Source organism: Aeribacillus sp. SP014 (assembly GCF_054055575.1).
Window position 1 is genome coordinate 2,373,154 of record NZ_JBSRXI010000001.1, and the last position, 230,686, is coordinate 2,603,839.

General features: G+C 40.1%; 224 protein-coding genes, 7 pseudogenes, 1 CRISPR repeat array and 1 other annotated feature (2 of these 233 running past the window's edge). Of the genes and pseudogenes, 9 read left to right on the top strand and 222 right to left on the bottom strand.

All coding sequences use genetic code 11. The annotated features are described in order from the left end of the window. From ACVIJU_RS11465 to ACVIJU_RS11500, 8 genes and pseudogenes are all read right to left on the bottom strand, one after another. Positions 1-106, bottom strand: the 5' portion of a protein-coding gene (locus ACVIJU_RS11465) for a hypothetical protein (protein WP_066252043.1). Its footprint begins 95 nt before the window's first position; only the first 106 of its 201 coding nucleotides appear in the window; the start codon lies at positions 104-106; its stop codon lies beyond the left edge, outside the window. 261 nt (positions 107-367) lie between these two features. Next, positions 368-625, bottom strand: a complete 258-nt coding sequence (locus ACVIJU_RS11470) for a helix-turn-helix domain-containing protein (protein ID WP_063386746.1) — start codon at positions 623-625, stop codon at positions 368-370. A gap of 13 nt (positions 626-638) precedes the next feature. Further along, positions 639-1,310, bottom strand: coding sequence for a GOLPH3/VPS74 family protein (locus ACVIJU_RS11475; protein ID WP_066252041.1), 672 nt, complete (start codon positions 1,308-1,310; stop codon positions 639-641). Between the two features lie 189 nt (positions 1,311-1,499). Then, positions 1,500-1,619: pseudogene (locus ACVIJU_RS11480) on the bottom strand (transposase); the annotation flags it as partial. 77 nt (positions 1,620-1,696) lie between these two features. After that, positions 1,697-2,862 (bottom strand): IS3 family transposase gene (locus ACVIJU_RS11485; RefSeq protein WP_456687636.1). Its coding sequence is split into 2 segments (ribosomal slippage): positions 1,697-2,586 and positions 2,586-2,862, totalling 1,167 coding nucleotides; the frame shifts between segments, so codons are not numbered across the junction. 183 nt (positions 2,863-3,045) lie between these two features. Further along, positions 3,046-3,409: a CRISPR direct-repeat array (repeat unit 30 nt; unit sequence GTTTCAATTCCTCATAGTTAAGATAAAAAC). A gap of 441 nt (positions 3,410-3,850) precedes the next feature. Next, positions 3,851-4,170, bottom strand: a pseudogene (locus ACVIJU_RS11490) (IS3 family transposase); the annotation flags it as partial. A gap of 157 nt (positions 4,171-4,327) precedes the next feature. Further along, a complete protein-coding gene (gene glnA, locus ACVIJU_RS11495) occupies positions 4,328-5,662 on the bottom strand; it encodes a type I glutamate--ammonia ligase (protein WP_063386744.1) in 1,335 nt (444 codons plus the stop codon). A gap of 48 nt (positions 5,663-5,710) precedes the next feature. Next, a complete protein-coding gene (locus tag ACVIJU_RS11500; protein ID WP_066246424.1) occupies positions 5,711-6,118 on the bottom strand; it encodes a MerR family transcriptional regulator in 408 nt (135 codons plus the stop codon). A gap of 99 nt (positions 6,119-6,217) precedes the next feature. Between ACVIJU_RS11500 and ACVIJU_RS11505 the strand changes: the two are divergent. After that, a pseudogene (locus tag ACVIJU_RS11505) lies at positions 6,218-6,322 on the top strand (helix-turn-helix domain-containing protein); the annotation flags it as partial. Positions 6,323-6,329: 7 nt separating this feature from the next. On the opposite strand, the gene ACVIJU_RS11510 reads toward ACVIJU_RS11505, so the two are convergent. From ACVIJU_RS11510 to ACVIJU_RS12125, 124 genes and pseudogenes are all read right to left on the bottom strand, one after another. Further along, on the bottom strand, positions 6,330-7,598 hold the full coding sequence (locus ACVIJU_RS11510; protein WP_063386742.1) for a methionine gamma-lyase family protein: 1,269 nt from the start codon (positions 7,596-7,598) through the stop codon (positions 6,330-6,332). A gap of 14 nt (positions 7,599-7,612) precedes the next feature. After that, a complete protein-coding gene (gene hflX / locus ACVIJU_RS11515; RefSeq protein WP_082830231.1) occupies positions 7,613-8,860 on the bottom strand; it encodes a GTPase HflX in 1,248 nt (415 codons plus the stop codon). Between the two features lie 530 nt (positions 8,861-9,390). Beyond that, positions 9,391-10,305, bottom strand: coding sequence for a stage V sporulation protein K (spoVK, locus tag ACVIJU_RS11520; RefSeq protein ID WP_456687946.1), 915 nt, complete (start codon positions 10,303-10,305; stop codon positions 9,391-9,393). A gap of 419 nt (positions 10,306-10,724) precedes the next feature. Further along, positions 10,725-10,952, bottom strand: coding sequence for an RNA chaperone Hfq (gene hfq, locus ACVIJU_RS11525; protein ID WP_066246428.1), 228 nt, complete (start codon positions 10,950-10,952; stop codon positions 10,725-10,727). Positions 10,953-10,982: 30 nt separating this feature from the next. After that, entirely contained in the window at positions 10,983-11,939 is a 957-nt protein-coding gene (miaA, locus tag ACVIJU_RS11530; RefSeq protein ID WP_339192922.1) for a tRNA (adenosine(37)-N6)-dimethylallyltransferase MiaA, read from the bottom strand. Positions 11,940-12,165: 226 nt separating this feature from the next. Beyond that, positions 12,166-14,064: a DNA mismatch repair endonuclease MutL gene (gene mutL, locus ACVIJU_RS11535; RefSeq protein WP_456687637.1), complete on the bottom strand. Its 1,899-nt coding sequence runs from the start codon at positions 14,062-14,064 to the stop codon at positions 12,166-12,168. Positions 14,065-14,073: 9 nt separating this feature from the next. Next, a pseudogene (mutS, locus tag ACVIJU_RS11540) lies at positions 14,074-16,693 on the bottom strand (DNA mismatch repair protein MutS). 312 nt (positions 16,694-17,005) lie between these two features. After that, positions 17,006-17,560, bottom strand: coding sequence for an outer spore coat protein CotE (gene cotE / locus ACVIJU_RS11545; RefSeq protein ID WP_063386736.1), 555 nt, complete (start codon positions 17,558-17,560; stop codon positions 17,006-17,008). Positions 17,561-17,802: 242 nt separating this feature from the next. Beyond that, positions 17,803-18,228, bottom strand: coding sequence for a RicAFT regulatory complex protein RicA family protein (locus ACVIJU_RS11550; protein ID WP_063386735.1), 426 nt, complete (start codon positions 18,226-18,228; stop codon positions 17,803-17,805). Next, the gene (gene miaB, locus ACVIJU_RS11555; protein ID WP_063386734.1) at positions 18,228-19,760 is read right to left on the bottom strand and encodes a tRNA (N6-isopentenyl adenosine(37)-C2)-methylthiotransferase MiaB; all 1,533 of its coding nucleotides are present in this window, start codon (positions 19,758-19,760) and stop codon (positions 18,228-18,230) included. The genes ACVIJU_RS11550 and miaB overlap by 1 nt, the downstream gene beginning before the upstream one ends. 203 nt (positions 19,761-19,963) lie before the next feature. Further along, entirely contained in the window at positions 19,964-20,830 is an 867-nt protein-coding gene (locus ACVIJU_RS11560) for a 2-oxoacid:ferredoxin oxidoreductase subunit beta (RefSeq protein WP_063386733.1), read from the bottom strand. After that, positions 20,831-22,588, bottom strand: a complete 1,758-nt coding sequence (locus ACVIJU_RS11565) for a 2-oxoacid:acceptor oxidoreductase subunit alpha (RefSeq protein ID WP_063386732.1) — start codon at positions 22,586-22,588, stop codon at positions 20,831-20,833. 369 nt (positions 22,589-22,957) lie between these two features. Further along, complete coding sequence (gene spoVS, locus ACVIJU_RS11570; RefSeq protein WP_003181955.1) at positions 22,958-23,218, bottom strand: stage V sporulation protein SpoVS; 261 nt, start codon at positions 23,216-23,218, stop codon at positions 22,958-22,960. Between the two features lie 178 nt (positions 23,219-23,396). Continuing rightward, entirely contained in the window at positions 23,397-24,191 is a 795-nt protein-coding gene (locus tag ACVIJU_RS11575) for a TIGR00282 family metallophosphoesterase (protein ID WP_063386731.1), read from the bottom strand. A gap of 82 nt (positions 24,192-24,273) precedes the next feature. After that, on the bottom strand, positions 24,274-25,833 hold the full coding sequence (rny, locus tag ACVIJU_RS11580) for a ribonuclease Y (RefSeq protein WP_063386730.1): 1,560 nt from the start codon (positions 25,831-25,833) through the stop codon (positions 24,274-24,276). A gap of 248 nt (positions 25,834-26,081) precedes the next feature. Continuing rightward, positions 26,082-27,122, bottom strand: a complete 1,041-nt coding sequence (gene recA / locus ACVIJU_RS11585; protein ID WP_082829319.1) for a recombinase RecA — start codon at positions 27,120-27,122, stop codon at positions 26,082-26,084. Between the two features lie 136 nt (positions 27,123-27,258). Continuing rightward, on the bottom strand, positions 27,259-28,512 hold the full coding sequence (locus tag ACVIJU_RS11590; protein ID WP_094246518.1) for a competence/damage-inducible protein A: 1,254 nt from the start codon (positions 28,510-28,512) through the stop codon (positions 27,259-27,261). A 24-nt stretch (positions 28,513-28,536) separates the two neighbouring features. Beyond that, positions 28,537-29,115, bottom strand: coding sequence for a CDP-diacylglycerol--glycerol-3-phosphate 3-phosphatidyltransferase (gene pgsA, locus ACVIJU_RS11595; protein WP_094246009.1), 579 nt, complete (start codon positions 29,113-29,115; stop codon positions 28,537-28,539). A gap of 54 nt (positions 29,116-29,169) precedes the next feature. Continuing rightward, positions 29,170-30,057, bottom strand: a complete 888-nt coding sequence (locus ACVIJU_RS11600) for a helix-turn-helix domain-containing protein (protein WP_094246010.1) — start codon at positions 30,055-30,057, stop codon at positions 29,170-29,172. A 15-nt stretch (positions 30,058-30,072) separates the two neighbouring features. Then, on the bottom strand, positions 30,073-30,867 hold the full coding sequence (locus ACVIJU_RS11605; RefSeq protein ID WP_066246441.1) for a YmfK family protein: 795 nt from the start codon (positions 30,865-30,867) through the stop codon (positions 30,073-30,075). 146 nt (positions 30,868-31,013) lie between these two features. Further along, positions 31,014-31,271, bottom strand: coding sequence for a DUF3243 domain-containing protein (locus ACVIJU_RS11610; protein ID WP_063386726.1), 258 nt, complete (start codon positions 31,269-31,271; stop codon positions 31,014-31,016). A 73-nt stretch (positions 31,272-31,344) separates the two neighbouring features. Further along, positions 31,345-32,058: an elongation factor P 5-aminopentanone reductase gene (ymfI, locus tag ACVIJU_RS11615; RefSeq protein WP_232515766.1), complete on the bottom strand. Its 714-nt coding sequence runs from the start codon at positions 32,056-32,058 to the stop codon at positions 31,345-31,347. A 15-nt stretch (positions 32,059-32,073) separates the two neighbouring features. Next, complete coding sequence (gene yfmH, locus ACVIJU_RS11620) at positions 32,074-33,363, bottom strand: EF-P 5-aminopentanol modification-associated protein YfmH (RefSeq protein ID WP_063386724.1); 1,290 nt, start codon at positions 33,361-33,363, stop codon at positions 32,074-32,076. After that, positions 33,360-34,637, bottom strand: coding sequence for an EF-P 5-aminopentanol modification-associated protein YfmF (gene yfmF, locus ACVIJU_RS11625; RefSeq protein ID WP_063386723.1), 1,278 nt, complete (start codon positions 34,635-34,637; stop codon positions 33,360-33,362). The genes yfmH and yfmF overlap by 4 nt, the downstream gene beginning before the upstream one ends. A 438-nt stretch (positions 34,638-35,075) precedes the next feature. After that, positions 35,076-35,258, bottom strand: a complete 183-nt coding sequence (locus ACVIJU_RS11630) for a YfhD family protein (RefSeq protein ID WP_063386722.1) — start codon at positions 35,256-35,258, stop codon at positions 35,076-35,078. Between the two features lie 103 nt (positions 35,259-35,361). Further along, positions 35,362-35,490, bottom strand: a complete 129-nt coding sequence (locus ACVIJU_RS11635; RefSeq protein WP_311066216.1) for a YfhE family protein — start codon at positions 35,488-35,490, stop codon at positions 35,362-35,364. Between the two features lie 82 nt (positions 35,491-35,572). Further along, on the bottom strand, positions 35,573-37,885 hold the full coding sequence (locus tag ACVIJU_RS11640) for a DNA translocase FtsK (RefSeq protein WP_144597757.1): 2,313 nt from the start codon (positions 37,883-37,885) through the stop codon (positions 35,573-35,575). 135 nt (positions 37,886-38,020) lie between these two features. Next, positions 38,021-38,239, bottom strand: a complete 219-nt coding sequence (locus tag ACVIJU_RS11645) for a YlzJ-like family protein (protein WP_066246452.1) — start codon at positions 38,237-38,239, stop codon at positions 38,021-38,023. Further along, on the bottom strand, positions 38,236-38,970 hold the full coding sequence (locus tag ACVIJU_RS11650; protein ID WP_066246454.1) for a ClpP family protease: 735 nt from the start codon (positions 38,968-38,970) through the stop codon (positions 38,236-38,238). The genes ACVIJU_RS11645 and ACVIJU_RS11650 overlap by 4 nt, the downstream gene beginning before the upstream one ends. 120 nt (positions 38,971-39,090) lie before the next feature. Next, on the bottom strand, positions 39,091-40,746 hold the full coding sequence (locus ACVIJU_RS11655) for a ribonuclease J (protein ID WP_063386718.1): 1,656 nt from the start codon (positions 40,744-40,746) through the stop codon (positions 39,091-39,093). A gap of 187 nt (positions 40,747-40,933) precedes the next feature. Next, entirely contained in the window at positions 40,934-41,809 is an 876-nt protein-coding gene (gene dapA, locus ACVIJU_RS11660) for a 4-hydroxy-tetrahydrodipicolinate synthase (RefSeq protein WP_094246018.1), read from the bottom strand. Positions 41,810-41,831: 22 nt separating this feature from the next. Further along, a complete protein-coding gene (gene dapG, locus ACVIJU_RS11665; RefSeq protein WP_063386717.1) occupies positions 41,832-43,046 on the bottom strand; it encodes an aspartate kinase in 1,215 nt (404 codons plus the stop codon). Between the two features lie 66 nt (positions 43,047-43,112). Next, positions 43,113-44,156 (bottom strand): aspartate-semialdehyde dehydrogenase, encoded by a 1,044-nt coding sequence (asd, locus tag ACVIJU_RS11670; protein ID WP_063386716.1) that lies wholly within the window; start codon positions 44,154-44,156, stop codon positions 43,113-43,115. A 127-nt stretch (positions 44,157-44,283) separates the two neighbouring features. Beyond that, the gene (locus tag ACVIJU_RS11675) at positions 44,284-44,874 is read right to left on the bottom strand and encodes a dipicolinate synthase subunit B (protein ID WP_063386715.1); all 591 of its coding nucleotides are present in this window, start codon (positions 44,872-44,874) and stop codon (positions 44,284-44,286) included. After that, the gene (gene dpaA / locus ACVIJU_RS11680; protein WP_311067348.1) at positions 44,858-45,772 is read right to left on the bottom strand and encodes a dipicolinic acid synthetase subunit A; all 915 of its coding nucleotides are present in this window, start codon (positions 45,770-45,772) and stop codon (positions 44,858-44,860) included. Before dpaA ends, ACVIJU_RS11675 begins: the two co-directional genes overlap by 17 nt. Before the next feature lie 156 nt (positions 45,773-45,928). Beyond that, positions 45,929-46,189 carry a YlmC/YmxH family sporulation protein gene (locus ACVIJU_RS11685; RefSeq protein WP_063386713.1) on the bottom strand — a complete coding sequence of 87 codons (261 nt, stop codon included), beginning with the start codon at positions 46,187-46,189 and terminating at the stop codon, positions 45,929-45,931. Positions 46,190-46,318: 129 nt separating this feature from the next. After that, complete coding sequence (locus tag ACVIJU_RS11690; RefSeq protein ID WP_066246458.1) at positions 46,319-47,575, bottom strand: M16 family metallopeptidase; 1,257 nt, start codon at positions 47,573-47,575, stop codon at positions 46,319-46,321. Between the two features lie 23 nt (positions 47,576-47,598). After that, on the bottom strand, positions 47,599-48,555 hold the full coding sequence (locus ACVIJU_RS11695) for a polysaccharide deacetylase family protein (RefSeq protein WP_144597755.1): 957 nt from the start codon (positions 48,553-48,555) through the stop codon (positions 47,599-47,601). A gap of 102 nt (positions 48,556-48,657) precedes the next feature. Further along, positions 48,658-50,769, bottom strand: a complete 2,112-nt coding sequence (pnp, locus tag ACVIJU_RS11700) for a polyribonucleotide nucleotidyltransferase (RefSeq protein ID WP_063386710.1) — start codon at positions 50,767-50,769, stop codon at positions 48,658-48,660. 163 nt (positions 50,770-50,932) lie between these two features. After that, positions 50,933-51,202, bottom strand: a complete 270-nt coding sequence (gene rpsO / locus ACVIJU_RS11705; protein ID WP_063386709.1) for a 30S ribosomal protein S15 — start codon at positions 51,200-51,202, stop codon at positions 50,933-50,935. 128 nt (positions 51,203-51,330) lie between these two features. After that, positions 51,331-52,311: a bifunctional riboflavin kinase/FAD synthetase gene (gene ribF, locus ACVIJU_RS11710; RefSeq protein WP_130156272.1), complete on the bottom strand. Its 981-nt coding sequence runs from the start codon at positions 52,309-52,311 to the stop codon at positions 51,331-51,333. A gap of 21 nt (positions 52,312-52,332) precedes the next feature. Then, on the bottom strand, positions 52,333-53,250 hold the full coding sequence (gene truB, locus ACVIJU_RS11715) for a tRNA pseudouridine(55) synthase TruB (RefSeq protein WP_429646618.1): 918 nt from the start codon (positions 53,248-53,250) through the stop codon (positions 52,333-52,335). Positions 53,251-53,321: 71 nt separating this feature from the next. Next, positions 53,322-53,681: a 30S ribosome-binding factor RbfA gene (rbfA, locus tag ACVIJU_RS11720; protein ID WP_063386706.1), complete on the bottom strand. Its 360-nt coding sequence runs from the start codon at positions 53,679-53,681 to the stop codon at positions 53,322-53,324. Positions 53,682-53,697: 16 nt separating this feature from the next. After that, positions 53,698-53,976, bottom strand: coding sequence for a DUF503 domain-containing protein (locus tag ACVIJU_RS11725; RefSeq protein ID WP_063386705.1), 279 nt, complete (start codon positions 53,974-53,976; stop codon positions 53,698-53,700). After that, positions 53,976-56,138 (bottom strand): translation initiation factor IF-2, encoded by a 2,163-nt coding sequence (gene infB, locus ACVIJU_RS11730; RefSeq protein ID WP_144597752.1) that lies wholly within the window; start codon positions 56,136-56,138, stop codon positions 53,976-53,978. The genes ACVIJU_RS11725 and infB overlap by 1 nt, the downstream gene beginning before the upstream one ends. Positions 56,139-56,157: 19 nt before the next feature. Beyond that, positions 56,158-56,457 (bottom strand): YlxQ family RNA-binding protein, encoded by a 300-nt coding sequence (locus tag ACVIJU_RS11735; RefSeq protein ID WP_063386703.1) that lies wholly within the window; start codon positions 56,455-56,457, stop codon positions 56,158-56,160. Continuing rightward, positions 56,454-56,738, bottom strand: coding sequence for an RNase P modulator RnpM (gene rnpM / locus ACVIJU_RS11740; protein ID WP_063386702.1), 285 nt, complete (start codon positions 56,736-56,738; stop codon positions 56,454-56,456). The genes ACVIJU_RS11735 and rnpM overlap by 4 nt, the downstream gene beginning before the upstream one ends. A 12-nt stretch (positions 56,739-56,750) precedes the next feature. After that, positions 56,751-57,872 (bottom strand): transcription termination factor NusA, encoded by a 1,122-nt coding sequence (gene nusA / locus ACVIJU_RS11745; protein ID WP_339192932.1) that lies wholly within the window; start codon positions 57,870-57,872, stop codon positions 56,751-56,753. A gap of 23 nt (positions 57,873-57,895) precedes the next feature. Beyond that, a complete protein-coding gene (rimP, locus tag ACVIJU_RS11750) occupies positions 57,896-58,372 on the bottom strand; it encodes a ribosome maturation factor RimP (RefSeq protein WP_063386700.1) in 477 nt (158 codons plus the stop codon). A 173-nt stretch (positions 58,373-58,545) separates the two neighbouring features. Beyond that, complete coding sequence (locus ACVIJU_RS11755; RefSeq protein WP_327856303.1) at positions 58,546-62,871, bottom strand: PolC-type DNA polymerase III; 4,326 nt, start codon at positions 62,869-62,871, stop codon at positions 58,546-58,548. A 118-nt stretch (positions 62,872-62,989) separates the two neighbouring features. Further along, positions 62,990-64,690 (bottom strand): proline--tRNA ligase, encoded by a 1,701-nt coding sequence (locus tag ACVIJU_RS11760; protein ID WP_063386698.1) that lies wholly within the window; start codon positions 64,688-64,690, stop codon positions 62,990-62,992. 35 nt (positions 64,691-64,725) lie between these two features. Then, positions 64,726-65,985: an RIP metalloprotease RseP gene (rseP, locus tag ACVIJU_RS11765; RefSeq protein ID WP_063386697.1), complete on the bottom strand. Its 1,260-nt coding sequence runs from the start codon at positions 65,983-65,985 to the stop codon at positions 64,726-64,728. 14 nt (positions 65,986-65,999) lie between these two features. Beyond that, a complete protein-coding gene (gene dxr, locus ACVIJU_RS11770) occupies positions 66,000-67,148 on the bottom strand; it encodes a 1-deoxy-D-xylulose-5-phosphate reductoisomerase (protein ID WP_063386696.1) in 1,149 nt (382 codons plus the stop codon). Then, positions 67,145-67,957: a phosphatidate cytidylyltransferase gene (locus ACVIJU_RS11775; protein ID WP_063386695.1), complete on the bottom strand. Its 813-nt coding sequence runs from the start codon at positions 67,955-67,957 to the stop codon at positions 67,145-67,147. The genes dxr and ACVIJU_RS11775 overlap by 4 nt, the downstream gene beginning before the upstream one ends. Positions 67,958-67,972: 15 nt before the next feature. Next, complete coding sequence (locus tag ACVIJU_RS11780; RefSeq protein WP_063386694.1) at positions 67,973-68,746, bottom strand: isoprenyl transferase; 774 nt, start codon at positions 68,744-68,746, stop codon at positions 67,973-67,975. Positions 68,747-68,864: 118 nt separating this feature from the next. Then, positions 68,865-69,422, bottom strand: a complete 558-nt coding sequence (gene frr / locus ACVIJU_RS11785) for a ribosome recycling factor (protein WP_063386693.1) — start codon at positions 69,420-69,422, stop codon at positions 68,865-68,867. 2 nt (positions 69,423-69,424) lie between these two features. Continuing rightward, positions 69,425-70,147 carry a UMP kinase gene (pyrH, locus tag ACVIJU_RS11790; protein ID WP_063386692.1) on the bottom strand — a complete coding sequence of 241 codons (723 nt, stop codon included), beginning with the start codon at positions 70,145-70,147 and terminating at the stop codon, positions 69,425-69,427. 109 nt (positions 70,148-70,256) lie between these two features. Next, positions 70,257-71,138, bottom strand: a complete 882-nt coding sequence (gene tsf, locus ACVIJU_RS11795) for a translation elongation factor Ts (RefSeq protein WP_063386691.1) — start codon at positions 71,136-71,138, stop codon at positions 70,257-70,259. 76 nt (positions 71,139-71,214) lie between these two features. Further along, positions 71,215-71,916, bottom strand: coding sequence for a 30S ribosomal protein S2 (rpsB, locus tag ACVIJU_RS11800; RefSeq protein ID WP_063386690.1), 702 nt, complete (start codon positions 71,914-71,916; stop codon positions 71,215-71,217). A 149-nt stretch (positions 71,917-72,065) separates the two neighbouring features. Then, entirely contained in the window at positions 72,066-72,545 is a 480-nt protein-coding gene (locus ACVIJU_RS11805; RefSeq protein ID WP_327862743.1) for a DUF6115 domain-containing protein, read from the bottom strand. Positions 72,546-72,573: 28 nt separating this feature from the next. After that, a complete protein-coding gene (locus ACVIJU_RS11810; RefSeq protein ID WP_063386688.1) occupies positions 72,574-73,344 on the bottom strand; it encodes a FliA/WhiG family RNA polymerase sigma factor in 771 nt (256 codons plus the stop codon). Positions 73,345-73,379: 35 nt separating this feature from the next. Further along, complete coding sequence (locus tag ACVIJU_RS11815; RefSeq protein WP_063386687.1) at positions 73,380-73,877, bottom strand: chemotaxis protein CheD; 498 nt, start codon at positions 73,875-73,877, stop codon at positions 73,380-73,382. A 4-nt stretch (positions 73,878-73,881) separates the two neighbouring features. Then, positions 73,882-74,508 (bottom strand): chemotaxis protein CheC, encoded by a 627-nt coding sequence (locus tag ACVIJU_RS11820; RefSeq protein ID WP_063386686.1) that lies wholly within the window; start codon positions 74,506-74,508, stop codon positions 73,882-73,884. Further along, positions 74,492-74,965, bottom strand: a complete 474-nt coding sequence (locus tag ACVIJU_RS11825) for a chemotaxis protein CheW (protein WP_063386685.1) — start codon at positions 74,963-74,965, stop codon at positions 74,492-74,494. Before ACVIJU_RS11825 ends, ACVIJU_RS11820 begins: the two co-directional genes overlap by 17 nt. Before the next feature lie 25 nt (positions 74,966-74,990). Next, a complete protein-coding gene (locus tag ACVIJU_RS11830) occupies positions 74,991-77,051 on the bottom strand; it encodes a chemotaxis protein CheA (RefSeq protein WP_063386684.1) in 2,061 nt (686 codons plus the stop codon). A gap of 19 nt (positions 77,052-77,070) precedes the next feature. Then, a complete protein-coding gene (locus ACVIJU_RS11835) occupies positions 77,071-78,123 on the bottom strand; it encodes a protein-glutamate methylesterase/protein-glutamine glutaminase (protein ID WP_063386683.1) in 1,053 nt (350 codons plus the stop codon). A 5-nt stretch (positions 78,124-78,128) separates the two neighbouring features. Further along, entirely contained in the window at positions 78,129-79,004 is an 876-nt protein-coding gene (locus ACVIJU_RS11840; protein ID WP_063386682.1) for a MinD/ParA family protein, read from the bottom strand. Between the two features lie 6 nt (positions 79,005-79,010). Next, entirely contained in the window at positions 79,011-80,099 is a 1,089-nt protein-coding gene (gene flhF / locus ACVIJU_RS11845; RefSeq protein ID WP_063386681.1) for a flagellar biosynthesis protein FlhF, read from the bottom strand. After that, positions 80,099-82,132, bottom strand: coding sequence for a flagellar biosynthesis protein FlhA (gene flhA / locus ACVIJU_RS11850; protein WP_063386680.1), 2,034 nt, complete (start codon positions 82,130-82,132; stop codon positions 80,099-80,101). The genes flhF and flhA overlap by 1 nt, the downstream gene beginning before the upstream one ends. A 23-nt stretch (positions 82,133-82,155) precedes the next feature. Further along, positions 82,156-83,238: a flagellar biosynthesis protein FlhB gene (flhB, locus tag ACVIJU_RS11855; RefSeq protein ID WP_063386679.1), complete on the bottom strand. Its 1,083-nt coding sequence runs from the start codon at positions 83,236-83,238 to the stop codon at positions 82,156-82,158. Continuing rightward, positions 83,235-84,011 (bottom strand): flagellar biosynthetic protein FliR, encoded by a 777-nt coding sequence (gene fliR / locus ACVIJU_RS11860; protein WP_063386678.1) that lies wholly within the window; start codon positions 84,009-84,011, stop codon positions 83,235-83,237. Before fliR ends, flhB begins: the two co-directional genes overlap by 4 nt. Before the next feature lie 5 nt (positions 84,012-84,016). Further along, positions 84,017-84,286 carry a flagellar biosynthesis protein FliQ gene (gene fliQ / locus ACVIJU_RS11865; protein WP_063386677.1) on the bottom strand — a complete coding sequence of 90 codons (270 nt, stop codon included), beginning with the start codon at positions 84,284-84,286 and terminating at the stop codon, positions 84,017-84,019. A gap of 17 nt (positions 84,287-84,303) precedes the next feature. Beyond that, positions 84,304-84,969, bottom strand: coding sequence for a flagellar type III secretion system pore protein FliP (fliP, locus tag ACVIJU_RS11870; protein ID WP_063386676.1), 666 nt, complete (start codon positions 84,967-84,969; stop codon positions 84,304-84,306). Beyond that, on the bottom strand, positions 84,966-85,607 hold the full coding sequence (locus tag ACVIJU_RS11875; RefSeq protein WP_063386675.1) for a flagellar biosynthetic protein FliO: 642 nt from the start codon (positions 85,605-85,607) through the stop codon (positions 84,966-84,968). The genes fliP and ACVIJU_RS11875 overlap by 4 nt, the downstream gene beginning before the upstream one ends. 12 nt (positions 85,608-85,619) lie before the next feature. Then, positions 85,620-85,982 (bottom strand): response regulator, encoded by a 363-nt coding sequence (locus tag ACVIJU_RS11880; protein ID WP_063386674.1) that lies wholly within the window; start codon positions 85,980-85,982, stop codon positions 85,620-85,622. A gap of 21 nt (positions 85,983-86,003) precedes the next feature. Continuing rightward, on the bottom strand, positions 86,004-87,083 hold the full coding sequence (fliY, locus tag ACVIJU_RS11885) for a flagellar motor switch phosphatase FliY (RefSeq protein WP_327856298.1): 1,080 nt from the start codon (positions 87,081-87,083) through the stop codon (positions 86,004-86,006). Continuing rightward, entirely contained in the window at positions 87,076-88,074 is a 999-nt protein-coding gene (gene fliM, locus ACVIJU_RS11890; RefSeq protein WP_063386672.1) for a flagellar motor switch protein FliM, read from the bottom strand. Before fliM ends, fliY begins: the two co-directional genes overlap by 8 nt. 33 nt (positions 88,075-88,107) lie before the next feature. Next, a complete protein-coding gene (fliL, locus tag ACVIJU_RS11895) occupies positions 88,108-88,536 on the bottom strand; it encodes a flagellar basal body-associated protein FliL (protein ID WP_327856297.1) in 429 nt (142 codons plus the stop codon). Next, entirely contained in the window at positions 88,529-88,747 is a 219-nt protein-coding gene (locus ACVIJU_RS11900; protein WP_063386670.1) for a flagellar FlbD family protein, read from the bottom strand. The genes fliL and ACVIJU_RS11900 overlap by 8 nt, the downstream gene beginning before the upstream one ends. Before the next feature lie 25 nt (positions 88,748-88,772). Beyond that, on the bottom strand, positions 88,773-90,302 hold the full coding sequence (locus ACVIJU_RS11905; protein WP_327862755.1) for a flagellar hook protein FlgE: 1,530 nt from the start codon (positions 90,300-90,302) through the stop codon (positions 88,773-88,775). Between the two features lie 34 nt (positions 90,303-90,336). After that, positions 90,337-90,780 carry a flagellar hook assembly protein FlgD gene (gene flgD, locus ACVIJU_RS11910; RefSeq protein ID WP_094246042.1) on the bottom strand — a complete coding sequence of 148 codons (444 nt, stop codon included), beginning with the start codon at positions 90,778-90,780 and terminating at the stop codon, positions 90,337-90,339. A 9-nt stretch (positions 90,781-90,789) separates the two neighbouring features. Beyond that, positions 90,790-92,061, bottom strand: coding sequence for a flagellar hook-length control protein FliK (locus ACVIJU_RS11915; RefSeq protein WP_456687638.1), 1,272 nt, complete (start codon positions 92,059-92,061; stop codon positions 90,790-90,792). A gap of 44 nt (positions 92,062-92,105) precedes the next feature. Next, positions 92,106-92,729 carry a MotE family protein gene (locus ACVIJU_RS11920; protein WP_165381895.1) on the bottom strand — a complete coding sequence of 208 codons (624 nt, stop codon included), beginning with the start codon at positions 92,727-92,729 and terminating at the stop codon, positions 92,106-92,108. 9 nt (positions 92,730-92,738) lie between these two features. Continuing rightward, on the bottom strand, positions 92,739-93,182 hold the full coding sequence (gene fliJ, locus ACVIJU_RS11925) for a flagellar export protein FliJ (protein WP_063386665.1): 444 nt from the start codon (positions 93,180-93,182) through the stop codon (positions 92,739-92,741). Further along, on the bottom strand, positions 93,179-94,495 hold the full coding sequence (fliI, locus tag ACVIJU_RS11930; RefSeq protein WP_456687639.1) for a flagellar protein export ATPase FliI: 1,317 nt from the start codon (positions 94,493-94,495) through the stop codon (positions 93,179-93,181). The genes fliJ and fliI overlap by 4 nt, the downstream gene beginning before the upstream one ends. 5 nt (positions 94,496-94,500) lie before the next feature. Then, positions 94,501-95,253, bottom strand: a complete 753-nt coding sequence (fliH, locus tag ACVIJU_RS11935; RefSeq protein WP_161939796.1) for a flagellar assembly protein FliH — start codon at positions 95,251-95,253, stop codon at positions 94,501-94,503. Then, positions 95,246-96,247: a flagellar motor switch protein FliG gene (fliG, locus tag ACVIJU_RS11940; RefSeq protein WP_063386662.1), complete on the bottom strand. Its 1,002-nt coding sequence runs from the start codon at positions 96,245-96,247 to the stop codon at positions 95,246-95,248. Before fliG ends, fliH begins: the two co-directional genes overlap by 8 nt. Before the next feature lie 13 nt (positions 96,248-96,260). Further along, entirely contained in the window at positions 96,261-97,865 is a 1,605-nt protein-coding gene (gene fliF / locus ACVIJU_RS11945; RefSeq protein WP_063386661.1) for a flagellar basal-body MS-ring/collar protein FliF, read from the bottom strand. A 46-nt stretch (positions 97,866-97,911) separates the two neighbouring features. Then, the gene (fliE, locus tag ACVIJU_RS11950; protein WP_063386660.1) at positions 97,912-98,208 is read right to left on the bottom strand and encodes a flagellar hook-basal body complex protein FliE; all 297 of its coding nucleotides are present in this window, start codon (positions 98,206-98,208) and stop codon (positions 97,912-97,914) included. Positions 98,209-98,224: 16 nt separating this feature from the next. Continuing rightward, positions 98,225-98,668 (bottom strand): flagellar basal body rod protein FlgC, encoded by a 444-nt coding sequence (flgC, locus tag ACVIJU_RS11955; RefSeq protein ID WP_063386659.1) that lies wholly within the window; start codon positions 98,666-98,668, stop codon positions 98,225-98,227. After that, positions 98,668-99,057 (bottom strand): flagellar basal body rod protein FlgB, encoded by a 390-nt coding sequence (gene flgB, locus ACVIJU_RS11960; RefSeq protein ID WP_063386658.1) that lies wholly within the window; start codon positions 99,055-99,057, stop codon positions 98,668-98,670. Before flgB ends, flgC begins: the two co-directional genes overlap by 1 nt. A gap of 348 nt (positions 99,058-99,405) precedes the next feature. Then, entirely contained in the window at positions 99,406-100,185 is a 780-nt protein-coding gene (gene codY, locus ACVIJU_RS11965) for a GTP-sensing pleiotropic transcriptional regulator CodY (protein ID WP_456687640.1), read from the bottom strand. A gap of 32 nt (positions 100,186-100,217) precedes the next feature. Continuing rightward, on the bottom strand, positions 100,218-101,621 hold the full coding sequence (gene hslU, locus ACVIJU_RS11970) for an HslU--HslV peptidase ATPase subunit (protein WP_063388413.1): 1,404 nt from the start codon (positions 101,619-101,621) through the stop codon (positions 100,218-100,220). Between the two features lie 15 nt (positions 101,622-101,636). Then, a complete protein-coding gene (gene hslV, locus ACVIJU_RS11975; protein ID WP_082829323.1) occupies positions 101,637-102,179 on the bottom strand; it encodes an ATP-dependent protease subunit HslV in 543 nt (180 codons plus the stop codon). 14 nt (positions 102,180-102,193) lie between these two features. Next, complete coding sequence (gene xerC, locus ACVIJU_RS11980) at positions 102,194-103,105, bottom strand: tyrosine recombinase XerC (RefSeq protein WP_456687641.1); 912 nt, start codon at positions 103,103-103,105, stop codon at positions 102,194-102,196. 63 nt (positions 103,106-103,168) lie between these two features. Further along, a complete protein-coding gene (gene trmFO / locus ACVIJU_RS11985; RefSeq protein WP_066246520.1) occupies positions 103,169-104,476 on the bottom strand; it encodes an FADH(2)-oxidizing methylenetetrahydrofolate--tRNA-(uracil(54)-C(5))-methyltransferase TrmFO in 1,308 nt (435 codons plus the stop codon). Positions 104,477-104,595: 119 nt separating this feature from the next. Then, positions 104,596-106,674, bottom strand: a complete 2,079-nt coding sequence (gene topA, locus ACVIJU_RS11990; protein WP_063388416.1) for a type I DNA topoisomerase — start codon at positions 106,672-106,674, stop codon at positions 104,596-104,598. Positions 106,675-106,834: 160 nt separating this feature from the next. Further along, positions 106,835-107,800 (bottom strand): DNA-processing protein DprA, encoded by a 966-nt coding sequence (gene dprA, locus ACVIJU_RS11995; protein WP_456687642.1) that lies wholly within the window; start codon positions 107,798-107,800, stop codon positions 106,835-106,837. After that, positions 107,778-108,680 (bottom strand): succinate--CoA ligase subunit alpha, encoded by a 903-nt coding sequence (gene sucD / locus ACVIJU_RS12000; RefSeq protein ID WP_066246522.1) that lies wholly within the window; start codon positions 108,678-108,680, stop codon positions 107,778-107,780. Before sucD ends, dprA begins: the two co-directional genes overlap by 23 nt. Before the next feature lie 17 nt (positions 108,681-108,697). Continuing rightward, positions 108,698-109,858: an ADP-forming succinate--CoA ligase subunit beta gene (gene sucC / locus ACVIJU_RS12005; protein WP_063388418.1), complete on the bottom strand. Its 1,161-nt coding sequence runs from the start codon at positions 109,856-109,858 to the stop codon at positions 108,698-108,700. A 118-nt stretch (positions 109,859-109,976) separates the two neighbouring features. Beyond that, positions 109,977-110,246, bottom strand: coding sequence for an EscU/YscU/HrcU family type III secretion system export apparatus switch protein (locus tag ACVIJU_RS12010; RefSeq protein ID WP_063388419.1), 270 nt, complete (start codon positions 110,244-110,246; stop codon positions 109,977-109,979). Beyond that, positions 110,243-111,730: a hypothetical protein gene (locus ACVIJU_RS12015; RefSeq protein WP_456687643.1), complete on the bottom strand. Its 1,488-nt coding sequence runs from the start codon at positions 111,728-111,730 to the stop codon at positions 110,243-110,245. The genes ACVIJU_RS12010 and ACVIJU_RS12015 overlap by 4 nt, the downstream gene beginning before the upstream one ends. Positions 111,731-111,735: 5 nt before the next feature. Then, entirely contained in the window at positions 111,736-112,518 is a 783-nt protein-coding gene (locus ACVIJU_RS12020) for a ribonuclease HII (RefSeq protein ID WP_456687644.1), read from the bottom strand. A 275-nt stretch (positions 112,519-112,793) separates the two neighbouring features. After that, complete coding sequence (gene ylqF / locus ACVIJU_RS12025) at positions 112,794-113,648, bottom strand: ribosome biogenesis GTPase YlqF (RefSeq protein WP_130156304.1); 855 nt, start codon at positions 113,646-113,648, stop codon at positions 112,794-112,796. A gap of 9 nt (positions 113,649-113,657) precedes the next feature. Beyond that, positions 113,658-114,209: a signal peptidase I gene (lepB, locus tag ACVIJU_RS12030; protein WP_063388423.1), complete on the bottom strand. Its 552-nt coding sequence runs from the start codon at positions 114,207-114,209 to the stop codon at positions 113,658-113,660. Between the two features lie 211 nt (positions 114,210-114,420). Continuing rightward, complete coding sequence (rplS, locus tag ACVIJU_RS12035) at positions 114,421-114,762, bottom strand: 50S ribosomal protein L19 (RefSeq protein WP_063388424.1); 342 nt, start codon at positions 114,760-114,762, stop codon at positions 114,421-114,423. A gap of 129 nt (positions 114,763-114,891) precedes the next feature. After that, positions 114,892-115,626 carry a tRNA (guanosine(37)-N1)-methyltransferase TrmD gene (trmD, locus tag ACVIJU_RS12040; protein ID WP_063388425.1) on the bottom strand — a complete coding sequence of 245 codons (735 nt, stop codon included), beginning with the start codon at positions 115,624-115,626 and terminating at the stop codon, positions 114,892-114,894. After that, on the bottom strand, positions 115,623-116,144 hold the full coding sequence (rimM, locus tag ACVIJU_RS12045; RefSeq protein WP_066246531.1) for a ribosome maturation factor RimM: 522 nt from the start codon (positions 116,142-116,144) through the stop codon (positions 115,623-115,625). The genes trmD and rimM overlap by 4 nt, the downstream gene beginning before the upstream one ends. Positions 116,145-116,154: 10 nt before the next feature. After that, a complete protein-coding gene (locus ACVIJU_RS12050; RefSeq protein WP_063388427.1) occupies positions 116,155-116,535 on the bottom strand; it encodes a YlqD family protein in 381 nt (126 codons plus the stop codon). Positions 116,536-116,719: 184 nt separating this feature from the next. Next, positions 116,720-116,950, bottom strand: coding sequence for a KH domain-containing protein (locus ACVIJU_RS12055; RefSeq protein WP_063388429.1), 231 nt, complete (start codon positions 116,948-116,950; stop codon positions 116,720-116,722). 12 nt (positions 116,951-116,962) lie between these two features. Continuing rightward, a complete protein-coding gene (rpsP, locus tag ACVIJU_RS12060) occupies positions 116,963-117,235 on the bottom strand; it encodes a 30S ribosomal protein S16 (protein ID WP_094246061.1) in 273 nt (90 codons plus the stop codon). Between the two features lie 96 nt (positions 117,236-117,331). Further along, positions 117,332-118,672, bottom strand: coding sequence for a signal recognition particle protein (ffh, locus tag ACVIJU_RS12065; protein WP_066246533.1), 1,341 nt, complete (start codon positions 118,670-118,672; stop codon positions 117,332-117,334). A gap of 11 nt (positions 118,673-118,683) precedes the next feature. Continuing rightward, a complete protein-coding gene (locus ACVIJU_RS12070; protein WP_063388432.1) occupies positions 118,684-119,016 on the bottom strand; it encodes a putative DNA-binding protein in 333 nt (110 codons plus the stop codon). Positions 119,017-119,110: 94 nt separating this feature from the next. Next, on the bottom strand, positions 119,111-120,094 hold the full coding sequence (gene ftsY, locus ACVIJU_RS12075; RefSeq protein WP_063388433.1) for a signal recognition particle-docking protein FtsY: 984 nt from the start codon (positions 120,092-120,094) through the stop codon (positions 119,111-119,113). Between the two features lie 15 nt (positions 120,095-120,109). After that, positions 120,110-123,677, bottom strand: a pseudogene (gene smc, locus ACVIJU_RS12080) (chromosome segregation protein SMC). Between the two features lie 86 nt (positions 123,678-123,763). Then, on the bottom strand, positions 123,764-124,504 hold the full coding sequence (rnc, locus tag ACVIJU_RS12085) for a ribonuclease III (protein WP_094246063.1): 741 nt from the start codon (positions 124,502-124,504) through the stop codon (positions 123,764-123,766). A 113-nt stretch (positions 124,505-124,617) separates the two neighbouring features. Further along, complete coding sequence (locus tag ACVIJU_RS12090) at positions 124,618-124,851, bottom strand: acyl carrier protein (RefSeq protein ID WP_063388436.1); 234 nt, start codon at positions 124,849-124,851, stop codon at positions 124,618-124,620. A gap of 63 nt (positions 124,852-124,914) precedes the next feature. After that, positions 124,915-125,658, bottom strand: a complete 744-nt coding sequence (fabG, locus tag ACVIJU_RS12095) for a 3-oxoacyl-[acyl-carrier-protein] reductase (protein ID WP_063388437.1) — start codon at positions 125,656-125,658, stop codon at positions 124,915-124,917. Positions 125,659-125,660: 2 nt separating this feature from the next. Continuing rightward, positions 125,661-126,602, bottom strand: coding sequence for an ACP S-malonyltransferase (gene fabD, locus ACVIJU_RS12100; RefSeq protein WP_117016783.1), 942 nt, complete (start codon positions 126,600-126,602; stop codon positions 125,661-125,663). Positions 126,603-126,604: 2 nt separating this feature from the next. After that, positions 126,605-127,606: a phosphate acyltransferase PlsX gene (plsX, locus tag ACVIJU_RS12105; RefSeq protein ID WP_456687645.1), complete on the bottom strand. Its 1,002-nt coding sequence runs from the start codon at positions 127,604-127,606 to the stop codon at positions 126,605-126,607. Further along, positions 127,590-128,192, bottom strand: coding sequence for a transcription factor FapR (gene fapR, locus ACVIJU_RS12110; protein ID WP_063388440.1), 603 nt, complete (start codon positions 128,190-128,192; stop codon positions 127,590-127,592). Before fapR ends, plsX begins: the two co-directional genes overlap by 17 nt. Before the next feature lie 93 nt (positions 128,193-128,285). Beyond that, positions 128,286-130,331: an ATP-dependent DNA helicase RecG gene (gene recG, locus ACVIJU_RS12115; RefSeq protein WP_063388441.1), complete on the bottom strand. Its 2,046-nt coding sequence runs from the start codon at positions 130,329-130,331 to the stop codon at positions 128,286-128,288. 127 nt (positions 130,332-130,458) lie between these two features. Next, positions 130,459-132,127 (bottom strand): annotated as a pseudogene (locus tag ACVIJU_RS12120) (DAK2 domain-containing protein). 17 nt (positions 132,128-132,144) lie between these two features. Beyond that, positions 132,145-132,507, bottom strand: a complete 363-nt coding sequence (locus ACVIJU_RS12125; protein ID WP_063388443.1) for an Asp23/Gls24 family envelope stress response protein — start codon at positions 132,505-132,507, stop codon at positions 132,145-132,147. Between the two features lie 238 nt (positions 132,508-132,745). On the opposite strand from ACVIJU_RS12125, the gene rpmB reads away from it, so the two are divergent. Beyond that, complete coding sequence (gene rpmB / locus ACVIJU_RS12130) at positions 132,746-132,934, top strand: 50S ribosomal protein L28 (RefSeq protein WP_063388444.1); 189 nt, start codon at positions 132,746-132,748, stop codon at positions 132,932-132,934. A 675-nt stretch (positions 132,935-133,609) separates the two neighbouring features. On the opposite strand, the gene spoVM is transcribed toward rpmB, so the two are convergent. The 15 genes from spoVM to ACVIJU_RS12205 all read right to left on the bottom strand — a co-directional run bounded on the left by spoVM (position 133,610) and on the right by ACVIJU_RS12205 (position 150,069). After that, a complete protein-coding gene (gene spoVM / locus ACVIJU_RS12135) occupies positions 133,610-133,690 on the bottom strand; it encodes a stage V sporulation protein SpoVM (RefSeq protein ID WP_063388445.1) in 81 nt (26 codons plus the stop codon). 220 nt (positions 133,691-133,910) lie between these two features. Beyond that, complete coding sequence (gene rpe / locus ACVIJU_RS12140; protein ID WP_063388446.1) at positions 133,911-134,558, bottom strand: ribulose-phosphate 3-epimerase; 648 nt, start codon at positions 134,556-134,558, stop codon at positions 133,911-133,913. 2 nt (positions 134,559-134,560) lie between these two features. Then, positions 134,561-135,445: a ribosome small subunit-dependent GTPase A gene (gene rsgA / locus ACVIJU_RS12145; RefSeq protein ID WP_456687646.1), complete on the bottom strand. Its 885-nt coding sequence runs from the start codon at positions 135,443-135,445 to the stop codon at positions 134,561-134,563. Between the two features lie 18 nt (positions 135,446-135,463). After that, the gene (gene pknB, locus ACVIJU_RS12150) at positions 135,464-137,431 is read right to left on the bottom strand and encodes a Stk1 family PASTA domain-containing Ser/Thr kinase (RefSeq protein WP_456687647.1); all 1,968 of its coding nucleotides are present in this window, start codon (positions 137,429-137,431) and stop codon (positions 135,464-135,466) included. Further along, complete coding sequence (locus tag ACVIJU_RS12155; protein ID WP_063388449.1) at positions 137,425-138,183, bottom strand: Stp1/IreP family PP2C-type Ser/Thr phosphatase; 759 nt, start codon at positions 138,181-138,183, stop codon at positions 137,425-137,427. The genes pknB and ACVIJU_RS12155 overlap by 7 nt, the downstream gene beginning before the upstream one ends. 4 nt (positions 138,184-138,187) lie before the next feature. Further along, positions 138,188-139,249 carry a 23S rRNA (adenine(2503)-C(2))-methyltransferase RlmN gene (gene rlmN, locus ACVIJU_RS12160; RefSeq protein WP_235600458.1) on the bottom strand — a complete coding sequence of 354 codons (1,062 nt, stop codon included), beginning with the start codon at positions 139,247-139,249 and terminating at the stop codon, positions 138,188-138,190. Next, positions 139,249-140,595, bottom strand: coding sequence for a 16S rRNA (cytosine(967)-C(5))-methyltransferase RsmB (gene rsmB / locus ACVIJU_RS12165; RefSeq protein WP_327847732.1), 1,347 nt, complete (start codon positions 140,593-140,595; stop codon positions 139,249-139,251). The genes rlmN and rsmB overlap by 1 nt, the downstream gene beginning before the upstream one ends. Then, entirely contained in the window at positions 140,592-141,527 is a 936-nt protein-coding gene (gene fmt / locus ACVIJU_RS12170; RefSeq protein ID WP_063388452.1) for a methionyl-tRNA formyltransferase, read from the bottom strand. The genes rsmB and fmt overlap by 4 nt, the downstream gene beginning before the upstream one ends. A 77-nt stretch (positions 141,528-141,604) precedes the next feature. Beyond that, on the bottom strand, positions 141,605-144,016 hold the full coding sequence (priA, locus tag ACVIJU_RS12175; RefSeq protein WP_456687648.1) for a primosomal protein N': 2,412 nt from the start codon (positions 144,014-144,016) through the stop codon (positions 141,605-141,607). A gap of 3 nt (positions 144,017-144,019) precedes the next feature. Then, positions 144,020-145,231, bottom strand: a complete 1,212-nt coding sequence (gene coaBC, locus ACVIJU_RS12180) for a bifunctional phosphopantothenoylcysteine decarboxylase/phosphopantothenate--cysteine ligase CoaBC (RefSeq protein ID WP_456687649.1) — start codon at positions 145,229-145,231, stop codon at positions 144,020-144,022. Between the two features lie 73 nt (positions 145,232-145,304). Next, positions 145,305-145,505 (bottom strand): DNA-directed RNA polymerase subunit omega, encoded by a 201-nt coding sequence (rpoZ, locus tag ACVIJU_RS12185; RefSeq protein WP_063388646.1) that lies wholly within the window; start codon positions 145,503-145,505, stop codon positions 145,305-145,307. Continuing rightward, positions 145,505-146,128 carry a guanylate kinase gene (gene gmk / locus ACVIJU_RS12190; protein WP_063388455.1) on the bottom strand — a complete coding sequence of 208 codons (624 nt, stop codon included), beginning with the start codon at positions 146,126-146,128 and terminating at the stop codon, positions 145,505-145,507. The genes rpoZ and gmk overlap by 1 nt, the downstream gene beginning before the upstream one ends. A 12-nt stretch (positions 146,129-146,140) precedes the next feature. Beyond that, the gene (gene remA / locus ACVIJU_RS12195) at positions 146,141-146,404 is read right to left on the bottom strand and encodes an extracellular matrix/biofilm regulator RemA (protein WP_063388456.1); all 264 of its coding nucleotides are present in this window, start codon (positions 146,402-146,404) and stop codon (positions 146,141-146,143) included. Positions 146,405-146,426: 22 nt separating this feature from the next. Continuing rightward, positions 146,427-147,302, bottom strand: a complete 876-nt coding sequence (locus ACVIJU_RS12200; protein ID WP_117016792.1) for a YicC/YloC family endoribonuclease — start codon at positions 147,300-147,302, stop codon at positions 146,427-146,429. Positions 147,303-147,396: 94 nt separating this feature from the next. After that, the gene (locus tag ACVIJU_RS12205; RefSeq protein ID WP_144597732.1) at positions 147,397-150,069 is read right to left on the bottom strand and encodes a calcium-translocating P-type ATPase, SERCA-type; all 2,673 of its coding nucleotides are present in this window, start codon (positions 150,067-150,069) and stop codon (positions 147,397-147,399) included. 128 nt (positions 150,070-150,197) lie between these two features. Between ACVIJU_RS12205 and ACVIJU_RS12210 the strand changes: the two genes are divergently transcribed. After that, on the top strand, positions 150,198-151,904 hold the full coding sequence (locus ACVIJU_RS12210) for an Rqc2 family fibronectin-binding protein (protein ID WP_063388458.1): 1,707 nt from the start codon (positions 150,198-150,200) through the stop codon (positions 151,902-151,904). Between the two features lie 154 nt (positions 151,905-152,058). Here the strand turns inward: ACVIJU_RS12210 and ACVIJU_RS12215 are convergent, their stop codons facing one another. The 51 genes and pseudogenes from ACVIJU_RS12215 to ACVIJU_RS12465 form a co-directional block, all read right to left on the bottom strand. Further along, positions 152,059-152,832: a sirohydrochlorin chelatase gene (locus tag ACVIJU_RS12215; RefSeq protein WP_094246077.1), complete on the bottom strand. Its 774-nt coding sequence runs from the start codon at positions 152,830-152,832 to the stop codon at positions 152,059-152,061. After that, positions 152,829-153,608 carry a uroporphyrinogen-III C-methyltransferase gene (gene cobA, locus ACVIJU_RS12220; RefSeq protein ID WP_063388460.1) on the bottom strand — a complete coding sequence of 260 codons (780 nt, stop codon included), beginning with the start codon at positions 153,606-153,608 and terminating at the stop codon, positions 152,829-152,831. The genes ACVIJU_RS12215 and cobA overlap by 4 nt, the downstream gene beginning before the upstream one ends. A 14-nt stretch (positions 153,609-153,622) precedes the next feature. Continuing rightward, the gene (locus ACVIJU_RS12225; protein WP_063388461.1) at positions 153,623-153,844 is read right to left on the bottom strand and encodes a DUF3906 family protein; all 222 of its coding nucleotides are present in this window, start codon (positions 153,842-153,844) and stop codon (positions 153,623-153,625) included. 13 nt (positions 153,845-153,857) lie between these two features. After that, positions 153,858-155,484 (bottom strand): annotated as a pseudogene (locus ACVIJU_RS12230) (nitrite/sulfite reductase). 23 nt (positions 155,485-155,507) lie between these two features. Continuing rightward, positions 155,508-156,104 (bottom strand): adenylyl-sulfate kinase, encoded by a 597-nt coding sequence (cysC, locus tag ACVIJU_RS12235; RefSeq protein ID WP_066246569.1) that lies wholly within the window; start codon positions 156,102-156,104, stop codon positions 155,508-155,510. 12 nt (positions 156,105-156,116) lie between these two features. After that, positions 156,117-157,259: a sulfate adenylyltransferase gene (gene sat, locus ACVIJU_RS12240; protein WP_094246079.1), complete on the bottom strand. Its 1,143-nt coding sequence runs from the start codon at positions 157,257-157,259 to the stop codon at positions 156,117-156,119. Positions 157,260-157,751: 492 nt separating this feature from the next. After that, the gene (locus ACVIJU_RS12245; protein ID WP_063388465.1) at positions 157,752-158,471 is read right to left on the bottom strand and encodes a phosphoadenylyl-sulfate reductase; all 720 of its coding nucleotides are present in this window, start codon (positions 158,469-158,471) and stop codon (positions 157,752-157,754) included. Positions 158,472-158,748: 277 nt separating this feature from the next. Next, entirely contained in the window at positions 158,749-159,384 is a 636-nt protein-coding gene (gene pyrE / locus ACVIJU_RS12250; RefSeq protein ID WP_063388466.1) for an orotate phosphoribosyltransferase, read from the bottom strand. Continuing rightward, a complete protein-coding gene (gene pyrF, locus ACVIJU_RS12255; RefSeq protein WP_456687650.1) occupies positions 159,381-160,097 on the bottom strand; it encodes an orotidine-5'-phosphate decarboxylase in 717 nt (238 codons plus the stop codon). The genes pyrE and pyrF overlap by 4 nt, the downstream gene beginning before the upstream one ends. After that, positions 160,066-161,001, bottom strand: a complete 936-nt coding sequence (locus ACVIJU_RS12260) for a dihydroorotate dehydrogenase (RefSeq protein ID WP_130158122.1) — start codon at positions 160,999-161,001, stop codon at positions 160,066-160,068. The genes pyrF and ACVIJU_RS12260 overlap by 32 nt, the downstream gene beginning before the upstream one ends. After that, entirely contained in the window at positions 160,995-161,771 is a 777-nt protein-coding gene (locus tag ACVIJU_RS12265; RefSeq protein WP_144597711.1) for a dihydroorotate dehydrogenase electron transfer subunit, read from the bottom strand. Before ACVIJU_RS12265 ends, ACVIJU_RS12260 begins: the two co-directional genes overlap by 7 nt. A gap of 13 nt (positions 161,772-161,784) precedes the next feature. Beyond that, positions 161,785-164,973: a carbamoyl-phosphate synthase large subunit gene (gene carB / locus ACVIJU_RS12270; RefSeq protein ID WP_063388470.1), complete on the bottom strand. Its 3,189-nt coding sequence runs from the start codon at positions 164,971-164,973 to the stop codon at positions 161,785-161,787. Continuing rightward, positions 164,966-166,057, bottom strand: a complete 1,092-nt coding sequence (locus ACVIJU_RS12275) for a carbamoyl phosphate synthase small subunit (RefSeq protein WP_094246082.1) — start codon at positions 166,055-166,057, stop codon at positions 164,966-164,968. The genes carB and ACVIJU_RS12275 overlap by 8 nt, the downstream gene beginning before the upstream one ends. A gap of 1 nt (position 166,058) precedes the next feature. Then, positions 166,059-167,336: a dihydroorotase gene (locus tag ACVIJU_RS12280; protein WP_063388472.1), complete on the bottom strand. Its 1,278-nt coding sequence runs from the start codon at positions 167,334-167,336 to the stop codon at positions 166,059-166,061. Further along, a complete protein-coding gene (locus tag ACVIJU_RS12285; protein WP_144597713.1) occupies positions 167,320-168,234 on the bottom strand; it encodes an aspartate carbamoyltransferase catalytic subunit in 915 nt (304 codons plus the stop codon). The genes ACVIJU_RS12280 and ACVIJU_RS12285 overlap by 17 nt, the downstream gene beginning before the upstream one ends. 154 nt (positions 168,235-168,388) lie before the next feature. Continuing rightward, positions 168,389-169,684, bottom strand: coding sequence for a solute carrier family 23 protein (locus tag ACVIJU_RS12290; protein ID WP_063388473.1), 1,296 nt, complete (start codon positions 169,682-169,684; stop codon positions 168,389-168,391). Positions 169,685-169,827: 143 nt separating this feature from the next. Beyond that, the gene (gene pyrR, locus ACVIJU_RS12295; RefSeq protein WP_063388474.1) at positions 169,828-170,373 is read right to left on the bottom strand and encodes a bifunctional pyr operon transcriptional regulator/uracil phosphoribosyltransferase PyrR; all 546 of its coding nucleotides are present in this window, start codon (positions 170,371-170,373) and stop codon (positions 169,828-169,830) included. A 163-nt stretch (positions 170,374-170,536) separates the two neighbouring features. Next, positions 170,537-171,451 carry an RluA family pseudouridine synthase gene (locus ACVIJU_RS12300; protein WP_063388475.1) on the bottom strand — a complete coding sequence of 305 codons (915 nt, stop codon included), beginning with the start codon at positions 171,449-171,451 and terminating at the stop codon, positions 170,537-170,539. A gap of 3 nt (positions 171,452-171,454) precedes the next feature. Next, the gene (gene lspA, locus ACVIJU_RS12305; protein WP_094246084.1) at positions 171,455-171,916 is read right to left on the bottom strand and encodes a signal peptidase II; all 462 of its coding nucleotides are present in this window, start codon (positions 171,914-171,916) and stop codon (positions 171,455-171,457) included. 109 nt (positions 171,917-172,025) lie between these two features. Then, a complete protein-coding gene (locus tag ACVIJU_RS12310; RefSeq protein WP_232515561.1) occupies positions 172,026-172,364 on the bottom strand; it encodes a TraR/DksA C4-type zinc finger protein in 339 nt (112 codons plus the stop codon). Positions 172,365-172,617: 253 nt separating this feature from the next. Beyond that, entirely contained in the window at positions 172,618-175,392 is a 2,775-nt protein-coding gene (ileS, locus tag ACVIJU_RS12315; protein ID WP_456687651.1) for an isoleucine--tRNA ligase, read from the bottom strand. Between the two features lie 53 nt (positions 175,393-175,445). Next, positions 175,446-175,670: a binding site (T-box leader), on the bottom strand. A 51-nt stretch (positions 175,671-175,721) separates the two neighbouring features. Continuing rightward, positions 175,722-176,231, bottom strand: a complete 510-nt coding sequence (locus ACVIJU_RS12320; RefSeq protein ID WP_063388479.1) for a DivIVA domain-containing protein — start codon at positions 176,229-176,231, stop codon at positions 175,722-175,724. A 95-nt stretch (positions 176,232-176,326) separates the two neighbouring features. Then, the gene (locus tag ACVIJU_RS12325) at positions 176,327-177,103 is read right to left on the bottom strand and encodes a YlmH family RNA-binding protein (protein WP_063388480.1); all 777 of its coding nucleotides are present in this window, start codon (positions 177,101-177,103) and stop codon (positions 176,327-176,329) included. Between the two features lie 78 nt (positions 177,104-177,181). After that, on the bottom strand, positions 177,182-177,445 hold the full coding sequence (locus ACVIJU_RS12330) for a YggT family protein (RefSeq protein ID WP_340857074.1): 264 nt from the start codon (positions 177,443-177,445) through the stop codon (positions 177,182-177,184). A gap of 9 nt (positions 177,446-177,454) precedes the next feature. After that, positions 177,455-177,916: a cell division protein SepF gene (locus ACVIJU_RS12335; RefSeq protein WP_063388482.1), complete on the bottom strand. Its 462-nt coding sequence runs from the start codon at positions 177,914-177,916 to the stop codon at positions 177,455-177,457. A 22-nt stretch (positions 177,917-177,938) separates the two neighbouring features. Beyond that, positions 177,939-178,610, bottom strand: a complete 672-nt coding sequence (locus ACVIJU_RS12340) for a YggS family pyridoxal phosphate-dependent enzyme (RefSeq protein ID WP_456687652.1) — start codon at positions 178,608-178,610, stop codon at positions 177,939-177,941. A 3-nt stretch (positions 178,611-178,613) separates the two neighbouring features. Then, complete coding sequence (gene pgeF / locus ACVIJU_RS12345; protein ID WP_063388484.1) at positions 178,614-179,441, bottom strand: peptidoglycan editing factor PgeF; 828 nt, start codon at positions 179,439-179,441, stop codon at positions 178,614-178,616. Between the two features lie 82 nt (positions 179,442-179,523). After that, positions 179,524-179,775, bottom strand: a complete 252-nt coding sequence (locus tag ACVIJU_RS12350) for a YlmC/YmxH family sporulation protein (protein WP_063388485.1) — start codon at positions 179,773-179,775, stop codon at positions 179,524-179,526. Between the two features lie 95 nt (positions 179,776-179,870). Further along, the gene (sigG, locus tag ACVIJU_RS12355; RefSeq protein ID WP_063388486.1) at positions 179,871-180,647 is read right to left on the bottom strand and encodes an RNA polymerase sporulation sigma factor SigG; all 777 of its coding nucleotides are present in this window, start codon (positions 180,645-180,647) and stop codon (positions 179,871-179,873) included. Between the two features lie 131 nt (positions 180,648-180,778). After that, the gene (gene sigE / locus ACVIJU_RS12360; protein WP_063388487.1) at positions 180,779-181,498 is read right to left on the bottom strand and encodes an RNA polymerase sporulation sigma factor SigE; all 720 of its coding nucleotides are present in this window, start codon (positions 181,496-181,498) and stop codon (positions 180,779-180,781) included. A 51-nt stretch (positions 181,499-181,549) separates the two neighbouring features. Then, positions 181,550-182,476 (bottom strand): sigma-E processing peptidase SpoIIGA, encoded by a 927-nt coding sequence (spoIIGA, locus tag ACVIJU_RS12365; protein WP_327856266.1) that lies wholly within the window; start codon positions 182,474-182,476, stop codon positions 181,550-181,552. A gap of 718 nt (positions 182,477-183,194) precedes the next feature. Further along, a complete protein-coding gene (ftsZ, locus tag ACVIJU_RS12370; protein ID WP_327856265.1) occupies positions 183,195-184,328 on the bottom strand; it encodes a cell division protein FtsZ in 1,134 nt (377 codons plus the stop codon). A gap of 41 nt (positions 184,329-184,369) precedes the next feature. Further along, a complete protein-coding gene (gene ftsA, locus ACVIJU_RS12375; protein ID WP_063388490.1) occupies positions 184,370-185,656 on the bottom strand; it encodes a cell division protein FtsA in 1,287 nt (428 codons plus the stop codon). A gap of 129 nt (positions 185,657-185,785) precedes the next feature. Continuing rightward, entirely contained in the window at positions 185,786-186,157 is a 372-nt protein-coding gene (locus tag ACVIJU_RS12380) for a small basic family protein (RefSeq protein ID WP_311066249.1), read from the bottom strand. A 2-nt stretch (positions 186,158-186,159) separates the two neighbouring features. Continuing rightward, positions 186,160-186,882, bottom strand: coding sequence for a DUF881 domain-containing protein (locus tag ACVIJU_RS12385; protein WP_232515562.1), 723 nt, complete (start codon positions 186,880-186,882; stop codon positions 186,160-186,162). Between the two features lie 49 nt (positions 186,883-186,931). Continuing rightward, a complete protein-coding gene (locus ACVIJU_RS12390; RefSeq protein ID WP_063388492.1) occupies positions 186,932-187,639 on the bottom strand; it encodes a DUF881 domain-containing protein in 708 nt (235 codons plus the stop codon). Further along, the gene (locus ACVIJU_RS12395) at positions 187,626-188,417 is read right to left on the bottom strand and encodes a cell division protein FtsQ/DivIB (protein WP_063388493.1); all 792 of its coding nucleotides are present in this window, start codon (positions 188,415-188,417) and stop codon (positions 187,626-187,628) included. Before ACVIJU_RS12395 ends, ACVIJU_RS12390 begins: the two co-directional genes overlap by 14 nt. 172 nt (positions 188,418-188,589) lie before the next feature. After that, positions 188,590-189,501 (bottom strand): UDP-N-acetylmuramate dehydrogenase, encoded by a 912-nt coding sequence (gene murB / locus ACVIJU_RS12400; RefSeq protein WP_063388494.1) that lies wholly within the window; start codon positions 189,499-189,501, stop codon positions 188,590-188,592. Between the two features lie 16 nt (positions 189,502-189,517). Then, a complete protein-coding gene (gene murG, locus ACVIJU_RS12405; protein WP_063388495.1) occupies positions 189,518-190,624 on the bottom strand; it encodes an undecaprenyldiphospho-muramoylpentapeptide beta-N-acetylglucosaminyltransferase in 1,107 nt (368 codons plus the stop codon). A 109-nt stretch (positions 190,625-190,733) separates the two neighbouring features. Beyond that, positions 190,734-191,834, bottom strand: a complete 1,101-nt coding sequence (gene spoVE / locus ACVIJU_RS12410) for a stage V sporulation protein E (RefSeq protein WP_063388496.1) — start codon at positions 191,832-191,834, stop codon at positions 190,734-190,736. Positions 191,835-191,875: 41 nt separating this feature from the next. Further along, complete coding sequence (murD, locus tag ACVIJU_RS12415; protein ID WP_375338751.1) at positions 191,876-193,231, bottom strand: UDP-N-acetylmuramoyl-L-alanine--D-glutamate ligase; 1,356 nt, start codon at positions 193,229-193,231, stop codon at positions 191,876-191,878. Further along, entirely contained in the window at positions 193,232-194,206 is a 975-nt protein-coding gene (gene mraY / locus ACVIJU_RS12420; RefSeq protein WP_063388497.1) for a phospho-N-acetylmuramoyl-pentapeptide-transferase, read from the bottom strand. Between the two features lie 102 nt (positions 194,207-194,308). Beyond that, positions 194,309-195,787, bottom strand: a complete 1,479-nt coding sequence (locus tag ACVIJU_RS12425; protein WP_063388498.1) for a UDP-N-acetylmuramoyl-L-alanyl-D-glutamate--2,6-diaminopimelate ligase — start codon at positions 195,785-195,787, stop codon at positions 194,309-194,311. A gap of 109 nt (positions 195,788-195,896) precedes the next feature. Then, entirely contained in the window at positions 195,897-197,834 is a 1,938-nt protein-coding gene (locus tag ACVIJU_RS12430) for a stage V sporulation protein D (protein ID WP_456687653.1), read from the bottom strand. Positions 197,835-197,982: 148 nt separating this feature from the next. Continuing rightward, the gene (locus ACVIJU_RS12435) at positions 197,983-200,139 is read right to left on the bottom strand and encodes a penicillin-binding protein (protein ID WP_456687654.1); all 2,157 of its coding nucleotides are present in this window, start codon (positions 200,137-200,139) and stop codon (positions 197,983-197,985) included. A gap of 5 nt (positions 200,140-200,144) precedes the next feature. Beyond that, positions 200,145-200,504 (bottom strand): cell division protein FtsL, encoded by a 360-nt coding sequence (gene ftsL / locus ACVIJU_RS12440; protein WP_063388501.1) that lies wholly within the window; start codon positions 200,502-200,504, stop codon positions 200,145-200,147. A gap of 10 nt (positions 200,505-200,514) precedes the next feature. After that, positions 200,515-201,450, bottom strand: coding sequence for a 16S rRNA (cytosine(1402)-N(4))-methyltransferase RsmH (rsmH, locus tag ACVIJU_RS12445; RefSeq protein ID WP_063388502.1), 936 nt, complete (start codon positions 201,448-201,450; stop codon positions 200,515-200,517). Positions 201,451-201,504: 54 nt separating this feature from the next. Continuing rightward, positions 201,505-201,936, bottom strand: coding sequence for a division/cell wall cluster transcriptional repressor MraZ (mraZ, locus tag ACVIJU_RS12450; RefSeq protein ID WP_063388503.1), 432 nt, complete (start codon positions 201,934-201,936; stop codon positions 201,505-201,507). A gap of 123 nt (positions 201,937-202,059) precedes the next feature. After that, the gene (gene bshC, locus ACVIJU_RS12455; protein ID WP_157727999.1) at positions 202,060-203,715 is read right to left on the bottom strand and encodes a bacillithiol biosynthesis cysteine-adding enzyme BshC; all 1,656 of its coding nucleotides are present in this window, start codon (positions 203,713-203,715) and stop codon (positions 202,060-202,062) included. Between the two features lie 66 nt (positions 203,716-203,781). Beyond that, positions 203,782-204,165, bottom strand: coding sequence for a DUF3397 family protein (locus ACVIJU_RS12460; RefSeq protein WP_094246096.1), 384 nt, complete (start codon positions 204,163-204,165; stop codon positions 203,782-203,784). Continuing rightward, positions 204,165-205,049 carry a 2-dehydropantoate 2-reductase gene (locus ACVIJU_RS12465; protein ID WP_446650683.1) on the bottom strand — a complete coding sequence of 295 codons (885 nt, stop codon included), beginning with the start codon at positions 205,047-205,049 and terminating at the stop codon, positions 204,165-204,167. The genes ACVIJU_RS12460 and ACVIJU_RS12465 overlap by 1 nt, the downstream gene beginning before the upstream one ends. 188 nt (positions 205,050-205,237) lie before the next feature. On the opposite strand from ACVIJU_RS12465, the gene ACVIJU_RS12470 reads away from it, so the two are divergent. Then, positions 205,238-205,717 (top strand): N-acetyltransferase, encoded by a 480-nt coding sequence (locus ACVIJU_RS12470; protein WP_063388507.1) that lies wholly within the window; start codon positions 205,238-205,240, stop codon positions 205,715-205,717. Between the two features lie 99 nt (positions 205,718-205,816). Here the strand turns inward: ACVIJU_RS12470 and ACVIJU_RS12475 are convergent, their stop codons facing one another. The 3 genes from ACVIJU_RS12475 to ACVIJU_RS12485 all read right to left on the bottom strand — a co-directional run bounded on the left by ACVIJU_RS12475 (position 205,817) and on the right by ACVIJU_RS12485 (position 207,917). Then, positions 205,817-206,410, bottom strand: coding sequence for an RsfA family transcriptional regulator (locus ACVIJU_RS12475; RefSeq protein WP_066251829.1), 594 nt, complete (start codon positions 206,408-206,410; stop codon positions 205,817-205,819). 780 nt (positions 206,411-207,190) lie between these two features. Next, entirely contained in the window at positions 207,191-207,364 is a 174-nt protein-coding gene (gene rpmF / locus ACVIJU_RS12480; RefSeq protein WP_063388509.1) for a 50S ribosomal protein L32, read from the bottom strand. A 28-nt stretch (positions 207,365-207,392) separates the two neighbouring features. Further along, positions 207,393-207,917, bottom strand: a complete 525-nt coding sequence (locus ACVIJU_RS12485; protein WP_063388510.1) for a YceD family protein — start codon at positions 207,915-207,917, stop codon at positions 207,393-207,395. A 131-nt stretch (positions 207,918-208,048) separates the two neighbouring features. Between ACVIJU_RS12485 and ACVIJU_RS12490 the strand changes: the two genes are divergently transcribed. After that, positions 208,049-209,275 (top strand): nucleotidyltransferase, encoded by a 1,227-nt coding sequence (locus ACVIJU_RS12490; RefSeq protein ID WP_456687947.1) that lies wholly within the window; start codon positions 208,049-208,051, stop codon positions 209,273-209,275. On the opposite strand, the gene ACVIJU_RS12495 is transcribed toward ACVIJU_RS12490, so the two are convergent. Both ACVIJU_RS12495 and ACVIJU_RS12500 read right to left on the bottom strand, forming a co-directional pair. Then, on the bottom strand, positions 209,272-210,294 hold the full coding sequence (locus ACVIJU_RS12495; protein WP_456687655.1) for a SepM family pheromone-processing serine protease: 1,023 nt from the start codon (positions 210,292-210,294) through the stop codon (positions 209,272-209,274). The two genes, ACVIJU_RS12490 and ACVIJU_RS12495, sit on opposite strands and share 4 nt — an antisense overlap. After that, the gene (locus ACVIJU_RS12500) at positions 210,284-211,078 is read right to left on the bottom strand and encodes a patatin-like phospholipase family protein (RefSeq protein WP_456687656.1); all 795 of its coding nucleotides are present in this window, start codon (positions 211,076-211,078) and stop codon (positions 210,284-210,286) included. The genes ACVIJU_RS12495 and ACVIJU_RS12500 overlap by 11 nt, the downstream gene beginning before the upstream one ends. 153 nt (positions 211,079-211,231) lie before the next feature. Here ACVIJU_RS12500 and ylbJ point away from each other — a divergent pair, with 153 nt between their 5' ends. After that, positions 211,232-212,452, top strand: a complete 1,221-nt coding sequence (gene ylbJ / locus ACVIJU_RS12505; RefSeq protein ID WP_456687657.1) for a sporulation integral membrane protein YlbJ — start codon at positions 211,232-211,234, stop codon at positions 212,450-212,452. Positions 212,453-212,492: 40 nt separating this feature from the next. Here ylbJ and coaD read toward each other — a convergent pair whose 3' ends face one another. Both coaD and rsmD read right to left on the bottom strand, forming a co-directional pair. Further along, on the bottom strand, positions 212,493-212,987 hold the full coding sequence (coaD, locus tag ACVIJU_RS12510) for a pantetheine-phosphate adenylyltransferase (protein ID WP_063388514.1): 495 nt from the start codon (positions 212,985-212,987) through the stop codon (positions 212,493-212,495). A gap of 21 nt (positions 212,988-213,008) precedes the next feature. Beyond that, entirely contained in the window at positions 213,009-213,560 is a 552-nt protein-coding gene (gene rsmD, locus ACVIJU_RS12515) for a 16S rRNA (guanine(966)-N(2))-methyltransferase RsmD (RefSeq protein ID WP_066251986.1), read from the bottom strand. Positions 213,561-213,968: 408 nt separating this feature from the next. On the opposite strand from rsmD, the gene ACVIJU_RS12520 reads away from it, so the two are divergent. Next, complete coding sequence (locus ACVIJU_RS12520) at positions 213,969-214,358, top strand: DUF7147 family protein (RefSeq protein WP_456687658.1); 390 nt, start codon at positions 213,969-213,971, stop codon at positions 214,356-214,358. Positions 214,359-214,388: 30 nt separating this feature from the next. Here the strand turns inward: ACVIJU_RS12520 and ACVIJU_RS12525 are convergent, their stop codons facing one another. The 7 genes from ACVIJU_RS12525 to ACVIJU_RS12555 form a co-directional block, all read right to left on the bottom strand. Beyond that, positions 214,389-214,661, bottom strand: a complete 273-nt coding sequence (locus tag ACVIJU_RS12525; RefSeq protein WP_063388517.1) for a YlbG family protein — start codon at positions 214,659-214,661, stop codon at positions 214,389-214,391. A gap of 34 nt (positions 214,662-214,695) precedes the next feature. Continuing rightward, complete coding sequence (locus tag ACVIJU_RS12530; protein ID WP_063388518.1) at positions 214,696-215,136, bottom strand: YlbF family regulator; 441 nt, start codon at positions 215,134-215,136, stop codon at positions 214,696-214,698. Positions 215,137-215,200: 64 nt separating this feature from the next. Next, positions 215,201-215,638: a hypothetical protein gene (locus ACVIJU_RS12535; RefSeq protein WP_063388519.1), complete on the bottom strand. Its 438-nt coding sequence runs from the start codon at positions 215,636-215,638 to the stop codon at positions 215,201-215,203. 181 nt (positions 215,639-215,819) lie between these two features. Beyond that, entirely contained in the window at positions 215,820-216,056 is a 237-nt protein-coding gene (locus tag ACVIJU_RS12540) for a YlbE-like family protein (protein WP_063388520.1), read from the bottom strand. A 5-nt stretch (positions 216,057-216,061) separates the two neighbouring features. Next, positions 216,062-216,436 (bottom strand): YlbD family protein, encoded by a 375-nt coding sequence (gene ylbD / locus ACVIJU_RS12545; RefSeq protein ID WP_063388521.1) that lies wholly within the window; start codon positions 216,434-216,436, stop codon positions 216,062-216,064. Positions 216,437-216,518: 82 nt separating this feature from the next. After that, positions 216,519-217,550, bottom strand: coding sequence for a CAP domain-containing protein (locus ACVIJU_RS12550; RefSeq protein WP_066251847.1), 1,032 nt, complete (start codon positions 217,548-217,550; stop codon positions 216,519-216,521). Positions 217,551-217,686: 136 nt separating this feature from the next. Then, positions 217,687-218,043: a CBS domain-containing protein gene (locus tag ACVIJU_RS12555; protein WP_063388523.1), complete on the bottom strand. Its 357-nt coding sequence runs from the start codon at positions 218,041-218,043 to the stop codon at positions 217,687-217,689. A gap of 200 nt (positions 218,044-218,243) precedes the next feature. Here ACVIJU_RS12555 and ACVIJU_RS12560 point away from each other — a divergent pair, with 200 nt between their 5' ends. Then, a complete protein-coding gene (locus ACVIJU_RS12560; protein ID WP_063388524.1) occupies positions 218,244-218,603 on the top strand; it encodes a YugN family protein in 360 nt (119 codons plus the stop codon). A gap of 31 nt (positions 218,604-218,634) precedes the next feature. Here the strand turns inward: ACVIJU_RS12560 and ctaG are convergent, their stop codons facing one another. From ctaG to cyoE, 6 genes are all read right to left on the bottom strand, one after another. Continuing rightward, positions 218,635-219,534, bottom strand: a complete 900-nt coding sequence (ctaG, locus tag ACVIJU_RS12565; protein WP_063388525.1) for a cytochrome c oxidase assembly factor CtaG — start codon at positions 219,532-219,534, stop codon at positions 218,635-218,637. A 174-nt stretch (positions 219,535-219,708) separates the two neighbouring features. After that, positions 219,709-220,038 carry a cytochrome c oxidase subunit IVB gene (gene ctaF / locus ACVIJU_RS12570; RefSeq protein WP_063388526.1) on the bottom strand — a complete coding sequence of 110 codons (330 nt, stop codon included), beginning with the start codon at positions 220,036-220,038 and terminating at the stop codon, positions 219,709-219,711. A 2-nt stretch (positions 220,039-220,040) separates the two neighbouring features. Further along, entirely contained in the window at positions 220,041-220,664 is a 624-nt protein-coding gene (ctaE, locus tag ACVIJU_RS12575; protein WP_063388527.1) for a cytochrome c oxidase subunit III, read from the bottom strand. Next, positions 220,664-222,532, bottom strand: coding sequence for a cytochrome c oxidase subunit I (ctaD, locus tag ACVIJU_RS12580; RefSeq protein ID WP_063388528.1), 1,869 nt, complete (start codon positions 222,530-222,532; stop codon positions 220,664-220,666). Before ctaD ends, ctaE begins: the two co-directional genes overlap by 1 nt. 31 nt (positions 222,533-222,563) lie before the next feature. After that, entirely contained in the window at positions 222,564-223,646 is a 1,083-nt protein-coding gene (gene coxB / locus ACVIJU_RS12585; protein WP_063388529.1) for a cytochrome c oxidase subunit II, read from the bottom strand. A 105-nt stretch (positions 223,647-223,751) separates the two neighbouring features. Continuing rightward, on the bottom strand, positions 223,752-224,624 hold the full coding sequence (cyoE, locus tag ACVIJU_RS12590; protein WP_232515768.1) for a heme o synthase: 873 nt from the start codon (positions 224,622-224,624) through the stop codon (positions 223,752-223,754). A gap of 427 nt (positions 224,625-225,051) precedes the next feature. On the opposite strand from cyoE, the gene ACVIJU_RS12595 reads away from it, so the two are divergent. Further along, entirely contained in the window at positions 225,052-225,957 is a 906-nt protein-coding gene (locus ACVIJU_RS12595) for a COX15/CtaA family protein (RefSeq protein WP_094246107.1), read from the top strand. A gap of 159 nt (positions 225,958-226,116) precedes the next feature. Here ACVIJU_RS12595 and ACVIJU_RS12600 read toward each other — a convergent pair whose 3' ends face one another. From ACVIJU_RS12600 to ACVIJU_RS12615, 4 genes are all read right to left on the bottom strand, one after another. Then, positions 226,117-227,640 (bottom strand): carboxypeptidase M32, encoded by a 1,524-nt coding sequence (locus ACVIJU_RS12600; protein ID WP_063388532.1) that lies wholly within the window; start codon positions 227,638-227,640, stop codon positions 226,117-226,119. Positions 227,641-227,666: 26 nt separating this feature from the next. After that, on the bottom strand, positions 227,667-229,580 hold the full coding sequence (locus tag ACVIJU_RS12605; RefSeq protein ID WP_445659558.1) for an ATP-dependent DNA helicase: 1,914 nt from the start codon (positions 229,578-229,580) through the stop codon (positions 227,667-227,669). A gap of 200 nt (positions 229,581-229,780) precedes the next feature. Next, on the bottom strand, positions 229,781-229,954 hold the full coding sequence (locus ACVIJU_RS12610; protein ID WP_157728005.1) for a hypothetical protein: 174 nt from the start codon (positions 229,952-229,954) through the stop codon (positions 229,781-229,783). A gap of 58 nt (positions 229,955-230,012) precedes the next feature. Beyond that, a protein-coding gene (locus tag ACVIJU_RS12615) for a THUMP domain-containing class I SAM-dependent RNA methyltransferase (RefSeq protein ID WP_456687659.1) crosses the window boundary here: on the bottom strand, positions 230,013-230,686 show its 3' portion. Its footprint extends 472 nt past the window's final position; 674 of the gene's 1,146 nt are visible here — the last part of the coding sequence; its start codon lies beyond the right edge, outside the window; it ends in the stop codon at positions 230,013-230,015.

Genomic DNA, 230,686 nt, shown 5'->3' on the forward strand with positions numbered 1-230,686 from the left:
TTCCTCCTCGTACTGGATCGACCCATTCTATTACTCCTCTATGAACCCATCCATTACGATCGATAACCTCAACTGGCTCTCCCTGATATCTCCCTAAATGTTCCACTTTATCCCTCCTTTCTGACAAGGAGATTTTTGAATATTGGTGGACGGCTAATTGCGATCCCTGCTTTTAAGTTATGTTTTTAAAAAAGAGTTAGATTGGACAAACTCATCAACTATAAGAAAATTCCACAAATTATCTAATAAATAATACGATACCATTTAATTGTATTTCCAATTTATGCAAAATGGTGTGTTACATTAAAAGAGCTCAGATCTAAACCAGATCTGAGCCCAGCTTGTCAGCATTTGACCAAATTAACAACTATAACAGCTTCTCTTTAATTTCTTTTATTGTTAGCCCTTCTTCTTCTTTCAACCTTTTTATTTCTTTCAATCGTTCAAGTGCTTTCACACGAGGATATCTTCTCATCAATCTGGTATCTTCCTGTTCAAAAGGAACGAGTCCCTCCTCGGTATAAAATTTAATGGTACTGTAACGAACACCAGAAAGTCGAACTAATTCACTAATACTTACAAACTCTGATTTCTTGATTTTCTCTAAACTTCTCCGTTTTGCCATTTACTTTCACCTTTTATGTTGCAGCAGATGCACTGGTAGTAATTGCAGCATCCATATTTCGAATTGCTTTATCAATAGATTGAATGGTTTCAAATACCTTTTCTTTTTTAAGTTGCTCTATTTTTCGTTTCAATTCTTTGCGCTCGAAATCAGAAAAATAATCATTTAACATTTTCTTCGCATTTAAGAACAATACTAATACAACGGTATGCTCTTCCACATTACCTTCTTCTAATAATTCAGCACGGATTTTTTCAACAATGTAATTGCGGGTGCTTGCAACATCTACATATTTTTTCTTTGGTAAGACAAACAAGATTTCGGTATTTTCCACTTTTAGAACATCTATTTCTACAAGGCTTTCTACCACTAATTTATAAATTTCACGTTGCTTATACCAATGCTGATAAAAATAAGATGCCCAATTTTTAACTTTTTTCGGTTTTTTCGAAGTCATGATTTCTAATAAACGGTCAATGGCCTTATCTCCAGTAGGAGTAGAATCCAAGATAGTTACTGTATTATCGTCTTCAAATTGTACCTTTCCTTTTAGAGATAACTCGACTAGACAGGCCATGACTGTATAGAGTGCGATGTGCTGCCGGAAAATCGATTTTAGTTTATTTGTTTCACGGTCTAAAGCTAATAATACAAATTCTTGAGGAATAGTTAAATCTTTTAACAATTGACTTACCTCCTTAAAAATGTATTTACGATTTTCCTACTTATCACTTACTACTTATCACTTACTACTTACTATATGTGATTAAGCAAAAAAATGCAACCCCAATATTTATGATCCAGGAAGACAACCTCAACCAAAAATACTGAAGAATGATCAAATGCTTATGTAAATCGATTAGAATAATCCGGTTCAGTTATGTAAAAGTTTCAGCCATCGACGTACCATGGAATGACTAATTCCCAATTCTTTTGCCACCGCTTTGTATCCCATACCCTCTTTCAAATATAAATCCACCGCTTTCTTTTTAAACTTTGCATCATATCATAGAAAAATCCCCTCCATAGTAGACTGGACTGACCCACCTATTTGAGACACAGAAAAAACACCTATGCTGCCTGTTTCCTGAACTCAATAGGAGACAGGTAGTTTAATTTGGCCTGAATTCGAATTTGATTATAATAATAGATGTAATTCTGAACCATTTGTTTTACAATAGAGTTAGTGAGATTTTGTTTTTCTTGTGAATAGAATGTTTCAGACTTTAATGAAGAATGAAACGATTCTATTACGGCATGATCATGGCAGTTTCCTTTGCGGGACATGCTCGTGGTAATGCCTTTTTCTTTGGCTAAATGTTGAAAAGCATAAGACGTATAGACCGCCCCTTGATCGCTATGGAATAACACTTGTTTTGGTTGTCGCTCTTTTACGGCCATTTCTAGTGTCTTTAACACTAGCTGAACATCCTGTCGGTCGCTGATTTGATAGGCAATAATCTCATGATTGTATAAATCCATAATGGTTGACAAGTAAAGCATCGAAGTACCAAACGGCAAATAAGTGATATCCGTTACCCACTTTTCATTTGGTTGAGAAGCCGTAAAATCACGGTTTAAACGATTCGGTACGATGATTTTACTTTCTCCATTGATCCAATTTTGACGTTTTTTCTTCACACGGCATTGAAGATTCCGTTTTTGCATGATTTTTTGTACGGTTTTGCGATTCAACTTGATTCCATATTTAAGCCGTAGGACTTCTCTTACCTTGCGATGACCATAACGATAATGATTCTTTACACAAATTTCTTGAATCAACCGTTCTAACTCTGATTCCATCATGAACTCTTCCCATTTCTTTTCCCATCGATAATAGGTCGATCTTGGAATTCCTAAACAAGAACAGATAAGGGTAACAGGATATCTGTCTTTTAACTCTCTTACAACTTGGACCACTACTTCTGGCACCATCTCCTCTCGAGTTCCTTGTACTTTTTTAAGATTTCCAATTTTGCTTCTAGCTGACGGTTTTGCATTTTGAGCTGTTCCATTTCATTTAATTCCTGTGCCCCTTTCCCCCATACATATTGCTTCCCTACAGGCTGAGAAAACCGATGAGTTTCGCCATGTTTATACCATCTCATCCATGTCTTGATCTGCGTCTTATTTTTAATCCCTAACGTCTCCATAATTTCTCGGTTGGTATACCCTGCTTGTTTCATCTCGATAGCTTTCCACTTGATCTCCTCTGGATAATGAACTCTTGTCCCCATAAGTAAAACACCTCCACAAATCGAAGTAAGTTATACATTCGATTCAGGAGGTGTTTTTTCCTTGTCCCATTTTACTGGGTCACTTCATAGACAGATTAATGGGCTTTCTTTTTTCTGTCTACTATAAGGGGATCATATCAAAAGGCCGTGCTTTTTGTTTAAAGCTTTTCTTCATAATTTAAGATGAAAACTCCTCATAGTTAAGATAAAAACGTCAAATTCATCTGGAATTTCATTTAGCATTTCTTCGTTTCAATTCCTCATAGTTAAGATAAAAACTGATCCTGATGTTCCCCATGTCTCCTTTTGCGAGGAGTTTCAATTCCTCATAGTTAAGATAAAAACATTTTTACAACCCGTTTCAGGTGATCATCTTCAACGAAGTTTCAATTCCTCATAGTTAAGATAAAAACGGCTTGCCAACCTGATGTCCGATCTTGAACAAGCATAGTTTCAATTCCTCATAGTTAAGATAAAAACGTTCTTCCACTTCCATTTTTACCTTCTGTCCTTGCTGGTTTCAATTCCTCATAGTTAAGATAAAAACCCAAAAAAATGTTGTTAAATAAGCATTTCATTTTTAATGCTTGACTGGTTATTTTTATTTTAGCGAAAAGGGGAATTTTTATCAAATCTTTGATTTGCTTAGGCTCAATGAAGATTTGAAAGAGTCGTCGATCCCCGGGGATTTTTGCACGATTGGGGGTCGACGACTCTTTTTTATTTCCGTTTAAAACAGATTTCAAAGTTTGCCTGCCGACAATGAAATCCATGTTGTATCAACCATTTTACATGATCCATCTGTTTTAATAAAGTAAACATCCGGCTCATTCCCTTCTCATTCAATTGAAGGAAGAGTGAGACCATATTTAACATTTCATTCAGGAAAATTGGTTTAGGTCTATTCGATCGGTTCCTACGATCTAAAATAAGAACATGATCTGAAAAATGATTGGTAGTTTTTACTTAAAATTCCTTTTTTCTGTTTGAGGTGTTTCTCTTTGTACTCCAACGGGCTTAAATACCCAAGTGTTCCATGGATTCTAATATATTAAACCAATGAACATAATCATCTAATTTCAGTTTCAATTGGTCTAAATTTTCGAAATATCTACCCTTAACAAATTCTGTTTTGATAATTTTAAAGGTTGCTTCAGCTACTGCGTTGTCATAGGGACAACCCTTCATGCTTAACGACCGATTAATCTAAAAAATATCTAGAGCTTCATCAATTGTCTTTTTCTTGAATTCATTGCCTCTGTCTATGTGGAATAATTGAATTTGCCGTAAATCTGCTTTCACTTTTGATCAAGATTCGATGCGTAAATATGAAGAATACACCTCATCAATTATGGAGTAATTTTTTTTCAATTTTTGTGGGTGCTTTTTATTGAAAGTTAGATTTATTGTTTTCACCCACAAATATAAAACCCCTCCAACGCTTGAGCGTCAAGGGGTTTCGGGATTAATATTGAGTGATGTATTGTTCGCGCTCCCATGGGTGCACTTGAGTTCTAAACATATCCCATTCGATCTCTTTTGCTTCGACGAAATGTTCGAATAAATGGGATCCTAAAGCACTGACAATGACTTCGTTTTGTTTTAAGTTTTCAAGTGCCTCATATAATGTTGCTGGAAGGTCGACAATGCCGTTTTCGATGCGTTCTTCTTTTGTCATCACATAAATGTTGCGATCTACTGGTTTTGGCGGAGTTAATTTGTTTTTAATGCCATCGAGACCAGCTTTCAAGAGTACAGCCATGGCAAGGTATGGGTTTGCAGATGGGTCAACGCTGCGCACTTCAATACGAGTGCTCATGCCGCGAGATGCAGGAATCCGGATTAACGGGCTTCTGTTGCGGCCGGACCATGCAACATAGCAAGGAGCTTCGTAGCCAGGCACTAAACGTTTGTAAGAGTTGACAGTTGGGTTTGTCACAGCTGTAAAGCTTGTTGCATGTTTGATGACACCTGCAATGAATTGTAAAGCTGTTTCGCTTAATCCATCTTCTGTATTTGGATCGTAGAATGCATTTTCACCATTGCGGAATAAAGAAAGGTTGCAGTGCATACCTGAACCGTTGACGCCGAACAATGGTTTTGGCATGAATGTTGCGTGCAAGCCGTGTTTACGGGCAATGGTTTTCACAACAAGCTTAAATGTTTGAATGTCATCACAAGCTTTGATGGCATCTGCATATTTAAAGTCAATTTCATGCTGACCAGGTGCTACTTCGTGGTGGGAAGCTTCGATTTCAAATCCCATTTCCTCAAGTTCCAACACAATGTCGCGGCGGCAGTTCTCGCCTAAATCAGTCGGCGCAAGATCAAAATATCCGCCATTATCATTCAATTCTAATGTTGGTTCACCCTTTTCATCCAGTTTGAATAAGAAAAATTCCGGCTCAGCACCTAAATTAAATGCTGTAAATCCGAGCTCTTCCATTTCCTTCAGCACTCGTTTTAAGTTGTTGCGCGGATCTCCTTCAAAAGGCGTTCCATCAGGATTGTAAATATCGCAAATTAAGCGGGCAACTTTCCCTTTTTCCGCTGTCCATGGGAAAATGACAAACGTATCTAAATCAGGATACAGATACATATCAGATTCCTCAATGCGGACAAATCCTTCAATAGATGATCCGTCAAACATCATTTTGTTATCCAACGCTTTTTCTAATTGGGAAACAGGGATTTCAACGTTTTTAATCGTTCCCAAAATGTCAGTGAACTGCAGGCGGATAAATTTTACGTTTTCTTCTTGGACTAAACGAATAATATCTTCTTTTGTGTACTTTGGCATATTATTTCTCCTCTCATATATAAAAAATAAATTTATATAGCGATATTATCAATGAAAGAACCGTGAAAGGTCTCCTTGTCTTAATGTTGCACGGTTCATTCTTCCAGCATGGAGAAGTTCTTCCTTTAATAGTTTGCGAAGTTCGGCATCAGATAAATCTGATTTTTCTTTTACCAATGAGGATCTTTCGGAAGTTTGTCTTTCTTGTTCGTTTTCTTTATACGCAAATATTTGCTTAATACCTGCCATATTGACACCCTGCTCAATCAACGATTTAATTTCAAGCAATCTATCGACATCATTGAAGGAAAATAACCGGCGATTGCCTTCCGTTCTCGCAGGGGAAATAAGACCATGTTCTTCATAATATCTTATTTGTCTGGCAGATAGTTCCGTCAGCTGTTTTACGATGCTGATTGGAAACAACGGCATGGAACGGCGGTCTTGATCATTCATGCTCTTTTAGCCCCTCCTTCCTTTTGCTTATCTACATTATAGATGAATGTAAGATATCATGTCAATATAATGTCACAAAATTTAACATGGTTTTTTATACAAGGAAAACTTTATCGTTTGACAGCCCATTTAACGAATCGAGAATTGGCAAATATGATCGGAACTACCCTAGAAACCGTAAGCAGAACGCTGAACCAGATGAAATGTTTTTTTATAGTTCGACTAATCGTTTTTCTATTAATTCATTAACGGCATGGAAAATAGCGATTTTGACATGTTCAAACGTCAAGCCTCCCTGCACATATGCCACATATGGAGGACGAATCGGTCCATCCGCTGAAAGCTCGATGCTGGAACCTTGGACAAAAGTCCCGGCCGCCATGATGACTTGATCGCTATAACCCGGCATTTCATTTGGAACCGGTGTTACATGCGAGTTTATGGGCGATGCAGATTGAATCGCTTGGCAAAACGCAATCATCATATCTGCATTATCAAACTGAACGGACTGAACTAGATCTGATCTTTTCTCATTCCAGCTAGGATTGACTCGCAACCCGATTTCTTCCAGCATTGCAGCGGTAAAAATCGCTCCTTTTAGCGCTTGTCCAACAACATGCGGAGCGAGAAAAATACCTTGAAACATCTCATGAAGACTGTAAAGCATTGCACCGGCTTCCCTTCCGATACCAGGCGAAGTGAGCCGGTACGCGCAAGCTTCCACGAGCTCTTCTTTTCCAACGATGTATCCTCCCGTTTTCACAAGCCCTCCTCCAGGATTTTTTATAAGAGAGCCTGCAATAAGATCAGCACCTGCATGTCCCGGCTCCTGATCTTCGGTAAACTCACCGTAGCAATTATCGACAAAAACAACAATTTTTTCATTGATTGATTTGATGAAAGAAACCATTTCCTTAATTTCCTGAATGGAAAATGACGGTCTGACATCATATCCTCTAGAACGCTGAATTCCGATCATTTTTGTTTTATCACTGATTGCCGCTTTTACTCGGTCAAAATCAACTCGTCCTTCAGGAGTCAGATCAATTGTTTGATAAGAAATGCCAAATTCTTTTAAAGAGCCTGTCCCCTTTCCGCGGATACCGACAATTTCTTCAAGCGTATCATACGGCTTTCCGGTAATATAGATGAGTTCATCACCGGGCCTTAATACGCCGAAGAGAGCCGTTGAAATGGCGTGTGTACCAGAAATGATTTGCGGCCGGACAAGTCCTTTTTCACATCCAAAAATATCAGCATAAACATCTTCCAATGTATCCCTGCCGATATCATCATATCCGTATCCTGTTGAGGGAATAAAGTGGGAATCGCTCACCCGATGCTTTTGAAAACTTCTGAGCACGCGAAGCTGATTTACTTCCACTACTTTGTCAATTTCTTCGTGAAATGGTTTTATTTTTTTTTCTACTTTTTGAGCTATGTCCATAATTTTTTTTCCATGTGTAAAATATTGAAACATCTGTAAAACCCTTTCTACTTATTCTTCATAATTTGATCATATACTGGATGGTCGCGAAACACTAGACCAGAAACGATATAGTGCTGATTTTGTTCGTCAAATTGCAAGGTTGAAACGAGCGTATTTGCTTTTAACAACGATAGACGTTTCCCATCACCTGTTGGAACGGAGACAACGTAAGGATGCATTTTTTTCTTTAATTTTTCTTCAATAGCTGTTTTTAACCGTTCTATATCTTCGTCACAAAAAGCAGAAATGACAATATAGTCTTCCTTTAAAGAAGGAAAGAAATGCTCTAGTTGTTGATCTTTTTTATTGTACACTGTTAAAACAGGCAATCCGTCCGTTCCTAATTCTTTTAATAATTCATTCACAGTGTTTTCATGCTGAATATAGTCAGGATGAGAGCTGTCGACGATATGTAAAAGCAAATCTGCTTCCTTTATTTCTTCTAACGTAGAACGAAAAGCAGCGATAAGGCTTGTTGGCAGCTGCTGGATAAAGCCGACAGTATCAGTCATGAGCACCTTCATGCCGGATGGGAGAAACATTTTCCTTGTCATAGGATCCAATGTGGCAAACACCATATCCTCCTGAAATGAATCAGCAGCTGTCAGCTTATTGAACAGCGTTGACTTTCCTGCGTTGGTATAGCCAACAAGAGCGATTTGAGTTTGATGATTTCTCTTTCTTTGCGAACGATAACGCTCGCGATGGGAAACAATATGGGACAGCTGTTGTTTTATATCGTGAATGCGATTTCGGATGTGCCTTTGATCCGTTTCAAGCTTCGTTTCTCCCGGACCTCTTGTCCCGATTCCTCCTCCTTGCCGAGATAGATTCAATCCATGTCCCGAAAGTCTCGGAAGCAAATATTCAAGCTGTGCCAGCTCAACTTGAAGTTTCCCTTCTCTTGACTTCGCCCTTTTTGAAAAAATATCCAAAATTAGCTGAGTCCGATCGATCACCTTTACCTCTAACAGACGAGCTAAATTTCGCAGCTGGCTGGGCGACAGCTCATTATTGAAAATAACGGTATTTGCCTCTGTCGTTTCGATAAGCTGTTTAATCTCATCAACTTTTCCTTTTCCAATATATGTAGATGGTTCGGCCCTCAGTCGATTTTGTGTGCAAACAGCTGCGACTTGGCCGCCCGCAGCAGCCGTGAGCGATTTCAGCTCTTCCATTAAATAAAAAAACTGTTCTTCATCGGTTTCCATGAACTTGACGCCAACGAGAATCACCTGTTCTTTCTCTTCCACTCGTCTTCTTCCTCCAATTATGCTGCAAATTTATAAGCTATGCGTTATGAAATAAACCTTCGATAAACGGTTCAATGGTAAGGTTATCAAATTTAAATCATCTTTAGTGCACTTTAAGACAAAAGAAACGTATTGAATTCAAAAGTAAGATGATCAAACTCAATTCATCTTCAGCACACTTCAAGACTAGAAACGTTGCTAAGTTCAATGTTAGGACTCAACTAAATCATCTTCAGTATGCTTTAAAAACAGAAACGTATTGAGTCAAAATAAAGATTATCAAACTTAAATCATCAATGCACTTCAACACTAGAAAAACTTATTGAGTCAACGTTAAGAGTATCAAATTCTAATCGTTTCAGCCAATTAAAATGGCTGCCGTCATTCTTTTCTAAACTATGTGAGAAAAATAAACGAATTTGTGTAAATTATGTGCAGCAATAAAACAGGAGCTTTCTTCAAAGCTAATTTAAATAAAGATTTATCAATCAATTCTTTTCAATAATCAAGCAAAGCAGCCTAGGGGCTGCTTATACGTTTAATATTAAATCTTCTTCTTTTACAAGAAGCAAATCTTCCTTGCCAAACTTATCAGAAAGCAGGAGCCTCATTGCCTGTGCCCGTATAGATTTTTCGATAATGTTGCGAACATATCTTCCATTTGAAAAGTTCGTTGGGTGAGTCGCATATTTCACTTTTAGCAAATGCTCTTTCAATTTGCATTCAGCTCCATGGCTAAATCGATACTCTTTGTCCTTCATCATTAATTTTGCTATTTCCATCAGCTCATCGACTGAATAGTCCGGAAAATCAACTACAATCGGAAAACGGGACTCGAGTCCAGGATTTAAAGATAAAAAACGATCCATTTCCCTTGGATATCCGGCTAAAATTAACACAAAATCATGCTGTCTGTCTTCCATATGTTTGACAAGGGTGTCAATTGCTTCTTTTCCGAAATCTTTTTCTCCTCCGCGGGCTAAACTGTATGCCTCATCAATAAAAAGAATTCCGCCAAGTGATTTTTTGATCAAATCGCGCGTTTTTTGTGCTGTATGGCCGATATATTCACCTACTAAATCAGCCCGCTCCGCTTCAATTAAGTGCCCTTTCGATAAAACATTCATTTGGAAAAAAAGCTTTCCAATCAATCGCGCGATCGTTGTTTTTCCCGTTCCGGGATTCCCTTTAAACAGCATATGAAGCGCTTGCCTTCCGGTTTTTAACCCCTGTTCTTCTCTTTTTTTATTCACAAAAATCCATGCATATATTTCCTTTAATAATCTTTTCACTTCTTCCATTCCAACAAATGCGCCCATCTCCTGTTCAATCTCTTTTAATACACTGTGTTCGACAGCCGCTTTGGAAATGGAAAGATCATATGTCGCGATTTTTTCCTTTTTACCTTCAAGTTCAGTTTTGCTTTGTCCTAAGACAATATTCATTTGGCCGTTATTTTTGAAGGTGACCGCTCGCTCCACAGGCTTCACCTCATTTTTATATTTATCTTCTAAATTACATCTACTTTGTTTAAAGGAACATGTCATGGAAAAAGGTTGTTATTATTAATATTTATGCTGAAAGCCAAGTAGTACAAACCTTCTTTTCATCTATGTCTTCATAAAAACTAAGCAGTATTTTTCTGAAGCCTGGGTGGCTTGCGGCCTGGACAAGTACAGATTCCTAGGACAGGTTAGTTAAATATTAGCGAAGGGCAAAAATAACGACCATTCAAATTATCTGCGTTTAGCCGATAATTAGGAAAACATGGATTGAAGATAGAAAAATACCTGACATATCGGAACCGCTGCCACGAAACCTTTCCTTCTCATGAAAAAACCGGAGATCATCTCCGGTTTTTTCGTCATGCTTCAATGTCAATTTGTACATTTCTTTGCGGTGCAAATGTTGAGATCGCATGCTTGTAAATGAGCTGCTGTTTTCCCTCTGATTCGATGAGGACCGTAAAATTATCAAATGCTTTTACTTGTCCTCTAATTTGGAAACCGTTTAATAAAAACACGGTCACGTAAGTGCCATCTTTTCGTAACTGATTTAACACTTGATCTTGAATGTTTATCGGTTGCTTCATCATTCGTCCTCCTCATATCCTCTATATTTATTATTTCTTCTCAGAAAGAAGCTTTCCTGCTATATAATGAAAAATTTCACTAACTTTTTCTTCCATCGAGACAGGCGGAGTCATATCAAACCATTTGACATTCATTTTGTTTCGAAACCATGTTAGTTGCCTTTTCGCATATCTTCTTGTGTTTTTTTTCAACGTTTCAATTGCTTCTGCAAGAGAAGCCTTGCCATCAAAAAAATCGTATAATTCTTTATATCCAATCGCCTGCGCAGATTGTACACCGCGAACTCCAGAATCATACAGCGATTTTGCTTCTTCAATCAAACCTTCCTCAATCATTTCGTCAACTCTTTTATCAATCCGTTGATACAATACATCGCGGTCCATCGTAAGGCCGATAATGGCGGTATGATAGCGCTCATTTGCTTCATGCGTCTTTATATGCTCGCTCATTTTTTTTCCTGTTTTATAGAAAATTTCTAAAGCACGGATGACTCTCCTAGCATTGTTTGGATGAATTCGTTCCGCACTGTCAGGGTCGATTTCCTGTAAACGCTCGTGTAATGCTAAATTCCCATGCTCATGCAAAAAATTTTCCAGTTCTTTTCTTATTTCAGGGTCAGATTGAATATCGGAAAATTGGTAATCATCATATAGAACCGCTTGAATGTACAAGCCTGTTCCCCCAACAATCATCGGCATTTTTCCGCGCTTTGTTATCGAGGCAATTGCTTTTCTCGCAAGCTCTTGAAACTCGGCAACGGAAAATTCTTCCGAGGGATTCTTTAAGTCAATTAAATGATGGGGGATTCCTTCCATTTCATGCTCTTTTATCTTTGCTGTTCCGATATCCATTCCTTTATAAATCTGCATGGAATCGCCGCTGATAATTTCGCCGTTTAATTTTTTGGCTAATTCAATGCTTAGTTTCGTCTTTCCGACAGCAGTTGGGCCAATTAAAACAACAAGTCTATCCTTTTCTTCTTCCATATTGACCACACTTTCAAAAAATACTCACTGTTTCATCGTATCATGATTTTTAAGAAAACACCAATGTATTATACCCTTTTTCATCATAGAGTATACTCTTTTCAATTGATTTCATATTCTCTTTATACTGCTCTAATCCGAAAAAAACAACTTTTGTCCAATCATTGCTCCCATCTCCATTTACCTCATAACTTGACAACGATCTTTTACATGCAGCAGAAAACTATTACATAACCCTCTTAAACATTTTTTCGAGCTCATAGGTGGAAAAATGAATGATGATCGGCCGGCCATGAGGGCAAGTAAATGGATCTGACGCTTTTCTTAGCGATTCTAGCAACGCGAATATTTCTTCATTGTTTAAATATTGATTCGCTTTAATTGATCCTTTGCAGCTCATCATGATGGCTGCATCTTCTCTAAGCTTGTGGATATCCGTCTTTTTTTCATTAAGCACCTGCTGGATCAGCTCTTCAATAATTTCTTTTTCTTCACCTTGCGGGAACCATGTTGGATGAGATCGAATGATATAGGTGTTCGGTCCAAAATTCTCCAAAAACACTCCGACCTCAGCCAGCTCTTCTTTATGCTCTTCGATCACCATGACTTCATCAGAGGAAAAGCTCAGTGTTAGGGGAACAAGCATTTCCTGCACTTCGCTCGCCACTTCCCCAACTTTTTCGCGGAAATATTCATATTTGATTCTTTCTTGGGCAGCATGCTGATCGATTATATATAATCCTTTTTCATTTTGCGCCAAAATGTAAGTGCCGTGCATCTGTCCAATTGGATACATTGGAGGAACTCGGCTTTCATCCAACCTATTATTGTCCGAAACCTTCTCTTCATGTTCTTCGTTGTTATTTGGCAAATACTCTTGTACTTCAGTTTCTCCATCGACAACTGGAGGTTCAGCTATTTTTTCAGAGGAAAAGGATTGTTGCTGCTCTTCATCTGTTCCTCTATGATCAATCGAATACAAATCATCTTCTTTCCATTGATTATCAGCCGTTTTTGGTTGAAACGTCCATTCTGGATCCTGTTTTTCCTTATTGATCAGATGTTCAAATTGGATCTCCTGCTGCACGTTTACCGGGTGCTCTTTTTTCTTTTTGACTGTATCAGAGGTTGGGATAAGCTCTTTTTTCTTAAATGCATCCTGTATGCCTTTTGCGATGACTTCAAATAATTCCGCTTCTTTGCTGATTCTGACCTCCAGTTTGGCAGGATGAACATTTACGTCCACTAAGATCGGATCCATTTCAATATGAAGATAGACGACCGGAAAACGCCCTATAGGCAGGAGAGTATGGTACCCTTCTTCCACCGCCTTCGTAATGGAATGATTTTTAATAAATCTCCCGTTGATCATCGTAGAAATATAGTTTTTGGATGCTCTTGTCACTTCCGGCAACGATAAATAGCCGCGTACGTCAAAATCAAGCGAACGGAAATGGACCGGAAACATTTTTTTCGCAATGGGAACCCCGTAAATCGCTGCAAGAACTTGCCGTACATCTCCTTTGCCGTTCGTATATAGAAGCCGTCGACCGTTATGCGTAAATTTAAACGATATGTTTGGATAGCTCAGCGCAAGACGATTGACTATGTCGGTTATTCTCCCAAGCTCCGTATTCAAGCTTTTCATATACTTTAATCGAGCCGGCGTATTGAAAAACAGGTTCGTGACCGTAATGTCCGTTCCTTTTCGACTTGATGCTGTCTCTTTTGCTGTTACCTTCCCGCCGATTAAAGTAATTTTCGTCCCGGGTTTATCCCCAGTGCTAGTTTTCATTTCCAGATGAGAAACGGCGGCAATCGAAGGCAGCGCTTCGCCCCGGAAGCCGAGAGTTCGGATGCGGAATAAATCCGCTTCATCTTTAATTTTGCTTGTTGCATGCCGCTTAAACGCCTTTTCGCAATCATCTGGCTCCATTCCGTCCCCATTGTCCACGACGCGAATTTTGCTCAAACCGCCTTCTTCCGCCTCAATTTCAATCACTGTGCTGTTTGCATCAATCGCATTTTCGACTAGTTCTTTCACAACAGAAGCCGGCCGCTCCACGACTTCCCCAGCGGCAATTTTGTTGGATAAACTAGCATCCATAAGGATGATTTTTCCCATCATCATCACCTATTTCAATTTCTTTTGGATGTCATACAGTGTGTTTAATGCTTCAAGAGGCGTCATATCCAATAGATCTAAGGAAGAAATGATGGAGAGCACCTCTTTTTCCTTTGATGAAAGCTTTTTCCCTGCCGGCTCTTTTTTCTTCTCTGCTATTTCATCGCCGAATAAAGAAAGCTGGCTTGGCTCCGCAGAATACTCGATGCTCGGTTCCACCGAATGCTCGATGACGGATGGTGTATGTTTCTCTTTCTGATTGTCTCCTTCCAGTTTGCTCAATATTTCTTTTGCCCTTTGGATAAGAATTTCAGGAAGTTCCGCAAGCTCAGCAACATGAATTCCATAGCTTTGATCAGCCGCCCCTTCATCCACTTTATGGAGAAAAACAACCTTTCCGTTTTCCTCTATTGCCTTAACATGGACGTTCTGCACATTTTGCAATTCATCTCCGAGCACAGTTAATTCGTGATAATGGGTCGAGAACAATGTTTTGGCTCCGATGTGGTCGTGAATGTATTCGATTATCGCTTGAGCAAGCGCCATGCCGTCATATGTCGATGTCCCGCGCCCGATTTCATCAAATAAAATCAAGCTTTGATTCGTGGCATGTACAATCGCATTTTTGGCTTCCAGCATTTCCACCATAAACGTACTTTGCCCTGATACTAAATCGTCAGCCGCTCCAATTCTAGTAAAAATTTGGTCAAAGATCGGCAGAACCGCTTCGCTGGCAGGGACAAAGCAGCCGATTTGCGCCAAAACAGCCGTTAAAGCAATTTGCCGCATGTACGTACTTTTTCCTGACATGTTTGGACCGGTGATTAAAAGAATGTTCCTTCCTTCTTTCATCCAGCAATCATTCGGAACATAGTTTTCGGATTCCATCACTTTTTCTACGACTGGATGACGACCGTCTTTTATGTAAAGCTCGGAGTCGGAAAAGGACGGTTTCGTATAATGTCGTTCTTCGCTGATTACAGCAAAGCATTGCAGGCAGTCAAGCTCGGCAATCTTTTTAGCCAAGAGCTGCAATCTAGGAATATATTGCTTTACTTCGTCGCGAATTTGCACGAACAATTCATACTCAAGATCAACAATTTTTTCTTCCGCTTCTAAAATCAACGCTTCTTTTTCTTTCAGCTCTGGTGTCACATAACGTTCGGCATTGGCCAGCGTCTGTTTCCGTTCATATCTTCCTTCATCCAAAAGATGAAGATTCGCTTTCGTTACTTCAATATAATATCCAAACACTTTGTTGTAGCCGATTTTAAGCGATTTAATTCCTGTCAGCTCTCTTTCTCTCTTTTCCAGCTCTGCTATCCACGTTTTTCCGTTTCTCGCTGCATCTCTGTAGCGATCCAATTCTTCGTTAAATCCGTCCTTAATGATGTTCCCCTCTTTGACTGAAATCGGCGGGTTTTCGATGATCGCTTTTTGAAGCAACTCCTTCAAGCTTTCACAAGGATCAATTTCTTTTTTTATTTGCTCCGAATCAGCAATTCCTAACGAAGCAACGATTGAGCGGATCTCAGGAATTTTTTCAAGCGACTTTTTCAATTGAATCAGATCTCTTGCATTTGCATTTCCGAACGCAATTTTTCCCGACAGTCTTTCTAAGTCGTATACTTCCTTCAGCAATTCCCTTAGTTCTTCTCTTTCGATATAGCGGTCGATCAACATTCCAACGATATTTTGCCGCTTTTCAATTTCTTTTTTGTCAATAAGCGGACGGTCAATCCATTGCTTCAGCAGACGCGCGCCCATAGCTGTTTTCGTCTCATCTAGCAGCCAAAGAAGGGAGCCTTTTTTTTCCTTTCGATCGAATCGTCTCGGTCAGCTCCAAATTTCTTTTCGAGTACATATCAATTTTCAAATATTGATTTAATTGATAAAACTCCACCTTTTGCAAATGCTCAAGCGTCCGTTTTTGCGTCCGTTCTAAATAGTTGTATAGCCTTGCAAACGTTATTTTCAGCCGCTGATCTTGCAAATGTCCTGCAATGCTTTCTAATTTTTCAAGATAAGCTGCGTCTTTTTCAATCGAAAATGTCACAGGCTGTCTTTCTAATATCATTTTTTTCAGTTTCTCAGGAAAATCATCTGCCACTACAATCTCTTTCACTTGGCGGGAATAAAGCTCGCCCAAGCAGTCCTCCATTGTGGAGAGAAGGGTGACATATGATTCCCCTGTCGTAATATCTGTCAAAGCTAAGCCGAAAAGCGCTTCAAAGACCGTAACGGAAGCAATATATTGGTTGTCTTTCTCGCCTAGCCCTTTTCCTTCCATTAATGTCCCTGGTGTAATGAGCTGAACGACTTCCCGCTTCACAACACCTTTTGCTTGTTTCGGATCTTCTGTTTGTTCACAAATCGCCACCTTATAGCCCTTTTCAATGAGCTGTTCGATGTAGCTTGAGGCTGAGTGATACGGCACCCCGCACATTGGGATTCTTTCCTCGCCCCCGCCATCACGGCTTGTTAACGTAATTTCCAATTCTTGAGAAGCCTTGATGGCATCCTCAAAAAACATTTCATAAAAATCGCCTAAACGAAAAAATAAAAAGGCATCCTGATAGTCTGCCTTGATGTTTAAATATTGCTGTATCATTGGCGTGTATTGTGCCATGTTCATCCCCCGACTGTATGTAAAAGTTAACATCTTTTATTATAGCACAAACTCTTTATTCCGAAAAAAACTTATTCGCTCAAATAACCTATGACAAAACAATAAAACTAAAAAGCACGTACATGATTATTCGCAAATTTGTTTATTGCGTCCACCTTTGACATAAATGTTCATGATTAATGGCGGATTTGTTTATTCCTTTAAACTTTTGACATAAAAAATTAAGAAACAGGTGCGTGATTATCGCAAATTAGTTTATTCCGCCAAACCTTTGACATAAAAAAACTAGGAAGCAGCCCTCCTAGTTTTTCATTATTCTTCTGGTTCACCTTCTAAAAGCTCTGGCGTCAAATCTTCTATTTCATCCTCTAAATCCTCTTCCCAATCATCCCATTCCTCATCGGATTCAGACAAGTTGTTAGGATGGACGGAGACGACCACTTTCGTTTCTCCGATGACCTCTGCTAAAAATTCTCTTTCTACTTGAACCACAATGTTTTCGCCGTTTGGAGAAATGGTGACTTCCAGACAATTCGGCTGCTGCAAAACACGGGCAACCACTTCGTTCTCGTCATCTAAATAGTTGTCATCTTTATATCGTAATTTTAACACATCTGTATACTTGACACGCTCTGTAACTACTTCTGTTTTCGTATTTTCATCAAATGAGTACCAAACGTTAATATCATATGTTCCCTCGATTTCAACTGTTTTCCCCCGTTTTTGCGCATCATATTTATGGTTAATAATCCAACCACCCAAAATACTTGCTGGTTTCTTCTCAGGACTAATCGTATGTGTTGCTTGAGTAAACTTTCGACCTTTTGCTACTACCGCTTTCGTTATGATTTCCCTATATTCTGCCATTTGCCAAACCCTCCTCAAAACGATCGTAAAAAGATTTTCGCTAGGACAAGCTCGATATTTTCATAAATCCTTCTAGTTCATTCTATGCATGAGCCAGAAAATATGTACCAAAAATTAAAAAAGACGCTGACGCGTCTTTAAACAAAATGAGGGAGGATTGGCCGAAATCATAGAAAAACCAATTGTTCATAAGCTCAAACGGTTTTTATTTTTTCAAAAATAGCCTGAAAACCTTAATACGATTAATGGCAAGATCCATGTTTATTCCGAATTTGGGCGCCTGTTTCACCCGTTAACAGATTGCCGCCAGTTGAGCGAATAATTTCATTTGTCACATGGTTTGAAATTGTATTCGCTACTAATTGAAGAAGATCGTTAACTTCAATTTGCGATTCTTTAAATTGCTGGACGATCGGAATTTGATCTAATTCTTCATACAGGCTGTCAATTTTCTCCTCCACTTGTTTGAGAGCTTCATGCTTTCCGAAATGCTGAAAATTGACGGCTTGTTTTTGCAGGCTTTTAATGCTGGCAATCATTTCCCGAACTTTTTGATTTTCGTTAATTTGTTCTTCCGCTTTTTTAAAGAAGTCAACTTGCTCTGTTTCGGCTATCATTTGCGCCAGTTCTTTTGCCTTTTCTAAAATATCGTCTTTCGTATACGCCATTACAATGTCACCCCAATTTGCTCTTCCACCATTTCTCCATCAAGAGTCCAGGTTTTGGCTTTTGTAATTTTTACTTTTACAAGCTGACCAATCGCCGATTTCGGACCTTTAAAGTTAACTAGTTTATTTTTTCTCGTATACCCTGCCAAAATGTCAGGATTGTTTTTGCTCTCGCCTTCAACTAATACCTCAACGACTTTGCCTTCATATTCTTTCATTTTTTGGGCGGAAATTTCGTTGACTAATGCATTTAATCGCTGCAGCCGTTCTTTTTTCACTTCCATCGGGACATTATCTTTCATTTTAGCAGCAGGCGTTCCTTCCCGAGGCGAATAAATGAACGTATAGGCACTGTCAAAGCCGACTTCGCGATAGAGGGAGAGTGTTTCTTCAAACTGCTCATCCGTCTCATTTGGAAAGCCGACAATGATATCAGTCGTTAACGAAACGTTTGGAATCGCCTTTTTAATTTTTTGCACTAATTCTAAATACTGTTCGCGCGTATATTTGCGTGCCATCAATTTCAATATTTCCGAGCTGCCTGACTGCACCGGAAGATGGATATGATCGACAAGGTTGCCGCCTTTGGCCAAAACTTCAATTAAACGGTCGTCAAAATCTTTCGGGTGACTTGTGGTAAAACGAATTCTGGCGATATCGATTTTTCGAAGCTCGTCCATTAAATCGCCTAGGCCGTATTTGATATCGTCAAAATCTTTCCCGTAGGCATTTACGTTTTGACCAAGTAACGTGATTTCTTTATACCCTTGCGCTGCAAGGTGGCGAACTTCTTGAATAATATCCTCCGGTCTGCGGCTCCGTTCTTTGCCTCGAGTGTACGGAACAATGCAATACGTGCAAAATTTGTCGCAGCCGTACATAATATTGACCCAAGCTTTAATATTTCCTTTCCGGACTTTCGGAAGGTTTTCAATCACATCGCCTTCTTTTGACCAAACCTCCACGACCATTTCCTTCGACATGTACGCTTCATTCAACAAATGCGGAAGGCGGTGAATGTTGTGTGTTCCAAAAATTAAATCAACATATTGGTACTGCTTTAAAATTTTGTTGACAACAGATTCTTCTTGGGACATGCAGCCGCAAACACCTAAGATAAGATCCGGCTTTTCCATTTTGAGCGGCTTCAAATGCCCAATTTCCCCAAATACTTTGTTTTCAGCGTTTTCCCTGATCGCACATGTGTTTAACAAAATAACATCAGCATCTTCTGTGCTGTCAGTCGGCTTATATCCGAGCTGCATAAAAATACCGGCCATCACTTCCGTATCATGTTCATTCATTTGACATCCGTATGTGCGAATATAAAACTTTCTGCCTTCTCCCATTCCTTTTAAATGTTCAGGAATGACAAAATCTTTATGGTATTTCACTTCTTCTTTTCCGCGCTTTTTCGCATCTTTTAAAGAAGGCGGAATGTAAACACGCTCGAAATACTTACTGTAATCCTTCTCGGATTTTTTGTCCGAAGGATTAACCAGCGTGGTTGCTAATCGTTGTTTTTCATTCATGGCGCATTACTCCTTCATGTTTAAAAGTGTACACTGTTTTATAGTATATCGTGTTAAGTAGCAGAACACAATATTGCACCATTATTTTATAATAAAGACACTTTTTTTAAAAATTTTCGATACAAGATTTCTAGAAATAAGCTAAAAGTAGATTTCTTCCTTTAACAATTGAAATCAAAAAAAGAGAGAGGGGAACCCCTCTCCTACATAAACTCTGCTACTAATTCGTCAAATTTTTCTTTGCTAAGTTTCAGTTCAGCTTTTGCAAGCGGCACTTCGCCGAATCCTGGAACAAGCTCTTCATATGGTTTTTGTTCTTTATTTTGATAAATAAGACCTGTTACAAGACCGTTATATTCCATTAACGTTTGCATCGCAAGTTTTTTGTCAGAAGGATCATATCCTTCAATATCTTTCAGCTTTGTTAAATTCTCTTTAAACCAGTCGTATGTGTTCACTTTGTTATAAGTAACGCAAGGACTGAACACGTTGATAAAGGAAAAGCCTTTATGCTGAATTGCTTGTTCGATCAAGGAAGTTAAATCTTTTAAATCTGTCGAAAAGCTTTGCGCAACAAACGTAGCACCTGCTGTTAACGCCAATTCCATTACGGACAGCGGAGATTCAATTGAACCTTGCGGGGTGCTTTTTGTTTTAAAACCGACATCACTTCTTGGGGACGTTTGTCCTTTTGTTAACCCGTAAATTTGGTTGTCCATCACAATATACGTAATGTCGATATTTCTTCTCATCGAATGAATGGTATGCGCCGTACCAATAGCAAACCCATCGCCGTCACCGCCAGCTGCTATGACCGTTAAATCTTGGTTCGCCATTTTTACACCTTGTGCGATCGGCAGCGCACGACCGTGAATTCCATGGAAGCCGTAAGAATATATATAACCTGAAATCCTTCCTGAGCATCCAATTCCGGAAATGACTGCAAGCTGATGCGGTTCCAAACCGACATTAGCCGCTGCCCTCTGTATAGCTGCTTGAACCGAGAAATCGCCGCAACCCGGACACCAATTCGGTTTGACATTGTTGCGAAAATCTTTAAAAGTGGCCATTTAGAACAACACTCCTTGTTTTGTGAACTCCTTGCTTTGCGTATAAATTTCATTCGGCAGGAACGGGTTTCCGTCATATTTTAATAGAGATTGAATTTTGTCAGCAAATCCGACATTCATTTTTATAAGATTTGCTAATTGTCCTGTTGCATTATGCTCCACAACGATGACTTGTTTAGCCTTTTCAATGAGCGGGCGAATTTCCTCTTTCGGGAATGGATGAATGAGACGGATATGCGCATGGTTCACTTTCACTCCGTCTTCTTCTAGACGTTCCATCGCTTCCTCAATGGCCCCTCTTGTCGAAATGTAGCCGATGAACAAAATATCCGGCTCTTCATGCTTGTCATTTTTATGAACTTTATTGTTGAACTCTATTTGTTCTAATTTGCGAAGCCGTTTTTCCATTTGCGCCTTTCTGTTTGCGGCAGCTTCCGAAGGTTTTCCGGTTTCATCGTGCTCAACACCTGTCACATGGTGGATGCCGTTTTTCATTCCAGGAATCACTCGCGGCGATATACCGTCTTCTGTTATTTCATAGCGTTTGAAATACCCTTGATTGCCTGCTTCCGGAACTAATTCTTCATTTAATAGTTTTCCGCGCCGAATTTGGATAGATTCATAGGAAAGAGGTTCAACCGTTTGCTTACCAAGAGAAAGCTGCAAATCAGAAAGTACAATCACAGGGCATTGGTACTCTTCCGCTAAGTTAAACGCCTCAACCGTATCATAAAATGCTTCTTCCACCGTGCTCGGTGCAATAACAATTTTTGGTATCTCTCCATGTGTTCCGTAAATCATAGCCATTAAATCCGATTGCTCCTGCTTAGTTGGAAGTCCAGTGCTCGGACCACCGCGCTGTGTATCAACTATGACTAGCGGAGTTTCCGTCATGCCTGACAGACCGATCGATTCCATCATTAATGATAAACCAGGACCAGCAGAGGAAGTAAATGCCCTAGCGCCAGCATAGTTGGCTCCAATCGCCATTGTGGCTGCAGCGATTTCGTCTTCCGTCTGAATGACAGCTCCTCCTAAATCTGGAAGCTTTTTAATCAAATATTCCATAATTTCCGAAGCGGGAGTAATCGGATAGGCAGCCATAAAGCGTGCACCAGCGGCAATCGCACCTAGAGCGATGGCGTCGTTTCCAATCATGAACATCCGCTTTTGACCATCAGCTTTTTCCAAATAAAGATCTGAACGGTCAAACCCTAATTCTTCTTTTAAATATTGGGCGCCTTTTCTAATCGCCTCCATGTTGTTTAAGACGACTTGTTCGCCTTTTCTTCCGTAAGTGTCTTGTACAACTTCCTGAAATAATGACGGGTCAAGATTCAAAATTGCGCTTGTTGCACCGATTGCAACCATGTTCTTCATTAAAGATGTTCCCAGCTCTGAAGCGATTTCCGTAAAAGGTACTGAATATAAGGAAACATTGCTTCCTTCAGGGATTTTCGGTCCAAACTTTGCATCGGCAAGAATAACTCCGCCGTCCCGCAATTCGTGAAAATTAAAATCGATCGTTTCTTGGTCAAAAGCAACAAGAATATCTAAATCATCGCTTATCGTTCGAACTTTCTTCGTGCTGACACGAATTTTATTGTTTGTATGTCCCCCTTTAATTCGTGAAGAAAAGTGGCGGTATCCATATAGGTAATAACCAAGCCGGTTGAGCGTAATTGCAAAGACTTCTCCTGTACTTTCGATTCCTTCTCCTTGCTGCCCACCGACTTTCCATGAGAGTTGGTTTACCATTTCTATGTTACACTCCTTTGGATCTAAAATATCTTTATCATTTCCGGTATTTTAGAGGCCCACTGCCTTGCCGAAAAGTCTATGATGATGAATTATGCTATTTTTAGCCATAATAACCTTGTTCTGGCAGCAAAACCACCATACCTTAAAATTTTTGGGATAATCCTAAACGATTTCAATTTTATCCCTAAATAATCAAAATTACAAGTTTAAATGCTTGTAATGACAAAAAATTTTAAATATTCACCATTCTTTATTTCTGTATAATGAAATTATAATAAAACCGATAAATATTATCAACATTTTAAGCAAAAAACAGTCTGCAACCGAAAAGGAGTGCAGACTGTTTAGCTAATTTATTTAAACATGTTATCTCGGCTCAACAATCAATTTAATGGCTGTTCGTTCTTCACCGTCTATTTGAATATCTGTAAATGCCGGAATACAAATTAAGTCAACACCGCTCGGAGCTACAAATCCTCTTGCTATCGCTACCGCTTTTACAGCTTGATTCAATGCTCCAGCTCCAATCGCTTGAATTTCGGCGGCTCCACGCTCCCTCAGCACCCCTGCTAGCGCTCCGGCGACAGAATTCGGATTAGATTTTGCTGAAACTTTTAATATTTCCATTTCCTAGTTCCCCCTTCATTTTTTACAATGGTTCGTGAAAATTTATTGGAACAAATGCTGTTAGATGCATTGTTCAAAAGACCCATCACCTCTTGAACAATTGGTTCCATCCCATAGTTACTATATTCCCTAAAGTTTGGCAGTATTCCTGCTTATTTTTAATTTTTTTTTATTTAATTTATTCAAAATAAACGTGATCATCATTGATTAATATTCGTTTGATCGATTTCGCTTTGCCGGTTCCTTCCTCAATTTCCACTAATACGGCATTTAATTGTCCTCTGCCTTCATTGATTTCAAACCGAACAGGGAGATTCGTTAAAAATTTTTTTAATACTGCTTCCCTGTCAACTCCTAAAATACCGTCATATGGTCCTGTCATCCCGACATCGGTAATAAATGCCGTTCCTTTATCTAAAATTCTTTCATCGGCAGTTTGAACGTGTGTATGAGTGCCAACCACTGCGGAAACTTTCCCATCCAAATACCAGCCCATCGCTTGTTTTTCGCTCGTTGCTTCCGCATGAAAATCAACAAAAATATATGGAGTTCTTTTCTTCGCTTCTTGAATCAATTCATCCGCTTTCCGAAAAGGGCAATCGATTGCCGGCAAAAATGTTCTTCCCTGGAGGTTTATGACTGCAAGCTCTTTTCCATCCGCTTCCACGTACACGATTCCTTTTCCTGGTGTGCCTTCAGGAAAGTTAGCCGGTCGAACCAACGCTTTTGCTTCATCGATAAATTCAAAAATTTCTTTTTTATCCCAAGTATGGTTGCCCATTGTCACTGCCTGAACTCCCAATGAAAGAAGCTTCTGGTAAATTTTCATAGTTATTCCTTTGCCATGTGCAGAATTTTCACCATTGACAATTGTTACTTCAGGATTATATTTTTTCTTCAGCTTCGGCAAATATTGTTCAACCATTTCTCTCCCTTTTGCTCCTACCACATCGCCTACAAATAAAACTTTCATGATGAATTCCTTTCTAAATGTTTATTATATAGTTTTGCATAAATTGAAAAAAAAATAAAGCGGCACATTTTCATGTACCACTTTATTTGGCATATTCAACCGCACGAGTTTCCCTAATGACGGTCACTTTAATATGTCCAGGGTAGTCAAGCTCTTCTTCGATCCGCTTGCGAATATCTCTTGCTAATCGATGAGCTTCTAAATCATCTATTGCATCCGGTTTTACCATGATGCGAACTTCGCGGCCTGCTTGAATGGCGTACGATTTTTCCACACCTTCAAACGACTCGGAAATTTCCTCCAATTTTTCAAGCCTGCGAATATAATTTTCAAGCGTTTCACTGCGGGCACCCGGCCGTGCTGCCGATAAAGCATCAGCCGCTGCAACTAAAACCGCAATTACCGATGTCGGTTCTTCATCCCCATGATGGGAAGCAATGCTGTTGATGACAACCGGGTGTTCTTTATACTTCGTTGCCAGCTCCACGCCGATTTCAACATGGCTTCCTTCTACTTCGTGGTCAATGGCTTTTCCGATGTCGTGCAGAAGCCCTGCACGTCTTGCAAGGATTTGATCCTCACCTAATTCGGCAGCCATCAATCCGGTTAAAAAGGCAACCTCTATTGAATGCTTCAGCACGTTCTGGCCATAGCTCGTTCGAAATTTCAATCTGCCTAAAATTTTGATCAAATCCGGATGAAGACCGTGAACGCCAACTTCAAATGTCGTTTGTTCTCCGATTTCCCTAATATGCTCGTCCACTTCCCGCCGCGATTTTTCCACCATTTCTTCAATTCGCGCTGGATGAATGCGCCCGTCTTGAACAAGCTTGTCAAGCGCAATTCTTGCTGTTTCACGGCGAATCGGATCAAATCCTGATAAAATAACCGCTTCCGGTGTATCGTCGATGATGAGGTCGATCCCTGTCAACGTTTCAAGAGTGCGGATATTTCTTCCTTCTCTGCCGATAATTCTCCCTTTCATTTCGTCATTTGGCAAATTCACAACAGAAACGGTCGTTTCAGCCACATGATCTGCTGCACAGCGCTGTATAGCAAGGGAAAGAATTGCCTTTGCTTTTTTGTCTGCTTCTTCTTTCGCCTTTGTTTCTGCTTCTTTCACCATTACAGCAATATCATGAGAAAGTTCCTTTTCCACTCGTTCAAGGATGATTTGTTTCGCCTCTTCACGCGATAAACCCGAAATGCGTTCAAGCTCTATTTGTCCTTCTTGCACCATCTTTTCCACTTTGCTTTCCATCTCTTCAATATGCTGTTGTCTTTCATTTAGAGAATCTTCTTTTTTATCTAGCATCGCCTCACGCTTATCTAATGATTCATCTTTTCGATCGAGATTCTCCTCTTTTTGCATTAAACGGTTTTCTTGTTTTTGAAGTTCATTTCTTCTTTCGCGAATTTCTTTTTCTACTTCCAAACGAAGCTTATGAATTTCATCCTTTGCTTCCAGAAGCGCTTCTTTTTTCGTTGCTTCAGCTTCACGCTTAGCATCTTCAAGAATTTGTTCCGCGGCGTTTTTTGCACCCGCTATTTTCGCTTCAGCAATGGATTTTCGAACAAAATAACCAACAACTGCACCGACGATTAGGCCAAGCAAAATGGAGATGATTTCAATGAGTTCCATTCTTTCACCTCCTCTTGCTATGAACTTGTCACAAAGAAAGTGTCGGCATTACACATTTACTCTCCCAATAACATTTTCCAAAAAAATATGTTAAATATATTGCAAAAATGAAAAAATATACATATCCATTTTAAATGTGGGAATAACCCTTGTCAAGTTTTCATCTTGTCGAACAAAGGATGGGGCTTTTTTTGATCAAAAAAATAAGACCGGCTACTCCGCCAGCCTTACGCTAAGATGTGCGTACATTATTCATCCAAAAGCTCGAACGTTTCCTGCCCCTCTTGCACAGGTTCATTCGTTTCAAGGCCATATGCCTTGCGAATTTCTTGCTGAATGGCATCGCGAATATCCGGATTTTCGCGCAAAAATTGCTTTGCATTTTCTCTTCCCTGTCCTAAACGCTCCTCTTGGTAAGAATACCACGAACCGCTTTTTTGTATAATATCCAATTCCGTTCCCAGGTCGATGATTTCTCCTTCTTTTGAAATCCCTTCCCCGTACATGATATCAACTTCTGCCGTTCTAAAAGGAGGCGCTACTTTGTTTTTGACAACTTTAATTTTCGTTTTGTTTCCTACCATATCATTTCCTTGTTTCAGCTGTTCAGCTCTGCGCACTTCAAGGCGGACAGATGAGTAAAATTTCAGCGCGCGTCCCCCTGGAGTTGTCTCGGGATTTCCGAACATGACGCCCACTTTTTCCCTTATTTGATTAATAAAAATCGCAATGGTTTTCGACTTGCTAATGGCTCCTGAAAGCTTCCGAAGCGCTTGTGACATAAGACGCGCCTGCAATCCGACATGCGCATCGCCCATTTCGCCTTCAATTTCCGCTTTTGGGACGAGTGCTGCGACCGAGTCAATGACAATGATGTCGACTGCACCGCTGCGAACGAGAGCTTCTGCAATCTCAAGAGCCTGCTCGCCGGTATCGGGCTGCGACAAAAGCAGTTCATCAATATTAACACCTAAATTTTGCGCATAGACAGGGTCGAGCGCATGTTCCGCATCGATGAACGCTGCTTGCCCGCCTAGAGCTTGAACTTCAGCAATGGCATGAAGGGCCACTGTCGTTTTACCGGAGCTTTCCGGTCCATATATTTCAATAATCCGACCTCGAGGATATCCGCCGACGCCAAGAGCTGCATCCAATGCCAGCGATCCGCTTGGAACTGTTGAAACTTTTCGCTCAGCTTGTTCTCCAAGCTTCATTATCGAACCTTTTCCGAATTGTTTTTCAATCTGTTTTAACGCCATTTCCAAGGCAGCTTGACGATCATGATTCAATACAATTTCCTCCTTAAAAAATTGATAGCTTCAAAATAAATATACCGTGTTTTTTCCTGTTTGCCAAGAAAAAAGGGAACATTTATTCGTTTTTTAATTTTCATTATATAAAAATTAAAAAACCGGATGAAGACGCTCATAACCGGTTTTCCATTTCCTTTATTACATTCATTACATAGTAGCAGCCATAATTTGCCGTTCTGTGCCTGATCCCTTCCCGAGTACCGGAAAGATGAAGCTCAAAGACTGCCGTCGGCCGATCGTCGATTTGAATACCGATATAGACAGTCCCAACTTCTTTTCCTTCAGAAGGATCAGGTCCTGCCACTCCCGTAAAGCTGATGCCGATATTGCTGCCGGTCAATTTTTTTATATTTTCCGCCATTTCTTTCGCACATTCAGAGCTAACGGCTCCTTTTGTTTTCAACGTTTCTTCCGACACGCCAAGAACATGCTGCTTCACTTCGTTTGTATAGCAGACAATTCCTCCAAGCACAATATTCGAAGCGCCTGGAAAATGGGTCAGCTGTTCGGAAAAAAGACCGCCCGTCAAACTTTCTGCAGCCGAAATAGTATATTGCTTTTCTTTTAGAAGCTTCATAAGCTGCTCTTGGATCGAAGTTTCACCGTGTCCATAAAAATATCGGCCAACACGGCTTAAAATCTTTTTTTCTGTTTCGTCAATCAGCTTCAGCGCAGTCGACTCATCTTCATGTTTTGCTGTCAGGCGCAATGTTACTTCGCCGTCTTTTGCCAGCGGCGCGATGGTCGGATTTGTTTGCTGATCAATCAGATCCTCTATATCTGTTTCAAGCTGAGATTCGCCGATGCCAAAGAAACGAAGTACACGCGATATGATTTTTTCTTTTAACCCGTAATGATATTGCAAAAACGGCACACCGTAGTTGATAAACATCGGCTTCATTTCTTTCGGAACGCCCGGCATTAGCAAATATGTAATTCCGTTCGCCTCTAACGCCATTCCTGGCGCCATTCCGTAATGATTTGGCAAAACAGTAGAACCTTCCAAAACTAATGCTTGTTTCCGATTGTTTTCCGACATTGTCCGTTTCGTCCGTTTAAAAAAATCCTCAATGTTTTTCATCGCCGCCTCGTCGATCACGAGGCGTTTATTCAAAATACGTGCAATCGTTTCTTTCGTCAAATCATCTTTTGTCGGGCCGAGCCCGCCGGTAAAAATGATGCAATTCGACCGTTTTTTTGCCGTTTCGATCGTATGCTTGAGCCTTTCAGCATTGTCTCCAACGACCGTATGATAAAAAACATTAACACCTATTTCGGCAAGCTTTTTTGATATAAATTGGGCGTTTGTGTTGGCGATCTGTCCAAGCAACAGTTCTGAACCGACAGCAATAATTTCAGCATTCACATTCATACAATATCCTCCACATGGTTATTTCGAATTGACAAACGCGTGTTTATTTTTCATGAAATAGTCCCATCCAGATAAAATGGTAAAAAAGAGCGCAACCCACAAAGCAATGTCTGCAAATGGAAACGAAATCCATTCAAAAGGTATATTATGTAAAAGCAAAGCGGAAATAGCCACGATCTGTGTCCATGTTTTTATTTTGCCGAGCATGTTAGCTGCTACGACTTCTCCTTCACCAGCCAGAACTAAACGCAATCCGGTTACGGCAAATTCACGGCTGATGATCAGAATGACAATCCAAGACGGAGCAGCACCTATTTCCACCAATATGATGAGAGCTGAAGAAACGAGCAATTTATCGGCAAGAGGATCTAAAAACTTTCCTAAATTTGTCACAAGTCCAAGCTTGCGTGCATAATATCCATCAATCCAATCGGTCGTCGAAGCTAAAATAAAAATGAGGGCGCCAACGACATGTTTGACAGGGATGACTTCTTCACCGACCGACCAATTTCCCCAATTAAAATCGCCCAGCATCACAATCATAAATATTGGAATTAGCATAATTCTTGATACAGTAATTCGATTTGGCAAATTCATTTTGTACCTCCACTAGCATAAAGTAAGAAAGAATAAGCCATCTCATACGATGACTTATTCATTCTTGTTATTTAAAATGATAATATCCTGCCGAACCATTTTATTCGGGTCCGTTTCATAAGAAACGGCTTCTCCATTCACTTGAATGGTCGTAAATCGAGCATCGCCTACAACGATTTTTGCTTCTTCTTCCGCTGTTACATCAACCGTTTTCTGCTCATTTTGTCGCATCATTCCTGCAAAAAACGATTTTCCTTTTCCGTTCTTCACTTCTATCCACGAATTCCCATTGGTTGAAATATCGATCACCAATTTGTCCGCATTGGACAATTCATATACGGTTTCTTTCCCTCTTACTTCTTTTACCGTCAATGTTTGCTTCGTTTCATTTTCGGCGTTCTCATCTTTTTTCTCCTCTTGTTCTGTTTCTTCAACCGAACGGTCTTTTTCATCGACAATATTATTTTGCTCTTTTTTCTCAGGCTCCACGCCAGAGGTTTCTATTTTGACGGATTTTGTATCGTCCTCCGTCTGAACGCCTTCATCTGTGCTTCCACGCTGGGAAAGCACCCAAACGATAATCGCCACCAAAATAATAACAGCGATGACGGCAAGCTTCGGCAACAGCTCTAAAAATTTGGAAGCCGGCTTTGGAAGCTCTTTATGCGTTTGAACGCGGGACAATTTCTCAGGTATCTCATCATATGTACTTGGTATTTCATTTTTATACTGTTCAAATAAAACATCCGGATCAAGGTCAACCGCTTCCGCGTATTGTTTAATAAACGCACGCACATAAAAATTCCCCGGCATGATCGAGTAGTTTCCTTCCTCAATGCCGATTAAATAGCGCTTTTGAATTTTAGTTATTTCCTGCAAGTCATCGAGTGAAATGTTTTTTTCCAGCCTAGCTTGTCTCAGATGGTTACCTAACTCGCTCAAAACGTACCCACCTTTCTAAAAATCAAATCCATTATAAATTGAGTGGCCAAACGGCTGATGATTATTTTCTACAACGTCATACGTAATTTCTTCATCAGGGTGATGTCTAAGTTCAATAATGTAGTCGAAATCATCCAAAGTATATTCGGAGCTCTGAACGAAAATATCTGGATGCTCCACGACTTTCGTTGCCGGAAGCTGCATCACTTCCCGAACTAATTGCAAATGCTGTTCAGAGCCTCTTTTCATCGTGACGATTCCATCTAAAATAAACACGTTATCTGTCCGGTATTCATCAGCAATCAGCCTTTCCCGGACAGTTTGCTTCAGCATGGTTGAAGAGAGAAAAAGCCATCTTTTATTCGCACAGACGCTCGCCGCTACGATCGATTCTGTTTTTCCGACACGCGGCATTCCGCGTATGCCGATTAATTTATGACCGTCTTGTTTAAAGAGCTCGGCCATAAAATCAACAAGAATACCAAGCTCATCGCGAACAAAACGGAACGTCTTTTTATCATCTGCATCCCGTTGAATATAAAAGCCATGACGGACAGCAAGACGATCTCTCAGCTTAGGCTGCCGCAATTTTGTCACTGTTATGTTGTCCATCGTATTCAGAATAGATTCAAGCCTTTTAATTTGTTCAATCGTTTCGCAGCGCAGAAGCATCCCGCGGCGCATATCATCAACGCCGTTAATCGTAACGATATTAATGTTCAGCATACCGAGCAAAGACGAAACATCTCCCAGCAGCCCCGGCCGGTTTTTTTGAATTTTATATTCTAAATACCATTCAGTTTTTTCCACCTTCAAAGACCCCCAAATAACACACCTATAAATTTATAATAAATCATTTTAGATAAAGAAGAAAGGATAATTGCAAGGAAAAAATAAAGGGCATCTTGGTCATTTCACCAAGTGCCCTAACTTGACAGTAATAAATGAAAAACATCCTAATGGACGCTGTCATTTTGAACAAGTTTCACCATCATGTTGGCGATTGCATGTTGCTCCTCTTTTGAAGCGACACTCCACAGATCGTGAAGAATTTTTTCTTCAGGGTTTTTCGGCTCCACTTGCTTTGCTAAATAATCACCGATTTCATACGCTAAATTGGAAATAACCTCTTGGGACAATCCGCCGCTTTCTGCTTGCTGGAGGCGATCCGCCAAAAAATCTTTCCATTGATTCCAATTTTCCAATACTGACATATGTTCCCCTCCTTTATCGTTTAATCAATTTTTATTTTCCCTTGATCATGCAGTTTTTATACGGGAGAGGGAATCAGCAGTACCATCCTCCATTGACAGCAATCACCTGACCTGTAATGTAGGAAGCTTGCTCGCTAATAAGGAATAAAACAACATTCGCGACTTCTTCAGGCTTTCCATTTCTTTCAAGGGGGATGCTGTTTTTAATATCTTCCAATTCTTCAGGAGAGAATCGATCATTCATACTTGTATCGATCATGCCTGGCGCAACGGCGTTGACGCGAATATTGGAAGGCGCTAATTCCTTCGCTAGTGCTTTCACAAAGGAAATTTGCCCCCCTTTTGCCATGGAATACAAAGCTTCACAGCTGGCTCCTGTCTGCCCCCATATAGAGGAGATGAAAAGAATGCTTCCTTTTTGTTTTCTTATCATTCCACTGACTACTTTTTGAGTAATAAAAAAAGGCGACGTGAGATGAAGCTGTATAATTTTTTGATAATCTTCCATCAAAACATCTTGAATCAGTCCGTAGTGGGAAATACCGTTAGCAAAAATAAGAGCATCTATAGAAGTTGGAATGTTTTCAAGTAATTGTTCCGTCCCGCTTTCCGATGACAAATCCGCATAAACTGGAATGATCTGATCATATAACTTCATTGCTTCTTTTAACGGTTCAATGTTTCGAAAGTATTGAGCATAAATTTGATATCCTTCCTGAGCCAATTTTTCTACAACCGCTTTTCCGATTCCTCCGCTGGCTCCAGTTACTAACGCTGTTTTCAAGATTTCCCCTCCGCAATATTATGATTTCGGCAAAACTTGGAAAACTGTTAAATAATCTTCATCAATCGCTTCTTTTAAAACTGCTTCAATCGTGTCCATGTTTACATTTTCTAAAGCTTGCACAACATCGAACAGATTCATTTCGTTAAATTGATACCGGGTAAATTGATTGGCGATAAATTCAGGAGAATTAAAAGCCCTTAAAAAAGAGCCGATTTTTTTCTTTTTGGCGGCTTCCAGCTGCTCATCGGTAAATAACGATTGCTTGCTTTTCATAAGAGCTTCTTTTATATATTCACTCAGCTCATCCGGCCGGTCGGTATCGCCGCCGACCATAGCAAAACCGAAGCTGTACTCCTCTGTATAATCGAAGCTGAACGTATCATCAATGAGCCCTTTTTCATACAATTCCAAATAAAGCTTTGAGCTTTTGCCAAAAAGCATTTCTAAAATTAAATTCATGGAAAGCTCATGCGTAAGCAGCTCTTCCCCTTTTCGGAAAGGATGTTTTGCCTTTAAGCCGACTAAGCATTTCGACGACTTGACATTCATATAAATTTTTTCACTCGTTTTAAACACTTCATCTCTTTCATGTACTTGTTCACGAACAATATTGGTTGGCTTTTTAAAATCTTTTTTTGCCTGATTCTCTTCCACTTGCTTGATAATTTTTTCCGGTTGAACAGGCCCGATCACAAACAGGAGCATGTTGCTGGGATGGTAAAACGTTTCGTAGCATTCATAAAGCTGCTCTTTTGTAATTTGATTTATCGAATCAATTGTGCCGGCAATGTCAATCCGTACTGGATGGCTTTCATACATGTTTTGGATGAGTCCAAAATAAAGCCGCCAATCAGGATTGTCTTGGTACATGTTGATTTCTTGACCTATAATGCCTTTTTCTTTTTCAACGGATTGGTCAGTAAAATAAGGACTTTGGACAAAATCTACTAACGTTTCTAAATTTTTTTCAACATTTGCCGTGCTGGAAAAAAGATATGCCGTTCTCGTGAAGGATGTAAATGCATTGGCCGATGCCCCTTGTTCACTAAACTGTTGAAATACGTCCCCATCCTTTTTTTCAAAAAGCTTATGTTCCAAAAAGTGAGCAATGCCATCCGGGACGTGAACGATTTCCTCTTTGCCAATTGGAACGAATTTATTGTCAATAGAACCGTATTTAGTGGTGAATGTCGCATACGTTTTATGAATCCCTTGTTTTGGAAGGACATAAACATCTAATCCATTTTCCATTTTCTTATAATAATACGTTTCTTTCAGTTGATCGAATGTAATTTCTTTTATCATAAAGATCCGCCCCCTTTCAAAAAATAAACCGTATCCAGTTGAATTTTTTCAGCAAGCTGGACGATTTCGTCTTTTTGGACCTTTTCTACCCCTTCGATCCATTCTTCAATAGTTCGGTTTGTTTTCGCAACAACATTGTGGTACAGCACTTCCGTCATTCCGTAAGGGGTATCGATTGTTTCCAGCAACTGATTTTTGATCACCGCTTTCGTTTGTTCCAATTCTTTATCTGTAAAATCTCCCTTTTTCATCGCTTCCATTTGTTCATGAATAATCGTGAGAGCGCGTTCGTAGTTCTTCATTTCAATTCCTGACATCACCATTAACAAGCCTTTATGGCTTTCCACTCTCGAGGAAGCATAATAAGCAAGACTGTTCTTTTCGCGAACGTTTAGAAACAGCTTCGAATGCGGAAATCCCCCAAAAATGCCGTTAAACACTTGCAATGCGTAATAATCATGATCACTATATGTTGTGTGCGTGCGGTACCCGATGTTCAATTTCCCTTGGGTAATGTCTTGTTCTTCGATAACTTCGTTAACCTTCTCAATTTTTTTTTCAACACTTTCAGCCCTAGCTTGTTGATTGGATTTTGTTAAACGGAAATATTTCCTGACAATATCAGCCACTTGTTCGTTTTCAATATCCCCGATCACAAATAAATCGACTTCATCATGCTGCAGCATGTTTGTATAATAATCCGTCAGCTGTTGAGGAGAAATTTGATCGATATGCTCTTTCTCTCCGTTGACATGCAGACGGTACGGCTCAGTTTTGCACATTTCTTGGATTAAACGTAAATTCGCATAACGCATTTTATCGTCATAAACCGCTTGAATGCGCTGTTTTAATGTCCGCTTTTCTTGTTCGATAATGCTTTGATTGAACACCCCTTCTTGCAGAGGAGGCGAAAGAAGTACTTCGGACAACAATTCGATCCCTTTTTCCAATAAAGGTGTCTTATCTTTTAAAAATTTTTCATTCGGGATTTCCATCCGGAACGTAATGATATGGTTTTCTCCCTTTTTGGCTAAATCGACTTGCAGTGTTGCACCGTACAAATCATCCAAATATTTCCTTAATTCAGTTGTGGATGGGTAGGATGCTGTACCTCTTTGCAAAACATGGGGAAGCAAAGCTCGAATGGTTACATCCTTTTCCGATAGCGGCGCCTTTAACCTTAAAATGAGTGAATTTGTTTTAAAAGCATTTGATGAAACGGTATGCAGCTGAATCCCGTTTATTTCGCTTACTTGTTCTTGTAAAAAACCCATTCTATCCCTCCTAAGCCTGAAAGCTTTCTATATGTTATTGTTTCCAATCATGAAAAAACACGTTATTAGTAATTATATCAATCATAGGATATTGAAGGAAATCATAACGAAATGAATTATTATTTAAAGTTTACATAATTATATTACTGTTAATTATTTAACAAAAAGCAGGGATGTCTCTAGCCAGATCGGCTGAGTTATGACATCCTTCTTATGTATAAAATATGGGTATACTATACGATAACATGCAGGAATTAAAAAGTCTTTAGCAGATTCTCGGAGAAAACACACTATTGATCGTTGCCCAATACTTTTTTGTGTGTTTCAGTTTATTGTTCAATTTTAAGTAAAAAAATACCATATACTTAAAAAGACAACAGAAAATGAATTCTGTTGTCTTTCATCATTATTTTTCAGGCACAGCTTTTGAAACAACCTTTATGTTCTTTTCTGTTGCCTTTTGTCCGCTGCAGCAGAGCGAGCCAATGCTTGAAGATCGTCCTTGTCGGCAAGTTCTCTTGAAAATTCAATACTTTTGCCGTCTGACTTCAAATTTTTTGGCACTTGCGGCAGCTTAGCTTTGTTTTTATCACGCGCTTTTTGCTTATGTGCTCTTCCCATTTTGCGCACCTCCGCAAAGAGGGTGTAGACAGTTGCTTTCACAACATGTCCTATCCATTAGGGTGACATGTTCGGAGCATTTTATAATTGGCATTTTTATGCTTTAATGGCTTTCATGTTTTTCTGAAAAGCCTCCCGCTCTGTCAGCCATTTTAAACGCTCTCGAATAAGTGACTTCTTGGGCGCTGCTCAAACTGCTTTTTGCTTTTTTACGTTTCGCATCTTTTGCCATCCATCGATCTCTCACTTTCTAGTAAATGTAGTTTTAGTATGCCCGTTATTAAAATATTTTTGCATGAAAAACACGAAAATTTTTATGACAAACGTTCCTCCAGCTCTTCTTTAGAAATCAACACTTGGCGCGGCTTGCTTCCCTCATAAGGTCCGACTACCCCTCTCTCTTCCATGGCGTCAATTAATCTCGCAGCTCTTGAGTAGCCGATTCTAAATCTTCTTTGCAGCATGGATACACTTGCACTTTGCATGTCCACAACTAGTTGAACCGCTTCATTATATAATTCATCATCAACATCTCCATGATCCTCGGAATCTTCGTTCGGAATCATTTCTTCTTGATATTGCGCCTTTTGTTGTGAAATGACGTAATTCACGACTTTTTCCACTTCTTCATCTGATAAAAACGCTCCTTGAACACGAATCGGCTTTGATGATCCGACTGGCAAAAACAACATATCTCCTCTTCCGAGCAGCTTCTCAGCTCCCCCCATATCCAAAATAGTGCGTGAATCGGTTTGGGAGGACACACTAAAGGCAATTCTCGATGGAATATTGGCTTTTATGACTCCTGTAATTACATCAACAGACGGACGTTGAGTCGCAATAATTAAATGAATGCCAGCAGCACGGGCCATTTGTGACAAGCGTGTAATCGAATCTTCTACATCAGAAGAAGCCACCATCATTAAATCAGCGAGCTCATCCACGATGACGACAATAAAAGGAAGCTCAGGCTGCTTCTCTTTTGAAAGCGAATTTTGCCTTCTGATCATTTCATTATATCCTTCAATATTGCGCGTTCCAGTATGTGAAAACAGCTCGTATCTTCTTTCCATTTCATTAACTACTTTTTGCAATGCGAGCGACGCTTTTTTCGGATTTGTCACAACAGGTGCCAATAGATGCGGAATCCCATTGTAAACACTTAATTCGACCATTTTTGGATCGATCATCATCATTTTCACTTCATGAGGCTTCGCCCTCATCAAAATGCTTGTAATAATCCCGTTAATGCAGACGCTTTTTCCGCTGCCTGTTGCACCTGCGACAAGCAGATGCGGCATTTTGTTCAGTTCAGCCAGCACCGCTTCTCCAGTTATATCACGTCCTAAACCGATCAGCAGCTTGGAATCAGGGCGATCGTTCATTTTGGATTCCAGCACCTCGCGCAATGACACCATCGCAATTTCTGAATTCGGCACCTCAATTCCAATTGCAGACTTTCCCGGAATCGGCGCTTCAATCCGAATATCTTTTGCTGCTAAAGCCAGCGCCAGGTCATCGCTTAAACTGACAATTTTGCTTACCTTCACCCCGACATCCGGGTACACTTCATATTTTGTTACAGCAGGCCCTAAATGTACTTGGGTAACCTTTGCCTTCACTCCAAAGCTTTGGAAAGTGCGCTCTAGTTTTCTCGCATTATCGTAAATATTCCGCTTATCGGCATGCTGACCGCTGTATTTTGGAAGAGACAGCAAATCAATCGGAGGCAATTTATAATCTTTGTTTTCTATCTCCTGAAAGGCGATCGGCTCATCCTTTTCTTCAAGCGTAATTTGTTCCTGCTTTAAATTATTTTCGGGCTCTTTTTTATCATTTGTCACGATTTCTGGATGGTCTGTAAAACTGGAAATAATCGGTTCAGATGTATTTTCTTCTAAATGTTCATCTTCTTGTTCTTGATCGTCTTCAGCCTGAACCTTATTGGAGCGATGCTTCTTTTGCTTTTTCTTTTGTTTTTTTACTAAGGAAAATAAGTTCTTCATATCATCCACAAAGGCAAAAAATTGTTTTTTGAAAATCCGGCCGATGGACTCAACAATTTTGGAGAGGCTGTTTCCGAGTGATTTTCCGGAAATTAAGATGCAACCAATTATGATCAAGACAATGGAAATAATTCGGGTGCCCCCTGAAGAAAATAAATAGTATGATGCAGCAAAAAAAACGGCGCCGATCATTCCTCCTCCAAGATCTTGAGCGCTTGCCTCCCCGTTTAATTCCTTTAAATACATCTCCCAAGTATTCAATATAACGCTTGGAGAAGCAAAAACTCCTCCCTTTGACAAATTTTCAAACAGCTTCATATGGCTGAGAATTAAAATTGAGCCAACTATAAGATAGATCCCGAGCCATCTTCTCGTTAAAAAATGAGGGAATGTCTTTTTCCAAAATATATATATGGAAAACCATAATAATCCTAGCAAAAAGATAATAAACCATTCTCCAGCGAAGAACCGAAAAAAGGCGACAAGCGCTTTGCCAGCAAATCCAAATTCGCTTAAAGCGATTATCGACAATGATAATAGCAGAAGTCCCGCTATTTCAAATTTTAGTTTATTTTGCCAATCCGTTTTTCTCTTTTTTCGTTTCCTTTTCACTTTTGCCACTTTAATCCCACCTATGTATTATGTAAAACAAGAACGCAGCCACTATTTGGCTGCGAACGACTGTTTGTGTCCATATTATATCATACAAACTTGAATTTAGGTATGCTAGCAACGATGTTGTCTTTAAAAGGAATGTTAGCTTCGAAAAAAAGGTACTTTTTGACCGGGGAAAACAGATTCCAATAAATAATGGTTTGGATTGGTTGAAAGCACTCTGACGATTTGGCATTGATTTTCTCCCGTTTCTTCTATTAATAATGAAATGCCGTTCATCTCAATAATGTGCCTTTTTTGAAAAGCTTCTTGATCTGATGGAAAAATGAGCTCTTCAGGAACAGTCGTGTATAAAATCATTGAAGGATGTCCCCTCCTTTTCCATTCTTTCTTTCCAAAATAAGCTCGTTCAATTTTTTCATCGCGCTTCCTACACCGCCTATTTCATCGATCAAGCCGTACTTAACCGCATCTTGACCGATAACATTTGTTCCAATATCCCTTGTTAAATTTCCTTTTGAAAACATCAGCTCTTTAAATTTATCTTCTGTAATATTGGAATGCTTTGTTACAAAACTAATAACCCGCTCCTGCATTTTATCAAGATATTCAAACGTTTGCGGAACACCAATGACCAAACCGGTTAACCTTATCGGGTGAATCGTCATCGTAGCCGTTTCCGCAATAAATGAATAATCGCATGACACAGCGATGGGCACACCGATAGAATGTCCGCCGCCAAGAACGATGGATACAGTCGGTTTCGTAAGCGAAGCAAGCATTTCAGCGATCGCAAGTCCTGCTTCAACATCGCCGCCGACAGTATTTAAAATGACGAGCAGTCCTTCTATTTTCATATTTTGTTCGATCGCCACAATTTGCGGAATGATATGTTCATATTTCGTTGTTTTATTTTGAGCAGGGAGCTGTATATGTCCTTCAATTTGACCGATAATGGTCAAACAATGAATGTTTGTTTCCTGATCCATTTGCGGAATGTTTGTTTGTCCTAACTGCTGAATTTTGTCAACTACATTTTCGCTTCCCTTTTCCACTGGCTGAACAGTCGGTTGATCAGCATTTCCGTTCATCCCAATCATCCTTTCTTCTTACCGTTATGATGTTAGTATGAACGGAATCCATTTTTTCATGCGGCCAGGAAACCGTTTTAAAAATGTGAAAAAAGCAGGCTTCGTCGGCCTGCTTTTTGTCTAAACCTCCATAATAATTGGCAAAATCATCGGGCGGCGCTTCGTTTGCTCATATAAAAATTGATTCAAGACGTCGCGAATGTTTTGTTTCATTGTTGACCAATCCATTGAAACATCTTCCATACAAGACGACAGTGTGTCATGCACCATTTTCGTAGCTTTGGAAATTAAACTTTCAGACTCACGAACATACACAAACCCTCTTGATATAATTTCAGGACCAGCGACAATTTTTTTCATCTCTTTGTTTAACGTAACAACAACAATTAAAATGCCGTCCTGAGATAACAAACGCCGGTCTCTTAGCACGATATTTCCAACATCTCCTACACCAAGCCCGTCAATTAGTACATTTCCAGAAGGTACTTTTGTAACCGTTTTGGCAGATTTAGGGGTGAATTCAACCACATCTCCTTGATCGAGCAAAAAAATGTTTTCTTCGCGTATTCCGATCGATTGCGCAATTTTAGCATGCGCTATTTGCATTTTAAATTCACCATGAACGGGAATAAAGTATTTTGGTTTCATTAAATGTAGCATAAGCTTCAGCTCTTCTTGGCAGCCATGACCAGAAAAAAACGCTTTTTTATCAATCGAAACAACATTGGCTCCTGCTCGAAACAGCAAATCAATCGTTTTCGAATAAATAAGTTCTTGTCCGGGTGTTGGGGTCTGAGCAATTAAAACCGTATCATCGGAAGTTATATGATGTTGCTTGTGAATGCCTTTGGCCATTTTTGAAATTTCCGCAAGCGGATCGAATGAATCGCTTGCACATAGTAGAACAGAGTTTTGTTTTTCAAGCTTTTTTAAATGCGACACCGGAATAAACAAATCATCGTCAGCCTTTAAATACCGTAATTGTCTTGCAAGCTCAATAATTTTGGCAAACGATTTCCCTATAATTGCTATTTTTCTTCCAGTCTCAACTGCGGCATTGAAAATTTGCTGAATTCGGTAAATATTCGTCTCTGCTACAGATACAACAACTCTTCCAGGCGAATTATACATAACATCGTTGATCATTTCTCCGGCAAGAGCTTCGGAACCAGAAAAGCCGGGTCTTTCTGCATTGATACTGTCGGAAAGCAAACAAAGAACACCGCTATTACCGATTTCCGCCATTTTACCAAAATCAAGAAAATGACTTCCGATCGAGGATTGCTCTAATTTAAAATCGCCTGTATGCACGATCGCTCCCATTGACGTATGGAAACAAACTCCCATAGAATCAGGAATATTTGAGAATGTGCGAAAAAAAGAAACAGTCACTTGAGGAAAATGTACAGGCTTTCGCATATTCACTTCGCGAAAATCAGCGGTAACAGAATATTGCTTCATTCTTTCTTTTGTCAAGGCAATTGTCCATTTCGTTCCGTAAACTGGCGCATTGATATGTTTTAAAATGTAGAAAATCGCACCGATCCGATCCAATCTGCCATTTGTTAAGAAGATGGCCCGAACCCTATCTTTACGTTCAAGCAAATATGTAATATCCGGTATCACCACATCAATTCCGAGCATCTCGTTTTCAGGATATTTCAAGCCGGCATCCACAATAAAAATATCCGAGTCGATTTCGACGATGTACAGGTTTTTTCCGACTTCCCCAACCCCTCCTAAAGCAATAAGTTGAATTTTTTCAGCTTTTTTCATAAGTGTTAGTGATCCTCCCTAAATATCCCCGTCCAAAGCACTTAGCAATATTATACCTGATGAAAGAAATGGAATACAAGTTAATTTATATCAGGCACACTTATCCGAAAAATTAAGCCGCTAGACTCAGCTGTTTTGAATGGGGCAGAGTGGAATTTTTAAAATAAAAAAAGGCTAATCACGATGATCAGCCTAATTCATGGATCACAGCGGCTAATGATGTTCGCTCATCTGTTGTTAACGGAACTAACGGCAAGCGCACCGGACCAACATCCAGACCTTTTATTTGCAGCGCTGCTTTCACTGGAACAGGGTTTGGCGCCTTAAACAGTTCTTTCATTAATGGGAGAAGTCTTCGATGAAGGCTTCCGGCTTTTTTCACATCACCTGACAAAAAGGCTTGAATCATTTCTTGCATTTCATCTCCTACAACATGGGAGGCTACAGATATAACGCCATCACCGCCTATTGATAATGTCGGCAGCGTTAAGCTGTCGTCCCCAGTGTATAAAGCAAAATTATCTGGCGTTTTCTCGATAATTTTGGCCATATTATCAAGATCTCCGCTAGCTTCTTTAATCGCAACGATATTGTCAATTTCCGATAGACGAATAACCGTTTCAGGCGCGATCGAGGACGATGTTCTGCCAGGCACATTGTAAAGCATCACAGGAAGGTGCGTGCTTTCTGCTATCGCTTTAAAGTGCTGATAAATCCCTTCCTGATTCGGTTTGTTGTAGTATGGAGTGACAAGCATAATCGCATCGACGCCGGTTTGTTCCGCCTTTTTTGTCAGTTCTATGGAAGCTCTTGTATTGTTTGTACCTGTCCCTGCAATCACTGGAACTCTTTTATTGACAACAGAAACGACATGTTTAAATAAAGCGAGCTTTTCTTCCGTTGTTAAAGTTGGAGATTCACCCGTTGTTCCAGCCACAACAATTGAATCTGTTCCATGATGGATTAAATATTCTACTAATTTTTCCGTTTTTTGAAAATCAATATTCCCGTTATTGTCAAACGGGGTAACCATTGCAGTTGAAATTCTTCCAAACATACCCACTTGTTCCTCACACCTTTATCGATTATTTTCCAAGATCAAACGCTTTATGAAGTGCATTAACTGCTTGAATCATTTCACTTTCCTTCACAAGCACCCAAATTGTTGTATGGCTGTCTGCCGATTGCAAAATTTGTATCCCTTCCTCCGATAAAGCAGCAACGATTTTGGAAGCGACTCCAGGAACTCCTTGAATGCCTGCTCCTACAATTGAGACTTTTGCACAATGCCGCGTGATCATCGGATCATATCCGATCTCTTTCAAAATTCCAACAGCAAGATCCGTTACATCCCCATGAACAGTATATATGACACTCTTAGGAGTAATATTAAAGAAATCGACGCTAATTCCGCTTGTAGCCATCGCTTTAAAAATTTCTTGATGAAAACGGAAATTCCCTTCTTTTGCATCTACTTTAATTTGCGTGACATCGGAAACATGAGCAATTCCAGTAATTAAACGTTCTTTTATGTCCGCACCTAGTTTGTCCTGATGGTGAGAAGTGATGATCGTTCCTTTCGATTTAGAATAAGTGGAACGAATGCGAATCGGGATTTTGGCTTGCATAGCGATTTCAACCGCACGCGGATGAATCACCTTTGCTCCTTGATAGGCCAAATTGCAAATTTCCGTATACGTCACAAATGAAAGGGGCTTTGCATCCTTAACAATACGAGGATCCGCTGTCATAACTCCTTCCACATCTGTAAAAATGTCTACATATTCTGCTTTTAAAGCTGCTCCAAGTGCTGTTGCTGAAGTGTCACTGCCGCCGCGCCCAATTGTCGTCACATCTCCATTTGCTTGTGCTCCTTGAAAGCCTGCGACAACAACGACATCATTTGTTTCTAGAAGCCCGAGCAGGCGATCACATTTCAATTCTAATATTTTAGCATTTGTATGTTCATTTGTCGTCAAAAAACCTGCCTGCGCTCCGCTTAAAGCTGCCGCTTTTATTCCTTTCCCTTTTAGCATGCTAGTAAATACGACAGAAGAGATGATTTCTCCGCAGGACAGCAACATATCCTGTTCACGTTTGGAAATGGTGTCGATCCCGCCTTCCACAAGGCTGATCAGCGTATCTGTTGCGTACGGATCTCCTTTTCTCCCCATCGCTGATACGACGACGACCACTTTTTTTTTCTCAGACAAGGCTTCCTTTATATGTTCGTACGCATGTCTTCTGCCTTGTTCATCACGGACAGACGTTCCTCCAAACTTTTGAACAACAATGCTCATGATGTTCACCTCTATAAAATAACTAAACAGAAGAGAGCTGATGGCTTCAACTCTCTTCTTTTCACCTTATACTAGTTTCAGTTTAATTAAACTTTCGGCAATTTGTACAGAGTTTAATGCTGCCCCTTTTAATAAATTGTCGGATACAACCCAAAGGTGGAAGCCGTTTGGCCGATCTAAGTCTTTGCGAATTCGGCCTACAAATGTATCGTATTTGCCTTCTGCAAAAGCAGGCATTGGATAAATTTGATTTGCCGGATCATCTTCAAGCGTAACGCCAGGCGCATCTCTTAATACATTGCGAATATCATTTACAGTAACATCGTCCCTGTCGATTTCAATGTAGACTGATTCTGAATGCCCGATGACGACCGGCAAGCGGACGCAGGTCGCTGCAACTTCCAGATCCTTCATATGCATAATTTTTTTTGTTTCATTGATCATTTTCATTTCTTCAAATGTAAATCCATTTTCCTGGAACTTATCAATTTGCGGAATTGCATTAAACGCAATTTGATAATGTTTTTCGTCACTTTTAACAGGTAAAATTTCAGGTACAAACGGCTTTCCTTCTAAAATCGCTTTAGACTGTTCTTTCAATTCCTGGATCGCTTGTGCCCCCGCACCTGATACTGCTTGATAAGTGGAAACAATGACTTTTTTCAGCCCGAACGCTTTACGGATCGGCTGCAATGCAACAACCATTTGGATCGTCGAACAATTCGGGTTGGCAATAATACCGTTATGCCATTTTATATCCTCTTCGTTCACTTCCGGTACTACGAGAGGAACGTTTTCATCCATTCTAAATGCGCTCGTATTGTCGATCACGACCGCGCCTCTTTTGGCTGCTTCCGGTGCAAGCTGCTTCGACACGCTTCCTCCAGCGCTGAAAAGAGCGATATCAACCCCTTCAAAGCTTTCCGGTTCCGCTTTTTGTACTGTGATTGGTTTTCCTTTAAATGTAGCTGTCTTTCCTGCAGATCGTTCGGATGATAACAGCGTTAAAGTTTCCACAGGAAAGTTTCTTTTTTCCAATGTTTCGATCATTCGTGTTCCTACTGCTCCAGTTGCTCCGACAACTGCTACATGAAAACCTTTTTGAGCCATTTTCTATCTATCTCCTTCCAAAATGCATCAGAGTCGAATAATCATGTATTCGTATTACGTTTAATTGTATCACAGTAGCCAAAAAAAGTGATGAGCGATTTTTCATGAAAGCGTTTTATTTGTTTGATTATTTTTTATGTTCAATAATAACCGGCTGAAGCTGTCTATGTTCAAGCGCATGTTCAACTGTTTCCACTAACCGATCCATATTCGCCACCATTGAATTCGGTTTTTGGTGGGGTGCATCTTGGCCGAACGGAACAAAGAAAATATTTTTTGCCGCCATTAGCTTCATTAAATTTACGCCATTTAACCCGAGAGCATCGTTTGTAGAAATGGCTAGTACAACGGGGCGATGGTTTCTCATAGTCGCTTTTGCAGCCATCAATACAGGAGAGTCCGTCAAGGCATTCGCCAGTTTGCTCATCGAATTGCCGGTCATCGGCGCAATGACCATGCAATCAAGAGGAATTTTCGGACCTAAAGGCTCGGCATCCACGATCGAATCAATTACTTGATTTCCAGTCGCTTCTTCAATTCTTTTGACCCATTCTTCTCCTTCCCCGAATCTAGTTGTTGTCGTCTTTACGGTCGAGGTGACAATTGGCAAAACGTTTGCTCCTTTTTCAACGAGCTTTTGAATTTGCGGAAATACCGCATCATAAGTACAATGAGAGCCTGTTAAACCAAATCCGATCCGTTTACCTTTCACTTCCATTATCCATACTCCTTTCAAGCTGATGCTGTTCAGTTAAAAGGATTGTCAACGCATTCGCCAAAATCTGGCCCGCTGTCTTCGGTGCGACAATTCCTGGAAGACCAGGTGCTAAAATGGCTTTCATACCTCTTTTTTCAGCATAGTGGAAATCGGTTCCCCCCGGCTTTGATGCTAAATCGATAATAAGAGCGTGGACAGGCATAGCTGCCAAAACATCAGAAGACAACACCAACGCTGGAACTGTATTAATGCAAATATCGATCGACGACAATTCGTCCTTCAGTTCACTCAAATGAAACGGCTTCATTCCCATTTCCGTGATCCTGGCCAAATCTTTCTGTTTGCGAGCGCCTACCTTCACATTAGCTCCTAATGCTGCAAAAGTGCGGGCAACACTCATTCCTGTCCGTCCAAATCCGATAACGGCAATGTTGGAACCATGAATGGTAAAATCAGTATGTTGAATAACGAGCATTATGGTCCCTTCTACTGTCGGAATGGAATTATATATCGCTACATCATCACGGTCCAGTATCGGTACAAGCTTTCGTTTTTCTTTTTCCATTAACTCTTCTAAATATTTTGTGCGTATCCCAGAATAAAAGATGCAATGCTCAGGAGTGGAGGCCACCATTTCTCTTGTCAGTACGATTTCTTCAGCGGAAAAAACTGCTTCGACCTGTCCTTCGCTTCCGGTTCCTGAAACAGGCAATATTACTGCATCCATTCCTTCCAGACTAATATTATGGCTGTTTATTTTTACTGATCCTGTATACCCATGTTCAAGCTGATCAAATCCGATTAAAAATAGATTGGCATCGTGCTCTGATAGCCTTCGGATCACCTCTAGCTGCCGGGCGTCACCGCCAATTACAGCAACGTTTAAGCCAGTTAACATCCTTTTTTCACCTTCTTTATGGCAATTCAGTTCAGTTTCGAAAACCATAATTAGCTCCCTGTTTTAAGCATATTATGTAGGCGGCAGCCGATAGGTGAATCGCATCGAAAAATTGCCAAAAAAATAAAGCCGGCTTCTTTAGCCGGCGGATCTTCATTAGTCATCAATTTTATTTAAGGAATTTTCCGGTACGTCAATAATGATCATATCTTGACCAATTTTTTTGATATGCTCCCACGGTACTCGAATATCATGTCCTTGTTTCCTTAAACCGAACCACTTTAAAGAAGGAATAATAAGCGCCGTAATTTGTCCAGTTTCCGCATTGATTTCAAAGTCTGTTTGACCGAGCACGCCTAGACGTTCCGCTCGTTTTACATCGACGATTTCTTTTCCGCTTAACTCGGATAAACGCATAGTATTGGCTCCCCTCTTTCATTATAAATATACGAACATATTCACAGGCAGAGATTGATTCGAAACTGATGAACATAGCTTTCCATACATGTATACGTTTTTGGCAAATAAAAAATGCCCGCCAATCCATCATAGCAGGCATTTTAATTCTGGAATTGCAGAAGAAAGATTCTCTTCCGGACTAATTAAAGATACAGCATATTCATCTGTAAAAATATGTTGAATAAGTTCATTGACGCTCATGATATCAACACGGTTAACCGTTTCGATAATTTCATCCAAAGATCGATGTTTGCCTAAGAGCAGCTCATTTTTGCCGTTTCTGCTCATTCTTGCATTTGTACTTTCAAGACTAAGCATTAAATTCCCTTTAATTTGTTCTTTTGAATGCATTAATTCTTTTTCAGTAATACCGCTTTTTTTCAATTTTTCAATTGTTTGAAAAATCGTTTCAAATAAAATATTCAGCTGGTTTCTTCCAGTCCCACCGTAAATTGTGAGCACTCCGCTGTCTTCATATGAAGTGTGGTAAGAGAAAATAGAATAAGCAAGCCCTTTTTCTTCCCTCACCTCTTGGAATAAGCGGCTTGACATGCTCCCGCCCAAAATATTGTTTAACACAATTAAGCTGTAAATGTCGTCATGACCGACTCTCAACCCTTTAAACCCAATGCAGAGATGCGCTTGCTCCGTCTCTTTTTTCTTGGCGATTTTTTGGTCCAAAAAAACCGGTTCCTTATATTTTTCTTTTTTATGAGACGACTTAAAATTGCCGAACCATTTCTCAACCTCTTGAATAAAGCTTTCTTGAACGTTTCCAGCTACTGAAATGACGATATTGTCAGGAGTATAGTATTTTTCCATATAGCTTTTCAACGCATCGCCGGTAAAACTAGATAAAGTTTTTTCTGTGCCTAAAATCGGATAGCCAAGCGGATGATCGCCAAATGCAGCCTGGCTTAACAAATCGTGCACAATATCGTCTGGAGTATCTTCATACATTTTGATTTCTTCTAGAACAACATTTCGTTCTTTGTTTAATTCTTCTTCTTCAAATACTGAGTTGAAAAACATATCAGCCAGCACTTCAAGTGCATAATTTGCATGCTCATCGAGCACTTTTGCATAATAGCAGGTGTATTCTTTTGAGGTGAAGGCATTCACCTGACCGCCAATTTTGTCAAAAGCTTCTGCAATTTCTCTAGCTGTTCTTTTTTCTGTTCCTTTAAAAAACATATGCTCTAAAAAATGAGAAATGCCGTTTGTTTCTTTCGTCTCGTTTCTAGAACCTGTGCCAATCCAAACTCCGATAGCAACGGAGCGAACAGTCGGAATAGATTCTAAAATGATTCTAACACCATTTTGGCATGTATATTTCTTGATCAAATTGTAACCCCCTGTTCTTCCAATCAGTCAAGACGTTTTTCATCCAGCAGACTAGAAAGTGAACCGATGGAAAGATTTTTTTCTTTAATCTTTTTAATTAATGAATCTAGACTCTCTGCGGTCGATGACGTCGGATGCATTAAAATCATGGCGCCGTTATGAATTTTTGACATCACTCGATTGATTAACGTTTCAGGCCGCGGCTTTTGCCAATCAATCGTGTCAACAGACCACATGATCGTTTCCATGTTCATATCTGCCGCTATATCTACGACCTCCTTGCGAAAGCTGCCGCTTGGAGGCGCAAACCATTTCACGTTTTTTCCTGTCGTCGCTTTGATGATTTTGTTCGTCTCTTCCATCTCTTGTCTAATTCTTGCAGACGGCAGGCGGGCCATATCTGGATGCGAGTATGAATGATTTCCAATTTCATGGCCGCTTTCTACAATCATTTTAGCCAGTTCAGGATTTTCTTTTACCCATCTTCCTTCTAAAAAAAATGTAGCTTTGACATGGTGCTTTTTTAGCACGGCCAACATTTTAGGAAGATACTCATTTCCCCATGCAACATTTATTAAAAAGGATACCATTGGCTTATCCGGATGTCCACGGTAGATCGCTTCGTTCGGCAAATCGCTTAAATGAACAGAAGGCGGAATTTGCTTGAATACAAGAAGCTTCGGATCAAAAGAACCCTTTTTCTTCATTCTTTTATACGATGCGTCAATGTCGACTGATCGCCCATTATAACCGGGCGTTTTTTTCCAAACTCTATGTATTTCAGCATTTTCCGGAGGAATTTCATATTCTTTTGCTTTGGCAACGATTTCTTGATACAACGAATTTTCGCCAGATACAGCCAATTCATGCTTTGCTTTTAATTGCTGAAGAAAGATCAATGTATAACGATTATCCAATATGACATAAGAAAAAAGTATGATCAATATAAAAATGGCTATTTTCCCTTTTTTTCGCTTCATCTCAACATCCCCTTTTTCACTTATAAAACTATGAAAAAAGGGGACAAGATAGAACTGCCAACCGCAAAAATGGAAAAGAAGCCGGGTTTTCCCTGGCTCCGGTCAAGACTTTTGCTGCTCTTTTTGGTCCCTTAAAACGGCCTTTCTTGATAAATTGACACGACCTTGTTTATCGATTTCCATCACTTTGACTAAAATTTCATCACCGACTGACACAACATCCTCCACTTTTCCTACCCGCTCTTCTGCAAGCTCAGAAATGTGGACAAGACCATCTTTTCCGTTAAACAGTTCCACGAATGCGCCGAATTTCTCGATCCGTTTAACTTTTCCTAAATACATTTGTCCGACTTCAATTTCTCTTACAATATCTTCAATAATTTTCTTCGCTTTTTTATTCATTCCTTCGTCTACGGAAGAAATGTAGATTGTGCCATCTTGTTCAATATCGATTTTTACTCCTGTTTCTTCAATGATTTTGTTAATTTGTTTTCCGCTAGGTCCAATCACGTCACGAATTTTATCCGGATTGATGACCATGGTTAAAATTTTTGGAGCATATGGCGATAATTGTTTTCTCGGTTCAGAGATTGTCGCCAGCATCGATTTCAAAATTTCAAGGCGGCCTTTGCGAGCTTGTTTTAACGCTTCTTCTAAAATTTCACGGGACAAGCCTTTAATTTTAATGTCCATTTGCAGCGCAGTGACGCCTTTTTCTGTACCAGCGACTTTAAAGTCCATATCACCAAGCGCATCTTCCATGCCTTGAATATCTGTTAAAACCGTATAGTTGTCACCAGATTTTACAAGTCCCATTGCAATTCCAGCAACAGGCGACTTAATCGGCACGCCGGCATCCATCATCGCTAAGGTGCTTGCACAAATGCTCGCTTGTGAAGTTGAACCATTTGATTCAAGCACTTCTGAAACGAGACGAATTGTGTACGGAAAATCGCGCTCGGAAGGTATGACTGGCTCAAGCGCTCTTTCTCCCAACGCTCCATGACCAATTTCCCGTCTGCCAGGACCCCTCATCGGACCGGTTTCCCCGACACTAAATGGCGGGAAGTTGTAGTGATGCATGAACCGCTTTGATTCTTCCACGCCGAGTCCGTCAAGTATTTGTACGTCTCCTAAAGCTCCGAGCGTACAAATAGACAAAGCTTGTGTTTGGCCGCGGGTGAAAAGACCTGAACCGTGCGTGCGCGGCAAAATTCCGACGGAAGACGATAATGGACGGATTTCGTCAATTTTTCGTCCGTCAGGTCTCACTTTTTCTTCTGTAATGAGACGGCGCACTTCCTCTTTCACGAGCTTGTGCAAAATTTCTTTTACTTGCTTAATCGTTTCTTCATCTGCTTCTTCTTCCTCAAAAATTGCGACAGTCTTCTCTTTCACTTCATTAATAGCATCTTCGCGGGCGTGTTTTTCAGGCACTTGGATGGCTTGCAATAAGTCGGCAAGAGCCATTTCACGAACTCTTTTTTCAAGCTCCTCATCGATTTTATATAATTCCACTTCCATTTTTTCTTTTCCGATTTTTTCTACAATCTCTTCTTGGAATGCAATCAAACGTTTGATTTCTTCATGGCCAAACATGATTGCTTCTAAAATCGTTTCTTCAGGCACTTCATTGGCTCCTGCTTCCACCATGTTGATGGCATCTTTCGTGCCGGCTACGATTAAATGGATATCGCTTTTCTCAAGCTGTTCGACAGTTGGATTAATGATAAACTGGTCATCAAGGCGGCCGACCGTGACTCCGGCAATCGGACCTTCAAACGGAATGTCCGATATTGACAGCGCGAGCGAAGATCCAAACATAGCCGCCATTTCGGAAGAACAATCTTGGTCGACGCTCATCACCATGCTGACTACTTGAACCTCATTGCGAAACCCTTCTGGAAACAGCGGGCGAATCGGTCTATCGATTAAACGGCTCGCTAAAATAGCTTTTTCACTCGGTCTACCCTCTCGTTTAATAAACCCTCCCGGGATTTTACCGACAGCATAAAGCCTTTCTTCATAATTGACCGTTAGGGGAAAGAAATCCACTCCTTTTGCTTCCTTCGAAGCGGTTGCCGTACATAAAACGACCGTATCTCCATAGCGGACTAAAACGGCGCCGTTCGCTTGCTTCGCCAGCTGGCCGATTTCAACAGTCAGCTTCCGTCCGGACCAATCTATGGAAAAAACATGTTTCTCTTGATCCATACTTGTTTTGAACCCCTCTTTCATTGACAAAGTCTATCTTCGCACATAAGATTGTACAAAAATGTTATTTTTAAACTTTTCAATCTATATCGTTTTTATGTAATCTGTCATAAACTTTTTTGAATACAGTAAAAAAGCGGGAAATCTCCCGCTTCCATACAACTTAACGACGCAAACCGAGTTTATTGATGAGTTGACGGTACCGTGCAACATCTTTATTGCGCAAATACGTCAACAAATTACGGCGTTTCCCAACCATTTTCAAAAGACCTCTGCGTGAATGGTGGTCTTTTTTGTGAACGCGCAAATGCTCATTTAAAATGTTGATTTTTTCAGTTAGGATAGCAATTTGCACTTCAGGAGAACCAGTATCTGATTCATGTGTTTTAAATTGCTCAATCACTTCATTTTTCCGTTCTTGCGTTAAAGCCATCCTTGTCCACCTCCTAAATATAATCCCCGGCTACCTAGCAAGCGTCGGTGACTCGCGTTGCCACGCAGCGGTTAAAAGTTACAAGAATAAGAATACTATTTTTCCCAAGAAAAAGCAAGGAGGTTCCATTAAAAATTTTTTTCAGCCGTGATTTTATCCGATTCTGTCAGCCGCTGAAAAAAATCTTTTGCTTCCTTGATATCCCGTTTGATTTGAGCAATTAATTCTTCCACACCAGAAAACTTTTGTTCACTTCGTATTCGTTTGAACCATTTTACGGTCACATCTATATCATAAATTTCTTCATGAAAATCAAAAATATGAACTTCTATGCTCGGCTTGTCCGGTCTTTTTTCATGAAATGTCGGCTTATAACCGATATTGCATATGCCCGCATATTCCTTCCCATTCATGCTGATTTTGACCGCATATACCCCTGTCGGAGGAGTAATGTAGGATTCGCTTAGTTCAATATTTGCGGTTGGAAAGCCGATTGTCCGCCCTCGCTTTTCTCCATGGATTACCTTTCCGGATACTTGATGAGGCCGCCCTAGAAGAGAGCATGCATAAGAAACATCACCATTTTTAATCGCGTTTCGAACGAGGGAAGAGCTGATTTTTCTTTCACCGTCTGTCAGCTTTTCAACCGTCGTATGCGTAAAGGCTCCTCTTGAATAGAAAGGCAAAGTTTCCATTGTTCCTTTTCCAAACCGGCCGAATGTAAAATCAAAACCGGCCACAACGTGAATGGCATTTAATCCGATAATATATTGATCGACAAATTGTTGAGGCTGAAGCAAGCTAAAGCTTTCTGTAAATTCGACTAAATACAATCGATCAATTCCAAGATCTTCAATAAACTTCAGTTTCTCTTGTAAAGGAGTAATATATTCTATTTGTTGAATATTTTTTTTTAAGACGATGGATGGGTGCGGATCAAATGTCATCACCGCACATTCAACATTTAATTCTTCAGCCTTCTGTTTAGCTGTTTGAATGACTTTTTGATGCCCTTTATGGACTCCATCAAAAAATCCGAGCGCCATTACCGATTTCGGCACATTTTGTTTTGCCAAATGGTGTGGATGTGTTATTTTTATCATTTTCACCGAAAGTTCCCCTTTTCTTACCTATTCATTCGTTTTTAACACCTTGACGGGTTTAAGCACATTGTTTTTTTCTGAATGCTTTTTATATATGGCAATAATTTCTCGATTATTCCATATTGCTACAACATCATTTTGTCCAATATGCTGGAAATCCTCGTTCATTTCCAACATCGCTCCGTTTTTTACTTTCTTTGCTAATGTATCATTTATTTTAATTTTCGGCAATTGATTTAATGCTTCCTCTATGGTAAGAAAACCGTTTGGCAAATCTCCCGTTTTTAAACATTGCTCGACCGCTGAAAACGTGACGCAGTCATGTAAATGAAAACGGCCGGATCTTATTCGCACCAATTCAGACATGTGAGCAGGATACCCTAATTTTTCTCCGATCATGACCGCGAGAGTTCGAATATATGTCCCTTTTGAGCAAGAGACTTGAATGGAAAAGGAAGCCGTTTTGTCATGTTGTTTTATATCGCTTAAAAGGTGTATGGCATGAATGACAACCCTTCTTTTCGGCCTTTCGACTACTTTCCCTTCACGCGCGTATTCGTATAATTTTTTTCCATTCACTTTTACAGCAGAATACATTGGCGGAATTTGTTCAATTTCTCCGCGAAAGCTTTCCAGCACTCGTTCAATTTCCTCTTTTGATGGCGGGAGCTTTACTTCTTTTACAGCAATAATGCTTCCAGAAGCATCCTCTGTTTCAGTGGCAGCTCCTAATGTTACTTCAGCGATGTATTCCTTATTCTCAGCCATTAAATATGACGAAATTTTTGTTGCCTTGCCGATGCAAATAGGGAGCACGCCTGAGACATCCGGATCTAATGTACCAGTATGCCCCGCTTTTTTCGTTCGAAACAATTTGCGCACTTTTTGGACACAATCATTTGAAGTCATTCCTCTAGGTTTATGTAAGAGAAGAACGCCGTCCACAGTCACACCTTCCTTTTGCCAGCTGCAATCATGAAAAAAGAACCCGTTACACAATTGTGAAACGGGATGCCTCAGCTTTCATGATCTCTTTCTTCTTTTTTCAATTCATGGATTAATGATTCGATTCGATTGCCATAATCAATTGTCTCGTCAAATTCAAAATGAATTTCCGGAGTTTTCCGCAGCCGAATCCGCGACCCGATTTCAGAGCGGATAAATCCTTTGGCTTTCGCCAGCGCCTTCATCGTGTTTTCCTTCTGTTCCTCATTTCCCAATACAGAAATATATACTTTAGCGATTTGCAAATCCCCTGTTAAGCGAACGTCCGTTACAGTTACAAATCCAATTCTCGGGTCTTTAATTTTTCTGCCAATAATATCGCTTAGCTCTTTTTTCATCTGTTCAGCTACTCTGTTTGCTCTTAGGCTCATTTCATCACCTCATTTGCTAAAACCAGTCAAATGTTGTAATGGTTCGTTCAATTTCAGGAAAAGAATCGATCAACTTCAATGCCTGGTTCAGTTCTTTTTCCGCGATGGCGCGGCTCGATGCAAGGCAGGCAATGCCGATTTCGGTCCGCTGCCATGCATCCTGAAAGCCGATTTCTGCAACACTGACATTAAATTTGTTTTGCAGTCTTTTTATAATTCGTTGCACTACTGCACGTTTTTCTTTTAAAGAAGAAGCTTCAAAAATCATGCATTCACATGATACCATTCCGAGCATTATTTTTTAACTTCCTCCATGATGAACGCTTCAATCGTGTCGCCTTCTTTAATATCGTTAAAGTTTTTAATCGTAAGTCCGCACTCATATCCTTGAGCAACTTCTTTTACATCATCTTTAAAACGTTTTAAAGTGTCAATTTCACCTTCAAAAATCACGACTCCGTCCCGAATTAAGCGAACGCCGCTGTCGCGTGTAACAGAACCATCTGTGACGTAGCAGCCGGCAATTGTACCGATTTTAGAAACTTTGAATGTTTGCCGCACTTCAAGGGTACCGATCACTTTTTCTTCGTATTCAGGATCAAGCATACCTTTCATAGCCGCTTCGATTTCTTCGATCACTTTATAAATGATGCGGTGAAGGCGAATGTCGACGTTTTCCGCTTCCGCTGTTCTCTTCGCATTCACATCCGGGCGAACATTAAAGCCGATCACAATAGCGTTGGAAGCAGAGGCAAGCATGATGTCATATTCCGTAATGGCACCGACACCGGTGTGAATAATTTTTACTTTTACTCCTTCAACATCGATTTTTTGAAGAGCTGATGAAAGAGCTTCAACGGAACCTTGCACATCTGCTTTGACGATTAAATTAATTTCTTTTATATCATTTTGCTTAATTTGTTCAAATAAATCATCAAGGCTTAGCTTTGTCTTTTCGCTGCGCTGCTCTTCCAGCTGTTTTTTCGCACGGGCTTCACCGATTTGACGCGCTTTTTTCTCATCTTCAAATACCATAAATCTGTCGCCGGCTAATGGAACTTCATGAAGACCGGTGATTTCAACCGGAGTGGACGGTAAAGCTTCTTTTACACGTTTTCCGACATCATTCACCATCGCACGCACCCGTCCATATGTGTTTCCGACAACAATTGGATCACCGACACGAAGCGTTCCGTTTTGAACAAGCAATGTTGCAACTGAACCTCTGCCTTTATCAAGCTTTGCTTCAACAACCGTACCGGTTGCAAGACGATTCGGATTCGCTTTTAACTCTTCCATTTCCGCAACGAGCAAGATCATTTCCAATAGTTCAGGAATTCCGTCACCTTTTAATGCCGAAATTGGCACAAATATCGTGTCGCCGCCCCAATCTTCCGGTACAAGGCCATGTTCCGTTAATTCCTGCATCACACGGTCAGGATTTGCCGTCGGCTTATCCATTTTGTTGACCGCTACAATAATCGGCACATTCGCAGCTTTTGCATGGTTAATTGCCTCAACTGTCTGCGGCATAACACCATCATCTGCAGCAACGACTAAAACAGTAATATCTGTTAATTGAGCACCGCGGGCTCTCATTGTTGTAAACGCTGCATGGCCAGGTGTATCTAAAAATGTGATCTTTTTCCCTTCCACTTCAACCTGGTAAGCGCCGATATGCTGCGTAATGCCTCCAGCTTCGCCTTCAGCCACTTTTGTTTTTCGAATGGAATCTAAAAGAGTCGTTTTCCCATGGTCAACATGCCCCATAATTGTCACAACAGGAGGACGGCTGACAAGATCTTCTTCCTTGTCTTCGATTTCATACTTTTCAAATTCCGTTTCATCGAAAACAATTTCTTCTTCCACTTCAACGCCGTATTCAGAAGCGATCAGTTCGATAATGTCCTTCTCCAGCTCTTGGTTGATTGTTGCCATGACGCCGAGCATCATGAGCTTCTTAATGATCTCTGACGGTTCTTTATGGAGTTTGTTGGCAAGCTCAGCGACTGTTAAAGAGCCTTGATACGTAATTTTGGACGGCAATTCTTTTTTGCTTGGAGCTTCATTTTGAACCGCTTTTTTGTTTTTCTTTCCATTTTTTTTGTTTTTATGTTTCGTTTGTTGAATCGGAACGTTTTGTTTGCGTTCCTCGCGTTTTGGAGAAGGTTTTTTGCCTGATTTTTTCTTGTTCAATACGATATCCTCATCGTCATCAAATGGAATGTCATCATATGCTGCATGCTTTTCTGCCTTTTGTTTTGGTTGATGATCTTTTTGAACGTTTTTCTTAGGTTGTTCCTTTTGATATCGTCCATTGAGTTTTTCAATTGTATTGCTGTCGATCATTGACATGTGGTTTGCAACATTTATATTCATTTCTTTTAATGTATGGATTACTTCTTTGCTCGTTATATTTTGTTGTTTTGCATATTCATATACTCGCATTTTACCCATACGTTCACCCCCAAAGTAGTTATTCAAGTAGAAGCTTCAACTTCTTGGCAAAACCTTCTTCCGTCACGGCAACAACTACTCTTTCTTCCTTACCGATCGATTGCCCAAGTTCGTATCGGTTTGGGGCAATCACGAGCGGAACTTTATAAAACGAACATTTATCCGTAATTTTTTTCTTCGTGTTAGAAGAAGCATCGTCTGCCAATAAAACGAGTTTTGCACGCTTATTTCGAACCTCTTTCAAAACAAGTTCTTCTCCTGAAATCACTTTTCTTGCCCGATAGGCAAGGCCTAATAAAGATTTCCATTGTCCATTCATGGCAATGAAGGTTTCTCCTTCTCAGCTAGCTGAATTAATTCATCATATATAGATTCCGGAACAGGCGCATCTAAATGGACGGATAGCACATTTTTCTTTTTCGCCTTTAAAATGCAGTCTTTATCAAGAGTGATATAAGCACCGCGTCCATTTTTCTTTCCTGTTAAATCAACCGAAACTTCTCCTTCTTTCGAACGAACGATTCGAACAAGCTCCTTTTTGGGTCTCATTTCGCCAGTCGCCACACATTTTCTCATCGGAATTTTCTTTTGCTTTGCCACTGGTAACCACCTCTATTCGTCTTGTTCTTCTCCGTGTTCATCATCCGTATTGTCAAATTGGAATAAACTATCATGCTCTTCGCGAGGATAGATGTTCAGCTCTCTCGCTTCCGATTCGCTTTTAATATCAATTTTCCATCCGGTTAATTTGGCAGCGAGGCGAGCGTTTTGCCCTCTTTTGCCAATCGCAAGGGATAATTGATAATCAGGAACGATGACGGTTGTAGCTTTTTCCTCTTCATCGACAATAACGTCCAAAACTTTTGAAGGACTTAAAGCATTTGCAACAAATTCAACAGGATTTTTAGACCAGCGAACGATATCAATTTTTTCGCCATTCAACTCGTTTACAATTGCTTGAACACGCTGGCCTTTTGGTCCAACGCATGATCCGACCGGGTCAACTTCCGGATTGTCGGAATGAACCGAAATCTTTGATCTGTCACCTGCCTCCCGGGCGACTGATTTAATTTCCACTGTCCCGTCATATATTTCCGGAACCTCCAATTCGAATAAACGCTTCAACAGCCCCGGGTGTGTTCTGGAAACAAAAATTTGTGGTCCTTTTGTTGTTTTTTCTACTTTTGTAATGAATACTTTAATTCGGTCATGAGGTTCGTATTTTTCATTCGGCATCTGTTCCGATTGTGGGAGGAGAGCCTCTATTTTCCCTAGACTTACGTATATATATTTGGGATCAGTTCTTTGGACGATTCCGGTCATGATATCTTCTTCACGATCAATAAATTCCGAATAAATGACTCCTCTTTCGGCTTCACGAACTCGCTGCGTAACGACTTGTTTCGCAGTTTGTGCAGCTATTCGTCCAAATTCTTTCGGTGTCACTTCAATTTCAACGACATCGCCGATTTCATATTGGGGATTGATGTTCATCGCATCATGGATGGAAATTTCCAAACGGGGATCCATTACTTCTTCCACCACTTCTTTTCTCGCAAACACCTGCATCGTACCTGTTTCGCGATTAATATCGACACGCACGTTTTGCGCTTGGTTAAAGTTGCGTTTGTATGCAGAAATGAGGGCAGCTTCAATCGCATCTATAATAACATCTTTACTAATGCCTTTTTCTTTTTCTAATACTGTCAAGGCATCTAAAAGTTGGCTGTTCATAAAATGATGTTCCTCCTCATCACTTAAATATTAAATGAAACGGCAAGTCTAGCTTTTGCAATTTTTCCCCAAGGAATTTCCACTTGTTTAGTTTTTGTTTTCACTCTTATTTCGAGTGTGGCAATCTCGCCGTCAAAATCCGTTAAAACCCCTTCAAAATGTTTTTCCCCGTTGATCGGCTCGTAAGTTTTAAGTGCGACATTTTTCCCGACAGCCTTTTCAAAATCGGCCTTTGTTTTTAAAGGGCGTTCAGCGCCTGGAGAAGATACCTCCAAGAAATAGTTGTGAGGAATCGGATCGATTTCATCCAGCTTTTCGCTCAGACGTTCGCTTACCATACCGCACTCTTCAATATCGACACCATCTTCAGAATCAATAAAAAGCCGTAAATACCAATTTTTTCCCTCTTTTACATATTCAATATCTACTAGTTCCAGTTGTAAATTTTCAAGAATTGGCGATGCTAGTTCTTTGACGAGATCTGTTATAGATTGGCTCATATTTTCCTCCTTAATTTCAGCGTTTCAGAAAGGGACATCTATTTAATCGTCATAAAAAACTAGTTCCAATAGGAAAGAGTGGGTTTTTTCCCCACTCTTTCGTTAGGCTTTTTTTAGCATTTCCATAAATGAATATAACATAACCTAATCAGGTTTGCAAATTGAATCGCAAATCAGAAAAGGGAGAGCTGATTTTGCTCAGGCAGCGATGCCAAACAGCCATGATTTTCAAGATATTCCATAATCGTTTTTGAAATTTTTGTCCGCTCCTGCAGATCCTCTTTGGATAAAAATTCTCCTTCTTCTCTCGCTTTGACAATATTGATGGCCGCGTTCGTACCAAGCCCTGGTATCGAATTAAACGGTGGTATCAGGCTGTCGCCGTCAATAATGAATTCTTTGGCTTGAGAGCGGTATAAATCTACTTTTTGGAATGAAAATCCACGCTCCGTCATTTCAAGTGCCATCTCCAATACGGTCAGCAAGCTCTTCTCTTTTGGAGAAGCATCGAGCCCTTTTGCACTGATCTCTTCAATTTTCGCTCTGATTGCGGTGCTTCCTTTGATCATCGTTTCGATGTCAAAATCGTCCGCTCTGACTGTAAAATAAGTTGCATAGAATAGCAGAGGAAAATGCACTTTAAAATATGCAATCCGCACAGCCATTAATACATAAGCTGTCGCGTGAGCTTTTGGAAACATATATTTGATTTTTTTGCAAGATTCAATATACCAGTCTGGAACGCCGTTCTTTTTCATCTCTTCTTCCCATTCGGGAATCAAGCCTTTTCCTTTCCGAACCGACTCCATAATTTTAAAGGCTAACGACGGCTCCAATCCTTGATAGATTAAATAAACCATAATATCGTCGCGGCAGCCAATGACCTCACTTAATGTACATGTGCCGCTTTGAATCAGTTCTTGTGCGTTTCCTAGCCAAACATCTGTCCCATGGGACAATCCTGATATTTGGACAAGCTCTGAAAATGTCGTCGGTCTTGTTTCCTCCAACATTTGGCGGACAAATCGCGTGCCGAACTCTGGAATCCCTAGAGTGCCCGTTTTACAGCCAATCTGCTCCTCTGTCACGCCAAGTGATTCGGTTGAGGAAAAGATTTTCATTACTTCCGGATCATCTGTTGGAATGGTCTTCGGATCGATTCCGCTTAAATCTTGAAGCATTCTGATGACCGTCGGATCATCGTGCCCTAGTATATCAAGCTTTAATAAATTGTCGTGAATGGAGTGGAAATCAAAATGTGTCGTTTTCCAATCAGCGCTTGTATCATCTGCCGGATATTGAATTGGAGTAAAATCATATATATCCATATAATCGGGAACAACGATGATTCCTCCGGGATGCTGTCCTGTCGTCCGCTTGACCCCCGTACATCCTTTCACAAGCCGATCGACTTCTGCACTGCGGAAATGCAGATTATGATCGTTCATGTAGCCGCGGACAAATCCGAAAGCTGTCTTTTCGGCAACGGTGCCAATTGTTCCTGCACGGTACACTTTATCTTCACCAAACAGCACTTTCGTATAATTGTGTGCCCTCGGCTGATATTCACCTGAAAAATTCAAATCAATATCAGGCACCTTGTCTCCTTTAAATCCTAGAAACGTTTCAAACGGTATGTCATGCCCGTCCTTTTTATATGGTGCTCCGCATTGCGGACAATTTTTATCAGGAAGATCGTATCCTGATCCTACAGAGCCATCATTGAAAAATTCGGAATGCTTGCATTTTGGACAAACGTAATGAGGCGGAAGAGGGTTCACCTCAGTAATTTCCGTCATCGTGGCAACAAAGGATGAGCCGACTGATCCCCTTGAACCGACCAAGTACCCGTCATCCAAAGATTTTTTTACTAGTTTGTGAGATATCAAATAAATGACGGCAAATCCGTGGCCGATAATGCTTTTCAACTCTTTTTCAAGCCTTGCTTGAACGATTTCCGGCAATGGGTCTCCGTATATTTCTTTGGCACGATTGTAACTCATTTCCCGAATTTCTTCTTCGGCACCGTCTATTTTCGGTGTATACAGATCATCTTTAATCGGTTTTACATCACCTATGAGAGAGGCGATGTACTGGCTGTTTGTCACAACAATTTCTTTCGCTTTTTCATCGCCTAAAAAACGAAAAGCATCCAGCATTTCATTTGTTGTACGGAAATGCACATCAGGCAATGTATGGCGGTTTAAAGGATTCGCTCCCCCTTGCGAAGAAATTAAGATTTTCCGGTAAATTTTATCTTCCTTGTTTAAATAATGGACATTGCCTGTTGCCACAACCGGAATCGACAGCTTTTCCCCTAGTTTGACTATGTTTGCAATGATTTCTTTGATCGCTTGTTCATTTCGAACCTGCTCCGTCTCAATTAGAGGGTAATATACTTCCGGTGGATGCACTTCGAGAAAATCATAAAATGAAGCCATCTCTTCAACTTCTTCTGGACCTTTTTGCATCATTGCTTCGAAAATTTCTCCCTTGTCGCAGCCTGAACCAATTAAAATGCCTTCCCTATGCTTTAACAATACAGAACGGGGAATGCGCGGAACGCGATAAAAATATTGAACATGGGAAAGAGATACAAGCTTAAATAAATTTTTCAGCCCTGTTTCATTTTGCACAAGAAGCGTCGCGTGAAACGGTCTTGCCCGCTCATACGCTTTTGAATCCCCAGTCCGCTCATTCAGCTCATCATGATAAAGAATTCCTCGTTCATTTACCTCTTGCAGCAATTTTACAAGCAAATAGCCGGTTGCTTCCGCATCATAAATGGCTCTATGATGCTGTACAAGCTCTATATCAAACTTTTTGCACAATGTATTCAGGCGGTGGTTTTTTAAATTAGGATATAAATATCTTGCAAGTTCAAGAGTATCAATGACAGGGTTGTCCGCCTTTTTAACCTGCAAATATTTTTTGTAGCCTGCATTAATAAAGCCCATGTCAAAGCTTGCATTGTGGGCAACTAAAATGCTGTCGGCTGCCCATTCTTTAAATTTGTACAAAACTTCATCGACGTCGGGAGCATTTTGAACCATATCATCGGTAATTCCCGTCAGTTCTATCGTTGTTGCTGAAAGCGGATGGTGAGGGTTGGCAAACGATTCAAATCGGTCGATAATTTCCCCGTTTTTTATTTTCACCGCTGCAAGTTCAATGATCGTGTCGTATACAGCCGAAAGCCCTGTTGTTTCAACGTCAAACACAACAAAGGTATCTTCGCTTAAAAGTCTGTGCGATTCGTTATAAGCAATCGGTACACCGTCATCAACAATATTTGCTTCAAGACCGTAAATCATTTTAACGCCAAACTTTTTGCTTGCAGCATATGCCTCTGGAAAAGATTGGACAACTGCGTGATCTGTCAATGCAATCGCTTCATGGCCCCACATTTTAGCTTGTTCAACAAGATCTGTGATCGATGTGACGGCATCCATTTGGCTCATCTGCGAATGAAGGTGCAATTCCACCCTTTTCTCTCCTTCAGGTGCGGTATCGAGCCGTTTTTTCGGGTTGATTTCATTAATGTCATTGGCAATCATGACAAGATCACGAACAAATGTATCGTTTTGAATGCTTCCGCGAACTTTCAGCCACATTCCTTTTTTGATCGATGCAAGCAATGCATTATCTTCTTTATCGCGGCCGAACATTTTGACTAAAATGGAATTGGTATAATCGGTAATTTTAAACGTGCATAACGTTCTTCCGCTTTTTAATTCCTTTGTTTCCGCCTCAAAAACATATCCTTGAATGACGACTCTCCGCTCTTCATCAAAAATGTTATCAAGAGTGCGAATTTCTTCGTCATCTTTTATTTTGTATCCGATAATAAGAGGACCTTCCTGCTTTTTAGGCTCCTGAGTTTGATTTTCCTTTCCATTTTGCTTCATTTCCATCATTGCTTGTAAAATCCGCTCTTCGTCTTCTTTTTGCTTCTGCTCCAAAAATTTTTCCCATTCTTCGTTAGATGCATCGATCACCGTGTCGATAGTCAGCTTTGGAAAGCCGTACTTCTCGTACGCCTGCTGGATGATGGGGCCGTATTTTTTCTTGATCGTTTCATTTTCCGTCTCATTTCTCGTGCGAATCATTAATTTTTGCTTTTCCAGCTTCGGCATTTGTTCTTTTAACAGTGATAATATCGGCGGAGAAACCCCCTCCATTTCTTGGAGGCAAAACTCCCAGTAGTCTTGAACGAGCTGTTCATCATATTCTTGTTTCACAGTTGTAATGTGAAACGTAACATTGGCTAAATGAGAAAATGTTTTGTTCAATCTTCTATCAAACAATTGCAGGATACGAAATGGAAGAATGTTTTCAAGCCGAAAAGAGAAATCCCATAATTTAGATTTTTTATGAACTGTTAATTTTAAGATCGCTCCGTTTTGGAAATAAGGGTAGATTTGATCATCCGTCATTTCAAGCTGTTTCAACAAAATCTGAAACCGTTCTTTTTGCTGCTGCAAGTCTTTATCATCCATTGGTTTCCCCTCTTTCCCAAAAAGTTAATAGGGGGCTTGACCCGTTTGACAAATTATCATAAAGGCAAGACCCCCTACTCTTTACCTATGCCAGCTTCATCTGCGGCATCCAGCTTCATTAGCGGAGAAGTTTGGCAAGCTGCTCTTTTAGCTGATCAACAGAAACTTCTATACTATTTCCGCTTTTTCTTTCTTTCACTTCTACAATCCCTTCACCAGCTCTTTTTCCGACCGTTATTCTGACAGGAATGCCAATTAAATCACTGTCAGCAAATTTCACACCCGCCCGTTCAGCACGATCATCATAAAGGACTTCGTATCCTTTCGCCTGCAAATCGTGATAAATTTGCTCTGCAACCTTGACTTGTTCTTCGTTTTTCATATTAACCGGAATAAGGTGGACTTCAAACGGAGCTAATTTATTAGGCCAAATAATTCCATTTTCATCATGAAATTGCTCGACCACCGCAGACAGTAAGCGTGAAACACCGATACCATAGCATCCCATGATGATAGGGTTTGTTTTTCCCTTTTCATCTAAAAATTCTGCCTTCATCGCTTCACTGTATCTTGTGCCAAGCTTAAAGACGTGGCCGACTTCAATGCCTTTCGCGAACTTGATCCGTCCCTTTCCGTCCGGCGAAGGGTCCCCTTCCTGAATAAATCTTATATCTTCATACTTGGTAACGGTAAAATCCCGATCAGGGTTTACTCCGATATAGTGCAAATCGTTTTCATTTGCCCCGCATATTCCATTTACGACTGCTTGAACTGCATAATCTGCGACAATTTCCACTTTGTCGGATGCGCCGATCGGTCCTAAAAATCCGGGTGAAACTCCCATTACCTGCTCTGTTTCTTCAGCTGAAGCAAGTTCAACAACTGATGCCTGATAAAGGTTTTTCAGTTTCACGTCATTGACCTCATGATCACCGCGGACAAGAACAAGAACGAACTTTTCATCTACTTTAAATAAAACGGATTTTATTAATTTTTCCTTCGGAACTTGGAAAAACTGCGCCACTTCTTCAATGGATTTTTTGTTTGGCGTTTCTTTTTTTTCAAGCTCTATGAGCGGTTCGTCAACCTTTTCATAAGATGCAACTACCGGAGCCATTTCAATATTTGCTGCATAATCGGACGAATCAGAATATGCGATCGTATCTTCTCCGATTTCCGAAAGCACCATAAATTCATGAGTATCTTTACCGCCCATTGCTCCCGAATCAGCGATGACTGCGCGAAAGTTCAACCCACATCGAGTAAAGATGCGGCTGTATGCTTCTCGTACCTGTTCGTACACTTCATCTAAGCTTTCCTGTGTAGCATGAAAAGAGTAAGCATCTTTCATAATGAACTCTCGTCCCCGCAAAAGACCGAACCGCGGACGCTTTTCATCCCGGAACTTCGTTTGAATTTGATAAAGGGTGAGCGGCAGACGTTTATAAGATTTGATCTCATCTTTTACCAAACTTGTTATAACTTCTTCATGAGTCGGACCTAAAGCAAAATCACGCTCATGACGGTCTTTCAATCTCATTAATTCTGATCCGTATGAATACCAGCGGCCAGACTCCTGCCAAAGTTCTGCTTGCTGCAAAGCCGGCATTAGCAGCTCCACCGCTCCGATCCGGTTCATTTCCTCTCTGATAATATTTTCAATTTTGGTTAACACTCTATGAGCAAGAGGCAGATACGAATAAACACCGCTAGCTGTCTGCCGAATGTATCCGGCACGCAACAGCAGCTGGTGGCTTTTAACTTCCGCATCTGCTGGATTTTCTCTCATTGTGGGTATAAATGACTGACTCTGTTTCATTTAAAGCACCTCGAATTTGATTTCTATATTATTTTTTAAAGGAAAAACTTTTGGATGTCATTCCATGTCACAACGAGCATTAACAGCATTAGAAGTGCAAATCCGATAAAGTGGACGATCCCTTCTTTTTGTCGATCAATCGGTTTTCCCCGGACCGCTTCAATGGCAAAAAACAATAAGCGTCCTCCATCTAGAGCTGGAATTGGAAGCAAGTTCATAATGCCAAGGTTAATGCTTAAGAGAGCCGTCCAGCTCAATAGGCTTGTCAAGCCTGTTTCTGCAACTTTTCCTGTCATATCATATATGCCGACAGGTCCAGAGAGCATATCAATTGAAAATTGTCCGGTTATCAGCTTCCCAACCGCAAATATTATTTCTTTCGACCATGTATAGGTCTCAACTAAGCCATATTTCAAAGAACCGAAAAATGTTTTTTCAACCGGGGAATAAACTCCTATTTGGCCGATCGTTTTGTTTTCGGATTTCACAGAATCCGGCGTTACCGTCATTTCCAATTCTTCTCCGGAACGTTCAATTGAAAAAAGAAGCTCATTCTCCGGATTTGCTCTGATCATTTCAACGACATCTTTCCACGAATTCATCGGCGTTCCTTCTATTTCTTTTACAACATCGCCTTCCCGTAATCCTGCTTGTTCAGCCGCGCTGTCAGGGACGATTTCTCCTAAAACCGGTTCATTCACGGGCACTCCTTGGCTTAAGCCGAGGTAAAACAAAACTAAAAACCCTAATAGAAAATTCATAAAAGGTCCGGCAGCAATGGCGAGCGTTCTTTGAACGAGCGTTTTTGAAGCAAATTGCCTGTTATAAGGTGCAATTTGAATTTCTTCACCGTCAACTACATAAAAGGATGTTTCGCTTACTTCAAACCTTTTTAGACCGCTGTCTTCTCCATCTTCATAGCCTGTGATAAACATTCCATGTTCCAAATCTGCTTGTTCAACTTCAATCACTTTTGCATTAGGATACTTTTCTTTTCTGTTTAAAATAATTTTTTCAACTTGTCCTTTCTGATTAAACAATAGTCCAACCTGATAGCCAGGTTTGACCTCAATCATCTCCGGGTCTTCCCCCGCCATGCGCACGAAGCCGCCGATAGGCAAAAGCCTGATCGTATAGACCGTTTCTTTTCGTTTAAACGACAAAATTTTCGGCCCGAAGCCGATTGCAAATTCACGGCATAAAATGCCTGCCCTTTTCGCCATAACTAAGTGCCCTAATTCGTGGAAAAACACCAATACGCCAAAAATAACGACAAATGCGATCACCGTGTTCACTTATTTTACCACCTCTAATTAATTAAAGATTGAACAAACTGTCTTGTCCTTCCATCCGCTTCTTGTATATCCTCCAAGGTCGGATTGAAAAGCGGAGCATGTTCTTCTAATGCCCTTTCCACAAGTTCTTCTATCTTTAAAAACGGAATTTTATCTTCCAAAAAAGCATTGACTGCCACTTCGTTCGCTGCGTTTAAAACAGCAGGCATTGTACCTCCTATTTTACCCGAATCAAAAGCAAATTTTAAGCAACGGTATCGATCAAAATCAATTTTTTCAAAATGAAGCTGTCCATATTTTGTTAAATCCAATCTTTCGCTTTCATAAGAAGGAATTCTATTTGGATATGTAAGCGCATATTGAATCGGTATTTTCATATCAGGAGTTCCAAGCTGCGCTATGATGCTGCCATCATGAAATTCGACCATCGAGTGAATGACGCTTTCTTTATGCAGCAGCACATCAATTTGGTCGTATGAAACAGAAAAGAGCCAATGTGCTTCAATGACTTCAAGCCCTTTGTTCATCATCGTCGCAGAATCGATCGTTATTTTTGCGCCCATTGACCAGTTCGGATGGTTTAACGCTTCCTTAACTGTAACATGCTTTAATTCATTTCGCGATTTATCCCGAAAGCTTCCTCCTGAAGCCGTTAAAATAAGCCGTTCGACGCTTTCCTTTTTTTCCCCGTTCAAGCATTGGAAAATCGCGGAATGTTCACTGTCCACAGGAAGAATTTGCACATTGTGTTTTCGAGCATAGTCGGTCACAATTTGTCCAGCTGTAACAAGTGTTTCCTTATTCGCTAAAGCGACCGTTTTTTTCGCTTCGATCGCTTTTAGTGTTGGAATAAGCCCGACGCTCCCAATGACCGCATTCACTACTATCTCGCCTTTATGATAAGCAGCCGTTTCACACAGCCCGTCATGTCCGTATGTAAGCTGACAGTTAGAAGGGATGTTCAAACGAATTTGATCATAAATTTCACGATTTTTGACAGCAACAAGCTCTGGTTTAAATTCATGAACAGCCTTCAATCCAAGTTCGATATTTTCTCCAAATGACATCGCAACTAGCCTGAATGAATCCGGATTTGCTCGAATCACATCGAGAGTTTGCTGCCCAATAGATCCTGTCGCACCCAGCAAAATAATTTTTTTCACATTGTCACCCCTTGTCTACTGATCAATTGGATGAAGAAATATAAAATCGGCATAATAAAAATCAAGCTGTCAAAACGGTCAAGAACTCCCCCGTGGCCTGGAAAAATCGTTCCGGAATCCTTTGTGCCGTAATGGCGTTTAAAAGCGGACTGTACTAAATCCCCCATTTGTCCAACAATAGAAACAATGACGGACACAAAAACGGTTTGAACATATGTCGGTAAAAAATTTGCAAAATAGTGGAAAATTAATCCAACCAAAATTGCCGAGAAAATCCCTCCGAAAAATCCTTCGACTGTTTTATTAGGGCTGATTTCAGCTGATAGTTTTTTCTTTCCGAAGGCTCGGCCGATAAAGTAAGCGCCTGAATCAGTCGCCCAAATCGTTAGCAGAGCAAACAAAAGCTTGTCTAGACCTAACACTCTCATTTCAATAAAAAAATAAAATCCGACTCCCACATATATGATCGCAATGAGCGCAAATCCAACGTCATCAAAAGAAAATTGATTTTTTGAAAACACTGTATAGATCAATAACAGGATCGCGCCAAAAAAAAGAAAGCCAGTTTTACTTATATGTATTTGATGAAGCAAATCAATATAACGGTTTGGGAAAATTAAAATCCATAAAAGGATAAAGCTGAACAAAACTGGAAATGAAAATAAATGAAACCGTTTCATTCTAAATAATTCAAACAATCCAACTGATGCGAGCACATAAATAGCAATTGTCAGCGGAAGTCCGCCAATAATGACAATTGGTACAAATAAGGCTAAAGCACAAATTGCTGTAATGATTCGTGTTTTCATTTTTTTTAGCTCCTTCTATACGCCGCCGAATCTGCGGATTCTCTGCTGATATTCGCGGATTGCCTCCAAAAAATGGTGTTCATTAAAATCCGGCCAGAGCACATCCGTAAACCAAAATTCAGTATAAGCCAGCTGCCAGAGCATAAAGTTGCTTAGCCGAATTTCTCCGCTTGTCCGAATTAACAGGTCAGGATCTTTGAGCTTTTTCGTCATTAAATAGTTGGAAAACAATTGTTCATCTATGTCATCTATATGTAGTTTTCCATCTTCGCGGTCTCTTAATATTTTTTTTACTGCTTCAACAATTTCTGTTCTGCTGCCATAGTTCAACGCAAAATTTAAAATCAGCCCGGTGTTTTGCTTCGTTTCATTCACAGCTTTCTTCACAGCATTTACCGTATAATCGGGGAGCATAGATTGATCGCCGATAACCCGAACTTGCACGTTTTCCTGTATTAATTCCGGCAAAAAAGTCGATAAAAATTCGACCGGAAGGCGCATTAAATAATTAACCTCATCTTTTGGCCTTTTCCAATTTTCTGTTGAAAACGCATATAAGGTCAAAACTTTGATGCCGATATCGCTCGCTAATTTCGTAATTTTTTTAACTACTTTCATTCCTTCCCGATGGCCGGCCATCCTAGGCAGCGATCTTTTTTTCGCCCATCTTCCGTTTCCGTCCATGATGATGGCCACATGTTCCGGTATTTCATTTACTAAAATGTTTTCTTTCGCCACCAAGTTTTTGGAACCTTTGCTGCTCTTTTTTTTATAAGGAAAATTAAACATAAGAATCCTCCACCGAGAATAATATGACATTAAAAAATGTAGCAAATCCTCTTGAACAAAAAAACCCCCTGTGAGAAAAGAGGGTTTTTAGCACATTTCTATTGTACATTCATTTTGTTTAAACTTCCATGATTTCTTTTTCTTTTTCTTTTGTTGCGGAATCAATTTTTTTAATGTATTCGTCCGTCAGTTTTTGTACATCATCTTGAAAACCGCGCAGTTCATCTTCTGTAATGTCGCCCGCTTTTTCTAATTTTTTTAATTCATCATTTGCATCTCTGCGAATGTTTCGCACAGCGACTTTTGCATCCTCTGAATATTTGCGAACTACTTTTGTCAGTTCTTTTCTTCGCTCTTCCGTCAATGGAGGAATGGCAATGCGGATGACGGATCCGTCCGATGTCGGCGTTAATCCAAGATCAGATTTTAAAATCGCTTTTTCAACCTCACCGATTGTCGATTTGTCATAAGGCTGAACAACAAGCAAACGTGCTTCTGGCGTAGAAATCGATGCCAATTGATTTACAGGAGTTGGAACTCCGTAATAGTCGACCTGAATTTTATCAAGCAAAGACGCGTTTGCCCGGCCTGCACGAACACCTGCTAATTCACGTTTGAAAGCTGATAAAGCTTTTTCCATTTTTTCTTTCGCTTGTGAAAGAACTTGTTTAGACATGTTTATTTCCCCCTTACAATTGTTCCAATATTTTCTCCTAAAACAGCACGTTTAATGTTGCCTTCTTCCATAATCGAGAAAACAATTAAAGGAATATTATTGTCCATGCATAATGAAGAAGCTGTTGAATCCATGACAGCCAACCCGTCTTTTAATAAATCTAAATAAGATAACTCATCATATTTTACCGCTGAGGCATCCTTTTTTGGATCTGCGCTATATACACCATCTACATTATTTTTCGCCATTAAAATGACATCTGCTTCGATTTCAGCGGCTCTTAACGCAGCCGTTGTGTCTGTTGAGAAATAAGGATTTCCTGTTCCTGCTGCGAAAATGACTACTCTTTTCTTCTCCAAATGGCGAATGGCTTTTCTTCTTATGTACGGTTCTGCGACTTGTCGCATTTCAATTGAAGTTTGCACTCGGGTAGGAATGCCGAGTCCTTCCAAACTATCTTGTAAAGCTAAAGAATTCATAACAGTCGCCAGCATTCCCATATAGTCTGCTGTTGCCCGATCCATCCCCATCTCGCTGCCGATTTTGCCTCTCCAAATGTTTCCGCCGCCAACAACTACTGCGACTTCTACACCCATTTCAGCAATTTCCTTTACTTGTCTGGCAATTGACTGTATGACGGAAGGATTAATTCCAAAACCTTGAGCTCCAGCAAGCGCCTCTCCACTTAATTTCAGCACGATACGATGATATTTTGGCGTACTCATATTAACCTCCAAGCTATTTCTTGACGCTATATATAGAAAAGTTGAAACAAAGGGTTTTCAAAAAGAGGGAACACTCGCTTGTGTTCCCTTCTTAACATTTTCATGACTTTTATTTCTTAATTTGATTCATAACTTCTTCAGCAAAATTTTCTTGACGCTTTTCAATTCCTTCTCCAACTTCATAGCGAACAAACGCTTTTACGTTTGCGTTTTGTGCTTTGACGAAATCTCGTACTTTTTGATCAGGATTTTTTACAAAATTTTGCTCTAAAAGGCAAATTTCCTCAAAAAATTTGCCGAGGCGGCCTTCAACCATTTTTTCTACAATGTTTGCAGGTTTTCCTTCTTGAAGAGCTTGTTTTTTAAGAACTTCGCGTTCGTGCTCCACTTCAGCCTGAGGAACATCTTCACGAGAAATATAACGCGGATTAACCGCTGCGATATGCATTGCTACATCTTTTGCAGCAGATTCATCATTTGTTCCCTCAAGCACCGTTAATACTGCAATGCGTCCGCCCATGTGCAAGTAAGCGCCGAAGACATCTTGATCATTTTTCTCGACAACTTCAAAACGGCGTAGTGTAATGTTTTCGCCAATTTTAGCAATAGCAGCATGGATGTATTCTTCCACTGTTGAACCGTTTTCCATTTTGGAAGCCAATGCGTCTTTTAAATCAGCTGGTTTGCTTGCCAGCAAGTGTTTAGCCAAATCTTCAATTAATTGTTTAAAAGAATCATTTTTTGCAACGAAGTCTGTTTCGGAATTCACTTCCAAAATAACAGCTGTATTGCCGTCAGTTTTGATTAATGTCAAGCCTTCTGCAGCGATTCGGTCAGCTTTTTTCGCAGCTTTCGCTATGCCTTTTTCACGAAGATAATCTATTGCTTTGTCCATATCACCATTTGTTTCAGTCAATGCCTTTTTGCAGTCCATCATGCCTGCACCGGTTTTTTCCCGAAGCTCTTTTACCATTTGAGCAGTAATTGCCATAAAAGTTCCTCCTTCAATTCGTATGCTTAAAAAAGGTGATAAAAGGCTAAAATCCCCTCTTATCACCTTTTGTCATTTAGGCAGTTGTAGTTTCTTCGCCTTGTTTGCCTTCTAAAACAGCATCTGCTATTTTGGAAGTTAACAATTTGACGGCGCGGATTGCATCATCATTTGCAGGGATTACATAATCGATCTCATCCGGATCGCAGTTTGTGTCAACGATGCCGATAATCGGAATATTTAATTTGCGAGCTTCCGATACAGCGATGCGCTCTTTGCGAGGATCGATAATATAAACAGCATCAGGCAGCTGTTTCATTTCCTTAATGCCGCCTAAAAATTTCTCAAGGCGTTCCAATTCTTTTTTCAAACGAACTACTTCTTTTTTCGGCAATACATCAAATGTGCCGTCTTCTTGCATTTTTTCAATTTCTTTTAAACGAGCAATTCGTTTTTGAATTGTAGCAAAGTTCGTTAATGTTCCTCCCAGCCAGCGCTGATTGACGTAAAACATTCCTGCGCGTTCTGCTTCTTCTTTAACAGATTCCTGCGCCTGCTTCTTCGTACCAACGAATAAAATGTTGCCTCCATTTGCAGCTAACTCTCTTGCAAATTGATACGCTTCCTCAACTTTTTTTACTGTTTTTTGAAGGTCAATGATGTAAATTCCGTTCCGTTCAGTGAAAATATAGCGTTTCATTTTCGGATTCCAACGGCGTGTTTGATGACCGAAATGAACACCAGCTTCTAATAATTGTTTCATTGAAATAACTGACATTTTCATTCCTCCTAATGGTTTTTCATCCTCCGCCCGCTTCATTTTTAAGCATGACTGCACAAAACAGCACCGATGCTTAAATCAACAGACGTGTGTATTAGCACCAAAAACAAATATAACATATGGAAGTTTGGCAATCAAGAAAGAATTCAATCGTTTTGTTGAAATTTCATGACGAGTTCAATTTCTGTTTTGCCGACATGTAATGTTTGTGCAATTTCGTCTATAGTATATCCTTTCTCTAATAATTGGAATACTTGTTTATGCAAATTTTTTCTTTTATCTTTAGGCTCTTCTATAAGCTCTGCATCCTTGTCGATAGGCTCTACATCCGCGCTCGCATCTTTCTGGATTGTGCTCACTTCCACCTTGTCTTCCAGCTGCGCAACTAATTTTTCGAGATCAAAAGAACCGGGCTTGACGCTGTTTTGCTCGAGCTGTTCAAGAAATTGTTTGTTTTCTTCTTTTAATTCCAATAAAAACATCGCGAGCGAATCTTCTGCTTCTTTTAATAATTGTTCCTGCTTTTCTTCTATTTTTTTTACATTTTGATAGCGTGTATAAAGGAGAATGATAAAGTAAAACGAAACGATGTGCAAAACAAAGCTCAGTAAAAGAAATACCGCCATTTTTCAACCTCATTTAATTGTATTCTTTTTAAGATAAAAGCTTAACGAGCGTTCCTTTTAATTTATATAATGCTTTCGAATGAATTTGCGAAATTCTCGAAGTGGACAAATTCAGCACGTTTCCTATCTCTGTTAATGTTAGCTCTTCTTTATAAAACAAGCTTAATACGAGCTGCTCCTTATCGTTTAATTGTGAGATCAATTTTGTTAAATGCTCAAATAATTCCTCTTTTAACAGATGCTCTTCCGGAGTTAATGTTTTATCATCCTTAAGGACAATATTCATCTGTTCCCCTTCTTCTTGGTCATGCAATTGTTCATCAATTGACAAGACATTGGCAAAAAAGTTTTCATTGACGACATGAACGACTTCTTCGGGTGTCATACCCAACTCTTCTGCAACTTCATTAGGCGTCACATTGCGATGATATTTTTGCTCCAATCGCTCAATGGCTGCTTCCACTTTTTTTGCTTTTTCCCGAAAACTTCTTGGAAGCCAATCTTCTTTCCTTAGTCCGTCAAGAATGGCTCCGCGTATGCGGAAGGATGCATACGTATCGAATTTTAAATCTCGTGTAGGGTCAAATTTTTCCAGTGCATCATATAATCCCATCAATCCAAAACTTATTAAATCATCTTTATCGACATTTTTTGGAAGACCCACTGAAATACGACTGACATGATAGCGGACAAGCGGCATATATTTTTTGACGAGCATGTTGCCCGCATCTTGATCACGGTGACGAAACCACTTGTCCCAGTACACCCTTTCATCATTCAGTGTCATCGATTGGACCATTGCCTTTTTCCTCCTTCTAAAATGTCAATCTCCGGCTATATTTGCTTCACTCCAAGATTGACGGTGCGAATCGTCAAAATGAATGAATTCGTATCAAATTCAATGGTTCTTCCATTTTTACCGCCAACATCTTCGCTAACGATAGGGATATTACTGCTCAACAAATGCTGTTTGACCGCTTCAACATTTCTCGGACCTATGCGCATGATTTTGGAAGATGGCCGATGCGGAAACATTTCAGCTCCTCCAGCTATTTTCGCTTTAAAAAACATGATGTTTCCTCCATAGTTTTTTAAAAGACGAATTAATTCTGTTACAGCCGTATCCGCATATTTTGCACAATTTAAAGGCTCCTTGTTTGAAAGCGAAGAATCAGGCAGCATTATATGAGCAAGTCCTGCCAATTTATTTACATCATCATAGATGACGAGTCCGACGCAAGATCCTAATCCAGTTGTTCGAATTTTCCACGGAGCTTTCACAACATTCATTTCCGAAATACCGACTTTTACAACATTTTCAAAATGCCCCATTTCACTAAACCTCTAATATGTCAAAAATTTTTTTATATGACTGTGAGTCGGGCAGAAAGAAAATATGCCCTCTTATTAATTCGGAATCTTGATGCCCTTCTTCTTTTATAACAGCATCGATGACAAGTGCTTCATCACTTTCAAGCGAAAGCTCGATCAGAGCATGACTGATAATCGCGCCGAACATATCACATTGGATGGCAGGAACGGACGGATTAACCATCAAATTGGTCATGTTCGATAAAACAGATAAATAGGATCCAATCAGGATGTTGCCGAGCTCCTGCAAAACAGAGCATTCCATTTCTTTCACAGTTGAAGCATCCTGAAGAACATAATCATTCATTAATGCTTTTGCATATTTTTTAGCCTGCGGGATCGGCAAAATGAAAAACATCGATCCAGTTATATCCTCTTGAATGCGGATGTATACAGCCGTAACCTCTGTTTCCGCACCGCCTGCTAAATCCATCACATCGTTAAAAGAGGCGACATAAACGTTCGGAACTTTCATTTCAATTTTTTTATTAAGAAGCTGGGACAGACTCGTTGCGGCATTTCCCGCTCCGATATTGGCAATTTCCTTTAATATATCGATCCTTTTGTTTGATAAATCAAACAACTTGCTCATGCTCTATTACCCTCTGATTTTCTTTGCTCAGCACTTTTTCAAGGTCAAGGAGCATAATCAGCCGTTTATCCAATTTTGTAATTCCTTTTATAAACTCGGTTTCGACTTGTTCGATGACGCTTGGAGCAGGTTCAATACTGTCTTCAGATATATCGACGACATCATTGGCAGAATCAACAATCAATCCAACTTCCATTTCATTTTGAACAGCTATAATCACTCTCGTCTGATCTGTTATTTCTTTTTCCGGCATATTCAATCTTTTTCTTAAATCTATGATCGGAGTGACAACACCGCGCAAATTGATGACTCCTTTTATATAGTCAGCTGTTTTCGGAACGCGGGTGATATGGTCAACTTTTTCAATCGATTTCACATTTTGTACAAAAACCCCGTATTCTTTGTCTTGCAGCTGAAAAACTATGACCTTCTGTTCATTAAATACACTATTTGCCATTCTCATCTTCCCCTTCCATCAAGCATTACTGGATTAATGCATTACAATCAACGATCAATGCAACTTGACCGTCTCCTAAAATTGTGGCACCTGAGATGGCGAATACATTTGTCAAATATTGTCCTAACGATTTCAAAACAATCTCTTGCTGACCGATGAAGGAATCGACAACTAGACCAGCCATTTTATCTCCTTTTTTGACAACGACGATTGAAACATAATCTTGGTCATCCTCGGCGTCCACTTCAAAAATTTCTTTTAAAAACACTAGAGGTACAATTTTTCCGCGATAATCAATCACCTTGTTTTGATGTGTCTGTAAAATATCTTCTTTTTTAATAACAAGGGATTCAATGATAGACGAAATCGGAATACCGTATTTTTCATTTCCAACTTCAATGAGCATGGCGGAAATAATCGTTAATGTCAGCGGGAGCTGGATCGAGAATAAAGATCCTTTTCCTTCTTCCGACTCGATGGTGATGCTTCCTCCGAGCGATTCGATTGTATTTTTCACTACATCAAGCCCTACACCCCGTCCAGAGACATCTGAAATTTTTTCAGCCGTTGAAAAGCCTGATGCGAAAATGAGTTCATGAATTTGTTTTTCCGTTAATGTTTCGCTTGCCTCTTTTGTAACGATTCCCCGCTCAATAGCTTTTTGCAATACCTTTTTCTGATTAATTCCTGCACCGTCGTCTTCGATTTCGATAAAGACATGATTTCCGCTGTGATATGCGCTGAGCCGCAGCGTTCCTTCTTCTTTTTTGCCATATTTCAGGCGGGTTTCAGGCGTTTCAATCCCATGGTCGATCGCATTTCGGATTAGATGCACAAGCGGATCGCCAATTTCATCAATGACGGTCCGATCCAATTCGGTTTCTGCGCCAGTGACAACTAAATTGATTTTTTTATTTAAATCGCGGGCGAGATTTCTCACCATTCTCGGGAAGCGGTTAAAAACGGTTTCGATTGGGATCATGCGCATATTTAAAATAATGTTTTGCAAATCAGCTGAAACTCTGGACATTTTCTCAACCGTTTCTTTCAGCTCCGAGTGATTTAATTCTTTTGATATTTGCTCTAAACGCCCTTTGTCGATGACTAATTCTTCAAACAAGTTCATTAAAATATCGAGGCGCTCAATGTTGACGCGGATCGTCTTTTGCTGGTTTTTCTTCTGTTTTTGGCTAGTGTCTTTCGAGCTGTCCTTCTGCTGACGGCTTTGCTTGCTGGAAACAGTAGTTTGTTTGCTAGCAGCAGTTTGTTGGCTGGCATTAGATTGTATGCTGGAAACAGACTGCTGTACTCTTTCAGTACTTGGCTTTTCTACATTCACTTTTTCAACTAGTACTTCTTCAACCTCTGAAATTTTCAATAGGCTGTTCCGGATAAAGTCCTTATCTTCCTTCGTAATGTAGGCAACCGAAAAATTGTTGTCAAATTTTTCTTCTTCGAGTAAATCAACAGAAGGCGATGATTTGACCACTTCCCCGTGCTTCTCAAGCAATTCAAAAACCATAAATGCTCTCGCTGCTTTTAAGATGCAGTCTTCTCGAAGCCGAATGTTGATTTCGTATACTTGAAATCCTTGTTCAATTGATTGAAGAATGACCGTCCTGTCATATTCATCAAACTTCAGTTTTTTCACATCCTGCACTTGTTCTCTTGATGTTTCATTTTCAGCTGTCTCATCTTCAATTTGTTCTCCGCTTTCAATCGCTTGCAGTTTTTTCACAATGGCCGAAACATCTTTTTTGCCGTCTCCTCCATCCGCAATCGATAAAACAATTTCCTCCAAATTCTCCAATGCTTCAAAAAGGACATCCATAATTTCAGGCGTTACTTCTAATTTTTGATTGCGAATGGCGTCAAACACATTTTCTATTTTATGTGTTAAATCGGCTAAATCTTCAAACCCCATCGTTGCGCCCATTCCTTTTAATGTATGGGCGGAGCGAAAAATTTCGTTCACAATTCCTAAATCATCCGGATTTTGTTCAAGCTCCAAAAGCTTTTCGTTGCACGACTGCAAATGTTCTTTACTTTCTTCAATAAAAATGTCCAAATATTGATTCATTTCCATGGCAGCACACTCCTTGGATTTAGATCAGCTTTTGAATTAAATACGGAATTTCCATTAAATCTTCCACGTAATCAACCACATTCGCTTGGATGGCGGATTTTGGCATCCCAAATATAATGGAGGTTTTTTCGGACTGTGCGATCCCTGTCGCATCTGTCCTTTCTTTTAATGCTTTTAATCCTTTTGTCCCGTCAGAACCCATTCCCGTTAAAATACAAGCAATCGTTTGATAATATTTTAAATTCGATAAAGATTCAAACAGTACATCTACTGAAGGTCTGTGCCCTCTCTTTTTTTCCGATTGATCCAGTTCAATGAATAAATTCCCTTGTTTTTCTATTACTTTCATATGGCTGCCTCCAGGCGCTATGTATGCTACCCCATTTCTGACGATTTCTTGATGCTCGCCTTCCTTTACTTCGATGTTTGACATTTCATTTAATCGTTCAGCCAACGATTTTGTAAATCCTGGCGGCATATGCTGTACGATGAAAATCGGCGAATTCAGGTTTTTCGGGAAGCATGGAACGATTTTTTGAAGGGTGCTCGGTCCGCCAGTAGAAGTTCCAATGGCAATTAAAGATTTTTTTCGCTGTCGATGGCTCTTTTCTTTCATCATCTCCTTTCGAGGAAATGTGTCGATCTCTTTTTTTAACATCTGAACTTTTTCTTTTGCCCGTTTTGCTGCTAGAACTTTTGCAATTAATTCTTCTTTCACTTTAAATATGTCAAGAGATATGGAGCCGGAAGGTTTCGGGATAAAATCAAACGCCCCGAAAGCTAAAGATTTTATCGTGTTTTCGGCTCCTTCTTTCGTCGAACTTGAAAGCATAATGACTGGCCTTGGAAACTTGTCCATGATAATCTGCAAAGTATCAAGCCCGTTTAAAACCGGCATTTCAATATCTAACGTCACAACATCAGGATCAAGCTCTGCGATCTTTTCAATTCCTTCTTTTCCATTTTTAGCTGTGCCAATCACATCAATGGAAGGACTCTCTAAAAGTAAATCGGAAATCAACTTTCTCATAAATGCCGAATCATCAATAACCAAAACCTTTACACGACTCAAAAACATCACCTACTTGAAAACAAAGATCTAAGAGAATGAATAAATCCTTTTCTTTTTATTTTACCATTTAAGTACATCTCTGTTATATTTTCTAGTGCTTTCGATATAGGAGCATTCGGAAAACGCAAAATAAACGGAATTTGTTCCATGACTGATTTCTGCACATGATCATCCTCCGGCAAACTGCCGAGCAAATCAATTGTTTTATGTAAAAAACGCTCTGCAGTGGTTCTAATTTTTTCCCATGTTTCTTTCGCTTCAATGTTTTTCTTGAATCGATTGACAACTACTTTCATCACCTTTTCTTGATCGAACTGGTGAATGAGCTTTATCGCACTGTAGGCGTCCATAATCGATGTCGGTTCAGGCGTCGTAATGACGATAATTTCGTCCACTGCAAGCAAAAATTTCAAGCTGTCTTTCGAAATTCCTGCCCCCATATCAAATAAGATGGTGTCGTATTTCTCTATTATTCTTTCAAGCTCGTAAAGAAAAAATTGAAACTCTGCTTCATCGATTGTGACAATATTGGAAAGGCTCATTCCTCCTGACAAATACTGCAAATTTAAAGGGCCTTTTTTGATAATTTGTTCAATTCCAATGCGGTTTTTCAGCAAATCGACAATTGATCTTTCTTGATACTGCTGTCCCAGCAAAAGATCGATGTTTGCCATCCCAATATCGCAATCTACCAGCAGTACACGGTCGTTTCGTTTTTTGATCAAGTTTAAAGCGAAATTTAAAACGAAATTCGATTTGCCGACTCCCCCTTTTCCGCTAATCACAGCCACTGTTTTTGCATGACGGTTAGGCGGAGAGTCTTTTATCACCGCATATTTGTTTTGTTGAATAATCCTTCTGAGTTGTTCTGCTTGATCCATATCCTGCTACCCCATTAAATATTGAATAAAAGTTTCATGATCCAGCTTATGAATGTCGTCTGGAACATCTTGACCGTCAGTCATATATCCGGCACCAATCTTTGTTTTGTAGACGATGTTATACATAGCTCCATAAGAGGAGGTTTCGTCATGTTTAGTAAAAATAAATTGATGAATCGGCAAATGAGAAAATTGGTTATAAACTTTTTCCATATCTTCAAATTTTGAAGTTAAAGAAAATACTAAAAATGTTTCCATTTCATCCTGAAAGTCAATGGTTTCGCTTAAATCTTGCACATATTGCTGTTCAAGGAAGTTCCGGCCCGCCGTGTCAATAAAAACGATGTCGCAGTCATTCAGCTTCTTTTTCCCCTCCTGAAAATCAAATGAGTTATAACAAACTTCAAGCGGGGCATTTAAAATTTCGGCATATGTTTTTAATTGATCGATCGCAGCAATTCGATAAGTGTCCGTCGTAAGAAATCCGATTTTTTTCTTGTAATTTATTTTGCAGATTGCGGCAAGCTTTGCCAATGTCGTCGTTTTTCCAACACCGGTTGGTCCTACAACATTCACAAATTTTTTTGAAAAAGTAATGCCGTGAAAAGGAATGTCCGAAATCCTCTTTTTTAACTCTTTCTTCAATTGAAATTCCAGCTGTTCGTTTGTCAGCTTTTTTTGATGGATCAAATACGTTTCCAGTATAGATGCGATCACATCCTGTTTAATCGGCTGCAGCAAACCTAACGAATCAATTTTTTGTTCGATCTCTTTTAGGTCAGGATGAATAACAGTACTGTTTACGGACATGGATTGAACGAGATCCTTCAGTTTTTTTATTTCATTCAGTACAGGAGACATCTCTAATTGTTGGTCCGTTTGATGTTCTATTTTTTCTTTTTGGGACCCGCTGATCATTTCATCTTCTTCGTCAATGCCCGCCACCACTTCAATCATTTTTTTCTTAAACATTCCTAGAAATCCACCAGTATAGACGACTTTCGAATTGAGGATGACAGCATTTTGACCGAGTTGGCTGCGAATCGTCTTCATCGCCTCTTGCATAGTATGGGCTTTGAATTTTTTAATCTTCATTAAATATTCACCACTCCGACACTTTGTACTTCAATGTTTGATTCAAGTTCGTTGTATGACAATACGGGTACATCAGGCAAATATCGCTCGATCAGCTGCCGTGCATACATTCTAACAGAAGGCGAGCAGAGCAAGATTGGCGTTTGCTCTTCCATTGCCAGCTGTTCCACATTTTTTGCAATGGCTTCGACAATCCTTTGTGATACATGCGGCTCCAATGACAAAAAGGTTCCTCGTTCCGTTTGCTGCACGCCATCGGCAATGGCTTTTTCTACTTGAGCTGAGAGAGTAATGACTTTCAATGTCTCCCCTTCTTTTGCATACTGGCTTGTAATTTGTTTTGCCAGCGACTGTCTTACATATTCAGCTAAAATTTCCGGATCTGTTGTAAATTTGGCATAGTCAGCTAATGTTTCAAAAATAACCGGCAAATTTCGAATAGAAATTTTTTCTTTAAGCAGTTTCGCCAAAACTTTTTGAATATCTCCAATAGAAAGTGGATTCGGCGTAACTTCTTCCACTAATATCGGGTATGTTTCTTTTAAATGATCGACAAGCTGTTTTGTTTCGTGTCGTCCAAGCAATTCATGAGCATGCCTCCGGATCGTTTCCGTAATGTGAGTAGAAACAACGCTAGGAGGATCGACGACCGTATATCCTGCCAATTCAGCTTGTTCTTTTAAATGTTCGCTGATCCATTTTGCAGGAAGTCCAAACGAAGGCTCAATTGTGTCAATCCCTTCAATCAAATCATTATCCATTCCTGGCGCCATCGCCAAATAATGATCGAGCATAATTTCACCTTTCGCCGCTTCGTTTCCTTTAATTTTTAATCTGTATTCATTCGGCTTTAATTGGATATTATCCCGTATTCGGACGACAGGAATGACAAGGCCCAATTCTACGGCAAGCTGCCTTCTGATCATTACGATCCGATCCAACAGGTCTCCCCCTTGTCCGCTATCAGCAAGAGGAATTAAACCATATCCGAATTCAAATTCAATTGGATCCATCGATAACAGATTCATCACTTGCTCCGGACTTTTCGCTTCGTTCATTTCCACTTCTTCTTCAACAATCTCTTCGTCTTTTTCAATTTGTTTCTTCGTACGATTCATCGCAAATGCTAAGAAAGCAAACATGAGAGCGATCGGAGTTGTTACGATCGGACCAATCGGAGTAACAATACCTAAAATAAAGATGATTCCTGCGGTAACATACAGCAGCTTTGGAAATGCTAAAAGCTGGTTCGTAATGTCTTGTCCTAAATTTCCGTCAGAAGCAGCTCTCGTGACAACAATCCCTGTTGCCGTTGAGATTAATAAAGCTGGAATTTGGCTGACTAATCCATCTCCAACTGTAAGAAGCGTGAATTTTGAAACAGCTTCTTGAAAAGAAAGCCCTTGCTGGATCATGCCGATGATAATTCCGAAAATAATATTGATCAGCACAATTATGACACCAGCAATCGCATCTCCTTTTACAAATTTGCTTGCTCCGTCCATTGCGCCATAAAAATCTGCTTCTCTTGCAATCGTTTCTCTCCGTTTTTTTGCCTCGTCTTCCGAGATGATTCCCGCATTCAAGTCTGCATCAATACTCATCTGCTTACCGGGCATGGCATCAAGCGTAAAGCGGGCTGCCACTTCTGCTACCCGTTCAGATCCTTTTGTAATGACAACAAATTGAATAATAACTAAAATGATAAATACGACAAAACCAACAAGGATATTTCCACCGACAACAAAAGTTCCAAACGTTTCCACGACTGTTCCCGCTTCTCCATTAGCTAAAATCGAACGCGTTGTGGAAACGTTTAAGCCGAGTCGATATAACGTTAACAAAAGCAAAAGAGAAGGAAAGATTGAAAATTGTAAAGGCTTTTCAATGTTCATGGATGTAAGGAGGACGAGCAAGGCAAGAGATATATTAATGATAATCAATATGCTCAGCAGCCATGAAGGCAGCGGGATGATAAGCATGGCAACAATTAAAATGACAGCTACTATAACCGATAAATCTCTTGCTGACATGATACTTCCTCCTAGCAAAATTGTTACACTTTTTGTTTTTGACGATAAACATAAGCTAAAATTTCAGCCACAGCCTTAAAAAATTGTTCAGGAATCATCTCGCCAATTTCCACTTGGTCATACAAAGAACGAGCGAGCTGCCTGTTTTCGACTGTTATGATTTCATGGGCTTTGGCAATTTGCTTGATCTTTTGCGCGACAAAATCTGTTCCTTTTGCAACTACGACAGGTGCATCGTGTTCCTTTTCATCATACTTTAAGGCAACTGCATAATGAGTAGGGTTCGTAATGACGACATCAGCTTTCGGAATTTCCTGCATCATCCTTCTCATCGCCATTTCCCTTTGTTTCTGTTTAATTCTCGATCTAATTAACGGGTCGCCTTCCATTTTTTTGTACTCATCTTTTACTTCCTGCTTAGACATGCGAATGTTTTTTTCGAAATCCCATCTTTGATACAAGTAATCTAGCAATGCGATGAACAAAAGCGCACCTGAAGCATATAGTCCTATCTGCACCGCCAGCTTTGAAATTGAAGCAAAAGCTCGTTCAAGCGGCATTTGCGGAAGTCGCAAAATCTCCTGCCAATTGAAATAAATATACGCAAAGGTTACCCCGCCGATAAAGAAAACTTTTAAGATCGATTTCAAAAGCTCGACAATTGCCCGAATGGAATATATGCGTTTAAAGCCTTCAATCGGATTCAGTTTATTTAATTTCATTTTCAACGGTTCAGTTGTAAAAAGAAATCCAACTTGAATATAATTACTGAAAACCCCAGCAACGAAGGCTGCTATCATGAATGGAGCGGTAATTTGAGCGCCTTCCAATACATATTTATTAAAGATTGAATGCACATTTTCTTCTGTGATATCCGTCAACAAATAATCTTCAAAAGTAGAATGGAACATGTTTAAAATATTATCAATCACCGTTTTCCCGAAAAACAGCAATGACAGAAAAACTAAAAACATGGTGATGGCTGTGTTCAAATCGGGACTCTTGGCAACCTGCCCTTTTTTCCTGACATCCTGCCGCTTTCTCGGAGTCGCTTTTTCCGTTTTTTCTCCGGCAAAATATTGCAAATCTAACGGTAAATAATTCATGCGCCATCACCTAATAAATTCATTAAGGTTCTCATCACATCGAACATGTATTGGAAAAGCCCCTGAATCAGCATAAATATAATGCCTAAAACGAGCACCATCATCAGAAAGCTGACGCCAATTTTAATGGCAAACCCAATGACAAATACATTCATTTGCGGAACTGTCCGGGCAACAATCCCTAGAGCAAGGTCAACTAAAAAGAGCGAAGCGACTATCGGAAGCGCCATTTGAAATGCTACGAGAAACATTTTGCTGTACGCCTTCAAAACTTGTTCGGCAACAGCTCCATCAGAAATCGGAATAAAATATTGATCCGGAGGGATTACTTGAAAACTGTATACAATCCCGTTAATCAGCATATGGTGCCCGTTTAGGCTCAGCATGAGCAATAGGGCAAAAGAATAAAGAAATTGTCCAATTAACGGCGTTTGAACTCCTGTCTGCGGATCAATAATATTCGCGATGATAAACCCCATTTGAAAATCGATTAAGCTTCCTGCAATGTGGACAGCTGACATGATGATATATGCGATCAGACCAATGAATAGTCCGATTAAAACTTCTTTTATTATCAGCGGGTAGAAATTCGCATCTAAGTCAACCTTTCCCTCATCGATCGTCATGACGATGATAAGGGAAAGGAAAAAAGACATGCCAATTTTAAACCGCATCGGAATATTCCGATATGAAAATAATGGAAGCGTTGCAATAAAAGCTGTTATTCTTGTAAACACAAGCAAAAAAAGCGGATAATACTCCAGCATCATCATTCAACTCATCCAACAAATTGATTGAGATTGCTGAAAATATTATGTGTATACGACAAAATGACAGATAGCATCCATGGGCCAAAAATAATCAATCCGACCAAAACAGCCACAATTTTTGGTATGAACGCCAATGTCTGTTCCTGTATTTGTGTCGTTGCTTGAAAGATGCTGACAATTAAGCCGACAACAAGCGATATTAAAAGAAGTGGCCCACTGATCATTAAAGTTGTATAAACCGCTTTTTCTGCTATGGAAAGGATCATTTCGGTACTCATTGGCTCACCTACTTATTTTAAAAACTTTGCAGCAATGATTTGACAACTAAGTACCAGCCGTCCACGAGCACAAACAGCAATATTTTAAAAGGCAATGATATCATGACAGGAGGAAGCATCATCATTCCCATTGACATGAGGACACTTGATACAACCATGTCAATGATTAAAAAAGGAATAAAGATCATAAAACCTATTTGAAACGCTGTTTTTAATTCGCTGATGGCAAATGCAGGCACTAAAGCCACGAGCGGAATATCGTCAATCGTCTCAGGATTTTCAATATTGGCGTAATTTAAAAACAAAGCTAAATCTTTTTGTCTCGTATGTTTGCTCATAAATTCCTTTATCGGCTTTTCCGCCTGTTCATACGCTTCCTCAATGGTTATTTCATTATTGAACAAAGGATTCAAAGCTTTTTCATGTATTTCTTGAAAAGTCGGTCCCATTATAAAAAAGGTTAAAAAAAGTGCAAGGCCGATGAGCACTTGGTTGGGCGGCATTTGCTGGGTAGCAAGCGAAGTTCGCACAAACGATAACACGATGACGATGCGCGTAAAGCAAGTCATTAAAATCAATATCCCTGGTGCAATTGACAAAACGGTGAGCAGAAGCAAAAGCTTCACAGTCGTCGCAACATTTTCCGGATCATTTTGATTAAAATAGCTAAAAAACTCACTCATTTTTTTGATCCTTTCTGCCGAAGACGCTGCATCTGTTCACGTCTTTCTTTTAATAGTGATTCCAGCTCTTTTTTGAAGGAGGTCTTCTCGCTACCCTTTTGTTTATGATTATTTAGAATGAAGCGCATCATATTTTGTTCAAAAGCATTGTTGCCGGGCTCTTTCTGCATGTCGATAATTTTCTTATATTCCTCTTCATCATTAATTTCTTGTAATAGTTCAATCGTATCCCCGACGCCAACGATTAGAATGCGATTCCCCACCTTCACCAGCTGGATGGACTTGTTTTGTCCTAAGGAAATGCCGCCGAGATTTTGTAAGTATTTAGTTTCTTGCGGAAGCTTCATTTTTTTGTTTAAAAATTTTAATAAAAAGATTAAGAGACCTAAAACAATAATAAGTGTAAAAATCATTTTCAAAACATCGAATACTGATAAGGAGGTGCTGTTGCCACCATCTTCAACCAATTCGTTCGTCGCTTTCTCTTCTTTTTTTTCATCCTGTTGATCGGATGTCTGCTGTTTTAAATATTCCTCAACGGTGGGATTTTTCGCGGCTGCATGCACGAAATCGGCGTTTATTGGAACATAAAAAAACAACAGCCATAAACAGCACAAATATGTAATACATCGTTTCAATGCAAATGCTCCTTATCCCAATGTCTTTTGAATAGCTTCCAGTACACGATCGGCCTGAAAAGGTTTCACAATAAAATCTTTGGCACCAGCTTGAATAGCATCGATTACCATTGCCTGCTGTCCCATCGCTGAACACATGACAACTTTTGCATTTGGATTAATTTTGCGTATTTCCTTTAAAGCAGTGATGCCATCCATTTCAGGCATTGTAATATCCATCGTGACTAAATCAGGCTGCAATTCTTTAAATTTTTCGACTGCCTGCGCACCATCTGCAGCCTCTCCTACTACTTCATATCCATTTTTTGTCAATATATCTTTGATCATCATTCTCATAAATGCTGCATCATCAACGACTAAAATCCTTTTTGACATTTTGCTCCTCACTCCTATCAACTATTTTAGATTCATTATCCGATCTGCTTGACTCATGATATCCGTTACGCGAACACCGAAATTTTCGTCGATGACAACTACTTCACCTTTTGCTACCTTTTTGCTGTTTATGAATATGTCGACTGGCTCCCCGGCCAGCTTATCAAGCTCGATAATGGATCCTTTAGACAATTCCAAAATTTGTTTGATGGATCTTTTTGTTCTTCCAAGCTCAACCGTTACATTTAAAGGAATGTCGAGCAGCAGCTCCAAATTGTGCGTGTCTACAGATTGATTCGTTTGTTCATCAAATGTCGCAAATTCAACAGGTTTAACTTCAACAGGCTGAGCTTTTTCCTTCTCGCTTTTTTCTATATGCAGCTGTTGATTTTCTCGCGCTTCTTCAGGTTCTGTTTGCACGTTATTTGATGCCTCTTTACTCGCTTTATTCATTAATTCAACAACGAGCTGTTTAGCAAAATCAAGGGGTAAGAGCTGCATAATATTCGAATCAATTAAATTGCCGACAGTTAATCGGAAGGATACCTTCACAAGCAGTTCATCATCAGGAATAGCATCGGTTCCTTCCCCTTCTTTAACATTCAATAATTCGAGGCGAGGCGGTGAAATATCTATTTTTTTATTTAAAACGGTTGACATTGATGTGGAAGCAGATCCCATCATTTGATTCATCGCTTCCTGGACAGCACTTAATTGAATTTCCCCCAATTCGTCCGGGTTGGAACCATCCCCGCCAATCATTAAATCAGCAATGACAGCAGCATCGCTTTGTTTAATTACAAGCAGATTGCTGCCGGACAGCCCTTCTGTAAAAACTACTTCTATTGCTACGTATGGATGTGGAAACTCCTTTGCCAGTTCTTGCTTATTAATAATCGACACGCTCGGAGTAGTGATTTCTACTTTTTGATTAAGCAAGGATGATAAAGCTGTAGCAGAACTGCCAAAAGAAATATTTCCTATCTCCCCAATCGTATCTTTTTCAATTTCATTCAATAGATTGTCAGTTTCAGTTGATTCTTGATTTCCCCCTTTTAATAGAGAATCGATTTCCTCTTGTGACAACATGTTATCAGTCATCAGCTTCGTCACCTCTCTCTATGTGGCCTAATATTTGAACGGCCAGCTTCTTGTTCTTTTTGCCAGGCTGTCCAAAAAATTTAGGGACGTCACCTACTTTAATCACCAACGGGTCGCTGGTCGATTGATCAAGACGGATCATATCCCCCACTCGCATTTCAAGAAACTCTTGAACTGTCACAACGGACGTCCCTAATTCTGCAACCACCGGAACTTCTGCAAGCTTTATCCGGTTTTTGATTACTTCCGTTTCCACTGAGTTTTGGGCTTTCCTTTCCGATTGCATCCAATAATGGACGGAAAGCTTTGGAATAATCGGTTCCAACACAACATGGGGAATACAAAGGTTTATCATTCCGCTCGCTTCTCCCACTTGTGTATTAAGGGAAATAACAACAACTGTGTCATTTGGAGATACCATTTGCAAAAATTGCGGATTTACCTCAAATTCCTGCATGCAAGGCTCAATGTCCAAAATGGTACTCCAAGCTTCACGGTAGTGCTCCAAAGTTTTTTCGAAAATGGATGCAATAATTTTCATTTCAATTTCTGTTAATTGTTCAATCTTATTCATGGAAGCCCCGAAACCGCCCATTAACCGATCCATCATTGCATACGCAATATTTGGGTTCACTTCCATAATAATTCTTCCATCAAGTGTCCCAAGTTCAAAAACATTTAAAACTGTCATTTTCGGAATGGAACGGACAAACTCTTCATAGGGCAGCTGGTCTACAGACGTGACGGTTATTTGGACATATGTCCGCAATTGCGCAGCAAAATACGTCGTTAAAAGCCTTGCGAAATTTTCATGCACTCTAGTAATGCTGCGAATTTGATCTTTTGAAAAACGAAGAGCACGTTTAAAATCGTAAACTTTTATTTTCTTTGCTTCTTCTTCTTTCTTTAATTCATCAACATTCATTTCACCGGTCGTTAATGCAGATAATAGCGCATCAATTTCACTTTGCGATAAAATTTCATTTGACATAATGAGAACATCACCTCCTTATCCCTTTTTTGTCTATTGAAGGATAAAGGAAGTCGTGTACACTTGTTTCACTTCTCCTTCTTGTAAAAGCGCATCGACCTTCTTTTTAATCGTATCTTTAAAGCGGTCCATTCCAGCTTGCCCTTCCAAATCTTTTGCCTCCATATTTGCCAGTTCGGTTATAATAATATCTTTTATTTGAAATTCTCTCTTTTCTAATTCTTCTCTCGCTTTTTTGTCAGATGCTTCAATTTTGAAAGAAAGTCTTACAATATTTTTACTTTTTAAGTTTGTCGTAATTTCAGGAACATCAAATGAAGATTCCACCACCTCGTCGATGGAGCGGTTTTTCGCTTCAACCGGATCCTTCGTAAAAAATTCCATGACGACAAACGTAGTCAGTGCAGCAATTCCAACGGTTGAAATGACGATTAATAATGCAGTTAAAAATTTTTTACTCATTTTCTTGTCCCCCGAAATAGAAAGCTTTCCCAAAACCAAATTGTTTATAAAGCTCATTGATTTTTGTTACTACTTCCGTCTGTGAATCTTTTACTATATATTTTTTGCCGGATATTAACGTAATAGTCGTATCAGGAAACGATTCAATCCGTTCGATTAACAACACATTCAGATAAAAAGCTTCGCCATTCAGTTTTGTTAATTTAATCACGTTTCAAGCTCCCCCGTTCTTCCTATTAACGTTTTAAGCCAAGGAGCTCCTGCAAAATTTCGTCAGAAGTTGTAATGATTTTCGTATTTGATTGAAAACCTCTTTGTGCCACAATCATTTCCGTAAATTCTTCCGCCAAGTCCACATTGGACATTTCTAGTGAACTATTAATCAATGAGCCTGCTCCATCCTCTCCTGGAACGGAAAGTTCGTTAAGCTGCAGCCCATTGCCATTTTGGTCGATGAAACCAGAGTTAGGTGTTTCTCTAAAAAGATTGCTTCCGATTTTTTCTAATCCTTCTGGATTTGGAAAGTTCGCAAGCCGGATTTGTCCAGCGACTTTTAACTGACCGTTTCGATCAATAAACGTAACCTTTCCATCAGACCCGATGCTAAAGCTTTTAGCGGAAAGCGGAATTTGGATGAGACCGGCTTCTCCGCTCAACGAATCCGTCCATTGCGCCTCTTTTAAACTTTCGGCAATATCTTCGTATTTAATGACTGCTTGCCCAACATTGTTAAGAGCAACTTTATAATTCTCAATTGTCCCGATCAACTTCGTCATTAAATCAAGCGTATTCGTGTCAGCACTTGAACCTAACGGGATAGCTGTTGACGGATTTTGTGGGTAATCTCCAGCTGTAATCGGCAGAATCGGATTCGTGATTGTTGTAATGACGTCAGTATATGGCGGTGTATTGTTAAAATTATTAATAGAATTATTTAATTGTCCGATGGCAGTTTCAAACTGGTCTCGAATATTCCCAAACCCTGACGTTGGGTTTGTAATGGCTGCATTAAATTCTGTCCATATATCAATTAAAGCATTACGTGCATTTTGCATAGAGGTGTATAAAGGTGATGGGTTTTGTCGTCCGTCTTTTTCCCATAATTCCACCGCATCATTATATGCTTCATAAGCTTCCATCAATGCATTCGCTCTTTTTGAAATGTCTCTCAATGATTCATACATATTTTTATAAGGTGTATTGAAAGACGTGATTTGCTGAAGCGCTGCATTTGCTTTTTGAATTCCTTGATCTGTCGGAGGAATTTTTTCACCTGTTTCGCCAATTAAGTAAAGCCCTTCGCCAGTTACTAAATATCCGTTTGCGTCCAAATAAAAGTTTCCAGCGCGGGTGTATGCTAAATCAATTGCTCTATCAATGGCGCCCAAAATTTTATTGTCTCCAAATTGTCCTGCGTAATCAATGTTGACTCTCGTTAAATCGGTAATCACTCCGACAGGAAAAAAACCGTCTCCGCTGATCGCTACATCAAGAAGTCTTCCCGTTGATTGAGTTGGTCCAGATGTATGAACAGTGTCGATTGTTCCGATTGCCGCACCCAAACCTACCTGTGCTGGATTTATACCTCCTCGTCCATTTACAGCGGCGCTAGCGCCTGAAATTTGCTGGTTGACTAATTCTTTAAAAGTGACACGTCCTTTTTTGAAGCCGTACGTGTTGACATTCGCGATATTGTTGCCAATGACATCCAATTTTAATTGGAAATTTTTCATACCGCTAATACCTGAATACATGGAACGCAACATATGAACCTCTCCCTTTCTTTAAAATTTTATATTATTATCCTTCCTGATCAGATGAATCGTTTTCTCCAGCTTCGGATACTTTCGTAATACTTGAGCTTTCCACTTCATCGCCGTTGGCAAGCGCAATGATGACTGTATTTCCATTCATCCGCACGCTTTTGACAATGCTCTGCTTTTGCTCACCTTCTTTTGAGTATTCTACCGATTTGCCGATGAGCTGCGAATATTTGATGAGTGCATCCGATTTTAAAAAGGCTTCAAGCGATTTATTCATGTTTGTTATTTGTTCCAATGTTGAGAAATTCGCCATTTGAGCAATAAACTCTTTATCTTCCATTGGATTTAGCGGATCCTGATATTGCAATTGGGTAATCAATAACTTCAAAAAATCATCTTTTCCAAGAGTTGACTTAGCTTCCCTTGCTTTGTTTTCTGTATAGGTCGATAACAAATAGCTGTCGATGGAAATTCCGCTCATAAGAACCTCCTATATAATGGCATTTACATACTCTTTTAATTTTTCCATAAAAGTTTGGTCGTTCTGCTGTTCATTTTGATGCTTTTCTTGATCTTCCCCGTTATGTTGCTGCGAATTGCCACGTCCTCTTTTTTCTTGAAAGAAATAATGCTCTTCGTCAAAAATATCAAAGCGGTCAATTTGCAATGTTACATTCGGCAGCGAATGCTTTAACTGCTGAATACTATGCTCTAACAATTCTTTCGCTGATTGAGTCGATGTCTTAATTTTGGCGCTCATTTGGTCGCCATCTTTTATTAATTGAATGGTAATGGTCCCTAAATGCTCCGGAGTGAGCCGTATCGTCAATTTTTGTGCGCCATTAGGAAGCTGGCCAAATCGACTTGTTTTTATTACGTCTTTTAACTTTTGAAAAAATTCCTCTTGGACGTCTATACTCAGTTCAGAATCAATTTGCGAAGCCGGATTTTCTGAGCCAAATTTGTTTATGTATGATGTAAGAGTCAACTCAAACGTATCCTTCGTTTGGCCCGTTAGGAAATTTCCAACACTTTTTTGTTCAGCACGGCTCTCTTGTTGAACAAACTCCATTAGAGGATGCGTTCTTGCCAATATTTCCTCACGCTGCACAAATGGTTTCTTATTCGTGTCCATTTGTTGTATAAAATGAAGCGGCTCTGATGTTTCTAGATCATTAGGCAATATGTCAGCTATGGTAGCACTGTGATTCTCATATTGTCCAATCCGAACAGCTGTTAAAATATTTTGAAACATCGTGCTGCCTAGATCTCCATACTTTCTAGTAATGGTTTCAAAAACTTCGAGCATTCGAATAAACTCGTTCGGCTCATTTCGCTGCAAATAAGCTAAAATAGCAGTGATTTGCTGAAAAAGTACAGTTTTTTCCGGACTTTCCTCCGTATGATCAACATTCAGTTCCATATTGCTCGCAAATGTCAATTCCAACTTTTCAGAAGAAGGTTGGCTGACAGAAGATAAACTGCTGTCTTTTCTCTCCTGTTTGTCTTGAGCGTCTGTTTCCTGATCGTGCAAAATGTCAAGAGAGAGCCAATTTTTGATCGCATTTTGCAACTCTTCTAAGATAGTTGTTTCGATTTCAAATTTTTGCGGTTCATTTCCTTTCACCTGATCGGCTGGCTTCATGTTCACAAGCTGATCAAAAAACGTTTGAAAAGTTGACTCTTCCTTTTTTTCTTCTCCGTTTGTTGATTGTATGTTTCGCGTGTTCAATTGGAAAAACTGCAATTTAATGGCATCCATTTGTTCACCTCCTGAAATATGATCAGAATGTTCATGTAAGTTATTTATTGAGCAGCTGCCTCTTCAGTTGCTGATGGTACAGATTCGGCTGCTGGTTGTTCAGATTGAGCTGCTGCTTGCTCGGATAACAGCTTCGTATATTTGGCAGCGTCTTGGGGAGTCATTTTTTCTAAAATTCTAGCAAGCACGGCTTTTTTTAAAGATGATAGTATGCTGATTGCTTCATCATCAGAAAGCTCTGTAATGATGGCAGCTGCTTTTTTACTTGACATTTCCCCATATACTTTCGCAATATCAACGGCTTGTTGTTGATTTTTTTGCGGATTGGTTTGAGCTGCGTTTTCCAATGAGTTGATTTGCTGTGTCAGCTCTTGTATTTCTTCATCCTTGCTTTTCAGCTGTTCTTGCAGCTGATTGATTGTGTTTTCCTGCTCTTCAATCTTTTGCTTGAGCTCTTCTTGCTCTTTTTCCAGCTGCTCGTTCAGCCTTTCAAGATTTTCTTGCTTCTGACCTCCTTGCGCTAAGTCCGAAATAATCGGAATATTTTGGGCCGGCAGAATGCCGAGAAAAAACATGACGATTACGGCGACAAGCCCAAGACTAAAAAGTGATAAAAATATGGTCAAGAAAGTTTTTAAACCGCCTCGTTTCTTTTCTTTTTTCGCCATCATTTCCACCTAATTTCTATGAAACGAATATGTAATGATTGATATTTCATCCATCATTTTTCCTTCTTCTCGTTTCCTTAGCTCCATAAATTTCTTGTAATCTTTTTCTTTTATTTTTTCATATTGCTTTACTTCTATATGTTTTTGCATCAAAATCGACTGTTTTTCATTCATTGCATTACGAGAATAAATGACAAGCTGCTGGTAATGCTCAATTGTTTTTTCCAAATTTTGAACAAACTGTTGATACTGCTTAATTTCTTGAACGGACATCCCTTTGTTCAATTTTTCTTCTTGAAGCTTTACGAACTCCTCTTTTTGCTTTAAAAATGTATACAGCTTTGTTGCAACTTTTTTAAAATTTTCAACGGAATCTTCATATTCTTTTGATGATTTTCGTTTCTCATTTTCCTTTACATCCAATATTTTTTGATAGCGGAAATGGTATGTCATGCCTTGTCACCTTCTTCAAGTAGCGAAATTAATTGCTGTACGCTTTCCTCAAATGTTATTTTTTCATCCATATGCTGCTGAAGAAATCCGTTTATTTTCGGATAATAATCCATTGCTTGATCCATTTCTTTTGAAGAGCCTCTTTTATATGCGCCGATCTTAATTAAATCTTCTGACTCGGTATATGTAGAGTACAATGCTTTCAGTTTGTTCGCAGCTTCGAGATGCGCCGGTTCGACAATATGGTTCATAAGGCGGCTGACGCTTTTTAAAATATTAATTGCAGGAAAATGTCCTCTATTCGCCAACTCGCGATCGAGCACAATGTGCCCGTCCAAAATTCCTCTCACAGTATCCGCTATCGGTTCGTTCATATCATCGCCATCAACTAAGACAGTATAAATGGCTGTGATCGAACCCTTTTCATTATTTCCTGTTCTTTCTAAAAGTCGAGGAAGCATGGCGAACACTGAAGGGGTGTATCCTTTTGTCGTCGGTGGTTCCCCAACAGCCAGTCCAATTTCCCTTTGCGCAATCGCTACTCTCGTGACTGAATCCATCATAAACATGACATTATATCCTTTATCTCGAAAATATTCTGCAATCGCCGTTGCAGAATAGGCAGCTTTAATTCTCATTAAAGCCGGCTGATCGGAGGTTGCCGCCACAATAATCGTCCGCTTTAGCCCTTCTTCCCCTAAATCTCTCTCAATAAATTCTCGAACTTCTCTTCCCCTTTCACCTATTAAGGCAATCACATTTATATCTGCTCCTGAGCTTCTTGCGATCATTCCGAGCAAAGTACTTTTTCCAACGCCGCTTCCTGCAAAAATACCTACCCGCTGACCTTTCCCAATCGTTAAAAAACCGTCAATTGCTTTCACACCCACTTCAATTTTTTTGGTGATCGGCGGCCGGGTTAACGGGTTCGGCGGCTCATTTTCAGACAGAATAGTCGTTAAACCTTTTGGAAGATTGGATCCGTCCATTGGATGACCAAATGCATCTAATACTTTTCCGATCAGGCTGATTCCCGACTTTATTTTCAGGGGCGAGCCTGTTGCTTCCACGACACAGCCAGGTGCAATTTGGTTGACCTTTGTAAACGGCATTAATAGAATATTTTCTTCTTTGAATCCGACAACTTCTGCCAGCGTTTTTTCATTTTTTCCTACATGTACATAGCAAACATCGCCGATGGAACATTCAGGTCCGCGTGATTCAATCATGAGTCCGACTACTTTTTTCACTTTTCCATATCTCTTATAAGAGTCCAGCCGATCTATATGGTCGATCAATTGAGCTAGTTTCAATCGCTTCAATCCTCCCTGACAAGATTTAACAGCTTGCTTTTTAATTGTTCCAGCTGTGTATCAATGCTCGCATCAATTTTTCCAAATGGCGATTCTACACAAATTCCGTTTTCGGGCAAATTTACATCCGGAAAAATATAGAGCTCCGTTTTAGTTGTAAATAGTTCCATTAATTCTTCTTTTTGTTCAAGCATAAATTCATATTTGTCAGGGTGAACGTATATTTTGACTTCTGGATATTCCTTTACTTCACAAATCACTTCGCGAACCAATCCAGTAAACAGTTCAGGCTCTCGCTTTAGGTTGGCTGCAATAATTTTTTCCGCTACTTTTACAGCAATTTCAATAATGGTTTCCTCGGAAGCTTCTATTTTTTTCTCATAATCTTTTTTGGAAAGCTGGACTACCTGTCTGGCAGATTCAATCACATTTTCATACTCTTGAAGTCCATCTTTTTTCCCTTTTTCAAAACCGGCTTGATACCCTTCTTTTCTTGCTTCTTCTATTAGCCGCGCTTTTTCTTCCTGCCAAGCTTCCCTTTCTTTTTCGATCTCCTTAAGCAATCGCGTTTTTTCTTCTTCAGCTTTTTCTAAAATTTTCTCTGCTTCCAAATGGGCTGCCTCAAGGAACTGTGAGCGCTGTGTGTTCTCTTCTTGATCGGAAGCGGCGAACTCTTCCTGAATTTGGATCGTTCTGATCGTCAATTTGTGCGGCTTGTGCAATGACCAAGCATGGCCGGATTTTATGACTCTAGACAATGATTTCATCTCCTTGTCCTCGAGCGATCACAATTTCGCCAGCATCCTCTAATCTTCTTATCACTTCAACAATTCTTGATTGCGCTTCTTCTACATCACGAAGCCGAACAGGACCCATGTAATTCATTTCCTCCTTGAATGTTTCCGCCATTCTAGTTGACATATTTTTAAAGACAATTTCTTTCACTTCATCCGACGCAACCTTTAACGCCAGCATGAGATCATTATTATCCACTTCGCGAATGACGCGCTGAATGGCGCGGTTATCCAAGGTAACAATATCTTCAAATACAAACATCCGCTTTTTGATTTCTTCGGCCAGTTCGGGGTCCTGCACTTCTAGTGCTTCCAGTATCGTTCGTTCTGTCGAGCGGTCGACACCGTTTAACACTTCCACTACTGTTTCGATTCCACCCGTTTCTGTGAAATCTTCCGTTACAGTAGAAGAAAGCTTCTTCTCTAAAACTTGTTCAACTTCATTAATTACTTCAGGGGATGTGCGGTCCATAATGGCGATTCTTCTTGCAATATCCGCTTGAACTTCCTGAGGCAAGCTCGATAAAATTTGTCCCGACTGCTTGGCATCCAGATAGGACAAAACTAAAGCGATCGTTTGCGGATGCTCGTTTTGTATAAAGTTTAAAATTTGAGCCGGATCTGCTTTTCTAACAAAATCAAACGGCCGTACTTGAAGAGAAGATGTCAGCCTTCTGATTATTTCACTTGCCTTTTCCCCTCCTAATGCTTTCTCAAGCACCTCTTTCGCATATTGGATCCCCCCTTGGGCAATATAATCTTGCGCAAGGGCGATTTGATGAAACTCTTCAATCACTTCTTCTTTTTTTTGCGAATCCACTTTCCGTACACTCGATATTTCTAATGTAAGCTTTTCAATTTCTTCTTCCGTGAGGTGTTTATAAACGGAAGCAGAAGCTTCCGGACCTAAGGAGATCAATAAAATAGCAGCCTTTTGCCTACCGTTTAACTTTTTCATATGTCATTTCCCCCTAGTCTTCATAGAGCCAAGTGCGCAACAGTTTAGCGAATTCGTCAGGCTTCTCTTTGGCAAGCTCCTCAAGCTTTCTACGCTGCTCATTTGCTTTCGTTTGCTCGACAGATTCTTCTTCTTGCACAGGCTGCGGCACCACTTCTTCTATTTCGTCAAATTCATCATCTTCATACTCATCTTCTTCGTCTCTCCGTCTTTTCCACCACCATAGGAATAACAAGCCAAGAAGCAGAATGCCTGCTCCAATTAACACATAGCCCCAAATTGGGAATGATGATGGCTCCTCCAGATCATCCGCATTTATTTTGCCTGAAAACGGCTGAACAGAAACTACGATTTTATCCTCAATGTCTTGATCCGTTAACGGCTCGGCCTCCGGATCTTCATTGATGCTTGTCCGAACAATTGTTGATAAAATTTGTTCAATATCATCTACACTCTGCTGCGGCAACGAATTTGGATTTTCCGGATTCGGGGGCTCAACCATGACTTGAATGCCCAGATCTCTAATTTTATATGGACTTTCAACAATTTCCCGTTTGATCCGGTTTACCTCATAATTAATTCGGTCTTCAATTTTTTCATATTCTCCTTCTCCGTTTACACCGGCAGCCTGTTGATATGTATTCGGGACATCTGTTTGACCTGTTCCAGCAACGCCGGCAGCTTGCGCCCCAGTACCTGTGTATGTTTCCGTAATCCGTTCTGCACTGATGGCAATTCCTTCATTGTTCTCCTCATCAACTGGCTCGACTAAGTTTTCTTCCCGCTTTTCCTGGGTAAAATCAATATCAGCTGATACGTTGACAACCACTTTGTCTTGGCCCATCATCGTACCCAGCATTCTTTGCACTTGCCGTTGAATATTTTTTTCAATTTCCGATTTGATTTCAAGCTGGGAAGCAAAATTAGTGCCAGGTGTATCCTCTTGTTTCAAATCATAATAATCAAAATTTTGGTCCATTATAACAATGTTTTCAACAGGTAAATTCGGTACGCTCTTGGAAACAAGGTGATAGAGTGCGTTCACTTGCGATTGGTCAAGCTTGTACCCCGGCTCCAAATTTAAAACAATGGAAGCTGATGCTTCTCCTGCGTCCTCGCCGACGAATACCGTTTCTTTAGGTAAATTGACCATCACTTTAGCGTTTTTTACGCCTTCGATTTCTTTAATTAAATTGGCCAGTTCTGTTTGTGTAGCTTTTAATTTTAATACATCAAATTCATTATCTGTCATGCCAAAACCGATATTTTGTCCAAAATACGAATAATCGATATTTCCGCTTTCAGGAATACCTTCAGCTGCAAGCTCCACTTTCAGTGCATTTGCTTCGCTTTCCGGCACTTTAATAGTTGTTCCGTTATCGGCTATTTCCGATTGAATCCCTTTGTTATCGAGGGTTTCTTTGATTCGGCCAGCTTCTTCCAATGATAAATTCGTATATAGCGGTATCATTTTCGGTTTTGACAAAACTATTGACGAAACGATAATGGCAATGATGATGAGCGATGCGCCTCCGATGATGAGGGCTTTTTGCCATTTTGTCCTTTGCCTCCAAAATGACAAAATTGTATCCTTTATTTGCAGTAGTTTTTGATTCATTCTTTCTGATCCCCCGATAATGACATTCCATTTCTAAATAGACTAATTATATTTGCATTCTCATCACTTCTTGATAAGCTTCAATGACTTTATTCCTGAATTCAACAGTTGCTTCAAGTAAAATGCTCGCTTTTTGTGCTGCGATCATGACATCATGAAGCTCTACATTTTGTCCTGCTGCAAGAGCATTTGTCAGCCGATCGGAATTTAATTGAGCTTCATTGACAGCTTCCAGCGATTTTTTCAACATATCTGAAAAGGATGATTTCCCAGAATTTTCCGTACTTTGTGCTCGGTTTTCAAGCTGAATCGATTGAGTCGGAAAAGAAATTTGCTCAATCATTTACATCACTCCTATTCTATTTCCCTATTTCCAATGCTTTCAGCAGCATGTTTTTCGATGCATTAAAGCTTGTAACATTTGCTTCATATGAGCGCGTGCTGCTGATCAAGTCGACCATTTCTTTTAAAGGATCTACATTTGGCAAAGAAACATAGCCATTTTCGTCTGCATCAGGATGGTCGGGATCATAAACGATTTTAAAAGGCGTCTCGTCCTCAACAATGGCTTGAACTCTCACGCCGTTTCCAACGCCTTTCAGCTCTTGATTCAGAAAAGCTGAGAAAGGTTTTGTATCCTCTGCTGTTACAACCATTTTCCGGCGGTAAGGCTGCCATTGCCCGTCCACATATTCAGCTCTAGTCGTCTCCATGTTTGCCATATTCGATGAAATGACATCCATTCTCAGCCGCTGAGCTGTTAAAGCTGATGCGGAAATGTTCAAAGACTGAAAAATCCCCATTATGTACGACCACCTTTTATTACTGTTTTTAATGAATTAAATTTGCCATTCAATCTGTCAATCAATGCATTGTAGAAAATTTGATTTTCCGCAAGCTTTGCCATTTCTTGATCAATGTCGACATTATTGCCATTATGCTGATAAGCACTGTTTGTCCTCGTTTCCACAATCGATGTGCTTTCGCTGCCCACAAAAGGAAGATGACGCGGATTGGTCCGATATGCATCCAGTTTTATTTGTTGATCCAAAACGTTTTTAAAATTAACTGTTTTCGCTTTATACCCTGGAGTGTCCACATTTGCAATATTATTGGCTATAACTTTTCCGTTTAAGGAAGAAATTCGAATTGCCTGCTCCAAATTGGCTATTGAATTAGAAAATATTTTCATTGCTCCCTCCAAAAGTATGATGATCTTGTATTGCAAAAGAAATAAGAAGTAAAAATGTCGAATTTTGCTAATTTATAAATATTATTTTAAAAAAGAAACAGCTTAAAGTCTATGTATAATTTGTAAAAAATCGTCGTACATTGCGATTATTTTTTTTCTAGTTCTAAATGACTATCACTTTTTTAACATTGGAATTTGATTCTGCAGCTTTTTCAGAGGGATAAGTAGGAGGTTAGAACTTATTGAAATTGGACAAATCAGCCGATTTTCAAGAAGAAATTTGTAGAAAACATTTATAAAAAGCTGCTTCAAAAGGTTTGATAAACAAACCTTTAGAGCAGCTTTCTTTTAATGGTTTTTTAATTTTTCTAGTTCAACTAAAAATTTGTTGTTTAACACTTTAATATATGTGCCTTTCATACCAAGAGAACGAGATTCAATGACACCAGCGCTTTCTAACTTGCGAAGCGCATTGACGATCACAGATCTGGTAATGCCGACGAGGTCAGCAATTTTGCTTGCAACTAGCAATCCCTCTGTGCCGCTTAATTCTTCAAAAATGTGTTCGATCGCTTCGAGTTCGCTGTATGATAAAGAGCTGATCGCCATTTGGACAACCGCTTTGCTTCTCGCTTCCTCTTCAATTTCCTCAGCTTTTTCTCTTAAAATCTCCATTCCAACAACAGTTGCCCCGTATTCAGCCAATATTAGGTCATCATCATTAAATTGGGTTCCCAGTCTAGATAATATAAGGGTTCCTAAGCGGTCTCCGCCTCCGATGATCGGAACAATGGTCGTATATCCATTTTTAAAGAGCTCGCGGTTCTCAACAGGAAATGCAGTATATTCGCTATATACATCTAAATTTGGTGACGTTTCGGTAATATTAAATAAACTTTTCGTATACTCTTCAGGAAATTTTCTTTCCTCCAGCATTTTTTTCATGCGGTCATTATCTATTTGCTTGTTCAAGCCGAAGCCTAATACTTTTCCTCGGCGGCTGAGCACAAAAATATTTGCCTCAATGACTTCGCTTAATGTTTCCGCCATTTCTTTAAAATTAACAGGTTTTCCTGCCGCCTTTTGCAGCATCGCATTAATTTTTCTTGTTTTTTCTAATAACTCCATGATCTCAAATCCTCCTAAAAAATTTCAACTTTTTATAAAATAAATTGACTTAAATCTTTGTTTTGAACAATTTTATTTAATTTTTCTTCCACATAGTTCGGTGTAATCACAACCTTTTCTAAATTTATATCCGGCGCTTCAAACAACAAGTCTTCCAGCAGTTTTTCTAAAATGGTATGAAGCCTTCTTGCCCCAATATTATCTGTATCTTGGTTCACTTGGTAAGCAATTTCAGCAATTTTACGAATAGCTTCGTCAGAAAATTCTAATTTTATACCTTCCGTCTCCAATAATGCTTCATATTGTTTTAATAAAGCATTATCCGGTTCAATTAAAATTCGGACAAAATCATCTGCCGTTAGCTTTTTCAATTCCACGCGAATCGGAAAACGTCCTTGCAATTCAGGGATTAAATCCGATGGCTTCGCCATGTGAAAAGCGCCAGCTGCAATAAAGAGTATATGATCGGTTTTTACGGTGCCATATTTTGTTACAACTGCAGATCCTTCCACGATTGGAAGTATATCTCTTTGCACACCTTCGCGGGAAACATCAGCACCAGAACTGTTGTGGCCGTTTTTGGCGATTTTGTCGATTTCATCGATAAAAATGATGCCTGATTGTTCCGCGCGTTCAATGGCAAGCTGTGTCACTTCGTCCATATCAATCAGTTTTGCTGCTTCTTCATTCGTCAAAACCTTTCGGGCGTTTTTCACAGTAAGCTTTCTTTTTTTCTTCCTTTTTGGAAGAAGACTGTTCAAAGCATCCTGCATATTAAAGCCCATCTGCTCCATCCCTGTCCCTTGCAGGAGATCGAACATAGAGGGCTGCTGTTCCTCAATTTCAACCGTAACAAAATGATCTTCCAGTTCGCCTGCTGCTAATTTGCGCGCGATTTCTCTCCGCTTCTCCTTTAGATCCTGTTCATTTTCTCCCTGCGTTTCGAACGAATTTGTTTGTTGATTTCCTCCGAAAAGCATTTCTAAAGGATTTTTGTAAGCAGCCTGTTTTTTCTTACTCGGAACGAGGAGCTCGATCAGCCTGCGATTGGCGTTTTCTTCCGCTTGAGCTCTTACTTCCTGCATTTTTTCTTCCTTCACAAGCCGGACGGAAGTTTCCACTAAATCGCGAACCATCGATTCCACATCTCGCCCAACATACCCTACTTCTGTAAATTTTGTTGCCTCCACCTTTACAAAGGGCGCGCCGACGAGCTTTGCAATTCTCCTAGCAATTTCAGTTTTTCCAACCCCAGTCGGACCAATCATTAAAATGTTTTTCGGAACTACTTCATCGCGAATTTTTTCATCCAATAGGCTTCTCCGGTATCGATTTCTTAACGCAACAGCAACCGCTTTTTTCGCTTCTTCCTGACCGACTATGTATTGGTCTAATCGTTCAACAATTTGTTTCGGAGATAATTGCATTTTTTTCATTCGCCTCCCTCCTTTCTAAAGTTCCTCAACGATAATGTTATTGTTCGTAAAAACGCAAATATTTGCTGCTATTTCTAGAGCGGATTTAGCGATTTCTTTGGCAGACATTTGTTCACCGGCATATTGTTTCAATGCACGTCCTGCAGCAAGGGCATAATTTCCCCCTGAGCCGATAGCTAAAATGCCATCATCCGGTTCGATTACTTCACCCGTTCCAGAAAGGAGCAGAAGCTTTTGGGCATCCATCACAATTAACATTGCTTCTAATTGTCTTAATACTTTGTCGCTTCGCCACTCTTTTGCCATTTCCACAGCCGCTCTTGCCAAATTGCCGTTATACTCTTCCAGGCTGCCTTCAAACTTTTCAAACAGCGTAAACGCATCAGCAACAGATCCCGCAAATCCAGCAAGCACTTTTCCATTATAAATTTTTCGGACCTTTCGTGCTGTATGCTTCATCACAACTTGATTGCCAAGTGTTACTTGTCCATCACCTGCCATCGCGCATTGTCCTTTATGGCGAATGGCAAAAATCGTTGTCGCATGAAATGTTGACAATTGCAAGCCTCCCTTTAAGAATCTTTTGCTCGTGGATGGTAGGCCATATAAACATTTTTCAAATGGTCTTTTGACACATGGGTATAAATTTGCGTTGATGATAAATGAACATGGCCCAAAAGTTCTTGAACACTTCTTAAGTCAGCTCCAGCATTTAAGAGGTGAGTCGCAAAAGTATGCCTAAACATATGCGGATGAAGATGCAGATTTTTTGCTGAAGCATCTATCAGCTGTTTTAATATATACCGAACTCCCCTTGCTGTTAAAGGCTTTCCCCGATGGTTTACAAACAAAAAGCGATGATCCTGTCCGGACTGATTTTTCATCAGCTTGCTTCTGCCATCATGGATATATCGTTCCGCTGCCTGACGTGCATAGCGTCCGAAAGGCACATAGCGCTGTTTGTTTCCTTTTCCATTTACTAAAATGGTCTCAATGGAAAAATCCAGGTCTTCAAGGCGAATTTGGCATAATTCGCTTACACGGATTCCCGTACCATATAAAAATTCCAAAATCAATTGATTCCGCTGCCCGAGCGGATCATCCAGGTCGGAAATGGAAAACAGCATTTCCAGCTCCTCATCAAACAAAAATCTAGGGATCGCTTTTTTTTGCTTCGGAAGTGACACTAAAGAAAAAGGATTGTCCGTTACATATTTTTCCCGCAAAAGAAAATGATAAAAAGTTCTAATGCTTGAAATTTTACGGGAAATGGATGTTTTGGAATACTTTTTGCTTAAATCCGTCAAAAAAATACGTATATCTGAATATTGAACTTCATCCAGCCTTTCTAACCCTTCTTTTTCCATAAAAGAAAAAAAATCATTCAAGTCATGCAGATAATTCACAATTGTATATTGTGAATAATTTTTTTCAATTTGTAAATATTCAATGAATAAATTTAAATAATTCTTAACATTTTCCACTCTTAGCACCTCACAAAGGGCTACTAAATCGTATCACATTTGCAGTAGCCCTTTCAATCCATTTTATAATTTTTTCGAAATTTTTTGAATAGTTTGAAGTGCTCTTTTTGCCAATTGTTCATTTCTTTCTTTTTTCACTTTAATGTGGGTGTCAAGCGGTTTAAAAAGACCAAAATTCGCATTCATCGGCTGAAAATTATTCGGATCTGCCGTTGTAATATACTTTGCCATGCTTCCCATTGCTGTTTCATCAGGAAATTCAATCAATTCCTTTCCCAAAACGAGGCATGCCGCATTAATGCCTGCTATTAATCCGGAAGCAGCTGACTCAACATAGCCTTCTACGCCAGTCATTTGTCCGGCGAAAAACAAATCCTCGCGCCCTTTATATTGATAAGTTGGTCTAAGCAGTTTCGGGGAATTGATAAACGTATTTCGATGCATCACTCCATATCTGACAATTTCCGCCTTTTCAAGCCCCGGAATCATCTGAATGATTTCCTTTTGCGGACCCCATTTTAGATGAGTTTGGAAGCCGACGATATTATACAAAGTCCCTGCCGCATTATCTTGCCGCAGCTGAACGACGGCAAAAGGACGCTTTCCTGTTTCGGGATGCTCCAAGCCGACAGGTTTCATCGGTCCGAAAAGAAGCGTTTTCTTTCCTCTCTTTGCCATGACTTCAATCGGCATGCATCCTTCAAAAAAGATTTCCTTCTCAAATTCTTTTAGGGGAACAGTTTCCGCGCTGATTAATGCCTCATAAAAGCGGTCGAACTCTTCCTCTGTCATCGGACAGTTTAAATATGCAGCCTCCCCTTTGTCGTATCTTGATTTCAAATATACTTTTTCCATATCAATGCTGTCTTTTTCAATTATCGGTGCGGCTGCGTCGTAAAAATATAAATATTCCTCGCCAGTAAGCTTTTTTAATGCTTCCGATAATGCTTCTGAAGTTAAAGGTCCTGTCGCTATTACCGTCGGCCCTTCTGGAATGTCCGTCACTTCTTCGTGAAAGACGGTAATATTGGGATGTTCTTTCACCCGTTTAGTGACGATATCCGCAAATTCGTGGCGATCAACGGCAAGTGCACCCCCAGCCGGAACGGAACATTGATCAGCAGCCGAAATAATTACGGAGTCGCACATTCTCATTTCTTCTTTCAATACTCCGACTGCATTTGTCAAAGAATTGGCTCTCAACGAATTAGAGCAGACCAGTTCAGCAAATTTATCCGTATGATGGGCTGGAGTTTGCTTTTTTGGACGCATTTCGTACAAGCGAACTTGAATTCCTCTTTTGGCAATTTGCCATGCCGCTTCGCTTCCAGCTAGCCCAGCACCGATAACGTTGACAACTTGATTGTTCATTTTAGCACTCCTCCGTCTTTTTAAAAGCTCTCTTCTTGTTGTGTTTTCGTGAAAAAGCTGCCGAAATATCTCCATGAAGAAGGTGAGCCTTACATTGCTCACCAAAGAGAAGATATTTGTTAACGCTGCGGTTCTTCTTTATAGTCACAAGAAGAACATTGCACTTGAACACCTTTTTTCAAACGTTTTTCTACCAAAATTTCTCCACATTTCGGGCATTTTCTTTCAACCGGCTTTTCCCAAGAAATAAAATCGCACTCTGGGTAACGGTCACATCCATAAAATACGCGGCGTCTCTTCGACTTTCTCTCCACAATATTTCCCTCATGGCATTTCGGACATTTCAAACCGATTTCTTTTAAAATTGGTTTTGTATTACGGCAGTCTGGAAAATTGGAGCAAGCCAAAAATTTTCCGTACCTTCCCATTTTGTAAACCATTTCGCTTCCGCATTTTTCACACTTTACACCGGCATATTCATCTTTTATTTCTACCTTTTCCATTTCATTTTCGGCTTTTTTAACATTCTTTGAAAAATCATGATAAAATTCATCAATAATTTTTACCCAATTTACTTTTCCTTCTTCTATATCATCTAAATCATGCTCCATTTTCGCAGTAAATTCCACATCCAAAATTTCAGGGAAAAATTCCATCATCAGCTCGTGGACAATTTGGCCAAGTTCTGTTGGGACAAATCGTTTGTTTTCAAGCGCAACATACCCTCTTCTTTGAATGGTATCGAGCGTCGGTGCATATGTAGAAGGACGTCCTATGCCTAATTCCTCCAGCGTTTTGACAAGCCTCGCTTCCGTATACCTTGGAGGCGGCTGTGTAAAGTGCTGCTCCGGTTTTAAATCTTTTGAAAAGATTTTATCCCCTTCCTGAAGATCAGGCAAAAGACGATTGCTTTTATCTTCTTCTTGATCGTCCGTCCCTTCTACATATACTTTCATAAAACCATGGAATTTGATTTTTGAACCGTTTGCACGGAACATAACACCATTGTTCTCCAAATCAACGCTCATCGTATCCATGACAGCCGGCGACATTTGGCTCGCGATAAATCGTTCCCAAATCAGTTTGTATAATTTATATTGGTCTTTTGTTAAAAAGTCTTTTATTCCATCCGGATTTCGAAAAGCGCTGGTCGGCCGTATCGCTTCGTGTGCATCCTGAACATTGCCTGATTTCTGACTTCCTCTCGTTTTTGCTTGCGCATATTCACTGCCAAACATCTTTTCAATATAACTGATTGCCTCCGATTTCGCTGTGTCTGAAATTCGCGTGGAATCGGTACGCATATAAGTAATCAATCCGACAGTGCCTTCCTTGCCGAGGTCAATTCCTTCATACAGCTGTTGTGCTACCATCATCGTTTTCTTCGCACGGAAATTGAGTTTCCTTGCAGCTTCCTGCTGTAAAGAGGAAGTTGTAAATGGAGGTGCAGGATTTCTTCTCCGTTCTTTTTTTGTTACTTTCGTTACGGTAAACTCATTTCCAATAACTTTTTGGAGCACCTGTTTTACATCTTCTTCTGTTTTCAAATCCTTTTTTTTGCCTTCAACACCCCAAAAAGCAGCTTCAAACGACTCCGTTCCTTTAAGAAAGTCTCCGTTAATCGTCCAATATTCCTCAGGCTTGAAATGTTTAATTTCATTTTCACGATCGATAATTAGACGGACAGCAACAGATTGAACTCTCCCGGCACTTAAACCCTTCTTTACCTTTTTCCAAAGGATCGGGCTGATATTGTAGCCGACCAGCCTGTCTAATACCCTTCTTGCCTGCTGGGCATCAACTAAATCCATGTTAATAGCTCTTGGCGATTTAAAAGAATCTTTGATCGCATCTTTTGTAATTTCATTAAACACAACGCGGCAATCGGATTGGATATCAATATCTAAGCTTTGCGCTAAATGCCACGCAATCGCCTCTCCCTCTCTGTCCGGGTCGGCTGCAAGAAAAACTTTTTTCGCCTTTTTGGCAGCGTTCTTGAGCTCTTTCAGAACCGGCCCTTTCCCTCTTATCGTGATGTATTTTGGTTGAAAATTGTGTTCTATGTCAACTCCCATTTGACTTTTAGGCAAGTCCCGAACATGGCCCATTGAAGCCTTCACGGTATATTTTTTTCCTAAATACTTTTCAATTGTTTTCGCCTTTGCTGGCGACTCCACAATGACTAAGTAGTCCGACATTCATTTTTCCTCCTTAAGAGGTTTTCTCTCTTTTTATGCATCAGTTTATGAAAATGATTGTTGATCATTCAACTGTTAAAATAATCTTCACTATTATTAAATATTCCAATGCATTTTGTCAAACAGTATTCATCATCTTCCGCCTTTAGACGCAAAAAAATTATTCTTCTTCATACATCGGCTTTAATTCTTCTATAATCTCATCAGGTGACAGGGCAAGCGCTGCCCCTTCCTTTAACAATTGTATATTCCCTTGAAATAATGGATCAAATAATGGCACCGGGGGTGAAAAAACGATTCTCCCTTGTTCCAAAGCATGCTGGGCAGTGATGAGAGAACCGCTTCGTTTGGAAGCTTGAGCAACAAAGGTTCCTAAGCTTAATCCGCTAATAATTCTATTTCGCATTGGAAACATCCATTTTTCCGGTCTTTTATATGGAGGATGCTCAGAGAGGAGAAGATGCTCCTTTTGGATGATTTTAGCCAGCTCCATGTTTTCTTTCGGATAAATATGATCAAATCCGCCAGCGATTACGGCAATTGTTTTCGAATTTTCCTCAATGGCCGTCCAATGGGCTTTCGCATCAATACCGAGGGCAAGCCCGCTGATTATCGTCCATTTTTGCTTCGCCAAATGCGTAACAAAATATTGAACAAGGTCGCAGCCATATTTCGTTGCATGACGGGTTCCGACAACGCTTAAATTTCGGATATTTTTTAATAGACTAATATCCCCTTGGCAAAATAAAACGGGAGGCGGATCAAAAATATGCTTTAAATACGTTGGATAATGGGAATCAATGATTGTAATCAGGTGGATATTCCTGTTTTTATAATAGTTTAGCAGGCTCTCCGTTGAAATGGATTGGTAATCTTCTATAAACGTTGAATAGTTTTTAGGAGGAATAAACAGACGGGTGGCTAATGTTTGAGGCGTTAGATGCAGAGCTTCTTCATACATGCCTTCCTGTTCAAAAAGCTGAACGATTCTTCTCTTTACCGCACCTTTGCAATGAGCGAGTTTTATTAATAAATTTCTAGGATTAATAGCCCTCACCTCAATTCTATAAAGAAGGAATAGCCTTGTGGCTACTCCTTTTGTTTTAATGAGTTTTGCATTTTTCATATAAACCTTTTTCTTTTAAAACTGAGATTAACGTCTCACCAATGACGGAAGGAGTATCTGCGACTTTAATACCACATTCATTCATTTTCTTAATTTTTTCCGCTGCTGTTCCTTTACCTCCGGAAATAATTGCGCCCGCATGTCCCATGCGTTTTCCTGGAGGTGCTGTTTGTCCGCCGATAAATCCTACGACTGGTTTTGTCATGTTTGCTTTAATCCATTCAGCTGCTTCTTCTTCCGCTGTACCCCCGATTTCACCAATCATAATGACGGCATATGTTTCCGGATCTTCGTTAAATGCTTTTAGCACATCAATGAAGTTTGTGCCGTTTACAGGGTCCCCGCCAATTCCAACAGCCGTTGACTGACCAATGCCTGCTTGCGAAAGCTGATGAACCGCTTCATATGTCAAAGTACCTGAACGGGAAACGACTCCGACATGCCCCTTAGTGTGGATATATCCAGGCATAATGCCGATTTTACATTCGCCAGGTGTGATGACTCCAGGGCAGTTCGGTCCGATTAATCGAGTTTTCTTTCCTTCCATGTATCTTTTTACTTTGACCATGTCTAAAACCGGAATATGTTCTGTAATACAGATGACTAGGTCAAGCTCCGCATCAACCGCTTCCATAATGGCATCCGCTGCAAAAGGAGCTGGGACATAAATAACGGAAGCATTGGCACCGGTTTGTTTCACCGCTTCTTCAACCGTGTTGAAAACCGGAACTCCTTCGACTTCCTGACCGCCTTTGCCTGGGGATGTCCCGCCGACAATCTTCGTTCCGTATTCAAGCATTTGTTTCGTATGGAATAACGCAGTAGATCCAGTAATCCCCTGAACGATTACTTTTGTATCTTTATTAATAAATACGCTCATTCTTCTCCCTCGCTTTCCTATTTCACTAATGAAACGATTTTTTGCGCCCCGTCTGCCATAGACTCTGCAGATGTAATATTTAGGCCTGACTCTTCTAGTATTTTTTTACCAAGCTCAACATTCGTTCCCTCAAGACGAACGACTAGCGGGATCGTCAAGCCAACTTGTTTTGTCGCCTCCACGACACCTTGTGCGATGACATCGCATTTCATAATGCCTCCAAAGATATTGACGAAAATCCCTTTTACGTTTTCATCCGACAAAATAATTTTAAACGCTTCCGTAACTTTTTCTGCCGTTGCGCCGCCGCCGACATCTAGGAAATTTGCTGGTTCACCGCCGTAATATTTAATAATATCCATCGTTGCCATGGCAAGACCTGCTCCGTTTACCATGCACCCGATATTGCCATCAAGAGCTATGTAGCTTAAATCATATTTTGAAGCTTCAATTTCTTTCGGATTTTCCTCATCTAAATCACGATATTCCAACACATCTTTTTGACGGTATAATGCATTGGAGTCAAAGTTTAGTTTGGCATCCAAAGCCATAACCTTTCCGTCGCCTGTAACGACAAGCGGGTTAATTTCCGCAATGGAGCAATCCTTTTCGACAAATACTTGATAAAGTCCCAACATAAATTTAACAGCTTGTCCGACTAATTCTTTCGGAATGTTAATGTTAAATGCGATTCGGCGAGCTTGGAAAGGTTGAAGTCCTACTGCCGGATCAATATATTCTTTGAAGATTTTTTCCGGTGTTTTCGCTGCCACTTCTTCAATTTCGGTGCCGCCTTCTTCAGACGCCATCAAAACAACGCGGGAGGTTGCGCGATCAACAACAAAACCAACATAATATTCTTTTTTAATGTCACAGCCTTCTTCAATTAAAAGACGTTTGACTTCTTTTCCTTCTGGTCCTGTTTGATGTGTAACGAGCGTTTTTCCTAACAATTCACTAGCATACTCGCGAACCTCTTCTAAACTTTTCGCTACTTTTACTCCGCCAGCTTTTCCGCGGCCGCCAGCATGAATTTGCGCTTTGACTACCACTACGTCAGTACCCAGCTCTTTTGCAGCTTCAACCGCTTCCTCAACGGAAAACGCAACTTTGCCGTTCGGTACCGTGACGCCGTATTTTCTGAGGATTTCTTTCCCCTGGTACTCATGGATATTCATTTCCCATCCTCCTAACTTATGTATCTTAGCCTTTTCGAGGCAATTTTAGACTGCGCTTTCATTGTATAAAAATGTTTCATCATTGTCTACCATTCTTTATAAAAAGACGTCGTTTATTTCATCTTTGCTGGTCTAAGCGGTATATAAAGCTTAAAAGCTCAGCTACCACTTCATAAAGCTCCTCGGGAATTTGCTCATTTATTTCCACTTCTGACAAAAGTTCAATAAGCGAGGGATCTTCTTGAATCGGAACATTGTTTTCTCTAGCTTTTTCAATGATTTTTTCAGCGACATACCCTTTACCTTTTGCCGATACTTTTGGCGCGGCGTCCTTTTCATCGTTATAGCTGAGGGCAACAGCTTTTAAATCTTTTGTTTCTTTTTTCATATTTTGATGTCCACCTTCTGGTAAGGTTGTCCGGAAATGACCTTTTGAGTTTGTTCATCCGTTTTTCCCTTTTGGATAGAAACTCCTGTTAAAACATAATTGATTTGTTTTAAATTTTCCTGAAGGCTTCCCAAATGCTGAACAATATCACTTTCTTCAAGAATGTCGTTGTAAATCGTAACTTTTACAGCGCGATTTTGTATGAATACGTCCACTACTGTTTCTTTTATTTCTTTTAAATACAATGAAAAAACGATTCGGCAAAAATTAGGATTTATTTTTTCTGTTTCGTCTTTTTTTCCGTTGATTTGGATTGTAATATCCGTCCATTGCTCTCCTAACTGAATGGGGACATGAATAAAAAATTGTTCAACAGGTCCTTTTTGTTCCCGCATAAAATGCTGTCCGTTTATGTAATCTAAAGCGCGCTCCATCGCCCCTCTTAAACTTGAATGTTCCATATTTTGCAAATATTTTATAAGCAGTGTCTTTAATGGCCATTCACTCTGACCGCTACTGCTTTCAGCATGTTCAAATATGCCGATTTTGGCTATCGCTGTTTTTAATAATTGTTTCACTTCTTGAGCGGAAACGTTGTGGATGCTTTGCTGAAACATCGCTTTCAGCGTATTTTTTTCTTCCGCGTTCAACATTTGTCCAATTCTACTTCCGTCCGCCTTGTCTTTTGTGAATGGTTGAAGCAATGCATGCTCACTGTTTTCATTCAGTATAAGCTGCTTAATGGCTAGCGGATTTTCTTTCATCCAAAATTCAAGCTTATTCAACAATTGCTTGGAAAAGGTGTCATTTCTTTCTCGCAATATTTGGTTCACTTCTTCGGCTTTATAAAGAAAACGAAGGTTTGTAAGCTGAAACAGGTTTCGGTTTAGATCTTTCATGTCCTCGGCTTTTCCGCTATTGTTTAACATTTCGTCTAATTGAAAAAGGAGCTGAGACAGCTTCTTCTCGTCTTGAACAGCCAGCAAAGGACGGATGACATGCTCCGTAATTGGCAGTTTTTTTTCAAAAGCGATGAGAAGCGCCTGAAATAAACTTTCACGAGGAGCTTTTCCCTTAAAGGACTGCAAAATGTTGATGGCAAGAGCCAAGTCTTTTTTGGAAAAAGGAATTTCATTTTCCAGCAGCAAATCAATAAGCTGCGAGGCCGTATTGTCAGCAGGCAGGCGGAAATGTTCAAGAATAGCCCGGCCTGTATGACCTTCATCTTTTTCCGGAAACAAAAGCTTCAGTCTGATTCCGCTTTCCGTTACTTCAGTCTGAAACCAATAAGTTTTCATTGCTTGAATATCCGCCTCAACAGCAGCGGTTAATTTCATTTTTCCAATTGCAAGCAATGCATGAGAATTAGGATAAATTTTCAACACTTTTCCTTTCACAATCTCTTGATCTTGAAATGTTTTGGCCGCGGGATCAAAAAGAGATTGAAGACTTATCTTCCTAAGAAGAGCAGATATTTCATTCATTCTTATCACCCGTTAACAAAGTTTAACGCATCTTGTACAGGAGCAAAGCTTTTCCGATGATGCTCCGTCACACCGTGCTTCTCGATCGCTTCCAAATGCTGCTTTGTGCCGTAGCCCACATGACGTTCAAAGCCGTATTCCGGAAATTGCTTTCCCAGCTCTTCCATGTACCTGTCTCTCACAACTTTTGCGACGCAGGAGCTTGCTGCAATCGTAATGCTTTTTTCATCACCCTTAATGATGGAAAGCTGCGGAATATTAATTGGTAATTCAAGAGCATCAATCAATAAATGATCCGGCTTTGCCTGCTTTAACTGATCAATGGCTGAAAGCATTGCTTTTTTTGTCGCATTGTAAATGTTTAGTTCATCAATTTCTTTTGCCGACACAAACCCAATGCCGACATCTACTGCCCGATCCATTATGTATTGAAAAAACTCTTCCCGTTTTTGCTTCGAAATTTTTTTCGAGTCCGTCAGCCCCGGCAAATAAAATTCATCGGGCAAAATCACGCAAGCAGCAACGACCGGACCTGCAAGACACCCTCTTCCCACTTCATCAATGCCTGCCAGCATTCGAAATCCCTTTTCTTTCAATGCTCTTTCGTATTTGCACATGTTTTGAAACTGCTGTCTCAATTGCTGCTCTTTTTCATATTGCTTCAGCCATTTTTTTACTAATTTTTGGACGGTTTTCCGCTCATCTTTTTGGCAGGCAAGAAAAAAAGGGTCGTTTATATCATGGATGGCACAGAGCTTTTCTTCAATTTCCTTCGCCGTTAAATTCAACTTTCTTCAACCTCTCCCTTAATATTTGCATTTGTAAATTTCGTTCGAATAGTTTGTACATGAACACTTCCTCGGCTGCAATTTTATTAAGCGTCTATTTTTGCCCATTCTCAAATGACTTTCAAGACTTTTTTACTATTTCCCGAAAGCTTCTTTGGAAGCTCTTAGCCCGTCAAGAAAGGAAACCGATTACCGGTTAAGCGCCGATTGCACCGCTTCTCTCAAGTGAACGAGTTTTGTTAAAAATAAAATATAGACACGCGGAATGCGTGCCTTTATTCATTTGGCCGGTCAAAACTTATTTTCCCCAGCTTCAATGTCCGAACATCCCTTATGAACACTTCCGCCGTCTTGTCATAGTCAATCAGGCCGCCAGCTGATAAACAGCCTCTTTTTTTTCCAATATGATCAAATAAGTCGACGATTTCATTTTCATTTGGTAGATTGTCGATTTGATAGCGATCCATTAAACGATCTGGATAATGCTTGATCAAGTATCGCATCGCATAAGCTGCTACATCCTGCAAATTTAAAATCTCATCCTTAATGGCGCCTGTCGCAGCCAGCTTCAGCCCGACTTCTTCATCTTCAAATTTCGGCCAAAGGATGCCTGGGGTATCGAGCAGCTCCAATTCTTTTCCTGTCTTGATCCAGCTTTGCTGTTTCGTTATGCCTGGACGATCGCCGGTTTTGGCAATGTTTCTTCCTGCAAGGCGATTGATCAGCGTTGATTTGCCGACATTCGGAATTCCAACAATTAATGCGCGGATCGCCCTTGGTTTTACCCCTTTTGCTTTCATTTTTTCACGTTCTTTTTCGAGCAGTTCTTTTGAAAGCTGCACGATTTGTTTTAGTCCTGATCCTGTTTGCGAGTCGATGGCTATTGATGCAATGCCCTGTTCTTTGTAGTACTGAATCCATTCTTTCGTAATGCTTTCGTCTGCCATATCCTTTTTATTTAAAATTAAAATTCTTTTTTTATTGGCAATAATGTCATCAATCATCGGATTTCTCGATGACTGAGGGATTCGGGCATCGACAAGCTCATAGACAATATCTATCAGTTTCAATTTTTCAACAACTTGCCGTCTCGCTTTTGCCATATGCCCTGGAAACCATTGAATCGTCATCTACTTCACCTACTTTACAACTCCAAATTCAGAAAGCGGCCAATAAACAAAATTAGTTTTCCCCATAACTGATTCAATCGGAATGGTCCCTATATGCCGCGAGTCTTTGCTGTATCTTCTATTATCACCCATAACAAACAATTCGCCTTCAGGCACAGTTGATCTTCCAATAATGTCTTCAAGTTTAAATGGTTCTGTTAAAGGGCCATCCACGCCGTTTTGTTTATATTTTTCCAAGTATGGCTCTTCATACTTCTTGCCGTTAATGTAGAGGGTGTCATCTTTATATTCTATATGATCGCCAGGCAAACCGATGACACGCTTAATGTAGTCTTTCTCTTCCGTTGCATGAAAGACGACAATGTCAAAGCGTTTTATTTCACCAAGCTTCGTTCCGATTTTATTCACGATCATTCGATCCTGGTCTTGTAATGTCGGCATCATGGAAACTCCATCAACGACAATCGGAGCAAAGAAAAACGTCCGAATGACGACCGCCAACAAGACGGCGACACCTAGAGCTTTCATCCACTCAAAAAATTCATTTTTTTTACGTGACATTTCTTTCACACCTTTATGTTTTTAAAATGGTTTTTTATTTATTTTAATACAATTATTGGCTTAACAAAAGAACATGTCCACCTATTTTTAAACAGATTATGCTTTCGCTAAATAATTTTTTCCAAAAATATTATATGAATTCATAAGTGAATGACTGCTCACATGACAAAAGGGCCTGTATTGAATACAAGCCCTTTTTATGTTCGAATGTTTATCTTTCTTTAATGCGAGCTGCTTTACCATGTAGATTGCGCAAATAGTAAAGTTTTGCACGACGCACTTTGCCTCGGCGAACAACTTCGATTTTCGCAATTCTTGGAGTGTGCAGCGGGAATGTACGTTCAACACCTACGCCGTAAGAAACTTTACGAACAGTAAATGTTTCGCTAATACCGCCGCCGCGGCGTTTAATTACAACTCCTTCAAAAACCTGAATCCGTTCACGGGAGCCTTCAACAACCTTCACGTGAACACGGACGGTATCCCCAGGTCTAAATTCAGGCAAATCTGTGCGAAGTTGTTCTTTCGTAATTTCTTCAATTAATTTTTGCATCGCAATCATCTCCTTCCAACAGATGCTCATACAAGATGCTTGCAGCGGAACATCGTTTTAAAAAGACAAGACCGGCTGTCTATGTCACAAAACGTATCTTATCATAGGAAACAAACCATTTGCAAGCATTCATTTCGCCTTTTTTATTTCTTCCAGCCATTTTTTTTGCTTTTCCGTTAAAGAATAGCCGTCCAATAAGTCAGGTCTGCGCTCCCACGTTCTTCGGAGCGATTCTTTTTCCCGCCATTCGGCTATTTTTTCGTGATGGCCTGACAATAACACATCAGGCACCTTCATCCCCCTGAATTCAGCAGGGCGGGTGTAATGCGGATGTTCAAGTAGTCCCGTTGAAAAAGAATCATTTTGGTGCGATTCTTCATTTCCGAGAACACCTGGTAGAAGACGCACAACACAGTCAATGATGACCATCGCGGCAAGCTCGCCGCCTGTCAGGACAAAGTCTCCAATTGAAATTTCGTCTGTCGCAAGAAAACGGATTCTTTCGTCGTAGCCTTCATAATGGCCGCAAATAAATATTAGATGATCTGCTTGAGCCAGCTGCTCTGCTTTTTTTTGGGTAAAGCGTTCTCCTTGCGGACAAACAAGTATGACTTTCGAATGCTGTGCGTTTCTCTTTTCTTTTACAGCCTCAACAGAATGAAAGATCGGCTCCGGCTTTAATACCATGCCGGCACCGCCACCGTACGGATAATCATCGACCGACTGATGCTTGTCTGTTGAATAATCTCGAAAATTAATAACGTTAATCGAAACAGCATCCTTCTCCTGAGCTTTTTTTAAAATCGATTGGTTAAAAACTCCAGCGAACATATCAGGAAATAAAGTCAGTACATCGATAATCATTTGTCCAATAACCCTTCCATAGGAAAAATGATGACTCGCTTCTCTTTCACATCAATATGTTTCACAACATCCTCGATATATGGAATCAACAAATCTTTTTTGCCTTTTCGTTTGACAACCCACACATCGTTGGCACCGGGCGTTAAAATTTCATTTATGATCCCCAGCTCATCGCCGTCTTCGGTATACACGGAGCATCCGATGATTTCATGAAAATAATATTCTCCTTCATCCAGGCTGCCAAGCTGGCTTTCTGGAACCTTTATGTCTGAGCCTTTAAACGGCTCAACCTCATTGATCGAATCATACCCTTCAAAAGACAATAAATCAAAATTTTTATGAATTCGATGAGATTTGACAATAACTTCAACAGGCTCTTTGTCTTTTTGAAAAATGTATAAACGGTTTCCGCGTTTATATCGCTCATCAGGAAAATCAGTTACGGAAACGACGCGCACTTCGCCGCGAATTCCGTGCGTATTGACAATTTTTCCGACTTGAAACCATTTTTCGGCCATATGATCACCTCTAGCGAATCTCTTTTACTACTCCATCTTCGATCACAATCGTTTTTTCATTCAGCAATTGATCCCAGTTGTCGCCTTCTTTTACTTCGATTACTGCGTTCACTTCCCGTTCTTTTAATTCGCTGCCTAGAGGGAGCATATCGATTTGCTGAAGCTTAAATTCCATCAACTTCATTTTTTCCTTTCTTTTGTTGATTTCCTGATGGTACTGGGAAATGATGGACTGGTTTTTTGTTGTTTTTTCAGCTTTTTTCAGCTGAAAATATAATTGATCGCATTCCCGTTTCATTTCTTCTTTTTTTGCCTGCCATTTATGAATCAGTTTTTCCTTGCTGTTTTCCGTCAATATTTGCTTTACTGTGATCGGATAAATGATTTTCATTCCTCTCTCCTCCAGTCATAAAATTGCTCCGAGGAGTATATTCATGGAAGATCCCTCCCGGCTTTTCCCTTCTGGCCAGAAGAGGGAGGTCTGGAATCGTCGCAATTTCAAATGTGATTTTTTGATCCTGCGAAATCAGCTTTTCTTCTTTTGTAAAAAAGGCGAGGAGCAATCCCCTCACCTTTTAATCATTAATTTTAAGCGTTACTCTCATTGATTTGCCGCTAGCCGCTGCATAAACGACCGTCCTGATCGCTTTTGCAATACGGCCTTGTTTTCCAATCACTTTGCCAATATCGTCTTGGTGAACAGAAAGAGTATATACAATTTCACCTTTTTTCTCCTCTCTGTTCACCTTGACTTCATCCGGATGATCAACAATAGCTTTGGCAATTGTTGTTATTAACTGTTCCATAATAATCACACATTATTTACTATATTTCACATTGTGGAATTTTTCCATAATCCCTTGTTTCGAAAACAGGTTACGAACAGTGTCAGACGGTTTTGCACCGTTTTGAAGCCACTTAAGAGCCAATTCTTCGTCAATTTTCACTTCAGCAGGATCCTTTACTGGATTGTACGTACCGATCGTTTCAATGAAACGTCCATCTCTAGGAGAACGGGAATCAGCTACAACAATGCGATAAAATGGAGATTTTTTTGCACCCATGCGTTTTAAACGAATTTTAACTGCCATATTTTTTTACACCTCCGAAATATTTTCAACAAAATAGAATATTATCAATGATCAAAAAGTTTGTAAAGTGTTTTTTCTTAACAGAATAAATTTTTATTACATAAAAGGAAATTTAAATCCTTTTCGCTTGCCTTTTGTCATTGAAGTCATTTGCTTCATCATTTTTTTCATTTCTTCAAACTGCTTTAAAAGCCTGTTTACTTCCTGGACAGAAGTACCGCTCCCTTTAGCAATCCGTTTTCTTCTGCTTGCATTAATAATTTCCGGCTTCTCTTTTTCTTCTTTTGTCATGGAGCGGATGATCGCTTCAACGTGGCTTAGCTGCTTTTCATCAACTTGAATGTTTTTCAAGCCTTTCATTTTCCCTGCACCAGGCAGCATGGAAATCAACTCATCAAGAGGACCCATGTTTCTTACTTGTTCAAGCTGCTCTAAAAAATCATCGAAAGTAAAAGACATCGTCCTCATTTTTTCTTCCAGCTGCTTCGCTTTCTCCTGATCGACGTTCTCTTGAGCCTTTTCGATCAGGGTCAAGACATCTCCCATTCCTAATATACGCGATGCCATTCGTTCGGGATGAAACGGTTCGAGCGCATCCAGCTTTTCGCCCATCCCGGCAAATTTAATCGGAGCACCTGTTGCCGCACGAATGGAAAGCGCAGCACCGCCACGTGTATCCCCATCAAGCTTTGTCAAAATAACACCGGTAATGCCAAGCTCATCATGAAAGCTTTTTGCCACATTGACGGCATCTTGTCCAGTCATGGCATCGACAACGAGAAAAATCTCATCAGGATTTGCAGCTTCCTTCACCTGCTTTAATTCATCCATCAGATTTTCATCGATATGCAAGCGTCCGGCTGTATCAATGAGAACATAATCATGATGCTCATTTTTGGCATATTCCAGCGCCTGTTTGGCTATTTCAACAGGGCTTACCTTGTCGCCGAGTGAAAATACAGGCATGCCAAGCTGCTTTCCTAATGTTTCTAATTGTTTAATGGCTGCAGGACGATAAATATCAGCTGCAACAAGAAGCGGGTTTCGGTTATGTTTTTTTCGCAAGTAGTTGGCAAGCTTTCCAGTCGTAGTCGTTTTCCCTGCACCTTGAAGGCCCGCCATCAAAATCACCGTCGGCGGCCGTTTGCTTACGGCAATTTTGCTCTGCTCGCCGCCCATCAGCTCGGTCAGCTCTTCTTTCACTACTTTGATAACTTGCTGGCCTGGTGTCAAGCTTTTCATGACTTCCTGGCCAACAGCCCTTTCGCTGACTTTCTTAATAAAGTCTTTGACGACTTTATAGTTGACGTCCGCTTCCAAAAGAGCAAGACGAACTTCCCTCATCATTTCTTTGACATCCGCTTCAGAAACCTTTCCTTTGCCGCGGATTTTAGCCATCGTGTTTTGCAGTCGGTTGGCTAATCCCTCAAAAGCCATGGCGGCTCCTCCTAATCCAGTTTTTCCAAAAGATGAAGTAGTCGGTCAAATTCTTCCTTCATTTCTGATTGGAAAGGCAGACCTTTCAGCTTTTCAATTATTTTTTTACGCTCTTGAAATTTCTTGAACAGCTGAAGCTTCTGCTCGTATTCCTCCAGCATCATTTCCGTCCGTTTTATGTTGTCGTACACTGCCTGGCGGCTGACGTTGTATTCTTCAGCAATTTCACCTAGGGAGTAATCATCCAAGTAGTACAGAGACATGTAGCTTTTTTGCTTTGGCGTCAACAACGACTGATAAAAATCAAATAAATAATTCATCCTCGTTGTTTTTTCAAGCAACATCAACACCCCCTGTTGTTAAGTGAATTGCCTTTACATGTTTTTAGTGTATCGATTCTAACTGTAGATGTCAAGTTTTTTTCTTAACACAATTACGTTACGCTTCATCTACTAAATCGGCAAACAGCCCATAAACATATTTCTCTGCATCAAATTTCTCAAGATCGTCCATTTTTTCGCCAAGCCCCACCAGTTTTACAGGAATGTTCAGCTCATTTCGAATGGCTAGAACAATTCCTCCCTTCGCAGTGCCATCCAATTTTGTCAAGGCAATTCCAGTGACATTTGTCGCCTCCGAAAACTGTCTTGCCTGGCTCATTGCATTTTGTCCGGTTGTCGCATCAAGGACAAGCAGCACTTCATGCGGAGCACCTGGAATTTCCCGTTCGATAACCCGCTTTACTTTCTCAAGCTCTTTCATTAAATTCATCTTATTTTGAAGCCGTCCAGCAGTATCACATAATAAGACGTCTACTTTGCGAGAGCGAGCGGCCTGAATGGCGTCATACACGACGGCAGCAGGATCAGAGCCTGCCGATTGTTTAATCACATCTACGCCAACCCGATCCCCCCAAACTTCCAGCTGTTCGATGGCGCCTGCTCGGAACGTGTCGCCGGCAGCAAGAAGGACAGATTTTCCTTCTTCTTTTAATCGATGTGCAAGCTTTCCGATCGTCGTCGTTTTTCCAACACCATTGACGCCAACAAACAATACGATGTTTAACCGGCCGTCTTCAATGTTTAAATCGGTAGGAGCGCCGTCTTCTCCTTGATAAATTTCAACAAGCTTTTCGGAAATGGCAGCGCGCACTTCCTTCGGTTCTTGAATGTTTCGCCTTTTCACTTCCATTTTCAATTCATCGATCAAGTCCATGACCGTTTGAACGCCGACATCGGCAGTAATCAAAATTTCCTCTAATTCCTCGAAAAATTCTTCATCAACCTTTCGATAGCGCGAAACAAGTTCATTTAAGCTTTCTGTAAAAGAGCTTCTCGTTTTTTCAAGCCCTTCTTTAAATTTTGCCGTTACTGAATCCTTCTGCTTTGAAATTTTTTCTTTTAATTTCTTAAAAAAACTCATTTATTTTTCTTCCTTTCACGACGATTTCACATATCTAACTGTATCTTCCAAGCGGACGGATACAACTTTTGACACTCCCGATTCTTGCATTGTCACACCATATAAAGCATCCGCTTCTTCCATCGTCCCTTTCCGGTGGGTGATGACAATAAATTGAGTATTCTCACTGAAACGCTTCAAAAATTTAGAAAATCTTTGAACGTTTGCTTCATCCAATGCCGCCTCTACTTCATCGAGAACACAAAACGGAACAGGACGTACCTTTAATATGGAAAAATAAAAGGGCAATTGCAGTCAAAGCGCGTTCGCCTCCGGACAGCAGGCTTAAATATTGCAGTTTTTTCCCTGGAGGCTGAGCAATAATGTCCACTCCGGTGTTTAACAGATCGTCGGGATTTGTCAAAATTAAATCCGCTTTTCCGCCTCCGAACAGTTCTTTAAAAACGATATCGAATTGAGAACGTATTTTGGCAAACATTTGGGAAAACTGCTTTTTCATTTCTTCATCCATTTCGGCGATGACTTTAAAAAGAGTTTCTTTTGCATTCAATAAATCGTCCCTCTGTTCTGTTAAAAACTCATGCCGTTCACGCACCCGCTCGTACTCATCAATTGCCCCTAAGTTTACGGTTCCAAGCTCTTCTAATGCCAGTTTAATCAGCTTTACTTTTTTCTTCGCCTCTTCTTTCTCCATCTGTAAAGGAAAGCGGGCCTTTGCTGCTTCAAAAGTTAGCTTATACTCATTTTGCAAATAATTCAAGAGCTGATCAAGCTCCACATCCAGCCTGTTTAATTTTACTTCTTCATCTTTTAGAACATCCGTCAGTTGTTTATGAGCGCGCTTCAGTTCTTTCCATTCTTTTTCTTCTCGTTCCAGCTCTTCTTGCATGCTCATTCGCTGGCGTCTGCGGGATGCGATCAATTCAATTGTTTTATTTTTGTCCTCAAGCTTCTCCTTTTTTATTTCTTCCAATTGGATTTCACCGGAGTGATCGCGGTCGATTTCATCCAATAATAGTTGTAAATCTTTTTCCGCCTCTTTCTTTTTTTGATTCGCCAGATGATATTCTTTTTCAAGGCGTGCTAATTGTTCCTTGCTATTTTTAAAGGATTCCTCTTTTCCTGCAAGAATAATTTTGAGCTCTGTTATTTCCTGCATCCATTCTTCCTTTGATTTTTGCTGTTTCTCCTTCTTCTCGGCCAGCTGACGAATCTCTGAATCTAGCTGTTGTATTTGTCCTTCCATTTGTTCGATGGTGGACAGCAATTTTGTTTTTCTTTCATCTAACTTCTCCTGTTCTTCTACATAGGCGATTTTTTCAGCATCGTAAAGCTTCAAATGATCATTAATATTTCGCTCTTTTAATTCAATTTCCCTCAAGCTGCCCTTCAAAGCTTGCTCTTCCATTCGCAAAGAAGATCCTTCTTCCCGCAGATCATCAAGCTCTTTCTCTTTTTTGGCAATCGATTGCTTCAGATTTTTTACTTCTTTTTCGAGCGAAGCTGTCTTTTCTTCCATTTCCGCAATTTTGTCGCGAATCGACTCAAGCTCTCGGTTTTTTGTAAGGAAAGAAGGTGATTTCTGCTTCACCGCTCCTCCTGTCATCGATCCGCCTGGATTGACTACATCGCCTTCAAGCGTAACAATTCGGTGCGAGTACTGAATTTGTTTGGCAATCGCATTTGCCCCTTCCAACGTTTTTGCGATAATAACGTTTCCTAACAGATTTTCTATGATCGGCTTATATACTGATTCATATTCCACGAGTTGAGACGCTATCCCGATAAAATCAGGATGGCTTTCTGCAATCGAAAGTTGATATTTCGGGATTGAGCGGCCTTTGATGACAGATAAAGGAAGGAACGTCGCTCTGCCGAATGCATTTTTCTTCAAAAACGCAATCGCCTGTCTTGCCGATTCTTCATCGTCAACGACTATATGCTGGCTTGCCGCGCCAAGAGCAATTTCAATGGCTGTTTCATATTCATGTTTCGTTGTCAACAGCTCGATAGCAGCACCATGTATGCCTTTTAGCTTGTTTTTTGCTTTTAAAACTTCGCGGACACCCTGGAAGAAACCGGTATAATCCTCCTGCATCGCCTCTAGCATTTCTTTTTTTGATTTTGCTTTTTGTAAATATTGATATGCTTGATAAAGCAGCGATTCCTTCTTTTCATATTGTTGTTTTAGGCTTTCCAACGTTTTTAAGCCTGTATGATAAGAGGAAAGCTGATTTTGCAATGTTTTTCCGATTTTAGAAAGCTGTGCTTCTATTTTCCCTTTCTCTTTTTTCAGCTCTTTTCTTTCGGAAATATATTTTTCGTTTGCCTCGTCTAAGCGGTCTGCTTTGACTTTTCGCAAGCTTAGCTGCTCCTCAATATAATTGATTTCATTTCGAGCGCTTGCCAGTTCATTTAATTTTTCAAAATAGTCACTTTTTAGCTGCTCAAGCTTTTCCTCGATGTTTCCATCCAGGCTTAGCAGCTCGTTTTCTTTTTTTTGCAGGAAGGATTTTAGTTCTTTTACTTCTTTTTCGCATGTTTCATAGACGCTTTTTTGCTCTTCTTTTTCTTTTAATAATTGATTTATTTGTTCAGTCAGCTCAGCGATTTGCTCTTTTAACTGCTGTTCGTTTTGCGCCGCATGTTTTTTTCTTTCTTTTAAAACTTCTTTTTTCCCTTCAAGCTTCTCCAGTTCTTCGCTTGCCAAAAGAAGAACTTGCTGCAAATCATTGATTGATTCATCCAATGCACTGATTTGATCCCGCATTTCTTCCAGATTCGCTTCTTTTTTTTGTATTTGCGATGTCAGCTCTAGTTCGCGATCGCGATTTTCTTCGACCGAACGCTTCAATGCTTCCCATCTATCATGAAGCTCTTCAATTTCATGCGCGAGAAGAGCGACCTCATGCTGCTTCAGTTCTTCCTTTTTATCCAAATAATCCTTTGCAATAGATGCCTGCATTTTAAGGGGCTCAATTTGCGCATTCAGTTCATATAAAATGTCTTGAACTCTATTTAAATTTTCTTCAGTTTCAGCAAGTTTTATTTCAGCTTTCTTTTTTCGGGTTTTATATTTTAGCACACCAGCCGCTTCTTCAAAAATTGTCCGCCGATCTTCCGGTTTCGCGCTTAAAATTTCTTCAACCTTTCCTTGGCTGATAATTGAAAACGCTTCTTTTCCGAGCCCGGAATCCATGAACAGGTCGATAATATCTTTCAAGCGGCAAGATTGCTTGTTTATAAAAAATTCACTTTCTCCAGTGCGGTAAACTCTTCTTGTCACACTTACCTCATGATAATCGATCGGCAAAAACTGATCGCCGTTATCAAGAGTTAAAGTGACTTCCGCCATATTTAAACGTTTGCGAGTATCGCTTCCAGCAAAAATAATATCCTCCATTTTGGATCCTCTTAATGATTTTGCTGATTGCTCCCCAAGAACCCATCGAATAGCTTCTGTTATATTCGATTTTCCGCTCCCATTTGGGCCGACAACAGCGGTAACGCCGCCAGCAAAATCAACGCTGATCCGATCTGCAAAAGATTTAAATCCTACGATATCTAAACGTTTGAGGAACATGGTGATCCCCTTTCATTCCAAATAAGTCTTTCCTATTTTACCATAACAAAAAATGATCGGAGCAATATCAATAAAAAATCCCCCGTTTATTTTTGGGGGAATTCGCCTAATTTTTGCAATCCTTGTTCAGCTGCATGCTGTTCTGCTTCTTTTTTGGAACGGCCCACTCCTGAACCGATCACCTCTCCGTTTAAAGATACGGTTGCAACAAATTCTTTATTATGAGCGGGGCCTTTTTCTTCCAAAATTTTATAATCCAAAACACCTTTTCCGTCACGTTGAATAAGCTCTTGCAATCTGCTTTTAAAATCCATCACATGAGAAAAAGCACCTTCGTCGATTTTCGGGAAAACGACCTTATTTAAAAAAGAAGTGACTGACTCAAGACCTTGATCCAAATACAAAGCGCCGATAAATGCCTCAAAGACATCAGCTAAAAGAGCTGGACGACCGCGCCCCCCAGTCATTTCCTCTCCTTTTCCGAGCAAAACGAGTTCGCCAAAAGAAAGCTCGTTGGCAAAAGTAACAAGCGATGGCTCGCAAACAATGGCAGCTCTCAGCTTTGTTAAATTGCCTTCAGACATTGTCGGATATTTTTTATACAAGTACTCCGAAACCGTCAGCTCCAATACTGCATCACCTAAATATTCCAGCCGTTCATTGTCTTCATACGGTTTTTTGCGATGCTCATTCACATAGGATGAATGTGTAAAAGCCTGAAATAAGAGCTTTTCATTCGTGAACGTAATGCCGATTTTTGCTTGGAAATCACGAAACTTTTCTATTTTTTTTAAAAAATTTTTTTTTAAATTTGTTTTGTTAGGCATACGTTACCTCCATTTTCTAAACAAATGAAACAACCTCTACTTTATGTTAACAAAAAAAGGGATGAAAAGGGAGAAAGCCCCGCAAAGATACGGGACTTTTTAAAAACATGCAATTATAGTTTGCTCTGTATGTAATTAACTGCATCCCCTACAGTCACAATTTGTTCCGCTTCTTCGTCGGAAATTTCCATGCCGAACTCATCTTCTAATTCCATAACAAGTTCAACAACGTCTAGGGAATCAGCGCCGAGATCGTCTTTAAAAGAGGATTCAAGCTTTACTTCAGATTCATCAACTCCGAGACGGTCGACGATGATCTTCGTAACACGCTCCAATACATCTGCCATAACTTTCACCTCCCTCCAGTATTATAGAAGATTTGTCTTCATATTACTACAACGAATTCAAAATTAATACATGACCATTCCGCCGTCGAGACAAAGTGTTTGCCCTGTCATATAGGAGCTTTTATCAGAAGCAATGAATGTTACCATATTGGCAATATCATTCGGCTCGCCGAAACGTCCGAGCGGAATTTGTTTGAGCATTTCATTTCTTATTTGTTCAGGGAGCTGATCCGTCATATCGGTTGAAATAAAACCTGGCGCTACAGCATTTACTGTAATATTTCGGCCCGCCAGCTCCTTCGCAGTCGTCTTCGTCAGTCCGATAATCCCGGCTTTAGCCGCTACATAGTTTGCCTGTCCAGCATTACCAGCTATACCGACGATCGATGCGATGTTGATGATCCTGCCGGAACGCTGCTTCATCATTTGTCTTGTGACCGCTTTTGTACAATTAAAAACGCCTTTTAAATTTATGTTGATCACGTCGTCCCATTCTGATTCTTTCATTCGCATAAGCAAATTATCTTTCGTGATTCCGGCATTATTTACAAGAATGTCGAGACGGCCGAATCGTTCGATTACTTCATTGACCATGCTGTTTACTTCATCAGCATTTGCAACATTAGCGCGAATGGCAAAAGCTTTCCGTCCTAAGGATTCAATTTCTTTTACCACTTCATTGGCTTTTTCCTCATTACCAGAATAATTTACAGCAACATCCGCGCCATTTTTGGCAAGATCAATAGCAATCGCTCGGCCGATTCCGCGGCTTCCTCCCGTTACAAGAGCCGTTTTCCCTGAAAGCATAATCATACCTCCTTTATGTCATGAACAACTGCTTCTAATGATGACAAATCAAAAATATTGAATGTTTTAACGCTGCGATCCACCTTTTTGACAAGACCTGTCAGAACTTTTCCAGCACCGATTTCAATAAACGTTGTCACCCCTGCTTGAATCATCGACCGTACACTTTCTTCCCATCGAACAGGAGAATAAAGCTGCTCAATCAAAAGGCTCTTGATTTCATCTTTATTTTGAACAGGAGCAGCAGTCACGTTTGCGATGACAGGAACGGATGCATCTTGAATGGTCACTTCATCAAGCACTTTGGACAGCTCGCTGGCAGCCGGCTTCATCAATTCAGAATGAAATGGACCGCTTACTTCCAGCGGGATTACCCGCTTGGCGCCCTTTTCTTTAGCAAGCTCCCCAGCTCTTTGTACTCCTTCTTTTGTTCCAGAAATAACGATTTGCCCGGGACAATTTAAATTTGCCAGTTGTACTAGTGTGCCTTCATTCGAGATTTGTTTTGTTATGTTTTCAAGTTCTTCCTGCACCATACCTAAAACGGCAGCCATGGATCCTTCTCCTGCAGGAACCGCTTTTTCCATCAGTTCACCGCGCTTTCTTACAACATAGACTGCATCTTCAACTGTCATGACGTTTGCCGCCACTAATGCTGTATATTCACCCAGGCTGTGTCCGGCAACATAATCAAAAACAACTTCATACTGTTTCAATGCTTCAAAAATCGCAGCGCTTGTCGTCAGCAGTGCAGGCTGTGCATTGTATGTTAACGTCAATTCTTCTTGCGGACCGTTGAAAATAATAGAAGTTAAATCAAAGTCTAAACGTTCATTTGCTTTTTGAAAAATTTCCTTGGAAATGGGAACTTGATCAAAAAAATCTTTTCCCATACCGACTTGCTGAGAGCCTTGTCCCGGAAACAGAAGAGCAGTTTTCCCCATTGTCAATCCCCTTTCAATTGCATGTTGTGAATCGTTTCTTCTATCGTTGAAGATACGGAGTTCGCCACTATTTCCCGAGCCTGGCGAATAGCATGAAAAATAGCCAGCTCATCGGATGAACCGTGGGCTTTGATCACCGGTGCTTTCAGCCCGAATAAGCAAGCCCCGCCATGCTCTGAATAATCCATTTTTTTCTTTAGTCCTTTTAATTTCGGCTTCAAAACAGCTGCAGCAATTTTCGCTGTAAAAGAGCTTGTCAACGCCTCTTTCATCATGGCAAATACCGAAAGTGCTGTGCCTTCAATGGCTTTCAAAGCAATGTTTCCTGAAAAACCGTCCGTTACTACAACATCAGCCGCTCCTGACAGCAGGTCACGCGCTTCTACATTGCCGACAAAGTTGATCGGCGATTGAGACAGAAGTTGAAAAGCCTGTTTAGCTAATTCGTTCCCCTTTTTTTCCTCCGTTCCAATGTTGAGCAAGCCAACTCTCGGAGATTTGATCCCTCTCACCTTTTCTGCATAAACGGAGCCCATGATTGCATACTGCTGCAGATGTTCCATTTTCGCATCTGCATTAGCGCCGACATCGAGCATCACAAAGCCTTTTCCATCAAGGGTCGGCAGCGTTGGTGCCAGCGCCGGCCGGTCGATGCCGTTTATACGGCCGATAATAAACAGACCGGCAGTCATAAGCGCGCCTGTATTCCCAGCTGAAATGCAGGCATCCGCCTTTTTGTCGCGAACTCTTTCAGCCATAATGACCATCGACGCATTTTTTTTTCTGCGCACAGCCCGAACAGGTTCGTCGTCATTTTCAATTTTTTCTTCTGTATGAAAAATAGAAACGTTTGTATGTCTACCTTCTAACAATGGAGTGATCAGCGACTCATTTCCGATTAATTCAATTTCCAAATCAGAAAATTCATCAAGCGCTCTTAATGCTCCTTTTACAACCGCTTGAGGCGCGTTGTCTCCCCCCATTGCATCAATGGCTATCTTCATGTTTTGCCCCTTCCTTTTTAGATTGATTCGCAGATCTGAACATTTCAAATTCACCTGAAAAAACGAGTTCGTTGCCGACATAGCTGTTTACTTCAACAAACGTTCGGCCTTTATCTCGGTCAATGCGAGTGACTTTTGCTTTTGCGACAACGCGCTCATTTTCTTTTACTTGCCGTGTGAAACGGATTGTCGCTTTAGCCGTTAATGCCAATTCATCATCAATGCAAGCAACGGCAAGAGAGTTCGCTTGTGCAAATAGATGATGGCCACGTGCAATTTGATTTCGGCTAAAAACATGCTCTTTTTTAACATCAAAAATCGAAATAGCTGATTTATCGAGCTCAAGATCAATAATTTCACCGATCACTTCATCAATCGGAAGGGATTTGACTTCATCTTCAAGTTTTCGTTCAGCGACATGCTTGATTCGTTCTCTTAATTCCGGGATCGACAGTTCTAGTCTGTCCAAACGGATGGTTTGGACGCTGACGCCAAATTTTTCAGCTAATTCTTCATCTGTAATAAAAGGCGTTTCTTGAATTGTTTCCAACAATAAACGCTGTCTTTCCTTTTTACTGCGTCTCATTTTTTACACCGTCCGACTAGTATTAAGACTAGGTACTAATAACAAGTATATAATCAAAGAAATAAGTTTGCAACAATGAATTCTTTTTTTTGGCTAATCCAGCTTCTCTCCGCTCAACACTCCGGAAGCCTCTAAATCATCGCGGAGCGGCGCAAATTGTTCATCCTTCCAAAAAGCATCAGACTGAATCAGTTGGGCAGCGTCAGATCTCGCAGTTTCAAGCGCTCTGTAATCATGGATCATGTCGGCGATTTTAAACTCTGGTATGCCGCTTTGTTTTTTGCCGAAAAAATCTCCTGGACCTCTAAGCTCCAAATCTTTTTCAGCTAAACGGAAGCCGTCATCTGTTTCCGTCATAATTCTCATTCTTTCTTTTCCTATTTCTGATTTCGGATCTGAAAGCAGTATGCAATAGGATTGCAAGTTTCCCCGGCCAACTCTTCCTCTCAGCTGATGGAGCTGGGCAAGACCAAACCGCTCCGCATCGTAAACTAACATGACCGTGGCATTCGGTACGTTTACGCCCACTTCCACTACTGTCGTGGAGACAAGAACTTGCACTTTATTTTCGCTAAAATCCATCATCACCTGATTTTTCTCTTCTTGTGACATGCGCCCATGCAAAAGGCCGATTTGAATTCTGCCCTGATAAAATTGAGTTAATTGACTGTGCACTGTCACAGCATTTTCAACATCCAAATTTTCCGATTCTTCAATTAACGGACAAATCACATACGCTTGATGGCCCTTTTTCACTTCTTTTTCAATAAATATTAGAATTCGGGTTAACATTTCCGGCCGAACCCAATATGTTTTTACCTTCTTTCTTCCGGAAGGCATTTCATCAATGATGGAAACATCCATTTCGCCAAATGCAGTTATAGCAAGAGTTCTTGGAATAGGAGTTGCCGTCATAAATAACACATCTGGGAATTCTCCTTTTTCCCGCAATATTCTTCGCTGATTGACGCCGAACCGATGCTGTTCATCCGTAATCACAAGCCCTAAACGGCAAAAATTCACTTCCTCCTGAATAAGGGAATGCGTCCCTATGATCATGTTAATGTCCCCGGATTTCAACTGAAGAAGCAGTTCTTTTCGTTTTTTCCCTTTGATTGAGCTTGTTAATAAAGCGATGCGGACAGACGTATGCGAAAAAAGATTTGACAATGATTTCGCATGCTGCTCAGCTAAAATTTCCGTTGGAACCATCAATGCCGCTTGATAGCCGCTTAACACAGCGGCATACATCACAATGGCAGCAACTGCGGTTTTCCCTGATCCAACATCTCCTTGAAGAAGGCGGTTCATCCTGTAGGGTGAAGACATATCGGATAAAATTTCCGAAACGACACGCTTTTGTGCGTTTGTTAATGAAAAAGGAAGCGTGTCGATAAAGGATTGCAATTCTTTTCGATCAAAATGATGAGAAATTCCTCTTGAGGAAGACCTGCGAAAATGTTTAATCGCCTGCATTTTCAATTGAAATAATAAAAATTCTTCATAAACAAATCTTCTTCTTGCTTGTTTCAGTTCATCAGCATTTTTGGGAAGGTGCATGGCTCTTACCGCTTCTTCTTTCATCGGCAATTTATATCGCTTCCTGAGCATTTCCGGCAAATTTTCTGGAATAAAACTGGAATACGACTGGATGGCGGTCCTGATAATCCGTTTTAGCTCTGAAACAGTCAGCTTTCCGCGGACTGAATAAACGGGTTCTACTTCTTGATTTTGCTTATGAGGCCCAAAATGAATCTGTTGAACATTGACAGTTTGCCGATTGCGGTCCCAAATGCCAGAGACGGTAACAACCTGATTGATGGCAAGCTTCTGTTTGTAATATGGTCTATTAAAACATACTGCAGTGACAACATAACGGCCGACAAGCATGCGAAAGGAAAGACGTGACCGCTTCTTTCCGTAATAGGTCAGCAATGGCTCGCTGTAAACCTTTCCTTCGACTGTCACTCTTTCTTTATGCTTCACTTCAGCAAGATCCTTTAAACGGTTGTCTTCATAGCGATTAGGAAAATAATAAAGCAAATCAGAAACAGTATGTATTCCCATATCATGCAGCAAACGTTCTGTTTGTTCTCCTACCCCTTTAACCGCTGTGACCGGTTGTAGCAATTGGTTCATGTTCTGTTTGCAGCTTTGAACTTAGCCGCGGGAAACCTCCTTTAAAACCGTTTGAAATATCGATATTTAGTTTACCAAAAATACTTAAACCGTGAAATAAAAAGAGGAAGGCCGAAGCCCTCCTGCTCTACTCAACTGAAAAAATATAAGAATATAATGGCTGATTTCCATTATGAACCTCAATTTCGATATGTTTATAATGATTTTCAACATGTTGGACTAATTGGTCTACTTCGTTTTCGGATGCATCTTCTCCTTGGAGAATCGTCAATATTTCATCCTCTTCATCGATCATTTGATCCAACAACTTTTTGGCAGCTTCAAGCTTGCTTTTATCTTTTGCGACGATGGTTTTCTCGTAAATCCCCATGAAGTCTCCTTTTTCTATCGCAAGTCCTTCAATACTTGTATCCCTTACAGCATATGTGACTTGTCCTGTTTTCACATTCCTGCTTGCTTCCTCCATCGCCTTTACGTTTTCCTCTAAACCGAGTTCAGGATTGAAAGCCAGCAGGGCGGATAATCCTTGAGGAACGCTTTTCGTTTCAATGACTCTTATATTTTTATCAGTTATTTGTGCTGCTTGATTGGCTGCCATAATGATATTGGAATTGTTCGGCAAAATAATAATATTCTCTGCGTTCAACTGTTCGACAGCCTTTACAAAATCTTCAGTACTTGGATTCATCGTCTGGCCGCCTTCAATAATTTTTGTTGCACCAATTGATGTAAAAAGATCGGAAATTCCCGAGCCCATGGCAACCGCGATAATTCCGTACTTTTCATTTTTGGGTGCCGCCGGTTCAGTAGATAATACATTTTCCGTTTGATTATTGACAATTGTACTATGCTGCTCGCGCATGTTTTCAATTTTCATATTCAATAAGCTGCCGTAGCGCTGCCCGTATGTCAATACCTCGCCAGGTTGTTCAGAATGGATATGTACTTTGACAAGTTCATCATCGGCAATTACTAAAAGCGAATCTCCGAACCGGGATAAATCTTCGCGAAATTTCTTTTCAGAAAACGGCTCTTTTTTCTTTTTCAAACCGAACCATAAATTCTGTACAATATCCATATTTAATATCTTCTGTATTAATATGACTTTGTGCATTTTTATGATGCTCTGCACTTACCAGTTTGTCCATCGAAGGAAGCTTAGGGGATTCGGAAATTTTCTCTCCCTTTAATTCTGCCAAAAATCCCTCGTAAATAAATACAAGTCCTTGTCCACCGCTGTCCACAACGCCCACTTCTTTTAGGACAGGCAGAAGCTCAGGCGTTCTCTTTAATGACTCCTTTGCTTCTTTTACCACTTCTTCCATAACAATTGTCAGATCATCGGTTGATTTAGCTGTTTTAACAGCTTTTTTCGCAGCATCTTTTGCAACCGTTAAAATGGTCCCTTCAACAGGCTTCATAACAGCTTTATAGGCAGTATCAACACCTGCTTGAAAAGCTTTAGCAAATTCATCCGCATTGATCGATTCTTTTCCTTCAACCGCTTTTGCAAACCCACGAAAAAGCTGGGATAAAATAACCCCAGAATTTCCACGCGCGCCCATTAACAGACCTTTTGCAAATGCTCCAGCTACAGAACCGATATTTGATGAAACATGTTTTTGTACTTCTTTCGCTCCAGCTGTGATGGATAAATTCATGTTTGTTCCCGTATCCCCATCCGGAACAGGAAAAACGTTTAACGCATCCACCACTTTCGCATTATTAGATAGATGATTCGCTCCTTGAATCACCATTTCCGCAAAGCGCTTCCCATCAAGCAAAGTATTGGCCACAAATGTTTCCTCCTTCTCTACGGATTCGTAACACGAACCCCTTGCACATATATGTTAATGGAATCGACAGATAATCCAAGAATTTGATTTAATGTATATTTCACTTTTGTTTGAACATTATGAGCAACTTCTGATATTTTTGTTCCATAGCTGACAATAATATACATATCAATATGAACGCTCTCTTGTTCTTGGCGGACGATCACTCCACGGCTGAAATTTTCTCGCCGTAAAATTTCTGAGAGTCCGTCTTTAATTTGATTTTTGGAAGCCATTCCGACAATTCCGTAACAATCAACAGCTGCACCGCCGGCAACTTGTGCGACTACATCATTCGAAATTTCGATCTGGCCATATTTCGTTTTTAATTCGATGGACATTCGAGTTCCTCCTTTAGCATACGTTCATTACAAACATTTTACTATATGATGATTTGGATTTAAAGAAATGTCATGGCTCCCTACATAATAAGAGCATTAATACATGATGATGTCAAGCGTAAATTCTTGAAAGTGAGGTGAATTTATATTGCAATGATCAAGGGTGTATGTTACATTATTATAGTATCTTGAAACATTGTCAAAATAGCAATTTCCTTGCAAGTTAGGAGGTATAGAAATGGCTCGTAAATGCGTGATTACTGGCAAAAAAACAAGCTTTGGCAATACGCGCTCTCACGCTATGAACGCTTCAAGACGCAAATGGGGAGCGAACCTTCAAAAAGTGCGAATTCTTGTGAATGGAAAGCCAAAACGTGTATACGTTTCTGCACGTGCTCTTAAATCTGGAAAAGTTGAGCGTGTATAAAACAAAAGTTAGACGACAAGAGGTTGGATTATGATCAGAAGAAATCGGCGAATCCCGATATCTTCTGATCAAAAGTATTTCGAAAATAAGCGTTTAAAAAATCGGCGCTTTAACAAACTTCTGCCCGTTTTGTTTCAATACTCTTTATTCACCTTTTGAAGCACTCCCAATGTCACATTTCTTCAAGCACATTCTTCTTTTTAGGCGAATCCTGCAACTTAAAATCCACGTTAACATGAAATTTTTTCAAACTGCTAAAAAAACTACATAGGTTATTTACTACATATTAACGATCGGAATACATTCCACTTTCTTAAACAGTTTGCCTTTCTTCAGCGCGATCCGTGTTCCTTTTGGCATACACAAAATCAACCGCATAAAGTCTACTTTAAATTAAAAAAAATTCTTTTTTACACAAAAAAGATGGAAGAAAAATGAGGCAGCTTTTTAATATTGAAGACAAAAACCCCTTCCATTTACTGTATTTGTTGACAGTTTGCTAAAAACGAAGGCAACATGCACTTAATCGGGGTCCTCTATTATTTTTTCCAGTTGAAGCCGAACATTCTAACAGAATGGTAAATCCCCACAATATAATTTGGTATAAAAAAAGCTTGTAGAGTTCACACCATTCGGCTTTGTCTACAAGCAGAAAGCACCTTGATAGGTGCTTCTTTAATCTTTCTTAAATGAACCGAGCATTGCCCGTATAATTCCTCCTAAAAACCTCGGAAGCTTAATTGTATAAAATCTCATTTATATTTACCCTCCCCATGAGAAATCTAAAAAACGTCTATAAGTAGCATATTCATCATCCGTATTTTAGATACTAATTAGAACGTCTTCATCAACTTTTCTTACAATATCTTTATGCATGAAAAAAATAAAAAAGTACATGACATCTATTGATGAATCAACATAAAAATGAAAAATTTTTTCCTTTAAATGTGAAAAGAACCGCATATAAACGGTTCTTTCACATTCCTCTTATAGATTTGATCGCTTGTTTGCGATCTTTTTCATTATAAATGGCTGATCCTGCCACAAGCACATTTGCTCCAGCTTCCACACACAATTTGGCTGTTTCAGCGTTGATGCCGCCGTCCACTTCGATCTCAACTTGCAAATTTCTTTCTTTCAAGATGCTAGAAACTTGCTGAATTTTTTTGATGACTGATGGAATAAACGCTTGTCCGCCAAATCCAGGGTTAACCGTCATCAAAAGCACGAGATCAACATCTTCTATTACATGCTCGATCATCGATACAGGAGTATGTGGATTTAAAACAACACCTGCTTTCACTCCATTCGATTTGATTAAATGGATCGTTCGATGAAGATGCGGGCAGGCTTCCGCATGAACGGACAACAAGTCGGCTCCTGCTTCAACAAAAGCAGGAATATAACGATCAGGCTGTTCAATCATTAAATGAACATCAAGCGGCAGCTTGGTCACTGGGCGGATCGCTTGCACAATGAGCGGACCAATCGTAATATTCGGCACAAAGTGGCCGTCCATCACGTCAACATGAATGTAATCCGCTCCTCCTTTTTCCACATCAATAATTTCTTCTGCCAACCTAGAAAAATCTGCGGATAAAATCGAAGGTGCAATTTTAACCATGTTCAATACCTCGGCTTTCTTTCTTTTATCTCTTCTAAAAACTGAAGATAATGTTCGTACCTGTAGGTGGAAATATCGCCATTTTCAACCGCTTCTTTAACGGCGCATTTTGGCTCCTTCTGATGGAGACAGCCTCGAAATTTACATTGAATGCTAAATTCTTTTATCTCTGGAAAGCAATTCGGCAAGTCAGCAGCTTCTATACCCGTAAACTCCAGCGAACTAAATCCGGGCGTATCGGCGACTAGTCCCCCTCCCAATGAAATGAGCTCTACATGTCTCGTTGTATGCTTTCCTCTCCCCAAATGATCGGAAATTTCTCCTGTCTTCAATTGCAAACGGTGATCCAGGCAGTTCAACATGGAGGATTTGCCAACTCCAGATTGCCCGGCAATCACTGAAATGCTGTCTTTTAAATAAGGAATGACCTGTTTAACTGTTTCAGGCTCTTTTGTAGTCATCAAAAAGACAGGATAGCCAATTTTTTCATAATCTTTGGCAAACTGACGAATCTTTTCATCTATTATATGATCTGCAATTAAGTCAATTTTTGTAATACAAATGATCGGGCGAATGTTTTTGGCTTCCATTAACACCAAAAAGCGATCCAGCAGCTTGGCACTAAAATCTGGACTTACAGCGGAAAAAACTAAGATCCCTTGATCAATGTTTGAAATGGGCGGACGGATCAATTCATTCTTTCTTTGCAAAATTTCTAGAATGTAGCCTTCTTTTTCATTTTCCGCCTGAAAAATAACTTCATCTCCTACTAGAGGGGAAATTTTATTTTTTCGAAACACCCCTCTTCCCCTGCATTGATAAAGCTTATTTTCAGCCAATACGTAATAAAATCCGCTTAACGCTTTAACAATTTTGCCTTTTGGCATACATGACCTCCTTTTTCATTAATTTTCAGGATAAGGAACTGTTTCAGTTTTCACCACTTCATTATTCAGCAAAACTTGATAATAAGCGGATTGACCAGGTTGAATCGTCAGCTCAATTTTCTTTTTGGTAGGCTTTGATATTTTAAATGTTTCATAAGGTTCACCGATAGAATGCTCAGCATCATTGATATAAATACCCACTTCCGCTTCTTCGCCGTGAATTTCGGGATCAAACGGGATCTCTACTTCACGGACGACTTTTTTGTCCGGCTTTTCTTCCGGACCTAAGGAAATAACCACTTCTATTTTTTCACCCGGAAGCACTTTTTTTCCTGCGCTCGGTGATTGGGAAATCACTTGACCGGCAGGAACTTCATCGGAATGTTCTTCTTTCTTTGAAAAAGATAAACCTTCTTTTTCCACATAGTCCTTAACAGCTTCTTCTGTGTATCCCGTTAAATCTGCAAGCGTGATTTTTCTCGGTCCTTTGCTCACGGTTAATGTAATTTCATCTTCATCAGGAATGAGCTCTGCTCCCTCACTCGGAGATTGGTCAATGACAGTTCCTTCCTCTTCACCGCTATATTCTTCCAATACTGTAATGTTGGAAAATCCTTTTACTTCAAGGAGCTGCCTTACTCTCTCGATATCCTTCCCGATATAATTATCAAGCGTTACCTTTTTCTTGCCTGCACTTTCATAAATGATAATAGAAGAACCTTCTTCTACCATTTCTCCTGCTTCTGGTTCTGTCCTTATGACATATCCTTCTTCAATTTCATCGTTTTCCAACAAAATCGTGTCTTTGACATCAAATCCTTCCTTCAGCAATTGGTTGACAGCTTCCTCATATGTTTTCCCTCTCACATCAGGCACTTCTACATCTTTTGGAAGGATTAGTTTAGGAAGAACGAGAAGTGCTAAAATGATGGCTATGATGACTACAGCTGTCGCCATCCATAACATTTTCAGCCATTTTCTTTTTTTCTTAGGGCTTACAATATTTTCATGCTTTTGTTCCTTTTCTAATCCCGACGGCTGCCGATCCTTTGCATGATGAATGATTGTTTGTTCCCCAGTTTCAGGTATATCATGTAAAATAATCGGATGGGTGATCGTTTTTTCGTCGTTATCAGGTATTTCAAATTTCTTTTCATCTAATCTGTCTGTATTAAAGGCAGTGCGAATATCTTCTCCCATTTCTTCCGCAGAGGAATAACGGTGAAGAGGGTCTTTCGCCATCGCCTTTAAAATAATATTTTCGACGCTTTGGGGGATCTCAGGGTTCCATCTCTTTGGAGACGGAGCTTCTGATTGCAAATGCTTTAAAGCGATTGATACGGCCGATTCCCCGTCAAAAGGGAGCCTGCCTGTCAGCATTTCATACAGGACGATGCCGAGCGAATAAATGTCAGATTTTTTTGTTGCAATCTGACCTCTCGCTTGTTCAGGCGACAAATAATGTACAGAGCCCAGCACGGAATTAGTGTGGGTAATGGTTGTTGATGTCAGAGCCATAGCAATCCCAAAATCGGTCACTTTAATGTTCCCGAGGTTGTCAATAAGTATATTGTGCGGCTTTATATCTCTATGGACAATTTGATTTTCGTGTGCGTGAGCAATGGCTGATACGATTTGCTCCATTAAATTTAATGCTTCTCTAGGATGCAAAGGTGCATTTTGCTGGATGTACTGCTTTAACGTCTTGCCTTCCACATACTCCATCACGATGTAGTAAATGTTATCTTCTTCGCCGACATCGTAAATGCTGACGATATTCGGATGGGCAAGGCTTGTTGCCGATTGTGCCTCTCTCCTAAATCTTCGTATAAACTCATCATCATCTGAAAAATCTAATCGTAAAATTTTAATGGCAACGTCGCGTTCTAAAATAATGTCTCTTGCTAAATAAACGTTTGCCATTCCTCCTCCGCCAATCACTTTCAAAATTTTATAACGGCCGCTAATCCGCTTGCCGATCAGCATGTTCCATCACTCTCGTGGCCGATGACATGTTTATAAATAATGACAGAAATATTGTCATCGCCGCCGTTTTCATTTGCTAGCCGTATTAATTCCTTCGCTTTTTCTTCCAGTGATTGGTCGGATGATAAAATTGATTCCATTTCATGTTCCTGCACTTTATTCGATAAACCGTCAGAACAAAGAAGCAAATAATCGTTTACTTCTAGGCCGACTGTTTTAATATCTGCATCGACAGATTGTTCTGTGCCGAGAGCCTTCAATAAAATGTTTTTTCGCGGATGCTCTTTCGCATCCTCTTTTGAAATTTGTCCCGATTTCACAAGCTCGTTCACTAATGAATGATCATCGGTAATTTGAGCAAAACCGGCTTTATTTAACAAATAGCATCGGCTGTCGCCAATGTGGGCGATTGTAGCAAAGCTTTCAGTACAGATGGCGCCGACAAACGTCGTGCCCATTCCTTTACATTCCTTATGTTCATTCGCATATGTCAAAAGTTCTTCGTTGACTTCGGCAATATGATCGTTTATCCAGCGCTCCGCCTGCTCGGGATGTTCCATTTTTTCCGCTTCGTTCCAGCTTTTTTCAAAATGCTCGATCGTCATTCTGCTTGCGACATCGCCTGCGAGGTGGCCACCCATTCCGTCAGCCACGACAGCTAAAATTTGCCCGTGTCGGTTAAGAATGGCACTTGCGGCGTCTTCATTATGGGTTCTGACCTTCCCTTTGTCAGTAAAAACAGCGGTTTTCATTTATTCACCTCGTCTCTATTTTTCGCTCTTTTGCCCTTAACTGTCCGCAAGCTGCATCAATATCGTGTCCATGTTCTCTTCGGATCGTGACATTAATCCCTTGTTCCTTTAATGTCCGTTCAAAACGAAAAATTTGATTTTTGCTCGTGCGAACATAATTCCGCTCCGGAACATAGTTGACTGGAATTAAATTCACGTGGCATTTTAAATCTTTTATTAGCTCAGCAAGCTCGAGTGCGTGCTCCACTTGATCATTTACGCCTCCAAACAGTCCGTATTCAAATGAAATTCGCCGCCCTGTTTTGTCAATATAATATTTGACTGCCTTCATTAAATCAGGAAGCTTAAAAGCTTTATTGATCGGCATTAGCTTTGTGCGCAGTTCTGTATTCGGTGCATGGAGGGAAATAGCTAAATTGATTTGTAAATTTTCATCAGCAAATTGATAAATTTTAGGGATAATTCCGCTCGTTGAAACAGTAATGTGGCGGGCGCCAATGTTCAATCCTTTTTCGTCGTTGATGATTTTTAAAAATGACATCATTTCTTCATAGTTGTCAAAAGGCTCTCCAATCCCCATTATGACGACATGGCTGACTCGTTCGCCGATTTCATCTAATATTTGCTGAACTTTTATGACTTGAGCTACAATTTCCCCCGCAGATAAATTTCGTTTTAATCCACCTAATGTGGAAGCGCAAAAGGTGCACCCGATTCGGCAGCCAACTTGTGTTGTCACACATACTGAGTTTCCGTAATTATGCCTCATTAACACCGTTTCAATGGAATAGCCGTCATGGAGCTCAAACAAAAATTTCATCGTGCCGTCTTTTGACGTTTGCTTAACAATTGTTTTCAATGTTGTCAAATCGAAATGCTCCGCCAATGCTTCCTTCAATGACTTTGGCAAATTGGTCATTTCATCGAAAGAGGCAGCGCGTTTTTTATACAGCCAATCAAAAATTTGTGCTGCTCGAAAGCTTTTTTCGCCTTGTTGTTCAAGCCATTCTTTTAAATCGGAATATTTTAACGAATAAATAGATGGTTTTACTTGCATCTTGTCCATCATTGTACCTTCCTTCTCAAAGCCGCGATAAAAAATCCGTCGGTATTGAAATATTGCGGCAAAATTTGCACAAAGCCGTTTTCGACGTATTGTCGAACTTTTTCCGGCATTCGATCTTTTAACGTCTCATCTAATTGAAAGTCATCATGCTCCTTTAAAAAATATTTTATCATCTCCTCATTTTCTTGTTTATCTATTGTGCAAGTGCTATAAACAAGCAAACCTCCAGGCTTCACCAAATCAGCTACGGAAGCTAATATCTTTTTTTGCACTGATGTTAAAGAAAGAATATCTTCTTCTGTTTTCGTATATTTTATTTCCGGTTTTTTTCTTATGACACCGAATCCGCTGCACGGTGCATCCACTAAAATTTTGTCGAAGCTGTTTGGCGGAAAATGCTCCGAGGCGTTGCGGCTGTCCAGCACTTTTGCGTTTACATTCAAGAGCCCAAGCCTTGATGCTTGTTTTTCGATGAGCTGGATTTTATGCTCGTGCAAATCTAGGGAGACGACTTTACCCGTATTATTCAAAAGCTCTGCAATATGAGTTGACTTCCCTCCCGGAGCTGCACATGCATCCAAAATTTGCTCTCCTTCTTTTACATGTAAAGCTAGCGAGACGAGCATCGAGCTTTCATCTTGAATGGTGAACCAACCTTTTTGATAGAGGCTCGTATTCGCTAAATTTCCTTTTACAGCTTCGATGGCCTCATCAACCAGCTTTCCCTTTACCGCCTTTATTCCTTCTTTTTCCAAAGCAGCGATCGCCTGAGGAACTGTCGTTTTCAGCTTGTTCACTCTAGCTGTCTGTTTAGCATGCAAAAGCTGCGAGGATAATATATTTTCCGCAGTCTCAAACCCGTATTGACTCGCAAGCCGTTCGACAAGCCATTTCGGAGCGCTTGTCTTTACCGCTGAACGCTCAATCGGATCTTGTATATCTTTAATGGTAGGGAGGCCTTTTCGTTGTATATTTCGCAAAACACCGTTTACTAGAGCCGCAATCCCTTTATGTCCTCTCTTTTTGGCGATTTCCACTGCCTCATAAAGAACCGCGCGGTCAGGAATCCGATCTAAATACACCATTTGATAAAGCGATATTCTTAAAAGCTGGATCACCCAATTGCTAATTTTTTTCTTTTTCTCTAGAAAATGCGATAAATAGTAATCAAGAGTCAGCTTCCGCTGGATGGTTCCGTAGACAAGCTCTGTCAATAAAGCAGCATCTTTTTGCTCCAATTTATATTTATCAATCCATGTATTTAGCAGCAGGTTGCTGTATGCTTGTTTTTCTTCGATGGCCACTAGTAAATCCATTGCTAGTTCTCTTGCATTTCGTTTTTTCATTCGAATGTCATCCCTATTTCAATTTGCGTTCCTCTTAAAAATTGCTCGCAGCTCATTTTTTTCTTTCCGGACGGCTGAAGCTCAATAATTTTAATGGAAACGTCATTTCCTGTTGCAACAACGAAACCGTCCTTGTCGACGGAAACAATTGTTCCAGGCTCTGCTTGGTGTTCTTTCTTCACTTTTTCTCCCCACCAAATTTTAATCGTCTTTCCGTTCAAAACCGTGTAGGCAACTGGCCAAGGATTTAACCCGCGAATGTGGTTGTACACCTCTTCACCGCTTTTCGTCCAATCGATTTTTTCCTGTTCCCTTTGAATATTCCAGGCAAATGTGGCTTTCGTTTCATCTTGCGGAATTGGAGTTATACTGTTTTCTAAAATTTTCGGTATCGTTTGTGATAAAAGATTGGCGCCTGCTTCGCTCAATTTGTCGTGCAATGTAGCAACCGTATCCCTTTCATCAATTGGAACTTCGACTTGTGTTAAAATATCTCCGGCATCCAGTTTTTCCACCATATACATGATCGTAACTCCCGTCTTCTTTTTGCCTTGCATGATGGCATAATGAATGGGTGCTCCGCCTCGCAGCTCAGGCAAAAGAGAAGCATGTACATTTATACAGCCATATTTCGGTGCGTCCAAAATCTCTTTTGGCAAAATTTGACCAAAAGCAGCCGTTACAATTAAGTCGGGTTTTAACGCCAAAATTTTTTCTATTTCTTCTTTGTGACGGATTTTTTCAGGTTGAAACACTGGAATGTTATGTTGTTCTGCAGCCACTTTTACAGGCGGAGGCGTCAATTGTTTTTTTCTTCCTTTCGGGCGGTCTGGCTGTGTGACAACCGCACAAACGTCATGACCGTCTTTTACGATTCGATTTAGCACTGGTACAGCAAAGTCAGGCGTGCCCATAAATATAATTTTCGCCATACATATCTCCCTTCTATTGTTTCCAACTCATCGACATCTAAAAACTAGATATGATGCTAACAATTTACATAACCAATTTATAGAATGGTATACGGATTTAGATCAATCATCAATTTTAAATCCGTTTGCGACATGTCCTCTTCATAATGCTCGAACAATAATTTCAGTGTTTTATACAAGTTTTTTTCCCGTTTGTATTTTATCATGCATTGAAATCGATATCTATCTTTCATCTTCGGTATTGGCGAACTGACAGGACCGAGGATCTGCGCCTCATTTGATAAATGAAGCTTTAAATATTGTCCAATTTTCTCCGTTACTTCAGCTGCTTTTATCGCATTTGGATGGGAAACGGTAATGAGAATGAGAAAATAATAGGGCGGATAGGCAAAAGATTTTCTCATTTTCATTTCCTGTCGATAAAATGTTTCAAAATCATGCAAGCTTGCCAATTGAATGGAGTAATGCTCAGGCGTATAAGTTTGAATCACCACTTCCCCCGGAAGCTCATGCCGGCCTGCTCTTCCGCTTACTTGCGTTAATAATTGAAACGTTTTTTCTCCAGACCGGAAATCAGGAAGATGGAGCATCGTGTCAGCCGAAAGCACTCCGACCAATGTGACATCAGGGAAGTCCAATCCTTTTGCAATCATTTGTGTTCCAAGCAGGATGTCTGCTTTTTTTTCGCCGAATGCGTTTAAAAGCTTTTCATGCATTCCTTTACGGCTGGTCGTGTCGACATCCATCCGTATGACACGCGCTTCCGGGATAAGCCTGTTGAGCTCTTCCTCGATACGCTGAGTTCCTGTTCCGAAAAAGCGAATATGCTCGCTTCCACATTCTGGGCATCGAGACGGCATGGCTGTTTCGAATTGGCAATAGTGGCATTTTAGCTTTTCCCCATGCCGATGATAAGTAAGGGAAATATCGCAATGAGGACATCCTATGACATGTCCGCAATTTCTGCACATGACGAAGGAAGAATAGCCGCGCTTGTTTAATAAAAGTACAGATTGCTCTCCTTTCTTCAAGCGATCTGTCAGCTTTTCAAACAACGTTCTTGAAAACATCGATCGGTTGCCGTTTCTCAGCTCCTCCCGCATGTCGACAATATGGACTTCCGGCAGAGGACGGCGGTTGACGCGTTCTTTTAAAGTTAACAACGTATAAACGCCTTTTTGTGCTCTCGCAAATGATTCAAGCGTCGGAGTGGCGCTTCCTAAAATGACTGGACATTGATGATATTTCCCTCTGTAAATGGCAACGTCCCTTGCATGATACCGAGGACTTTCCTCCTGTTTATAGCTAGTTTCATGCTCTTCATCAATAATAATGATGCCGATATTTTGAAACGGGGCAAAAATTGCTGATCTCGCCCCGACGACAAGCTTCGCTTCTTTCCGGTAAATTTTCCGCCATTCATCGAACTTTTCCCCGCTGGACAACCCGCTATGAAGAACAGCAACCTGGCTGCCAAATCTGCTTTTAAACCGCTGAACCATTTGAGGAGTCAACGATATTTCAGGTACTAGCACGATCGCTTCTTTTCCTTCATTCAATACCTTCTCGATCGCTTGCAAATAAATTTCCGTTTTGCCGCTTCCCGTGACCCCATACATTAAAAATACTTCGTGCTCGTGTCGATTCAGCTTGTCTAAAATCGGCTCCATTGCACGTTTTTGTTCGTCAGTTAACGGTAAAGGCTTCGTTCTCGGAAACTGTTTATGCTCATAAGGATCTCTGTAAATTTCTACTTGCTCCTCTGTCAAAATACCTTTTTTAATTAACGCTTTGACGGCAATTGAAGCTCCTTGTATGCTGTTCGTCAACTCCGTTAATAAAATCGGATTAGGATGATCAATAAAAAATTGAATAACCTCTTTCTGTTTATGGGCGCGAGCTGGCAAATGCTGAAGCTGTTCTTCAAGCTCACGAACCGGCAAAAGTGGCTTTACATATTTCACAAGCCGTTTTTTTTGCTTTTGTTCGACACGATAATCGATTTGCAAATTCCCATTCCGAATCTCCTTTTGAACGACGGCGACAAGCGATGAAGGTAAATCCTCCCATGAAAGCGGCCCTCCTTTTTCGAAAGCAGTCCTGATCTCTTCAGGCAAATCCTCCAATTGAGCGGAGCTCGATGGCTTGATTTCTTTTATGTACCTCGTTTTCATCGCAGCCGGAAGCATTGCCTGAAAAGCGGTGATTTTATAGCAAAGAGTCGTTTCACTAAGCCATTCGCCAAGCTCTAACAGTTCATGATTTAATACCGGTTCCGGATCAAAAAGCGAATGGATCGGTTTCACACTGTCAATATCTGTTTCATTTTTTAACTGAACGACAAATCCAGTAAGCTTGCGGGAGCCGAAAGGAACGATGACCCTCATGCCAGGCTGGATTACGCCAGCGAATTTATTTGGAATTTCGTAGTCAAATAGCTTGTCCGTGCCTTTTGCCGGGACATCCACAACAACGCTTGCATACCGCATTATCTATTCACCTTTCAAAAGCTTTTCAATTTCTCTTAAAATTGCATCTGCCACTTCTTTTTTAGACATAAGCGGATACGCCTTCTTTTCTCCGTTTCTATGAAAAATCGTCACTATATTTGTATCCTTTTGAAATCCTGCTCCTGGTTCATTTACATTGTTGGCGACAATTAAATCCAAGTTCTTTTCATTCAGCTTATGCAGCGCATATTGTTCAACATTTTCCGTTTCCGCCGCAAATCCTACCAGCAATTTTGTTCCTTTCTTCTCGCCGAGTCTTTTTAAAATGTCTTCCGTACGTTCCAATTCAATGACTAATGAGCCGTCCTTTTTTTTCATTTTTTGATCAAATGTTTGTTTCGGCCGATAATCAGAAACTGCGGCAGATTTAATCACAATGTCGGCTTTGTCAAAATGGTTCATCACTTCATGATACATCTCTTCAGCACTTTCAACTGGCACAAATGTCACCCCGGCCGGCGGCGCAAGAGAAGTCGGACCGGAAATTAAAATTACGCTCGCTCCAAGCTCCTTCGCCTGCTCGGCGATCGCATAGCCCATTTTTCCGCTTGAATGGTTGGAGAAAAACCGGACAGGATCTATTTTTTCCCTTGTCGGCCCCGCAGTAATGATAATTGTTTTCTGATTCAAGACGGAAGGTATCTTCGTTTGATCGGAAAAATGGTTTTGAATGAGTTCAACGATTTTGTCCGGCTCTTCCAGGCGGCCTTTGCCAACGTAACCGCATGCAAGATGTCCTTCTTGCGGTTCAATGAACTGATAGCCGTCCCGATAAAGCGTTTCAATGTTGCGTTTTACAGCCGGATGGTCATACATATGTACATTCATTGCAGGAGCAATCCAAACCGGTGCAGTTGTCGCCAGCAGTGTCGTTGTCACCATATCATCGGCAATCCCTGAGGCAAGTTTCCCAATGATATTGGCAGTTGCTGGAGCTACGAGCACTAAATCAGCCCAGTCGGCTAAATCGATATGTGCAATCACTTTCGCATCTTTTTCATCAAAAGTATCTAAAAACACTTCATTTCTCGATAGTACTTGAAACGTCAAAGGGGTGACGAATTTCGTAGCAGATTCTGTCATGATCACTTTCACATCAAAACCCGCCTGTGTCAGCTTGCTCGTCAAAGCTGCAGCCTTGAAAACCGCTATTCCTCCCGTTACACACAATAAAATACGTCTCGGACGTGCCACTTTGTTCTCCTCCTATTTCTCAGCTTTTTAAAAAAATAACAACCTATCAAGTAGGTTGTTATGACAGCAGCTATTATTTCTCAATCTTTTCATAATTAAGCAGCCCTGCATCAATTTCTTCCAGCGCTTTTCCGACATATTTTACAGATACCGTGTTTTCCAATTGCTGGTCATTGTTTTGCTGCATTTGCCGCGCTCTTTTTGCTGCTACAGTTACTAGTGTATATTTTGAATTGATACGGTTTAATAGGGAATCAATTGATGGATAAAGCATCAAGACTCAACCTCCAAAAATTTTTTGTACATTTGTGCAACTCTTTCCCTTCTGCAATGTTCAGCAGTCACAATCGCTTTAATTTTTTCACAGGCAAGATTCACTTCATCATTTACAACAACATAGTCATAATAATCCATCATGTCAATTTCTTCTTTTGCTTTTTTCATCCGATTATTGATCAAGTCAGCTGACTCTGTTCCTCTCGTGACAATTCGATTTTTCAGTTCTTCCAGGCTAGGCGGCAGTAAAAATATAAACAACCCGTCAGGAAATGCCTTTTTAACTTGAAGAGCCCCTTGAACTTCAATTTCTAGAAAAACATCTTTTCCTTCTGCAAGTGTTTTCTCTACATATTCAACGGGTGTACCGTAATAATTCCCAACATATTCTGCCCATTCAAGCAGTTTGTTTTCCTTAATCATCTGTTCAAATTGTTCGCGTGTTTTAAAAAAATAATCTACACCGTCCTTCTCACCCTCCCGTGGGGTTCTCGTCGTCACTGAGATCGAATATTGAAAATTGACGTCTTTTTGTGCAAACAACGCTTTGCGAACAGTGCCTTTTCCCACTCCGGAAGGTCCAGACAAAACAATTAACAAACCTTTTTTCTTTAATTGCATTTCAATTTTACCCTACCCTTCATCAGACAGCTCATCTTTATTGGAAAGCCTTTGAGCAACTGTTTCCGGTTGGACGGCAGACAATATAATATGGTCAGAATCCATTATAACAACTGCTCTCGTCCTTCTTCCATATGTCGCATCAATAAGCATTCCTCGTTCTCTTGCATCTTGAATCATCCGCTTTATCGGAGCCGATTCGGGGCTTACAATGGAAATGATGCGGCTTGCTGAAACGATGTTGCCAAAGCCAATATTAATTAATTTAATTCCCATGATTTTTCCCCCTAAAAAGCCTTTATTCAATATTTTGAACTTGCTCTTTTAATTTTTCAATAACAGTTTTCAATTCCACAACGAAAGCAGAAATGGCCGAATCATTCCCTTTAGCTCCGATCGTATTGGCTTCCCGGCTCATCTCTTGTACGATAAAATCAAGCTTCCGCCCTATCGGTTCATCTTTTTCGATCGTTTTTCGAAACTGGCTCAAATGGCTTTCTAATCTTGTCAATTCTTCCGTAATATCCGATTTGTCAGCGAAAATTGCCACTTCCAACAATATTCTATTCTCATCAATATTCCCTGTTATAAACTCAGATAAACGCTTTTGCAATTTATCTCTGTAGTTGCTTGCGACAATACTGGCTCTTGATTGAATATGTTCTATGATTTGCTCTAACGCTTCCAAATGCTTCAGCAAGTCTTCTTTTAGCTTGCTTCCTTCTGCAGCCCGCATTTCCAGCAGTTGATTGGCCGCTTCATGAACAGCTTCTAACATCATACATTCAAGCTCTTCATTTTCATTCGCAACCTCTTGAATTTCAAAAATATGTTCATCATGCAAAAGGTGCATGAAACGAATGGAATCATCTATATGAAAACGGAGTTTCATTTCGTTCAAAGCGTCTATGTATTGAGCGGCAAGGGACCAGTCAACGTTTAGGGTTCTGGAAAAAAGACCCTCTCCGCTGACCGTGATGTACAATTCCACACGTCCTCGATTTATATAAGATTGTACGGCTTTCTTTATTTTTTCTTCAAGCGAAAAAAAATTTTTAGGCATCCGCACGCTGATTTCACAAAACCGGTGATTGACCGATCTCATCTCAACTGTTATTTGCATCTGCTGCACCATTTTTACCGAGCGGCCAAATCCCGTCATGCTTAATACCATTGTACCACATCCGTTCTTTCGTCGCCTTCAAAACAAAAGAAAAAAAGAAAGGTCATAGAATAGTATCTATCACCTGAAAAAATTATAACATAACTTATCGTTTTTTTCTTGTTAAAATTGATCCTGCCAGCAAAAATGTCGGCAGAGCGGACATGACGAAAATAAACAGCCAATCTCGAGCCATGATAGGCGTTGTATGGAAAATCGGTTGAAGCGGCTCATAATAAATGACAACAAGCATTAAGATTATGGATGAAAAGACTGCCAGCAGCAAATAAATGTTGTTAAAAGGATTCCGGTCAAAAATCGTTCTTTCCGTTCTTGAATCAAACACTAAAATCAATTGCGACAAAACAAGTGTTGCAAAAGCAGCTGTTTGCGCGTAGGCAAGCTGTTCTGTATTCCGTTCATAAATGAAGTAAAAGACAAGTAGTGTGGACAGCCCGATTAAAAAACCGCGAGATAAAATTTTCCAGCCAAGCCCTCTCGAAAAAATCCCTTCTTTCGGATCGCGAGGCTTTCTTTTTAACACATCTTCTTCTGCGGGATCAAGGCCAAGCGCCATAGCCGGCAGGCCATCTGTTACAAGATTCACCCACAAAATTTGAATCGGAACAAGCGGCAGTGGCAATGCTAAAATCATGGCAAATAACATAACTAGTATCTCTCCTACATTTGATGCTAATAAATAGCGAATAAATTTCCTGATATTGTCATAAATATTGCGCCCTTCTTGAATCGCTGCTTTAATGGTGGCAAAGTTATCATCAACGAGAATAAGAGAGGAAGCTTCTTTTGCCACATCGGTGCCGCTCATTCCCATCGAAATGCCTATGTCTGCCGCTTTGATTGCCGGGGCATCATTTACGCCGTCTCCAGTCATTGCAACGATATGTCCTTTGTTTTGCAATGCTTTCACAATTTTCAATTTATGCTCCGGAGAAACTCTGGCAAATACGTAAATATCATCAACTACTTCTTCCAATTCTTCAATCGTGAGCTTGGACAAAGATGATCCGTCCATTACTTTACCGTTAGGCGGCAATATTTCTAGTTCTTTTGCGATAGCTTGTGCGGTAATAACATGATCGCCTGTTATCATGACAGTTTTAATGCCTGCTTCACCGCATTCCTTCACCGCTTGTTTCACTTCTGGTCTTGGCGGGTCAATCATTCCTTGTATGCCAATGAAAATAAGAGAAGATTCCGCTTCAGCTTGGGGTAGAGATCCTGTATGAAGCGGTTTGTATGCAACTGCTATCGTTCTTAATGCTTCGTTTGCCTGATGAAAAATCGCCTTTTGAATGTCATTTTTTCGCTGCTCCGTTAAACGTTCTTTTCTATCGTGCCAAAGAACATGTGTCGAACGTTCTAATATAACATCTGGAGCTCCTTTTGCGACTGCAAAGCATTTTCCGTCTTTGTCTTGAACAATGACGGACATCATTTTTCGGTCGGAGTCAAAAGGAAATTCTCGCATAATATGAAATTGCTTCAATAATTTTGATTTTGACAGCCCCGCTTTCATGCCAGCCACGATCAACGCGCCTTCCGTCGGGTCGCCATCAAGGGAATATTCTCCATTTGTTTCAATAATATCAGATGTTGAAGCAAGCATTCCAAACATTAACATTTGCTTCAACGGTTTATGAGCAGCCGGATCAATTTTTTTTCCGTTTTCAAAAAACTCCCCAGCAGGCTGATAGCCCGCACCTGTTACCTTCCATGATTTATTGCTTATCCAAATGTCTGTCACAGTCATTTGGTTTTGAGTCATTGTTCCTGTTTTATCTGAACAAATGACGGTTGCACATCCGAGCGTTTCAACAGCTGGAAGCTTTCGGACAATTGAATTTTTCTTGATCATCCGCTGGACGCCCAATGCCAATGCAACCGTAACAATCGCCGGCAAGCCTTCAGGAATCGCCGCCACTGCCAGCGAGACCCCCGCCAAAAACATTTCATAAACAGCATGTCCTTGCATGACTCCGATTCCTGCTACTAATACCGTCAAGAGAAGAGCTACAACAATTAAAACTTTGCCCAGCTCTTCTAATTTTCTCTGCATCGGGGTCAATTGCTGCTCCTGGGTTTGCAGCAAATCTGCAATTTGCCCCATTGCCGTTTTCATTCCTGTAGCCACGACAACGCCGACTCCGCTTCCTCTTGTTACAAGCGTGCCCATAAAGGCCATATTTTGCATATCGCCAACGGATCCTTGATTCCCTTTTAATGGGCGTGTATGTTTTCCAACAGGGACGGATTCGCCAGTTAGTGCCGACTCCTCGACTTCAAGGCTTGATACCTGAATGAGACGCACATCAGCTCCGATTCGATCGCCGCTTTTAAATTTAATGCAGTCCCCTACGACAATTTCTCTCGAAGGGATCTTCACCCACTTCCCGCTGCGCAATACAGTAGTCTGCGGGCTTGACAGTTCTTTTAATGCAGCAAGAGACTTCTCTGCCTTTTTCTCTTGAATAAATCCAAGAACTCCGTTCAAAATCACAATCGCAATAATGGCAACTGCATCAATATACTCTCCTAAAAGGCCGGAAATGACGGTTGCCGCAATTAAAACAAGAACCATGAAATCTTTAAACTGGCCGAAAAATAACAAAAGATTTGATTGCCGTTTTCCTTCTGCAAGCTCATTGTATCCTAATTTTTTTCTGCGGTTTTCTGCTTCTTTTTCTGATAATCCTTTTTTTATATCGACATTCAATGATTGAATTGCTTCTTGTTCTGTCAATTCATGCCATTTCATGAATTTCTGTTTCACCCCTTTTCACCTTTTGATACACGCTCTAAGAACAACATATTCAGCCTTGTCCTAAAACATGTTATAATTTAGTAAGTTTTTTCTTGGACTTCATGGAAAAAGGGTGAGCAAATATGTCTTTTGACGGCATTTTTACATATTGTGTTCAAAGAGAATTGAAACAAGAGCTTGAAGGTGGAAAAATCACAAAAATTCATCAGCCTTCTAAGCACGATCTTATCTTGCAAATTCGTCAGAAAGGTAAAAATTATCGTCTGCTTATATCCAATCATCCCAATTTTGCGCGCATTCATCTTACAGCCTCCAACTATGATAATCCGCAAGAACCGCCGATGTTCTGTATGGTTTTAAGAAAGCATTTGGAAGGAAGCATCATTGAGGAAATCAGCCAGGTCGGACTTGATCGAATCGTCATGCTGCAAATGAGATCCCGCAATGAATTAGGGGATATCACCAGGAAACAATTATTTGTCGAGATCATGGGAAAACATAGCAACATCATCTTAGTCGATCAAGAAAAGAAGATGATCATTGACAGCATCAAACATGTATCAGCTGCAGTCAATCGCCATCGCTCTGTTTTGCCCGGACACGCATATGTTTTTCCTCCAGACCAAGGCAAATTGAATCCTTTTCATGCTTCAGAAGAAACGGTTTTGAAAAAAATTGATCTGTTTTCAGGAAAATTTGAAAAACAAATTGTCGACCAATTTGCTGGCATCTCGCCTCTGTTGGCAAAAGAAATCGTCTACCGCTCTGGAATCGCCAATAAGGAATCGGTTGCCAGAACGCTTATGTCCGTTTTAAATCAAATAAAAAGCGGAAGCATTGTTCCGCAAATGACAAAAACTTTAAATAAAGAATATTTTTATATTTTGCCTTTAGAGCATGTAAAAGGAGAAAGGAAAACATTTTCTACCATAAGCGAATTGCTAGACCGATATTTTTACTCGAAAGCGGAACGCGATCGAGTGAAGCAGCAAGGACAGGATTTAGAACGCTTCATCATCAACGAGCGAAAAAAGAATGAAACGAAAATCCAAAAGCTAAAACACACGCTCAAAGAGGCTGAAAAAGCAAATACGCTACAGCTTTACGGCGAACTATTGACAGCGAACATGCATGCAGTGAAAAAAGGGGATAAAGAAGTCGAAGTTATCAACTATTATGACGAGGATGGACAAAAGATCAAAATTCCGCTTGATCCTTTGAAAACTCCTTCTGAAAACGCCCAAAGTTATTTTCAAAAATATCAAAAAGCCAAAAATTCCGTTTTAGTTGTCAAATCGCAAATCGAAAAAGCAGAACAAGAAATCGAATATTTTGACCGGCTTCTCCAGCAGCTTGAAACAGCTTCTCCTAAAGACTTAGAGGAAATTCGAGAAGAATTGATTGAAGGGGGATATTTGAAAAAAAGAGCGAACATCCAGAAGAAAAAAAATGCTAAACCTGTTTTAGAAGCTTATCTGTCCAGCGACGGAGCTGAAATATTAGTCGGCAAAAACAACAAGCAAAACGAATACTTGACGAACCGGGTTGCTGCTAGAGACGATATTTGGCTTCATACAAAGGACATACCGGGCTCCCATGTTGTCATCCGGAAAAAAGATCCGTCTGAACAGACCATTTTAGAGGCAGCGAATCTGGCAGCTTATTTCAGCAAAGCGCGCCAATCAAGCTCCGTACCTGTCGATTATACAAAAGTGCGCTATGTAAAAAAACCGAATGGCGCCAAGCCTGGGTTTGTCATATATGAAAATCAGCAAACGGTCTATGTGACGCCAGATGAAGAGCTCGTGCTGAAGTTGAAAAAACAATAGACGTTTTTTCTGCTTCTCCTTCTGCTTTTATAAGCTTCTTTTATGAAACTCTTACTCCATTAACAACGTTGATCATCTGGAATGTCGCCTTCACTAGCTCTAATCTTGAAAAATTATGTACGCCTCATTTCAGTACAGAGAAAAAGGAAACCATTCATAACACGGTTTCCTTTTTCAAATATTTATTCTCTGCTCTTGCTGCAAACGCCTCTTCAACTCTGACGCGAAGCAGCTCTTTAACAGCTGAATGGTTTCCGATATGATCAGTTAACATAATCTTTTTATTTGTTACTCTTTGCAATTGCTCGATTTCCTTTTGAACTCCTTTTAACAATAGACCTGTAAACAATAAATAAGGCACAAAAATTATTTCTTCTTCCGGCATTTTTGGAACGGATTGAACAACATCTTGAAAAAGAGGAGAAGCTGCGGTTAAATAGCAGCACGTCACCGGTACTTCCAATCGCTCTTCAAGCATGCGGCCAATCGTTAAAAAATCTTGCTGCATTTCCACATCCCGGCTTCCTCGACCGATCAAAATCATTCTAGACTTTTTCGGTCTATTCAAAACGCGTTTAATTCTGTCTTCCACTGCCTCTAGCATCAATTCATCAACGCCAAAAGGCATGCCATAGGAGATCATTGCTTCCGGATAATTTGTCTGCAATGTCGAAAGAATAGCTGGTATATCTTGTTTAGCATGGCCGGCAGCTAATAACAGCACTGGAATTACCGCAATATGAGCAGCTCCTTTTGCGAAACAGGATGCAAATCCTTCCTCAATGGTAGGCTTTGCAAGCTCAAGGAAAGAGATTTCTTGAATCTCGTATGGCAGGCTCGCCTTCACTTCATTGAAAAAATGAATCGCCTCTTCTCTAGAATCTCGCAACCGACTGCCGTGAAAGATATACAGAACCCCTTTTTTCATAACGAAACCCCTGTTGTAAAATCGATGTTGCTCATCTGCTTCTCAAACCAGTTCAACTGGTCATGAAAACGAACGACTTCGCCGATAATAATCATGCATGGATTGGAAATACAATTTTCTTCTGCCGATTTCGCCATTTCCTTCACGGTTGTCGTTACTGTCCGTTGTTCTTCCGTAGTCGCCCATTCAATAAAGGCAACAGGCGTATTTTGATCCTTCCCGCTTCGTATAATCATATCTTGGATTTCCGCAATATTTTTCACACCCATATAGACGGCAACGGTGTCCGCTGCTTTCATTAAACGAATCGTTTCCTCTTTAATTGTCAAATCCCCTGCTCTATGTCCGGTAATAAATGCACACGAAGCGCTGATGTTGCGATGCGTAAGCGGGATGCCAGCATAGGCGGAAGCGGCGGAAGCAGCCGTAACCCCGGGGATCACTTCAAAAGGAATTCGTTTTTGCACCAATACTTCCGCTTCCTCCCCCCCTCTGCCAAACAGATAGGGGTCGCCTCCTTTTAACCGCGTTACGATTTTGCCTGCCTGGGCATACTTCACTAAAAACTTATTGATCGTCTCTTGGCGCATCGTATGGTAATTTGGCAATTTGCCGCAATAAATGAGATCCGCTTCTTTTTTTGCATAAGCAAGGAGCTCTTTGTTGACAAGCCTGTCATATAAAATCACATCCGCCTTCTGAATCGCCTTCATCGCTTTTATTGTGATTAATTCTGGATCTCCTGGGCCTGCTCCGACAATATACACTTTTCCCACGCTGATCTCCCCCACTACGTACAGAGCGTCACGTCGCTTTCATCAATCACAAACCCTGCACTTTTTCGTATTTTTTTCTTTTCGTACAACGTAACATCTTCAATATCAAGAACCTTTAAATAAAATTTTTCAAGCTCAACATCTACTTGCTCGAATGCTTTCAAATCATTTTCGGCCGCGATGATTACTGGAATTTCCTTCTCCTTCGTTTTTACAAGAAAGCGATACAAATACATGCTGACACCCCATTTAAGCTCCGAGAGGTTCCAAAATCTCATCGAGCTTCGCCTGCAAAGGTTCAATGCCGACGCGATCATAATATTCTAAAAAGGTTTCGCCGGCCAGCTTCGTTTCTTTGAAATATTGCAGAAAATCTTTCAACACTAAATGAAGCTTCTCTGCCTCAATTTTTCCTTTCAATTTTTCATTAAATCGACCGCCGTCAAGAAGCGTTCCGCCAACATGAATTTCGTAGGCATCGACCATTTTTTTATCTTTTGTTCTCATCAAAACGCCTTGCAGACCGATGTCCGCGATTTGCCGCTGACCGCATGAATTCGGGCAGCCTGTGATGTGCATCCGAACAGGTACATCCAATTCTAATTCTTGATCCAAATATTCGACAATTGTTTTCATCCGCTGTTTCGTTTCAACAAGCGCAAGGTTGCAAAATTCCGTTCCAGTGCAGGAAACGGCATAACCAATGAATGATTTCGGCTTGATGGTAATTCTGCCCTTTTGAAAAATTTCTTCTGCCAGCAAAGCTTCAACTTGATCATCCGGAACGTTTGGAATCACAATATTTTGTGTATTGCAAGTTCGGATTTGTCCATTTCCGTATTTTTTGGAAATTCTGGCGATCTCCAGCACTTCCTCGGAATAAAGTCTTCCGAGCGGAACATTAAAGCCAATGTAATTCAAGCCTTTTTGCTTTTGCGGATGAACGCCGTAAAAATATCCTGCATTCCAGCCTTTTGTTTCATCGTTTCCTCTCTCCGGAAGCGGACCTGTCAGTTCAAGCAGTTTTTCTTGGAATTTTTCTACACCCCAATCGGCAACTAAAAATTTTAGACGGGCGCGGTGTCTTTTCTCACGATAGCCGTAATCACGGAAGATGGTTGTGACCGCAATGGCAACATCCTTCACTTTATCCGGGGTTACGAAAATGTTCAATGGTTGGGCCAAATGCGGTTTTGATGATAGTCCGCCACCGACCTTTACATGAAAGCCTTTCACAAGCTTTCCGTCAATCTCTTTTGTAGCTGGTATGAAAGCTAAATCATTGATTTCGGCATGTCCGGAATTGTAGTAGCTTGCACTAATCGAAATTTTATATTTTCTTGGCAAATTGGAAAAATCTCTATTTTTATGGAAAAATTGATGAATTTCTCGCACAATCGGTTCTGTGTCCAAAAGCTCCTCCGGGTCAATGCCCGCAAGAGGATTTCCAATCACGTTGCGGGCGATGTCGCCACAGGCGCCTACCGTTGTTAAACCGACTTCATCCAAGCGTCTAAATATTTCCAGAATGTTCTCGATTTCCAGCCAATGGAATTGGATGGCTTGACGAGTTGTAATATCAAATAGATCCCGGCCAAAATCTCTGCAGATCCCTGCGAGTGCAACGACTTGTTCATAGTTTAATATTCCCGTCGGTACTTTGATCCGCATCATAAAATAACCGTCTTTTTTAGGCCGTTGAAGATACAGCCCCGCCCATTTGAGCAAATCCCAATCTTCTTCCGGAATGGAAGCAAAGGCCGTTTTTCGCAAAGGTGTCGATTTCTTCCAAAATATCCAATCCGTCTTTTTCAAGCTTTTTTAATTCAAACTTATTTAAATTTTCATTGTTTGCCCATACTTTTTCATGTGCCATTGCAACTCCCCCAATGTTTAAAATTATAGGAACTTTCGATTTTTTAAATATTGAAAAATATGTTCAACACTTTCTTCTACTGACCATTCCTCAGAATGAACAATGATTTCAGGATTTTCAGGCTCTTCATATGGATCGTCGATACCTGTAAAATGTTTTATTTCACCGTTTCTCGCTTTTTTGTACAGCCCTTTCGGATCTCGTTTTTCACATTCTGATAATGAGCATTTAACATATATTTCAATGAACTCATCATGCTCGAGCAAATTTCTTACTAACTCCCGATCTTCTTTATATGGAGAAATAAAGGCTGTCAAAACAACTTGACCGCTGTCTACAAATAATTTTGCAACTTCTCCAATGCGCCGAATGTTTTCTTTTCGGTCCAATTCCGAAAATCCTAAATCTTTGTTCAACCCATGGCGAACGTTGTCTCCATCTAGTACGTAAGACGAAATATTTTCATTGAACAGCTTTTGGTTTAATGCATTGGCTAACGTTGATTTGCCGGAACCGGACAATCCGGTAAACCATAGAACAAAGCTGTGATGCCCCGACTTTTTCCTCCGCTCTTCTTTTGTGACGGAATGATGATGCCATACAATATTTTTGCTTGTCACGTTAATTCCACCTCATTTTTGCAATGCTTCTTGGCGCAGACCTTTTACAAGCACTTCCACAACTTCCGGACGGCTGAAAGTGTTTGGCAGCGGCTCACCGTTTCGAAGTTTTTCCCTTACTTTTGTGCCTGATAAAATGACACGGTCGTCATCAGAATGTGGGCATGTTTTATGGGAAGCCATGCCGTCGCATTTTTTACAATAAAAGCTGTGTTCAAAAAACAGCGGCGTAATGTCTAATTCCTCTTTTGTAAAGTTGAAAAAGATTTTCTGCGCATCATATGTTCCATAATAATTTCCAACCCCTGCATGGTCTCTTCCAACGATGAAATGCGTACACCCATAATTTTTTCGAACGATAGCATGGAATATCGCTTCCCTTGGTCCGGCATAGCGCATGGCGGCTGGAAAAATTCCTAACAGAACACGATCTTTTGGATAGTAATTTTCCAACAGAACTCGATAGCTTTCCATGCGAATATCCGCAGGAATATCATCCTTTTTTGTTTCGCCGACAAGCGGCTGCAGAAATAATCCGTCTACGGTTTCAAGAGCTGTTTTTTGAATGTATTCATGCGCCCGGTGAACAGGATTTCTCGTTTGAAACCCTACGACTGTATTCCAGCCGAAACGTTCAAAAGCGGCTCGAGATTCCGCTGGTTCAAATGTTTCGTTTGGAAACGGCTTTTCCGTTTTCTTTACTAACACGACATCCCCGCCAAGATAGACAGGTGGACGCTCATACAATTTAGCAACTCCTGGGTGCTCTTCATCTTTTGTCCGATAAACATATTCCGCTTCTTTTTGTTTATCCGGCTTATATTTATCTTCCACTTTGATCACACCGTATACTTCTCCGTTAAATGTCAGCTTAACTTCATCTCCAATGTCGATGCGATCAGCTTGTTCTTCTTCAACAGGAAGTGTAATTGGAATGCTCCAAACTATACCATTGGCAAGACGCATGTTTTCGACAACACTATCATAATCTTTTTTAGTTAAAAAACCCGTTAATGGACTAAATGCTCCAATACCGATTAACTCTAAGTCAGAGAGCCCGATATTATCCAATTCAATTGCTTCTTGAATATGAGAATAATTGTATTCTGGATTATAGCGATTGATTAATGTTCCTCCGTGCGGTGCAATCCCCATTTGATCTCCTCCTTGCTACGCCATATATTCCTATATTCATATTTATTTACTAGGCTTTTATTGAAAAAATTTTTAGCCTTAGCCGCTAAATAAATCTAAATCGTTGCGATACGCCATCATCAAAAACGAGTAAAAAAAAGCTTGAACAATTGGAATCATTTCATGAAACGAGTCTTCAAAACTTTATTTTTTTATGACGAGTTTTTATAAAGCATTATCTGCGGAAAAAGGCCTGCTGTAGATCAAACTGTCACTTCACTTGTAAGTGATATTCATATTTTGATTGAACAAACACCAAAGATAAAATGATTGAATCAACTATCGATGAAGCCGAAGCAGACGGTTTAGGCACCTTCACCTCCACCGACCATTGAACAGAGAACATTTCCAGCAGTCCGAATGGAGGAAAAAGCGATATGTTTTTACCGCTCCTGTACGACAGGCAGCACCCGCTGCCGCCGCACCGCTTCCTCTAATGGTTATAGGCTTCCATTATTTTGTCACACTTGTACTCTCATGTAATCCGCATTCAAGCTTTTGATGGCCGACCCATCTTCCAGAACGCAGATCATCCATGTTAATGGCTGGCTGAGTACAAGGCTGGCAGCCAATGGAAGGATAACCTTGATCATGTAAGACGATATAAGGCAAATCATGTTTATAAACATATCGCCAAACTTCCTTCCAGGTCCAGTGGATGAGAGGGCAAATTTTCACCTTTTGGAATTTCTCATCTTTATTAATATAGTTTACATGTTTTCTTGTCGGCGATTGTTCTCTTCTTAATCCTGAAATCCATGCTTTTACTGGTTCAAGCGTCTCCCTTAATGGAACCACTTTCCGGATGTGACAGCAAAGATTCGGATCTTTCTCCCAAAGCTTATCTCCATATTGCTCTTTTTGCTCTTCTAATGTGATCTCTGGTTTTTTTAATTCTATATTTAAATCTGGATATCGATTTTTTACTTTTTCTATGCAATCATAGGTTTCTTTAAAATGCAGCCCCGTGTCCAAAAAGACAATCCGTGCGGTCGGATTGACCTTCGATATTAAATCAATGAGTACAATCCCTTCAATTCCAAAGCTGCACGAATACACAATATCATCTTTATATGTTGAATATGCCCATTCCAACACCTCTAGGGCACCTTTTGTGTCCGATGTCTCATCAAACACGAGATCAGGTTCCGCCCAGGTTTCGTACGTAAGCATTCGCCTTTCCCCCTTATTAGAAAAGGAATAGAGCGCGTTCAATAAAAGGATTGAAAACCGCCTCTAGTCGTCTAGTCAGCGGTTTATTGAGACAGCTTTTTATATAATCCTTCTTTTCTTTCATTTGTACAAATGACATTTTGTACTTAAAAATTAGGTTAGAAGATTCACAGTGTTCCTTTCAAGAACGTGCTATATGCTATCAAATTTTATCATAATTTTCCTAAAAGTCAACCCGAGTTTTTTGATTGGAATTAAATATTATATGAAAAGGCGGTTAAACTTTTTCGAGCCAACTGTCGTTTTCAGGATTTTTTCGCCATAATGACAAGCGGTCGAGATCCTCTTTTGAAATCATTTGCACTTCCAAAGCCACTTGGATTAAAGTGTCATAATCACTTAATGCGATCGCCGGAATGCCAGCATTGGCAAAGTTTTGCTTTCCTTGAGGAAGACCGTAGGTAAAAATTGCGGCGACACCTAGTACTTGACAGCCAGCATTTCTTAGTGCTTCAACAGCTTTTAAGGAGCTTGCCCCTGTTGAAATCAAGTCTTCGATTACAACAGCTTTTTGTCCTTCCCTCACTTTTCCTTCTATTTGGTTTCCCTTCCCATGCTTTTTCGGTGTGCTGCGCACATAACACATAGGCAATCCCAGCTCTTCAGCAACTAATGCCGCATGGGGAATACCGGCTGTTGCAGTTCCAGCAATTAATTCAGCATCGGAAAAATGCTCACTGATTAGTTGAGCTAGTCCTTTATAAATGATTTTGCGGAGCTTCGGATACGATAGAGTCAAACGATTGTCGCAATAAATGGGCGATTTTATTCCGCTTGCCCACGTAAACGGTTCATTTGGTCTGAGAGTAACTGCTTCAATTTCTAGCAAATGTTTGGCGATTTCCTTTTTCATTCCACCTTACCCTCCCATTCTTTTTTTACCTCATTGTAGGCTGCAACAGGATCCTCTGCTTTTGTAATTGTCCTGCCGACAACAATGGCTGATGCGCCTTGTTCCTTTGCAAATTTTGGCGTCGCAATGCGGACTTGATCCTGTGCTCTATCTTTTGCTAAACGAATTCCAGGCGTAACAGTCAGAAAAGATGGACCGCACGTTTTTCTTATTTCGCTTACTTCATGGACAGAACAAACAACACCGCTCATCCCGCTTTTTTTTGCATTTTCCGCATAATGTAAAACCGTCTCAAGCAACGGCTTTTCAATGAGAAGTTCATTTTTTAGCATCTCGCTGGAAGTGCTTGTCAGCTGGGTGACAGCGACAACATCTGGACGCTTATTTACGCTCTGAGCTCCCGCCTCCAGCCCTTCTATCGCTGCTTCCATCATGTCTCTACCTCCCGCAGCGTGAATAGTGATCAAATCGACTCCGAGCTTGGCAAGTCCTTTCATCGTTTGTTTCACGGTATTTGGTATATCATGCAGCTTCAAATCAAGAAATATTTGATGACCGCTTCGCTGTAATTCTTCAATGATAGAAGGGCCTTCTTGATAAAAAAGTTCCATCCCCACTTTAACAAATAAAGGCTCCTCAAATATTTGCACAAACTGCAATGCTTTTTCTCTCGTATCAAAATCAAGGGCAAGAATTAGAGGACGATTTTTCATCTTTCCAGCTCCTTCCGACACATTCATTCACATGATCAAAGCCTAATTCTTTCAGCCGATTCGGCAACGCATCAATAAGTTCAACACAGACGTAAGGATTGACAAAATTCGCTGTACCAATTGCGACTGCCTTTGCTCCTGCCTGCAAAAATTCTATGCAATCATCGACATTCATAATTCCTCCCATGCCAATGACCGGGATTTCTACACTTTGGGAAACCTGATAGATCATACGAACGGCAATCGGCTTGACAGCAGGTCCAGAAAGCCCGCCTGTTCCATTAGCAATAATCGACCGGCCTGTTTTCACATCGATCCGCATGCCGAGGAGCGTGTTGATCATCGTAATTCCGTCTGCTCCCGCTTTTTCCACCGCTTTTGCCATGGCGACAATGTCAGTTACATTTGGAGAAAGCTTGACATAAACCGGTACTGAAGAAACGTTTTTCACAGCTTCTGTTAAATGTCCGGCTACTTCAGGAACTGTTCCGAACATGATCCCCCCTTGTTTAACATTCGGACAAGAAATGTTTAGTTCAAGTGCTTTTACGTTAGGCGCTTTACTGATTTCTTTTGCCACTTCCACATATTCTTCAACAGTCGAGCCGGCAATGTTCGCAATGATCGGAACATCAAATTGAGAAAGCCAAGGAAGCTCTTCCTCCATCACTTTTTTTAATCCGGGATTTTGCAACCCGATGGCATTGAGCATTCCCGACGGCGTTTCCGCCACCCTTGGTGTTGGATTTCCGAATCTAGGCTCAAGCGTTGTTGCTTTGATCATGATCGCTCCAAGCTTGGATAAATCGTACAGCTTAGCAAATTCGCGGCCAAAGCCGAAGCATCCTGATGCGGGCATGATCGGATTTTTTAACTCAAGACCAGGAAGCTTAACAGCTAACATTCCAACATCACCTCCCCGATTCGAAAAACAGGCCCGTCGGTACAGATTTTCTTATAGCCCGAATCATTTGCATCGGTTTTCGTACGGCGGACACAGGCAAAGCAAGCGCCGATTCCGCAGCCCATTCTTTCTTCCAGGGACAAAAACACTTTTTTATGCGGAAATGCTTCTTCTATCGCTTTTAACATCGGAGTTGGTCCGCATGTATAGAGCGTTTCAAATGTGAAGCGTTGTTCATTGATGATATCCATAACGGTTCCTTTTGCGCCGAATGTGCCGTCAACTGTCGCCACAAACGTTTCGCCCAGCTCCTTAAACTCTTGTTCGTAAAACACCGCCGCTTTTGTTGAAAATCCTAATACATGGACAACTTCCACTCCATTTTGAACAAGCTGCTTCGACAATTCATAAAGAGGGGGAACGCCAATGCCGCCACCGACAAGCAATGCTTTTTCCTTCGTTTCTTCAACCGGAAAACCGTTTCCGAGCGGTCCGAAAACATCGACAAGCTCACTTGCTTTTTTTCTGGACAATCTTTTCGTTCCGGCGCCTTCTGCCCGATAAATTAATGTCATCGTGTTTTTTTCGGCATTGTATTCGGCAATGCTGATCGGTCTTCTTAATAACAGATCAAAACTGTCATCCACTTTTATTTGAACAAATTGTCCCGGACAAGTAATGCGTTGAACGAGCTCTCCTTTTAATTCCATTTTATAAATGTTTTTCGCAATTGGCCTGTTGCTGATGATTTCCATCCAAGCTTTGATCATTGGATCACCTTCTTTACCTATTATGTTCGGAGAGATTTTCAACCGTAAAAGCCATCGATTCAAGCACGCGTAAAATTGCCCTTGCAGTGTCTAAAGAAGTGAGGCACGGCACACCGTTTTCAACCGATTCCCTTCTGATTCTGAAGCCGTCGCGCTCAGGCTGCTTTCCTTTCGTCAGCGTGTTGATGACAAATTGCGCTTTTCCATTGCGTATCACATCCAAAATGTTGTCGCCACGTGATCCGATTTTGCTGACAACTTTTGCTTTTATGCCGTTCTCTTCTAGAAACTTTGCGGTTCCTTCCGTCGCCAGCAGCTGATAGCCGATATTGCGAAATCTGCCCGCAATTTCTAAAGCCTCGTTTTTGTCCTTATCAGCAATCGTAAGCAGCACTGATCCGTGCTCGTAAATATTCGTACCGGCTGCAACAAAGCCTTTATAAAGAGCCTTTTCAAAGGTGGCATCCTTTCCGATTACTTCCCCAGTTGATTTCATTTCTGGTCCAAGCGTAATGTCTACACGGCGCAACTTCGCAAATGAAAATACCGGCACCTTCACAAATACACCTTTCGCCTCTTTTGCAAGCCCTGTTTTCACACCGAGTTCCGGCAAGCTAGCACCGAGTATCACCTTTGTCGCAAGCTTAGCCATCGGAATTCCGGTAATTTTACTTAAAAACGGAACTGTTCTGCTTGATCTTGGGTTCACTTCCAATACGTATACCCGCCCGTCAGCAATTACAAATTGAATGTTTAGCAGTCCGACAATATTCAGCCCTTTTGCCAAACGAATCGTATAATCAACAAGTTCTGTTTTCAACTGATCAGATAACGTTTGCGGCGGGTAAACCGCTATCGAGTCCCCTGAGTGCACGCCTGCCCGCTCAATATGCTCCATAATGCCCGGAATGAGCACATGTTTACCGTCTGAAATCGCATCAACTTCCACTTCTATTCCGGTTAAATATTGATCAATTAAAACAGGATGTTCCGGATTAATTTTTACTGCATGTTCCATATAATGGAGCAATTCTTCTTTATGGTAGACAATTTCCATCGCCCGGCCGCCAAGCACATAGGAAGGACGGACAAGCACCGGATAGCCGATTTCTTCCGCAATTTCCACCGCTTCAGCGACGGATAGAGCCGTTTTCCCTACAGGCTGTGGTATTTCCAAAGCTTCAAGCACTTGTTCGAACTTGTCGCGGTCTTCCGCCCGATCTAAATTTTCCAGGCTTGTTCCTAATATTTTGACACCTCGTTTTGCCAGCTTGCCTGCCAAATTGATTGCCGTTTGCCCGCCGAATTGGACGACAACGCCAATCGGCTTCTCCAAGTCGATAATATGCATGACATCTTCGATCGTCAGCGGTTCAAAATACAGCTTGTCGGAAATGCTGAAATCCGTTGACACCGTTTCTGGATTGTTATTGATAATGATTGCTTCATATCCTGCTTCGCGAATCGCCCAAACAGAGTGAACTGTTGCATAATCGAACTCAATGCCCTGCCCGATTCGAATCGGTCCTGAACCTAACACGACAACACTTTTTCGTTCAGTCACAATCGATTCATTTTCTTCTTCATATGTGCCGTAAAAGTAAGGCGTCTCGGATTCAAACTCGCTTGCACACGTATCAACCATTTTGTAAACTGGAACAATTCCTTGTTTTTTCCGAAACTCATAAACTTCCGATTCATCTGTATTCCATAACGAAGCGATAAAGTGATCAGAAAATCCGAGCTGCTTTGCTTTTCTCAACACGTTTACATCAAATGGAGATTTTTTCAGTTCTCGTTCATATTCGATAATGTTGTTTATCTTATTCAAGAAAAAGCGGTCGATTTTGCTCCATTGATGAATTTGCTCAACGGAAAAACCCCTTCTCAGCGCTTCGCCGATGTAAAAGATTCGTTCATCCCCTGCTTTCTTGATTCGCTTTTCAATCATTTCATCTGAGACATCGTTTTCTTTCAATGTTAAATGGTAGACGCTTGCTTCGAGAGAACGAACAGCTTTTAACAACGATTCTTCAAACGTGCGGCCGATCGCCATGACTTCACCGGTTGCTTTCATTTGAGTGCCAAGCACACGGTTGGCTGATTCAAATTTATCAAACGGCCATCGCGGTATTTTCGTGACAACATAATCAAGCGCCGGTTCAAAGCAAGCAAATGTTTTCCCTGTCACTGGATTGATGATTTCATCTAACGTTAAACCGACGGCAATTTTCGCTGCGAGTTTCGCAATCGGATATCCTGTCGCTTTTGATGCAAGGGCGGATGAGCGGCTAACCCGCGGGTTCACTTCGATAACGTAATATTGAAAACTATCCGGATCAAGAGCAAGCTGAACATTGCATCCGCCTTCGATGCCAAGAGCTCCGATAATTTTTAATGACACGTTTCTGAGCAGCTGGTATTCTCTGTCTGAAATCGTTTGGCTGGGCGCCACAACGATCGAATCGCCTGTATGAATGCCGACGGGGTCAATATTTTCCATGTTGCAGACAACGATTTTATTATCTTTTGAGTCCCGCATCACTTCATATTCGATTTCTTTGTAGCCGGCAATGCTTTTTTCGAGCAGACATTGATGAACAGGGCTGAGCTTTAGACCGTTTGTGACAATTTCAATCAGTTCTTCCTCATCGTGACAAATGCCGCCTCCGGTCCCGCCAAGTGTATATGCAGGCCGGACGATCACCGGATAGCCGACTTGCTCCACAAAATGAAACGCTTCTTCAAGCTCATGAATTATGGCGCTTTCCGGCACCGGTTCATTCAGCTCCTTCATAAGCTCGCGGAACAGTTCACGGTCTTCAGCTTTTTGAATGGCTGAAAGCTTAGTTCCTAAAATTTCAACGCCGCACTCTTCTAAAACACCCATTTTATGAAGCTCGACCGCCAAGTTTAGTCCAGTCTGTCCGCCGAGAGTCGGCAGGATCGCATCCGGCCTTTCCTTGCGGATGATTTTGGCGACAAAGCTCGGCGTGAGCGGCTCCATATACACTTTGTCGGCAATTTCCGTATCCGTCATAATTGTCGCTGGGTTCGAGTTGACAAGAACTACCTCATATCCTTCCTCTTTCAATGCTAAGCACGCCTGTGTTCCCGAATAGTCAAACTCCGCCGCTTGTCCGATAATAATCGGTCCTGATCCGATAACTAAAATTTTCTGAATATCTTTCCGCTTAGGCATTGAGATTCCCCCTTTGAGCAGTCTTTTCCATCAGCTCGATAAATTGATTAAACAATGGATTGGCATCCTCAGGTCCCGGCGATGCTTCCGGATGGTATTGAACAGCGAAAGCAGGATGCACGCGATGTCTCAATCCTTCAATTGTTCCGTCGTTCAGTGCAACATGTGTTACTTCAAGCTCTGTATTCCTAATGGATTCGATGCTTACAGCATAGCCGTGATTTTGGGAAGTCATATACACTTTCCCAGTTTTTAAATCCTTCACTGGATGGTTTGAGCCGCGGTGGCCGAATTTTAATTTTTCTGTTTTCGCACCGCATGCTAAAGCGAGCAGCTGATGCCCTAAACATATTCCAAAGATAGGGGTTTTCCCGATAAGATCGCGCAGCATTTCAATTGCTTCTGGAACGTTTTGCGGATCTCCAGGTCCGTTTGTGAGCAAAACGCCGTCAGGCTTCAATCGCAATATTTCCTCCGCAGATGTATCATATGGAACGACGATCGAGTCGCAATTTCGGCTGTTTAATTCTCTTAAGATTCCATGCTTCATGCCAAAATCTACAACAACCACTCTTTTTCCTCTTCCTGGACTTTGATATGGTCTTTTCGTCGATACAATTTCCACCTGATTGCGCGGCAGCTCCGTTTCTCTTAATTTCTCAGCCACTTGCTTTGGATCCGCCTCAGCTGAACAGATTGCACCTTTTAACGTTCCGTAGTTGCGGATAATTCTAGTCAGCCTTCTTGTATCGATTCCACTGATGCCAGGAATATCGTTTTCTATGAGAAAATCATTGATTGAATATAAACTTCTCCAGTTGGAGGGAGCTTCACAGGCTTCCTTCACAATCATCCCGTTCACGAACGGGCGGATCGTCTCAAAATCGTCTCGGTTGATGCCGTAATTGCCGATCAATGGATAAGTAAACGTTACGATTTGCCCGCAATATGAAGGATCTGAAAGTGTTTCTTGATAGCCTGTCATTCCGGTTGTGAACACAACCTCTCCGATGATGTCACGATCGCTTCCAAAGCCATCGCCGATGAAAACATCGCCGTTTTCAAGCACTAATTGCCGTTTCATATTACTCTCCCCTTTTCCAAACGATTTTGCCGTCCACCATTGTTAAAACAGGCCAGCCTTTTGCAAGCCAGCCGTTAAACGGCGTATTTTTTCCTTTTGATGCAAATGTTGAGGCATCTATCCTTTTTTCTTCCTGTAAATCAATGAGCGTCAAATCTGCAGAAATGCCTTCTTTTAATTCCCCCATATCCAAGTTAAAAGCTCTAGCAGGCTTTACCGTCAACCAATCAACAAGCTGTTTCAATGTAAAAATGCCCCGTTCGACAAAATATGTGTACAAAAGAGGAAAGGCAGTTTCCAACCCGACAATCCCAAACGGCGCCTTATCGACCTCTAAAGATTTCTCCTCCATCGTATGAGGCGCATGATCCGTAGCAATAAAATCGATTGTTCCATCCAACAGCCCTTCGATTAATGCTTTCTTGTCTTCTCTGCCTCTAAGCGGCGGATTCATTTTAAAGTTCGGATTAAGCTCCGGAATATCTTCATCACATAAAAGAAGATGATGCGGGGTTACTTCGCATGTCACGCGGATGCCTGCTTTTTTGGCGTCTCTGACGGCTCTGACGGATTCTTTTGAACTAATATGGCACACGTGGTAATGGCAGCCGCTAGCTTCTGCCAACAGAACATCTCTTGCAATTTGAACGGATTCACATACAGATGGAATGCCGGATATACCGTGATTTTTTGCAAAAACTCCATCATGGAAGGATCCGCCGTTGATAAGGGTATTGTCTTCACAATGCGCGACAATTGAATATCCTTTCTCCGCCGCTTTTTTCATTGCCTGAAACATCATGCCGGCCGACTGGACACCTACGCCATCGTCCGTAAAGGCAAAAGCACCTTCCTCTTTTAATGCATCAAAATCCGTTAATTCGCTTCCGCTTTGCCCAAGTGTGATCGCTGCATAAGGAAGAACGCGAACCTTTGCTGTTTCTTTAATTCGCTTTTGTAAATTGATCATTTTTTCTTTTGTATCAATAGGCGGCTTCGTATTAGGCATGGAGGCAACGGTTGTAAAGCCGCCCTTCGCTGCAGCCAGCGTGCCGGTGGCAATCGTCTCTTTCGCTTCTCCACCCGGTTCACGCAGATGAACGTGAAGATCGATAAATCCATGGGAAAGAAGCTTTCCGTTGCAATCGATCACGTCTCCCGCTCCATCAGCTATCTCTTCCGATATTTGTTTGACTATTCCGTTTTCCACAAGAACATCCCGCTTTGTCAATTCGCCTTCCTCTGTTAACAATTGCGCATTTTTAAATAGAATGGACATATTTCTTCTCTCCCCCTTGTGCTTTACTTTCAATCGCATGTTTTATAACTGCCATGCGGACAAATACACCGTTTTCCATCTGTTTAAAAATTCGCGACCGGCTGCACTCTACTAAATCTCCGTCGATTTCAACTCCTCTGTTGACCGGTGCAGGGTGCATAATAATCGCATGGTCCTTCATCATTTTTTCCCGTTCCTTTGTCAATCCGTACTGCTCCAAATATTGATCAGCTGTCCATTTTTCGCTGTGGCGTTCATGCTGGATTCTTAAGAGCATCACAACATCTGACATTTCGATTGCTTCATTGATCGATACGTATGTACCGTATGGATTGGTGTCGTCCCGAAATTTTTCAGGTCCAGAGAACAATACGGTTGCCCCGAGCCTTGTCAGCACTTCTGCATCAGATCTTGCTACACGGCTGTGGCGAATGTCACCGATGATGGAAACCGTCAATCCGTTAAAACGCCCAAACTCTTCACGAATTGTCATCAAATCGAGCAAACATTGCGTTGGATGGTGTCCGCACCCATCGCCAGCATTTAATATGGATACTTGGACACGGCCGATAAGCTCGTCAAAATACCGGTCCTCGGGATGTCGGATGACGACCGCCTCGACACCGATCGATTCTAAAGTTTTTACAGTATCGTACAACGATTCTCCTTTTTGAATGCTTGAAGAAGCTCCATCCACATTTAAAATGTCAAGTCCAAGTTTTTTTTCAGCAGCTTCAAAACTAAACCTCGTCCTCGTACTCGGCTCAAAAAACAAGTTGGCGATAAATGTTTGTTCTCCGACTTTCCATCGTTTTCCCTTTTTAAAGCGTTCCGCTTCATCCAAAATGGCAATAATCTCTTCAGTTGACAGCGTGCTCATTGTCACTAAATGTTTCATCGCTTTCTTCCCCTTTCCTTTAAATAAAAGCGATTGACGTTTGAATTTTAAAAAAACACCCTGCCAAGGCATGACAGGGTGTAAGCAAATGACGAAGCATGATTTGTCCCACACACCCTTGAAAGCCTCTCTGGACTTTTTTAAAAGGTGATTGCTACGCTACTGAATCTTCTTCATTTGTGTCAAAAATATGTTCTTCTTTTTTACCTGGGAGCACAAAGTTTAAAATGACGCCAATGATTGCAGCTAATGCCATTCCGTGTAACTCAAAGCTTTCCCCGAACTTAATCATCGCTTCGCCAATTCCTATTACTAAAATGACGGAGGTGATGATTAAGTTTCTTTTTTCGTTCAGATCAACTTTATGCTCAATCATCATTCTTAATCCTGAAGATGCGATGATCCCGAAGAGCAGTATTGAAACGCCTCCCATTACTGGAGTTGGAATCGAACTGATCAAGGCGGATATTTTTCCAATAAAGCCAAACAAGATTGCAAATAAAGCTGCACCGGCAATGACATAAACGCTGTAAATCCTTGTAATCGCCAATACGCCGATATTTTCGCCATATGTCGTGTTCGGCGGTCCACCGATAAAAGATGCAATCATGGTTGCCGCTCCGTCGCCGAGAATGGAACGGGCAAGTCCAGGGTCTTTGATTAAATCTTTTCCGATTACTTGGCTTAACAGCATTTGGTGACCGATATGCTCGGATAATGTCACCACTGCGACTGGAACCATCAGCAGAATGATTTCAGATGTAATGTGAGGTGTATAATCAACAAATGGAATGATAAAGTTCGGGAGCTGAAACCATTTGGCTTCCGCCACTTTTTGAAAGTCGACAATACCGATTATAAGCGAGTATACATATCCGCCGAAAATTCCGATTAATACAGGGATTAGGTTAAAAAATCCTTTAAAAAATGCCATTGTTATAATGGTGATCAGAAGCGTAACAAGGCCTGCTGAAAAGTGAAGCAAGCTGTAATGTCCTTTAGGATCGTTCATGGCCATACTCACAGCTGTTGATGCAAGGCCAAGTCCGATTACCATAATTACTGGACCGACGACAACAGTTGGAAGTAATTTCATAATCCATTTATATCCTGTCTGTTTGATGATAAGCGCGACAACCCCGTAAACTAGGCCTGCCAAAAAGCTGCCGATCATCGCCGCTCCTACACCGCCGGCAGCTTTAGCCGCAATTAACGGTGTGATGAAGGCAAAGGAGGAGCCGACATATGCCGGCACTTTTCCTTTTGTTATCAAAATAAATGCGAGTGTGCCGAGACCGCTGGAAATCAAAGCAACAGAAGGATCAATTTTGACTAAAAACGGTACGAGAATCGTTGCTCCAAACATGGCAAATAAATGTTGGAAGCTTAAGGCGAGCCATGTGATAAAATCAGGTTTATCATGAACATCTAGTATAATATTTCTTTTCATGTTTTTTCCTCCTTATGGAATTTGCACAAAAAAACCTCTTTGGCCGATGAGGCACAAAGAGGTTTTGCCAAAGTGCATACAAATAGCGTATACACCTTTCGGACCCCTTTGCAGCCTCACGGGACTGCTATTAAAAGGGACATCTATTCATTTTCATAAATGGATACTTTTTCTTTTTCATCTACTTCCAAAAGCTGTACAACAATTTTTTCTGATTTTGAAGTAGGTATGTTTTTCCCGACATAATCCGCTCGGATCGGCAGTTCGCGATGGCCGCGGTCAACAAGTACAGCTAGCTGGATTTGCGCTGGCCTGCCGTAGTCAACAATGGCATCCATCGCTGCCCGTACCGTTCTTCCCGTGTAAAGGACATCGTCTACTAAAATGACTTTTCGATTGTTAATATCGATCGGGATATCTGAACCTTTAACGAGCGGTTCACCGCTTTCTGTTTTTTGTGTTAAATCATCCCGGTAAAAAGTAATGTCAAGGTTGCCGACAGGTATCTCTTTTCCTTCAATGTCCTCTATTCTTTTTGCAAGACGTTTGGCTAGATAAATTCCCCTTGTCTTGATTCCGACCAAAACACAATTATCTATACCTTTATTGTGTTCGATAATTTCGTGGGCTATTCTAGTTAGCGCCCTTCTGATCGCCTGCTCATCTAAAACAACCGCTTTTTCCGGCATGCTCATCACCTCAAATTTCGGTTAAAAAAACCTCTCATCCTGAGGATGAGAGGTTTTGTGCATAGCTCACCTATTGCCATACGATTCCTTCTCAGCCTCACGGGACTGCAGTTAAAGGATGCTGTATTGTCTAAACGTATTATGACAGAGCAGCTCGTAAATGTCAACGATCATTTCTTAACATTTGCAAAATCTTTTCGAATTCTTCCGGGAGCGATGCTTCAAACTTCAAAAACTCTTTTGTTCTTGGATGCTCAAAACCAAGTACGCCTGCATGAAGAGCCTGTCCATGAATCGGAAGTGTTTTTTTCGGTCCATATTTTGGATCGCCGGCTAGCGGAAAACCGATATATTTCATATGCACGCGGATTTGATGCGTTCTTCCAGTTTCCAGCCGACATTCAATATATGTATAATCCGAAAATCGTTCCAGCACATGAAAATGGGTGACAGCTTCTTTACTGTTTGTTTTTGTTACCGTCATTTTTTGCCGATCCTTTGGATCCCTGCCGATCGGAGCATCAATTGTGGCATGATCGTGCGGAATTACCCCGTGTACAATCGCCTTATATCTCCTTTCAACCCTCTTTTCCATTAATTGATTTGCTAATGATTCATGAGCGTAATCATTTTTGGCAACCATTAATAAACCTGAAGTATCTTTATCAATCCGGTGAACAATTCCCGGACGAAGGACTCCGTTAATTCCGGACAAATCTTTACAATGATATAAAAGACCGTTCACAAGTGTTCCTGAAGTGTGTCCCGGCGCTGGATGGACGACCATCCCACGCGGTTTATTGACAACGATGACATCTTCATCCTCATAGTATATATCAAGCTCCATCGGCTCAGGCTTGACATCCAGCTCTTCCGGTTCTGGAACAGATACAGTGATGACATCACCAATTTGGCACTTGTAATTGGCCTTCACCGATTTTTCATTTACTGAAACAACCCCGTCCTTGATCCAATTTTGGACCAACGTTCTTGACCAATTCTCATCTTTATTGGCCAAAAATTTATCTATTCGTTCATTTTCCTCTTTTTCCGTCACAACAAAAGTAAATTGCTCCATTTTCTACTCCTTTTGCTTCTTTTCTTCAAAAAATAGAAAATATATGAAAAGTAAAATAACACCGATTGTTAAAGATGAATCGGCAATATTAAAAATTGGAAAATTATAACCGAAAATATATGTATGGATAAAGTCCACCACCTCTTTGCGGAAAAGGCGGTCAATAAAATTCCCAATCGCTCCGCCAAGCATTAAGCTGAGAGCAACCCCCAGCATTGCATTTTGTTTCGCATATTTTTGCATATAATAAATAATCGCTACGACAACAATAATGGTAATCACATAAAAGAACACCATCTGGTTTTGCAATATTCCCCAAGCCGCTCCTTTATTGCGGTGAGACGTTATGTATAAAAATCCGTTGATAATTTCAATGCTTTCGCCAATTTCCATATTTTTTACGATCAGCCATTTTGTCCATTGGTCGAGAGCGATGACAAATAATGCAATCAAATATTTAAGCACACTGCGTTCCTCCACTCACTGGCAAGTTTCCATCAAATTTTAGCACATTTTTTGACAAACAGTAAAGAAGGGGAACAAGCAAAAAAGTGAAGCTTGTTCACTTCACTTCTTAATGATATTCTAGTGTTTTTTTTAAATATGATTTCATATTGAGAAAATCATGAATCGTTCTGGCTGTCGGAATTTGTGCCAATTGTTCGAGCGGCAATTTTTGCAATGTTTCTTCACATATGCCATAAAGTCCATATTCCATTTTTTCCAATGCAAGCTCAACATCGTTGAGCTCATTTTTTACATCCCGGATAAAAATCGGGTCATCCAATTGACTTTTGGCGAGCCGCGCATTAAGTTCGTCCTTCATTAACGTTAATTCGTCTTTGATTTGATCGAGCGGATTCATTATTAAAACCCCCTCGTCTGTTTTGTATTTATATTGTAACCGCCGCACTGCCTCCTATCACATTCAAGTTTTTCCACACACGTAAATAGCGGCTTGGAAATGATTCACACTTTAAAAGCTAAAAAGCTGAATTCTTCTTTCAATTTTGAGCAAAGTATTCATTTTTGAAAAAGCATCCGAACAAACTTTTTCAATTGACTATGACGGATTTCAATGAAAGATCGTTCTTTTTATGACACTTCTTTATGAGGAAGCATTGCTAAATGAAAAAACTCCCTGTTTGCACAGGGAGCTGATAAAACTATGCTAAATGGCTGTAGTGATCTTTCACAATGCTTGCACATCTTTTGCACAATGTCGGATGGTCATGATCTGTGCCTATATCTGTTGAAACAACCCAACATCTTTCACAAGTCTCACCATCCGCTTGCTTCACAATTATTTTGATGCTATCAAATGTTTGCGCTTCTTCTGGAGCATCTTTGTAATCACCGGCAATTTCTAACTGGGAAACAATAAACAGCTGTTTTAAGTCCTCTTGTATTGAATTGAACAATTCTTTTATTTCTTCGTTCGGATAAAGGATGAGAGCAGCATTTAACGATTTGCCGATCACTTTTTCATTTCGGGCGATTTCCAGGGCCTTTAATACATCATCTCGAACTGACATAAACTGATCCCATTTCGCTTCAATCTCTTTGCTGCCTTCAATCTCTACAGCTTCCGGCATATCGACAAGCTGTACGCTCTTTTCTTCAACTGATTCAATATGTCCCCATACTTCTTCTGTTGTATGCGGCAAAATCGGTGTCATCAGCTTTACAAGAGCAAGAAGCGCTTCATATAAAACCGTTTGGATAGAGCGTCGATTATGGCTGTCAGCAGCCTCAATATACAGAATGTCTTTTGCAAAATCAAGATAAAATGAGCTTAGCTCAATCGTACAGAAATTGTGAACGTCATGATAGATGGATGCAAAATCATATTCTTCATATGCTTTTCGCACTTTGGCAATTAGTTTATTCAGTTTAATGAGAATATAGCGATCCACTTCTCTTAATTTTTCTACAGAAACACGATGCTGATTTGGATCAAAATCAAACAAATTTCCTAACAAGAAACGGTACGTGTTGCGAATTTTCCGATATACTTCAGATACTTGTTTTAAGATTGCATCAGAGACGCGAACGTCCGATTGATAATCAACTGATGCTACCCATAGACGAAGAATATCTGCTCCAAACTGTTCCGTCACTTTGGCAGGAACAACAACATTTCCTAGCGATTTGCTCATTTTCCGTCCTTCGCCGTCCAGCGCAAATCCATGGCTTAAAACGCCTTTATATGGAGCTTTTCCGGTGACAGCAACTGCTGTAGACAGCGATGAATTAAACCAGCCGCGATATTGGTCAGAGCCTTCTAAATAAAGATCAGCAGGACGCTGCAAATCTTCCCGTTCAACTAAAACTGCTTGATGAGAAGAGCCTGAATCGAACCAAACGTCCATAATGTCTGTTTCTTTTGTAAAAATGCCGTTCGGGCTTGAAGGGTGTGTAAATCCTTCTGGAAGCAGGTCTTTTGCTTCGCGTTCAAACCAAACGTTCGAGCCGTGCTCGCGGAACAGTTTTGCCACATGTTCAATCGTTTCATCTGTTATGATCGGCTCCCCATTTTCACCATAAAACACTGGAATTGGCACGCCCCATGCCCGCTGACGGGAAATACACCAATCGCTTCGATCGCGGATCATGTTATGAATGCGAATTTCTCCCCAATTAGGGATCCATTTCGTTTCTTTAATTGCTTGCAGCAATTCATCTCGAAAATCTTTAATGGACGCAAACCATTGCGCTGTTGCTCTGAAAATCGTTGGTTTCTTTGTCCGCCAGTCATGTGGATAGGAGTGTGTAATAAATGAAAGCTTTAGCAATGCCCCTACTTCTTCTAATTTTTCCGTTATTTTTTTATTTGCGTCATCATAAAACAATCCTTCGAACCCTGGAGCTTCTTCTGTCATGTACCCTCTTTCGTCGACAGGACATAATACGCCTAGGTTATATTTTTGTCCGACGACAAAATCGTCTTCCCCATGGCCTGGCGCTGTATGGACGCATCCTGTACCAGCGTCGGTCGTTACATGTTCGCCAAGGATCACTAATGAATCGCGGTCATAGAACGGGTGTTTCGCAACCACATATTCCAGCTCTTTGCCTTTAAACGATTTCACTACTTCATATTCTGTCCAGTCCAGCTCTTTTGCCACTTCTTCGAGCAGAGCAGATGCGATCACAAACTTGTCAGCTCCAACCTTCACTACAGAATATTCCAAATCAGGATGAACAGCAATTCCTAAGTTTGCAGGGATAGTCCACGGAGTAGTCGTCCAAATGACGATTTTTTCTCCATCTGTTAATATATTTTTTCCGTCCTTTATTTCAAATGCAACATAAATAGAAGGCGAGCGTTTGTCATAATATTCAATTTCCGCCTCTGCCAAGGCAGATTCGCTCGATGGAGACCAATAAACCGGCTTCAAGCCTTTATAAATATATCCCTTTTTCGCCATTTCTCCAAAGACGCGAATTTGCTGGGCTTCATATTCTGGTTTCAAGGTGACATATGGATTTTTCCAGTCGCCTCGAATTCCAAGGCGTTTAAATTGCACGCGCTGGCGCTCAATTTGCTCCCATGCATATTGCTCGCAATGTTTTCGAAACTGCGCGACATCCATCTCTTTTCGATTGATTTTTTGTTTCTTCAAAAGTGCTGTTTCAATTGGCAGACCGTGCGTATCCCATCCAGGAACATACGGTGCGCAATATCCGCTCATGGATTTATAACGGACAATAATGTCTTTTAAAATTTTGTTTAAGGCATGCCCCATATGAATATCCCCGTTTGCGAACGGCGGACCATCATGCAATATGAAAAGAGGCCGTCCTTTCGTGCGCTCCTGCACTTTTTCATAAATATCCATCTCTTCCCATTTTTTCTGGATCTCAGGTTCTTTTTTCGGAAGGTTCCCTCTCATTGGAAAGTCTGTTTTCGGCATTCGTAACGTCTCTTTATAATCCATTCCCATTCCTCCACATAATATTTGTTCACTAAAATAAAAAAAACTCCTCATCCCTAAGGGACGAGGAGGAATCTCGCGGTACCACCCTTTTAGATGCGCACAAATCATGCACATCCACTCATAAACATAACGGACTTGGCCGCCACAGCCTACTAGCATGTTTCAGCTATGGACTCAAGGGTGATGTTCATCCTTTCGCCTTTACCCGGGCTTCCACCGTCCCCGGTTCGCTGTCATAAAGGGCTTGAAAGGACTACTGTCCCTCTCATTGTTTTGTCATATTCCGTTTTATTTTCGTATTATATGAAATCACGAACAAAAAAGTCAAGTTATACTTTCGGTTCTTCCGCTTCTTCTCCTAAGATTGGCTCGACATTGTATTCCATTAAGTGATCCCAATCATCATTTTTTAGCAGATCAAGCTGTGCTTCGATGAGCATTTGAAAACGGGTGCGGAATACTTTTGACTGCTTTTTCATCTCTTCGATTTCCATTGCAATTTTATGCGATTTAGCAAGTGCTTCATTGATGATTCTGTCAGCATTTTTTTCCGCTTCTTTAATGATCAGCTTCGCTTCCTTTTGAGCGTTTCTTTTCACATCTTCCGCAGCTTCCTGCGCAACTAAAATCGATTTATTTAACGTTTCTTCTATATTTGTAAAGTGATTCAGCTTCTCGGTTAATTCCTTCACCTTTAATTCCAATTCTTTCTTTTCGCGGATGACCATTTCATAATCTTTAATCACTTGATCTAAAAACTCATTTACTTCATCTTCATCATAGCCGCGAAAGCCTTTTGTAAATTCCTTGTTATGAATATCCAGCGGGGTTAAAGGCACAAATTCCACCTCCATATGTATGTTTTTCGCAAAACACTAATCCAATTATAAACGATTTTTCGACAGAATGGGCAAAAATCTTTCCATTTGTAATATTATTTTTGTATTCCGATCTTAATGCGCCACTTATCTTTTCTTGTTTTCCCTTCAATTGCCAAAACTTTGCTTCTTCCGAATCCTCGGACAGATAACACATCATCTTCCGCAATTTCAAAATGAGCATCCTCAACAATTTTCCAATTGACTTTGACGAGACTATTTTCAATAAGCGATTTTATTTTTTGCCGAGATTGGTGATAAACATTTGCTAAAACAGCATCGAGCCGAAGCGAAGAAACGGTGATCAAAGAAATATCCATTTCTTCTTCATGAGAAAACACATCTTCGAATGGAATCTGTTTCAAACGAACGGAAATCTTTCCAATTTTATTCCAGTTCAGCTGCAGGAAATTGGCAATTTCTTGCGCAACCATGACTTGCACCGTTTCATCATGAATGATAATGTCGCCGAACTTGCTCCGTTTTAAACCGAGCGACATAAGCGATCCAAGCACTTCGCGATGTGATAATGTCACGAATTTTTTCGGGAACATGATTTCAAATGCGAACATTGAAAAATCATCTAATGTCGGTTGAATATAGTCAGGGTAAAAAAAAGCCCGCTTTCTTTCAGCATTTTTATAGCCTCCGAAAAATTGCACGTGAACATCCGGATTTTCACCGATCAATGTCTTAATGATTTTCTGTTCCCGCGGATCTAAAAAATCGGTCAATTTTGGCCGATATTGCTCAGTCACAATTTGTTTCCATCCAAAGACTTTGTCAATGAACTCCCTTTCTTCTTTGCGAAAATGTTGATAAACACTCTCCATAAGAGACAACTCCAATTATGATATGAAAAGAGCCGATTGGCATACAAAACAATTCGAATGTCAATCGGCGAATGAATTTTATGAAATCATACTAAAAAGAGCATACAGCCCATAATCTGCAAAATGCAGGGCAATCAATGCAACAATAGGAGATACATCAATCATCCCTAATGGAGGAATGATTCTTCTAAACGGTTCTAAATAAGGCTCACATATAGCCGCTAAAAATTGTCCAATGGACGTTTCCCTAGCATTCGGAAACCAAGACATCAAAATATAAATGATAATCGCATAGGAATAAATATCGAGCAAAAAACTTAATACGTTATATATTGTCCCCATCAATCATTTCTACCACCTTTTATTTTCATCATCTGCCATGAAATCGGAAATGGAGCCGGCGACATCTACGTTATCTGGGGTACATAAAAATATGTTTGTTCCAACACGCTGGATGTCTCCGCCAATCGCATAAACAGTGCCGCTTAAAAAATCAACAATTCTTTTTGCCTGATCATGCCCGATCCGCTGCAAATTGACAATGCATGAACGGCGGTTTTTCAGATGATCAGCAATTTCTTGCGCCTCTGAATACGTTCTTGGCTCACATAATATTACTTTAGTGGATTTTTGGGCGCTTTGCAAACTTACAACATTTTGTTTTCCGAAAGCGGCATTTTTTTCAACGCTGCTGTTGTGATTGAACATAATCGGTTCATGTTGGTGTTTCTCTTCAGGAGCTTCCATATCTTCAATCTCATAATCTTCATCATCGAGAGCAAAAAAGCTTTTAAATTTATTCTTTAAGCTCATCTGATTTACCTCCAGTTTCGTTTTATGTACCTACTAGCGAGGAGCCGATGCGAAGATAAGTAGCCCCTTCTTCAACCGCGATTTTGTAGTCGTTGGACATCCCCATTGATAGCTCTGTACATGGTGCATTCGCTATATTTAGTGCTTTCACTTGTTCCTGCAATTGCTTTAAACTTCGGAAGCATCTTCTGATTTCATCTTCATCGTCTGTAAATGGAGCCATTGTCATTAATCCGACAACTTCGATATGGCGATACTCCTTCAACTGTTGAATAAAATCAATGCATTGTTCAGGAGCCACACCATGCTTTGACTGTTCGCCAGATGTATTTACTTGCACAAAGCATTTGATCGTTCGATCTGCTCTTTTTTCAATTTCGTTTGCTAGCGATATTCTATCCAACGAATGAATATAATCCACCTTGTCTATAATATTTTTCACTTTTCGAGTTTGAAGTGTGCCGATGAAATGCCAGACAGCTTTTGACCCAATGCTGTTATATTTCGATAAAAAACCGTCATCCCTGTTTTCGCCTAAGTGTAAAATGCCTGAATTTATCGCCTCTATAGCCCGTTCTACCGTTACATATTTCGTCACTGCAATAATTTGGATATCATCTATTTTTCGATTTGATTTTTTGCATGCTTGTTCGATTTCCTGTTGGATTCGTGCTAAATTTTCTTTCACTGACAAGGCTTAGTATCCCTCCTTCAAACCGATAAATCCCATCATTCGTCCTGTTTTCCCTTGATCTCTTCGATGGGAAAAAAACAAATCTTGATCGCAGCTTGTACAATATGAGGTCAATAGGATTTGATGTTCCGGCACTCCTTTTTTCATTAACAATCTTTTGTTGATTTCTGCAAGATGAATAGAATAAAGGCCGTTCTCAAGCTGTTTATAAAATGTCGTCTCATTGTCAAAAAGAGGTTTGATCGCATCGATCACATCGTCATTGACGACATAACAGCATTCGCCGATTGAAGGACCTATGGCTGCAAATATATTTTGAGCTTGCACACCTTCGTGCAAAACCCAACTGTCGATCATTTCACCTGCTATATTTTTCGCAGTCCCTCTCCAGCCCGCATGTGCGATGCCAATCAGTGAGTCTTTTGGAGAAAAAAAGAAAATCGGAACACAATCAGCAAAAAAAAGGGAAAGTAATATATTTTTTTCCGATGTGTATAGGCCGTCCGTTTGAGTGATGCATTGACGATATGTAAAAACCCCTGATCCTTTATGTTTATTTACTACCTTGACAATTTGTTTGTCATGGACTTGATCGGCACATACCCAGTTTGGTAGATCAAAACGAATTTTGTCCCCAATGATTTTTCGATTTTTGATCACCGTTTCCTTTTCATCATTCACATGAAGACCTAAATTTAATGAAGCAAAACCATTCTTGGAAAATCCTCCTTTTCTCGTCGTAAAACCTGCTGTAATCTGAGAATGAAGCTTCGCCCAAGCAGGTATGGAGAAAAAAGATTCATCTGTTAATTGAAACGGTTCATGTTTCATTGTACCATTCCTCTTCGACAATTCTCTTATTTTTATTTTAACATATCTTTAAGCCAACATTTAACCAAAATTCGTGCGATTCTTATTCTGTTTCAACATTTTTCGAAACTCTTACTAAAATAACATCTTTTCCGATTTTTACGATGTTCCTCCAAGGAATGACAATTTCTTCCCCTTTTCCAAAAAAACCTAAAACCTTCCCTTGACTAGTGATCATGATCGCTTGAATTTTACCAGTTTTTAAGTCGATGTCAACGTCTTCAATGCTTCCTAATTTTTTTCCGTCATGGACATTCACAACATCTTTTATTTGCAAATCGGAAATATGGATCATGCCGGCTTCTCCCCTCAAGTATTTTTACAATCAGTATATGAGTTTTTTTTTGAATGATGATAAAGGGCCACATTCAAAAGAATGTGGCCCAATGATTATTGAATATTTTTGGTCATTTGTTTAATGGCAGCTTTTTCAAGCCGAGAAACTTGAGCTTGGGAAATGCCGATTTCTTCTGCTACCTCCATTTGTGTTTTGCCTTGAAAAAACCTTTTTTTCAATATCAGCTTCTCCCGATCATTCAATCGTCTGATCCCCTCTTTTAGAACAATTTCTTCAATCCACTTGGAATCGCGGTTTCGCTCGTCGCTTAACTGATCCATGACAAAGATCGGATCACCGCCGTCGTTATAAATCGGTTCAAATAATGAAACTGGATCTTGAATGGCGTCTAAAGCAAAAACGATTTCTTCATGCGGCACATTCAGCTCTTTAGCAATTTCTTCTGCCTTCGGCTCACGTGACGTTTCGCTCATGAGTTTTTCACGCACCTGCAAAGCTTTATAGGCAATATCACGCAATGATCTTGAAACACGTATCGGATTGTTGTCTCGCAAATATCGACGAATTTCACCGATGATCATCGGTACAGCATAAGTAGAAAATTTTACGTTTTGGCTCAGATCAAAATTATCTATAGATTTCATCAACCCAATACATCCTACTTGAAAAAGATCATCGACAAACTCGCCTCTGTTATTAAATCTTTGGATGACGCTTAAAACGAGTCGCAAATTTCCGTTGACAAGCTTTTCTCTGGCTGATAAATCACCGCTTTGCATTTGTTTAAATAATTCTCGCATTTCTTCATTTTTTAAAACAGGAAGCTTCGAAGTATCAACACCGCAAATTTCAACTTTATTTCTTGTCATTTCGTTTCCCCCTTACAGGAGTTCTTGCTGTCTTAAGTTAAGTATCTCCCTGAAGGGGAAAAATATGCACAAGCTTTTCAGAGTGAACACGCTGTTGATTTTTCGCTATACATGCGACTAGCAAGCAAAAATTACACCATTTTATTAAATTCTTTTCGAAGACGCTTAATAATTCTTTTTTCCAATCTTGATATGTAAGATTGAGAAATCCCGAGCATGTCAGCCACATCTTTTTGCGTTTTTTCTTCTCCGCCATGCAATCCAAACCTAAGCTCCATTATTTGTTTTTCTCGTTCATTTAATTGCTGCAGCGCCCGCATTAATAGCTTTCGGTCAACATTAGCCTCCAAATCCTTTGTAATAATATCGTCTTCTGTTCCGAGAACATCCGAAAGAAGCAGTTCATTTCCATCCCAATCAATGTTCAACGGTTCATCAAAAGAAACTTCAGATCTTGTCTTATTATTTCTGCGCAAATACATTAATATTTCATTTTCTATACATCTAGATGCATATGTCGCAAGCTTGATCTTTTTTTCGGGATTAAAGGTGTTGACTGCTTTAATTAGCCCGATCGTCCCAATGCTGATCAAATCTTCAATATTGATGCCGGTGTTTTCAAATTTTCGGGCAATATACACGACAAGGCGCAAATTTCGTTCAATCAAAATCGAACGGGCAGCCTTATCGCCGCTCGGAAGTTTTTTTAACAGTATTTCTTCCTCTTCCTTCGAAAGCGGAGGCGGCAGCGCTTCGCTTCCGCCGATATAATAAATTTCATCTGTTTTGATCCCTAATTTTGTTAAAAACTTGTACCATATATACGTGAGATAAAGCTTAATTTTTTTCATGTTGTTCCCCCTTCTAAACAAATTGGTTTATGAGTATGCTATGAATAAAGGCTAAGAAGCATCTTTTTGTTTACCCGTCTGGATCATTTTTGGATGAATAATGCATTGATAATCGTCTTCGCTTGAAAGCCGCGAATGATTTAGTCCAATAAGCGGGCGGGACAGCATTAATGATTCTTCTTTTGTATGAATCACCACTTCGTCTGCTATTACGGCTAATAATAACTGAAGATCCTGGCCAACAGACCGATACGGAATAATTTTCAGCCTGCCGATCCATTCTTTCTGTTCTATGGCTGTCACAGCCTCCATAGGATTTCGATTAGAAATGACTTGGTGCATACTTTCAGGAAACACGGTCATTAATTTTTCCGCTTCGGCAATCATGACTGGCTTCTTAGTGATGGGATCATACAATTGATTGCCGCTATCAATCAATCCTTTTACTATTACTTTTTTCTCCATCATCGTGATCGAAACATCGACAATTTGATCATAGTGGATTTTTTTTGCTTCAACCTGTTCAAGCCGCAAGCGGGAAAAATACCAAATAATCGGAAAGCCGACCACGATAAATAACCAGCTGACAGGATTTCCGAAGCCATTTCCATTTGTTAAAATCATGTTATTTTGAAATGAAAAGCCTACTTGAAAAAAATAATAAGTGCCAAGCATACCTCCCCCAACTGCAAAAGTGACAAAATAGAAAGTCAATAAATTTTCTATAAAGTAGCGAAACTTCTTAAAGCCAAAAGCATAAAGAACCATCACACATGAGAGGATTAGTTTTGATTCCGGACGGCTCGCCAGCTGTGCGAAAGGCGAAAAAAGCAATATCACAATAGCGGAGCCGATGAGCGAAGCAATCATTATTTTTTTCCATACAATGTTTCTCTTTAAGATGATTGCTGTAAGAAAAAGGAGCATGATATCAAAGCAAAAATTCATCAGCCAAATAGCATCCAAATAAATGGTCAACCGCCTCTTCCTCTCCCACCATTCAATTTTTTAGGCTTCTGACTTGCTATTAATAGGTAGTATAAACGCTATTCATTCCAAATTGTGTCAAATAGTGGCGAGTACAGCATACAATTTTTGACGGATTCCTAATGTTTTCGTCGAATGGAAAAATGGTTAAAGAAAAAAACGGTACAAGCCTTTTAGAGGAAGAAAGCTAAATTGCTGAAGTTGTAAACACTTTCGTTAAGCGACGATGGGGAAATTACAGGAGATCTTTTCTTAAAAAAGCTGCGCAAATGTTTATACTTTTTCAGAACGAGGAAAAAGCCTGGCTAAAAAGCCAGGTCCTTTCGCGTATATATCTGCAATTTATATTCCACAAAAAATATTAGAACTTACCATATACATGGCATTAAATTTTCAGCAAGGATCCGCATTTTTTTCAAATGGCATGTCGTATTTTTTCATAAAGTTTTGATTCATTCGTTTTGCTATTTTCGGGAACGCGTTCAAATCTGTTTATCTATTTTTACATAATGTTTTGATTCATTCCGCCGTAATGCGATTTTTGAACAAATCATGCCTAATAGGAATCTCTGAATCCTGCAAATATTTATGTTCCAGTCCAATATTTAAACTGTTTCACGCATGCAAATATTAAAAACCTTCCATTTTGCCCGCTTGATGAGCTTTAAGAAAAAAGCATGGATGACGTCTATTGTCACCCATGCTTTTTTTAGCGGCGTTTTCTGTTTCTTAAAAATGTCGGGATGTCAAGCGTATCTTCTGCCTGCTGCAATGCACGGCTCGTAATGTCGTGAGTCGGCTCTTCCTTTTTCACTTCACGCTTAGTTGCAACATTTGGCTTCTTATTAGGAGCAAATGGTCTCGCTTCTTGCTTGCTAGGATTTATTTCAGTTTCTCTAAATCCAGTTGCAATCACTGTTACAATAATTTCATCCTTCAAATCTTCATTAATAACAGATCCAAAGATCATGTTGACATCTTGGTCCGAGGCTGATGCAACAATATCGGCTGCTTCTTGAACCTCATATAGGCTTAAATTTGTTCCGCCGGTAATGTTCATCAATACTCCTTGCGCCCCGTCAATTGAAGTTTCAAGAAGCGGACTTGAGATTGCTTTTTTGGCAGCTTCAGCCGCTCTGTTCTCTCCCGTTGCTACTCCGATTCCCATCAATGCAGAACCTTTGTTCGACATAATCGTTTTCACGTCCGCAAAGTCTAGATTGATGAGTCCCGGCACAGCAATTAAATCAGAAATACCTTGCACTCCTTGACGAAGAACGTTATCCGCTTCACGGAAAGCTTCAAGCATCGGCGTATTTTTATCAACAATTTCAAGAAGTCTGTCATTCGGAATCACAATAAGAGTGTCCACGGCTTCTTTCATGGCTGCAATTCCACCAGCCGCCTGCATAGCGCGTTTTCTTCCTTCAAACGTGAACGGCCTCGTGACAACGCCGACCGTCAGTGCTCCTAAATCTTTGGCAATTTGCGCAATGACAGGTGCTGCACCAGTTCCGGTGCCTCCTCCCATTCCAGCCGTTACAAACACCATGTCTGCACCTTTTACAGCTTCTTCAATTTGTTCCTTGTTTTCTTCAGCAGCTTTTTTTCCGACCTCTGGATTTGCTCCTGCACCAAGGCCCCTTGTCAATTTTGCGCCAATTTGCATTTTTGTTTCTGCTTTTGAAAGGTTTAATGCTTGTGCATCAGTGTTGACAGCAATGAACTCTACACCTTGCACACCATGTTCAATCATCCGGTTGACGGCATTATTTCCGCCGCCTCCTACTCCAATAACTTTAATTGTTGCAAAGCCGTCAATATTCGTATCGAACTCCAACATGCAAAATCCTCCCTAATCCATCAATGCTCTATTGACGAAATTTATTCGAAAAAGTACCCAAAAAATTTCTTCACTCTGCTCATTTTTTCTTCATTTTGACGCTTCGTTTTTTGCTTTAAAGTCACTTCATTCGCTTCACTCGGAACAGTTTGCTTAATCTGTTCCACCTCCACCTTCGATCCAATCCGTCTCCCTTGAATTTTTGCATTTTTGTAGGCAAACTGGATGAGACCGACACCTGTCATGTATTGAGGATTTCTAACACCTATGTAGTCGGGGCTAGCAATCCGAACATTGTGGGCGAGTACAGTTTGAGCAAGTTCAAGCACACCAGGAATGTTTGCACTTCCGCCAGTTAACACGAAACCTCCGGGCAATTCCCTGAAGCCCAGTTTTGCAATTTCTTGAGCTACAAGAAGAAAAATTTCCTCCATTCTAGCCTCAATAATATCAGCTATTTGAAGTTGATTGAATTTTTGCATTTTATCGCTGCCTATAATCGGAACATCAAACACCTCGTCTTCAGATGCATGATCATAAAAGGCATGTCCATGTTTAATTTTAATTTTTTCAGCATTTTCTGTGGAAGTTCTAAGACCAATTGATAAATCGTTGGTAATGTGTTCTCCCCCAACCGGTAGAACGGAAGTTGTTTTTAACTCTCCGTTTTCAAAAACTGCAATGGTAGTGGATCCCCCGCCAATATCGATAAGAGCTACGCCTAAATTTTTTTCGTCTTTGGATAAAGCAACTGAACCACATGCGAGAGGCTGAAGTGCAATATCCGTAATTTCAAGGCCTGCACGTTCAACGCAGCGCAGTAAATTATGTAGAATAGTTTTTGATCCGGTGATGAGCAGTCCTTCCATTTCCAGCCTTACTCCCAACATTCCCCTTGGATCATGTATCCCGTCAAGACCGTCTACAATAAACTGCTTCGGAATGCAATCTATAATTTCCCGATCTGGGGGAATGGATAAAACTTGTGCAGCTTCAATGACACGCCTTACATCTTCATTTTGAATTTCTCGGTTTTCACTTGAAACTGCCACTACTCCTTGACAATCTTGAAGTTTTACATGAGAGCCGCTCACACCGACAACAACTTTATGGAGGGGCATGCCGATCATTCTTTCCGCTTGTTCCACAGCCTTTTTAATAGAATGAACGGTTTCATCTATATCAACAATTGATCCTTTTTTTAAGCCTTTTGATTTCACATTACCAACACCAATAACGTTTAACGATTCATCCATCATTTCGCCAATGATTACTTTTACATTGGATGTACCGATGTCAAGACTGACAAATATTTCATTGCTGTTCAATGCTTTTGGCACCTCCTTATCCAATACTACTATTCTATTACGTCCAATAGAACAATACAATGAAACGAACGTTACATATTTGTTTCAATTTGTATATGTGTAAATTCAACACTTGATCTATTTTCCCTTTTAAAAGTTGGATTTTTTTTTGTTCGTATTTCTGCCGCTGTTCCATTTTGCGATTAAAATTCTGCGAATAACCGCTATATTTTGGAAAAGCCGAACTCCAAAAGCAAACATTGCTACTAAATACAAGTCTACACCAAGATGAACGCCGAGAAAAGCTAAACTTGCAGCTAAAAGTATATTAAAAAAGAATCCGGAAACAAACACAAGCTCATCATAAGAATTTTGCAAGTATGCCCGGAATCCCCCGAACAGAGTATCAAGCGCAGCAAGTATGGCTATTGATAAATAGTTGGAATATTCATCTGGAATTTGAATGTTGCTGTACAGACCTAAGACGATACCTAAAAGAATTCCGATAACCGGGAGCCACATAACTAATTCCCTTCCTTTTCATCTTTAAGAGGTGCCATATTTTGAATGCGGATCGATTTTTCATAAGGCGGTATAATTAGCTGTTTCTGCGGTGCAGATACGGTCAATTTCAAATTATCAATCGCAAAATCGTCTTTCAATGCAGATCCATTTATTTTACTGTAAAGTTTTTCAGCGTCGTTTGATAAAATTTTGATTTCAATCGGGTAAGTGTTCAGACTGTTTCCGTCAATTTTCGTTATTCCGTTAATATCGCGGATAACGGTTGTGTTGACAACTCTGTATCCGTTTATTGAAATTTCTTTTGCTTCATAAGAGTTCACTTCATTGATCAGACGCTTTAAAAGCTCTGGCGAAATCGGCTGAATAGGTTTTCCGAGCAGGTTGCTGTCAAACAAAGGCTCAACTGTGAGAACGACACCCTCACCTTTTACTTCGGTTAAACCCGCTTTCGCCTTCAGCTCTTCTAAAGTATCTTTCAACGCTTTTTCAGGACTTTCGTTTTTTTCCATTTCCCTTTGCATTTGGTCATATTTGCGGATTTCTTCTAACAATTCCACTTGAAGCTTCTGTTCTCTTTTTAAATCTTCACGGAGCTCCCACATATCCCTCGTATCACGCTCGTCCGGTTCTTCTATGGATCGATATTGCACGCCAAGCATAAACCCAAAAATTGTTGTAATGATGGAAAATGTAAAGGCAAATTTCCATTTTGGTTTAATCAATCGTCCATCACCTTTCTTTTTTCTAGAGCTAGGTTAGCTAGGGTTTCCGCTAATCATCCAGTTCATTTGACAAATAGGGCCCCATTTTAATTTCTTTTTTCTTTTCCACCTTTACAACAATATTTTCATAGGCAAGCTGATCCAAAACGCCTCCTGCAATGTTTAGCGCCTGCGTCAATACCTCAGCATCTCCGATGGCAGAAATAACAAATGGAGCGGGAAATTGGTTTCCATCTACCGTTACGACGGGGCCGTTACAGATGATATAAGAATGATGGAATATTCTTTGTCCGTTGATCGCTACAGCGGTCGCACCTGAAATGAGCAATTCATTCACAACTTTAAAGATGTGGCTTTCATGAACAATATAATTGTTCACATTTTCCCCTTCTGGAACATAAGAAGAGTCTTCGAGCGTCACTTCAATCCCTTCGCCGACAACCCCTACCTCTCCTACAAACATCCTCAATTTTTCAACATCTTCAACTAAGTTATAATAAAGCTCTTTCTCTTTTTTCAATTGCTCTTCAATTTCTGTAACTTTTTTTTGTTTTTGAAAAAGCTCCTCCTGGAGCTTCCGGTTTGTTTCTTCTTGATTGATCAGCAGCTTTCTTGTTTCATATTCTTTTTCCCACTGTTCTGGTGATACATTCAAATCTTTTCTTTCTTTTGTCCATTGAAAAGAATATGAAATTAAGAAACCGACGACGAGCATAATAAAAAATAACATGACATGGCTGGCATTAGCTTTCCTCATCGGCTTTGTCCCCTTTATTCTTCTGTGATCCTTTCTTGCTGTAAGGCTCAAAATAAGAACCGACTTCTAAGTGGATAATCCCTTTTACTTTCGGGTTGAGTTCTTTTACAATCATTGGATATGAACGCATTTTTTCAGCAAAAGTTTTCATAGAAGCTCTCACTTCATAGCCGTTGTTCATAAATAATGTAATTATGTACGGATCCATTTTTTCCGGCGTATAGTGAACCTCAGAAATGGAATTGGAAATGGAATGCGGAAGGTTTGTCAATTGTTCAGTCATGAGATGAGCAAATTCAGCATCGTCAAAACCGAATAAGATCGGAGCATCAGGCACTTTTACGCTTTTTTGTCCATCTAAAGTTTCCCCGTTTTCCAAAACCGGGTAAAAGGATGATCCATTGGACACGTAGGCTACTCGTTTCATTTCTTCAATTTCAATCCGAATGGTGTGAGGGAAAATTTTGACTATGTTCGCACCTTTCACTTCTTTATGTTTTTTCAAGGCTTTGATCGTTTTTTCTTTATTAACACTCCAAAAATTCGTCTGTTGATCGATACCGGAAAGCGAAATGATTTCATCGCTGGGAACATTGACATTTCCGCTCACTTCTACGTTTTTCACTTTGCTTAACGGCGTTTCTAAATAAATAATTAATAAAATAAGCAAGGAGAAGGTGAGAATAAATAGTATAAATCTCCTATTTGCCTTTTGTTTGCGCTGCTGCTTGAGCTTCGGTATCCGATCCTCGATTGAAACGATTTTTTCTTTTTCCAAGTCTATGTTCACCCCATCCTAGATTCATTGAATCCAGGTTTAATATATAAGCTTGTCCAAAAGGAGCAAAAAATGTTTAAAGGTGAAAAAACGGCAATAGCATGCCGTTTTAAAAAAATCTTGTTGAAATATTATAACACAATGTACAAGCTGAAAGGGAGAAAGATTTTTCCTATTTATTCCTTCCAACAATTTCAACTTCCGTTTCCATTTTGATTTGGAATTGCTCGTAAATCGTCTTTTTTACAAAATCGATGAGGGCCAGAACATCTGAAGCTGTTGCATTGTCTTCATTGACAATAAAATTCCCGTGCATCTCCGATATTTTTGCGCCTCCGATTTTGTAGCCTTTTAAGCCGGCTTTTTCAATGAGCTGACCAGCATAATGAGGAAGGGGGTTTCGGAAAATGCTTCCTGCGCAAGGGTGGTTCCAAGGTTGTGTTTCACGGCGATATTCTTTATTTTTTTGCATCGTGGATACGATGCTGTCTCTATCTCCTTTTTTTAATTGAAATACCGCTTCTAAACATATTCCCGGGCGCTTTTTTTGCAAGATGGAGCTGCGGTATGAAAATTCCATTTCTTCATTGGAAAGCCATTCTAATGTCCCATCTGCAAACAAAATATGCGCCTTTTTGAGAACATTTGAAATATCCGAGCCGTGCGCACCCGCATTCATATAGACCGCACCGCCTACAGATCCGGGAATGCCGCTGGCAAATTCTAAACCAGACAATCCTTTTCGGCTGATCAATGTTGACAGGCTGACTAATGAATAGCCTCCCCCTACTGTGATCTCCTCATCTTGAATGGTTAAATGGCTGATGCCGTTCCCTAATTTAATTACGACCCCGGCAATTCCTTCATCTAAAACAAGTAAATTGGATCCTCTCCCTATTACGCGCCAATCTGCATGATGCTTTTTGATGATTTCCATTGTTTTCATTAAGCCTTCAATGCTTTTTGGCTCGACAAACACATCTGCCGGTCCGCCGACTTTCATCGTTGTATGTTTTTTTAACGGCTCATTCTCAAGCACTTTTCCTATATCAGCTCGAATTAACTCTTCCAACAGCTGCTTCACATGTATCCCCCCATTTTCAAATCTTGTTATTAGCAGCGGCAAGTTCGTTCATGACTTGATAAAGCCTTTTGGCTGCATCACGAACTCCCAGTTCAAAAGAAGCTTCGCTCATGCTCTTCAACGTTTCCGGATTCAGTAAAATTTGATCGATCAACGTTAACAAACGATGCCCTGTTAAATTTTGTTCAAGCAATAAAACGGCAGCGTTTCTTTCACTGAGTGTGCGGGCATTTGCTTCTTGATGATTGGCTGTAACATACGGGCTTGGAATTAATATGCTTGGAAGACCAAGCGCTGTTATTTCCGCTAAAGTCGTAGCACCTGCTCTTGATACGATTAAATCAACTGCTGCCAGCACATCCGGCATTTGGTGGATAAACGGTTTGATAATAATATTTTTCAGCCGGCCGCAATCACCTATTTGTTCCATTATTTGCTTGTAATGAACCTCACCGGTGACATAAACAATTTGATACGGCTTTTTCGATAATTCGTCAAGGATGCTGAGGACAGATTCATTAATCGGTCTTGCCCCGCGGCTTCCTCCAAAGATGAGCACGGATTTTACATTCTCTGTTAAATTTAAAGATGATTTACCTTTTGCCCGATCGCCGCCAATCACTTCCTGCGCGCGAGGATTTCCTGTTAGAACAACTTTTTCTTCCGGAAAAAATTTTTTGGAGCTTTCAAAAGAAATGGCGACTTTATCAACATATTTTGCTAAAAATTTATTAGTCAAACCAGGCACGCTGTTTTGTTCGTGGATGATTGTCGGTATTCCGAGTCTGCTGGCTGCATAAACGACTGGTCCCGAAACATATCCTCCAGTCCCAATTACAACATCCGCCTGAAACTCTTTTAGCAGCTTTTTGCAGATGGCGAAGCTGTTGAAAAATCGATAAACTGTTTTAACATTATCAAACGACAGCTTTCGTTTAAAACCGCTAATTTTAATCGCTTTAAACGGGATCCCTTCCCGTGCCACAATCTCTTTTTCCAGTCCATTTTCCGTCCCAATATATAAAAAATTGGCATGAGGGTCATATTTTTTCACTTCTTTTATGAAAGCAAGCGCAGGATAAATATGACCGCCGGTTCCTCCTCCACTTACGACAATGTTCATTCAAAAAGCCCCCCTGAAATGTTAGAAACTTTTTATAAAACAGTTAAAAGAGGCTGAGCAAACAAGCCGAAAAGCCCCTTTTTTTCCATATTTATCCGGATTGGAAAGCTTAATATTTTGCATATCGGCTAATATTTAAAAGCACCCCGATTGCCATCAGCATTAACGTCAGTGACGATCCTCCATAGCTTAAAAACGGAAGGGTGATGCCCGTTACAGGCATTAATCCTGTGACAACCCCGATATTGATCATCACTTGAATCGCAACCATTGCAACAATGCCGACAGCTAGCAAGCTGCCGAATAAATCAGGCGCGTTCAACGCGATTAAAATTCCCCGCCAAAGCAAAAGAGAGAATAATAAAAGCACAAGAGAACCGCCTATAAACCCCAATTCTTCCGCAACGATCGCAAAAATAAAATCTGTTTGTGGCTCGGGCAAATAAAAAAACTTTTGTCTGCTTTGACCCAATCCTAATCCGAAAAGGCCTCCAGGGCCAATTGCATAAAGCGATTGAATAATTTGAAACCCGCTCCCAAGCGGATCCTCCCATGGATTGAGGAACGAAGTGATCCTTTTCATACGATAAGGAGCTGATAACACAAGAGCGGTAAAACCGAGTGCACCTATCAATCCCAGTCCGATAAAATGGCTAATTTTCGCTCCTGCTGCAAAGATCATGACGACACATGCTCCCATCATCACCGTTGCTGTTCCTAAATCAGGCTGAAGCATAATGATCCCAAATGCTAAAAAGACTAACCCTAAGGACGGGAAAAGCCCTTTTTTAATGGTTGTTACAAATTTTTGATTTTCGGACAAAAATTTAGCCAGAAAGGCGATCATCGCTAGCTTCATAAACTCAGAAGGCTGAATGGAAAATGCCCCGACACCGATCCAGCTTCTGGAGCCATTTCGTACAACGCCAATTCCAGGAATCAACACGGCAATCAGCAAAACGAAGCATACGATTAAAAGCACCTTTGCCCACGTTCTCCATGTCCAATAGTCTATATTCATAAAAAAGAACATGGCAACAATACCTAAGGCGGCGAACAGCAGCTGCCGCTTTGCAAAAAAGAATGCATCGTCAAATTTATACGTTGCCCATATGGCGCTTGCGCTATATACCATGATTAAACCGATCGAAAGCAGCAAAAATGTGATCAAAATTAAAATGAAATCTGGAGATTTGCTTTTTGTCGACACGCCGAACACCCCATCTTTTTTAAGCTTAAGGGTACGAGCCCTTATTTTAGCTTATGCACGGCGTTTATGAAAATGTCTCCTCTCTCTTCGAATGTTTTATATTGATCCCAGCTTGCACAGGCCGGAGAGAGCAAAATGACATCACCTATATCCGATATGCGAAACGCCGCAAAGACTGCTTGTTCCACATTATCGACATGTTCTATCAGTTCTATTCCAGCCTTCTCTGCAGCCTTCTTTATTTTTGGGGCAGTTTGTCCAAAGGTGATGACTGCTTTCACATGTTTGAAATACGGGATTAATTCATCAAATTCATTCCCCCGGTCAAGCCCTCCGGCCAACAATACAACAGGGGATGAAAAAGCTTCGAGAGCCTTTGTTGTTGCCAAAATATTCGTGGCTTTCGAATCGTTATAAAATTTTCTTCCTGAAACTTCTCCAACATATTGCAGGCGATGCTTTACACCTGAAAACGATGCCAGCACCTTTTGAATCGCTTTGTTTCCAACATTTTTCGCCTTTACTGCACAAATAGCGGCCAAAATATTTTCTAAGTTATGCTTGCCGACAAGAGCAATATCTTTTATATCAATAATTTTTTCGCCATCATACCAAATGGATTCATTTTTGATATAAGCACCATTTGATACTTCCTTATTGGTTGAAAAATAAATTTTCTTTCCGTTTGACAGTTCAGACAGACGCACAACATCTTGATCATCCGAATTGATAACCGCAACCGATTGGTCATCTTGGTTCGAAAAAATTTTTCCTTTCGCTTGCATATAATTTTCGCGAGTTCCATGATAGTCTAGATGGGCATTAAAAATATTTAACAAGACCGCGACTGAAGGTTTAAAATGAATGGTTCCTAAAAGCTGAAACGAGGATACCTCCATAACTACAATATGTTCCTTTGTCGCTTCCTGTACAACTTCACAAGCCACATTTCCGATATTTCCTGCCAGCAGCGGCTGTTTTCCATCCGCCTTCAGCATTTCGTATATTAAAGTTGTCGTCGTCGTTTTTCCATTCGATCCAGTTATCGCAATAATTTCCGCTTCAGAAATTTGATACGCAAGCTCGACTTCGGTTATAACGGGAATATTTTGTCTCGCTGCTTTTTGTACGATCGGGTTTGTGTATGGAATGCCTGGATTTTTTACAACAATATCAATATTATGCTCCTCGAGCAATTGTTCGGGATGTTCCCCTAAAATAAGTTTGATCCCTAAACTTTCAAGTTCTATTACATCATCATTTGCTTCGTATGGCTTAATGTCGTTTACGGTAACATGAGCACCTAGTTTATGCAATAATTTAGCGGCTCTCAAGCCGCTTTTCGCCAAACCTAATACGAGAACGTTTTGATCGACATACATTTGTACATTTTTCAATTATAACCACACCTCGATGATAATTCCTAGTATTGCAAAAAGCAAACCCATCGCCCAGAATGTCACGACGACTTTCCATTCCGACCATCCGTTTAATTCATAGTGATGGTGGAGCGGGCTCATTTTAAACACTCTTTTTCCAGTCATTTTAAAGGAAATTACTTGAATAATGACTGATAATGTTTCAATAACAAACACGCCGCCAATCACTATAAGCAAAATTTCTAATTTTGTCAAAATGGCTACAGCGACAATCGCTCCGCCTAAAGCCAATGAGCCTGTATCTCCCATGAACACTTTTGCAGGGTGAGCGTTGAACACTAAAAAGCCTAATACGGAACCGACCACTGCAACACTAAAGATGGCAATATCATATTGACTATTGTTCCATGCCAATACAGCAAATGCTCCGAAAGCAATTGCAGCGCAGCCGGATAACAATCCATCGAGACCGTCGGTCAAATTGACGGCATTTGAGCCGCCTACAAGCATAAACAAAATAAGAACGGGGTAGAGCCAGCCAAGATCAAAAGAAAGTTCCGTCCCCGGCAATCGAACTTCTGTAGAGAACTCAAATTGATTTAAAACAAAATAAAAAATAACCGCAACAATGATTTGACCGATTAATTTTTGTTTTGAAGTCAGCCCGAGATTTCTTTTTAACACCACTTTAATCATATCGTCTAAAAATCCGAGGAGTCCGTAACCGATCGTTACAAACAACAGCAAAAACGTTTCGATCCCCGGTTCCGAAAATTTATTGGTCATGACAATAGTGGTGATGATGATGGATAAAATAATCATGACTCCGCCCATCGTCGGAGTTCCGGATTTTTTTTGGTGGGATTTTGGTCCTTCATCCCGAATACTTTGGCCAAATTTCAGCCTTCTTAAAAATGGAATAAAAATGGGAGAAAGTAATACACTGATTAAAAAGCCCATTAAGATGGTAAAAAGCACGACTTGTTCTAGCATTGATACTTCCTCCTCCCACCAAAACCAACATTTGCCTTTATATCCATATGATTATTGATGTTAAACCATTCCAATTTCATAACAAATCCTCTTCCTGCTTGATTATTTATTCTCTTTCAATTGAATAGCGCGAATAGCCACTTTTCGATCATCGAAGTCAAATTTTTTGTCCCCGATTTGTTGATATGTTTCATGGCCTTTTCCTGCAATGACGACGACATCTCCTTCTTCTGCATTGCTGATTGCAAATTGGATGGCTTCCTCTCGATCGACAATTGAATGAAAAGGTTCCCCGTCGACACCAGCTGCCATATCTTTTAATATTTGATGCGGATCTTCATTTCTAGGGTTGTCGGAAGTAAAAATTGGAATGTCCGCCCACTGAACAGCAATTTTCGCCATAAGCGGACGCTTCGTTCGATCGCGGTCTCCTCCGCAGCCAACGACTAAAATGACTCTCTTTTTGGCAAACTCCTTCACCGTTTTCAATAAATTATCCAAGCTGTCTGGTGTGTGAGCATAGTCAATAATGACGGAAAAATTTTGTCCGCAATCTACTAACTCAAATCGGCCGCGCACACCTTCCATCGATTCGACCGCTTCGATGATCTTCTCGATCTCAACACCTGAAACTAAAGAGGCCGCAATAGCAGCAAGAACATTATAAACGCTGAATTTCCCGATTAATTTCATTTGTACAGGAAATGTACCTTCAGGAGTAACGAGGAGAAAAGAAGTCCCGCTTGCATTCATTTTCAAATCTTTCGCCATAATCTCACATTCGTTTTCAATTCCATATGTAACGATATGGGAAGAAGTCATATGTCTGTAATAGTCAGAGGCTGGATCATCACCATTCAATATAGAAAATTTTGGATGATCATGATCATATTTATTTCCGAGCTGAGCAAACAATAATCCTTTCGCATTTCGATATTCTTCCATTGTTTGGTGATAGTCTAAATGGTCTTGGGTAAGATTCGTAAATACTGCAACATCAAAATCACAGCCGTGGACTCGTCCCATATGCAGCGCATGAGAGGAAACCTCCATACTGGCGTGGGTCACGTTCTCCTCGATCATCTTTTTAAATGTTTTTTGCAGGGTTAAGCTGTCAGGCGTTGTATTTTTTACTTCGTATTGTTGATCATTTATTTTTGTATACATTGTTCCGATTAAACCGGTTTTATAGCCGGCATTGCGAAAAATATGATCAATCAGATGAGTCGTAGTCGTTTTTCCGTTCGTGCCCGTGACACCGATGAGGTGAAGCTTATGTGTTGGCTGGTCATAAAAATAATCAGCAAGCACAGCCATTGCCCGTTTTGTATCATTTACGACAATTACCGGGATATCATCCGGCAGATGGTTCAGCGGTTTTTCTGATAACAGAGCGGCTGCGCCTTTTTTTACAGCTTCTAAAGCAAACTCATGACCGTCTACCGTAAAGCCTTTGATGCAAATAAATAAGCTTCCTTCCTTCACAGCACGCGAATCCATTTCCAACGAAGTAATCTCAGGATTCCCATTACCATAACGTTTATAATGATGTAGAGCAGTGAGAATTGCATCTAATTTCATAACGATAATCCTTTCTCAAAAAAACATTCTCCATTATTTTATCTTAGCTTAAAATGAGCGACAAGGGCTTTTCAAAAGCAGTTGTTTCAAAAAGCCCTTTTTTAGAAAATTATTCGGCTGCTGCCGCCTCGTCTCCTAATAAAATTCTTACAGTAGATCCTTCTTTTACCTTTACGCCTGCTTTTGGCGATTGTTGAACGACTACCTTGCCGTCGCCGTTTACATCAAGTTTTAAATTCACAAGCTGTTCAGCGAGCTCCTGTTTTGTGAGTCCTAAAACGTCCGGTACTGTGACGAACTTTTCATCCAGCCAAGTTTCCTTTTTTTCCATTTGCTTCGTTCTAGGCTTCACACCGAGCTGTCGGAGACTGTCTTTTATGATTGTTCCTACGATTGGCGCGGCAACAACACCGCCAAATTGCACCGTTCCCTTTGGATTATCAACGGCGACATAAACAACTATTTGAGGGTTGTCTGCAGGTGCAAAACCAATAAACGATACAATATGATTATTTGTCAAATATCCTCCACCGGGAGCAGCTTTTTGCGCAGTCCCCGTTTTTCCTCCGACCCGATACCCTTCAACAAACGCTCCTCTTCCAGTACCTTTTGCAACAACACTTTCAAGAGCGGCGCGAATTTGTTTGGATGTTTCCTCGGAAATAACGCGTCTTTTCGCCTCAGGAGTCTTTCTTGATACAACATCTCCCGTATCCGGATCAATCCATTCTTTTGCGATATTCGGTGTATATAAAACACCGCCGTTGATCGCGGCTGAAACAGCGGCCACTTGCTGGATCGGCGTTACAGAGACCCCTTGGCCGAACGCTGTGGTCGCAAGCTCGACAGGTCCAACCTGACTTTCTTGAAATAGAATGCCGCTTCCTTCACCTGCTAAATCAATCCCCGTTTTTTCACCAAAGCCAAATTTTTTAATATATTCAAACAAAGTCGATGTTCCCAGCCTTTGTCCAAGTTCAACAAATCCCGGGTTGCACGAATTTTGAACAACTTCAAGAAACGTCTGATCCCCATGTCCGCCTTTTTTCCAACATCTTAATGTCGCACCGGCAACTTTTACATAACCCGGGTCGTAAAAATGCTCTCTATAAAGATCAACCTTCTTTTCTTCAAGAGCGGCTGCTAACGTGATAATTTTAAATGTTGATCCAGGTTCATACGTGCTCCAGATCGGCAAATTTCGGTTATAAACTTTCGGATCGACATGCTGATATTTAGTTGGATCAAATGTCGGTCTTGATGCCATGCCTAAAATTTCTCCGTTGTTCGGATTCATAGCAATGGCAATTATTCCGTCCGGATTGTATTTCGATTCGGCAATGTCCAATTCCCTTTCGATGATCGATTGAATTTTTGCATCAATCGTCAGCTTTAAATTCAAGCCGTCCACAGGAGGCATATATTCCTCCACTTCATTTGGCATTCTTTTTCCTTTAGCATCAGAATAAAATTTAACATATCCTTTTTGCCCTTTCAATTGCCGATCATAATATAATTCAAGTCCGCTTAGCCCTTGGTTGTCGATCCCTGTAAAGCCTAAAACGTGCGCTAAAAGGCTGTTAAACGGATAATATCTTTTAGAATCTTCGGCAATGTAAACGCCTTTTAAATTTAAACTGCGTATTTCTTGTGCTTTTTCGTCAGATATTTTCCGCCCTTCAGGATGAACACGGACAATCATTTCTTTTTTCGTTACATATTGATAAGCTTTTTCCGTCGGCATATTTAAGACAGAAGCAAGCTTTTGAGCCGTTTCAGCTGGATTTTCGACCTGACGGGGAATGATAAAAACGCTCGGGGCACTGACATTTGTCGAAAGCTTCTCCCCATTTCTGTCCAAGATTTCTCCCCGCTTTGGTTCAAAAGGGATATTTCTGCTCCATAAATCCTTGGCAAGAGAAGTTAATTGCCCGCCTAACACAAATTGGACATATCCTAGTCTTACTTCGATCACGGCGAAAATCAAAAAACCTGCCAATAGAACGAAAACGAGCCGTTTTCTCACTGTTACATTTGAAACGCGCATATATACGATAACTCCCCTCATGTAGGTTCGCTATCAAAATATATGCCTCGTCCATTTAATATAGAACAAGCTTCAAGCGGAAGCAGGCGCCCGCTTGCCGAACCGTTCCCAGATACATTTTTTTCAAAAGCGGGCTCCTATTGTGGTACTACTTAGGCTTTTTTAATTTAATAGTCAAGTGATCTCCTTTTCTAATTTCAGTGCCTGGTTTAATATTTTGTGCGTTAACATATCCGCTTCCTTCATATTTCAGCTCAAGCTCCATGATGGAACACAGCTTCATCACATCCCGCAACGACCATCCGGAAATGTTCGGCATTTTCACAGCTCCGTCCGTTAGAAGAAACACTTTTTCTCTTTGGATCACCCGTGAAGTCGCGCTTGGATATTGGGAGGTGACGGTGGCTCCGCCGCCTAGAACAATTGGTTGAATTTGCTGTTTTTCGAGCTCTTGAACGGCTTGTTGAACCTGCTGGCCTTTATATTCAAGCAGTGAAACTCCGACTTCTTTTTCATTTTCAACATTTTTTTCTTCCTTCGCAGCAGCAGTCGTCGGTTCAATTTTTAAATATTCAAGACTATTTTTCATCACTGATTTAAAAATCATGGAAACAGGAGCTGAACCGGTTTCTGTCGGCTTCAACTTCGGCTGCTGAACAGCAACGTAGACAATGAGCTCTGGATTTTCTTTTGGAGCCATTCCTAAAAAGGAAAATACATAATTTTCCCGACCCGTTAAATAACGTCCTCCTTCTCCTGCTATTTGAGCTGTCCCAGTCTTCCCGGCGATGTGGTACTCCGGTATTTGAAAAGGTTTCCCTGTTCCATGTTCAGATGTCACAACAGTTTCTAAAATATCAAGCGTTTTCGCAGCAGTTTCTTTTGTGATTGGTTCGCCTTCTACCGATGGTTCCGTCTTCTTTAGCACTCGATTTGTGTCAGGGTCTACAATTTTATCGATGACATAAGGCTTCATCATCTTCCCATCGTTGGCAATAGCTGTTGCAGCTTGTACGAGCTGGATTGGTGTGAAAGCTGACGCTTGTCCAAATGCAGTCGAAATTTTATCCCTCTCCCATTTGTAATTTAATTTGCTGTTCTCTTCGTTCGGCAAATCAATACCCGTTTTTTCTAAAAACCCAAAACGATTTAAATATTGATAAAACCGCTCAAGCCCAATCTTTTTATGCGCTAATATGGCAAAACCGACATTGGATGACCGCTGAACAGCTTCATCAAACGTAATGGTGCCCCATCCGACATTGTTATGATCGTATATAGGACTTGCGCCTTTTACTTTATACATCCCGGACTTATATTTTTCGTTGCCGTTATAAACCCCTTCATTAACCGCAGCAGCTAATGTAAAAATTTTCATTGTCGAACCAGGCTCAAAACGGTAGGAAACAGCGTCATTGTAAAAATTTTGAATATCACGCTCGTTTGGATCAAAGCTTGGCCGCTGAGACATCGCTAAAATTTTCCCCGTTTTTGGGTCTGCGACAATTCCGATCATTTTCGTCGGCTGATATTGTTTTTCAGCTTCATTTAACGCATCTTCCAAAAACGTTTGAATTTTTTGGTCAATTGTTAAATAAACGTCGGCTCCGTTATTCGGCGTAACAATTTTGTCTTTGCTGCCCGGCAGCTTGTAGCCGCTTCGGTCGCTTTCATATATCACATATCCGTCTGTTTCCTGCAAATATTTATCTAAGCTTTTTTCTATCCCCAGCTGCCCGGTTGTTTTTCCCGTCTTTTCATCTCGCTTGGCGTAGCCAATCACATATGATGCAAATTTTCCGTTTGGATAAAAACGTTTTGTATCGCGAATAAAACCGATGCCGGGCAATTTAAGCTTTTCAATTTGCTGTTTTTTCGCAAAGCTGATGTTTCTTCCTTTTTCTCCGAATTCGACCTGAAACTTGTCTTTTTTCAAAATAGTTTCGATTTCTTTCTGTTTCATTCCAAGAATGGGAGCTAATTTTTCTGCCGTTTCTTCAGGATCGACAACATGATTCGGATGGTCGGGATCCGTTGTCATTTTTTCATCCAATACAGCTACTAATGTATAGGTAACAGTATCTTCAGCGAGCACGTTTCCTTTTTGATCCAATATTTGGCCGCGGCGGGCTTCAAGCATGCGCTTTTTTTCATATTTTTCTTTTGCCTTAACAGCTAGCACTTGACCATCGACAGTTCCTGTCGCTTGAATGTAGAAAAACCTCCCAAATAAGATAAAAAAGAGCAGAACAAATATTACGGATAATATTGCTGCTCCCCGATTCATATTTTTGCTTTTCTTCATCCCAATCAGTCCTGTATGCCTTTTACTTTGCTTGGATCTAATGTGAAGCCTAAGTCTTTAGCAATTTTATAAATTCTTTCAGGTCTTTTCAATTCATCGACCTGAAGGTTTAAATCACTGTTGATTTTTTCCTGATTTTCAATTTCAGCTTCGATTTTCTGCATTTCTATATTTGCTTGATACAATTTCACACTATTTGAGATAATCCAAATGGAGCATACCAGCATCAAAAATAAAAAAACAACAAATAACAGTTTCTCGCCTAATGTAATGGAGGATCTTTTTCGTTTAACAACGAGGGTTTGTTTTGCATGCTTCTTTTCTTCTTGTCGCCTTTCTTGAATTTTGACAGCTAAATTGCTCATAGAAAACCTCCTATTTTTTAATCTTTTCTGCTATACGAAGTTTAGCGGATCTCGCCCTTCGATTTTCTTCAATTTCATTTTCCGACGGCACGATCGGTTTTTTTGTTATAATTTTGATTTCTGGCAGCATTTCGTTGGGAATTATCGGTATGTTGCGCGGAATTTCTGCTTGGCTGGCAGCTTTTCTAAACGCCAGTTTGCAAATTCGATCTTCTAAAGAATGGAACGTAATAACACATATCCGCCCTTCTGGAGCTAACAGTTCAATTGCCTGACTAACCGCGCTTTCAAAAGCGGAAAGCTCGTCATTGACGGCAATTCTAATTGCTTGAAAGATGCGTTTGGCAGGATGCCCACCTTTTCTTCTAGCGGCGGAAGGAATTGCCTCTTTTATAATTTCCGTCAGCTCGCCAGTTGTTTGAATGGTCTTTTTTTTGCGGGCAAGTTCAATTTTTCGAGCTATTTGCTTTGAAAATTTTTCTTCTCCGTATTGAAAAAAAATTTTTACAAGCTTTTCATAGGGCCAGGTGTTGACAATGGTAAAAGCGGAAAGCTCTTGGTTTTGATCCATTCTCATATCAAGAGGAGCGTCATATTGATAGCTGAAGCCTCGTTCCGGTGTGTCCAGCTGAGGCGAAGATACTCCCAAATCAAACAAAATCCCGTCTACTTTATGAATACCCCTAGAGAAAAGCTCTTCTTTTAAATGTTTAAAATTGCTTTTGATGATGGTTACTTTATCTTGGAAGGGCTCGAGTTTTTCCTTCGCAAAAGCAATTGCAGCTTCATCTTGGTCAAAGGCGTATAAATGTCCAGTTGTCAGCCTTTTAGCAATTTGTTCGCTATGGCCTGCCCCTCCTAATGTGCAATCAACATAAATTCCGTCCTCTTTTATTCGTAAACCTTCAATCGCTTCATCCAGCAAAACTGTCTTATGTACAAACAATATCCAGCACCTCGTTTCCAACGGAAGAAGTTTTGATCATGGATAGGATGAACATCAAATATCAAAATCAATCATGTTTTCTGCAATTTCTTCAAATGATTCTTCTTGTTCAGCCACGTATTGCTCCCAATTTTGTTTGCTCCAAATTTCTATCCGACTGGAAACGCCGATGACGACGCATTCTTTTTCCAATTTTGCGTAAGCAAGAAGTGGAGCCGCAATGTTAATCCGTCCTTGCTTGTCCATTTCACATTCAATAGCGCCGGAAAAGAAAAATCGTGTAAAAGCTCGGGCATCTTTTTTTGTTAATGGGAGAGCTTTCAGTTTCTCTTCAATCACTTTCCATTCGCTGAGGGGATATCCAAACAAGCATTGATCAAGACCTCTCGTGAGAACAAACTTCTCGCCAAGGCCTTCCCTGAATTTTGCGGGTACGATCAATCTTCCTTTTGAATCGATCGTATGTTGGTATTCTCCCATAAACATCACGTTGGCCCCACTTTCATTTCTTTTCCACCACTTCCCCCCACTTTTCACCACAAATTTATTGTACTATTAATGGACATAAAAAAAAACCCTGTATGACACAGGATTTTTCAAAAAATAGTTTTATAATTTGACAATTTTATGTTTTCCATTGAAAGTATATGTCAACTGCTGCAAATCTTTTACAAAATTCGGCCCATATTTGTTTAAATAGTAATAAATATTCCATACTCTTTCTTGCCATTGATTATTCGGTTTCAGTGAATACTCAATACGCCTGAACTTTTGCAGCTCTGCTTCATATTTTGCATGTATCTTTTTTTGAACGATCCTTTCCACAAAATCTATCTGCTGTTCGATAAATTGTGCGTTTTTTCGCAATACGGGCGCTAAGCTTTGGTCGAAATCCTCTATTTTTTCTCGCAATGACCGATGAATGTCCTCAATCTCTTCTTTTGCTTTCGACACATATGCGCTGACATCAAAAGGCTCCTTTTGTTTAAACCACCTATGTTTTAACGGTTCAACCCCCTGCTTAAGAACCTCTTCCAACGGCAGGTCTAATTCTAGCAAGTCCGACTCTATGTTTCTTTCTAAAATCGTCAAATGAATTCTCGGAATAACTGGCGGCACATTCATCGAGAATAAATGAAATACCCCTTTTAATTCTGCCCAATACGCAATTTCTCCTGGTCCGGCGATAAAAGCCAAAGTCGGAAGCAAATATTCCTGCATGACCGGTCTTGTCACTACATTATTGCTGAACTTCCATGGATTCATTCTGACTTCTTCTAAAAGATCAGACAACGAAGACGTCCAATTGATTTCAGGGATCGAAAATAGATTCTTCTCTTTTTCTATGAGCAAATAGCGCTCATCTTCTATTTGATAAAACAGATTGGCGCAGTTTTCTCTCATTGTAATTGCTTGATATGGATATCCTTCTTCTTTTAAAATTTGCTGCTGCTTGACGACTTGATGATAAATGCTGTCAGTTGCCATGAGCATTTGTTCGAAATAAGATTTTTCCAATTCCCGCAATTCTTTTGATCCAGAGTTGATAAGTACAATTCCTTCATCTCCGAACATGGAGATGAGTAATCGTTCAAAAAATTCAACATAAGTGGCAGATTGGTCAAGCTCATGATACAAAGAAGCAAGCAAATGTTTCGTGTATTTCGTTTCGCCAAATGCCGCAAAAACTTCTTCCAGCCAAATGCGACAAGCGTTTTTATCAATTGATAACTCCGATATCATTGTTTTTTTACGTTGTGTTTGCATGATCGTTTTCTTTTTCAAACGTCCTCTGTCTGTCACATAGAGATGATTAATTTCGTCAAAGTCATGATCCTCCCCCGCGATCCAAAAAACGGGAACAACAGGTATGTTCAGCTTTTTCTCTTGCTCTTTCGCCAATGCCAATATGGAAATGATTTTATGTATTGTATATAAAGGTCCTGTTAAGAGTCCAGCTTGCTGACCGCCCACAACGACGACACTATTCGGATTTTTTAATTTTAAAATATTCTCCATTATCTGTTCTGTTGCGTTCAGCCGCTTATGATATTGGATTAAAACATCCGCCAGCTCATCCCTCTTATAAGTCCTTGATAAAATATCGTCATATCTTTTTTGAAATACATCTTCTTGAAATGGATCATAATCAAAATATTTTTCAACCTCTAATCGCCGATTTATATAATTGTTCACAAAAGGATTGGATTGAGGAAGGAAGAGTTCAAACGCCTCCATATCTATTAACTTCCTTTCTTCGTTCATTATCATTACCCCGACAAGAGTATATCATGTAATATTTTCAAACAAAAAAAATTTGCTTTTTTTTATTCACATTTGATTCATTATGTACACAAACACCCCGATGATCGCCATGCTCTCAGACAGCAGAAAAAATATTAAAAAAGAGCTTCTCCACATCATTTTCAATGCTTTCATCCATTTGATCTCGTCAGTGAATACGAATTGAAGTCCAGCTGTCGCCAAAAAAAGCAGCAAATATAAACAAAGCAGCCATAAAAACGATTGATGATGCCAAATAACAGAAAGCTTGATCCAAAATGAAACGGCAAAAAATACAGTAGCCACATCAACGCTCAAAAGGAAAGATTTTTTCTTACTCTTTAATAAAACACGAAAAAGAACCAAAAACAGCAGCCACGCGGCCAATGGAAACGTCACAAAAAAGGCGATGATTCCTATAACAATTCCCATCAACGTTCCTCCCGGTTTTCCAACCCTTTAATCGCATTGTACAAAAATTCCATTGTACAAGTATGAGCACCCTTTTCTTTCCCTTTTTGAATGAGATCCCCTAATATTGAATCAATTTCTGTTTTTTTATGATGTTCAATATCCGACAGCATTGATGAACGATTGTTTTTTGTCTTTATTGCAATACTTTCAATATATTCCCATAAATCATCCTTATCATTTATTTCAAGAACATCACATACTTCGTGAAATAGCTTTTTGGCAAGCTTTGCAACATAAGGATTGCTGACGATGTGGCCATTCGGCATTCGAAATAAGGCAGTTAATGGATTAATAACTGCATTGGCGGCCAATTTTTTCAATACAACCGGCTCCCAATCCTCTTCATATTGTATCAAAAATAAAGGATCAGACGTATTTAACTGATCAATAAATTCCCGCGCCCCACCGCCGTCATACGGGCTGATGCGAATTTTCCCAATACCAGTATGGTGAACGGTATTGGGGGATTTTTTTAAGGCGCCGTGCTCTACAACACCTATATACAATTCATGTTGGGCAAGCTCTTTCATTCTGCCGATATGAGTTATGCCGTTTTGAACAAATACAATCTTTTTCGGCTGCAATTGCTTTAGATTTCCAAATAATGACGGCAGACTATATTGCTTGACAGCAATAATTAATATTTCTTCTTTATATAATACATCTGCACGTGATTTTACATATGCAGTCCAAGGGTTCGGGCCTATGACATGTATCCCTTCTGTCCTTACCGAAATTGCCTGCTCTTCCGTCTTTGTATAAAGGGTAATGTCATGTTTTCGGCTAAGGTATGCCGATATTAACAAGCCTACAGCTCCTCCGCCAATTACACCGATCTTCAAGTTCTCCACCTCTCTCATATGTATCATAACAAACAAAAACTAAAAATTCTTCTTTTTCCTGAATATAATTAAAAATTTGATTATATTTGCTTTTTTATTATTTTTTCAATGTTATTTTCTCTTTATGTTTAGTATAATGTGAGTGAAAAGGCGTCTATCATTATAGCGGCAATTGGGGGAGATTCGCCATGGTAAAAGTGGAAAAATTATTAGTCAATTATAAAACTTTAGAGGAATTTAAAAAATTTAAAGAATACGGTTTACAAGAATTATCCATGCTGGAGGATTTAGAAGCAAATATTATCGAAAATAACAGCGATTCGCCCTTTTACGGGATTTACTACGGAGACAAATTAATTGCCCGGATGAGTTTATATCGGGTGGATAAAAAATATGATCAATATTTTGAGCCAAAACAGGACTATCTTGAGTTATGGAAATTGGAAGTGCTTCCTGAATACCAAAGAAAAGGGTATGGAAAAGCGCTAGTTGATTTTGCCAAATCGTTCGGCTTGCCTATAAAAACAAATCCGCGTATGAAATCGGCTGGCTTTTGGGAAAAGATGGGCTTTGTCCCTGTAAAGTATGATATGAAACGAGATCGTGGAGAAAATCCTCTCGTTTGGTATCCTAACGGTGTCACTGTCAAAGAAAAGGGCGCTCATTAAAAAAAGACGCTGGCAGCGTCTTTTTCAAAGTCAGAAGTCGATAGTTGATGAAACCGGCACGCTTTGTCGGTTTCATCTATTTTTAGAATCTCCCTTTTTTCATTCCTGACCGAACTGAAACGGTCTTTTTTTATGTTTCATTTTTTCTTCCTCCGCCTCTTCTTTCAATCCTGCTCGTTCCCTCACTTTTTCCATCATTTTAATAAAAGCGTAAAATTCATTTTCAATCTTTTTCAATTGTTCATGTAATTGTTCATTTTCGTTTTTAAATTCTTCTACTTTTTGTTCTAGAAAAGAGATTTTTTCACGCAAGCTTTTATTTTCTTCTTCCAACCGATTGTTCACCGGTTGGTGCTGTGTAGACTTTAAAAAAGCAATCACATCATCGATAGTGATTTCCGATCTTCCACCTGCTTCCTCATAATGAAGCAGCTTTTTTTCGGAATTTTTCTTTTCTTTTTGCTGTCTAAATTTTTTACGTTCCTGTTTCGCAAGTTCAATGTCTGTTTCATATTTTTTTCGCAAATATGAATTCCAGCGAAAACCGCATGCAGCAGCCGTTCTTGAAAGTTTCTCCGCAACGATCTCAAAAGCCTTTAGTTGTGTTCCGCCTTCGCGAATATGCTGCAAAACAATTTCTTTCAAGAGCAGATCTTCATCCTCTGTCCATGCATCTTGCCGTGTCACCGCCATTTGTTCATCCCTCCGTTTTGATTTGACTTTTTTTAAAAAATGATTTTTTAAAAATAGAATGAGATGTAACAAATCAATTGTTGCTTCCATTCTCTTTTCTAAATTTTGTGATGCGAGCTTTTTGCCTCATCTCAACTATTTCATGCAATTTTTAATAATATATATGCCTGTAATAGAAACGATAGAAGCACAGTTTTAGTTGAAAGGAAAAAGAATGTGCTTCTTTCATTGACATTTCTTCTGCTTCCTAAAAAGTTTTTTTTGAAAATCGAGGGAGAATTGAGAGATGCATTAGTAAATTTGGAAGAAGCGGTTGTTCTAATTCGGCATTCGACATTTTCTTCACATCTTTTCCCATTCCGCCAGCAGGCTGGCTGTCAAAAAAGAGGATATTTTTTAGAGTCTAGCTTGGAGGAGATTTATGCTAAAAGGACAAATCTTCTACTCATATTCGTGAAGTCGTTCGCTTAACATTAGAGGAAGGATCGTTTTCTCGGCAGCTTCATGGAGCCTTAGGAATAAAGAGGATGCACAGATTGCAGAATGGATTAAGAAATTTTCAAAGATTCAAGGAAGCCTTTGTGCCAGGAGAAAAAATATGTATGTATTGAAAAGCTTTTTCTCGCGCTTTAATACAGAAAGCTCCAAAAACGATCAAGCCGTTCAAGCTGATCTTAAGCCGCATTTGCTTTCACAAAATGTAACGGCCTTTCCCCGACTGAATATCGAGAAAAGGCCGCAGCTAAATTGTCTACTTGACACGGGTATGGTCACTTTTCATTATTTGTTTACTACTTCTCTGCCTTTGTATGTTCCGCAAGATTTGCATACGCGGTGCGCCAGCTTCATTTCTCCGCAGTTTGGACATTCTACCATACCTGGAACTTGTAATTTAAAATGTGTACGGCGCAATCTTTTTTTCGTTTTGGATGTTCTTCTAAAAGGTACTGCCATTTTTCCCACCTCCTTACAGAGCAATGCTTTAAGAATCATTTTCTTTCTTATCCAATAACTTAGCTAAGCTAGCTAATCTTGGGTCAATTTTGTTTTGTTGTTCTTCCTCTTTTATTAACTTCCAAAACTTTCCTTCTTGAGGTGCTGCTTCCTGCTTGTTTTCCTCTTCATCACTAAACACTTGAAGCGGAATTTCTAAAAGGACAAGCTCATGAATGATTGGCATTAAATCAATGACTTCTCCTTGAACAACATGTGTTTGCTCACTCGTTTCATACTCGTCGGAGCTAAACAAAAACGTTTCCGATGTGCGGATTTCAAATGGATATTTAACATCAACAAGTGTTCTTGCGCAAGGAAGCGTCATTTCGCCAGTAATTGTTAAATGAAAGATGACTTTCATAGAGCTTATATCTGCATGTCCTTGAACATGAACAGGAGTTATCTCCCGCAAATCAGGATGATTTTGGACAAGATCATATAGATCGACATCTTCATTGATTTGTAAGCCTTTTTTCTGCAGTTTATACAATTGATGAACAGACCATTTCAACATATATCACCTCAAGACAACAAAGGTTATTATAGCTTTCAAATAAGTATTTGTCAATATTTTTCCTTTACACTATAATATAGGCATTATTGCACAAATATATTGATGAATTGAAAAAGAAGGTGATGGAGTTGAAGGCGGTCGGAATTGTTGTAGAATATAACCCATTTCATAACGGTCATTTACACCATCTAGCCGAATCAAAGAAGAAAGCAAATGCTGATATTGTCATTGCAGTGATGAGCGGTCATTTCTTGCAAAGGGGAGAGCCGGCACTCGTCTCAAAATGGGCGAGAACAGAAATGGCTCTAGCAGGCGGCGCAGATTTAGTTTTTGAACTTCCGTTTGCCTTTTCAACGCAAAGCGCAGAAATTTTCGCCAGCGGCGCCGTGTCGATTTTAGATGCGCTTGGCTGTGATTCACTATGTTTCGGAAGCGAGGTCGGAAAAATTGACGCTTTTCTTGAAACATATGAACTGCTGGAGAAAAGAAGCGATGATTTCGTTCATGTTTTGAAAACAGCGCTTTCGAAAGGCAACAGTTATCCAAAGGCCGTTTCCATTGCTTTTCAAAAAATTGCTTCCGGAGAAAAAACGCTATTAGATTTAAGCAAACCGAACAATATATTAGGATTTCAATATGTCAAAGCCATTGTTCAACAAAAAAGCTCGATGAAGCCTCTTACAATCGAGAGAATTGGCGCCGGCTACCATGATGAATCATACCATCACCCTAGCATCGCCAGCGCAACAAGCATCCGAAAAAACATTGTTCATGAACAAAACTTGTCTTCCATGAAACATTATGTTCCGGAAAGTTCGTTTCGCATTTTACTGAATTATAAACAAACTTATTCAGCCTTTCACGATTGGGAGCTTTACTTTCCATTTTTAAAATATTCTATATTGTCCAAAACTTTAACAGAATTAAAAGAAATATATGAAATGGACGAAGGCTTGGAACACCGCGTTGTTCACCATATTAAAAGGGCTGCATCATTCCACCAGTTTCTATCTCTCTTGAAAACGAAAAGATACACATGGACAAGATTGCAAAGATTATGCACCTATCTTTTGACCAATACGAAAAAAGAAGAAATGGCGAGCATATTAAAAACGAAAAAAGCCCCGTATATTCGTTTGCTCGGGATGTCAGGGCGGGGGCAAAGCTATTTGCAAGCTGTTAAAAAACAGTTGGAGCTGCCGCTTATTTCTAAAGTTTCGTCCTATTCTTCAGATGTATTGGAAATGGATCTAAGAGCGACAAATGTTTATGCGCTCATCCTCAACGAACCTGCCGCAACCGAGTTTATGAAGCTCGAGTATACAATGCCTCCTATACGTTACGGGCTTCCTTAACCGGAAGTCCTCATTGTTTCTAAAAAATGGACGGCATCATCAAATGTATCCACCGGTATGATTTTCATATCAGAATGAATGGAGTCTCGTGTCTTCAGCGCTTCTTCATAATCGGAGCCTCTCTTGCCGTTTTCGTTAGGGGCAAAAAATATATCAATCCCAGCACGGTCTGCTGCTATCACTTTTTGTGAAATGCCGCCGATCGGACCTATCTCCCCTTTTTCATTAATCGTTCCTGTTCCAGCAATATCTAATCCTTTTGTTAAATCCGTTTCCGTCAGCTGATCGTAAATTTCAAGAGCCATCATCAGACCTGCTGAAGGACCGCCGATGTCTTTTGTATTGATAGTAATACCTGGTGAAGTCGTCAATTTTTTATCCGTCACGACGCCAACACCGAGACCCGTTTTATTAGGATAACCAGGAATTTGGACAAGTTCTACTGATGTATCAATTATTTTTCCATCTCTGTTTATTTTTAATGATATATGATCGCCTTTTTTCTTCCCTTTTAAATAATCAGTGAATTGCTCTGAAGTTTTTATTTTCATTCCATCGGCTTCGACGATTCGGTCGCCAACTTTTAATTTTTCCCTTGCCGGTACTTCTTTCATAACCTCCAATACTGTAACGCCATTATTTTGAATAGTAATTTTTTTGCCGGCTTCTTTATAGGCGATGGTAATCGCAGCTTTTTGTGAAGCTTCCATTATATGTATTTGACGTTTTATATATTCCTCATCAGATTCATCTTCTTGGCGGACATGTTGAATCGGCATAATCTCAAAATCATTCTGCATTTTCGCCCATAAATACGTAAATAATGTTGCTCTCCCGAAACGGACTGTTGTTAACGAAAAGCTGCCCTCTTCCTTATATCCGTTTTCAACATGAATCATATTGGATAAATCATTGACCAATCCCGGTTTTGTAATATAATAAGGGAGCTTGATGAAGGAACCGGAGAGTGCGACAATGATGCTGATGATAAGAGAAATAATAATGCGTTTACTTTTCATGATTGGTCTCCTTCCATTGGTTGATCTTATTCTTGATCTCATCAATATGTTTCGTTGCTTCCTCTTCACCGAGTTTAATAATTTCATCAATTTTCGTAAACGCTCCGCTGTGAAAATGTTCAACACGCGGGCAGATCACTACATCTGATGTTATTCGATGCTGCGCTAACTCATTTTGCATAATGTCTAAACTCCGCATAATGACATCAAAAATGGACTGAATGCGAGCTTCTTTTTTGACATGTGATACATCGACCGCTATTACGATATCAGCCCCCATTTCTTTCACCGCTGAAACGGGAACCCGTTCAATCACTCCTCCGTCAACTAATATCGAGCCGTTATAAGAAAAAGGAACAAAAATTCCCGGAATCGAAATGCTTGCCCGAACGGCATCCGCAACAGGACCTTTTCGAAAAACAACTTTTTTCCCTTCATTTAAATCGGTTGCAACGACCGCTAAAGGAATCGGCAAATCTTCTATATTTTGATTTCGGGTAAAAATTCGAATTAACTGTTTAATGCGGTCTCCTTGAATAAACCCCATTTTTGGAACGGTCACATCGATAAAATATTTTCGTTTAAATGCTGCCGCCAATTTATACATTTGTTCAACAGTTAAACCTGAGGCATAAAAGCTTCCTACAAGGGCCCCCATGCTCGAACCGGAAATCATATCAATCGGTATTTCATGCTGCTTCAACACTTTCAAAACACCCAGATGAGCAAAGCCTCTAGCTCCCCCGGAACCTAACGCCACACCAATTGTTGGATGTTTCGGCATAAACGGAGCCCCCTTTCATGAATTTGTTATTCATCATATGGTCTAAAATGCCACCCTATTCACGTATATTGAATTATAGGTTGTACGAAAACCTCTTATTCATTCTATCATGTCAGCTTATACGTGTGCAGTTTTCAATAGGGGGCATAACAATTGAAAGAGGCAAAAATTAAAACTGCTTTATACGCAACCGTTATTTTCTTTATCACCTGCGCGATTATTTTTTTTCCTGACGCCTCACTTGAGGCATCAAAGCGGGGATTACATATGTGGTGGAACATTGTTTTTCCTTCCTTGCTGCCTTTTTTTATTGTCTCGGAAATTCTTATATCAATCGGTGTGGTCCGTTTTATCGGTGTGTTTTTAGAACCGCTTATGCGGCCCGTTTTTAATGTTCCAGGAGCAGGGGGATTCGTTTGGGCAATGGGGATGGCTTCCGGATTCCCCGCCGGGGCAAAATTAACTGCAAGATTAAGACAAGAAAACCAGATCTCAAGACATGAAGCGGAAAGGCTTGTGTCTTTTTCCAACTCTTCAAATCCGCTATTTATTTTCGGAGCTGTGTCAATAGGTTTTTTTCAAGATAAAAATCTCGGATTGCTGCTGGCCGTTTCGCATTATTTAGGAAATGTTTTCGTCGGGCTAACGATGAGATTTTGGGGAAAAGATGAAAAAAAGCTGCAAAAGGAAACAGTACATTCGAAGCCATCATTTAAAAAAGCGTTTCAGCTTATGCACGAAATGAGAATGCAAAATGAAAAACCTCTTGGAAAAATGCTCGGGGATGCCGTTCTCAATTCCGTCCAAACGCTGCTCGTCATCGGGGGCTTTATTATTTTGTTTTCGGTATTAAATCAAATTTTAAGCATCGTTCATGTGGCAGACATAGCAGCAACTTTCATATCGTCTTTGTTTATTCTTGTTCATATACCGACTGAGCTTTCTGTTCCATTTTTTTCCGGACTGTTTGAAATAACATTAGGCAGCCAGCTTACAAGCCAGGCACAAGCCGCCATGCAGGATAAGGTGATCATCACAAGCTTTATATTGGCATTCAGCGGCTTCTCCGTTCAAGCACAAGTAGCAAGCATTTTAGCAGAAACAGACATTCGCTTTAAGCCTTTTTTCTTTGCCCGCATTATGCAAGGGATTTTTTCAAGCCTCTCTGCTTTGATCTTATTCAAGCCTTTATATATCGATCTATTGTCAAAGAATGAAGGTTATGCACCGGCATTTATATTTGAAAAAACGCCAAGCTTTCTCACGGAGTATTGGCTGCTCCTTTCCAAAGTCGGCCCCGTTATCACGATTTGCACGCTCATTGTGTATATTTTGATTTATTACTTTCGTTTAAGAAATAAAAGCGGCACATAAGAAAAGGTTCGGAAACCAAAATTTTCCGAACCTCAAAAAATTATTTTTTATACATATGCTCATATTTTTTCTTTAATGCTTCTTCCACTTCATACGGTACAAGCTCAGAAACTTTTCCGCCGTATTTAGCGACTTCTTTAACAATACTTGAACTTAAAAACGAATACTGATTGTTTGTCATCATAAAAAAAGTCTCGATATTTTCATCCAGCACTCTGTTCACTGAAGTGATTTGCATTTCATATTCAAAATCAGAAACAGCCCGAAGGCCTCTCAATATAGCGTTCGCATTTTTGCTTCTCGCATAATCAACGAGCAGCCCTTGAAAGGATTCAATGTATACGTTCGGTAAGTTGCCCGTTACCTTTCTCAGCAGTTCACATCTTTCTTCTACAGTAAATAGCGGCTTTTTTGAAGAATTGTTTAAAACGCAAACATACACTTTTTCAAATACATTTGCCCCCCGCTTTATGATGTCTAAATGTCCATATGTAACGGGATCAAAGCTTCCCGGACAGACTGCAATGCTTGCCAAAATAAATACCCCCATCCGACTTCAAACATTTTGATACAAAGATACACTTGTTATACCATATCGCTCAGACTTCGTTTTTGCAAGTGATAAAACTTGGTCTGGCAATGTTACTTCATAGCTATGCTCGCACACAACGACACCATCCGTTGACAACAAAGACTGCTCATGAATTACCTTTAGAATAGATTCTAATTTTTGTTTTTTATAAGGCGGATCCAGAAATATAATCCGAAACTTCAGCCCGCGTTTGCTGACAGCTTTTAACGCTTGATCAGCGCTGGTGCGATATACTTCAGAACAGTCGTTTAACTTTAAATTTTCTAAATTCTCGCGAATGGTTTGAATCGCTTTCATATCTTTATCAATAAAAATAGAGCATTCTATCCCTCTTGATAAAGCTTCTATTCCAAGACTGCCGCTGCCGGCAAACAAATCTAAAGCAAGTCCCCCTTCAAAATATGGTCCGATCATGTTAAATATTGCTTCTTTTACTTTATCTGTTGTCGGTCTTGTCGTCTTTCCAGGAACCGATTTTAATGCTCGTCCTTTTAATGCACCGGATACCACTCTCATACCATTCACCACAACTTGACAAAATTCCTTTTGGCTCGGAATAATATTAACATAGAAAATGTAAGATCATCAATTAAATTTGACAGTTGTTTTTTTGCAGAAGCGAGTATAATTTTTTGCCAATTGACCATAATGAAAGTGACAACATCAGTTGTGATGGTGTTGTTGCCAACCGCGGAGAAGACTTACGTTTCCCCATAAGTTCTTCCTCCGGTTTCTCCTCTCCCTTTCCCTTCTGCTTTGAAGATTTTGCTTCAAAGCTAGGAAGGATCCTGCAGATCCAATCTGCAGGCTTTTTTTTATTCTTTCAATTCTTCCATTTTCATGATACATTTATTTACGGACGAAAGCGCAATACATTTAGCTTATGAATTTAGCAACCAAATACCCATTGGAGGAAGGATAAAAATGATCCAGCGATTTATTGAAATAGGAGAAGGATATTCAGATATATACGAATTATTGGAAATCGCAAAAAGAAATCAAGACCGGATTTCGCACTTTCTAGTTCTTTATACAGTAAAAAATGGAAAAGAGGTTTGTTCGTTCGTCATTGTGTTAAAACCGACGGAGATAGGTGATTTCCAGCCTCTTTATATATGCCGGGAAGGGATCCCAAATCCGCAGAAAAAAATGAACAAACGATTTGAACTTTTTCAACAGGCTGCCGAAGCATATGGTCATGAGCTGATCGAGCTTGTTGTAAAGCCTTCAGACCAATTTTCTGATGTTGAATTGTATTACCAGCATTTAATCGGCATATTGCGGATGAACCGATACATACCTTCTTTACAATAGTAGGACAGCCTAAATTCTCGGCTGTCCTATTTATAATCCAATTTTATAATCATATTCTTTCGCTTTATCCACTTTTGATTCAAATTCAATTTTTAAAAGCGGCCTGTAAGAAGGTTCGACCCTTTTTACGAAAGAAAATGATGCAATGGTGTCCATTATTTCGTCTATTTGTTCTCTATCACAATAAAGAACTACATATTTCATTTTTTTTGAAACATAATGAATGTTTCCAAATTTCCGCAAACTTTTTACATATTTTAAAGAATGCAGCCAAACAATAATTCCCTGTCTTTTTTCAAACATCCCGATTCTCCTTTTCCTTTGCTTCTAAACCCGTTTAAGCTGAACAGCCGCATGCTCCGCCTGATGCGCATCCACAGCTAGGCATCATTTCAAAATAAGGGTTTCCAGTCGGAACTTTAATGGCTGTTGAAACAGCTCGTCCGATATACATGCTGATTTCATCGAGAAGTTTTTGAATTTCTTTTTCCGCTTTTTTAAATGCAGCGACTTTATCATTTAAATCAAGTTCTCTTTTAATTTCCCTCATTTCGCTTTTAATTCGATTATAATCAGGATGATATTTGCCAAATCTCATGACATCCTCGTATTGCTCTTTTATTTTGACAAATTTTTGAATGATTGTTTGAGCTTCTTGATCATTTTGCAAATTATATAATGAACGCCGATATTCGATCGCAAGTTCTGATTCTGTTATCATTTTTGCTAAAGCTTCCGCTTCATCTAAAAGCAGAACGCTTTCCATTGACGTAACCATTAAGATCACACCTCCAATATTGATTGTAGCACGAACATCATCTTATTTACAACGCCTGCGTTTCTCATATATTTACAATCCATTCTTTTTTCAATTGATAGCTGGTTGAATCATTATATACTAATTCCAGGTTGATTGTGTGCCGCCCTTTAGACAATCCTTTTATAATAAATGCAGCAGAATAAATATCACTTTTTTTCTTTCCATCAATATATAATACGATATGACCTTCTCCTTCTTTTTTCGTGTTCCGTTCACCGTTAAATGTAAAATCAGGCACATAGCATTCTACATAAACGTTGTTTCCTTCTACATGATGACGAACTTGAAATTTTCTTATTTGGCTGTTCATCGTTTCAATGGCATTTCTGTCGGATTCATGAATTTCTGTCGGAACGATGCTGTCTTTTTTATTTCCTTCCGGTACCGGTTTTTCTGGGGAACAAGCCGCCATAACCGTGAGAAGCGTCAGCATTGCGAGCCATTTCATTTGCATAATCATTGATGCCTCCTTTTTCATATATTTTCAACACTTTATGTAAAAACATGTGCTTAAAAATAAAAAAGACGCTGACGCGTCATTCACAAATTCGGAAGCTGCTGAGTGCGGAATACAAACAAAAGCCCGTTTTTTTCATTCCATTAGGAAAAATGATTGCTTTCGTACAAACACATTTGAACCGTTAATTTTCGCGAAATGCTTGTAGCATCGCCAGCATCATCGACATCATTTGAATAGAATTCGAAAATTTTTCTATTTTATGCGGCAGAGTTAGATAATAGTCATTTGCCATGCTAATTTCCATTTTCTCAAGAAATTCAGGATGTCTAGTCAAGGTGCGGTACCAATATGGCTTTTCGCGAATGTATTGCTTTAAAAGGGGATTTTGTTGAATATATAAATACAAGTCCTTTCTCATTGTTATTAATCCTTTCTAAACGATAAGGGATGCGAATGATTCGGATCTGATTTGCGGCTGCTCTCGATCTCTTTTAAAAGATTTTGAATGGTTGAAATCGCATCATTCATTTTATATAAATGTTCGTTTACCGTCTCCACATCTAAATGCTGAAAAGTTTGTAAAATATTTTTCAGAAAATCACCTTGTTGATGTTTACGGCTTTTCATACTGTTTGATCGGTATTTATTCCACAAAGGATCTTCCTCACCTAAAAGCTGCCAATCTTCATAAATCTCCTTCCATGTTTTCTTTTCTTTGCGGACTTCTTCTATTAATTTTGGATGTTTTTTAATAAATTGTTTAAACAATTCGAGTTTTGATAACGATTTTGTTTTCATGCGATCACCTCATAAACGTTTTTCTTATATTTAATATATCGATAACGGAAAAATTGGTGATAAAATGAAAAAGCGAGCCTCTTCATTTGGCCCGCTTTGCAATAAAATTTTGCGTATAAAATTTTTCATACACTCCTACCCCTATATGTGTGAACCGTTCATCAAGAAGCGTTTTTCGGTGTCCTTCACTATTCAGCCAGCCTTCGACTACGTCAATTCCATCCATATATCCATGCGCAATATTTTCTCCAGCCATTTCAAAATGAACCCCAGCCGATGTCAAACGATCGGAAAGAGAGCCTCTCTCAGGCGACACATGAGAAAAATATCCTTTTTCACTCATTTCCTTGCTGTGAGAATAAGCGACTTTCGCTGTGCTTTCTTCCTGCTTAAGAGGACTTAAACCATTTATTGTTCGAATTACATTTGTTATGTCAACAATTTGTTGTTCTTCCCCGTATTCAATTTTCCGCTGCTCTTCCTCTGTTATAGGCTCTGCCTCTAAAAGCTCGCCTCTATATACAACTTCATATGGACGCTGTTTTACTAATGTTTGAACATCAAAAGCTCTAATGCTCGATAACGTTCCAGTGAATTTATCCATATACAACTGAACATAAAGATCATCATTCAAACGGACTGTCGGCCTGACATTCAGATCATCCTCCGACAGCTCGAACCGGTATGAGTTTAAACCAATATCTGCTGTGACAAATGAATTGGGAGCGACAATATGAAATACTTGGGTAGACGGCTGGCCAATTTGAAACGGATCTACATTTACTTCTTTTCCAATAGCAAAAACTGTAACGACCTTTCCGTTTAAAACACCGAATTGCTTGTATTGCTGCAAATCATCTCGGTATATCCACCATTCATAATCATATCTTGATGGATCAATCCGATCAGGTTTGCCAAAAGTTTTTAGTACTTCTTTGGAAGATCTTCCGACAAATGAGATAACTCCTTCCCCCACTTTTATTTCTTTGTCCGTTTTCTCTTGAAAATTTTGCTGTTCCGGAGGCAGTACTGGTTCCTTTTGAAAGGTGACATATACGATATATGTTAATGTAATAATTACAAATATCAATATAATTCTTGTAACTCTTTTCAGTTCAATTCCCCTCTTCTTTCTTTGTTTCTTATATATTCTGTTTTAAGTCATTTTAATCAAAAATGGGGAAATTTTGCAAACATTTCATGAAAAATTCACTTCTCTCATTTTTAATGGTGTAGTTTTTGTCTTCTCATCATGTAAAACAACGTTCTGTTATAATGCCAACAACCTTTCCATCCTCAACAACCGGCAAATGATGAATATGATGGGCTGCAAGCATCTCAGCTGCGTCTTCTGCTGATGCATCAGGAGTGATCGTAACAACATCGCCGTTCATTACATCCGTAATTTTCGTAGAACCAGGACGTTTTTCTGCAATTCCTTTTGTCACAAGATCACGATCGGTTATGATTCCTGCTAATTGATCATTTTCAACGATTAAAACGGCATCAGCATTTGACTCTTTCATTTTCACAGCCGCTTCAAACACATTTTCTAACGGTGTGCAAAAAATACAATTTGTTGACATAATTTCCTTTACCTTTTTCAATGAGGACACCTCTTATGCTTTTTGATCTATTATGGGAAATTTCGATTTTCTTTATTCGCTCTCCATTTGAATACCGAATTTTATTTGAACATTGTGTAAATGCTATATATATAACATTGCATGTTTTAATTATTCATACTATTATTAAACAGTAGAGAGAAATCAATTTTTTGTTCGAAGCGCTTAGGAGGGAAATACATATGAAATTTGAACAAATCGGCCTGGAAGGGCTGACGGTGGAATTGTCTCACCTTAAGGATGCGTTGTCAGAATTAGGTTTTATCCTTGCCGGCCAATGGGATTATGACCGTGTGACGTTTGACAAGAAATTTGAGCATAAGGGCGATGTTTTTTATTTAAGAGTACAAGGATATTGTATTGAAGGCGATGTGGGAGGCCGCTACGCACTTATTAAATTGCTAACTCCAATATTAGGGAAACATTATTATCCTCATGGTGTCGAATATGGAGAGGATGAACATTTTCCAGCCGTCATCGTTGAGTCAAGCGAAAAACTGTTAAAGCGGGCAAAAGAAGCGATTGAAAGCTTAACTGTTTGAAAAACTGCAGGCAAATCACCTGCAGTTTTTTTTATTTATTTGGTTCAGGAGACAAATTTTGCACATCGATGTCGTCTTTTTCTCTCTCTTTTTTCGCCCATTCAAAAAATACATGAGCTAAAAATGTTCCGTACACAAGCTCTTGGATCACTTTCATAATAATGCCGCCAAGCTGCTGATCCTCAAGCAGCGGCATTCCGCTAAACATTTGCGGGCCTGACAAAGACAACCCAGCCAACGTATCAGAAGGAACACATAAGCTTAAAGTCTTTACCCACGCCTCCGGATTCGAATATGTTTCAAACAGCGGCGCACCTGCAAAAATGATTAAACCGCAGGCTGGTGTGATTAAAACGCTGTTTCCTAAAATGTAGGCAATTTTTTTCAGACCCCCAATTGGATGCCAATTTGGACTTTTTCCAATCAATGGCCAATACATAAAAAAGGCAAAAACGAAAATAAAAGTAGTAGCCGCCTCATGATAAATATAATTTGATTTTAATGTATCGAAAATAAACGGCACATGATACAAGGAAAAAAATAAATTAAACAAAATCATAGCCAATATCGGTTTAGTGAAAAATTTTACAACAGGTTTTATGACCGGCTTTTCCATAACAGCCTTCCATAACCATTCAGGAACGCCGATAATCAAAAGCGGTGCTACGATTAAAAACAAAATTGCCATTGAAGCCATATGCCCTGTAAATGTAATGTGCCCCAGCAAATCAAGCGGGCTTCCTTTGCTGACATAAAGGAGAACGATTGCCAATATAAACACTAATTTTTGTTTTAGGCTGACCGGTTCAGAATTTTTAAAATAGTGACGAAGCGAATCGGTTAATAATAAGTAAAGCACAATTAAAATAACACAAAATATAAAAAACAGCGGACTCCACATAGCGCGAAAGCCAAATATATCTAAACTCAACTGAATCAATCCTTTCAATCATCGATCTAGTCGATTCCATTTCATTATACATGCTTTCCTTTTCTTTTTTCAATGAACGTTCTATGAATTTGCATTTCTTTCAGCAAGCAGATTTATATTGCCTTTAAAAAAAGAAGCAACCAGTTAAAACTGATTGCTTCCATAAAGAGTATTTTACCACCAGACAATTGTCATAAAGGCAAGAACCGTCAGAAATGTGACAAAAATACCTGACCATATGAAAAACTGTGGTCCTTCATGTCCTTTATGATTCATATGCATGAAATAATATAGCTGGAAAATGACTTGAATGCATGCAAGCAGTACAATAAATGGAACTTTCAACCATTCGTCGATTCCATCATATCCTACTGTAATAAAAGCTACAATCGTTAAAAAGATCATTAACGCAAATGAAACGACTTGGTGCTTCATTTCTTCCGCATTTTTTTTACGGCGAAACGCTAAATCAACTTTTGGGTTACGAGAATTTTCACTCACCATCGTTATCCCACCATTCCCATTAAGTATACAACTGTGAATATAAATACCCAAACAACGTCGATAAAGTGCCAATAAAGGCTTGCGACGTAATATTTAGGAGCGTTGTATAAGTTTAATCCGCGTTTTGCATTTCGAATCATCAGCGTTGTGATCCAGAGAAGCCCAAAGGCAACGTGTGCACCGTGTGTTCCTACTAGCGTGTAAAAGGCTGAACCAAGCGCACTGCTTGTCAACTTAAATTCAAATTCATGCATGTAATGATTAAATTCATAAATTTCCAAAATTAAGAACGCAAGACCTAATAAAACGGTGACTCCAAACCAGAACTGCATTTTGCCAAATTGAAAGTTTTTCATATGATAAATTGCATAGACGCTTGTCAAACTGCTTGTTAATAAAAGCATTGTCGCTACAAATACTAATTTGATGTCAAAGAGCTCCTGCGTTGAGGCCCCGCCAGCGGTGGAATCTCTCAACGCTAGAAACGTAGCAAACAACGTGGCAAACAATACTGTTTCGCCGCCTAAGAAAACCCAAAAACCAATAAACTTATTTTTCCCTTCGAGGGTGGCCTTTTCTGGCTGCTCAGGAAACGTTTCAGCCGTTAATTTTTCTTCTACATGCATTATGCCTGAACCCCCCCATTATCATCTTTTAAAAGGTCTTCTTTATGAATATGGTATCCATGGTCATCAATAATCGAGCGTAAAAACATCGTACCGAACGTAATGATAAAGCCGATAATAGCAACCGGCACACCCCACGAATAGTCATTGTGGTACATGAGGCCGAAAGCGGCAATGAATAAGCCTATTGAAATAATAAAAGGCAAGATTGAAGAGTTCGGCATATGAATATCGCTTAGCGGTTCAGCAGGTGTTAAGCCTTTTTTGCCCTCCATTTTTTCAATCCATAAAGGATCTAATCCGCGAACAAGCGGAGTTTGTTTAAAGTTGTATTCAGGTGGAGGTGATGCAACTGCCCACTCTAGTGAACGTCCATCTTCCCAAGGATCTGCACCTACTTTTTCTCCCTTCACAGAAGTAACCACAACATTGATCAAGAGAACGACTACTGCTATCCCCATCAGAACCGCACCTATTGTACTGATCAAGTTTCCAGTATCAAAGCCTTGGCCTGATAAGAATGTGAACACGCGGCGCGGCATACCCATTAAACCAAGGAAATGCTGGATAAAGAACGTTAAATGGAAACCGATGAAAAATAATACAAATGTTATTTTACCAAGCGTCTCATTTAACATTTTTCCAAACATCTTTGGCCACCAATAATGGGCAGCAGCCAAAATAGCAAATACAACACCACCAACAATTACGTAGTGGAAGTGTGCAACAACAAAGTAAGTATCGTGGTATTGATAATCGGCTGGAGCAGCAGCGAGCATGACTCCAGTTACACCACCCATAACAAATGATGGAATAAAACCGACTGCATAAAGCATCGGTGTTGTAAAGCGGATGCTTCCGCCCCACATTGTAAAGAGCCAGTTAAACACTTTAATTCCTGTCGGCACACCAATTGTCATAGTTGCAACTGCAAAAATCGCATTGGCAATCGGACCAAGACCTGTTGTAAACATGTGGTGCGCCCACACCATGAATCCTAAAAATCCGATCAACACTGTTGCAAACACCATTGATGTGTACCCAAACAATCTTTTCCGAGCAAAAGTTGGAATAATTTCTGAAAAAATTCCGAATGCCGGCAAAACTAAAATGTAAACTTCAGGATGTCCAAAAATCCAGAAAATATGTTCATAAATGATCGTATTCCCGCCTAAAGCCGGATTGAAAAAGTTCCCGCCAAATAAACGGTCAAACATTAAAAGCGCAATTCCAACAGTCAGCGGTGGGAACGCAAACAAAATAAGTCCTGATGCTACAAAAGTAGTCCATGTAAACAATGGCATCCGCATGTATGTCATTCCGGGTGCACGCATATTAATAATCGTAACAAGAAAATTGATCCCGGAAATTAATGTTCCTAATCCGGAAATTTGCAGCCCTAGTATATAAAAGTCTACTCCATGTCCAGGAGAATTCAAGGCCACTGAAGCGTATGCCGTCCAGCCAGCATCAGGTGCCCCGCCTAAAAACCAGCTTAAATTTAAGAAAACACCGCCAAAGAAAAACAACCAAAAGCCTAAAGAATTCAAAAACGGAAACGCAACGTCACGAGCCCCAATTTGGAGTGGAACAACTGCGTTCATATATGCAAACAATAACGGCGTAGCTGCTAAAAATATCATCGTTGTACCGTGCATTGTCATCAATTCGTTAAACGTACCTGCACTGACAAAGTCATTTTCTGGAATGGCCAATTGAATACGCATCAAAAGCGCTTCAATTCCACCAATTACAAAAAAGAGTCCTCCAGCGATTAAATAAAGGATGGCAATCTTTTTATGGTCAACAGTTGTCAAATAGTCCCAAACCGTTGGCCAGAACCCTTTTTTCCGAGCTAACGTACTCACGATGTAACCTCCCTTTTATAATTAGTGAGCATTACTTTTCAACTGATAGGCTTTGTAAATAATCTGTTAATGCTTGAAGTTCTTCTTCAGTCAACTTACCGTATGTGCCTGTCATTGTGTTGCCAGGTTTATATTTTTCAGGATCTTTCAACCAGTTTTTAATATTTTCTTCATTGTGTTCCAAGATGCCGGCTACTCGTTCACGATCAGCAAAGTTAGCTAAGTTAGGTGCCGTTCGTGCTTGTTCAGGTCGGTTATCAGCTGGTGATACTGCATGGCAGCCGATACAGCCTTTATCTTTGAACACTTGTTCTCCCTGTTTTGCAGACGCTGTTTGAGCAACAGTTTCAGCTTTGAAATTTTTCATTTTATTAATCCAAGAATTAAATTCATCTCGGGAAACCGCCTTCACTTTAAAGTCCATCAATGCGTGAGATGGTCCGCATAATTCAGCACATTTCCCGTAAAAAATGTTTTCAGCTTCCTTCGCACGTTTTGAATCAATTTTTAACCAGAACTGGTTCTCATTATCTGTGTTTGTATCGATTTTACCACCAACTGGAGGAATCCAGAATGAGTGCTTCACATCTGATGCTTTTAAGTTAAAATAAACTTTTTCATCTGTCGGCAAGACTAAATCTTGGCTTGTAATGACTCCATAGCCAGGATATTCAAATTCCCACCAATACAAACTTGCTCTTACATTGACAACAAGAGGATCTTTTCCTCCATTTTTATCATCTGCCAACGCTTTTTTCATTGGGTCGGTATCCGCCAAATTAAAGGTGGAAGCAACTACCGGAACTGCCAATACAATCAGCAATAATATAGGAATAACAGTCCAAATGATTTCAAGCTTATGGCTTCCTTCCACTTGTACCGGAATTTTATCGCTTCCTTTCCGGCGGAATTTCATTAAGACATAAATAAAAATAATCGTTACGACTGCAACAACAATCACCATGATTGCCGTACTCAACATCATGAGCGAAAATTGTTCATCGGCAACTTCTCCAGCTGGAATCAGCGTGGAAATAAACGGTTCGCCGCAGCCTGACAATACGAGCGTCATGACTGAAAGTAGTAACAAAAGACGCCATTTCAGCTTTTTCATCGCTAAATCAAACCCCTCTTTCTTTGTTAAATCCTGTTCATAAAGAAAAAATGAAGAATTCCTTCTATGAATAAATTCTTATCTAGAAAGAATTACTACCGAACGTTAAATTATTGAAAAGGCAACCATAGCCACAAACAAAATGGTTAAATAGTTAATTGAATAGATAAACATCCACTTAGACCATTTTAAATCATTTTTCATTTTCAGTCCAATTAATGACAAAATCAACCAAATAATGTTCAATACAGTAGCCAAAACGATGAAGCCAATGCCTAGGCTAAACAAATAAAAAGGAAGGGGCAGCAAGCAGGCAACCCAAACAATGATTTGTCTTTTCGTCACCTCAAAGCCATGAACAACTGGAAGCATCGGAATTCCAGCTTTACGGTATTCTTCCGAACGCTTCATCGCAAGTGCCAAGAAATGAGGCGGCTGCCAAATAAACATGATTAGAAATAAAATCCATGCAATGATATTTAAATCATCAACTGCAGCCCATCCAATCAGCGGCGGAACAGCTCCAGCGATGCTGCCGACTACCGTATTGATCGTATATTGGCGTTTTGTCCACATCGTGTATAGCACTATGTAGGAAAACACGCCTAACAAACCAATGACGGCTGCGGAAACAGAAACCATTAGAAGCAAAATCGTTCCAATGGAAATGAAGCCGGTCCCCAGCAGCAATACTTGAAACGAGCTTATACGGCCCGTTACGGTTGGGCGTAATCTTGTTCTTTCCATTACATGGTCAATATCTCTGTCATAAAAATTGTTGATTGCGCAAGATCCAGCAATAATAGCTGCTGTTCCAAGCAATGTAAACACAACAATATCTATATTTTCAAGAAAACCTTTACCGCTGAAATATAATGCCAACCATATTCCGGTAAAAGTGGTGATTAAATTGGAGTTGACGATTCCGATTTTAATTAATGATAAAAAATCTTTCCAAGCGGAAGTTGCCACTTCTATTTCTTGCCGATCGTTTAAAACAACTTCGCCCCTTGTATTACCCAATTGAATGACCTCCTCTGGGACGGCCTCCTATCTGAGACCATTTAGCGTTTGCCTCTATCATATAAAAAAAACACGAGACAAAAAAGCATTCATATAGTATTAAACCATAATTCGTCAATTTTTTGTGTACATTTCGCGAATAAAGTTTGTCGAAATTGTGAAGCGGTTAAAAATAAAATATTTTCCGATTATAATAATAGTTGGTCGAACGTTTCGGCAAAATGCCTTCCCCATAATATTTCTAGCAAACTCCTTTTGAATATTCAAGCTTTTTCTGATTCTACAAGAAACTATTTGTTTCGAAGTTTGATGTTTCTATACCCATTATGGAGTTTCTTTCGGCTTTTTAAACTTATTAAAGATGTTAGAAGGTGAATGAGACATGCACTATTTATTAAAGTGGCTTGGCGTCGTGACAACAATCGTCATGCTATTCGTTTTAATTGGCGGAGCACTCGTAACAAAAACAGGATCATCTCAAGGATGCGGCCGGTCTTGGCCGCTTTGCCACGGAAAAGTTCTTCCAGACCCTTTGACATTAGAAACAATCATTGAACTTTCACACCGACTAGTGAGCGGAATTGCAGGAATCCTTGTTTTATGTCTTGTTATTTGGGCTTGGAAAGCGATCGGGCATAAAAAAGAAACAAAGCTGCTTTGTTTTCTGGCCATCTTTTTTATTGTTTTGCAGGCGCTAATCGGTGCTGCAGCTGTCGTATGGGGGCAATCCGATGCCGTTCTTGCACTTCATTTTGGAATTTCCCTCATTTCATTTGCAGCTGTTTTGCTGCTTACTCTGCTGATTTTTGAAGTTGATAAAAAATTTGACGCAGATAATGCTGTCATTGGGAAAAAAATGCGATTTCATATTTATGGCATTATTACTTACAGTTATATTGTCATTTACACAGGTGCATATGTTCGGCATAAAGGCGCAAGTCTAGCTTGTCCAAGCATTCCTTTTTGCAGCGAAAATCGCTTGTTCCCGCAAACCGTCCATGAATGGGTGCAAATGGGCCACCGCTTTGCAGCAGGCTTGCTGTTTATTTGGATTGCGGTTGCCACTATTCATGCGATAAAACATTATAAAGATCAAAAAGTGATGTATTGGGGTTGGATTCTTGCTTTCATTCTCATTCTTCTCCAAGCGTTATCCGGCATATCCGTGATCTTGTCTGATTTAAATCTTTATCTTGCCTTGGCACATGCTTTATTTATTTCCTGCTTGTTCGGGCTGTTGTGCTATTTTGTTCTTCTTGCAGGCCGGGCAAAAGCTTCGAATGATTAAAAGGCTCTGTCTAAAGCCTTTAGAATTGATGATGGCGGAAATCGGCGAAAGAGCTGATATCCGCCATCTTTTATTTTTTTTAATAAAGTGGGATGTCATTTTAAAAATCGAAACAATTTTTTCCCTGATTGCTGATGGGAAGTTTTCCAAACGAATCTATTAATCAAGACTGTAAATGTCTTTATATTTCTTTTCTAAATACTGAATAAAATATGCCGGATTCAACGATTCGCCAGTCGCATCCTTTAATATTTCCAGCGGTTTTTTCATTTTGCCATATAGATGAACATGTTTTGTCAGCCAGCTTTGAATTTGCTGAAATTCTCCGTTTTCAATAAGTTCTTCAACATTCGAAAGATCCTGCTCCATTTTTTGCATCAATTGCGTTGCATACATATATCCTAAAGCATATGAAGGGAAATAGCCAAAGCTTCCTCCCGCCCAATGAACATCTTGAAGCACCCCGTTTCCATCATGATCTGGAGCAATACCTAAATATTCGCTATATTTATCATTCCAAACTTTTGGAAGATCAGACACATCCAAATTTCCTTCAAACAGCAATTTTTCTATTTCATAGCGTACAATGATATGAAGACAATATGTCAATTCATCTGCTTCAATACGGATCAGCGAAGGTTTAACTTCATTGATCGCTCTGTAAAAATCATTTAAAGAAACCCCAGTAAATTGGTTTGGAGCATACGTTTTAAGTTGGTTGTAATATCGCTTCCAGAAATGATAGTTTCGCCCAATTAAATTTTCATAAAATAATGATTGAGATTCATGAATCCCCATTGAAGCGCCGTCAGCAAGAGGAGTTCCTTCCAGTTCTTCATTAATGTTTTGCTCATAAATCGCATGTCCGGCTTCATGAATGGTTCCGAAAACGGCCGTTCGAAAATCTGTTTCATCATACTTTGTTGTAATTCGAACATCGCCCCGGTTCATTCGAATTTCAAAAGGATGGACGGTTTCATCAAGGCGGCCGGCATCAAAATTGTAGCCTATTTCCTTTAAAATATATTCGGAAAACTTTCGCTGTTTTTCTTTCGGAAACGGTTTGTGCAAAAACGAAACGTCGATTTTTTTTGATGATTGTACAATTTGTTGTACTAATGGGACGATATGTTTTTTAAGCTCTGCAAAAACCTTGTCAAGCGTCTCCACAGTTATTCCTGGTTCATACAAATGAAGGAGCGTATTATATTTATGTCCCTGATAGCCCCAATAGGAAATAAACTTTTTATTGAATTCTATTAATTTTTCTAAATAAGGAGCAAACTGATTGAAATCTGCATTTGCTTTCGCTTCTTCCCAAACTGATTCGCTTTTTGATTGGAGAATGACATATTCTTTATATTCCTCTTTCGGAATCTTAATGTTTTTTTCATACTCCTCTCTGCATTCCTGAAGAGCTTTCTTTGTCACCGAAGAGAGATTGTCATAAACATGTTTTTCTGTTAATTCATCAAGAAACTCTTTCATAGTATCTGAAACGGACATCTGGAACCACTCTTCAGAAAGAATGCCGATTGTTTCAGCTCGCCGCTCCAATCCATTTTTCGGCGCACCCGTCCGTAAATCCCAATACATTAAATTTAATGCTTCTTCATAGCTTTCCATTTTCTTTAAGTAATCGAAAAATTTTTGTTCTTTTTCTTTTAAGCCCATTTTGATCATCCCCTTCTTCCAATTGAAAATATATTTCAGCTCGGTTTGACAGGCAACGCTTTTACGACCTCCGAAACAATATTTTCTCCCTCATCTTTGCTGATAAAAATCGTTACAGTACCATGGTCATCTTTCGTGCGAAGGAGGCGTCCAACTCCTTGCTTCAGCCGCAGTATCATATACGGAAGATCCACTTCATAAAAAGGATCTGTTGCGGATTTTCGTTTCGCATCAAATACAGGATCATCCGGCGGGAATGGCAGCGACCAAATGATCACATGTTCAAGCGACGGTCCTGGAACGTCAAGCCCCTCCCATAAATGCACAGCGCACAAAACGGTTTCCGGATCTCTTTCAAAAGATGCCACTAATTCGCTGATTTCATAATCTCCTTCAAATAAACATGAATGCCAAAAGCTTGGTAAATGTTTTTTTAAGAAAAGCAGCTCCTCTTTCGTTCTGCATAAAATTAACGTGCGCCCTTTGTTTGATTTTATGACAGATTCCGTCCAGTTCAATTTTTCCTCGCTCGTACCTTTTTTTACAAACACTTTCATATTTTTTTCATAGTCAAAAGGAGAGGAAACGGAGAATGATAGATAATCTTTTATACCAAGGCTATTCGCCAAATAAGCAAACGATCCGTTTTGATCCGATAAAGTGGCTGATGAAAAGATATAAGGTATTTTATGAGAAAACACTTTTTCTTTTAAAATATCTTCTATCCTTTGCGGCATGATCACAAAAGAAGATGACGCGACGTTTTGTTCAAGCCAGGTAATTGTGTTGTCAAATTGTAAAAACAAGCGAAAAGAAAATTCCATTTGATCAAGGTATTCTTCCACAATCTTTAAGCTATATTCATCAATGGTATATAGTTCACTTTCAAAAACTAAAGCTTCAGACAGCTGATTCAATCGTTCGTACAAATTTCCGGCCGCTTCTAACAAATCGTCTGTTCTCGTGATTGTCATCCGATTGGAGCCTTCCTTTTGATGTGCACTTTTAAACAGCATATGAAAAAAATGATCGTTCGCTAAAAGCGCTTCTTCGACCATTTCAGCAAGTTGTTCACGAATGTTGTTCTTTAAAATTTTTTCTAAATATGCTGCTAGCGTTTCTTTTTTCACTTGATACGTAAGTGCCTTTTGAGCCGCAAATTCTAATAAATGGCCTTCATCAAACACGACGCAGCTGTGCTCTGGGAGAAGCGGGAGCTGTCCTTCGCGTTTCCGGGATTCTTTCGTCCAAATATGCTCCATATAAAAATCATGGGAGCAAACGATTAAATCCTTCGCCTTCCGATAATAATCGCGGGAAAGAATTAAGCCGCACCGATGTCTTTTGCTGCATGACAAACAGTTTTTAAAAGGATCCCAGCTGATTTTTTCCCATTTTTCATCGGAAAAAAACGGGTATTGCTTCCGGTCTCCATAATGATAGTAAGATTGCAATCCGCTCTGATCATGCACGAATTCAGGGAGAGATTCATAAAGATCAAAAAAGTCCTCATCATCGTCCATTCCAAGCAAATCCTCAAGCTTGTCCAAACATAAATATTGGTTCATCGATTTTGCCAATCGCACATCCACTTTTAGGCCTAGAGCTTCTTCAAGCTTTTTTATATCCCCTTGTTTTTTGACAAGCTGTTCAATTAGAGCTTCGTCCGCACAGGCAATGACGGCAGGTCTTCCGGTATATCGCGCATATGCAATCGCATAAAGCAAATAAACAATCGTTTTTCCTGTCCCTACTCCCGCTTCCGCAAACATAACTTTCTTTTCTTTAAAAGCTCTGTCAAGCTGGAAAGCCATAAAAATTTGTTCGTCACGCAATTCAAAGCCTTTTTCAGGCAAAATATCATACAGAACATCTCCGATCCATTTGTTTAACGCTTCATAAAAGCTTTCATTTTTTGTCAGCGGGAAAGGTAAACCTTGAAACATCATGACTCCAACCTCCGTGATTATTCATAGAGTAAAATTATTTCACTTATTACGCATAACGTCAATATCTTTTCTGGCAGCGCGCGATTCAATTAGAATCATGTCAACCTCGCTTTTGCAGGAAGCGAGCGGTAAGGTTTGAAGCATAAGCGATTGACTCGGTTGAAACGAAATCATTTAAAAACAGAAAAAACTTCCCATTTTCAGGGAAGCCGTTTCTCTCGAACGGAAAGAGATCCGTGAAAAATAGCCTTTTTCAATTGCCCTTCCGCTTCAAAGATTTGACTGAGCGCTTTTTCTGTTGAACCTCTTTCTACCAACGCAGTATACGTATTTTTTAATGCGCGAGAAATAATCGCATATTCTTCCTTTGTCATAAATCAACCAACCCCGTATAAATTTTATCCATTTTAATTTATGCAGAGCTGGTATTATTTATGCTCTTTTGGGCGGTTTAGGTCCCCAATACTGATAATAGTGCGTTTCGATAAACCCATTAAAAAGTTTCCGTTTTTTTGTCGCCTTTTTTCCGTAAAACTGTTCAAAGCTTTTATTGCTAGTCAAAATGTAAATCGACCAAGTATCTAACAGCGAGAATGTTTTCCCCATTTCCTTATATAATTGCTCCACTTCTTCTCGTTCTCCGAGTCGCTCACCATACGGTGGATTCCCGACTATTACCCCAAATTCCTTCACTGTACGTAAATCTTTAACTTGCATTTGCTTAAAAGTAATGACATCCGAAAGCCCGGCCTCCATGGCATTTTCTTTTGAAATCTCAATCATTTTATGATCAATATCCGTCCCGATGCAGTCGAGGCGAACATCATATTTAGCTAAATCCTCTGCTTCTTCTCTTGCCCTTCTCCATACATCCTTGCCGATCCAGTCCCATTGCTCTGAAATAAAATCTCTATTGAAGCCGGGCGCGATATTTTGCCCAATTAACGCCGCTTCAATCGGAATCGTACCTGAACCACAAAATGGATCAAAGAAAGGTCTGTCAGGAGTCCAATTCGTTAGCAAAATAAGTGCAGCGGCGAGCGTTTCTTTTAAAGGGGCATTTCCTTTTCGAGCGCGGTATCCTCGTTTATGGAGGCCGTCTCCGC

Coding starts and splice junctions, on each gene's coding strand:
- ACVIJU_RS12290 (WP_063388473.1), bottom strand. CDS start 169,684: ATGAAAAGAAATATTATACTAGATGTTCATGATAAACCTGATTTTATC.
- fabG (WP_063388437.1), bottom strand. CDS start 125,658: ATGCTTTCAGGGAAAACGGCTCTTGTAACGGGAGGAAGCCGCGGAATC.
- ACVIJU_RS12210 (WP_063388458.1), top strand. CDS start 150,198: ATGTCTTTTGACGGCATTTTTACATATTGTGTTCAAAGAGAATTGAAA.
- codY (WP_456687640.1), bottom strand. CDS start 100,185: ATGGAGTTATTAGAAAAAACAAGAAAAATTAATGCGATGCTGCAAAAG.
- ACVIJU_RS12595 (WP_094246107.1), top strand. CDS start 225,052: ATGCACTATTTATTAAAGTGGCTTGGCGTCGTGACAACAATCGTCATG.
- ACVIJU_RS11725 (WP_063386705.1), bottom strand. CDS start 53,976: ATGCTCGGAATGGTATCATGTGAATGCATGATTTTTGAAGCTTCTTCT.
- ACVIJU_RS12155 (WP_063388449.1), bottom strand. CDS start 138,183: ATGAAAACCGCTGTTTTTACTGACAAAGGGAAGGTCAGAACCCATAAT.
- ACVIJU_RS12535 (WP_063388519.1), bottom strand. CDS start 215,638: ATGATTATGCAAATGAAATGGCTCGCAATGCTGACGCTTCTCACGGTT.
- ACVIJU_RS12430 (WP_456687653.1), bottom strand. CDS start 197,834: ATGCGCGTTTCAAATGTAACAGTGAGAAAACGGCTCGTTTTCGTTCTA.
- ACVIJU_RS11695 (WP_144597755.1), bottom strand. CDS start 48,555: ATGAAGCGAAAAAAAGGGAAAATAGCCATTTTTATATTGATCATACTT.
- fapR (WP_063388440.1), bottom strand. CDS start 128,192: ATGAGACGCAGTAAAAAGGAAAGACAGCGTTTATTGTTGGAAACAATT.
- hfq (WP_066246428.1), bottom strand. CDS start 10,952: ATGAAGCAACCGATAAACATTCAAGATCAAGTGTTAAATCAGTTACGA.
- ACVIJU_RS12015 (WP_456687643.1), bottom strand. CDS start 111,730: ATGAATGAAATATCTGCTCTTCTTAGGAAGATAAGTCTTCAATCTCTT.
- ftsL (WP_063388501.1), bottom strand. CDS start 200,504: ATGAGCAATTTAGCTGTCAAAATTCAAGAAAGGCGACAAGAAGAAAAG.
- hslU (WP_063388413.1), bottom strand. CDS start 101,621: ATGAAAAAAATGCAATTATCTCCGAAACAAATTGTTGAACGATTAGAC.
- ACVIJU_RS12350 (WP_063388485.1), bottom strand. CDS start 179,775: ATGATCCATATTTCCGATTTGCAAATAAAAGATGTTGTGAATGTCCAT.
- ACVIJU_RS12390 (WP_063388492.1), bottom strand. CDS start 187,639: ATGAGGAAAGCTAATGCCAGCCATGTCATGTTATTTTTTATTATGCTC.
- flhA (WP_063386680.1), bottom strand. CDS start 82,132: ATGTCAGCAAGAGATTTATCGGTTATAGTAGCTGTCATTTTAATTGTT.
- rpe (WP_063388446.1), bottom strand. CDS start 134,558: ATGGTTAAAATTGCACCTTCGATTTTATCCGCAGATTTTTCTAGGTTG.
- trmD (WP_063388425.1), bottom strand. CDS start 115,626: ATGATTATCGATGTACTGACTTTATTTCCTGATATGTTCGCTGGAGTT.
- ACVIJU_RS12605 (WP_445659558.1), bottom strand. CDS start 229,580: ATGATGTTTCAAGGTTTACCTTTCCCGCTGACAAAAAATGAAAGCTTT.
- ylbD (WP_063388521.1), bottom strand. CDS start 216,436: ATGAAAACAAAATCGTTATCAAAACTCGAATTGTTTAAACAATTTATT.
- rlmN (WP_235600458.1), bottom strand. CDS start 139,249: ATGGACAAGATGCAAGTAAAACCATCTATTTATTCGTTAAAATATTCC.
- dapG (WP_063386717.1), bottom strand. CDS start 43,046: ATGAGCATTGTTGTTCAAAAGTTTGGAGGAACGTCTGTCCGTGATGAA.
- rimM (WP_066246531.1), bottom strand. CDS start 116,144: ATGGCCGAAAAATGGTTTCAAGTCGGAAAAATTGTCAATACGCACGGA.
- ACVIJU_RS11565 (WP_063386732.1), bottom strand. CDS start 22,588: ATGGTAAACCAACTCTCATGGAAAGTCGGTGGGCAGCAAGGAGAAGGA.
- ACVIJU_RS11630 (WP_063386722.1), bottom strand. CDS start 35,258: ATGGGAAGAGCACATAAGCAAAAAGCGCGTGATAAAAACAAAGCTAAG.
- ACVIJU_RS12325 (WP_063388480.1), bottom strand. CDS start 177,103: ATGGAGAGTGTTTATCAACATTTTCGCAAAGAAGAAAGGGAGTTCATT.
- fliQ (WP_063386677.1), bottom strand. CDS start 84,286: ATGAGTACCGAAATGATCCTTTCCATAGCAGAAAAAGCGGTTTATACA.
- ACVIJU_RS11820 (WP_063386686.1), bottom strand. CDS start 74,508: ATGAGCAAGTTGTTTGATTTATCAAACAAAAGGATCGATATATTAAAG.
- ACVIJU_RS12330 (WP_340857074.1), bottom strand. CDS start 177,445: ATGGGGACAATATATAACGTATTAAGTTTTTTGCTCGATATTTATTCC.
- ACVIJU_RS12495 (WP_456687655.1), bottom strand. CDS start 210,294: ATGAAAAGTAAACGCATTATTATTTCTCTTATCATCAGCATCATTGTC.
- ACVIJU_RS11755 (WP_327856303.1), bottom strand. CDS start 62,871: ATGGATGATAAAGACTTGCAGCAGCAAAAAGAACGGTTTCAGATTTTG.
- ACVIJU_RS12205 (WP_144597732.1), bottom strand. CDS start 150,069: ATGAAATGGCATGAATTGACAGAACAAGAAGCAATTCAATCATTGAAT.
- fliR (WP_063386678.1), bottom strand. CDS start 84,011: ATGATGATGCTGGAGTATTATCCGCTTTTTTTGCTTGTGTTTACAAGA.
- pyrF (WP_456687650.1), bottom strand. CDS start 160,097: ATGAAAAATCGTCCTCTAATTCTTGCCCTTGATTTTGATACGAGAGAA.
- ACVIJU_RS12530 (WP_063388518.1), bottom strand. CDS start 215,136: ATGGTTACGTCAATGGAAAGCGTTCTGCTTTTAGATGAAGCGGAAGCT.
- recG (WP_063388441.1), bottom strand. CDS start 130,331: ATGAACCAATTGCTACAACCGGTCACAGCGGTTAAAGGGGTAGGAGAA.
- ACVIJU_RS12460 (WP_094246096.1), bottom strand. CDS start 204,165: ATGGGAATTGTTATAGGAATCATCGCCTTTTTTGTGACGTTTCCATTG.
- spoVS (WP_003181955.1), bottom strand. CDS start 23,218: ATGGAAATATTAAAAGTTTCAGCAAAATCTAATCCGAATTCTGTCGCC.
- ACVIJU_RS11815 (WP_063386687.1), bottom strand. CDS start 73,877: ATGGGGCATTTTGAAAATGTTGTAAAAGTCGGTATTTCGGAAATGAAT.
- ACVIJU_RS12500 (WP_456687656.1), bottom strand. CDS start 211,078: ATGCCGAAACATCCAACAATTGGTGTGGCGTTAGGTTCCGGGGGAGCT.
- ACVIJU_RS11915 (WP_456687638.1), bottom strand. CDS start 92,061: ATGGATGCCATTAAATTGCAGTTTTTCCAATTGAACACGCGAAACATA.
- ACVIJU_RS11610 (WP_063386726.1), bottom strand. CDS start 31,271: ATGTCAGTATTGGAAAATTGGAATCAATGGAAAGATTTTTTGGCGGAT.
- flgB (WP_063386658.1), bottom strand. CDS start 99,057: ATGAAAATATTTTCTAATTCAATAGCCAATTTGGAGCAGGCAATTCGA.
- ctaE (WP_063388527.1), bottom strand. CDS start 220,664: ATGCATGTAGAAGAAAAATTAACGGCTGAAACGTTTCCTGAGCAGCCA.
- ACVIJU_RS12525 (WP_063388517.1), bottom strand. CDS start 214,661: ATGTTTGAAAAAAGACAGGGAATTATTGTTTGGCTGCATTCTTTAAAA.
- dprA (WP_456687642.1), bottom strand. CDS start 107,800: ATGAAAAATGCAAAACTCATTAAAACAAAAGGAGTAGCCACAAGGCTA.
- ACVIJU_RS12275 (WP_094246082.1), bottom strand. CDS start 166,057: ATGAAACGGCAATTAGTGCTTGAAAACGGCGATGTTTTCATCGGCGAT.
- ACVIJU_RS11470 (WP_063386746.1), bottom strand. CDS start 625: ATGGCAAAACGGAGAAGTTTAGAGAAAATCAAGAAATCAGAGTTTGTA.
- fliM (WP_063386672.1), bottom strand. CDS start 88,074: ATGTCAAATGAAATTTTATCGCAAAGTGAAATTGATGCGCTATTATCT.
- coxB (WP_063388529.1), bottom strand. CDS start 223,646: ATGAAAAAGCTGAAATGGCGTCTTTTGTTACTACTTTCAGTCATGACG.
- ACVIJU_RS12200 (WP_117016792.1), bottom strand. CDS start 147,302: ATGGTATTAAGCATGACGGGATTTGGCCGCTCGGTAAAAATGGTGCAG.
- bshC (WP_157727999.1), bottom strand. CDS start 203,715: ATGAACGAAGAAAGGAAGTTAATAGATATGGAGGCGTTTGAACTCTTC.
- sucC (WP_063388418.1), bottom strand. CDS start 109,858: ATGAATATCCATGAGTACCAGGGGAAAGAAATCCTCAGAAAATACGGC.
- ACVIJU_RS11905 (WP_327862755.1), bottom strand. CDS start 90,302: ATGTTGCGTTCCATGTATTCAGGTATTAGCGGTATGAAAAATTTCCAA.
- miaA (WP_339192922.1), bottom strand. CDS start 11,939: ATGGAAGAAGAAAAGGATAGACTTGTTGTTTTAATTGGCCCAACTGCT.
- yfmH (WP_063386724.1), bottom strand. CDS start 33,363: ATGATAAAAGAAATTACATTCGATCAACTGAAAGAAACGTATTATTAT.
- rbfA (WP_063386706.1), bottom strand. CDS start 53,681: ATGAGCCTAAGAGCAAACAGAGTAGCTGAACAGATGAAAAAAGAGCTA.
- ACVIJU_RS11575 (WP_063386731.1), bottom strand. CDS start 24,191: ATGAAAGTTTTATTTGTAGGCGATGTGGTAGGAGCAAAAGGGAGAGAA.
- fliE (WP_063386660.1), bottom strand. CDS start 98,208: ATGATTGAGCAAATTTCTTTTCCGACTCAATCGATTCAGCTTGAAAAC.
- ACVIJU_RS12245 (WP_063388465.1), bottom strand. CDS start 158,471: ATGCTTACGTACGAAACCTGGGCGGAACCTGATCTCGTGTTTGATGAG.
- pgeF (WP_063388484.1), bottom strand. CDS start 179,441: ATGAAACATGAACCGTTTCAATTAACAGATGAATCTTTTTTCTCCATA.
- rpmB (WP_063388444.1), top strand. CDS start 132,746: ATGGCTCGTAAATGCGTGATTACTGGCAAAAAAACAAGCTTTGGCAAT.
- ileS (WP_456687651.1), bottom strand. CDS start 175,392: ATGGATTATAAAGAGACGTTACGAATGCCGAAAACAGACTTTCCAATG.
- mutL (WP_456687637.1), bottom strand. CDS start 14,064: ATGGGAAAAATCATCCTTATGGATGCTAGTTTATCCAACAAAATTGCC.
- ACVIJU_RS12055 (WP_063388429.1), bottom strand. CDS start 116,950: ATGGAACAGTTAATAACAACAATTGCCAAAGCTATTGTTGATCATCCG.
- ylqF (WP_130156304.1), bottom strand. CDS start 113,648: ATGACGATTCAATGGTTTCCAGGGCATATGGCAAAAGCGAGACGGCAA.
- rpsP (WP_094246061.1), bottom strand. CDS start 117,235: ATGGCAGTTAAAATTCGTTTAAAACGCATGGGTGCAAAAAAATCTCCA.
- ACVIJU_RS11675 (WP_063386715.1), bottom strand. CDS start 44,874: ATGGAAGTGAAAGGTAAACGGATCGGATTTGGTTTAACAGGCTCTCAT.
- dpaA (WP_311067348.1), bottom strand. CDS start 45,772: ATGTTAACTGGCTTAAACGTTGCTGTAATTGGCGGTGACGCCCGGCAG.
- ACVIJU_RS11920 (WP_165381895.1), bottom strand. CDS start 92,729: ATGGCGAAAAAAGAAAAGAAACGAGGCGGTTTAAAAACTTTCTTGACC.
- plsX (WP_456687645.1), bottom strand. CDS start 127,606: ATGAAGATAGCCATTGATGCAATGGGGGGAGACAACGCGCCTCAAGCG.
- ACVIJU_RS12010 (WP_063388419.1), bottom strand. CDS start 110,246: ATGAAAAAAGAAACAAAAGATTTAAAAGCTGTTGCCCTCAGCTATAAC.
- pgsA (WP_094246009.1), bottom strand. CDS start 29,115: ATGAATTTGCCAAATCGAATTACTGTATCAAGAATTATGCTAATTCCA.
- ACVIJU_RS11830 (WP_063386684.1), bottom strand. CDS start 77,051: ATGGAAATGAATCAATATTTGGACATTTTTATTGAAGAAAGTAAAGAA.
- ACVIJU_RS11805 (WP_327862743.1), bottom strand. CDS start 72,545: ATGGCGGTATTTCTTTTACTGAGCTTTGTTTTGCACATCGTTTCGTTT.
- frr (WP_063386693.1), bottom strand. CDS start 69,422: ATGTCTAAACAAGTTCTTTCACAAGCGAAAGAAAAAATGGAAAAAGCT.
- rimP (WP_063386700.1), bottom strand. CDS start 58,372: ATGAGCCAATCTATAACAGATCTCGTCAAAGAACTAGCATCGCCAATT.
- ACVIJU_RS12520 (WP_456687658.1), top strand. CDS start 213,969: ATGATCCAGCGATTTATTGAAATAGGAGAAGGATATTCAGATATATAC.
- sucD (WP_066246522.1), bottom strand. CDS start 108,680: ATGAGCGTATTTATTAATAAAGATACAAAAGTAATCGTTCAGGGGATT.
- ACVIJU_RS11685 (WP_063386713.1), bottom strand. CDS start 46,189: ATGCGTTTATCCGAGTTAAGCGGAAAAGAAATCGTCGATGTAAAACGA.
- ACVIJU_RS12225 (WP_063388461.1), bottom strand. CDS start 153,844: ATGTATTTGTATCGCTTTCTTGTAAAAACGAAGGAGAAGGAAATTCCA.
- fliG (WP_063386662.1), bottom strand. CDS start 96,247: ATGAAAAAGTTAAACGGTAGGCAAAAGGCTGCTATTTTATTGATCTCC.
- ACVIJU_RS12260 (WP_130158122.1), bottom strand. CDS start 161,001: ATGTTAGCTGTTAAGCTTCCTGGTCTTGAGTTAAAAAATCCGATCATG.
- carB (WP_063388470.1), bottom strand. CDS start 164,973: ATGCCTAAGCGGAAAGATATTCAGAAAATTTTAGTTATCGGATCAGGA.
- ACVIJU_RS12090 (WP_063388436.1), bottom strand. CDS start 124,851: ATGGCAGATGTATTGGAGCGTGTTACGAAGATCATCGTCGACCGTCTC.
- ACVIJU_RS11550 (WP_063386735.1), bottom strand. CDS start 18,228: ATGGCGTATACGAAAGACGATATTTTAGAAAAGGCAAAAGAACTGGCG.
- ACVIJU_RS12285 (WP_144597713.1), bottom strand. CDS start 168,234: ATGAAACATTTAGTGACAATGAGCACGCTGTCAACTGAAGAGATTATT.
- ACVIJU_RS11810 (WP_063386688.1), bottom strand. CDS start 73,344: ATGGTCCAATCGATGACACTGAATGATGAAAGGGTGTACTGGGACAAG.
- fmt (WP_063388452.1), bottom strand. CDS start 141,527: ATGGCGAAAATTATATTTATGGGCACGCCTGACTTTGCTGTACCAGTG.
- rnc (WP_094246063.1), bottom strand. CDS start 124,504: ATGCCTAACAAAACAAATTTAAAAAAAAATTTTTTAAAAAAAATAGAA.
- pyrE (WP_063388466.1), bottom strand. CDS start 159,384: ATGAAAAAGGAAATCGCCAAACATTTGCTAGAAATTGAAGCAGTTACT.
- priA (WP_456687648.1), bottom strand. CDS start 144,016: ATGCGGTATGCAAGCGTTGTTGTGGATGTCCCGGCAAAAGGCACGGAC.
- rsmB (WP_327847732.1), bottom strand. CDS start 140,595: ATGAAAAAACGAAATGCAAGAGAACTAGCAATGGATTTACTAGTGGCC.
- asd (WP_063386716.1), bottom strand. CDS start 44,156: ATGGCTCAAAAAGGTTTTCATGTAGCAGTTGTCGGAGCAACTGGAGCA.
- fliP (WP_063386676.1), bottom strand. CDS start 84,969: ATGAGTGAGTTTTTTAGCTATTTTAATCAAAATGATCCGGAAAATGTT.
- pnp (WP_063386710.1), bottom strand. CDS start 50,769: ATGGATCAAGAGAAACATGTTTTTTCCATAGATTGGTCCGGACGGAAG.
- ftsY (WP_063388433.1), bottom strand. CDS start 120,094: ATGAGTTTTTTTAAGAAATTAAAAGAAAAAATTTCAAAGCAGAAGGAT.
- trmFO (WP_066246520.1), bottom strand. CDS start 104,476: ATGAACAATCAAGTTGTCAACGTTATCGGTGCTGGGCTAGCTGGAAGC.
- ACVIJU_RS12610 (WP_157728005.1), bottom strand. CDS start 229,954: ATGACAAAGGAAGAATATGCGATTATTTCTCGCGCATTAAAAAATACG.
- fliY (WP_327856298.1), bottom strand. CDS start 87,083: ATGACTGATAACATGTTGTCACAAGAGGAAATCGATTCTCTATTAAAA.
- ACVIJU_RS11500 (WP_066246424.1), bottom strand. CDS start 6,118: ATGAATGATCAAGACCGCCGTTCCATGCCGTTGTTTCCAATCAGCATC.
- sigG (WP_063388486.1), bottom strand. CDS start 180,647: ATGACAAGAAATAAAGTTGAAATTTGCGGTGTTGATACTTCGAAGCTT.
- tsf (WP_063386691.1), bottom strand. CDS start 71,138: ATGGCAATTACTGCTCAAATGGTAAAAGAGCTTCGGGAAAAAACCGGT.
- ACVIJU_RS11560 (WP_063386733.1), bottom strand. CDS start 20,830: ATGGCCACTTTTAAAGATTTTCGCAACAATGTCAAACCGAATTGGTGT.
- ctaF (WP_063388526.1), bottom strand. CDS start 220,038: ATGGTGAGTGAAAATTCTCGTAACCCAAAAGTTGATTTAGCGTTTCGC.
- ACVIJU_RS12475 (WP_066251829.1), bottom strand. CDS start 206,410: ATGGCGGTGACACGGCAAGATGCATGGACAGAGGATGAAGATCTGCTC.
- ACVIJU_RS12050 (WP_063388427.1), bottom strand. CDS start 116,535: ATGAAAATCATTTATCCGATCACAGTAAAGCAAATATTGACGGAAAAC.
- rny (WP_063386730.1), bottom strand. CDS start 25,833: ATGGAACTCATTGAAATCATCTCCATTTTGCTTGGCCTAATCGTCGGT.
- ACVIJU_RS12600 (WP_063388532.1), bottom strand. CDS start 227,640: ATGATCAAAATGGGCTTAAAAGAAAAAGAACAAAAATTTTTCGATTAC.
- ACVIJU_RS12540 (WP_063388520.1), bottom strand. CDS start 216,056: ATGAGAAAGGACTTGTATTTATATATTCAACAAAATCCCCTTTTAAAG.
- ACVIJU_RS12470 (WP_063388507.1), top strand. CDS start 205,238: ATGGTAAAAGTGGAAAAATTATTAGTCAATTATAAAACTTTAGAGGAA.
- rpsB (WP_063386690.1), bottom strand. CDS start 71,916: ATGTCAGTTATTTCAATGAAACAATTATTAGAAGCTGGTGTTCATTTC.
- nusA (WP_339192932.1), bottom strand. CDS start 57,872: ATGAACAGCCAACTTTTAGATGCCTTGACAGTATTAGAAAAAGAAAAA.
- ACVIJU_RS12300 (WP_063388475.1), bottom strand. CDS start 171,451: ATGGAGCAATTTACTTTTGTTGTGACGGAAAAAGAGGAAAATGAACGA.
- pknB (WP_456687647.1), bottom strand. CDS start 137,431: ATGCTGATCGGCAAGCGGATTAGCGGCCGTTATAAAATTTTGAAAGTG.
- ACVIJU_RS12215 (WP_094246077.1), bottom strand. CDS start 152,832: ATGAAAAAAGGGGTTCTGTATATCTTTCACGGCAGTCGGTTGCGAGAT.
- flhB (WP_063386679.1), bottom strand. CDS start 83,238: ATGAATTATTTACCGTTAGATTTGCAATATTTTGCCGGAGAAAAAACG.
- mraY (WP_063388497.1), bottom strand. CDS start 194,206: ATGCTAGAACAAGTCGTGCTTTTTACCATCTTAATGGGCTTTTTAATC.
- ACVIJU_RS11735 (WP_063386703.1), bottom strand. CDS start 56,457: ATGAATGGACAATGGAAATCTTTATTAGGCCTTGCCTATCGGGCAAGA.
- gmk (WP_063388455.1), bottom strand. CDS start 146,128: ATGCAATTAAAGAAAAAAGGTTTGTTAATTGTTTTGTCTGGACCTTCC.
- ACVIJU_RS11880 (WP_063386674.1), bottom strand. CDS start 85,982: ATGTCAAAAAGGATTTTAGTCGTTGATGATGCAGCATTTATGAGAATG.
- rpmF (WP_063388509.1), bottom strand. CDS start 207,364: ATGGCAGTACCTTTTAGAAGAACATCCAAAACGAAAAAAAGATTGCGC.
- ACVIJU_RS12425 (WP_063388498.1), bottom strand. CDS start 195,787: ATGAAATTAGATGCAATTCTCACTGCTCTACATCATTATAAACGTTAT.
- flhF (WP_063386681.1), bottom strand. CDS start 80,099: ATGAAGATTAAAAAATTCAAAGCCCATACTATGCAAGAGGCGATGAAG.
- sigE (WP_063388487.1), bottom strand. CDS start 181,498: ATGAAAAAAATTAAGCTTTATCTCACGTATATATGGTACAAGTTTTTA.
- remA (WP_063388456.1), bottom strand. CDS start 146,404: ATGGGAATTAAATTAATTAATATTGGCTTTGGCAACATCGTTTCAGCA.
- miaB (WP_063386734.1), bottom strand. CDS start 19,760: ATGAATGAAAAACAACGATTAGCAACCACGCTGGTTAATCCTTCGGAC.
- ACVIJU_RS11655 (WP_063386718.1), bottom strand. CDS start 40,746: ATGAAAAAAGCTGAAAAAATTCAACTTATTGCTTTAGGAGGGGTTGGG.
- murG (WP_063388495.1), bottom strand. CDS start 190,624: ATGAACATTGTCGTAAGTGGAGGAGGAACCGGCGGTCATATTTATCCT.
- lepB (WP_063388423.1), bottom strand. CDS start 114,209: ATGTCACGTAAAAAAAATGAATTTTTTGAGTGGATGAAAGCTCTAGGT.
- fliL (WP_327856297.1), bottom strand. CDS start 88,536: ATGAGTAAAAAATTTTTAACTGCATTATTAATCGTCATTTCAACCGTT.
- ACVIJU_RS12070 (WP_063388432.1), bottom strand. CDS start 119,016: ATGTTGCTTGAAAAAACAACGAGGATGAATTATTTATTTGATTTTTAT.
- ACVIJU_RS12280 (WP_063388472.1), bottom strand. CDS start 167,336: ATGTCCATTCTATTTAAAAATGCGCAATTGTTAACAGAGGAAGGCGAA.
- mraZ (WP_063388503.1), bottom strand. CDS start 201,936: ATGTTTATGGGAGAATACCAACATACGATCGATTCAAAAGGAAGATTG.
- pyrH (WP_063386692.1), bottom strand. CDS start 70,147: ATGAGTACGCCAAAATATCATCGTATCGTGCTGAAATTAAGTGGAGAG.
- ACVIJU_RS11760 (WP_063386698.1), bottom strand. CDS start 64,690: ATGAAACAGAGTCAGTCATTTATACCCACAATGAGAGAAAATCCAGCA.
- sat (WP_094246079.1), bottom strand. CDS start 157,259: ATGGGGATTGCACCGCACGGAGGAACATTAATCAATCGCTATAATCCA.
- ACVIJU_RS12125 (WP_063388443.1), bottom strand. CDS start 132,507: ATGTCCATCGAATTAAAAACGAAATATGGCCAGATCGAAATTTCGAAT.
- rsgA (WP_456687646.1), bottom strand. CDS start 135,445: ATGCCAAAAGGCAAAATTGTTAAAGCGTTAAGCGGATTTTATTACGTA.
- fliJ (WP_063386665.1), bottom strand. CDS start 93,182: ATGACATACCATTTCCGCTATCAAAAAATATTGGATGTAAAGGAAAAT.
- ACVIJU_RS12560 (WP_063388524.1), top strand. CDS start 218,244: ATGAAATTTGAACAAATCGGCCTGGAAGGGCTGACGGTGGAATTGTCT.
- spoVK (WP_456687946.1), bottom strand. CDS start 10,305: ATGAATATTGTCTTAGGACAAAGCAAAACTGAACTTGAAGGTAAAAAG.
- rsmD (WP_066251986.1), bottom strand. CDS start 213,560: ATGAGAGTGGTATCCGGTGCATTAAAAGGACGAGCATTAAAATCGGTT.
- ACVIJU_RS12380 (WP_311066249.1), bottom strand. CDS start 186,157: ATGTGGCTCCCGGTTATCGGAATTCTTTTAGGTATCGTCTTAGGTCTG.
- cotE (WP_063386736.1), bottom strand. CDS start 17,560: ATGGCAGAATATAGGGAAATCATAACGAAAGCGGTAGTAGCAAAAGGT.
- ACVIJU_RS11650 (WP_066246454.1), bottom strand. CDS start 38,970: ATGAACGGAAATGCTGATCAACCGACTGTTCAGCCAGTGGAAAAGGGA.
- ACVIJU_RS11775 (WP_063386695.1), bottom strand. CDS start 67,957: ATGAAAACACGAATCATTACAGCAATTTGTGCTTTAGCCTTATTTGTA.
- ACVIJU_RS12335 (WP_063388482.1), bottom strand. CDS start 177,916: ATGAGCTTAAAGAATAAATTTAAAAGCTTTTTTGCTCTCGATGATGAA.
- ACVIJU_RS12435 (WP_456687654.1), bottom strand. CDS start 200,139: ATGAAGAAAAGCAAAAATATGAATCGGGGAGCAGCAATATTATCCGTA.
- ACVIJU_RS11840 (WP_063386682.1), bottom strand. CDS start 79,004: ATGGATCAAGCAGAACAACTCAGAAGGATTATTCAACAAAACAAATAT.
- ftsZ (WP_327856265.1), bottom strand. CDS start 184,328: ATGTTGGAGTTCGATACGAATATTGACGGCTTTGCAACAATTAAAGTT.
- ACVIJU_RS11510 (WP_063386742.1), bottom strand. CDS start 7,598: ATGTTTCAATATTTTACACATGGAAAAAAAATTATGGACATAGCTCAA.
- rplS (WP_063388424.1), bottom strand. CDS start 114,762: ATGCAAAAATTAATTGAAGAAATTACGAAAGAACAACTTCGCACAGAT.
- topA (WP_063388416.1), bottom strand. CDS start 106,674: ATGTCGGACTACTTAGTCATTGTGGAGTCGCCAGCAAAGGCGAAAACA.
- ACVIJU_RS12265 (WP_144597711.1), bottom strand. CDS start 161,771: ATGATCAAAGCTTGGATGGAAATCATCAGCAACAGGCCAATTGCGAAA.
- fliF (WP_063386661.1), bottom strand. CDS start 97,865: ATGAATCAAAAACTACTGCAAATAAAGGATACAATTTTGTCATTTTGG.
- glnA (WP_063386744.1), bottom strand. CDS start 5,662: ATGCCAAAGTACACAAAAGAAGATATTATTCGTTTAGTCCAAGAAGAA.
- infB (WP_144597752.1), bottom strand. CDS start 56,138: ATGGGTAAAATGCGAGTATATGAATATGCAAAACAACAAAATATAACG.
- fabD (WP_117016783.1), bottom strand. CDS start 126,602: ATGGGGAAAACTGCTCTTCTGTTTCCGGGACAAGGCTCTCAGCAAGTC.
- yfmF (WP_063386723.1), bottom strand. CDS start 34,637: ATGGGTTTTTTACAAGAACAAGTAAGCGAAATAAACGGGATTCAGCTG.
- ACVIJU_RS11825 (WP_063386685.1), bottom strand. CDS start 74,965: ATGGCAAATAGTGTATTTAATGAACAGAAGGTCATAGTTTTTCAGCTG.
- spoVM (WP_063388445.1), bottom strand. CDS start 133,690: ATGAGATTTTATACAATTAAGCTTCCGAGGTTTTTAGGAGGAATTATA.
- pyrR (WP_063388474.1), bottom strand. CDS start 170,373: ATGCCGGAAAAAGCGGTTGTTTTAGATGAGCAGGCGATCAGAAGGGCG.
- ACVIJU_RS11780 (WP_063386694.1), bottom strand. CDS start 68,746: ATGTTTAATTTTCCTTATAAAAAAAAGAGCAGCAAAGGTTCCAAAAAC.
- ACVIJU_RS11645 (WP_066246452.1), bottom strand. CDS start 38,239: ATGATTTTATACACGACTGTTCCTGAAGAGCTCATTTTTCCATCAGAT.
- rpsO (WP_063386709.1), bottom strand. CDS start 51,202: ATGGCTTTAACGCAAGAACGGAAAAATGAAGTGATTGAGCAATTTAAA.
- ACVIJU_RS11635 (WP_311066216.1), bottom strand. CDS start 35,490: ATGGCAAAAGATGCGAAACGTAAAAAAGCAAAAAGCAGTTTGAGCAGC.
- ffh (WP_066246533.1), bottom strand. CDS start 118,672: ATGGCTTTTGAGGGATTAGCCAACCGACTGCAAAACACGATGGCTAAA.
- flgC (WP_063386659.1), bottom strand. CDS start 98,668: ATGGGGATTTTTCAGTCTTTGAACATTTCCGCATCAGCTTTAACAGCT.
- flgD (WP_094246042.1), bottom strand. CDS start 90,780: ATGAGCGGAATTTCCATCGACAGCTATTTGTTATCGACCTATACAGAA.
- rpoZ (WP_063388646.1), bottom strand. CDS start 145,505: ATGCTTTATCCATCAATTGATTCCCTATTAAACCGTATCAATTCAAAA.